This window comes from Mycobacterium sp. (assembly GCF_965277065.1).
Taxonomy (GTDB): Bacteria; Actinomycetota; Actinomycetes; order Mycobacteriales; family Mycobacteriaceae; genus Mycobacterium.
This window is the reverse complement of the sequence record NZ_CBDIBT010000016.1, coordinates 111,083-338,080: the sequence shown is the minus strand read 5'-3', so window position 1 is coordinate 338,080 and position 226,998 is coordinate 111,083. Positions and strand designations below refer to the sequence as shown.

Sequence of the window (226,998 nt, the reverse complement as noted above, 5' to 3'; positions counted from 1 at the left end):
GACGAGGCGCCCGAGTTCGTCGAGCCGTACACCGCGCTCAACGACCCGAGCATGCAGGCGTCGATCGGCATCTTCTGTACGCCCGAGGAAGTGCAGCAGCAGTGGGAAGAATGCCGCCGCGGGATCGTGCCCGCCGACCCGACCGTCGTCTTCCAGGTTCCCTCGCAGAACGATCCCGACCTTGCGCCCGCCGGCAAGCACGCCGCGTCGGCGTTCGCGCTGTGGTTCCCGATCGAAGGCGACGTCGACTACGGCGCAGCCAAACTCGAGATGGGCCAGCGGGTGATCGACAAGATCACCCGGTTGGCGCCCAACTTCGAACGCAGCATCAGCCGGCACACCACCTTCACGCCCAAGCACATGGGGGTGATGTTCGGCGCCCCCGGCGGCGACTACTGCCATGGCCTGTTTCACGCGAATCAGGTCGGGCCCAACCGGCCAGGGCCAAAAGGCTTTCTCGGACAGCCGCTTTCGATCGCCGGGCTGTACTTGGCCAGCACCGGGTGTCACGGCGGGCCGGGGATCACGTTCATTCCCGGCTATAACGCGGCGCATCAGGCACTGGCCGACGCCGGGCGCTAGTCCCGCTCGTCGAGCAATCGGTCCAGCAGCGTGATGAACTCGTTCGGCTCGCCAGGGGTGAATGCAGGGCTGGGCCGGGTACCCGGCACGTCCAGCGTGATCAGGGTCGACCGGAACGGCCGCCCGACATCCAGCGGCAACCAGCGACGCAGGTCGGAACTACCCCAGATGCGGAACCGGTGCAGCACCAGCCCCAGCGATTCGGCTTTGTAGCCGCGGACGCGCTGCAGCGCGATGATCTTCGAGGTACCGGACGGAAAGTGGTAGCGGCGCAACGTGATCGCCTCCCGGTCCAGCTGGATCAGGCCGTCATCGTAGGAGTCTGCGCTCATTGCCGTGCCCTCCTGAGTTGGTGTCCGCGCGCGGTGAGGCAGCGGCCGTTGTCCAGGTTCCACTGCCAACCGTGCAGGTTGCAGGTCAGAGTGTTGCCCTCGATGACGCCGAACTTGGACAGGTCGGCTTTCAGGTGTGGGCAGCGCCGCTGAATCTCCCAGCCGTCCATGGTGATCGACGCGGAGTCGTCGTGGGTCTCGGCGAACCAGCCGTCGGCGTAGGCGATCCGCTCACCGGTGAGACATTTGAAGAACGTGTAGAGGTATTCGTTGTAGCCGCCGACCCGCCAGGCCCGGAACCGGGTGGACAAGAAAATGGTGTTGACCCAGTCTGGCTCGTTGTCGCGCAGCACGGTCCGAACCAGCTCGGCCGGGATGGCAAACCCGTAGCGGAACTTCTCGTCGGGAATCGCCTCGCGCACAGTGCGTTTCGGAAAGTCGAGCACTACTCTTCGAGGGCCCAGTACCAGCTCGACCGGGTAGCCGATGCCGTCGCAGATCTCGTTGCCGGCCAGCATGATCGGCTCGAACATCGCGCGCAGTGGCTCGAGTAGCGAGTCGCCGGCAGCGGGCGCCCAGCGGGCTTTTTCCGCCGCCAGCACCGGTCGCATCCGGGCGGCGTAGTCGGCGATGTAATCCGCCTTGCCGGTGGTGAAGATGGCTTCGACCTGCTCGGTGGGCAGCGGGTGTCGATGCGAGTTCAGTTGCGTACCAGTGAATTCGGCCGTCGACCCGGGCATCATCAGCAGGCCGTGGTCGTGGCCGTTGCGGCGCAGCTGCTCGAGGAACACCATCTGGTCGGGAAAGATGTTGGCCGGATCGGCGTGGTCGTCGTTGAGGTCCCGCAGCTCGGGATCCAGGAAACATGGTGGACCGGCGGACGGGATCACCCAAGTCGCCCCGACCTGAGCGATGTACTGACGGGACCGGTCCATCTGGCGCTGACGCTTCTGTATCCCGAACGTCTCCTTGGCGCGCTCCGGCATGTCGTAGACCATCGGATACCAGATGGCACCGGAGTACTGCAGCATGTGCACGTCGATGGGACCGAACGCGTCCGTCAACACGTCGAGATCGACCGGCCGCGCGTCGTTCATGTTGAAGGCCGTCGTAGCGCCGTCGCTGACTACCAATCCCGAATCGCCTATCGGGCCGTCGGCGGGCGCGCGCAGCGCGATGATCATGATGTCGAGCTCGCCCTTCGGGCCGTTGAGTCGGTGTTTCACCGAGTCGGTGGTCTCGAAGAACCGATGGAACCCCAGCAACTGCAGGGCATTTTTCAGATCCGGCACCGGATAGTCCGGCAGCAGCACCACGGCGTCCTTGTTGACGTGCTCGGTCAGCAGCTTCGCGTCGAAGTGGTCCTTGTGCAGGTGCGAGACGTACAGGTAGTCGCAGTCGCCCAACGCGGCCCAGTCCAGGCCGCTGTTGTCCGGGAACGGGAACCACGACGCGAAGTAGGCAGGGTTGACCCACGGGTCGCACAGAACGCTGCCGGCCCGCGTGTCGATCCGAAAGCCGGCGTGGCCGATGCTGGTGACCTGCACTGACACCCTTCGAGGACTATTTTGCGACGCTCGTCTGCCGCTCCGAGCTTAGCGGGACAGCCGGCAAAGCCCGACCCGCTAGAGCCGCTCAGGCGCGAACACTAGGCTTGAACATCGTGGAGCCGGTATACGGAACGGTCATAGCGCTCGTGCGGACGGTATGGCGGGTGCAGGGTCTGCGTTTCACGGTCATCGGGCAAGAGCACATCCCCGCCACCAGTGGCGCCGTCATTGCCATCAACCACACCGGCTACATGGACTTCACCCTGGCCGGACTGCCGGCCTTTCGGGAACACCGCGCGCGCAAAGTCCGGTTCATGGCCAAGCAGGAAGTCTTCGACAGCAAGCTCACCGGGCCAATCATGCGGGGCTGTCGGCACATCCCGGTGGACCGAGCCAGCGGCGCCGCGTCGTATGAAGTTGCCGTCGAGCGGCTCAGGGCCGGCGAACTCGTCGGTGTCTATCCCGAAGCGACCATCAGCCGCAGCTTCGAAATCAAGGAATTCAAGTCCGGCGCTGCCCGGATGGCGATCGAGGCCGATGTGCCGATCATTCCGCATATCGTCTGGGGGGCCCAGCGGATCTGGACCAAAGGTCATCCCAAGAAGATGTTCCGCCCTAAGGTGCCGATCGTGATTCTGGTCGGCGAGCCGATTGAGCCGACGCTGCCCGCGCCCGAGCTGACCGCCTTGCTGCACTCCCGGATGCAGCATCTGCTGGAACGGGCGCAAGATGCCTACGGTCCGCATCCGCCCGGCGAGTGGTGGGTCCCGCGCCGCCTCGGCGGCAGCGCCCCGACCCCGGCCGAGGCCGCCCAGCTCGACGCTGAGGAGGCCAGCCGCCGCGCGGCCGCCAAGGCGGCTCGTGAGTCGGGCCTCGCCGAGTAACGACCATGGAGCCGGTTTTCGCCATGCTCGAGATCACGGCCAAGGCCCTGGTCAGGGCGACGGGCGCCAGGATCTCTTACCAGGGCCTCGAACACATCCCGGTCACTGGCGGCGCGGTGATCGCGATCAACCACACCAGCTACGTCGACTGGCTGCCGGCCGCCCTAGCAGCGCATCGTCGCGGCCGGCGCATCCGCTACATGATCAAGGCGGAGATGCAGCAGGTGAAGGTGGTCAATTTCCTGATCAAGCACACCAACACCATTCCCGTAGACCGCGGATCCGGCGGGCAGGCCTACGCCGACGCGGTCGGGCTGTTGCGGGCGGGAGAAGTCGTCGGCCTGATGCCGGAGGCCACCATCAGCCGCAGCTTCGAGCTCAAAGAGTTCAAGACCGGGGCGGCCCGAATGGCACGGGCAGCCGACGTCCCGACGGTGCCCCTGATCGTTTGGGGCGCCCAGCGGATCTGGACCAAGGATCACCCGCGCAACGTCGGTCGCCGCAAGATCCCGGTGATCGTTGCGGCAGGGCCGCCGCTGCCGCCGTCGGGTGACATCGAGCGTGCGGACGCCGCATTGCGCGAGCGAATGACCGCGCTGCTGCATCGTGTTCAAGAGGAGTATCCGCACCCCGAGGCTGCTTTCTGGGTGCCCCAGCGACTCGGCGGCAGCGCGCCTACGGTAGCGGAGGCAAAGGTTTTTGAAGACACTGAACAGGCCGAGCGCGCGCGCAAGCGGGCAGAGCACAGCCCCTGACGCGGCTGGCAGCTAAGAGACAGAAGGAGCGACCGCCATGCCAGAGCCGTTCTACCGGTTTGGAGAGTGGGTCGTGCCGCCGGTTGTTGCGATGAACGGAACGAAGTTCAGTTTCCGCGGGCTGGAGAACATCCCTCAGCGCGGTGGCGCACTGCTCGCCCAAAACCACACCAGCTACCTGGACTGGCTCCCGCCGCTGTTCGCCGCGCGCGAACGCGGCCGCCGGATGTATTTCATGATCAAAGCCGAGATGGCCGACGTGAAGGCGGTCAATTTCGTCATCAAGCATGCCCGGCTGATCCCGGTGGACCGCCGAGACGGGCACGACGCTTTCCACACCGCGGTGCAGCGGTTGCGTGAGGGTGAACTGATCGGGATGCACCCCGAGGCCACCATCAGCCGCAGCTTCGAGTTGCGTGAGTTCAAGACAGGCGCGGCCAGGATGGCCGTGCAGGCGCGGGTGCCGATCGTCCCGGTGATCGTCTGGGGCGCGCACCGGATCTGGCCCAAAGACCACGACAAGAAGTTGTTCCGCAACCGGATTCCGATCACCGTCGCTGCCGGCCGCCCCTTGCCCCCGCACGGCACACCCGAACAGCTCAACGTCACTCTGCGCCAAGCGATGAACAACCTGCTGTATCAGGTGCAAGAGGAGTATCCGCATCCCGAAGGTGAGTACTGGGTGCCGCGCCGGCTCGGGGGCAGCGCGCCGACGCGCGACGATTCGCAGAAGATCCGACTGAACGAGCTGCAACAGCGACTGGACAAACACGGCACCGACGGCGTCACGCGCCCGGGTCAGAACCAGACCGGAACGCATTGAGCATCGGCTGCGAAGGCAGACTGTCACTGTGACACTGCCCGCGCTGATCGCCAGCGATGTCGACGGCACTCTGCTCGACGACGACGAAAAGGTCACCCCGCGCACGCGTGACGCGGTGCGAGCGGTCATCGATGCGGGCGCGCTGTTCGTGCTCGCCACCGGCCGCCCACCGCGGTGGATTCCGCCGGTGGTCGATGGGCTCGGGTTTTCGCCGATATCGGTGTGCGCCAACGGCGGCGTGATCTATGACCCGGAGACCGACCGGGTGCTGTCGGCGAAAACACTGTCCGTCGACGCGCTGTGCGAGCTTGCCGAGATCGCCACCCGTGCCATCCCCGGCGCTGGCCTGGCCGTCGAGCGGGTCGGGGCCAGCGCGCACGACAGCGCGACGCCGCAATTCGTCAGTTCGCCCGGCTACGAGCACGCGTGGCTCAACCCCGACAACACCGAGGTCTCCCTCGACGACCTGCTCAGTGCGCCCGCGATCAAACTCCTGGTCCGTAAGGCCGGCGCGCGCAGCGCGGACATGGTGGCCGCACTGGTCAAGCACGTGGGCGTCGAGGGTGACATCACCTACTCGACCAACAACGGGCTGGTCGAGATCGTGCCGGTCGGTGTCAATAAGGCCGCTGGTATCGCGGAAATCGCTGGGCCGCTTGGCATTCCCGAGGCCGAATGGGTGGCGTTCGGCGACATGCCGAACGACGTGCCGATGCTGCTGCGGGCCGGCCTCGGGGTGGCGATGGGGAACGCGCACCCCGACGCGCTGGCGGCGGCCGACGAGGTCACCACGCCCAACACCGACGACGGGGTGGCACGCGTGCTCGAACGCTGGTGGCCCTAGCGGGCCGGGCCGCGAGCGTAACGCCACCGCGCACATGCCCCCGGGATTTCTCCACAGCGTTACGCTCGCGACCAATCGAGCGGTCGTCAAGCGGCCGGTGCGACGGGCGAAAAACGCTCGAGCTGCACCGGCGGTCCGGTCGGGGCCGGCGGCGGCAGTTCCTCGACGACGCCGTCGATCACCCGGCTGACCCGCCCGCTGAGCCGGTCGAAGTTCAGGGTGCCGTGCTGGAAGTTCTGCTTGACCCACTGCGGCTCTTGGATTTCCGAGCTGGTCGGCAGGCCCAGCGCGCCACGCTCGAAGCCGAGCGAGGCCCACGCGTCGTAGATGGCTCCGGTGACTGATTGCGGACCGGTCTCCGGGGACCAGTACATCGCACCCTTCTCGAAGTTCGCGTAGCGCGAGTCTCCGACGCCGGTCGCTTCGGGTGAGGTGGGTGCGCCCAAGACGCTGCTGAGCCCGCCGATGGTCTGCCAGCGGTCGTAGATGGCGCCGCCCTGCAACGACAGGGCCAGGTCCTCGGGCCGGGGTGGGCCGCTGAAATGCGCTGCGGTTTCGCGGATCTCGTCGAGTAGTCCATAAGCGACATTGCCGGGGCAGTCGGTGGCGCCGACATCGCGATGGGCGAAGATGGTCGGCAGCGTCGCGACAGCGTTGAATGGAAAGTTGGTGTTCTCCCCACCGGCCGATTGCAGTGCGACCGTGCCCCGTGGGTCGATGCGGTCCATCCCGAGCCGCCAGCCGATCAGCCGGCCGAGTGTGTGCAACTGGATCGGCGTCGGCGCGATGTCGTCGAAGTTGCCGATCATCGCCACACCCCAGCTGTCGCGGTTGAAGCCGCCGGTGTGGTCGCCCTGCACGGGACCGGTCAGTGCGCCGGCCCGGCCCTCGAACACCTGGCCGTACTTGTCGACGACTGCGTTGTAGGCGATGTCGCACCAGCCCAGGATCTGGGTGTGATACGCGTAGATCGACCGCATGATCGCCACGGAGTCCTGCGGCTGATAGTCGTTGCTCTCGGCGGTGTGGTGGACCACCGCGGCGCGGATGGGCTGGTCGAACGGCCGGTTGCCGCAGCGGACCGCGTCGTCGGCGCCCCACTGTGCGCGGGCGACGATGTTGGGCGCCTGGCCCGCGCCGATGGCAGCGGTCGGCGGGCTCCACTGGGTATCGGCCGGTGCCTGTGGCGGCGAGATCAGGATCGCCGAGATGTTCTGTGCCAGAGGCTGTTCCGCGGTCGCCGGGATATAGCCTAAGCCGGCGACCGGCTTGGTCTTCGGCGCTGACGTGCGGGGTGCGTCGGACGGGCGGCTGATCGCGATCTGGACGGTCGTGGTTTTGCCGAGGAAGACCGGGTCAGTGCCGCGCGGCCCCGTCGCCGCGCCGTGGCCCGTCAGCGTCTCGGTTTCGTACCACTGGCCCCATGAGCCGTCGGCATGGCGGGCGCGCACCCGGGCGGACGTGCCGGTCAGGTCGCCGCCGGTGAGCGCCACCATGGAAAACGGTGTGGCGTGGCTGATTTCGCGAACGGTGACGCCGCCGCCGAGCCCGACCAGTGGCTCCTGCGCGAGGTGGGTGTCCCCGGGCCGGGCCGAATGCTCGCGATGCCCGGCGGGTGAGCCGACGGCCAGCGGCAGGATGACGACGGTCGCCGCGATCGCGGTGAACAACGTCGTCGGCGCGGTAGGGCGGGACGGCACGAACCGATGTTACGTATGTGTCTAGTGATGCAAATGTTTCGACACGCTACTCAAGTGAACAAAGTGAATAAGCGCCATTTTGCCGAGAGTGCAACTGGCGACGCATTTCGCGAGATGTGGTGTCGGTAGTTGCACTCTCGCGCCCGCGCGGCACGGCACCGCAGAGTTTGGGTGTCCCAGGTCAGACCGGGGTTCCACTTCTGCGGTGCCGTTTCGGGGGAAATCCGAAGCCGAGCGTCCGATCAGGGGATCGGCGCCGGTGGCGGGGGAACCGGAGCGGCCGCACCGTGCGCCGCCTGGGTGAGACCTGGCAGGATCATGCCCTTGAGCAGGTCGATGGCCTGTCCGGCGCCCAACTGGTTGGCCGCGCTCATCACGTCGCTGACCAGCCCGCCGCTCGGTGCGGGACTCGCGCCAAGGGACGGGTCACCCAGGATCGGGTAGGTGCCACCGGAGGGATCCAGTCCGACCGGGTCGCTGATCGGAAGTTCGCTCGGGCTGGACAGGCCGCCGGCACCGGTTGTCGGGTCGAAAGCGCCCGGGGTACTCAGACCCGGAGTGAGTCCCGGGCTGGCCAGGCCGGGCGTGCTCAGCCCTGGACTGGTCGCCGTCGCGCCCGGCGTCAAGCCCGGAGTCGCCAGACCAGGGGTGGCGCCGGGGGTGAGACCGGGCGAGGTCAGACCAGGTGTCGTCAGACCCGGCGAGGTCAACCCAGGTGTCGTCAGACCCGGCGAGGTCAGCCCAGGCGTCGTCAGCCCGGGCGAGGTCAGGCCCGGTGAGGTCAGGCCGGGGCTGGTCAGGCCGGGCGAGGTCAATCCACCCAGGCCGGGCAGGCCGGCACTATCGGGGCTGGTCGCGCCCGTCAGGCTCGGGATCGGCGGCAGGCTGACGCCGAACTGGGACAGTCCCTGCGTCAAGGCGCCCATCAGCTCACCGGGCAGGTCGGTCATGGATGCGGCCCGGACGAACTCGTGGTGCTGGGGTGCGGGCTTGGCGGTCAAGTCGCAAACGGCGATGTAAGCAAAAGGACTCGCGACCGCCAGAGCGGCGAACGCGCTCGTGGCTGTCGAGAGCCTGCGTCGACGTCGGTTCGGCACGGAAGTCTCCTCAATCTGGACTGCGTCGTTCATGCACGCCGGGAGCGTGCACGATGTCCGACAAGTGCTTATTCGGACACCTGGCCGATGTTACTTACGTGAATGTTGTTACTGGAGTGGTGAGACCAAATCGTGAACCAATCGCGACTTTCGTCACCAAAAATCGCCCAATCGTTATCCGCCACGCCGCTACATGGCCGTGGCAGGGGCCTCGAGGGAACATGACCCCGGCGCAACGCCGCTGCCAAACGGGCTGCGGTCTCGTAGTCCGATACCCTAGGCAACCGATGGCTTCTCCTTCCGGTCGCTTTGACCTTTTCGTCGTCGGCTCGGGCTTCTTCGGTCTGACGATCGCCGAGCGCGCGGCTACTCAGCTCGGCAAGCGGGTGCTCGTCGTCGACCGGCGCCCGCACATCGGCGGGAACGCATACTCCGAGGCTGAGCCGCAGACCGGCATCGAGGTGCACAAGTACGGCGCCCACCTCTTCCACACCTCCAACGAGCGGGTGTGGGATTACGTGCGGCAGTTCACCGACTTCACCGGCTACCAACACCGCGTCTTCGCCATGCACGACGGCCAGGCCTATCAATTCCCGATGGGGCTGGGGCTGGTGTCCCAGTTCTTCGGTCGGTACTTCACCCCCGACGAAGCCCGGGCGCTGATCGCCGAGCAGGCAGGAGAGATCAACACCGAGGATGCGCAGAACCTCGAGGAGAAGGCGATCTCGTTGATCGGTCGGCCGCTCTATGAGGCGTTCGTCAAGCACTACACCGCCAAGCAGTGGCAGACCGATCCCAAGGAGCTGCCCGCGGCCAACATCGCCCGACTGCCGGTGCGATACACCTTCGACAATCGCTACTTCAACGACACCTATGAGGGCCTGCCGGTCGACGGCTACACCGCTTGGCTGGAGAACATGGCGGCCGACGATCGCATCGAGGTCAGGCTCGACACCGACTGGTTCGATGTTCGCGACGAGTTGCGCCGAGAGTCGCCGTCGGCCCCTGTTGTTTATACCGGCCCGCTGGACCGCTACTTTGATTACGCAGAGGGCCGGTTAGGCTGGCGCACACTGGATTTCGAGATAGAAGTGTTGGGCGACTGCGGGGATTTTCAAGGCACTCCCGTGATGAATTACAACGACGCCGACGTGCCCTACACCAGGATCCACGAGTTCCGGCATTTCCACCCGGAGCGCGATTATCCGGCCGACAAGACGGTGATCATGCGGGAGTACTCCCGCTTCGCCGAGCACGACGACGAGCCCTATTACCCGATTAATACCGAAACCGACCGCGCGGTGCTGACCGCCTACCGGGCTCGGGCCGCAAGCGAAACCGCTTCGGCGAACGTGCTTTTCGGTGGCCGCCTGGGCACCTATCAGTATCTCGACATGCACATGGCCATTGCCAGCGCGTTGAACATGTACGACAACGTCCTTGCGCCGCACCTGCGTGACGGCACTGAGCTGGACGAGAACAGCAGAGGAAGTACTCGGGGATGAGTGAGACCACGGTCGACGACGCAGCCGGCGCTGCGACTCAGAAATCCGGCAAGGCGGTGAGCTTGCTGGCTCGCGTCATCCTGCCGCGCCCGGGCGAGCCGCTCGATGTCCGCAAGCTCTACCTGGAAGAGTCGAAGACGAATTCCCGTCGTGCACATGCCAGCGACCGCACCTCGCTGCACATCGGCGCCGAGTCCCAGGTGTCGTTCGCCACCTACTTCAACGCCTTCCCGGCCAGCTACTGGCGGCGGTGGACGACGTGCACGTCGGTGGTGTTGCGTACCGAGCTCACCGGCCAGGGCCGCGTCGACGTGTACCGCACCAAGGCCACCGGTGCCCGAATATTCGTGGAGGGGCAGGACTTCGCCTCGGTGAATGGCGACCCGGCGGTCCTCGAATTCCAGTTAAGCCTGCAGCCTTTCGAGGACGGCGGGTGGATCTGGTTCGACATCACCACCGACTCAGAGGTGACCCTGCGCAGCGCCGGCTGGTATTCCGACCAGCCCGCCCCGGGTGTCGGTTGCGTCGCGATCGGCATCCCGACTTTCAACCGGCCGAACGACTGCGTCAACGCTCTGCGCGAACTCACCGCAGACCCGTTGGTGGACCAGGTGATCGGCGCAGTGATCGTGCCCGACCAGGGCACGTCGAAAGTTCGTGATCACCCCGACTTCGCCGCTGCGGCAGCGCCGCTGGGGAATCGGCTCGCCATCCACGACCAGCCCAATCTCGGCGGCTCTGGCGGATACAGCCGGGTGATGTACGAGGCGCTGAAAAACACCGACTGCCAACAGATCCTGTTCATGGACGACGACATCGAGCTGCAGTCGGACACCATCCTGCGCATCCTGGCGATGCACCGCTTCGCGAAGTCACCGATGCTGGTGGGCGGCCAGATGCTCAACCTGCAGGAGCCGTCGCACCTGCACATCATGGGTGAGATGGTCGACCGGGCGAACTTCATGTGGACCGCGGCGCCATACACCGAGTACGACCACGACTTCGCCGAGTTCCCGTTGAGCGACAACAACCCTCGCAGTCAGCTGCTGCACCGGCGGATCGACGTCGACTACAACGGCTGGTGGACGTGCATGATCCCGCGCCACGTCGCCGAAGAGCTGGGCCAGCCGTTGCCGCTGTTCATCAAATGGGACGACGCCGACTACGGCCTGCGCGCCGCCGAACACGGCTACCCGACCGCGACGCTGCCCGGCGCGGCGATCTGGCACATGGCCTGGAGCGACAAAGACGACGCCATCGACTGGCAGGCCTACTTCCACCTGCGCAACCGGCTGGTGGTGGCGGCCATCCACTGGGACGGTGAAGTCAAAGGACTGGTCCGCAGCCACCTCAAGGCAACATTGAAACACCTGTCCTGCCTTGAGTATTCAACTGTGGCCATCCAGAACAAGGCGATCGACGACTTCCTCGCCGGTCCGGAGCACATCTTCTCGATCCTGGAATCCGGTCTGCCCGAGGTGCACCGGATGCGCAAGGAATACCCGGACGCGGTGGTGCTGCCGTCATCGGACCAGCTGCCGGAGCCGTCGCAGCGCAACTACGAGATGAAGCCGCCGGTGCACCCACTGTCGATCGGTTACCGGCTGGTCCGCGGAGTACTGCACCAGCTGAAGAAGACTGAGCCGCAGCATCATCAGCGCCCGCAGCTCAACGTGCCGACCCAGGACGCCCGCTGGTTCCGGCTGTCCACGCTGGACGGGGCGACGGTGACGACGGCCGACGGCCGTGGAGCGGTCTACCGTCAGCGCGACCGGGACAAGATGCTTGCGCTGTTGTGGCAGTCGCTGCGACGCCAGGGACAACTGCTGCGCCGCTTCGACGAGATGCGCCGCGCCTACCGCGATGCGCTGCCGGTGCTGTCCAGCAAGGAGAAGTGGGAGACGGTGTTATTTGGGACCCAGCCCGCCGGAAAAAATGTGGTGGCTGGCAATGGCCGACATCGCGGCTGACTCGGCGTCGCCGAGCGGCGAAGTGGCCGTACTGGTCGCCGTGCAGTCGGCGCTGGCAGATCGCCCGGGCGCGCTGGCGGTCGCGCGAGCCCTGTCCCATTTCGGTGAGCACAGCCTGGGGTGGCTGGCGGTGTCGGCCATCGGCGCGGTCGCGCAGCCGGCCAAACGCCGCAACTGGCTACTGGCCGGAGCAGGGGCGTTCGCCGCGCACGCCGCCGCTGTGGTGATCAAGCGAATCGTGCGGCGTCCGCGTCCGCATCATCCCGCGGTCGCCGTCAACGTCGGTACACCCAGCAGTCTGAGCTTCCCGTCGGCGCACGCCACCTCGACCACTGCGGCGGCGGTGTTGCTGGGCCGGGCCACCGGTTTACCGCTGCCTGTCATGCTGGTGCCGCCGATGGCGCTCTCGCGGGTGCTGCTCGGCGTGCACTATCCCAGCGACGTGGCCACCGGTGTGGCGGTCGGCGCAGCGGTCGCTGCGGCGGCCAACTGGGTAGATGACAGGTGGAGCGGGAGATGAGCGGAAGCACTGGGGACACTGACGCCAAGGTGGCCGGACCGCCGGCCAACCTGATGGTCGGCGTGGTCAAGGCGGTGCGCCCGCGGCAATGGGTGAAGAACATCCTGGTGGCCGCGGCACCGTTGGCCGCGCTGGGCACCGACGTTCACCACAACTACCTCACGATGCTGGGTCAGGTGGCGGTCGCCTTCGCGGTGTTCTGCCTGGCGGCCTCGTCGGTCTACCTGGTCAACGACGTCCGCGACGTCGAGGCCGACCGCGCGCATCCCACCAAGCGGCTCCGCCCGATCGCGGCCGGCGTGGTGCCCGCGTGGCTGGCCTACACGCTGGCGGGCGTGCTGGCCGCTGCTTCGCTGGGCCTGGCGTGGTGGCTGACCCCAAACCTGGCGCTGGTGATGGCCGTCTACATCGGCATGCAGCTGGGGTATTGCTTCGGCCTCAAGCATCAAGCGGTGATCGACATCAGCATCGTGTCGTCGGCGTACCTGATTCGCGCCATCGCCGGCGGTGCCGCCACCAATACCCATCTGTCGCAATGGTTTTTGTTGTCAGCGGCGTTCGCGTCGCTGTTCATGGTGGCCGGCAAGCGCTACGCCGAGCTGCAACTGGCCGAGCGCACCGGAGCCAGCATTCGCAGGTCGCTGGAGAGCTACACCAGCACCTACCTTCGGTTCGTCTGGACGATGTCGGCCACCGCGGTGGTGGTCTGCTACGGACTGTGGGCATTCGAGCGTGACCACGGCAGGGCCGCGTGGTTCGCGGTGTCGATGGTGCCGTTCACCATCGCGATCCTGCGCTACGCGGTGGACGTCGACGGTGGCATGGCCGGCGAGCCCGAGGACATCGCGCTGCGCGACCGGGTGCTGCAAGTGCTGTTCTTGGCCTGGATCGGAACCATAGGTGCCGCAGTCGTCCTCGGCTGACGCGGCCTCGGGCACCCCGGACCCGTCGCTCACGTCGGTTGGCAGAGTGTCGTTCCCGTTGCACAGCACGGTCCGGGTCAGCCTCTGGGCGAGCGTCGCGGTGGTCACGGTGCTGTTCGGCTGGGGGGCCTGGCAGCGCCGCTGGATCGCCGACGACGGACTGATCGTGTTGCGCACTGTCCGAAACCTGTTGGCGGGCAACGGGCCGGTGTTCAACCAGGGCGAGCGGGTCGAGGCCAACACCTCGGTGGTGTGGACGTATTTGGTGTATGCAGCCAGCGCCGTGACCCGGCCGCTGCAATTGGAATACGTGGCACTGGCGCTCGCGCTGGGACTGAGTCTGCTCGGACTCGCGATGGTGATGCTGGGCACCGGCCGGTTGTTCGCACCCAGCCTGGTGGGCCGGCGCGCGATCATGCTGCCGGCCGGCGCGCTGGTGTACCTCGCGGTGCCGCCGGCGCGTGACTTCGCCACCTCCGGCCTCGAAAGTGGTTTGGTGATGGCCTATCTCGGGCTGCTCTGGTGGATGATGGTCTGCTGGTCGCAGGCCAAGCGGGCCCGACCACCGGGCCGCGCCCATCCACCCAGGCGGGTAAGCATCATTGCGCTGGCCTTCGTCGCCGGACTCAGCGTCCTGGTTCGACCGGAGTTGGCGCTGATCGGCGGCGGAGCCCTGATCATGATGCTGATCGCCACGCCGGACGGGCGGCGCCGGCTGGAGATCGTGGTGGCCGGTGGCCTGCTGCCGGTGGGGTACCAGATATTTCGAATGGGCTACTACGGCTTGCTGTTTCCCGGCACCGCGCTGGCCAAGGACGCCGGCGGCGACAAGTGGTCGCAGGGCTTGATCTATCTGTCGAACTTCAACGGGCCCTACGTGTTGTGGGTGCCGCTGCTGCTGCTGGCCGGGCTGGGCCTGGTGTTGTGGCCCTCGTTACGCGGGCATCGGGGCCAGAAGGGAACCGTCGCGTCATCGGGCGATGGCGGACCACTGGCCCGGACGGTGCAGAGCCCGACCGCCGTCGCGCTGTTCATTCTGGTCAGCGGGCTGCTGCAGGCGCTGTATTGGATCCGCCAGGGTGGCGACTTCATGCATGGCCGGGTGCTGCTGGCTCCGCTGCTGTGTCTGCTCGCGCCGGTCGCGGTGGTGCCGGTGGTGGTCCCGGAGGGGACCCGGCTGTCCCGCGAGGCCGGGTACTGGCTGGCGGGCGGGGTGAGCGCGCTGTGGATGTCGGTGGCGGGGTGGGCGCTGTGGGCGGCCAATTCGTCCGGCCTGGGCGACGACGCCACCCGGGTCACCTACAGCGGCATCGTCGACGAACGCCGGTTCTATGCGCAGGCGACGGGTCACGCGCATCCGCTGACGGCCGCCGACTATCTCGACTACCCCCGGATGCGCGCCGTCCTGGTAGCGCTCAACAACACCCCGGAAGGGGCGCTGCTGCTGCCATCCGGCAACTACGACCAGTGGGATCTCGTCCCGCCGATCCAGCCGCGGGACGGACATCCGCCGTCGGGGCCACAAAAAGGGCCGCACACCGTCTTTTTCACCAACCTCGGCATGGTCGGCATGAACGTCGCACTGGATGTCAGGGTGATCGATCAGATCGGGCTGGCCAATCCGTTGGCGGCGCACACCGCCCGGTTGCAGCACGGTCGCATCGGTCACGACAAGAACCTCTTCCCGGACTGGGTGATCGCCGACGGGCCGTGGGTGAAGTGGTACCCGGGGGTGCCGGGCTACCTCGATCAGAAATTCGTCCAGCAGGCCGAGGCGGCTTTGAAATGCGACGGCACTCAGCAGGTACTGAATTCCGTGCGGGCGCCCATGGGCCTGCACCGGTTCTTGTCGAATGTGCTGCATTCGGTGCAGTTCACCCGCTATCGCATCGACCGCGTCCCGCGGTACGAGCTGATCAGATGCGGCCTGGCCATCCCGGAGTCCGGCGATCCCCCGTACACGGGTCTGCCGGCCGCCGGGCCGTAGGGCTGCGGACTGCCGGCTGCGGAGCAGTCATCACCAGAAGACTTTTGGGCGCCATTGGTCCGGCGTTCGCCCGGCGCGACGCCGGTCGCCCCGATTGGCATCCAGCAACACCGAATATGTATTCTTACCGGCGAACAATTGCTCATCGGCACATTCACAGCGTGGTGATCCGCAGCCGAGTTGAGCGGGTTCGGCCGCAGTGCGAGACCCGGTTTCGGGCTTACGCCGATGAGTGGCCACACCGCAAGATGTGGTTGACTACTCCAAGTAAAGCTGCGCCGTCCGGCATCGAAGCGGGTCCGAATGACTTGCTGAGTGCCGGGCACCGAGGCCGGCGCGCTCAGCAACGATGCGGGCCAAGAAGCGACTCCCTGAGAAGCTGAGCAATAGGGCATGCAGTCCGACCCACAATGTTGGGCCCGACAAAGAATGAGGAAGCAACAATGAGGCTTGTTGACAGAATTCGCGGCGTGACCGGCAGATTGCCACGTCGGCTCGCGATCGGGGCCGCCTCCGCGGCTCTGTTGCCGGGCCTGATCGGTGTCGTGGGCCAGACCGCCGACGCCGGTGCGTTCTCCCATCCCGGTCTGCCCGTCGAGTACCTGCAGGTGCCGTCGGCAGCCATGGGTCGCGACATCAAGGTCCAGTTCCAGAGCGGTGGCGCGAACTCGCCCGCCGTGTATCTGCTCGACGGCCTTCGCGCGCAGGACGACTTCAACGGCTGGGACATCAACACCCCCGCCTTCGAGTGGTACCTGCAGTCCGGTCTGTCGCTGGTCATGCCGGTCGGCGGCCAGTCCAGCTGGTACACCGACTGGTACAAGCCGGCTTGCGGTAAGGCAGGCTGCCAGACCTACAAGTGGGAGACCTTCCTCACCAGCGAACTGCCCGCCTTCCTGGCGTCCAAGGGCGTCAAGCAGACCGGCGGCGCGGCTGTCGGCCTGTCGATGGCCGGTGCCTCGTCGCTGAACCTGGCGAACTACCACCCGGCGCAGTTCATCGAGGTCGGCTCGTTCTCCGGTCTGATGGATCCCTCGCAGGGCATGGGACCGACGTTGATCGGCTTCGCGATGGGCGACGCCGGTGGCTACAAGCCCGCCGACATGTGGGGCCCGAAAGAAGACCCGGCCTGGGCACGTAACGACCCGCTGCTGAACGTCGGCAAGACGGTCGCCAACAACACCCGCCTGTGGATGTACTGCGGTAACGGCAAGCCGTCCGACCTGGGTGGCGACAACCTGCCGGCCAAGTTCCTCGAGGGCTTCGTGCGTACCAGCAACATCAAGTTCCAGGACGCGTACAACGCCGCCGGTGGTCACAACGCGCAGTTCCACTTCGACGCCAACGGCACGCACGACTGGCCGTACTGGGGTGCGCAGTTGCACGCCATGCTGCCCGATCTGCAGGCGACTCTCGGGGCTACCCCGGGTGCCGGTCCCAGCGCGGGCGCTCCGGCTGCCGCGGCCGCTGGCCAGCACACCTGAGTCAAGTAACAGCAACGCCGAACGGCGACGACCTTGCGGGGTCGTCGCCGTTCGCCGTTTCCGGCGTCGGCGCCCAACCGGGTGTGATTAGCTACCTTGGGCGAACCGGGGGCCGTTCTGCGGTCCCCCAATTGGCGGTCGAGCGACAAGCGAGGTCAGTGATGAGAAGTCTGTCGATGCTGCTACGGCTCGTGTGTGCCGCTGTATTGATGGTCGGGGGCCTTATCGGGACGCACATGAGCGCAGCCCGCGCGGCTGGTTACGAGACGCTGATGGTCCCCTCCGCGGCGATGGGCCGCGACATCCCGGTGGCCTTTTTGGCCGGCGGACCGCACGCGGTGTACCTGCTGGACGCCTTCAACGCCGCGCCGGACGTCAGCAACTGGGTGACCGCGGGCAACGCGATGAACACGCTGGCCGGCAAGGGAATCTCGGTAGCCGCCCCGGCCGGTGGCGCCTTCAGCATGTACACCAACTGGGAGCAGGACGGCAGCAAGCAGTGGGACACGTTCCTGTCGCAGGAGTTGCCGAACTGGCTGGCCGCGAACAAGGGCCTGGCCCCGGGCGGCCACGGTGTCGTCGGCGCCTCACAGGGCGGGTACGCCGCGATGGCACTGGCCTGCTTCCACCCGGACCGGTTCGGCTTCGCCGGCTCGCTGTCCGGATTCCTCTACCCGTCGAACACCACCACCAACGGCGCGATCACCGCCGGCATGGCGCAGTTCGGCGGCGTGGACAGCTACGGCATGTGGGGAGCCCCGCAGTTGGGCCGGTGGAAGTTCCACGACCCCGACGTGCACGCAAAGCTGCTGGCCGACAACAACTCGCGGATCTGGGTCTGGAGCCCGCTGAACATGGGTGGCGATGCCGCGGCGATGATCGGTCAGGCCGGTGAAGCCATGGGTAACGCCCGGTTCTTCTACCAGGAGTACCGCAATGTCGGCGGACACAACGCCCACTTCGATTTCCCGACCGGCGGCAACAACGACTGGGGCTCGTGGAGCGGGCAGCTGGGCGCGATGTCGGGCGACATCGTCGGGGCGATCCGCTAACTGGTCGGCCGATCACGGTGCCGCGAACCGGTACCGTGAACACAACACGAGCCCTGCGCGACGGAGTCCTGTCCGGCAGCTCGGCTGAACAATCGACCGACTCTGCTAGCAGGAGACCATGGCTGTGAACTCACGGCGGAAACGCCGCCGTCGAATCCTGGCGTTGATCGCCGCCGCCGCTGTCGCGCTGGTGGTGGGGCTGATCATCCTGGCTGTGGTCGGTGTGCTGCGGCAGCGCGGTACCGCGCCGAGCGCGGTGCCGCCCAGCATCGTGCCGCCGACCAGCGGCGGTTCGGCCCTCCCGCACAGGCCGCGGCCGGCCTCGCAGGATTCCAGCTGCCCCGACGTGCAGGTGATCGCGATTCCCGGCACCTGGGAGTCGTCGCTGCAGGACGACCCTCTCAACCCGGTCCAGTTCCCGAAGGCGTTGTTGCTCAACGTCACCCGGCCGATTCGTGAGCAGTTCAACTCCAGCCGGGTGGAGACCTACACGGTCCCCTACACCGCTCAGTTCCATAACCCGCTGAGCGGTGACACGCAGATCTCCTACGACCAGAGTCGGGCCGAGGGCACCCGTGCGGCGGTCAAGGCGATGACGGACATGAACGTCAAGTGCCCGCTGACCGGCTACGTGCTGGTGGGGTTCTCGCAGGGCGCGATCGTCGCGGGCGACATTGCCAGCGACGTCGGCAACGGGCGGGGCCCGGTGGATGACGAGCTGGTGCTCGGTGTGACGTTGATCGCCGACGGCCGCCGCCAGCAGGGCGTGGGCCAGGAAATCGGCCCCAATCCGCCGGGCGAGGGCGCCGAGATCATCCTGCACGAAGTGCCGGTGCTGTCCAATCTCGGCTTGACGATGACAGGGCCGCGACCAGGCGGTTTCGGCACGCTCAACGCCAAGACCAACGAGATCTGCGGCCCTGGCGACCTGATCTGTGCGGCCCCGCCGGAGGCGTTCAGTCTGGCGAATCTGCCTCGGACGCTGGACATCTTGGCGGGCGGCGCGGGCGCGCCGGTGCACGCGCTGTACGCCACCACGCAGTTCTGGAGCCTGGACGGCCAACCGGCGACGGAGTGGGCGCTGAATTGGGCGCACGGCACGATCGAGAACGCACCCCACCCAAAACATAGCTGACCAGGCCCCGGACCCTTCGGCACGGCCTCACGGGTCACAGTTGTGACACGCGGTACCTTCAGATTTGGTCGGCGGGGCACCGCCCACTAACATTAAGAGAAATTTAAGAGCAGCTATGGTCGGCCCGTCGCATCCGTGCGTGGCGAAACACTCAGCGTACTTCGGTAGCCTCTGGGAGGTTTGCCGCTCGCGACAGCCCTACCCAGGCGAATTGTGGTGTGTACGCAGGCCGAACCAAGCCCGACGACCACGTCGCCAAGGCTCATGCAGACCTAGCCCGCGGTAGGGCGATGAAGGAGAGTTACCGGAATGGCGTACCACAACCCGTTCATTGACAAGACCGGCCAGATCAAATTCCCGGACAACACCGACCTGGTTCGTCACGTCGAGAAGTGGGCCAGGGTGCGCGGTGACCAATTGGCCTACCGGTTCCTCGACTTCTCCACCGAGCGCGACGGCGTCGCCAAGGACATTTCGTGGTCCGAGTTCGGTGCCCGCAACCGTGCGGTGGGCGCCCGTCTGCAGCAGGTGACCCAGCCGGGGGACCGCGTCGCCATCCTGTGCCCGCAAAGCCTGGACTACCTGACCGCGTTCTTCGGAACCCTGTACGCGGGCCGGATCGCGGTGCCGCTGTTCGACCCCGCCGAGCCGGGGCACGTCGGCCGGCTGCATGCGGTGCTCGACGACTGCGGCCCGTCGGCGATCCTGACCACCAGCGACTCCGCCGAAGGGGTCCGCAAGTTCTTCCGCAGTCGGCCGGCCAAGGAACGTCCTCGAGTGATCGCCGTCGACGCGGTGCCCGACGATGTCGCCAGCACGTGGGAACCCATCCCGGCAGGCCCTGAGACCGTCGCCTATCTGCAATACACCTCCGGCTCCACCCGCACCCCAACCGGCGTCGAGATCACGCACCTGAACTTGCCGACGAACTGTGTCCAGGTGATCCACGCCCTCGAGGGTCAGGACGGCGACCGCGGTGTGAGCTGGCTGCCTTTCTTCCACGACATGGGCCTGATCACCACCCTGTTGTCGACGCTGGTCGGCTACCGGTTCACCTTCATGACGCCCGCCGCCTTCGTGCGCCGGCCCAGCCGGTGGATCCGCGAGCTCGCGCGCAAGGAAGGCGAAACCGGCGGGGTCTTCTCGGCCGCTCCGAACTTCGCTTTCGAACACGCGGCGCTGCGCGGCCTGCCCAAAGATGGTGAGCCGCCGCTGGACCTGAGCAATGTCAAAGCGATCCTCAACGGAAGCGAGCCGGTGTCGGCGGCATCGATACGCAAGTTCAACGACGCGTTCGGGCCCTACGGCTTCCAGGAGAAGGCGATCAAGCCGTCCTACGGTTTGGCCGAGGCCACCTTGTTCGTCTCGACCACCCCGATGGAAGAGCCGCCGACGATCATCGACGTCGACCGTGAGGCGCTGAACACGGGCCGATTCCTCGAAGTGGCGCACGATGCGCCCAACGGCGTCGCGCAGGCTTCGGCCGGCAAGGTCGGTGTCAGCGAGTGGGCGACCATCGTCGACCCCGAGACCGCGACCGAATTGCCCGACGGGCAGATCGGCGAGGTCTGGCTGCACGGCAAGAACATGGGTGCCGGATATTGGAACCGCGAAGACGAGACGCACGACACGTTCAAGAACATCCTCAAATCGCGCGCCAACCCGTCACGCGCCGAAGGCGCCGCCGACGAAGCGACCTGGGTACGCACAGGTGATTACGGCACTTACCACCACGATCACCTCTACATCACCGGCCGGGTCAAGGATCTGGTCATCGTCGACGGACGTAACCATTACCCGCAGGATCTCGAGTACTCGGCGCAAGAAGCCAGCCGGGCCCTGCGCACGGGCTACGTGGCCGCCTTCTCGGTGCCCACCAACGAACTGCCCTCCGCCGTTTTCGACGACCCGCACGCCGGGCTGAAATACGACGCGGAGGACAGCTCCGAGCAGCTGGTGATCGTGGCCGAGCGTGCGGCCGGCGCGCACAAGCTCGAGTACCAGCCCATCGCCGACGACATCCGGGCGGCGATTGCCGTCCGGCACGGAGTCACCGTGCGGGACGTGCTGTTGGTCACGGCCGGATCGGTGCCCCGCACGTCCAGCGGCAAGATCGGCCGCCGCGCCACCCGCTCCGCCTACATCGACGGCACGCTGCGCAGCGGTACCGCCGCGCCCAACTCCTTCCCCGACCAAGTCGACTGAACGCGAACATGACTGACTCAGATCTCGATACCCAGCCCTCGACGCCCTCAGCCGGTGCGGCCCCGGCTCGCACCGCCATGACTATCGCCGAGGTGCGGCTGTGGCTGCGTCAGTGGGTGGGCAGCGCCACCGGCCGCTCGCCCGACGCGATCGACGAGGCGACCCCCATGGTCGAGCTGGGTCTGTCCTCGCGCGATGCGGTGGCGATGGCCGCCGACATCGAAGACCACACCGGGGTCACCGTGTCGATCGCGGCCGCGTTCGAGCATCCGACGATCGAATCGCTGGCCACCTGGATCGTCGAAGGCGACCCTGAATTCGACTCCGCCGCCGACGACGACACCGATTGGACCCGCAGCGCACCGGTCGAGCGCGTCGACATCGCCGTGGTGGGGCTGGCCACCCGGTTGCCCGGCGACATGAACACCCCCGACGAGACCTGGCAGGCGCTGCTGGAGGGTCGCGACGCGATCACCGACCTGCCCGAGGGCCGCTGGTCGGAGTTCATGGACGAACCGCGACTGGCCGAGGCAATCAAGAAGGCCCGCACCCGTGGCGGCTACGTCAGCGACATCAAGGGCTTCGACTCGGAGTTCTTCGCGTTGTCCAAGACCGAAGCCGACAACATCGACCCGCAGCAGCGCATGACGCTGGAGCTGACCTGGGAGGCGCTCGAGCACGCCCGCATCCCGGCGTCCAGTCTGCGCGGCGAATCCGTCGGCGTGTTCGTCGGCACCTCGGTGATGGACTACAGCTACCTGGCGATGTCGGACCCGACCGTCGCCCACCCGTACGCCATCACCGGTACCGCGAGTTCCATTGTGGCCAACCGTGTTTCGTACTTCTTCGACTTCCACGGCCCGTCGGTAGCGGTGGACACCGCCTGCTCGAGCTCACTGGTCGCCACCCACCAGGCGGTGCAGGCGCTGCGCAGCGGTGAATGCGACGTGGCGATGGCCGGTGGGGTGAACGCTCTGATCACCCCCGCGGTGACATTGGGCTTCGACGAGATCGGACAGGTGCTGTCGCCCGACGGCCGGATCAAGTCGTTCTCGTCGGACGCCGACGGCTACACCCGCTCCGAGGGTGGCGCGATGTTGGTGCTCAAGCGGGTCGACGACGCCCGCCGCGACGGCGACCAGATCCTCGCCGTGATCGCCGGCAGCGCCGTCAACCACGACGGACGGTCCAACGGGATGTTGGCCCCCAACCCCGACGCGCAGGCCGCTGTACTGCGCCGGGCTTACAAAGACGCCGGCATCGACCCGCGCACCATCGACTACGTCGAGGCACACGGCACCGGCACAATCCTCGGCGACCCGATCGAGGCTCAGGCGCTGGGCCGGGTGGTCGGCCGCGGCCGCCCCGCCGACAAGCCGCTTCTGCTCGGCGCCATCAAAACCAATGTCGGACACATGGAGTCGGCGGCCGGTGCGGCCAGCCTGAGCAAGGTGGTGCTGTCGCTGCAGCACGGGAAACTGCCGCCGTCGATCAACTACGCCGGCCCCAACCCCTTCATCGACTTCGACGCATCGCACCTGAAGGTTCTCGACACCGTCTCCGACTGGCCGCGCTACGGCGGATACGCGGTTGCGGGCGTGTCCAGCTTCGGCTTCGGCGGAGCCAACGCGCACGTGGTGATTCGCGAGGTGCTGTCCCGCGACGTTGTCGAGCGTGAAGTCGAGGCGCAGCTTCAAGAGAGCACTGTCGCCCCCGCCGCCGACGAGCATGTCGAATTGGTAGGCGGCCTGCAATTCGACGAGTACGGCGAATTCGTCGCACCCGCCGGGGGCGGCGCTGCGTCGTCCGACGACGAATACGAACTGCCCGGTATCACCGACGAAGCCCTGCGCCTCAAAGACATCGCGCTGGAAGAGCTTGCGGCGGAAGAGCTTCCGACGCCGGTGGTGCCGCTAACGGTGTCGGCGTTCCTGACGTCGCGCAAGCGGTCCGCGGCGGCCGAGCTGGCCGACTGGATGGAATCCGCTGAGGGCCAGGCGTCGTCGCTGGAATCGATCGGCCGGGCGTTGTCGCGCCGCAACCACGGCCGTTCACGCGCGGTGGTGCTGGCCCACGATCACGAGGAGGCCATCAGGGGTCTGCGCGCGATCGCCGACGGTAAGCAGAAGCCCTACGTGTTCAGCACCGACGGGCCGGCCACCAACGGCCCGGTGTGGGCGATGGCCGGTTTCGGCGCGCAGCACCGCAAGATGGGCAAGAACCTGTATCTGCGCAACGAGATCTTCGCCGAGTGGATCGAGAAGGTCGACGCGCTGATCCAGGACGAGCGGGGCTACTCGATACTCGAGCTGATCCTCGACGACTCGGTGGACTACGGCATCGAAACCAGCAACGTCGTCATCTTCGCGATCCAGATCGCGTTGGGCGAGGTGCTCAAGCACCACGGCGCGAAACCCGCTGCGGTGATCGGCCAGTCGCTGGGCGAGCCGGCATCGGCGTACTTCTCGGGCGGTCTCTCACTCGCGCACGCCACCCAGGTGATCTGCTCGCGCTCGCACCTGATGGGCGAGGGCGAGGCCATGCTGTTCGGTGAGTACATCCGGTTCATGGCGCTCGTCGAGTACTCCGCCGACGAGCTCGAGACGGTATTCGCCGACTTCCCGGGCCTGGAGGTGTGCGTCTACGCCGCACCCAGCCAGACCGTCATCGGTGGGCCGCCCGACCAGATTGACGCGATCGTCGCCCGGGCCGAGTCCGAGGGCCGCTTCGCGCGCAAACTGCAGACCAAGGGCGCCGGTCACACGTCGCAGATGGACCCGCTGCTGGGCGAGTTCTCCGCTGAGCTGCAAGGTATTTCGCCGACAGCCCCGAAGGTCGGGATCTTCTCGACCGTGCACGAGGGAACCTACGTCCGGCCCGGTGGCGAGCCGATTCACGACGTCGCCTACTGGATCAAAGGCATGCGGCACTCGGTGTACTTCACCCACGGCGTCCGCAACGCCGTCGACAGCGGGTACACCGCGTTCCTGGAACTCGCACCGAACCCGGTCGCGTTGATGCAGATCGGCTTGACTACGGCAGCTGCGGGATTGCCTGACGCCCAGCTGATTCCGACGCTGGCCCGCAAGCAGGACGACGTCGAGTCGATGATCTCGGCGATGGCGCAGTTGTTCGTGTTCGGCCACGACATCGACATCCGCACGCTCTTCACCCGCGCGTCTGGGACCCCAGGAGCTGAAGATTATGCCAACGTCCCGCCGACCCGGTTCAAGCGCAAGGAGCACTGGCTGAATGCGCGCTTCTCGGGCGACGGCTCGGTGCTCATGCCGGGCACGCACGTCGCGATGCCGGACGGCCGGCACGTGTGGGAGTACGCGCCGCGTGGCGAGACCGACCTCGCCGCCCTGGTGAAGGCCGCTGCGACGCATGTTCTTCCGGACGCGGTGCTGACCGCCTCCGAGCAGCGTGCGGTCCCGGCCGACAACGCACGGCTGGTGACCACGCTTACCCGTCATCCCGGCGGCGCGGCAGTGCAGATTCACGCCCGGATCGACGAGTCCTTCACGCTGGTCTACGACGCGCTGGTGTCGCGTGCCGGCCAGGCCTCGGTGTTGCCGACTGCCGTCGGTGCGGGCGCGGCGATCGCCCCGGCGATCAACGGAACGCAGACCGCCGTGGCCGCACCGGTCGCCGAGCAGGCAACCGACGACTCCGACGTGGCCGACATCGTGACCGACAGCCTCGCCGCTCGGCAGCTGAGCGGATTGGGCCGTTGGACACCGGAATCCGGTGAGACGATTCGTGATCGGCTGGCCGCAATCGTGTCGATGGCGATGGGCTACGAGCCCGAAGACCTGCCGTGGGAGGTTCCACTGGTCGAGCTCGGCCTCGACTCGATGATGGCCGTGCGGATCAAGAACCGCGTCGAGTACGACTTCGATATGCCGCCGATCCAGCTGCAGGCCGTCCGCGACGCCAACCTCTACAACGTCGAGAAGCTGATCGAGTACGCGATCGAGAACCGCGACGAGGTGCAGAGCCTGTACGAACGCCAGAAGACGCAGACCGCCGAGGAGATCGCCGCCGAGCAGGCCGCCATCCTCGCCGGAAAGGCGCCGTTGCCCGGCGCTGCCCCGGAGGCCCGGACCGAGACTCAAGTCCAGCCCGAGACGGCACCGGAGCCACAACCGGAATCGTCGATCCCGCCGCCGCCCACCGATCCTTCGGGCCCGTCGGCCGCGACACCCAACCTGGCGGGCGCCGCACAGGCGCTCAACCAGGAAGCCCTCTCCGCGGCACTCAACTCCGACATCCCGCCACGGGACGCGGCAGAGCGAGTGACGTTCGCGACCTGGGCGATCGTCACCGGCAAGTCTCCGGGCGGCATCTTCAACACGCTGCCGAAGCTGGACGACGCCGCCGCGACGAAGCTGGCGGAGCGGCTGTCCGAGCGCGCGGAAGGCACCATCACCGCCGACGCCGTCCACTCCGCCGCCACCATCGAGGATCTCGCGACCACGGTCCGGGAATTCTTGGAGGCCGGCGAGATCGACGGCTTCGTACGCACCCTGCGGGCCCGCCCCGTTGGCTCGACCAAGCCGGCGGTGTTCGTCTTCCACGCCGCGGGCGGATCGACGGTGGTTTACCAGCCATTGCTCAACCGGCTGCCGGCGGATACCCCGATATGCGGCTTCGAGCGTGTCGAGGGAACCGTCGAAGAGCGTGCGGCGCAATACCTTCCGAAGCTGCGTGAGCTCGGCGGCGACGGTCCGTTCATCCTGGCGGGTTGGTCGTTGGGTGGTGTGCTGGCCTACGCCTGCGCGATCGGCCTGAAGGAGCAGGGCTGCGACGTGGCGTTCGTCGGTTTGATCGACGCGGTGCGCGCCGGCGAGGAGGTCCCGCAGACCAGGGAGGAGACCCGCAAGCGGTGGGACCGCTACGCGCGCTTCGCCGAGCGGACGTTCAACGTCGAGATCCCGGAAATCCCGTACGAGCATCTGGAAACGCTCGACGACGAGGGTCAGGTCAAGTTCGTGCTGGAGGCGGTCCAACAGGCCGGCGTGCAGATCCCGGGTGGGATCGTCGAGCACCAGCGCACGTCGTATCTGGACAACCGGGCGATCGACACCGTCCAGATTCGGCCCTACGACGGTCACGTCACGCTGTACATGGCCGACCGCTATCACGACGACGCCATCACGTTCGAGCCGCGATACGCGACCCGTAAGCCCGACGGTGGCTGGGGCGAGTACGTGGCCGACCTCGAGGTCGTGCCGATCGGTGGCGAGCACATCCAGGCCATCGACGAGCCGATCATCGCCAAGGTCGGTGCTCATATGACGCAGGCGCTCAACAAGATTCACGCCGAGCAGAAAGAAGCCTAAGTGACCACCAAAACCACCGCCGAGCTGCTGACCGAACTGCGTGAGAAGCTGGAGCTGGCGAAGGAACCCGGTGATCCGAAGGCGATCGCACGACGCGACAAGAAGGGAATCCCGAGCGCGCGTGCCCGCATCTACTCGCTGCTCGACCCCGGCAGCTTCCTGGAGATCGGGGCGTTGGCCCGCACACCGGGCGACCCGAATGCGCTTTACGGCGACGGTGTGGTCACCGGACACGGCCGGATCAACGGCCGCCCGGTCGCGGTGTTCAGCCACGACCAGACGGTGTTCCAGGGCTCGGTCGGTGAGATGTTCGGCCGCAAGGTGGCCAAGCTGATGGAGTGGGTGGCCATGGTCGGCTGCCCGATCATCGGCATCAATGACTCCGCCGGTGCCCGGATCCAGGATGCGGTCACCTCGCTGGCCTGGTACGCCGAATTGGGCCGCCGGCACGAGATGCTGCGGGGCTTCGTGCCCGAAGTCTCCATCATCTTGGGCAAATGCGCTGGGGGAGCTGTTTATTCGCCGATCCAGACCGACTTGCTGGTGGCGGTGCGCGACCAGGGCTACATGTTCATCACCGGTCCGGACGTCATCAAGGACGTCACCGGCGAGGACGTGACGTTCGACGAGTTGGGTGGCGCCGACGTCCAGGCGCAGCGCGGCAACATCCACAAGGTCGTCGAGGACGAGGCCGCGGCGTTCCAATACGTTCGTGACTACCTGTCCTTCTTGCCCGACAACACATTCGGCGAGGGGCCGATCGTCAACCCTGGTCTGGAACCGGAGATCACGCCCACCGACCTCGAGCTGGACACCATCGTTCCCGACGCGGACAACACCGCATACGACATGCACGAAATTTTGCTGCGTATCTTCGACGACGGCGACGTCTTCGAGATCGCCGACCAGCGCGGTCCGGCAATCATCACTGCATTCGCGCGGGTCGATGGAAGAGCGGTCGGCGTGATCGCCAACCAGCCGATGTTCATGTCCGGCGCGGTCGACAACGAGGCGTCGGATAAAGCGTCCAGCTTCATCCGATTCTGCGACTCCTACAATCTCCCACTGGTTTTCGTGGTGGACACCCCGGGCGCGATGCCGGGCGTCGAACAGGAGAAGGGCGGCATCATCAAGCGCGGTGGCCGGTTCTTCAACGCGATCGTGGAAGCCGAGGTGCCGAAGGTGACCATCATCGTCCGCAAGGCCTACGGCGGTGGCTACGCGGTGATGGGATCCAAGCAGTTGTCCGCCGACCTGAACTACGCCTGGCCCACCGCGCGGATCGCGGTGATCGGGGCCGACGGCGCCGCGCAGTTGCTGGTGAAGCGATTCCCCGACCCGTCCGCGCCCGAGGTGCAGCAGATCAAGAAAGACTTCATCGACGGCTACAACCTCAACATCGCGATCCCGTGGACCGCGGCCGAGCGTGGCTACATCGACGGTGTCATCGAGCCGCACGAGACCAGGCTGCTGCTCCGCAAGTCGCTACACCTGTTGCGGGAGAAGCAGACTCTGTGGCGTACCCAGCGCAAGCACGGCCTGACGCCGATTTAGTGCCGGGCTTTTAGACCTTGAACGGAAAGTCGGACGTGTAAAACTCGGCCGGGCTCTGTGATCTCGGGCTCGGCTGCCGGATGAATACCCAGACCCCGGTCGCGCCGGAGCGCAAGCTGTCCCGCACGGTGGTGTTGCCCACCCCCGCGCCATCGGTGTCCAGCGTGCCCACGGCCACGCCGGGTCCGGGTCCATCGCAGCCCGCAGTCGCGGGACGTGGTACCTGAATCAGGTCGACGTCGTAGTGGGCGCCGGGTTTACTGGGTTCGGCGAAATGGATGTCAGCCGTCACCGCGCCGCCGCCGGCGTGAATGACTGCCGTTGCGGTGCCATTGTTGGTCGACGAAAAGTCGGGGATGGGGGTGTAGTCGCAGGCGCGAAGAATGCCGCGCAAAGGGACCACGGTTCCGCCCTCCGCGTTGGCGGGAATAGCGGAAGCGGCCAGCGCTACGACGACGGGCACGGCACAGTAGGCGAGGGTGGAGCTCGTGAATGACATTTTGTCAATTATTCCGTTCGGCGAGGTAGACACCTCACGCCGAACGAAGAGAGATCGCTTACATGGGATGCGGTGATGTGACGGGGGACACGGCTAGGTGCTACTGATGAGCGTCTTTCTCCTGCTTTTGCACCTTCTCGCCGGTCTCTGTGGAATCCCGGAGTTCTTTCTTCGCCTTCGCGGCCTCATCCGCCATCTCACTGATGGATTCGTCGCCTTCTTCAGCGCGCATTGTCTTGCCTCCTGGCAGGGGTTTACCCGACATCGGCCACCCTGAATCAGAGGCCGATGCTGTAGTTCGTAGAGCCATCGATATTTAGATCGAGCCAGCCATGCAAGCAAGGCTCGGTATCGACCCGCGCACCGATGCCCGCGCGGATCGTGCTGACCCCATAAAAGCTGGGCGGCAATGACCGAAGTCATTGCCGCCCAGCGAAGTTCAGCTACTTGCTGCTAGATGCCTTCTGGCGAGCCTCAGCGGCCTTCTCGGCGGCGCGGGAGGACTCTGCCTCGGCCTCTTTCTTGGCTACGTCGCGCGCGGCCTTGGCCTTGTCCTGCTGAGCGCGGCCTTCCTCACGCAGACCATCGCGGTTGGTGATGATCCCGATGATCTCCTTGGCCTTGCCCACAACGTCCTCGACGATGCCTCTGATCAGTTCTTCGGGTCCACTGTTGCCCATGGTGTTCCTTTCAATTAGGGATGCTGTGTCCGTACCCAGCGACAGACGATCTGGAACCGCTCCAACCGCGAACGACCCTGTGACAGTCGTCACGACCGGCGCTGACGCGAGCTCGCGCGCGAGTGGCCAGTTTTGGTCGTCGATACGCCGAAACGCCTGCATAACTGGCCACTCGTCGCCGGTCTAGGGCTTGATCCGGATCTTCCCCGGCGACCACCAGCCGAAGTGGGTGGCGGTGCTGAGATCCAGCTCAGCGGTCGGAGCGTCGACGAGCGTTTCGAACTTGCGCAGCGAACCCCAGTCACGCGCCCAGTCGTGGGACAGGTACGTCGCCATCACGTGGGCGCGCAGCAGCAGGTCGGTGATGCCGAGCAGGCCGCCGTTGACACCGTCTTCCCAGGTGTCGGTGTCCATTTTCTTGGCCGTGTAATCCGGCGTGATGCGGAATTTCGGGATGTCGGTGACGCCGTTCGAGTGCAGCATCGGCTGCTGGCACGGGAACGCCAGCCCGACCGCCCAGTCCAGCAGCACCGGTTGCGTCGACCCGACATACTCCTGCACCGAGCGCAGTTCGGGCACCCGCGGCGGGGTCAGCGCGATCCAGTCCTCCGGCGTCAGCGACAGGTCTTCGGCCACCACCCGGACCGCGACAGCGTCCGCGGGTATCTCCGATCGGGGGTACCGCAGGTTGCGCCAGGCTTTGGGCTGCTCGCCGTAGAGATCGTCGGGCACCAACCGCCCGGCCGGCATCACGTCACCGTTGGGACCTGGCCGGCCGTATTCCAGCACCACTGTCTGGCCGTCGGTGTGGTGGTGCAGCACGCTGTTGCCGGCGATCTTGCCGGCGGCCGTCACGACGACCAGCGGATGGCCGTGGTCGGCGGGCGGTAGCTGATACCACGCCGAAACCAGCTTGCTCTGCTGCTGCGCCTCGGTGGTATAGCTGCCGAGCACCGGAACCCGTTGCGGATCAAGGCCGTACGGCAGCGGGACGGTCGAACCGTTGAGGCCGGGGGCCTTCAACTTGGCCGGAGCGTCCCAGTCGTAGTCGGTGCCGGGCTGGTTCGGGTGCATCACCACTGCCTCGGCGACGGTGTGGGCCGGAACCCCGTTGGGGCTGAAGCCAACCGGGTTCGCGCCGCCTAGCGGTCCGAGCGGGCCGTAATCTCCGGGCAGAGCCGCCATGTTGCCGGCGTTGGTGTCGGGTTCGACCAGAACGTCGTCGGCCAGCCCGCAGCCACCGGCAAAGGCCCGGATGTTCGACGAGCCGTTGGAGAAGGTGGGGTACTGCCGGACGATGCCGATCGTCATCGATGCGACGAACACCAGCGCCATGAAGCCGGCGGCCAGCGGTATGGGTGCCGCGGTCAGCGCGCGGGCCAGTCGGCCCTCACCTCGGTCGCGGGAAGCGAAGTGCAACCACGCCGCGTAAAGCGCCACCGCGACGAACAGCGCGAAAAGTATTGCGCTGATGCTGATTCCGGCGAGTTTCGGCGTCGCGGCGTTGAACGGGACGCCATAGCTGGACACGTACCACCAGCCGTTGGTGGTGGCGAAGCACAGCGCCAGCACGAACATCACCGCAGCCAGGAACGCCATCCGGTTGCGCGACCAGCGCAGCACGGCCGGTGACACCAGCGCCGTGGTCAGGGCAGCCATTGCCGCGCCCACCGCGGCGAACAAACCGAAGTGGTGCACCCACTTGGTCGGGGTGAACATCAGGAAGAACATGGTGCCGAAGATGACGCCCATCAGCCGCCACGCCGGGCCGCGGGCGATGCCGGGAACCCGCTTGCGCCGCAACATGATGAACACCGCGGTGAACAGGCACAGCGCGGTGATCAGGAAGCCGAACCGGCGCGACAGCGAACCGTCGACGGTGGGCAGGATCAGGTAGTAGTAGCGCAGGTTCTCGGTGTACCAGGCCTGGCTGGGGCCGATCGCGGTGCGAATCCTGATGGCTTCCAACACCGTTGCCAGAGTCTGGTCGGCGAACACCACGGTAAGGATCACCGTGCCGGCCGCCAGCATCGGCGCCACCAGTGGCCAGGTGCCGACCACCCGATGACGGCGCACCAGGATTCGCAGGATCGGACGACCACCGGCCACCAACGCGGCCACCGCGATCAGCCCGGTCGGTTGCACACCCAGGGTGAACGCCGCGGTCACCACCGCCAGCGCTGCCGGCGTCAACCGGCTGTAGCGCATCGACCGCTCGATCAGCACATAGGTGATCAGCGAACCGACCGCGATAATCGGTTCTGGCCGAAGGCCGTTGTCGAACGGCATCCACGCGGTCAGCAGCACCAGCCCCGCCGCCCAGTTGGCGGCCTTGCTCTTGGTCACCGCCGGCCCGAGTCGAGGCAGCACCTCTTTCGACAGCAGCAACCAGCACGCGATCCCGGCGACCAAGTCGGGCAACCGCATCCACAGGCTCGAGTCGCTGACGTGGGTCATCAACGCCAGCAGGTTGTAGTACCAGCCGAACGGGTCCTCCGGGCTGCCGAACCAGCGGAAGTAGTTGGACATGTAGCCGGCCCGGTCGGCAACCCGCGCCATGCCCAGGATGTAGCCGTCGTCCGAGGAGTTCGCCCCGATCACCCACCAGAGCACGAACCCGGACGTCACCGTCACGTCGCAGAGGGTGAAGGTCCGCCAGTTCGCCGGTATCCACCGGCGCATCCGGTGGCCGTCCAACTGGTCCAGGCGCCACAACGCGACCAGTGCGACGATCGTCGCCAGGATCGCGCCGACCATCGCGAGCAGCTTCAATGTGGTTGGGGTGGTGGAGAACCGGGTGTCGATGGTCGCTGACATTCTCAGCCCCGGCGGGGCGGGACCGATCAGATCGGTGAACACACCGACGATCTGCGGGCGCAGGTTGGGATCGGGGAAGCCGCTGCGCAGGTCGGCACCGCCCGCATCCTTGAGCCCGACGAAGGTGGCGTAGGTCCCGGCCAGCGTTGAGGTGATGTCGATGTGTTGACATTGCGACGACTCCACCTGCTCGCGCGGCACCGACAGGATCACCACGTTGCGATCGGTGACGTCCACCCGCTGCAAGGTGGCGACGATGAACAGCGCTTGGAGGTTGGCGTCCTTGCCTTTTCGCGGCGCGGTGCCCAACACGACGCCGCCGGCCGGCGGCATGTCCCGCACCACCTCGCACGGCACTTCTGCGTGGAAGTCGACCGGCGACAACGAGATCAGCGGCGCCGTAACGCTTTTCAGCTGGCCATTCTGCGGCCAGTTCAGATCGGCCGTCGTCTGCACAACGGGCAGCAGCGGGGTGGCCACCGACAGCAGGAAGCCGATCAGCCCGGCGATGGTGGCGACCCAGCGCGTCACCTTCACGCTGTCATAGGCGGCCGCGGTTGTCGGGTGCTCGGTCTGTGTGCTCACGGGAGTGCTCGAATCGGTCCTTGTCGGCTCCAGCCGTAGACGGTTGTGACGCCCTGCTGGATGGCGGCGATCGGGGCCACGTCGTCAGGGAGCCAGCGGTGGTACTGCTCCACCTGACCCCAGTCGCGGTACCAGTCTCCGTTGAGATAGGTGGGGACGGTCGACGTCCACATCAGCGCCTGAGTGAACAGGAACGGCCCGCCGGACTTCGACGCCTGCCACAGGTTCGACGACGCCGAGGTCTGCTTGTGATCGGGCTGGATGCGATAGTCGGGAAGCTCGGCGACCCCGAGGTGCTCGGAAAACGGTCGCTGGCAAGGGAAATTCGCCGCGGTGGCGATGTCCATCAGCACCGGCTGCTGGGGCCCGATCAGCTGCTGCAGGGTCTTGGTCACCGGCACCCGCGGTGGGGTGAACGCGAACCACTGGTCCTCGCTGAGGTTGGGGTCGTACGCGACGATGCGGGCGACGTTGGCCTCCGGCGGCGCCCAGCGCATCGGGAAGCGCAGGTTGCGCCAGGCGGGTTGCGGCCCGATGTCGATCGGGAACATCAGCCCGAGCGGCGCGACGCTGCCGTCGGGTTTGGCCGCGCCCCACTGCAGCCGAAGCGACTGGCCGTAGGAAAAGTCGCCGTCCTCTTTGTAGGACCAGATGGCGCCCGAGGCCGCGATAACCACCAGCGGCCGATCCGGGGTGCGGAGCGGCATCTGGTACCACGCCGAAGTGGCGGTGGCGGCGCGGGCGTTCTCGCCGTAGCTGCCCATCACCGGCGTGCGTGCGGGGTCGAGACCGAACGGGAGCGCGGCCTGCGAGCCGTTGACGCCGGTCGGGCCCTTGCCGCCGGCGGTGCCGGCCGAGTCGGTGATCGAGGCGTTCGGCTTGTTCGGTGACGCGTCGGAGTTGACCACGCCCGGCTTGGTCACCACTGGGTCCGACTGCAAGTTGTCGCCGACTCCCTGCGGCGTGAAGCCGACCGGGTTGTCGCCGCCCAGCGGACCGTCGGAGCCGTATTTCTGGCCCGGAATCGGTTGCAGCACACCCTCATTGGGGTCGGGCTCGGCGAGCACGTCGTCGGCCATCGCGCAGCTGGACGACGAGAGTCCGGAGGTGATCGCGCCGAAGTTGGCCTTGCCGGTGGTGTACATCGGGTAGCGCAGCACCGCGCCCTTGCCCAGCGATGCGACCTCGCCGAAGACCATGATCACGGCGACCACCAGCAGCGGCGTGGACGCCAGCACGCGGTTGCGCCGGCTGTCGGTGACCTCGGTGTGCCCGGCGTAGTCCATCCGGAAGTGCTGCCACGCGCCCAGCAATCCCGTCGCGATCGACAGCGCCAGGAACATCGACGTGACCGGGTGGCTGGCGATCACCGGCTGAATGTCGAACCATGGGACGCCGTAGTTGTTGACGTAGAACCAGCCGTTGATCCCCGAGGTCGCCCACGCCAGCATGAACAGCAGCGCGGTGACGTACAGGGTCAGGTTTCGGCGGTTGTGCAGTCCGATCCGGGCCAGCGCGAACGCGGTGACGGCACCGAGTGCACCGGCCAGCCCGGCGAATGCGCCGAACTGAATCGCCCATTTAGTCGGGGTGAAGTGCAGCAGCAGCAAGCCGATCGCGGTGGTGCCGATCAACCGCCAAGCCGGCCCACTGGCCACGCCGGGCACCCTGCCGCGCCGCAACAGCACGACCAGCACCCCGAACAGGCACAGCATCATGATCAGCACGGCGAAGCGCCGCGTCATCGAACCCTCGGCGTTGCTTTCCACCGTGAGGAAGTAGTACCGCAGGAACTCCTGATACCAGGCGATTGTCGGGCCGACCTTGTACTTGATCCGCGCCGCCTCGGCAATGGTCGCCAGCGTCTGCGACCGGAACACGACGATTATGATCAGCGACAGCGACGCGGCCAGTACCACCAGCGGCGCCAGAAGCCCGTCAGTTGCCTTGCGCCGCGCGATGATCCGCGCGATCGGCCGCGCGGCGGCCAGCAGGGCGGCGACGGCGATCAAGCCCTGCGGTGCCAGTGTCGCGGTCAGCATCGCAACGATGATCGCCACCGCCGCGGGTACCAGACGCCGGGTGGCGATCGCCGTCTCGGCCAACACCCAGGTCACTACAGTGCCCAGGGCGATCAGGGGCTCGGGCCGCAGGCCGTTGTTGAACGGCAGCCAGGCCGCCAGGAACACCGCGCCCGCCGTCCACACCGCAACCCGGTTGCCGGCCAGGCCGCCGCGGCCCGGGCCCAGCCGTCGCAGCATGCAGCGGCTGACGATCAACCAGGTGCCGATCGCGGCCAGCGTGGCGGGCAGTCGCATCCACACACCGGCGGTGCTTACCGTTGCGAGCTGAGCCAGCACCGACTGATACCAATCGAAGGGGGCTTCGCTGGCCCCGAAGTAGCGGTAGTAGTTGGCCACGTAGCCCGCATGCCCGGAGACCCGGGCCATGGTCAGGTTGTAGCCGTCATCCGAGGTGGTCGCGCCGATCACGTGCCACAGCAACAGCGTGCCGATCACTCCGGCGTCGGCCAGCCAATTTGCGAAACCTGCCTGTAACTTCGCGTGGCGACGATGCGGGCCGTCCGACGGCCCGGGGAGGGACCGCGCCAATGGGAGATGCCGCCAGTTGCGGGGGGTTCGTCGTCCTGACTGCCGATCCAGCACGGCCAGCGCGATGATTGACGCCAGCACCGACAGCCCGCCCAGCGCCATCACTGCGGACTTTAGCAACGTGGGAGCGACGATGAACCTGGTGTCGACGTCGACGCGCGCCGACAGGCCCGGCTGGGCGGGCACGGTCACGTCGGTGAAGATCCCGCCGACCGCCGGCTTCTTCTCGGGGGCCAGCGTGCCGGTCGCGCCGGGGATTCCGACGAAGTCCGCGCCGGCACCGCCCGCGTCCGCCCAGATGTGCAGCGCGCTGCAGGCGCGGGCGGCAACCGCGGAGCGGGAGGCGGCTGCGGCAACCGTGTCCCGGAACGCGACCACGACGTTGTCCTTGTTGGCCCGCACGAACAGCCCGTTCTTGCCCGTCTCGAACCCGTTGACCGGCAGCGTCGACACCACCAGGCCGCCTTCGGCGGGCAGCGTGGCGATCGCGGCGCACGGGATGGAGATGTCCAGCGCACGCGGCGCCCCGGACACCAGGGGCGCGGTGATGTCGGTGACGTGGCCGTCTTTGAGGCCCTGCGGCCACAGGATGGTGGACGTCGTTTGTTGGACCGGAAGCAACGGAACGACCAAACACAGCAGGGCGCCGGCAATCCCCGCGACGACCGCGATCAGCTGGGCGAGCCGGTGCGGCGGTCGCTCTCTGTCGTCGGGGGGCACGAGGCACGATCGTATGCGAAGTCTTTACGCCCGCCGACGATGCAGCCCGCGCGGCGGGCTGAGGAGAAGGCGGACACCCGAATTCTCTCGGCCGACGATGCTCGCCCGAGAAAAACTCTGCTCGCGATCCAAACCGATTCATGAAAAGTGCGCCGACGACGGCGCAGGTCAGTGGGCCGTCGGTGGCTGCGGCAGCCGTCTGACAAGGCCCGATGCGCCCCGCTGGGCCGTTCGACTCGTCGTATGAAACATGGTTTAGTAGCTCAGCGGTGGTGAATTTAACGGAACAGAAACAAATCACCACCGGCCACTGGCGAGAGTTGTGGAGTTTCCCCTACTCGCGAACGACCGCCCTGGTCGCAGGCGGCGTGGTGCTGTATTCCACGAACGAGTTCCTGACGATCAGCATGCTGCCAAGCACGATCAACGAAATCGGCGGCGAGCGTATCTACGCGTGGGTGACGACGCTGTACCTTGTCGGGTCGGTGGTCGCAGCGGCGACGGTAAACGCGCTGCTGCACCGCATCGGTGCGTGCGTCTCCTTCGTAGCAGGCTTCGCCGTGCTGGGTGCGGGCAGCCTGGTTTGCGCGGCCGCCCCCAACATGCAGATCTTGCTGGTGGGACGCCTCTTCCAGGGACTCTCTGGCGGTTTGCTATGTGGCCTGAGCTTCGCGGTGATCAACGCGGTGCTGCCGCGCAGACTGTGGAGCCGAGGTTCCGCACTGACGGCGTCGACGTGGGGCGTCGGCGCCCTGCTCGGTCCCGCGCTGGGTGGTTTCTTCGCACAGTTCGGCGCGTGGCGTTGGGCGTTCGGTCTGCTGGCGCTGCTCAGCATTGCGATGGCGACGCTGGCGCCCGGTCTGCTGACGACGGATGGCACCGAGCAGCCCACCGACCGCGATTCAACCAGGATTCCGATTCCGTCGGTGATTCTGCTGGGGACGGCCGCGTTGACGGTCAGTGTGGCGTCCCTGCCGCATAACACTCTCGCGACAGCGGCGCTGCTGATCCTGAGCGGCTTGCTGGTCGGCGCTTTTCTGGTGGTCGACCGCCGGATGGATACCGCTGTGCTACCCGCCAGCTTTTACGGCTTCGGACCGCTGAAGTGGGTCTATCTGACACTGGGGCTGTTGGTCGCCGCGACCAAGGTCGATCTGTATGTGCCGTTGTTCGGCCAGCGCTTGGCGCACCTCGGGCCGATCGTCGCGGGGCTACTCGGCGCGGCGTTGTCGCTGGGCTGGACGATCAGTGGATTCGGCAGCGGGTCGCTGGACAAGGCCCGCACGATCGCGGCCGTGGTGATCGCCGCGCCGCTGGTGATGGCGGGCGGTCTGGCGCTGGCCGGGATCACCCATGTGCAGGACGCGACAGCAGGCATCGTCATCATCTGCGCGTTCGGTCTGATGGCGGTCGGGGTCGGTATCGGTGCCGCCTGGCCGCACCTGTCGGCGTGGGCGATGAGCGATGTCGACGACCCCGCCGAAGGCGCCGCCGCGGCCACCGCAATCAACCTGGTGCAGCTGATTTTCGGCGCGTTCGGCGCCGGGCTGGCAGGTGTTGTGGTGAACCTCGTCGACGGCGGCGGAGCCTCCGCGGCACGATGGGCGTTCGCCGTGTTCGCACTTCTTGCGGCCACCGCCTGCTTCACCGCCTTCCGGGCCGGTCGTCGGCAGATCTTCTCGTACGGTCAGTAAACGAATTAGCTAACTGCATGTCCGCATTTGGCTGCGGATTTACGCCTGAATTCCGGGGCGAGCCGCTGCTGAGCACGACAAAGCCGAAACTTGTCGGACTGGGTTGCGATGATGGCGTTATGTCGTTGACCGCGTCTCCTCCGGTGGCGGTGAGCCCTGCGCAGCGTGTGGAGGTGTTGTTCGAGGAGTTGGCGGAGTTGGCGGGCCAGCGCAATGCCGTTGACGGGCGCATCGTGGAGATCGTCGCCGAGCTGGATCGCGACGAGCTCTGCGGGGCTACCGGCGCGCGGTCGGTGGCGGCGTTGGTGGCCTGGAAGCTGGGCTGGTCCTCGGGAAACGCCCACGCGATCACAACTGTCGCGCGCCGGCTGCCGGAGTTCCCACGCTGCGCCCAAGGCATGCGGGAGGGCCGACTGTCGCTGGATCAGGTCGGGGTCATCGCGGCGCGGGCCGGTGCGGGGTCTGATGAGCACTATGCGCAGCTGGCGGCCTGCGCCACGGTCAATCAGCTGCGCACCGCTATCAAGCTAGAACCGCGCCCCGAACCCGAACCTCGGCCAGAGCCCGAGCGCTCGATCACCTCGACCAGCACCGAGCGGGGCAGCTGCTATCGGATCACCCTCGGCCACCATGACGCCGCGAAGTTCGACGCCGCCTTGGCGTCTCATCGTGATGCGCTGATCGCCGAGTGGAAGCACGATCACGGCAATGGCGCGGACGCCCCCGATCAGCGGCCCCCGTTGCCTGGCGCCGCCGAGGCGTTTATGCGCCTGATCGAGGCTGGCTGGGACGCCGAGGCCACGCGGCGCCCACACGGGCAGCACACCACCGTGGTGGTGCACCTCGACGTTGAGCAGCGCGCTGCGGCACTGCATCTGGGTCCGCTGCTGCCCGAGGCCGAACGCCGCTACCTGACCTGTGATGCCACGTGTGAAGTCTGGTTCGAACGACACGGCCAGGTCATCGGGGCCGGCCGGACGACCCGGCTGATCAACCGGCGGCTGCGCCGCGCACTGGAGTATCGCGACCGCATGTGCGCGGTTCCTGGCTGTGATGCCACCCGTGGTCTGCACGCCCATCACCTCAGGCACTGGGAAGACGGCGGCCCCACCGAGTTGGCCAACCTGGTGCTGCTATGCCCTTATCATCACCGGTTGCACCATCGCGGGGTCATCACCATCACCGGACCCGCAGACGCGCTCATCGTCACCGACAGCAGCGGTAAGCCGCTCAGCACGGGATCGCTGGCACGCCCACCAACCCAACCCCCACCCAAGGTGGCGCCCTGCCCGGGACCTACCGGCGAACGCGCCCACTGGTGGTGGTATGACCCCTTCCAACCACAACCACCACCACAGAACAACTAGGTTGGCCGGCGGCGGCCGGTCGCTGCCAACATTATGTTGAAGCTCAAACAGACTGGGCCATAACGCAATTCGTTCGCACCACTGGCTACGTCACATTGCGAAAACCGCCGCGAGCCCGCTGCCACAGAGCAGGGCGCTGATACTACGTGCGGTCACCGAGATATCGCGGTGACAGCGTCATATCCTGGCAGCTCCTGCATACATGGCGTCATGTCCGCCGCGCCGCCTATCACGGTCAACTTCGCAGCGACCCGCCGCAGACTTGTCCGGCTCGCCGAGTATGTGGAAGACAACCTGCTTGATCACGACACCTTCGTCTGTGATTCGTGCAGAGCGTGCTGCAGGTCTCGCAGGCCGGGCGACGCGTTTTGGGCCGGCACAATGGGGCACGTCGGTCATCGCTACGACCTGCAAATCGGTGACAAGCCCTTACGAATCGTCGTGGTCGGGCAAGAGGCGAAGGACCGCCGATACAAAGCTGATGCCGAACACCAAGCCCGGAACCAGCACATGCGAGGGACAACCTCGGCACTACGCGTCATCTTCGAAACAGGCGAATTGCGATGGGGACCCAATCTGGATGCGCCGTACCTTAAAATCCTCCGACGAAGGCTGACCGAAGCCCTTCGACGTTCCTAGCCGACACGCGACCCCTCATTTTGGTGGCTCGTGGGTCCACGCCGGAATTAACCCCGCCGCAGCGGCGCCGGGCTCCACAAGCCGCTGCGGGTCGCCGAACCGAGGTCGAGTTCAGCGGGTTCGGCGTTCGGGTAGTACGGCGTCAACTGCTGTAACGCGCCCCAGTCGCGAGACCAGTCGTCCTTCAGATATGTCGGCACCGTGCTTGGGCGCGCTAGCAATTCCGTCACGCCCAGCGGTCCGCCGCCGTTCTTGTCCATCACCGGCGAGTTGGCTTCGGCGCCGAAGCGGTCGGGCAGGATCCGCCACTTAGGCACTTCCTCGACGCCGTTCTGGTGGCCGAACGGCCGCTGGCACGGGAAGGCCAGGCCGACCAGCCAGTCCAACAGCACCGGGTCCGACGATCCGACCACATCCTGCAGCGTGCGCAAATGCGGGATCCGCGGTGGGGTGACGGCGATCCAGTGCTGCGGCGCGAGGTCGTCGTCGCTGACCACCACCCGAACTTGGGTGGCGTCGTGCGGCAGCGCGGACAGCGGCGCCCGCAGGTTGCGCCAGGCCGGTGCCGCCCCGACGTCGTCGAGTCCGGTCGAGCCGCCGGGCTTGTTCGCCGCGGCCTGCTGGTCGGTGGCCCACTGCATCTCGACTTCGCCATAGTTGAACCGGCCCGCCGCCGACACCACTACTAGCGGCGCGGACTCGCTGCGCTGGCTCTGGTCGGGCAGCCGGTACCAGGCCGACCGCAGCCGGGCCGGCATCTGAACGCCTGATCGCCAGCTGCCCAGCACCGGGGTGTGCGCCGGATCGAGGCCGTAGGGCAGCCGCGCGCGTGAGCCGTTGATGCCGGGCGCGGCGGTCGTGCCGCCTTCGGTGCCGGCCTCGCCGTTGGTGACGTTGCTGTCGTCGCTGACGAAGCTCCGATCGCCGGGGCGTTCCATCACCGGGTCGGCGGACACTGTGGAGGGGATGCCGTTGGGGTCGAAGCCCTCAGCGAAACCGTCTGCCAGCGCGTCCTTCTCGTCCGCGGAGACGGGCTTGAGCATGCCGGCATTGGGATCCTGCTCGACGAGGACGTCGGTGGCCAGTCCGCACGTCCGACCGGTCTTGAGACCGGTCGCAGCCTGGAGGTTGGAGCGGCCCACCGACCACGCCGGGTACTGGTCGGTCATGCCCAGCGTCAGCGACAGCACCTGGAAGAAGACCAGCGCCCACGCGGCAATCGCCAAGGGGGACCGAATGATTCGACCGAACCGCGAGTCGCGGGGCGGATCGGCATCACTGCCACTCTTGACGAAGTGGAACCAGGCCGCCAGCAGCGCGAGCAACAAGGTCAGCGCCAGGAAGCCGGTGGTGAATCCGAAGTGCCACTGCGGGAACGCATTTGACCATGGCACACCGAAATTTGAGACGTACCACCAGCCGTTGACGCTAGCAAAGGACAGCGCCACGATGAACATCACCACCACGGCGAACAGCGTCCGATTCCGGCGCGAGCGCATCGCCGTGGCGGTCACTGAGACCGCGGCCAACGCTCCCAGCGAGCCGGCCAGCCCGGCGAACACGCCGAAGTGGTGCGTCCACTTGGTGGGCGTGAACATCATCGCGATGAACGAAATGACAGTGATCCCGATAATTCGACGGCTCGGGCCGGCCGCGGTGCCCGGAATTCGGCCCTTGCGCAACGTCATTGCCACCGAAACGCCGAGCGCGACCATCAACACCAGCAGCGCGAAACGTCGGGCCACCGACCCGTCGGGGCTGGCCATGAACAACCGCTCGTAGCGGATGTGCTCGTCGAACCAGCTCAGGCTCGGCCCGAGGGCACGCTTGAGCGAGGTGGCCTGCAGCTCCCCGGCCAGAGTCTGGTCGCGGAAGATCAGGATCGTACTGACGCTCACCGCAGCGACGATCGGCGCCAGCAGCGCCAGCACCCCGAATTGCCGCGAGCGGCGCGCAATGATGGTGCGCAGCGGGCCGATTGCCACCAGCAGTGCGCCGATCGAGGCGATGCCCGTCGGGCCGGAGAACAGTGTCAGAGCCCCGACGATGCAGGCCATCGCCACCGGCAACAGCCGACTGGTGGCCACCGCGCGCTCGACCGAACACCAGGTCAGCAGGATGCCGACGGCGATGATCGGCTCCGGCCGCAGGCCGTTGTCCAGTGGCAGCCACACCGCCAGGAAAACGCCGCCGGCGCTCCATGCCGCCGCCGGGCTGATCTTGACGGCATGACCCAGCCGCGGGATGACCTCCCGGCTGATCACCCACCAGCAGGCCAGCGCCATCAGCAGGGTGGGCAGCCGCATCCAGATGCTGGCGGTGGTGACGTGCGCCCACAGCGCCAACAGGTCGTAGTACCAGCCGAACGGCGCCTCCGGCGTGCCGAGCCAGCGGTAGTAGTTGGCCATGTATCCGGCGTGCTCGGACACCCGGGCCATGGTCAGGATGTAGCCGTCGTCGGCGGTGTTGGCGCCGACGAAGTGCCACCACACCAGCACCAGCGTGACCAGGCCGTCCAGCCCACTCATCGACCACCAGCGGGGTGGCAGGAAGCGGCGGTGCCGGGTGCCGTCGGAGGTGTCCAGGATGTGCAGCGCGATTAGCGCGACGAGGGTCAGCGCCACCCCGAGCACCATCGCGGCCATCTTCAACGGCGTCGGTGAGCTGCTGTAGCGGGTGTCGACGGTGGCGGAGAACGTCAGGCCCGGCGGGGACCCCCCGCTCAGGTCGGTGAAGACGCCGACGATCTGCGGCCGGAAGTCGTACCCGCTGCGCTCGCCACGCAGCGCCGCACCGGGATGCTCGGCGTTGGATCCCTGTGTGAGACCGACGAATTCGCCGACCACGCGGTCGGCGTGCGCGGTGAAGACCAGCTTCTGGCAGGTCTCGCTGAGCACCTGACTCAGCGGCGCGACCACCAGCGGAACGTTGCGCACCACCAGCACCAGGTCGTCGTTGGTGCGTTCGATGAGCAGGCCGCGGTCCACGGCCTTGGGTGCCTGCTTGGGGACGGTCGACAGCAGCACGGTCTTGCCGGTGCCGGACAGATCGGCGGCGGCCTGGCAGGGAATGCTGATGGTGAGGTCGGTGGCGACGTAGCCGATCAGCGGGGCTTCGACGCTGCCGAGCACGCCGTTCTGCGGCCAGTTCAGTTGGGCGGTGGTCTGTTTGACCGGAAGCAGCGGTGTCGCGACGGCCAGCAGGGTGCCGAGCACACCGGCGACGATGGCAACGAGACGGGCGGCCCGGTAACTCCTGACTGCCTGGCTGCCCACGGAGCTAGATGCTAATTGCTCCCCTTCGGTCGTCTCGGTAGCCATCAGGGTTTGCGGACGGCCAGCACGAAGGGGCCGATCTTGGTGACGGTGAAACGGGGGTCGGCAAAGATCGCGGCGTTGAGTTCCACGGTGTAGCGGCGCACGTTGGGCTGGTTGGGATAGACGTCCTCGGCCAGCCGGAGGGTGTAGCTGCTTGACTCGCCGGCCGACCCGCCGTGCCGCATCAGGAACACCGTCGGCGGCGCCCACGGCAGCGTGTCCAGGGCGTGGATGAACGGGTCGGCGGTTTTGAGCTTGGCCCAGTCCTTGATCGCGGCGGCGCGCTTGTCGAACTGGGCCAGCGGGTTGGCGTAATGCGACGTCAGGCCCTGGAAGCCGTAGTAGGGGTAGTAGGACAGGAAGCTGTAGTCGGCGGTCAGCACGACCGTGTCGTCGCGCTGTTTGCCGGTCGCCGTGGTGATCGCGGCGTCGATCTCGCGGTAGAACTTCTCCGAGCTGGGCGGACGCCGGTCGCCGCGCTGGCCGTGCCCGTCGGTGTCGGTGTAGGCGATGGTCAGGTCGGGCCGCAGCACGTCGGGGATGTCCTGGCTGAACGCGATCGCGGCGGCCAGCCCGAGCGAACCTGCCACCGGAAGCACGGCCCGGCCCCAGGCACGCTCGCGGCCGCGGGCCTGGATGACGAGGGTTGCTTCGACGAAGCCGAACACGCCCGCCGCGGTCAGCAACACCGTCAGCGTCGGCTGCAGCCGGAAGGACAGCAGGGTGGTGCGGGCCAGCGTGGCGAGCATCGACAGCAGCGACCACAGGTAGACCGCGAGCACGCCGACGGCCAGGCCGCCCGCCCGCACCGACGAGCGCGCCCGCACGACCAGCCACAGCGTGCCGAGCAGGCACAGCGCCCCCAGCAGGGTGAACTTCAGCATCGGGAAGGTCAGCTCGGCGCCGTCGGTCGGCAGGTAGTGAAAGGCGCTACCGGTGTTGCTCACCGGGTCGTGGGCGGCGCGCACCAGGAACGGCAGCCAGGTCGTCGCCGCGATGGCCGTCGCGATCGCCGCGATGACGACCAGTCGCACGAGCGGATCCGCCGCGGCTTTGAGCCCGTCGCGCCGGCGAGAGGCGGTCAGCACCAACGCCATCAGCGCCATGGTGAAGGCGCTGTAGGCGGTCAGCAGGGTGTAGCAGGTCGCGGCCACCCCGAGGAACACCCCGGCGCCGATCACCGCGGCCCAACCGCCGCCGCGGGTCGCATTACGCAGACCCGACCAGGTCAGGACCAGCACCGGCGGCAGCAGCACGGTGATCATCGCCGAGTACGGCTCCGGCGAGCTGTAAGCCAGCATCACCGCGGCGGTCGCGGTCGTGACGAGCAGCGCGTACTCGAAGCGGATCATCCGCGACCACAACACCAACGCCATGACGATAGCGATCGTGATCGAGGTGATCGCCCAGGGCTTGAACGTCTCCCAGCCCGGCGTCCCGGTCAGCGCGGCGACGCGGCCGCCGACCCAGAACCAGCCCGGCGGGTAGAACGCCGGCAGGCCGGTGTAGGTCATGTCGTGCAGGGCCGCGCTGTCGGTGAGCCGGGTCAGGTATTCGGTGCGGAACTGCTGGTCGACGGATATGCCGAACAGGTAGAGCTTGGTGGCCCCCAGCGGCATGCCGAGCGTCACCACCGAGAACGCGGAGACGAAGACCAGCGCCACCAACTGCGCCACCGTCCGTCGGCCGCGCCGGGAAACCGAACCGGCACAGAGTAATCCGAGGATGCAGCCGACCTGGCCGACCGTGGTCAGCGCGTGTAGTTGATTCGACGACGGGTAGGCCGGCCACTGCACCCGGGCGATGGCGGTCAGCGACACCACCGAGACCGCTGCTGCGATCGCGACCGCGATCGCCAGGTGGCCGACGGTGGCCAGCGCGTTGCGCATCTAGATGGGCAGCTTACGGAAGATCGGCCGCGGGATGTGTCGCAGCACCATCATCAGGTAGCGGAAAGTGCCTGGCGCCCAGACGAGTTCCTTGCCCTTGGCGGCCGATGTGACGGCCAGTTCGGCGACGGCTTCCTTATCGACGGTGAAGGGTGCTTCCTTGGCTCCGGTGGCTTTCCAGTGCTCGATCGTCGTCGTGGTGCGCACCTGTCCGGGCCTAATCACCAGCACGCGAACTCCGCTGGGCCGCAGGGCTTCGCCAAGCCCGAGGTAGAAGCCGTCCAGGCCGGCCTTGGTGGAGCCGTAGACGAAGTTGGACCGCCGGACCCGCTCGCCGGCCGCCGAGCTCATCGCGATGATCTGTCCGAAGCCCTGCGCGCGTAGCTTCTCGCCCAGCAGCACGCCGACCGAAACCGCTGCGGTGTAGTTGATCTGGGCGATCTGCACCGCCTTACGCTGGTCCTGCCACAACTCCTCGGCGTTGCCGAGCAGGCCGAACGCGACGATCGCAACGTCGATATCGCCGCCCGCGAAAGCGGCGTCGATCACCGCTGGGTGGCCGAAGGTGTCGATGCCGTCGAAGTCGATCCACTCGACCGACTTGGCGCCGGCCGCCTTCAGCTGCGCGATGGCCTTGTCCTTGCCCGGATGGTCGGGCAGGTCGGCCAACACGATTCGTGCGTGGGCGTTGCGCAGATAGCGCTCGCAGATCGCCAGCCCGATCTCGGACGTGCCGCCCAGCAGCAGGATGGCCTGAGGGTTTCCTACGGCGTCAAGCACCATTTAGAGCAGCTCCAAACGTCGGGCCATGTCCGAGACGAAGACCCCGGTCGGATCGACCTTGCGGCGCACCGCGATCCATTCGTCGATGCGCGGATACATGGCGTGGAAGTTGTCGGCACTGACCCGCGAGTCCTTGGCCGTGTAGACCCGGCCGCCGAATTCCATCACCCGGCTGTCGAGTTCGTTGAGGAATTCGTTGACGCCGGGCTTGTTGGGGAAGTCCATCGCGACGTTCCAGCCGGCCATCGGGAAGCTCAGCGGGGCCCGGTTGCCGGGTCCGAAGAGCTTGAAGACGTTCAGCGCGGAGTAGTGGCCGCGCGTCTGGATCCAGCGGATGATGGCCTTGAACTCCTCCAGCGCGTCCGGCGGCACCAGGAACTGATGTTGCGCGAAACCCGTTGGGCCATAAGCATTGTTCCAGCCGCTGACCAGATCGAGCATGTGGTAGAACTGCGACAAATTCTGGATTTTCCCGGTGTAGTTTCCGCCCAGCCGGTAGTACACCTCGCCGATCGCCATGAACGACAGCTTGTTCATCGCACTGATCGGGAATATGTTCGGCACCGAAAGAAGTTGCGGCGCATCAAATTTCAGCGGGTTCCTCGCCAGTTTCGCCGGTAACTGATCCAGCCTGGCCAGGCTGCCCCGGCTGATCGAGGCCCGGCCGAGCTTCGGGGGCGGGCTGATCAGGTCGAACCACGCGCTGGAGTAGGTGTAGGAGTCCTCGCTGCCGTCGAGGTGGACGGCGACGGTCTCGTCGAGGTCCCGGGTGGCCACGCCGTCGGCGATGAAGTACGCCGTCTCGGTCGGCGTCATCGCGATGACGGCCTGCAGCACGATGCCGGTCAGCCCGTTGCCGCCGACGGTGGCCCAGAACAGCTCGGCGTCCTCACCGTCCGGGGTCAGGTGGCGGATCTGGCCGTCGGCCGTCAGCAGATCCATCGACACCACGTGGTTGCCGAAGCTGCCGGCGCTGTGGTGGTTCTTGCCGTGGATGTCGCACGCGATCGCGCCGCCGACGGTGACCTGCCGGGTGCCCGGGAGCACCGGCACCCACAGCCCGAACGGCAGCGCCGCCCTCATCAACTGGTCGAGGCTGACGCCGGCGTCCACCTCGGCCAGGCGGGTGTCGGAGTCGATCGAGTGGATCTTGTTCATCGGCGTCATGTCGATCACCAAGCCGCCGCCGTTCTGGGCGTTGTCACCGTAGGAACGGCCCAGCCCGCGGGCGATCACGCCTCTGCTGTTCGGCTGCCCGCCCGCGCTAGCTACCTGACCGACCGCCTTGGCGATCAGGTCGGCGTCCGGGGTCGACAACACCTCCGCCACCGACGGCGCGGTGCGGCCAAAGCCCATCAGCGGGGTTTTCGTGGTCGGAATGTCGCTGCTCAACATCGTCAGAAAGGGTACCTGTCCCTACGCCCTGGTCATCGCAGCCGGAAAATCACCGATCGCTGCACGACGAAGTTGATCACCGTCGCGGTGCCCTGTGCGATCACGAACGCGGCCGGCACCCGCCATGGCTCGTGGGCGAACTGCAGGTAGAAGACGTAGTTGATGCCGACCTGCACGCAGTAGGTGAGCGCGTAGAGCGCGCAGACGGCGATGAATCGGGCCCGGCTGGGCGGAGCCTGAAAGGTCCAGCGGCGGTTGATCAGGTAGGCGGTGGTGGTGCCGGCGACGAAGCTCAGCGATTTGGCGACGTTGACCTGCAGGCCGGTCCGCAACAGCAGCACGTAGAGGCCGAAGTCGACGACCGCCGACAGTCCGCCGGTGACGATGAATCGCCACGCCTGCGTTTTCAGCGGCAAGGGGGTGCTCGCTGCGATCTCAGCCATCGGCGGGAAGTCTACGGGGGGTCAGCACGGGAACGTCACGCCCGACGCGCCGTCGTGGGTGTCGCCTCGCGGACGGATCAGATTCGACGGCCGCCCCGCCCCCACCTGCCACCGAACGTCTCTTTGACTCGTTCCCCGACGTCCTTGACGTCAGATGTCACCCGATCACGCACCCCGCGATTTTCCAGCCTGCGGTTTCGCGTTGCGCGGCCAATCGTCTCCTTCGCTCTGCCGCCGACCTTCTGCAGCTTGTTTCTGACCCTGTTCGTTGCACTCATGGCAAGCCTCCTTTGATCTCGCAATCAGATACCCGCGGCGAGATCACGGCAACCGGCCCGGCGCTAGACCCAGTAGGCCACGCGCGCGCGGTACTGACGCATCGCGAACGCCGCCACCAGCCAGCCCACGATCGTCAGCCCGATCACCACGGCCCAGTGCCGCAACTCCTGGTGAGCACCCAGCAGCGGCGCGCGTACCAGGTCCAGGTAGTGCAGCAGCGGGTTGAGCTCGACGATCTTCGACCACTGCCCGGCGCCCTGCTGCCGCAACGTGTCGTCGTTCCAGATGATCGGCGTCATGAAGAACAGCAACTGGACGACGGAGAACAGCAGCGGGCCGATGTCGCGGAAACGCGTCGACAGGATGCCAAAACAAAGGGACACCCAGACGCAGTTGAGCACGATCAGCCCCAGCGCCGGGATCACCGCCAGGTCGGCCCACGACCACGGCTTCGGGTAGATCATCGCGATGACGACGTAGATGACGATGTTGTGCCCGAACAGGATAATCTGCCGCCACACCAGCCGGTAGACGTGCACGCTGAGCGGCGTCGGCAGCTGCTTGATCAGTCCCTCGTTGGCGACGAACACATCCGCGCCTTCCAGGATGGACGCGTTGATCAGGTTCCAGATGATCAAGCCGAGCGTGACGTAGGGCAGGTGCACCGAGAGCTGCAAATGGAACAGCTTGGAGTACAGGCCGCCCATCGCGACGGCGGTGGTTCCGGTGGCGATGGTGATCCAGAACGGGCCCAGCACCGAGCGGCGGTAACGCTGCTTGATGTCCTGCCAACCGAGGTGCAACCACAGCTCGCGGCGGCGGTACCCGTCGACCAGGTCGCCCCAGGCCCGGGCCATCGTCTTGGATTCCGCGGCAATGTCGACGGTCGTCACCTGCGCCACTCCTAGGGCCTCTCGAACTGTTCCCGGCGGCCCAGCCGGCGCAGCCGCAGCCACTCCAGCAGACCTTTGGGGTCGCGACGGGAAATCAGGAAGAACCAGCCGAACCGCAACCACTCCTGAAGGAGCAGTTTGCGCAGACCCGGCTGCGCCATCAGGTAGCCACGGTTGCGGTAGGTGAAGTACCGCTTGGCGGCGTCGTCGGGGTACTGCGTGTGCATCCGCCCACCGAGGATCGGCTTGAACTCGGCCGATCCGCAGGGGTGCAGGTAGGCCGCGTCCAGACAGGTCCCGAACGGCAACCCCGACCGGACCAGCCGCCGGTGCATCTCCACTTCGTCGCCGCGGACGAACAGCCTCAGGTCGGGCACGCCGATCGCGTCGAACGCTGACGCGCGGAACAGTGCGCCGTTGAACAGCGACGCGATCCCGGGCAGCAGATCCTGGCCGGCCTCGGTGCGCAGTTCACTGACCAGTCGGCGCCAGACCAGGCCGCGGCGCAACGGGAATGCCAGCTTCTCCGGGTCGTCGGCGTTGCACACCATCGGCGACACCTCGGCCAGCCGGTGCTTGTCGGCGCAGGCCAGCAGCGTGGCCAGCACCTGACTGTCCTGCGGGTGTCCGTCGTCGTCGGCCAGCCATACCCACTGCGCGCCGAGCGCCAGCGCGTGCAGGATGCCGAGGGCGAAACCGCCTGCGCCGCCGAGGTTTCGGCGTGACGGCAGGTAGGTCGTCGGGACGGGTTGATCGGCGACCAGGTCGCGAACCACGCCGTCGCCGTCATCAGAAAAATCGTTGTCGACCACGATCAACTGATCAGGTAACCGACTCTGGGTGCTCAGCACACCGAGTGATTTGGCGAGTTGGTCGGGCCGCCGGTGGGTGACCACGACGGCGCACACTAGCTCGCTCACGCGCGGTTCGTTTCGCGGTCGGTTTCGGCGAGCACCTCACGCACATGCCGGGCGGCGTCGTCGCCTTCATAGGCCCGCACGACGTCTTCGATGCCGCCGGTCTGCTTGATGACGCCGTGTTCGATCCACATCGCGGTCTTGCACAGCCGGGCCAGAAATTCGTTGGAATGGCTTGCGAAGACCAGGATTCCGGAACGTTCGACCAACTTCTGCAACCGCGTCTGCGCCTTCTTGAGGAAGTCGGCGTCGACGGCGCCGATCCCCTCGTCGAGCAGCAGGATCTCCGGGTCGATGCTGGTGACCACGCCCATCGCCAACCGCACCCGCATACCGGTCGAGTAGGTCCGCAGCGGCATCGACAAGTAGTCACCCAGTTCGGTGAAATCGGCGATCTCGTCCACCTTGGCCAGCATCTGCTTGCGGGTCTGCCCGAGGAAGAGTCCGCGGATGAGGATGTTCTCGTACCCGGAGATCTCGGGGTCCATGCCGACGCCGAGGTCGAACACCGGCGCCACCCGGCCGCGGATGATCGCCGAGCCGCGGGTCGGCTCGTAGATGCCCGAAAGTAGCCGCAGCAGAGTCGATTTCCCGGCCCCGTTGTGGCCGACGAGCCCGACCCGGTCGCCAAGCTCCAGCGACAGGGTGATGTCCCGCAGTGCCTCGATGACCACCACGTTCGATGCGTTGCGACCGATCGAGCCGCCCAGGAACGTCTTTTTCAGCGACCGCGACTTGGCGTCGAAGATCGGAAACTCCACCCACGCGTCGTGGGTCTCGATGTGTGGACCAGTTGGCGTCACCGGTCGCCTACAGGTATTGCCCAGTGCCGGAACCCGATTGGCCGAAAGCCGAGCCACCGTTGCCGGCCGACCTGCCGACGCCCGGCGGCAGGCCACGCTGCTCGCGCATCTGCTCGATCTGCGCGCGGGCGGCCATCTGCTGTGCGAACAGCGCGGTCTGAATTCCGTGGAACAGTCCCTCCAGCCAACCGACCAGCTGAGCCTGGGCGATGCGGAGTTCGCCGTCCGACGGGACCGTGCCCTCGGTGAACGGCAGCGTGAGTCGGTCGAGTTCGTCGCGCAGTTCCGGCGCCAGCCCGTCTTCGAGTTCGCGGATGCTGGTGGCGTGGATCTCGCGCAGCCGGCTGCGGCTGGCCTCGTCCAGCGGAGCGGCGCGCACCTCTTCGAGGAGTTGCTTGATCATCGTGCCGATCCGCATCACCTTGGCCGGCTGTTCGACCAGATCGGTGATCGACCGATCCTCGTCGTCGGCGTCGTGCGCGGCCGCCATCAGTTGGGGATCAACGCCGCCGATGACCTCGATGTCGTCGTCGTTACTCAATGCTTGTCACCTCGGGGAGTTGTCGGGCCGCGCCATTCGTAGATCCAGGCTTCGCCGTTGTCGTAGATCTTCGTCCACCACTTCGATCGGTCTATCGAGACTAGTCCGTCGGGCACCTTGAACCCGCGGACCGTAGGCGCGCTGGTCAGGATGTAGCGGATGTTGAGCGCCCGGATTGCTTCCGGCACCAACGCCCGCTTCTCCTCGGGAACCCCTGGTAGCGCGTCGGCGTCGGCGTACGCCCAGAAGATGAAGCGGTAGTAGCCCGGTCCGATCTGTTGCGGGTAGTCGTAGTGGGTCCACAGCGGGTGCAGGTCGGCGACGGCGTACATCCACGCGGTGCCATCCACGTTGGAGTCGCCGATCAGGGTGGTCCGCGCGCCCGGCAGCGTGGCCAGGTGGGCGAACGCGTCGAGGTCTTTCTGGTTGACGATCACCGAGTCGTACTTGTCGCCGAACAACACCAGATGCCGGTACAGGTAATGCCGTGCGGTGACCGTCGTCGTCAACACCAGCAGTGCCACGATCGCCGAAACCCACACCGCTTCAGGCACTTTGAATCGAAGAAGCAGGAACCGTTTGGCCACCGCCACGACGCCGACCACCAAGGCAAACACCGCGACCGCCGCCATCGGCGTCACCAGCATCGTCGTCACCGCTGAAAGCCGGCGCGGATCGTTGTAGAAGAACTGGCTGAACTGCTGGATGGCGCTGCCGAGCGGATTGTGAAACGGAGCCCCGGAGTAGATCGTCGCCACGACGAGCACCAGCCAGATCACCGGCGGCCACCAGATCTTCTTGTACAGCAGGATCGCCAAGCCGATGCCGCTCAGCGCCACCAGACCGTACTGAATAGGGAAGTCGTTGAGGTGACGGGTGTGCAGCAGCAACGCGTCGATCACACCCTGCTTGACGGTCTTGAAGCTGGGGAACGCGTGCCCGGCGATGATGTCGGCCTGCTTGGCCACCCCGATGAACTGCGGCGCCAGAATCAGCACCGCCGGCACCGCCGCCGCCGCCAGCGTCAGCACGTCGGCGAGCCGTCCCCGCACCGGATGCCACCACGCGTCCATCAGCCACCAGGCCGCCACGAACAGGATCACCACGAACCCACCGGTGAGATGCACTGAGAAGATGCCGACCAGGGCGAGCACCGCCGCCGGGATGCGGTCGCGATGCTTGCACGTCGAGGCGACCAGGACGAACGTCGGGATCGCCACCCCGTAGGCCGCTAGGTTCGGCATCGCCGCGGTGCCGAACTCGACGTAGGGCACCGACGTGAACGACGCCGACAGCGCCGCGGCGGTCGCGGCCACCCCCGCGGCATGCTCGGTGCGGGGCCGGAGCAGGTGCCAGGTCAGCGTCGCGGCGCTGGACGGGAACAGCCAGACCGAGGCCGCCAACGAGTTGACCGTGTAGCCGGTCGTCGGCGCCGCTCCGGTGAGCTGGCAGTAGACGGCGGTCAGCGCGTGAAACACCGACGGGTAGTACAGCGGCCGATGGGTTTCGACGTTGCGGAGCTCGCCCATGTGGGTCGACGACGCCTGGCCGGTGTCGAGCATGAAGCGAACCGTGTTGGCATGCCAGACCGCGTCCCAGGTGCTGGGGATGGACTGCCAATGCACGACGCCGCGATAGGCCGCCCACATGATCAGCAACCCACCGAGCAGCACCCCTGCCGCAACGGTCAGCGCCTGCCGGCGGTCGATCGCTGCGGTCTCAGCGCCGACTGTCCTGGCGTCACGGTGGCGGGCCAGCAACGGCTGCAGGCAGATCATCACGATGCGCACCGCGGCGAGCGCGGCGAGCGCCGTCCAACCGTTCCAAGGGATTCCGATGGCGCCGAACGGGATTATCGCCAGGGCGACCACGCCGTAGGTCAACGCCGGACCGACTGCGACCGCGATCGGCCAGCTGAGCTGGGTGATCCGCCCGATGATCGCCCCCGGCACGATCAGCAAAAACAATGCGATCAGCATTCCGAAGCAGAGCCCCACGCGACTAGTATGGCTGCCCGGGTGTCCTGGCCCGGGACGGTGTGGACGTATCCGGGTGCCCGCTACCGTCACGGTTCGTCTTATTGTGCATGGCTCTAAGGTGGCTGTATGGCCTACGACGTCGCCCGAGTGCGCGGGCTGCACCCGTCGCTAGGGGACGGTTGGGTACACGTCGATGCCCCGTCCGGGATGCTCATCCCCGACTCGGTGGCAACGACCGTTTCGACGGCGTTCCGGGGATCATTCCCCAGCACCAAAGGCCCGCATCCCTCGGCCAAACGGAGTGCCGCCGTGCTGGAGGCGGCGCGACAGGCGGCGGCCGATCTGGTGAACGCCGACCCCCGTGGTGTGGTGCTGGGCTCCGACCGGGCGGTGCTGCTGGCCTCGCTGGCTGATGCGTCGTCGACGCGCGCCGGCCTGGGCTACGAGATGATCGTCACCCGCCTCGACGACGAAGCGAACATCGCGCCCTGGCTGCGCGCCGCCAACCGGTTCGGCGCCAAGGTGAAGTGGGCGGAGGTCGACATCGAAACCGGCGACCTGCCGTCCTGGCAATGGGAAGGCCTGATCGGGCAGGCGACGCGACTGGTTGCGGTGAGTTCGGCGTCGGGCACTCTCGGCACCGTCACCGACCTACGGCCGGTGACGAAGTTGGTGCACGACGTCGGCGGGTTCGTCGTCGTCGACCACTCCGCCGCCGCTCCCTACCGGCTGATCGACATCCACGACATCGAGGCCGACGTGGTGGCGATCAACGCCGTCGGGTGGGGCGGTCCACCGGTCGGTGCTCTGGTGTTCCGCGACCCGGCGATGATCAACACCTTCACCTCGGTGTCGGCCAACCCGTACGCCACCGGGCCGGCCCGCCTCGAGGTCGGCGTGCACCAGTACGGCCTGCTCGGCGGCTTCGTCGCCAGCATCGAGTACCTGGCTTCGCTCGACGAGTCGGCGCGCGGCACTCGGCGCGAAAGACTCTCCACCTCACTGCAATCCGCGACAACCTACCTGGACAGCATCTTCGACTACCTGATGAGCTCGCTGCGGTCACTGCCGTTGGTGGTGGTGATCGCACGGCCCGAGTCCCGGATACCCGTGGTCAGCTTCGCCGTGCATGAAGTGCCGGCCGAGCGGGTGGTCCAGCGGCTGGCGGACAACGGGATCCTGGCGATCTCCAACGCCAGCTCGCGGGTGCTCGATGTGATCGGCGTCAACGACGTCGGCGGCGCGGTCACCGTCGGTCTCGCGCACTACTCGACGATGGCCGAGGTCGATCAGTTGGTACGCGCCCTTGCTTCGCTGGGCTAGACAGTCAATATGACCTTTCCGGTCACCTCGCCTGAGGACAGCATGCGGTGGGCCTCGGCGGCGTCCTGAATCGGCAGGCGCGCGCCGATGATTTCTCGCACCCTGCCGTCGGCAATCATCGGCCAGACCGATTCCGTCACCGCAGCGACGACCTCGGCCTTGCTGCTCGGACCATTGGTCGGCCGGCCGCGCAGCGTGGTGCCGATGACATGCGCCCGTTTGCTCAGCAGCTTGGCGATGTTGAGCTCTCCTTTGATGCCGCCCTGCATGCCGATGATGATCAGCCGTCCATCGGGGGCCAGCGCGTCGATGTTCCGGTCGAGGTAGGACGCACCCATGATGTCGAAGACGACGTCGGCGCCCGCGCCGTCGGTCGCCTCGTGCACCCGCGCCACGAAATCCTCGTCGCGGTAGTTGATCAAGATCTCAGCGCCGAGGTCCCGACAGAAGTCCAACTTGCCCTTCGAGCCCGCGGTGACGGCGACCCGAGCACCCAGCGCGCGGGCGATTTGGATCGCGTGGGTGCCGATGCCGCTGGCGCCGCCGTGCATCAACAGCAGCTGGCCCTCGCGCAGATGCGCCGTCATCGCCAGGTTCGACCAGACCGTGCACGCCACCTCCGGTATACCGGCGGAGTCGATCAGGTCGAGGCCGGCGGGATGGGGCAGCAGCTGGCCGACCGGAACCGCAGCGTATTCGGCGTAGCCGCCTCCGGCCAGCAAGGCGCAGACTTCTTGCCCGGGCGACCAGTCCGCGACATCGTCACCGACCGCCTCGATCACCCCGGAGACCTCCATGCCCAGCAGTTCGCTGGCGCCCGGCGGCGGCGGATACAGTCCGGCGGCCTGCAACAAGTCGGCGCGGTTGACCCCGGCGGCGCTGACCTTGACCAGCGCCTCACCGTGTCCGGCGACGACGTCGGGAACTTGCTGCCACAGGAGTCGATCGGCGGATTCAGCGACGATGGCGTACATCCCCGTCACGCTACTAGCCGCGGATTTCCGTCTGTTCCAAAGGCGATGTGAGGCATAGCATGACGTGATGGCCGCCCTCATTGCCGGCCGGACAGCCAGCGACATGCCCGGGCTCGATATCGCAGAGCAGAAATCGTGGCAGAACTTCCTGGATTCCACCCTGCGGTTGTATGCGACGCTCAATCGTCGTCTCACCGAGGCGCACCAACTGTCACTGTTCGACGTGAGAGTTCTCGACGTGCTGGAGCGCGCGCCGAGCGGACGCGCCCGGATGGGGGACCTCGCCGATGCGCTGGCGTCGCTGCCGAGTCGGCTCACCCGCCAGGTTCGTCGCCTCGAGGCACAGGGGCTGGTGCGCCGCGAGGCCAGCCAGGACGACCGGCGCGGGGTCATCGCCGCGATCACCGACGACGGCCGGGCGATATCGCGACAGGCCGTCGCGACATACGCCGATGCCATCCGCGCCCACTTCCTCGGTCCGCTGTCGCGCTCGCAGGTGGTCGCGGTCGGGGAGAACTGCCGTCGGATCAGCGCCGCGCTGAAAGGCTCAGGCTGACCCGCCCGGCGCCCCGCTCGGTGACGATGCGGGCCGGCACGGCCCGAAGAGGAGGCGGGCGCTTCACCACCGCTACCCTTTTCCTCGGTGGCGTGGCAGAGCGGCCTAATGCACTCGCCTTGAAAGCGAGAGACGGCTAAAACCGTCCGGGGGTTCAAATCCCTCCGCCACCGCCGTCAACTCTGATGGAGCACCGAGTTGGCCAGTGACAAGCCGGCTCCGGTCGAGGCGATGATGATCAGCAGGGACCCCGCCGGCCAGTACCACATCGTCAACGTGCGAATCGCGGCGACGATGATCCCCACCGCGCCGACCAGGATCGCCAGCCCGATCCCGCCCCAGGTCACCAGATACGCGGCTCCGAGCGCGTCGTAGTTACAGTGTCGCGACCCGCAGGAATCGGTGGCCATCACGAAGAAGAACGAGAACGACACCGAGCCCAGCGTGAGTGCCCCCGCCACCACCGACAGGATCACGGTGAGGGCGATGTCGACGCCCGAATGCCGCCGCGGCGGAACGGCGGGCGGATAACCCGGGTAGTACGGATACTGCGGCTGCACCGCTCAACTATGACGCAGGATCACCAAACGCGCGGTATCTCAGCGGCGATCCGATCCATCAGCGCGGTGTAGCGCTTGACCTCCGGGTCTCGGCCGGGCTTGCCGCTGCTCACCACGCCGGCGGCCAATGCGCGCTCCGGGTCGTTCCAGATCGCGCAGTTGACCAGGCCCAGGTGGCCGAACGCCGCCGGTGCGCCGCGGCCGAACGGGCCGAATCTCTTTGTGCCGAGCTGGAACCCGGTGCCCCAGCGGGCGGGTAGCAGGCCCGTCGCGACGTCCGGCCGCAGCCGACGGGCCTGCTTGGCCGCGTCGCGTAGTGTTTTCGGGCTCATCACCCGGACGCCGTCGAGTTCGCCTCCGCGAAGCCATATTTCGGCAAATCGGGACATCTCGTCGGCGTTCGAGATCGTGTTGGACGACGGGACGACGGTCTTGAGAAACAGTGGGGTGTTGGTGATCGGGATCGTCTGGTAGAGCGTGCCGCCGATCGCCTTGCGGAACGCCGCCGCGATAGGGGCCGGTAATTGTGCACCGGTTGGGTGACTCTGCGCGACCAGCGGGATATCCTCTTCTGCCACACCGAAATTGGTCCAGCGGAAGTCCAGCGGGTCGAGGATCTCGGTGGCCAGGATGTCGCGGATGTCCTTGCCGGTGGCGGCATAGACGATCTCGCGCATCAGCGGCCCCCAGGTCAGCGCGTGGTAGATGTGCACCCGGCCCGGCCGGTAGATCGGCCGCAGGTTGCCGAGTTGCTCTTGGGCGTATTCGTGGTCGTCCGCGCGATTGAGGTCAGGCCGTGGTCCGGTCGGGAATGGGACACCGGCACTGTGGGTGATCACGTGCCGGATGGTGGTGCGGTCCTTGCCGTGGCTGGTATAGGTCGGGATGTACTCGGAGACACGATCGTCGAGCGAGAAGTGACCGCGTTCGACGAGCATGTGGACGACGGTCGCGGTGATCGCTTTGGCCGACGAGTAGACGCAGAACGGTGTGTCGGTCTTGACCGGGATCTTCTCGGCGCCCGGCTCGTCGGTGGGGGCGTTGCCCCAGCCGTGCCCGATCGCGCGGTTCAGCACGACCCTGCCGTTGTGTCGCAGGCATACCTGGATCGCCGGATGCATGCCGGCTTGATACCAGTGGCGGGCGGCTTCCCAGATCCGCTCGACGGCCTGCGGGTCGATGCCGGAGTGGTCCTCGTCGCCGATGGCGGTGACCGAGTCGAGGTCGGCCGGGACGTGAATTCTGCCCTGCAAGTCGTCCATGCCGTGAGGGTACGTGGGGCCTCGGTCGCCGAATTATCCACAGTTGGACGGTTATCCACAGGTGGGGGTTTGGCGACGTGATTTAGTCGCCCCCGGCTCGTTATTATTCGAACATGCGTGCTAGTAGTCGTGAGGAGATCGTCGAGGTTCTCGATGCGCTTTCGGCTGCGCACAAACGGGCGTGTGACCTCACGTTCGACGTGTTGACGACGCCCGAGCGGCTCGGTGTGCTGGAAAGCCTTGAGCAGATGCGGCGCGGGCAGCCGGCCATCGAACACGCGCTGCTCAACCAGCTCGCCGGGCAGGCCGACCCGACCGAGGTGGGTGGCAAGTTGGCGCCGGCGTTGGCGAACCGGTTGCGGATCAGCCGCGCCGAGGCCTCCCGGCGTATCCACGAAGCCGCCGATTTGGGCCAGCGGCGGGCGTTGAATGGCGAACCACTGCCGCCGGTGTTGGAGGCCACTGCCGCCGCGCAACGCAACGGCGAGCTCGGTGCCGGTCATGTCGCGGTGATCCGCAGCTTCTTCCATCGCCTGCCCGATTTCGTTGACCTCGAGACCCGGAGCAAGGCTGAGGCGCAGCTGGCCCGCCTGAGCCGCGAGCATCGCCCCGACGAATTGGCCAAACTCGCCGAGAAACTGACCGATTGCCTCAACCCCGACGGCGACTTCACCGACATCGACCGCGCCAAACGCCGCGGCCTGACCATCGGCACCCAAGACACCAACGGCATGTCCCCGATCAGCGGCTGGCTCAACCCCCAAGCCCGCGCCACCCTCGACGCCGTCTTCGCCAAACTCGCCGCCCCCGGCATGTGCAACCCCGACGATCACGAACCCTGCATCAGCGGGACACCATCCCAGGCCGCCATCCAGGGCGACACCCGCACCGCGAGCCAGCGCAACCACGACGCCCTGCTCGCCGTGACCCGCGCGCTGCTGGCCTCCGGTGGGCTCGGCCAACACAACGGCCTACCCGCCTCCCTCATCGTCACCACCACCCTGCAGGAGTTGGAGGCCGGCGCCGGGCGTGGGCTGACCGGCGGCGGCACCCTGCTGCCGATGTCCGATGTCATCCGGCTCGGCTCGCACGCCCATCACTATCTGGCGATCTTCGACCACGGCAAAGCTTTGGCGCTGTATCACACCAAACGCCTGGCCTCACCAGCCCAGCGAATAGTCCTCTACGCCAAAGACCGTGGCTGCACCTTCCCCGGCTGCACCATCCCGGCCTACCTGTGCGAGGTCCACCACTGCGACCCCTACCGGACCAACCCGGTCACCGACATCAACCAACTCACCCTCACCTGCCACCCCAACCACGACCTCACCGAACAAGGCTGGACCACCCGCAAAAACAGCCGCGGCGACACCGAATGGATCCCCCCACCCCACCTCGACCGAGGACAGCCGCGGGTCAACACGTTCCACCACCCCGAAAAACTGCTACAGGACGACGATGACGAAGTGCCCTAAGGCGATACGTATCAGGACCGATCACCCTCGGTGTCGTCGAAGAACTTCCAGTCGCCGTCGGTTTCGACTTCCATCCGCCAGCCCAGTTCGGAGTTGTCGGCCTTGGAGTCGACGAACCAGGCGTGCGCGTCTTCGGCACTGGAGATGTCCTTGGTGTCGACAACGTCGCCGTGCGGGTCGAGTACTCGATAAGTAGCCATTTCGGTCGGTTACCCGATGTGGGCGTGCCGAACCGCGTTATTCGCCGGTGAACTTCGCCGGACGCTTGGCGAAGGTTGCCGTGATCCCCTCGGACAGATCCTTCGACGGCAGGAACGCCGCATTCCACGCCGCCACATAACGCAGGCTGGCCGACACCTGCGAAATCCGTTGCTGGTCAAGCACATCCTTGACACCGCGAACCGTCAGCGGCGGATTGTCGGCGATCTCGGCGGCAGTCGCGTGCGCTTCCTGCAGGGTGAGGGCCGGGTCGGCGAACACGTCGTTGACCAGCCCGATCTTCTCGGCGCGTGCGGCGTCGATGTTCTTGCCGGTCAGCGCGAGCTCGCGCAGGTGTCCATCGGACAGGATCAGCGGCAGCCGGGCCAGGCTGCCCATGTCGGCGACCATCGCGAGCTTGACCTCGCGCACCGAGAACTTGGCGTCCGCGCTGGCATACCTGACGTCGACCGCAGAGATCAGGTCCAGGCCGCCGCCGATGCACCAACCGTGCACCGACGCGATCGTCGGCGTGCGGCAGTCGGCGACCGCGTTGATCGCCTCCTGCATGCGCAGCACCTCGAGGTGGAAGTCGGCGCGGGGTCGGGCCGACTCGCCGCCCGCCAGCACCGGGGCAAGCGTCGCGCCCATCGCGGGGACGTCCAGGCCGTAGCTGAAATTGTTTCCCGAGCCGGTCAGGACAATGGCCCGCACCTCGTAGTCGGCGCCGAGCTTCGCGAATACTTCCGGTAGCTCCGACCAGAACGCCGGCCCGAGCGCGTTGCCCCTGCCCGGCCCGATCAGAGTCACCTGCGCGACATGATCCTTATGTTCAACGGTGACTGACTCGTATGGCTCACCCATGACGAAACCGTACCGTTGACGTCATGCCCTCCGACTTACGCCCTGGCCCCGACTCACCTCCCGCTGACGAACTGCGCGCAGCCGAAGCGGCACTGGGAGTTCTGCAGCACATCGTGCATCCGATTTCACGCGACGACCTGTCACGTCCGACAACCAGTGGCGACTTCGACGTGGCCCAATTGACCGATCACATGGTCGAGACGATCGCGTCGATCGGCGCGGCACTGGACGCCAACCTACCGACGCGGGACGCCGACGACTCCGTCGAGCGTCAGATCATCGTCGTCGGCCGGCCCACCCTGGACGCGTTCCACAGCCGTCACGGTTTGGACGGCGCCGTCACCTGGCGCGGCACTGAGACGCCGGTGCGGATCTTGGCGAGCGTCCTGGCATTCGGTTTGCTGGTCCACGGATGGGATTACGCCGCGGCTATCGGGCACCCGGCAAACGTGCCTGACTCGTTGGCGAACTACGTCCTGGACCTGGCCCAGAAAATCATCACTCCCGAGCGCCGCGCGAACGGGGAATTCGGCGACCCGGTCGAGGTCGACGAGAACGCACCGGCCATCCACCGGCTGGTGGCATTCACCGGCCGCGATCCGGCGACGAAGCTCTAGCGGCGAAGGGCTAGACGCGCTCGAGGAAGAAGTAGAAGTAGCGGCCTACCCCGTCCTGGACGTCGATGACGCCCTTGCCGTTCATGATCCCCATCACCGCGCGGTCGTCGACCTGCTTGAAGTGGTCGTGGCACCGGTTAGACCGCCAGTAAGTCAGTAGACCATCGTGGCGGTCACCTCGCCGCGGAACTCCTTGAGCCACAGACTGGCTTCGCCTTTGCCCATCTTGACGTTCGAAAAGCGGTTGCCGTCGTCGTCGAGACAGACCAGCGGCTGGACGTCGACAGGCGAGTTGAAGGTCTTGCCGAACCAGCGAGACTTCTCCAGCTGACCGTTCATCCGGTGGCCTGTGACGAACTCGCCACCCTTCCACTCGCCGAGCATGCCGTCGATGGTGGCCGGCGGCAGGCTCGCCCAAAATTCGTCCAGCTCGGCGTCCTCGATCGCGGCCGTGCGTTCCTTGAACTCGGTGAACTTCTTGCGCGTCAGGTCGTCAGTCATTCCGATCTCCTCGTCCCAATGTCCGGTTCCTCATCGGGCCGCTACCCGCCCGCATCGTCACCGGTGGCTAGATCCAGTTCACAGCGAACTTGAGCAGCGCGTCGTTCTCTTCCAGCGCACCGATCGTGACCCGGACACCGTCGCTGCCGTACGGCCGGACCACGACGTGGGCGACCGCTGCCTGCTCCACGAAATCCAGTGTGCGCGGCCCGAGCGGCAGCCACACGAAATTCGTCTGAGACGACGGGAGCGTGAACCCGGCAGCACGCAGCGCGTCGCTGACCCGCGCTCGCTCGGCGACCACCGCATCGGTGCGGGCCAGCAGCTCGTCGGCGGCGTCCAGCGACGCGATCGCCGCGGCCTGGGAGATGCTCGTCGCGGTGAACGGCACGTAGGCTTTGTCCAGTGCGGTGATCAGGTCCGGATGCCCGACCGCATACCCCACCCGCAGGCCGGCCAGCCCGTACGCCTTCGAAAACGTCCGCAGCACAACGACATTGCCGTGGTCGCGCACCAAGGCCAAGCTTTCCGGCAGCAGGCCATCGCGGATGTATTCGACGTAGGCCTCGTCGATCGCAATGAGAATGTGCGACGGCACCGCCTCGACGAACCTGGCCAGCGCGTCGGGATCCACCACCGTCGAGGTCGGGTTGTTGGGATTGCAGACGAAGATCAGCCGGGTCTGCTCGGTGACCGCGGCCAGCATCGCGTTCAGATCGAAGGTGTGGTCGGTGAGCGGTACCTGGACGGCGGTGGCGCCGGCTAGGCGGACCTGCAGCGGGTAGATCTCGAAGCTGCGCCAGCCGAATAGCACCTCGTCGCCCGCCGTCGCCGTGATCTGGATGAGCTGCTGGCACAGGCTCACCGATCCGCAGCCGACGGCGATGTGCTCAGGTCCCCAGCCGCCGGCGTGGGCGACCCGGCCGGAGTTCAGGTGCTTGGCCAACGCCGATTTGAGGTCGACGCAGCCGTTGTCCGGGTAGCGGTTGACGGCATCGGCGGCGCGGTCAATGGCGGCGCGGACGGCAGGCAGCGGCCCGAAGACGGTCTCGTTGCTGGCCAGTTTGATCGCGCCCGGGACTGTCTTGCCGGGAACGTACGCAGGCAGCTCGGCCATCTCGGGGCGGAGGCGTGCGGTCATTTCGACAGCATATGTCTGGCCTGTGTACGCTGTGCTCCGCGGCGGTCCCGGGAGGGCCCGTCGCCCGGCCTGTGTCGTCACCTGAGCGGGTCCGGTACCCTCAGACGGTCCAAGGAGGCGTGCCAGAGCGGCCGAATGGGACTCACTGCTAATGAGTTGTCCCCCTCAAAGGGGACCGGAGGTTCAAATCCTCTCGCCTCCGCCACCACACGACGTGGCGATCGCAAGCCCGGCGAAGCCGGGCGTACCGCGTCGCCACACCATATGAAATAACTGAACGCAGGCGCCCGTAGCTCAACGGATAGAGCATCTGACTACGGATCAGAAGGTTGGGGGTTCGAATCCCTTCGGGCGCACCATTTACTTGGCGTCGAACTGCCGGCACTTACCCCGCGTCAGTCGCTCGATCGAACCAACCTCTCGCACAACGACGTCCGACTCCGGACCACCGTGCCGGCGGAGGACGTCGATCAGTTCGGTCTGCAGCTTCTCGCGATCACTGGAACCGTCCGTCACCACGGACACGTCGACGCCGCCAGGCGTCTTGCCTACGAAGAAGTTGGCGACGCCGGAGGTGGCAAGGACCGTCTGCTCGAGCTCCCCGCGGGGTACGACAGCACCGGTGTCGTAGGAGAACGTTCCGTTGATCCGACCGTGCACCGAAGTGATGCGGCGATGCGCGCAGCCACACTCGCACGGCTCGTCGGTGATCGTCACCGCGTCTGCCATGTCGTAGCGGATCAGTGGCTGCTCCAGGTTGAACAGGTTGGTCAGCAGCATCCGCTCCGCGGGTTGCCCGTACGGCACGACGTTGCCATCGGCGTCCACCGGCTCGAGGATCACCAGATCGTCGGCGACATGCATCCCTGCGCCGACGCCGCAGGGGAAGGCGTAGGTGCCCTCTGAGCAGCCCCAGAACTCCGACGCCTCGATTCCCCACGCGGACCGAACTGCTTCTCGCACAGGCGGAGTGGACACCTCGCCTGCGATGCTGACCCAGGTTGGTGTGATGGTGAGCCGTCCTTGCATCGCCTCGATCGCGAGCTCCCAGATGAGGCTCGGCCAGCCCTGCAGGGCGGTCACGGCCGGACTGGCGTTGTTCAGGCCTTCGACGATCTCCTCCAGGGGGAGCGTGGCATCGAAGCAGTGCGATGTCGGCCCGCCGCTCTCGAAGGTGCTGAAGGCGTAGAAGATCCCCGATTCGTGTTTGGGACTGCCGCTGAAGCATTGCGCCAGAACGGCATCCGGGGCTTCGCCGCGTCGCCCCGTCCAGCGCGAGCCCTGCATGACGAAGGTGACGAAGGAGTCCCAGCCGTACACGTGGTACGACGGGTTCTCGGTGTACCCCGACGTGATGATCGCCCGATACTCGTCGTCCAGATAGCCGTCTCCGGTCAACTGGTCGAGGTGCGCTCGGACGCGGTCAAGGGTCAGCCCGGGCACCGTGACGAGCCGGTCGAACTGCTCCATCATCTCGGACTTGGTCAGTATCGGCAGCGACGGGAGGCCGGCCTCGGTGAAGTTCGCAAGATCGTGGCCGGCCAGTCGTTGCTTCCAGAACGGCGAGCGGTCCGCGGCATGCAGCAGCAGTTCCCGAAGACGCTTTTCGCGTTCCGCGGCCAGACGCCCTGCGTCCCAGCGGAGCCGGCGCACCCCTTTGATGTACGCGTCCTGCAGTTCGGCGCGCTGGCGCCGGACCAGCTCCTTGTAATGGCGGTCCTGCGTAACGTCAGTTGCGATCGTCAACGTCGGGTTCCTTTCGCGAGCGAGTCGATGTCGATGGCTGGGGCAGTGTGATTCGGCGGCGACAGGCCGGCGTCTGTGAGTAGCCGTCGCTCGTCGACCTTGCTGGACGAGGTCAACGGCAACTCGGGCACCAAGACGAATCGATCGGGCAGCATCGTCTGGGGTAGCCGTTCGCCGGCGGCCTGCCGGACCGCGAGTGCGGTCACCCCGCCGGCGGGCACGACGAATACCACGACGCCGAGGCTGCCATCCAGATCGAAGGTTGTGCACGCCGCGGATGCGACCTCGTCGATACCGCCGAGCGCATGGGTCACCTCGACCAGCGACATCCGCACGCCGTGTCTCTTGATGACGCGGTCCGAGCGCCCCACGTAGACGTAGTCGCCACAGTCGTCGCGGTAGACGAGGTCGCCGGTGCGGTAGACGGTGGCTCCCTCGACGATGTCGCTCCGCAGTATCGCTGCGCTGTGAGCCGGGTCGTTCAGATAACCAGCCATCAGCTGCCGTCCGCCGATGTACAGCTCGCCGACCACCCCGGGTTCGTCCACCAGGTGTCCGTGCTCATCGACCAGATGGAACGAGCTGCCGGGATGCGGCTGGCCAATCGGTACCGGGCCGGCGTCGAGCAACTCCGGCGTCAGGTCCAGATGGGCGACGGCGATGGTCGTCTCGGTCGGCCCGTATCGGTTCACGACCTGGAGTCCGGGACTGCCGGCCCACACCGCTTTGATGTCCGCGGTGGATGGCGCCTCGCCGCCCAGGGCCATTACCCGCAGCGGTGTATCGGCCAGCCGGTCCAGGCGACCGCTGGACCGAAGCAACCGAAGGTAGCTCGGCGAGAAGCTGGTCGCCGTGATCCCTTCGTCGGCGACGATCGAGAAAAATCTGCGCGGAAACAGCAATGCCTCCCGATCCGGGATGACGAGGGGCACACCGCGCACGAGCGGCGGAAAGATCGCGGAGAAGGACCCGTCGAAGTGCACGGGCGACACGCACAGTGCGCGGTCGTCCGCGGTGAGTCCGACGGCGTCGGCGCACGCTTCGGCCGCACTGAAAAAGGCCTCCGCGGGAATCTGCACGCCCTTGGGCACACCGGTCGTCCCGGACGTGTAGATGATGTACGCAATGGGGCCGGCCACCGGCGGTGGCGTCGGCCCAGCGGTGGCATTCAGCGCCGACATGGAGATCCACGCTGTCCCGACGGGAAGGCCCGACGGCGCCGTGCCCGCGGTGATCACCAGTGCCGGCCGGCAATCGGCAACGATCTGCCTGCGGCGGGCATCGGGATCGGTGGTCGCCAGCGGAACGAACGTCACTCCTGCCCACAGGCAGCCCAGCGCTGCCACCACGAAGTCCACGGAATTGCCGATCAGCAGGGCAACCCGGGCTCCGGGCTGGATGCCGCTCTGGTGCAGGCCGGCGGCCACTCGCGCCGCCTCGGCGCGCAACTCGGCCCGGGTCAGCGCGCGATCGAGGTCCTTGACGGCAGGCCGATCCGGGGCCTGTTCAGCGTGGTCCAGCACAGCGCCGAGGACGCAGTGATCCGTCATGTTCTTCAGCAGGTGTTGCACGGTCGATCTAGCCGGTCGTCGCTTTGGCCAGGCGGGCGGGCGTGAACCGCACAGGCATGGAGTGGATGCCGTTGATAAGCGTCGATGGCATGCGCTCGATCGGCCCCGCCAGCTCGATGTTCTTCATCCGGCTCAGCACCTCCGATACCAGGGCCGTCGCCTCCACCCGGGCCAGGTTCGCGCCGAGGCAGAAATGGGCGCCGCCGCCGCCAAATGCCAAGTGCGGATTGGGCTTACGAGCCACGTCGAAGCGTTCGGGATCGATGAAGCGGGTCTCGTCCCGATTAGCCGACGGGTAGAACATCGCCACCCGGTCGCCTTCCTGCACCGGCACTCCGCGCAGTTCGGTGTCCTTAGTGGCCGTGCGGAAGAACGCAATGAACGTGGTGACGTAGCGAAGCATTTCTTCAATCGCAGTCGGCAGCAGCGACGGCTCCGCCTCCAGCTTGGCCTGCTCCTGCGGATATTCCATCAGCGCGCACATGCCACCGGCGACCAGGTTACGGGTCGTGTCGCCGCCCGCATTGATCAACAGCATGAACAAGAAGTTGAACTCCCTTTCGGTGAGGCGCTGTCCGTCGACCTCGGCATGCAGCAGCGATGTCGCGATGTCATCGCAAGGATCCGCACGTTTGCGGGCTGCCAATTCCCTTGAGTATCCGAACATCTCGGCAGCCGCCCTGATCGCGCGCGAGCCGCCTATCACACCGGTGTTCATGATCTCGGTCAGCTCGTACAGGCGGTAGCCGTCTTCCAGCGGAATGCCGAGCAGTTCGGCGATGACGTACGAGGGCAGCGCCCCGGCGACGTCGGTGACGAAGTCGCACTCGCCCCGCTCGATGACGCTGTCGACGACATCGCGAGCCATCTCTGTGATGCGTTCGTTGAGCTTCGCCACTTGGCGCGGCTTGAAGCCCTGGATAGCCAGAGCGCGCAGCGCGGTGTGCCGCGGCGGGTCCATCGTCAACATCAACACGCCCCGCTGGTCGGCGATGTCGTCGGGTCCGGGCGCGTCGAAGTACACCCCCGTTGCCTCCGAAGACCACGTGGCACTGTCGCGGGACACGGCGAAGACCTCGTCGTAGCCGGTGATCGCCAGGAATCCAGGCCCATCGCCATACGGGTGCCACGCCACGGGCGCGGACTCGCGGAGCTTCCGGAACGCGTCGAAGGGCATTCCCGACCCATAGGTGTCCGGATCGGCGAGGTCGACACCGCCGATGCTGATCGCGTCGTCTGTCATGGTCGGCCCCCTCTCTGGTAGTGATCGCGCTCAGGACGAAATGGCGTGAACGCTCCGGAACGTCCGAAAAATGTCGGTACCTGTGTCGTCGTCAATGCCATGTCGTGCTCAGACGATTACACCGATAGTGGCCTTGGCCAGGGCTTGATCGATGTCGTCGATGATGTCGTCGATGTGCTCGATCCCGATGGACAAGCGGATCGTCTCCGGCCGGATACCTGCCTTCACTAGCTCCTCACCGGACAGCTGGCGGTGGGTGGTGGAGGCCGGATGGATGGCCAGGGTCTTGGCGTCCCCGAGATTGAGCAGCCGCTTGATCAGCTGGAGTGCGTCGAAGAAGGCAAGGCCCGCCTCGTAGCCGCCCTCGACCCCGAAAGTGATGATCGACGGCACGCGCCCGCGCAGGTACCGCTTGATCAGGTGGTGATACGGATGGTCGGGGAGGCCGGCGAAGCTCACCCAGGCCACCCGGGGGTCGGTTGCCAGGTAGGCGGCCACGGCCCGGGCGTTGGCTTCGTGGCGTTCGAGCCGAATGGCCATCGTCTCGAGGCCCTGGAGCAGCAGGAAGGCGTTGAAGGGCGAGAGGGTCGCGCCGCTGTTGCGCAACTGGGTGGAACGCGCCCGCACGGTGAAGGGCCGCTCGGGGAAGTCGCGGGCGAAGACGACGCCATGGAATGCGGGCTCGGGCTGGTTGAACATCGGAAACCGGTCCGGATGGTCGGCCCACGGGAACCGGCCGCCGTCCACGATCGCCCCACCGAGGGCGGTGCCGTGGCCGCCGACGAATTTGGTCAGCGAGTGGACCACCACATCGGCGCCGTGCTCGAAGGGCTTGAGCATGAGCGGCGTCGCCACCGTGTTGTCCACGATGAGGGGCACCCCGGCCGCGTGGGCCACCTCGGCCACGGCTTGGAGGTCCACGACGTTGCCGGCCGGGTTGCCGATGGTCTCGCAGAAGACGGCGCGGGTGTTCTCGTCGATGAGGGGGCCGACCGACTCTGCCCGGTCGTCGACCGCGAAGCGGGCCTCGATCCCCAGGGTGGGCAGCACGTGGGCGAAGTAGGTGAAGGTGGCCCCGTAGAGCTGCGGGGCCACCACGATGTTCGAACCGGCAGTGGCCACCGTGAGGATCGCGTAACTCACGGCGGCCATCCCCGAGGCCACCACCAGGGCCGCCGTCCCGCCTTCGAGGGCGCAGATGCGCTGCTCGAGGACGTCCAGGGTCGGGTTGTTGAGCCGGTTGTAATGGAAGCCCGGCGTCTCCAAGTCGAGCACAGCCCCGGCGTGGGCCGCGTCGATGAAGTCGTGGGCGACCGTTTGGTAGATCGGCACGGCCACGGCCCGCGTCCCGTCTGGTGTGTAGCCACCGTGGATGGCGATGGTCTCGTCGTGCATAGGCTCAGGCGCTCCTCGTCGAAATGGTGGCCAACACGTTGGCGAACAGACGGAGGGCTGCGCCGCGCCACGGCCAGGGCGCGCGGGCGCCGACCTCGTCGAAGGGGAAAGCGGCTACCAGGGCCGGGTCCCGCTCGCCGCTCGTCACCCGCCTGTGCAGCCGGCGCAATCCGTGCCAATCCGGACCGGTAGCGCAATCCTTTGGGAGACAGGGCAATTCGTCTCGCTCGCGGGCAACGTAGCGCCGCACGTCTCGGACGTATTCGCGCACCAGGCTCGAGGCGTCGTATTCGGGATGGGCCTGCATGAGCATGACCTCGCACCGGCCGACCGTCTTGGTGGCAACGCTCCAACCCACCTCGTCGGACTGCAGCACCACCGCGTAGCCGGCGTCGACCACCGCGTCCACCGGCACGGCGTTGAGCCGCGAATGGGGCAGGAACACTGGGTTGCGCAACCCGGCGGCCAGCGGGTGGACCGGATTGGACTGCTGGGCGAAGACGCCCGTGCACTTGGCCGGCAGGGTGGTCCGCTCGACGCCGTCGAAGACGGCCAAGGCGGCGTGGGCCGACAGGCAAGACAGCACCATCGCCGGTACGTTCTCGCTTGCCCACCGCAGCAGATCGCACAGCTCGGTCCAGTACGGCTCGTCCTCGATGCGGGACTCGATGGGGTTGGCGCCGGTCACCACCAGGAGGTCGGGCGGGTCCGCGCGGAGGTCTTCGAGGGGACGGTACTCGGCGTCGATGCGGGCCTGGATCCGTTCGCCGCGGGGCACCCCGGCCATCGTGTGGCGGGTCAGCGTGACCGCCTCAGCTCCCGATCCGGCGTCCAGCAGGCCCTCGAACTGTCGCTCGGTGGCGCAGAATGCGGCGTCGGGCATGTTGTTGACCAGCGCGCACTTCCATCGCGCGGGTTCCGCGCCCGGCGCCGTCCCGGCGTCGAGCATTCCGTCCAGCTGAAGGCTCACCGCTCAATGCCTCACGTCGGTGTAGGTGACGGTGACCTTCTGGTGGAGCAGCTGGTAGGCGGCCTGAAGCTGCGCCTCGTCGTCGGTCGAGCCGACCGCCGCCACGATGTGGTTGCCGGAGCCGTCTCGCCAGTCGAGGGCGGCGCCCGGGGCCTGGTGCAGGCTCACCGTGTCCACGTCGGCGCGGTCGCTGAAGTCGTTGATGCCCTCGACAGCGGTCACCGTGGCCGAGACGGTCGGCGGCTGCAAAAAGAACCGGTAGCCGATGCGGTCGGTCGGCACCGGCCCGTCGACCGAGACCGGCTCGCCCAGGGCGACCCGCAGGGTCAGGTCGAGCAGGCTGACACCGGCTGCCCGCTCCAACATCTCGGGCACACCGCCGCCCAGCCGCCCGTTGACCTCGATGATGCGCGGCCCGTCGGGGGTGAACTTGACCTCGGTGTGCAGGCAACCGATGCGTACCCCGAGTGCCTTGATGGCCCGGGTGGCCAGATCCAGAACGGCCGAGCGGCTGTCGGCGTCCAGGGCGGCGGGGATGAAAAACCCTGTCTCACGGAAGTTTTCGGCAGGCGGGAAGCGGCCGGTCAGGGCCAGGTGGCTGATCGTGCCGTCGGCCACCACGCTCTCGACCGACACGTAGCCGCCGTAGGGTTCGGCGGCTCGGGCCGGATCGTCGCGGAGGTAACCCTCGAGCACCATCTCAGGGCGGTTCGGTCCGAGGGCGTCGAGCAGCCCGTTGAATTCGGTGCCGTCGCGGACCAGGAAGGTGCAGCGGCTGCCCTGCGCCGAGCGGGGCTTGAGGACGGCGGGCCAACCCACCTCGGCTTCGACGGCCGACAGCTCGGCCTCGGAGTGATCGGAACGGACGAGGCGGCAGGGCGGCATGTCGAGGCCGGCATCGGCCAGCACCCGGCGCTGGCGGGCCTTGTCGGTGAGGGCGTCGGCCGTCCCGGGGGTGTGGAAGGGCAGCCCCAATCCCTCAGCGATACAGGCTAATTGAACCATCCCGGCGTCCAGAAAGGTGGTCAGGGCGTCGGGCTCCCAGTCGCCCAGCACCTTGACCGCGTGTTCGACGCTCACGCCGTCCATGTCGACCACCGCGCCGAACCGGGTGAGGAGGTTGGTCATCTCGCTCATCCCCGGTACGGCCGTGTCGATCACCCACAGCAGGTCGCAGACGCCGGCGGCCGCTTCGGCCAATTGCATCACCGGAACGCAGCGCGGCCCGTAACGCACCGCCACCAAGGGAAGGGTCCGTCCGGTCACAGCATCGGAATCCGTCATGCGCTCAACCGATCACGGCCTCGACGCACGCCTGGGCGTCGAAGACGGCCCGAAGGCGGCTGCGGGGTGATGGCAGGTAGTGGGTGAAGTAGCGGACACCCTCGGTGAGCACGCCCAACACCGAGAGGTTGGACTGGAGCCGGCCCTCGGTGTCATAGGGGTGGAATTCTTCGTTGATCGCCACGCTGCCGACGGGCGTGTCGCCGTAGCTGAGCTGGGTCAGCCGTCCGTTGGCGTAGAGACGGTTGAGCAGTGGCGAGCCCGACCGGGCCAGCGAAGGCATGTCGAGATATCCCCGCACCACCCCGTCGACAGTCACCGCCGTCGGCTCGTCGAGGGCCGTGGAGCTCAGCCGGACGCCGTCGGAGCAGGGGGCCACCTCCGGGTCGGGGCCGAGCGGGATGCGCACCACGCCGGCGTCGAGTAGTCCCAGCAGTTGCTGCGACCGCATGGGCGGCACCCCCGCCTCTAGACGGTTGATGCGGCCACGGACGTTGGACTGGAACTCGACGTAGGAGTCCAGCGACAGGCCACCGAACTCGATGACCGAACGCAGCTGATCACGGAGGATGCGTAGCACTTCCTGAGCCGCCTTGACCGGGCTTCCCCCAGGTCGCAGGGCCTCGGTGAGGTCGTCCTCGATCATGCCGTAGGCCTGGCCGTGGTAGTCGCCGGCCGACGCGTAGTGGCGGTCGGACCCGGCGAACAGGTGAGCGGCCGGGTCGAAGCTGCCGTAGCGCGGCTCGAGACCGTCGACGACCTTCTCGTAGTGCCCGTTGACCCAGCCCTGGCGCAGCACGGTGCGGACCTCAGTCGACTCAGCCTCGCCCCCGGCCAGCAAGGCGGACTGGATGTAATAGCGCGCCTGCATCTCGGCGAAGAGGAGCGGAAGAAGCTCGGCGCGGAAGTCCACGTGGCGCCGTACCGGCGACCCGCCCGGATTCGTCAGTGCCGCAAACTCCTCGGCGGTGCACACCACCGGCTTGTACTGCCCATAGGGATCGACGCCGGTGGCCGACTTGGCGCAGTACGGCGCGCCCGAGCGCGAGTAGAGGGTGATGGTCGGTTCCCGGCCCGATGGCACATAGCGCATGCGGTCGGCCCGGTCGCACCGATCCACGAACGTGCCGCCTCGTCCGATGGTGAGGGCGGTGAGGACGTCGAAGCTGACCAAGCCCATGCCGGCCACCGCCACCGAGGATCCGGCGGGAGCGCTCTCGTCGAGGCCCTCGATGGGGTAGGGCTGCAGGTAGCGCACGCCAACGTCGGCGCCTGGGTCCTGGTTCCAGGTGTGCCCCGAGGTCAGCACTACATGGTCGACGGTCAGGGTGGCGCCGTTATCGAGCAGCACCGCCTCGCGTCCCGCCAGCGCCGGTGAGATATCGACGGCTGCCGCGTAGTGCCGGACGATCTCGAGGTTGGGCGGGGCGTAGGCCACCAGCGTGTCGTAGAACCAGGCCAGGTACTCGCCCATCAACCGCCGGGGCAGGTAGTCGGTGGGCAGGATGGGTTCGCCGCCGGCGCCGATGCGGCACTCGTAACCCACCCAGCGGTAGCCGCGGACCACTGCCCACGCGTGCAGGCCGACCGCGTAGGGCGGAAGCTCGTCCCCGTGCGGGGCCGCGTACAGGGAGAGCTGACCGCAGGCGTTGTTGAGCACCAGGAAGTCGGGTTGCTCGGTGGAGTAAACACCGCCTCCGAGCTGCGCGGGCTCGACCAAGTGCACCCGCACCGGCGTGCCCGTCTGGCGGGCCCGACTCACCGTCCGCTCCAGGACGCACAGACCCCAGGACCCGAGGCCCACGACGGCCATCTCGATCATCGGGGGCATCCGCATGTAGGCAGGCCTCTCCCGGGCAGCTCTGCCTCGACGGGCACTACTGACATGTGCTCCTCCTGCAGGAAGCACCCCGACCGGGGTTGTTGCGCTGATGCGCGCGTCATTCAGATACCGATAATCGACTGATTGCCAAGAATACATACTAATAGAAGGGAAAACAAGCTTAAAGACAACTTTCAGTTTCTAACGGCGATTGAGGAGCGCAGCATGGACTCGGCGGTTCGGAGTTGGGTTGCCGCCTGGCCCACGGCAAATGCCGGAGCTAGCTGCCCGCCAGCTGGGCGACGACAGGCGCGAAGGATTCCATCGCGTCGCCCGGCACCACGATGTTGGTAAAGCCCCACCTTGTGCGGTACTCCAGCAGCCGCTCGCACAGCTCGTCGACGGCGCCGATCAGGACGATCGGAAGCTCCAGGGCGTCCTCACCCGGAAGGCCGAGCATGGTTGCGGTGCGCACGGCGGCGCGGCGACTGCTGACAATTCTGGTCGCGATGGTCATGAGCTGCAGTTCGATGGAGTCGAAGCGGTCCGGCGCCGCTTCGCGCATCCAGTTCAGGCAGCGGTCGTAATGGTCGGAGGTGGCTTGGCTCGCCAGCTCGCCGGGGTTCAGGCCCGCGGCCAGGCTGGTGTTCACTCCGACGGTGTCCGCGTGTTTGGCCGCGACCGTGAGGATCCGCCTACTTCCACCCCCGACGATGATGCGCGGCAGCGACTCGGGGCGAGGCTCGCAACAGGCGTCGCGCACTGTGTGATATTCGCCGGTGAAACTCGTTTTTCCGTCGCTCCACAGGTTCTTCATCACGGTGAGGCTCTCGGCCAATCGATCCACGCGGACGGCCGGCTTGTCGAACGCGATTCCCGCTTGCGCGTAGTCGCCTTCGAGCCAGCCTGCGCCGAAACCCACCTCGACCCGGCCTTCGGCTGCTAGGCCGAGCGTGGCGATCTCCTTGGCCAGGACTACCGGATTGCGGAGGTCGTTGTTCAACACGACGGTCCCCACGTGCAGGGTGGAGGTCGCTTCGGCGGCCACGGTAATGGCTACCAAAGGCCCGAACTGATCGCCGAAGTGGTCGGCGACGTAGAGGGCCGAGTAGCCGAGGTCCTCGGCCGCCCGGGCCTGATTCCGCCAGCCGGACATGGATGGCGCAACGGAGAAGTGAACACCGAATCGAAACGGGAGCATCTAGTGCCACCTTTCCTCACCTGTCATGAAAGCTAGTCTCTGACCGACTGATAGTAATTGAAATCTCTAGATATCATCCCGTATAGTACCTCGCATGCCAATAGCTGTACGTTCGGTCGGTTCGGGAACCTCGCCCGCGGACATTGCGGAGGTGCTCAAAGAAGACGGCTGCGTGGTCATCGCCGACCTCGCAACCGCCGAAACGATGGACCAGATCCGGACCGAGGTCGAGCCGCACCTCGCTGCTACCGGTGGTGGCAACACCGCATTCCTGGGCGCGACGACCCGGCGCACCGGGGCCCTGATCGCTCGTTCGCCGACAGCGCGGCCATTGATCACGCACCCGACGATCATCGACACGCTCGACCTGGTGTTGGGCGACCACGCCAGCACCTTCCAGATCGACCTCACCCAGTTGGTGACCATCGGACCCGGCGAGCCGGCGCAGATGATCCACCGCGATCAATGGTCGTTTGATCGCTACCCGTTCCCGAGGGGCTTCGAAGCCGAAATCGCCGCCATGTGGGCCGTCACCGACTTCACCGAAGAGTCGGGTGCGACCCGGATGGTGGTGGGCAGCCACCGCTGGGAAGACGATCCCGACGTTGTAGACCCGGCGTTGACGGCCCCAGCCGTCATGACCAAGGGTTCGGTCTTGCTCTACACCGGCTCGATATTCCATTGCGGCGGCGCCAACACCACGCAGGCCGGCCGGATCGGGATGAACGTGGGCTACTCGATCGGGTGGCTGCGCCAGGAGGAAAATCAGTACCTCGCGTGCCCTCCCGAGATCGCCCGCACCCTCCCGGAGGGACTGCTCAGGCTGATGGGCTACCAGCGCGGCGCCTACTCCATCGGCTACGTGGACAACATGCGCGAGCCCCTCGACTGGCTGTACGGCCGCTCGGCGCACGTATCGGACTACTACGGCTATCGCCGCGCAGCCCGTAAGCGTCTCAAGGAGACCGGGAGCTACGTGCCGCCCGCGGAGTCAGTGACCACATGAACACGAATTGCTGTACCCCACAACGGCTCATCCCCTCGAGCCACGGCAGAAACACGAGGAAAGCGTGATACAGAACCAGGTTCGCGATGTCTTAGCTGCGCATGGCCGGATGGCGATCGATCCGCATGAGGTGGAAGATCACGCCGACCTCTACAAGCTCGGCCTCACATCGCACGCATCGGTCGACGTGATGCTTGCGCTCGAGGATGAGTTCGACATCGAGTTTCCCGAAGAAGTGCTCAAGAAGTCCACCTTTGAGTCCGTCCACAACATCTCGCAGGTGATCCAAGAGCTGGTCAAGACGGCTGCCTGAGGATTCCGGCAACACCATGATCACCGTGCCGGACGGAGTCGACGGCCACCGCGTCCGCGCCGGATGCGATGTCCTTGCGGTTCAAGAAGTTCAGGATTCGCTGGCGACGTTCGGTGACCGTTACCTGCGCAAGGTCTTCACGACGGGCGAGATCGACGATTGCCAGGGTCTCAACCGAGTGCACGGGCTGGCGGCCCGGTTCGCAGCCAAGGAAGCAGTGATCAAAGCATTTGCCAAGCCCGACATGCCATTTCCGTTGCGCGAGATCGAGGTGACGCGGAACGGTCCGCTGCCCAGCCTTCGGTTGAGCGGCTCGGTCGCCGAGCAGGCGCGACTCCAGGGCTGGCTCAGCTCGTCGTTGTCGCTGTCGCACGCCGATTGCCACGCCATGGCCGTCGTTGTCGTGGTGTGCGCCGAAACCGAAACGAACGCAGCATGATTCGTAGACAGGACCCGGCCTGGATGTGGGTGGCTGTGGCGTTCGGCGGCGCGCTCGCGCTTGCCGTTGCCGTCCTGGCCGCCAACGGCACCGGCCCCGAGGGCATCGGCCTCGCGGTGCGCGTCACGGCGCGCTGGTCGTTCCTGTTCTTCTGGCTCTCGTATACCGGCGGTTCGATGGCCGTCCTGTTCGGGCCGGCCTTTGCCGGGCTGGCCCGGGTGGCCCGACCCTCGGGATTGGCCTTCGCCGCCGCACTTCAGGCCCACATTGGATTAGTCGTTTGGCTGGGCGTGGTCACCGGCCGGGTTCCCCTGCAGGGTGCCCTGTTGTGGTTCTTCCTGATCGCGCTGTTCTTCGCCTATCTGCTGGCGTTGCTGTCGTTCGGAATCGGGAGACACGGCCTGGGTCGGCTGTGGCGACCGGTACTCGTGCTGGCTACGACCTATATCCTGATCGCTTTCGGCCGGGACTTTGTGCTGGGCGCGCTGGCCGGAACAGCATGGTCCTGGGTGTACACCGCCGAATATGTGCTGTTTGCCTTCATGAGCATTATCGCGATCCCGCTGCGCGTTGCCGCCCTGCGACGGCGTCCGGGCACTCTGCGTCCTGCCCCGCCGACGGCTGAAAGCGACCGGGAGGCGGTGGAATGTTGATGACGACAACCGAGGTACCGACATTTTTCGGCCCGCCCGATTCGCCGTTGTTCGGCGTCGTTCATCTGCCGGCTGAGAACCAGATCAGGGGCGGGGTGCTGATCTGTGGTTCGCTCGGCAAGGAGGGGATGGACAGCTCCCGGTTGCTCCGGACACTCGCCGACGGCCTGGCCTGCCGTGGTTTTGCCGTGCTGCACTTCGACTACCTGGGTACCGGCGATTCCGCGCACGCTCAGGGACGTGACGACGCGGTGGCCGGCTGGGTGGCCAGCGTGGGCCACGCGCTGGGTTACCTCACCTCGATCGGCGCGGAGCCGACGACCGCGATCGGCATACGTGCCGGATGCCTGATCCTGCAGGACTATCTGACCGGGTTCCACCCGATTAAGCGGGTGGCTTACCTCGATCCACCCGGCACGGGCAGGCGTTACCTCCGCGAGCACGCCGCGTTGTTCCGCCTGGCGGTCGGCGGGGATGCGGCACCGTGCGGCGAGGTGACAGTCATGGGCGGGCGGTTCAGCGCGCACGCCGCGGCGGAATTCGGCGCGTTGCGGATGGCCGCCGATCCAGTAGGCGCGCACGGTGTCGACGACGTGCTTCTGGTGTGCCGGCCGGCCGAGACCGACAAGCACCTGACCGCCCTGTCGGCGGCCGTGGGAGTCGATGCGATCAGTCGCAACGGTCTGCCGGAATGCGCTCGGCCGCAGGAGATCTATCTACCGGTTCCGGTCCACGCGGTCGATTCCATCGTCGAGTGGATCGACGGGAAAGCCCCAACCCGCGTCCGCGGTGCAACGCCGCTTTACCGCACGAACGTGACGATGCCGGCCGAAGGGCCCGACGGCGTCGACGTCGTCGAGCGCATCGAACGCATCGAGCCGAGCGGCCTGTTCGCTATCCGCACAATGCCCCAGTCCCCGAGCGCCGCGCCGGCAAAGACCGTGCTGTTCTTCGTCACCGCCAAGGACCTGCACGTCGGACCCGCCCGGGAGTGGGTCGAACTGTCACGTCGCATCGCGGCTGCCGGCTCACAGGCCGTCCGATGGGATCCGGCAGGGCTGGGCCTGTCGGGCCGGATCGGCCGAGACCCGTTGCGCAACGTGTATTTCAACGCTGACGTCACCGACTGCGTAGCGGCGGCCCGGCACGCTTGCCCTGATGCCCGCGAACTCAAGGTCGTCGGAATCTGCTCCGGTTCTTGGTATGCCGCTCAAACCGCCCGCATTGTCGGTGCGCGGGCGGCGATCATGGTCAACCCGATGGTGTGGAATTGGCGCACCACCGCAACCGTGCCGTCGCAGTGGTACCACCGTATGAGAGCAGTCGACGCTACCGCACCCGGTGATCCGGTCGTGCCTGCTGGCGAGTCCACTTTGAAGCGCCTCAAAACACTTCTCAACCCGGGTCGGGGAACGGCGAAGGCCTACCTGCACAACCATTTTCCGCGATCCATCCTACGGCTGTTGACCTGGACCGGACTCGTATGGCGGCCGGAGATTGTGCTCACCACGCTTGCCCGCCGTGGAGTCGACGTGACGCTGGTTGCCTCGCCCGAGGATGCCGAACAGTTCACCGCGAAAGGTGGCCGGGCCGTTCTGGACCGACTGCAAGGCTCGGCTCGGCCGCCCCGCCTGATCGCGACACCCACCGGCGATCATTCCGGGCACCACCCGGCGATATTGGCGGAGATCCGCAACGCGGTGTTGCCGGCCACTGCGGTACGCGACGGCGCGCACGCCCTAGGAATGCGCGATCAGGTCGGCGGCCAGATCTTCTTCGTCGGCGCGCAGAATACTTGCCGATCCCGACCGTAATTCCCACTGTGCGACGCCGCCGTCGGGAACCGTCAATCGCCCGGTGGCCAGTGCCTCGCCGATCAGAGACCGCACCCGCTGCTCGTTCGCCGGTTCGGTGGCGAAAATGACCCGGAGGAAAACGGTTTCGCCGTCTGGGACACTGCTGACGTAGTGCGGCGCGAGCGGGCACGGCGGCTGGTGGTCCCACCCGCCGCACAGCGCCTTGGTGATCGCGCCGCCGAGCGCATCGGGACTGTCGCCGTCGCGCATGGCGACCACCGCATCGTGGGCAAAGGCCTGGCGTGCCATGGCTGTGTCAGTCACAGCTGTGTTGTCCACTCACGCAAGCGATTCAACAGCACTTGTTGCGACACGGTCACGGATCCATACCTATTGAAAACTAGAGGGTATCAACTGCCACATTCGCCTCTATCGTCACATGAGCAACTTCGGACGTCAACGTGATCCAAGGCGGGCTAACGGCGACGCTCTTCCTTCGGAGAGGTGGGACATGTCGGCGATTCGTCGAATTGTGTCGATGTCGGTGGCGGCGGTCACCGTCGTCGGGCTTACGGTGCCCGTCGGTTATGCCCCTCCGGCAGCCGCGGTTCCATGCTCAGCCCCGGAGGCCAACGTGCCTCCACCTGCCGGAATGCCGACCATCCCGTCGCCCGGCCCGGTCGCGCCGCCGACCGGGCGCCGGCCACGTGGCACCAACGACAACGCGCCGCTGCCCAAACTGGGTCCGCTGATTTCGGGGCTGCTCAAGGCCATCCCGCGGCAGGGGCCGGCGCAGCTTCAGGCGGCGGTGACGCCGGTTCCCCCGGTCCCCGGGGCTGCCATCCCGCAGTCACCGAACGCCAATCAGGCTGCGCCGGAGGCTCTTCCGGTGCAGCCGTCGCCGCCTCCCGCCGGGATCGCGGGTGCGCCCACGTCGCTCGTCGAGTACGTGACCGGACCCAACAGCCCGAACCGGACGCTGGAGAGGTTCGGTATCTCCGGGACCGACCTCGGGATTCCCTGGGACAACGGTGATCCCGCCAACCGCCAGGTGTTGATGGCGTTCGGTGACACCTTCGGCTACTGCGCGGTGCACGGCCAGCAATGGCGGTACAACGTGCTGTTCCGTAGCCAGGACCACGACCTGTCGCACGGCATCCACGTGGCCGATGGCGCGCCCAACAGTCCGTATTCCGGTTCGCCGGTGTGGGCACCCGGGCTGTCCAAGCAGGTGCTCAACAGCATTCACAAAGCAGGGCACGAGACCGGAATCATCCCGACGTCCGCGCTCTCGCTCGGGCGAACCCAGTACATGAGCTTCATGTCGATCAAGAACTGGGGCCGTGACGGCGAGTGGTCGACGAACTACTCGGGGATCGCGCGCTCGTTGGACAACGGTCAGACCTGGGGTGTCTACCCCAGCAGCGTCCGCCTGGCCGCCGCGGACACCGTACCCGGCGGGCGATTCGTTCCTGGCAACGAGAACTTCCAGATGGCCGCGCTCATGCGTGGCAAGGACGGGTATCTGTACTCGTTCGGAACCCCGTCGGGCCGCAGCGGTGCGGCGTTTTTGTCCCGTGTCCAGCCGAACGCGCTACCGGACGTCGGCAAGTACCAGTACTGGAACGGTGACGGGCGCGGCTGGGTGCCGGGCGACCCGGGAGCCGCGACCCCGATCTTCCCGGGCCCGGTCGGTGAGATGTCGGCGCAGTACAACGACTACCTCAAGCAGTATCTGGTGCTCTACACCAACGGCGGCAACAACGACGTCATCGCGCGCACCGCGCCGTCACCGGAGGGGCCGTGGAGTCCCGAGCAACCGCTGGTGTCGTCCTTCCAGATGCCTGGCGGTATCTACGCGCCGATGATCCACCCATGGTCGAGCGGCAAGGACCTGTACTTCAACCTGTCACTGTGGTCGGCCTACGACGTGATGCTGATGCATACCGTCCTGCCGTAGTGCTGGTCGCTCACATCAGGCGATCAGGCTGAAGCTGATGGAAACCGTCGTTCCTTTTGCTGTGCAATCCAATTCCAGCCAGTCGCTGACGGCGCGAATCAACAGCAACCCGCGTCCGCGCACGCCGGGGTCGGCGGGCGCCGGCTTCCACTGGCCCTTGTCGATGATCTTGAGATCCACACGCGCGCCGTCGTTTTCGCCGTTGACTCGAATCTTGCCGAGTTTCCGCCCCTGGTAACCGTGTTCGATGCTGTTGGCGACGGCTTCGTTGACCGCCAGCACGATGTCGGCCACCCGCTCCTCGGCCACGCCGGCGCCGCGCAACCATCCCGACAGTTGGTGGCGGAGTTCGCCAAGCTGATCAGCATGGACAGTGCGGTGTATCGCCAGCGGCGGGTAGGGCCGTCGGTAGACGACAATCGCGATGTCGTCGTCGTATCCGCCCGGCGGCGCCAGCTCGCTGAGTACCGCGTCCGCGACGTCGTCGACGGTCTGGTGCAGTCCGCGTGCCACCGTCGCGCCGAGATGCTCGATCCCGTCGTCGAGTGTCACGTCCCGCCGCTCGACCAGCCCGTCGGTGTAGAGCATCAGCGTCGAGCCAGGCGGCAGCGTCAACGACGCCTGCGGGCGGGAAATCTTGCGCTGCACGGCCAACGGCACCGATCGAGCGTTGGAGATCAAGGTGTGCGGCACTCCCGGTGCGGCCAGCACCGCGGGTGGATGGCCGGCACAGCTGTAGGCGAACTCGCCGGATTCGGTGTCGAGGATGGCCAGGAAAACGGTGGTGCAGAACGCATCCGGGATCAGCTCGGCCACCGCGTCGAGCTCTTCGAGCAAGCGTGCCGGCTCGGCACCGGTGAGCAACAGCGCCCGCGCAGAGGCCCGAAGTTGGCCCATCACCGCTGCGGCCGACAGGCCGCGTCCCACGCAGTCGCCGACGATGATGCCGATCCGGTGCTCGCCGACGCGCAGCACGTCATACCAGTCGCCGCCGATTTCGAGCGGCGTCACCGCGGGTTCGTAGCGAACCGCGAAGCCGGGAGGAAGCTTCGCGGGCGCCAGCATGGCGTGCTGCAAGGTGAGCGAAGTCTCACGGGCCGCCTCGAATTGGCGCACATGCTGGATCGCCAGCCCGAGGTGACCGACCAACACGGTGACCAGCAGGCGGTCTTCGCCGCTGATCCGCCGGGGCACCCGGAGCTCGAGCCATAAGGCGACACCACCGCCGCCGGTCAGGACCGCGACGATGCCGCTTGATTGCCCTGGGGCAGTTGGGCTTTCGATCGGCTGGACAGTCAGCGGCAATTGGCGCCGGGCCTGCTCGAAGATCTCCCGAAGCGCTGGGTCGAGATTCCGCCAGTCGGGCGGCGGCCGCTCCCCGGCGACCTGAATCGTCGGCTCTTTCCCGCTGCTCGGCCATACCGCGGCAACCACCCGGTGCACATCGAGTGCCAGGCGGCACTCGTCGAGGGTGATCGTCAAGACCTCGGACATGCTCTTGGCCACGCTGACCGCCGTGGCCAAGCGCAGCACCGCGCTCTCGCGCGCAGCGAACGCGCGTTCGGCGGTGATGTCACGAAGTGTGCCCACGTAAACGTCGACGTCGGCGCCATCGAGCTTGACCCGGTTGACGTTGGCGGCGACCCACACCAGTCGGCCGTCGCGATGCCGGATCGGAGTTTCGTACTGGACCTGGGTCTCTTCGCGCAGCCTGAATTGCTGTAGCCGCGCGGCCTTTTCATCGACCAGCCATGGGTGCGGCCACCGGTAAGGCAGGCCTTGTGCCGGGTAGCCGGTGAGTTTGGCGAAGGCGTCGTTGAGTTCGGTGACCGACCCGGACATGTCGGAGACGAAGAACCCCTCCTGCAGCGAGTTCACCACCGCATTGCGGAACTCGTCGCGATCGGCGAGATCGTCGGCGCGGGCCCGCTGTTCCTCCGATCGCCGGGTCGCGGCGTCGAGCGGGGCGAGGGTGTGCAGCAGGAAAGCCAGCGCCTCCGCGCCATCGAAATCCGGAAGGTCTTGGACCAGTTGGCGGACGAGCTCGGAATGTCGTTCGACGATCGCCAGCATGCCGACGCCGTTCTCGAGCGCCCGGCGCCCCAGCTCGTTGCCGATCCCGAGATCCTTCTTGTGGGGCGCCTGTAGGTAGGCACGCAACGCGTCTGCGTATTGGGCGTGGAAATCGTCGGTTGTCATGCGGCAAGCACCGGCGCGGCGATCAACCGGGCCCGCGCGGCGACGTCGACATTGAACCTCCCGGTCCTCCGCGGCAGACATGAGTCTCGGGCCTCAGACTAACCGAGCCGCATCGCGCGCAGGCTTGCAGTACGATTTCTGCGAATTTGCCGGGTGGTCCGGGTCGGCACCGGATCCACCGGGAGTTAACCGACGTCAGACGAAGGATGGCCGTTGTCAGCTCCGGGTCCGATCACCACCTCCGTCGCGCATCGGGACGGCGCTGCGGTGGTGAGCGTGGGCGGCGAGATCGATTTGAGCACCGCCCCCGCCTTCGAGGGGGCGATCGCCGAAGCTCTCCAAGTCAATCCGCCCGTCCTCGCGATCGAGCTGTCCGAGGTGACGTTCATGGCGTCGGTGGCGCTGAGGATCCTGGCGGCCACCAATGAAAAGATCGCCGGATCGACCCGGATCGCCGTGATAGCCGACAACCAGGCCGCCACCAGGCCGATCCAGTTGACCGGCCTCGACACCATCGTCGCGCTCTACCCGACCCTCGATGACGCACTTGCCGGTTTGAGCCAGTAACGCCTAGGGGCGCAGCATTTGTCGGGCGATGGCGTATTTGTGTACCTCGGTCGGGCCGTCATAGAGCCGGAAGGCCCGCATGTCGGTGAAGATCATCCCGACCGGTGTCTCGTCGGAGATACCTATGCCGCCGAGGATTTGGACACATCGGTCGGCGACCTTGAACAGCTCTTCGGACACGTAAGCCTTGACCATCGAACTCTCGTGCCGACCGGTGCCCCGATCGCCCATGTCCAACGTCCAGCACGCCCACCAGATGGCGAGTCGGCATTGCTGCAAGGCGATCTCGTTGTCGGCGATCATGAAGCTGACGCCTTGATGCTCCCCGAGGGTCTTACCGAACGCGGTGCGCTCCCGGGCGTGACGGATTGCGATCGACTGCGCGCGAGACGCGGCGCCCAGCCAGCGCATGCAGTGGGTCAGCCGCGCCGGCGCCAGCCGCAACTGCGCGTAGCGCAGGGCCTGGCCGACCTCGCCCAGCACCGCCGAGGCGGGTAGCCGCAGATCGGTGAACCGCACCACGCCGTGGCCTTCGACGTAGTTGCGGTCCATCGTGTTCATCACCCGCTCGATCACCAGACCTTCCGGGCCGGCCGGCCCGGCTTCGCAGAGGAACAGGGTTGGGCCGTCAGGGCCGTCCGGATTCGGTGCGACGCGGGCCATGATGATCCAGGTCCGTGCGCCGTTCGCGCCGGTGATCAGCCACTTGCGGCCGTTGATGACGTAGTGGCTGCCGTCGAATTCCGCGGTCGTGTTCAGCTGGTTGGGATCCGAGCCGGCGCCGCCGGGCTCGGTCATGGCGAACACCGACCGCTGCCGTCCGTCGATCACCGGCACCAGGTATTGGTCGACCTGTTCGTTGCTGGCGATCTTGCCCAGCAGGAACATGTTGCCCTCGTCGGGGGCGGCGCAGTTGAGCGCGATCGGGCCCAGCGTCGACCAGCCGGCCGCCTCGAACAGCACCGCCTGGTCGCGGTGCGACGGTTCGCGCCCGCCGAAACGCTTGGGCGCCTGGAAAGTCAGCAAACCGGCGTCGCGGGCCAACTCCACCAATTCGGTGCGCAGGCCGTCGTCGGGACCGTGCCGGGTGAGCCGGGGATCGGTTTCGTAGGGCACGATCTTGTCGTTGACGAAGGCGCGGATCTGGTCGCGCAGCGCGGCGGTGTCGGCGGGGATGTCGAAGTCGATCATCGGGTGTCCATCAGGGTCAGGGCCTGCTCGAACAAGCTCACGGTGGCCCCGTGCAGTAAGTCCCCGACCTCCTTCGGGGCTTTGCCGGCGTAGGCCCGCGCGTGCGTGCCCTCGAGCACGATGCCGAGCTTGAAGCACGCCAACACGGTGTACCAGGCGATGTGTGACAGGTCGCGGGTGGTGTTGCGGGCGTACTGGTCGACCAGATCGCTCGGGGCGGCCAGCCCGCCCTCGGCGAACAGCGCGCCTCCGAACGCCGCGGACTGTCCCCAGGTGGCCAGCAACCAGCCCAGGTCGAGCAGCGGATCGCCGATCGTGGACATCTCCCAGTCGACAATCGCGACGACGTCGGGGCCGGTGCGGCAGAACATCACATTGGCGGCGTGGTAGTCGCCGTGCATGATGCCCGGCGTCCACTGCGATGGCCGGCCGCGGTCGAGCCAGTTGGCGACGTCGTCGACACCAGGGATGTCCGGGCCGGGGTAGTTATCGAACTCCCGATATGACTCCAGCTCTGAAAGCCAGCGTGGCACTTGACGTTCCAGGAAGCCGTCCGGCTTGCCGTAGTCAGTCAAGCCCACCGCGGCATAGTCGACCGCGCCGAGCCTGGCTAAGGACTCGGCCATCGACAACCCCATCGCAAAACGTACCGCCGGGTCGGCGGCGTGCAGCTCGGGCATTTCCTGGCCGGCGTTGAAACCGTCGATCGGCTCCATCAGATAAAAAACTGCGTCGCCGATCACGTCGGTGTCGGCGCAGCTGGCGATCAGGCGGGGATGCGGTACGTCGGTGCCGGCCAACGCCGCCAAGACTTCGGTTTCGCGCATGATCACGACGTTGCTGCGCGGCCGCAGATGCTTCGGCCCGCGTCGCAGCACGTACGGCCGTCCGGAGCGGACGAAGCGGAGCATGATGTTCTGCGTTCCGCCGGTGATCGCGGAGACGTCTTCCAGCGGGCCATCTCCCAGCCCTTGCGCCGACATCCATTCCGCGAGGCCGTCCGGGGCGTTGAGCTCCTCCACGCAAGTGAAGTTACCGCAGCGTCCTCACAGCCGGTCCACGTAATGTCCGATGCTGGCTACTAACGGCAGGAGCGACGATGGCGCGGACCGACAACGATTCCTGGGACATCACCGAAAGTGTGGGGTCGACGGCGCTTGGTGTCGCCGCGGCTCGAGCAGCGGAGACCGACAGCGAGAACCCGCTGATCCAGGATCCGTTTGCCCGCGCATTCTTGGACGCTGCCGGGCCGGGCATGTGGAGCTTGATGTCGGACCCTGAACTGTCTGCAGCACTGACCGGGCTGGTTGCGGACTTGGGTGCTCACATGCAGGTGATGGTCGATTTCATGGCCGTGCGCACCAAGTGGTTCGACGACTTGTTCCTCGACGCGGTTGCCTCCGGTATTCGGCAGGTGGTGATCCTGGCGTCCGGCTTGGACTCCCGCTCCTGGCGGCTGTCGTGGCCCGACGGCACCACGGTGTACGAGCTGGACCAGGCGAAAGTGCTGGAGTTCAAGTCCAGCACCCTGCACAACCATGGTGCGCAGCCGGCCGCGAATCTGGTGAGCGTCGCGGTAGATCTGCGCCAAGACTGGCCAACTGCGTTGCAGCAAGCGGGCTTTGACGCTTCCGCGCCGACGATGTGGTCGGCGGAGGGGCTGCTGCGCTATCTGCCTGCCGCTGCGCAGGACCTCCTGTTCGAACGGATCGACGCACTCAGCGCGCCCGGCAGCAGGTTGGCGACGAACGGGCCTTCGAAGAACGCGGTGAACCCGGATCTGTTGGCCAGCCAGCACGAGCACTCGACGCGCCTGCGGGCCGCCGCGGCCCAGGTGCTCGGCACCGAGATCCCCGATGTCGAAGAACTCTGGTATCCGGAGGAGCGCACCGAGACCGTCGACTGGTTGGGTGCGCACGGCTGGGAAGCCTCAACGATCGGCATGGCTGATCTGCTGGCCCGGCACGGTCGCGACGTGCCGGGCGACGACGTGTTGCCGCCGGTCGTCTTCACTTCGGCCCGACGTCCTGAAGCCCGGCATCCTTGATTTGCTGGCGCCGCGAAGCCGACCGACCTATCGACCGCGGCCTGGTGGTACTCGAGTACCTGTTTGAACGTACTAGCCACGGCAAAACCGCTGCTAGACACCGTCGGAGCGGATAGCCGGCGTATCGGTAGTTCAGATTTCATGTCCAAATGTTTGGACATTTCCAGGCTAGGGTATCTTGGCTAGGCTCTACGGTTTTGCCCGACATTGATGGAGGTCAGGATGCGTGGTGGAGGTTTAATCAGTGCGATTGTGGTGGTCTGGCTGGTGATCGGCGTGATCGCCGCATTCCAGCGGGATTATTTGAAAAACACCGATCAGAATTGCGCCACTTTAAGCACTATCGCCGTCACCGTATTGGTGGGTCCCTTGAATTACGCGGGGGTCAACCCGAAGGTGGCGGATTGCCATTTACCGCAACCCAGTTCGATGCCCGCTCTGGACGTCGACCAACTGATTGGAGTGGAGGCGTCGTGATCGGCCTCGGCATCATCTTGCTGATATTGGGATACGTCCTGAAAGTGGCTGTGCTGCAGACAATCGGCGTCGTCTTGCTGGTGATCGGTGCTGTGTTGTGGGTTCTCGGTTCGGTAGGACGCCCGGTGGGCGGCCGGCGTTACTGGTACTGACGCCGGCTCTTGCGAAACCATGTTCAACAACTGAAAATTACTAACAACTGAAAAGGAGTCAATCATGATCGTGCTTGGAATTATCTTGATCGTCGTGGGAGCTGTCGTTCCCACCCTCCACATCCTGTACACCATCGGCGGCGTTCTGGTGCTCATCGGTGTGATTCTGTTCATCCTCGGCGCCGTCGGCCGGCCGGTGGGCGGTCGAAAAGTCTGGTTCTAGAGGCTGACCTGCGGCTGGGTTGGCTCACAGCGGACACACAGTAGCGCCATAGCAATGCCTCATCGGACTGCGCATACTTTGTAGTTGTGAGCCAACCCCAAGCCCCCGTCGGCCAAGCCCCCGTCGCCCAAGCCCCCGTGGAACGGGTCGTCATGCGCCGCGCCGACGGAAATCCGATCAACGTTCTGGTTGTCGACGACGAACCCGTTCTCGCTGAGATGGTCTCGATGGCGTTGCGCTACGAAGGCTGGAACATCGCGACCGCGGGTGACGGTGCGTCGGCATTGGATTCGGCCCGTTTGCAGCGGCCGGACGTCGTCGTTCTCGACGTGATGCTTCCGGACATGAGCGGGCTGGATGTGCTACGAAAACTTCGCGAAGAGACCCCGCAGCTGCCGGTATTGCTACTGACCGCGAAGGATGCGGTCGAGGACCGCATCGCGGGTCTGACTGCCGGTGGCGACGACTACGTCACCAAACCGTTCAGCTTGGAAGAAGTCGTACTGCGGCTGCGCGCATTGCTGCGCCGCACCGGGGTGACGACCGAGGACAGCGGCGCGCAGCTTGTCGTCGGCGATCTGGTGCTCAACGAAGACAGCCACGAGGTGACCCGCGCCGGTGAGCCGATCTCATTGACGTCCACCGAATTCGAGCTGTTGCGTTTCATGATGCGCAACTCCAAACGAGTTCTGAGCAAGGCGCAGATTCTGGACCGGGTGTGGAGTTACGACTTCGGTGGTCGGTCCAACATCGTCGAGCTGTACATCTCCTATTTACGCAAGAAGATCGACAACGGGCACGAGCCCATGATTCACACGCTGCGCGGCGCCGGCTACGTCCTCAAGCCGGCTCGCTAGCCATGGGTGGGGGCTGGTCCCTTCGGTTTCGCCTGTTGGTCGGTCAGCTCGTCGTTCTTGTCATCGTCTGCGTCGGCATCGGCGCGGCAACCGAACTCGCGCTGTACAAGTACCTACTGGCGCAGCTCGACACGCAGCTGCACGATGCGTCGCAGCGCTCGGTGCGGATCTTCGCCGAGCCGCCCACGGCGCCGGGGCGGCATCATCCGCGACCGTTTCCCCGGCCCGGGCCGGGCCCGGTCTTTCTGGACGCTCCGGCTCAACCGGTGGGCATGGCCGGGGCGGTGGTCAAAAACGGCGGCGACATCGAGGCCGGTTACCTGACAGCGGCCGGCGGACGTGCCGCCGTGACCGACGCGGCCCGGCGTGAGCTCGGCAAGGTCGCGGTCGACCGGCCACCGGTGACCCGGGACATCGACGGCTTGGGCCGGTACCGGGTAGTCGCCGCCTACGCCCGCCGCACCGGTGACGTCATCATCACCGGCTTGTCGATGGCCGATGTGGACGCCACCATGATCCGCGTGCTGCTGATCTTCGGCGTCGTCACCGCGATCGCTGTCGCCGCGGCCACCACGGCAGGCGTCGTGATCATCCGGCGGGCGCTGGCGCCGCTGCGCCGCGTCGCCCAAACCGCAGGCGAGGTCGTCGACCTGCCGCTGGACCGTGGTGAGGTGACGTTGCCGGTGCGGGTTCTGGAGTCAGATGCCAACCCGCGCACCGAAGTTGGCCAACTCGGATCAGCGCTCAACCAGATGCTCGACCATGTCAGTGCCGCGCTGTCGGCGCGCCAAGCCAGTGAGACGCGAGTGCGCCAGTTCGTCGCCGACGCCAGCCACGAGTTGCGCACCCCGCTGGCCGCCATCCGGGGCTACACCGAGTTGGCCCAGCGGGTGGGCCAATACCCCGGTGACGCCGAGGCCGTCACGCATGCGATGAACCGCGTGCAGTCCGAAACCGAACGGATGACCCATCTCGTCGAGGATCTGCTGCTGCTAGCACGCTTGGACTCCGGCCGTCCGCTGGAACGCGGGGCGGTCGATCTGTCCCGGGTCGCCGTAGACGCCGTCAGCGACGCGCACGTCGCCGGCCCGGATCATCAGTGGGAGCTCGATCTGCCCGAAGAGCCGGTGATGGTGGCGGGCGACGCGGCGCGGCTGCACCAGGTGATGACCAACCTACTGGCCAACGCCCGCGTCCACACCGGCGCGGGCACCGTCGTGACCACTCTATTGGGCACGGACGCCACGCATGCCGTGCTGAGCGTGCGAGACAATGGCCCGGGCATTCCGCAGCAGCTGCAGTCAGAAGTGTTCGAGCGGTTTGCCCGCGGCGACACTTCGCGATCCCGCAAGGGCGGCAGCACAGGATTGGGCCTGGCGATCGTCTCGGCGGTGGTCAGGGCACACCACGGCACGATCACCTTGGAGAGCGCGCCAGGCCACACCGACTTCGAGGTCCGATTGCCACTGTCCGCTGAGTCGTGAGAGGGTTGCTGGTGCAACAGGATTGACCATCCTGAGGCGGATCCCCCCGGACGACAGCGACGCCGGGTCGTCGCTGCCGTGTCGGCTGAGTCCGTCCTATATCCGCTGGACCCCGCCCTAGGGGCAGGTCACATCGATTTCGAAGGACTTGTTCACGGGCTGCATCGGGTTGGCCATGTCCACCCCGGTCGCGGTCCCGCTGATCTTGTACTTGCTGCCGTCTTTGGTGGCTTCGGCCTTGCCCGCGCCGGGAACGCCCGAAGTGTAGCCAAGCGTCACCCCGCCGACGTTGCCCAAACCGACGGACTTCACCACTGGCGGGCTGGCGTCGGTCAGCACGACACCGATGCCGGTTTGGGCTCCACCGATAGCGATGTTCTCGGTGCCGGCGGCTGACGTGCAGGCGACGGTGCCCTGCACGTTCTGGTCTTTGCCGTCGATGGTGACCTTCGCTGTCGACGAGCCACTCGAGGCGGTGGCGCCGCTACTCGAGTTCGACGCGCTACTAGAACCGCCCGACGACTTCTTGTCACTCGAACAGCCAGACAGACCCACGACGACAATCGCCGTCGCCGCGGCCGCGACCGTTACTGAACGCTTCACCCGGTACTCCTTTGTTGAGGTTGCGGCCCGTCGGCAATGACGTGCCGTTTCGGCAGTATGCAGCTTTGCTGAAACCGCGGATAGCCTTTCGGCAAAATTTGAGCTGCCTGTTGAGAGGGCATGCGCGCGCTTTACCGGACGTTTGCCAGTCGGCTTCTCGTTTGGCCAGTCCCGGCTCAGCGAGGCTGCGATGATCAGCCAGTGGACTCACTGCCGTTCGACGACACCGCCGATTTCGCCGACGCGGACCGGGGATTCATCGGTGCGCTGACGCCGTGTGTTGTCACCGCGGCCGACGGCCGGGTGGTGTGGGACAACGATGCGTACGCCTTCCTGTCCGGCGACGTCCCGCCGACGGTGCACCCGAGCCTGTGGCGTCAGTGCCAGCTGACCGCCAAACAAGGCCTCTACGAAGTCGTGCCCGGCATCTACCAGGTTCGCGGCCTGGATCTGTCCAACATCAGCTTCGTCGAGTCAGACACCGGGCTGATCGTCATCGACCCGCTTGTCTCCACCGAGGTGGCCGCCGCGGCGCGGCAGCTGTACCGCACCCACCGGGGCGATCGGCCCGTCGTCGCGGTGATCTACACCCATAGCCACGTCGACCATTTCGGCGGCGTGCTGGGCGTGACTTCACAGGCCGACGTCGACGCCGGCAGGGTGGCGGTGCTGGCGCCGGAAGGGTTCACCGAGCACGTCGTGCAGGAGAACGTCTATGCCGGTCCCGCGATGACGCGCCGCGCCAGCTACATGTACGGCACCCTGCTGGTGCGGGGGCCGGAAGGACATGTCGGTTGCGGTTTGGGACAAGTGCCGTCGCAGGGCGAGGTAGCGCTGATCGTGCCGACCGTCGACGTTGCGAGCACGGGTGAAACCCACACCATCGACGGGGTAGAGATCGAGTTTCAGATGGCGCCGGGCACCGAGGCGCCGGCTGAAATGCACTTCTACTTTCCGCAATTCCGCGCGCTGTGCATGGCTGAGAACGCCACGCACAACCTGCACAATCTGTTGACGCTGCGCGGTGCGCTGGTCCGCGATCCGCACGCGTGGGCCGGGTACCTGACTGAGGCGATCGATTCGTTCGCCGACCGGACCGATGTGGTGTTCGCATCGCATCACTGGCCGACGTGGGGACCCGAGCGGGTGGTCGAATTCCTTTCGCTGCAACGTGATCTGTACGCGTATCTGCACGACCAGACGCTGCGGCTGCTCAACCAGGGCCACACCGGGGCCGAGATCGCCGAGACCATGCAGATGCCGCCGGCGCTGGAGCGGGCCTGGCACACCCACGGGTACTACGGTTCGGTGAACCACAACGTCAAGGCGATCTACCAGCGCTACATGGGCTGGTTCGACGGCAACCCGACCCGGCTGTGGCCGCACCCGCCGGAAGCGCTGGCCGGCCGGTACGTCGAGGCGATCGGCGGCATCGACCGGGTCGTCGAACTCGCCCAGCAGGCATTCGACTCCGGCGACTTACGTTGGGCGGCAACGCTGCTCGACCACGCGGTTTTCGCCGACGAGACCCATCCCGGCGCCCGCGCGCTGCTGGCGATCACGTTGGAACGGTTGGCGTTCGGCGCGGAGAATGCGACGTGGCGCAATTTTTTCCTCTCCGGGGCAACCGAGTTGCGCGACGGGAACTTCGGCACCGCGACCCAGGCCAACTCGCCGACGCTGATGTCTGCGCTGACGCCGGAGCAGATCTTCGACGGCCTGGCCATCAGCATCAACGGGCCGCGGGCCTGGGATCTGGACATCGTCATCGACGTCACGTTGGCCGATCGCGAGGCGAACTACCGGCTCGCATTGCGTAACGGTGTGCTGGTGCATCGTCGGGCGCCCGCCGACGCGGGCACAGCAGCCGCGACGATCAAGCTGGACAATGCTTTTTGCCTGGTGATGCTCGGAATGGGGGATGTCACGTCACCGGGATTCGAGCTCGCTGGCGACCAGGCCGCCCTGCAGCAGTTCCTCGGCGTGCTCGACCGGGCCGACCCGTCCTTCAACATCGTCACGCCGTGACGCTGCGAGCTCCTTCGCGGAATGTCATGGCACGTCGATAACCACCTTGCCGATCGCCTTACGGTCGGCGACAAGCCGTAACGCCGCCGCGGTGTCGGCAAGCGGGAACCGCGCACCGATATAGGGTGAGATGATTCCGGTGGCGAACATCTCGGTCAACTCCCGCATGTCGCGAGCGGAGTCGTCCGGGCTGTCGGTGACGAACGTACGAATCTCCATGCCGCGGACCGTGATTCCCTTGAGCAAGACGAGGTTCAGCGGAATGGCTGGGATTGCGCCCGCGGCGTAGCCCAGCGTGACGAAGGTGCCGCCGCGGGCGAGGGCTCGTAGCGCGGGCTCGGCGTAGCTTCCGCCGACCGGGTCGAGCACCACCCGGGCGTCGTCGCCGGTGAGCTCGCGAATACGCGTCTTCAGGTCTTCCCGGTCGTAATCGACCGTCGCTTCCGCGCCGCGCTGCCTACAGAGCTCGAGCTTCTCCGGGCTCGACGCGGCGGCCAGCACCCGCGCTTTCATCGCCACCGCGAGGTCCACGGCCGCGAGGCCCACGCCGCCCGCGGCACCCAAAACGACCACCCAATCGCCCGGTTGGACGGTGGCAATCGATCGCAGCGCGTGGTAGGCCGTGCGGTAGGTGACGCCGAATGCGGCGGCAGACGCGAAGTCGACGCCGTCGGGAATTCCGGTCACCATCATCGAGTGCAGCAGCACCTGCTCGGCGAGCCCCCCGACGAACGTGGTCGCCGAAACCCGTTGACCCGGAGTGAATGTTGCTCCTCCACCGACCGCGATCACCTCACCGGCCAGCTCACTGCCCGGCGTGAACGGCACCGGAGCCTTGACCTGGTACTTGCCTTGGATCATCAGCACGTCGGGGAAATTGATCGCCGCCGCGTGCACCCGGACGAGCACCTGACCCGGTCCCGGCACCGGATCGGCGACCTCGTCGACGACAAGGTCTTCCGGCGGTCCGTAGGCGTGACAGACAACGGCGCGCATCAGCTCACTCCCAGTCCACGCAAGCAGAACGTCACCACGTGATCGACATCGGCCGGGGCGGGCCGCTGTGCGGAATCCAGATAGCGCCGCATCGCCGACACCGTGGAGTAAAACACGGCGTCGGTGTCACGCTGAATGTCGTTGCTGCCCAACGCCGCAATCGGGTCGACGAGCAGATCGCGCATCGGCCGCATGATCGCGTCGTCGGCGACCCGCCAGTCGGCCGTGCCCGAAACCTGGCCGGCAGCAGCACGACTCATGCTGATCAGGTGTGGATCGGCGACCTGCGCGAGGGCCCCCTCGATCCAACGCCGCACCCGGCCCGCAGGTGTACGTTCCTTGGTCATCTGGTGCTGCAGGTACGAGACGACGATTCCGACGCCGCGTTCCATCACAGCGAGGATCACGTCGTCTTTACCGGCGAAATAGCGGTAGAACGCCTTGTTCGACGAGCCCGCCTCGGTGACGATGTCACTGACCCGCGGCGGTTCCGGCGCCACCCGTTCCATCACCCGCACCGCGGCGGCCAGAATGCGTTCGACCTCCTCGGTCGCGTCCCGCTGACGGTCGTCGAGCGCACGCTCGACAGCTGCGGTGACGCGGCTACTGGCCAACGCTCTGTCAGACAAGGGCGGCACCGTATTTGGCGCGGACGGCCTCGCGGCGGACGTCGAGCATTTCGCTGGGCCACTCGGCACTCTCGGCTTCGACGTTCTTGAGCAGCATCCGGGCCAGGTTCACCTTGTGAGCCTCGGTCGGACCATCGGCCAGGCCGAGTGCGATGCCGCCCAGCAGGACGTTGACCAGCGGCATCTGGTCGGTGAGCCCGAGTGCGCCGTGCACCTGAATGGCCCGTAGTGCAATCGATTTCAGTACCTGCGAGGCAAGGATCTTGCACGTCGCGATCTCGGCGCGGGCACCGTGCTCGTCGCCGCTGTCGATCAGCCAGGCGGCGTGCAGCACGGTCAACCGGAAGGGCGTCAGCTCGGTGTAGGAGTCGGCGACAAACTGCTGTACCAACTGCTTGTCGGCCAGCAAAGCACCTTGCGTGAACCGGCTTTTGGCGCGCCGCGCCATCATTTCCACAGTGCGCTGGGCCATTCCGATCGCGCGCATCGCGTGGTGGAGCCGGCCGCCGGCCAGCCGGGTCTGCAGGATCAGGAAGCCCTGGCCGGCCTCGCCGAGCAGCGCACTGGACGGCACCCGCACGTCGTCGTAATGGACCAGCGAATGGCCCGGCTCGTGCGGGTCGGCGCCGAACAGGTGGTGGTTCGCTTCGATCTTGAGCCCCGGGGTGTTCGCCGGGATCAGGAAGGTCGATGCGCCATGATGGACCGCGACGTCAGGGTTGGTGATCGCGACGACGATGAAGAACGAAGCGACGGATGCGTTGCTGGAGAAGTACTTTCGTCCGGTGATCACCCAGTCGGCATCATCTTCCGGCGTGGCACGCCGGGCCGTGGTGGTGAAGACCCTGGGGTCGGCCCCACCCTGCGGCTCGGTCATCGAGAAACAGGAGAAGATCTCGCCGGACAGCAGGCCGGACAGGTAGCGGTCCTTCTGGTCTTCAGTGCCGAAGCGGGCGATGATCTCGGCGTTGCCGGTGTCGGGCGCCTGGGTCCCGAACACGATCGGCGCCCACGGGCTACGGCCCAGGATCTCGTTGATCAGCGTGAGCTTGACTGCGCCGAAGCCCTGGCCGCCGAGTTCCGGCCCGAGGTGCGGCGCCCAGAGACCTTGGTCGCGGACCTGCTGTTTGAGTGGGTCGATGATTCTGCGCCGCTCGTCGTTGAGCGGCAAGAATTCGCAACCGGGGAACAGCACCTCCAGCGGCTCGACCTCCTCGCGAACGAACTCGCGGATCCAGTCGAGCTTCTCGGCGAATTCCGGTTCGGTGGAGAAGTCCCATGCCATGTCGAATGCTCCTACGTTGGTTGAGGAAAATCAGGGGATTCCACCGTCGGCCCGCACGATCGAGCCGGTGGTGAAACTGGATGCGTCGGAGGCTAAAAACAATGCGCCACCTACGATTTCGGCTGGGTTGCCGGCCCGCTGCAACGACAGGCTGCCGAACGGATTGTGCGCGGCCTGCTCGATATTCCACGACTTGCTGACGTCGGTGAGGAAGGGGCCGGCCATCAGCGTGTTGACCCGGACCTTCGGCCCGAGTGCCCGCGCGAAGCCCTCGGTCATCGCGTTGAGCCCGGCCTTCGACGACGCGTACGGGATGATGTCTGGCGCGGGGCGTAGCGAGCCCGCGGTGCTCACGTTGATGATGGACCCGCGACCGGCCGCCACCATCCGCTCGCCGACCAACGCGGACAACCGAAACGGACCCTTGAGGTTCAGATTCACCACGGCGTCGAACAGTTTCTCGGTGACGTCGGTCAGCTTGTCGTACAGCGGTGACATGCCGGCATTGTTGATCAAGGTGTCGACCTTGCCGAACCGCTCGTACACCGCGTCGACGAGTCCGTCGAGTTGATCCCAGCGACCGACGTGCACCTGATAGGGCATCGCCGTGCGACCGGTCTCACTTTCGATCTCGTCGGCGACCGCGACGCAGTTCTCCATTTTGCGGCTGGCGATCACCACGTCGGCACCGCAGCGCGCGACGCCGAAAGCCATCTCCCGGCCCAGCCCACGGCTGCCGCCGGTGATCAGTACAGTCTGGCCGGTGAGGTCGAAAAGCTTCTCGGCATAACTCATTCGCGCCGCTCCTCCTCATCGCTGCGCTCTGAATCGTCGTCGGCGCGACTCATTTGAGCGCCCCGGCCATCGCGGCCGCGGTGGCGATCAGTTGCGGGACCATCGCCCCGAACGCGTCCTGGATCTTCGGGTCGACCTTGCCGCTGCGCACTCCCGCAGCGTAGGTCTTCTCCAGCACGATGCCGAGCTTCCAGTTGGCCAGCACCAGGTAGTAGTCGATGTGTTCGGTCGACAGCCCGCTGACCTTCTCGTAGCGCTCGAGCAAGTCGCTGCGTGTCGGCATCCCCGCCATGTCGAGATAAAACCCGTCTTGCTTCGGGTTTTCGCCGTCGTAGCCCAGCAGGCACCAGGCCAGATCCAGCAGTGGATCGCCGACCGTGGTCATCTCCCAGTCCACGATCGCCGCCAGCCGGGCCGGGCTGCCGTGGGCGAACATGACGTTGGCGAACTGGTAGTCGCCGTGCATGATGCCCGGCGTGTAGTGCGCCGGCCGGTTGCGGGTCAGCCAGTCCGCGGCCTCGTCGAGCCCGGGCAGCTCGCGCACCTGGTAGCTGTCGAGGAAGGCCCGCCAGCGATCGACCTGCCGGTCGTGGAATCCGTGCGGCCGTCCGAAACCGTCCAAACCTTGGGCTCGCCAATCGACTCGGCCCAGCTTGGCCGCGCCCTCGACGAGCTCGAATGCCAGGTCGCGCCGCGCGGTCAGGTCGCCGTCGAATGGGGCCTCCCAGCCGCCGTCCATCGGGCTCCAGCCGTCGATCGCCTGCATCACGTAGAACGGCTTGCCGAACAGCTCGCCGCCGTCGTCGGCGATCAATTCGGCGTGGGGTACGTCGGTACCCCGCAGGGCGCGGACCAACCGGATCTCGCGGAGCAAGCCGTCGATACGCGCAGCGTCGGCGCGCTCGCCGGGCATGCGCAGCACCATGCGCTCGCCGCCCCGGTGGATCAGATACAGCGTGTTCTGCGAACCGCCGGACAACGTCTCGAGCCGTGGCAGCTCACCGTCGCCGGGAGCGCGGTTCGTGTCCAGCCAGCGTCCGAGTTTCTCTGCGTCCAGCATCTGCACACCCCGATCTCCGTCCGGAGAATAGCATTCTCCGTCGGAATGGCAAGGCCGTCAGAGCCCGTGAAAAGCTATGCGGATGCAGTTGCTTCTGGTCCGGCATGCGTTGCCGCTTCGCAGCGAGCCCGACCAGGGAGCCGACCCGAAACTCTCCGACGAGGGGCTGGCGCAGGTCGCGCGTCTGCCGGAGGCGCTTGCCCGCTTTCCGATCACCCGGGTGATCAGCAGCCCGCAGCGCCGCGCGGTGCAGACGGCGGAACCGGTCGCTGCAGCGCGAGGGTTGGACATCGAGGTCGATGACCGCTTCGCCGAATACGACCGGGAGTTGCCGGTCTACATCCCGATCGAACAGATCCGCGCGGAGAACCCGCGAGAGTGGGCGCGGATGGCCAGCGGGCACCTGCCGAGCTCTGTCGACGAGGACGCGTTTCGGGCGCGGGTGCAGGCCGCCATCGACAATGTCGCCGCAACCGCCGAGCACGACGACACCGTCGCGGTGTTCAGCCACGGCGGGGTGATCAACGTGGTGCTGCACGAGATTCTCGGGACGCGACGCATTTTGTCGTTTCCGATCGACTACGTCTCGGTGACCCGGCTGCTGTTCTCCCGGTCCGGTCAGGCCAGCGTGGTCACGGTGAATGGCACCGAACACGTGTGGGACCTGCTGCCGCGCAACCGGCGTGACACCGCCCGCCGGAACGACGATGCAGCCGGCAACGGCTGAGGTGGGGGTACCTCCCAGCCGCGGAGCGGCTAGGGGGCGAGTCCGGCAGTTAGACCTGGTAAACAAGTCCCGTGACTCTAGAAGGGCTTGACCTCCCTGCGCTGGACAAGCATCTGCGATCGGTCGGCGTGAGCCGGCACGGGCAGCTGACCGGACAGCTGATCTCCGGGGGCCGCTCCAACCTGACCTTTGTGATCGCCGACGACTCGTCGAAATGGGTGCTGCGCCGGCCGCCGCTGCATGGGCTGACGCCCTCGGCGCACGACATGGCCCGGGAGTACACCGTGGTCGCCGGGCTGGCCGGCACCGACGTTCCGGTGGCCCGTGCCGTCACGCTGTGCAATGACGACTCGGTGCTCGGAGCGCCGTTCCAAATGGTCGAATACGTTGCAGGGCAGGTGGTGCGCAGCCGGGCCGAGCTCGAGGCCATGGGCGACCAGCACGTCATCGATGCCTGCGTCGACGGGCTGATCAAGGTGCTGGCCGACCTGCACGCCGTCGACCCGGCCGCCGTCGGGCTCGCTGACTTCGGTAAGCCGAGCGGATACCTGGAACGTCAGGTCCGGCGATGGGGTTCGCAGTGGGAGCACGTGCATCTGCCCGACGACGACCGCGACGCCGACGTCGCGCGGTTGCGTGCGGCGCTGCAAGACGCCGTCCCCCGGCAGAGTCGGACGTCGATCGTGCACGGCGACTACCGGATCGACAACACCATCCTCGATGCCGACGACCCGTCGCAGGTCCGTGCGGTCGTCGACTGGGAACTGTCCACGTTGGGCGATCCGCTCAGCGACGCGGCGCTGATGTGCGTCTACCGCAACCCGTCGCTCGACCTGATCATCAACGCCCAGGCCGCGTGGACCTCACCGCAGGTGCCCGAAGCCGACGAGTTGGCCCACCGCTATTCGGAGCTCTCCGGGACCACGTTGGCGCACTGGAACTTCTATATGGGGCTGGCCTATTTCAAGCTGGCCATCATCGCGGCCGGTATCGACTTTCGCAGACGGATGTCAGAAGGGGCGAACGATGCTGAAGCCGCCTCCGACCGGGTCGGCGAGACAGTAGCGCCGTTGATCGCGACCGGCCTCGCTGAACTGCACCGGGCTTGATTTTTCGGGCCCTGACTAGCGGCCCGCCACGAGGTTCTTCTTGGCGGCCCGACGCAACTGGTAGATCCGTGCGGTGCCGGCCAGAAACGTGATCAGGCCACCGCTGACCGCAGCCAGCAGGATCGCCACCCCGAGCGGCAGGGTCCAGTGCCAACCGAGAAAGGCGAAATCGCCCGGCGAGGTGTTCTGCGTGATGAAGATCAGCAGCACGATCAGGATGAAGAAACCCAAGGCAAGGAACGACCATAGGCCGGCGGTACGGGTGAACTTCACCGCTGATTCGGGCGGCGGGACCCGGCCCGGGCTTGATGCGGGTAGTACTGGCGGCTCTTCGGGGGACACCGACGGATCACTGCTCATAGTGTCATCTTTACCCGTTTGCGGCCTGAAGTGAACCGAACCACCGCGACAGGCGTTCAACGCTAGTGTCGGTTGCTATGAGCGTGCTGCGTTTGCGCGGTTACCGCGTCGCGGCGTGGTTGGCTACCGTGTGCTTTGCCGCGACCGCCTGCGGGAGCACAAATCCGCTCGGCGGCGCCTCGAGTGACCCGAACTCGATCGTGGTCGGGTCGGCCGGGTTTCCGGAGTCCAAGATCGTCGCCGAGATCTACGCACAAACGTTGCAGACCAACGGGTTCAGCGTCGGTCGGCAGATGGGCATCGGCAGCCGGGAGACGTATGTCCCTGCGCTGAAAGATCATTCGATCGATCTGGTGCCAGAGTACGTCGGCAACCTGCTGCTCTACTTAGAGCCAGATGCCACCGCGACGATGCTCGACGATGTCGAGCGGGAGCTGAGCAAACGGCTGCCGCCGGACTTGTCGATCCTGACGCCGTCGCCGGCGTATGACACCGACACCGTTACGGTCACCACCGCGACCGCCGCCAAGTGGAACCTCAGGACGATCGCCGACCTCGCCCCGTACTCAGCCCAGGTGAAGTTCGCCGCGTCCTCGGACTTTCAAGTGCGGCCGTCCGGGCTGAAAGGGCTTCGACAGCGTTATGGACTCGACATCGCTCCGGTGAACTTCGTCGCGATCAGCGACGAGGGAGGGGCCGTCACCGTTCGCACCCTGGTGGAGCAAAAGGTCAACGCGGCCAACATCTTCAGCACGTCACCGGCGCTGCTGCAGGGAAATCTGATGGCGCTCGATGATCCGCTGCATAACTTTCTGGCCGAAAATATTGTCCCACTGGTGAATTCGCAGAAGAAGTCCGACCGGCTCACCAAGGTGCTGGACGCGGTGTCGGCCAGGCTGACCAGCCGTGAGATGGCCAATCTCAACGCCTCGGTGTCCGGAAACTCCGGTGTGGACCCCGACGAGGCGGCCCGCAAATGGATACATGCCAACAACTTCGACCACCCGATCGGCAGCTGAACCGTGATCAGTTTCCACGAGGTTCACAAGGTCTTTGACGACGGCACCGTCGCCGTCGACCGACTGAACCTGGAAGTGCCCCCAGGAACGCTGACGGTGTTCGTCGGACCGTCGGGGTGCGGTAAGACGACTTCGATGCGGATGATCAACCGGATGGCCGAGCCGTCGTCGGGGACGGTTGTGGTCGACGGCGCTGACGTCGCAGGCGTCGATCCGGTGCGGCTGCGACTCGGCATCGGCTACGTGATCCAGGGCGCGGGACTGATGCCGCATCAGCGGGTGATCGACAACGTCGCGACCGTTCCGGTGCTCAAGGGCCAGTCGCGCCGAGTGGCCCGCACGGCCGCCTACGCGGTGCTGGAGCGGGTGGGCTTGGACGCCAAGCTGGCCGAGCGCTACCCGGCGCAGCTCTCCGGCGGCGAACAGCAGCGCGTCGGTGTCGCGCGCGCGCTGGCGGCGGATCCACCGATTCTGTTGATGGACGAGCCGTTTTCGGCGGTGGACCCGATCGTGCGCTACGAGTTGCAGCGCGAAATCCTGCACCTGCAAGCCGAATTGCACAAGACCATCGTGTTCGTCACGCACGACATCGACGAGGCGATCCGGCTCGCTGACCGCGTCGCGGTGTTCGCCCGCGGCGGTGTCTTGCAGCAGTACGACGAGCCGGCCCGGTTGCTGTCGCGGCCGGCCAACGACTTCGTGGCCCGAATGATCGGCGCCGGTCGTGGCTACCGCTGGCTGCAGTTCCTCGATGCGACGAAGTTGCCGATCCACCACCTTCCTACGGTCACCGACGCGGCGACTGTCGGCGAGGGGCAGCTACGCGACGGTTGGGCGCTGGTGGTCAAACCCGACGGCACGGCATTGGGCTGGATCGACGCGAACGGCGTTCGCAAGCATCGCGGCGGCGCATCGCTGCGTGACAGCGTGACATCGGTCGGCGCGCTGTTCCGACCCGGCGCCAACCTGAGCCAGGCGCTGGACGCTGCGTTGTCGTCGCCGGCCGCGATGGGCGTGGCCGTCGATAAGGCGGGCAAGGTCACCGGTGGGGTGAGCGCCGGTGATGTGTTGGCCGCCTTGGATTCTCACCGTCGGGATTAGCCGTGCACTATCTGCTCAATCACCTTCCCGCGGCGTGGGCGCTCACGGTCATCCACCTGCGGCTGTCGCTGGTTCCGGTGCTGCTAGGTCTGGTGTTTGCGTTGCCCTGGGGTGTGCTGACGTGGCGCATTCCGGTGCTGCGACGGTTCACCACGGTGGCCGCCAGCGCGGTGTTCACCATTCCGTCGCTGGCACTGTTCGTGGTCCTGCCGCTGATCATCCCGACCCGAATCCTGGATGAAGCCAATGTCGTTGTGGCGCTGACGCTTTACACCTCCGCGCTGCTGGTGCGGGCGGTGTTGGAGGCGCTCGATGCGGTCCCGGCGCAGGTGCGCGACGCGGCCAGCGCCGTCGGCTACCGCCCGATCACTCGGGTGGTCAAAGTCGAACTGCCGCTGTCTATTCCGGTGTTGGTGGCGGGCTTGCGCGTCGTCGTCGTCACCAACATCTCAATGGTCTCGGTCGGCGCGGTGATCGGCATCGGCGGCCTGGGTACCTGGTTCACCGACGGATATCAGGCCAACAAGAGTGACCAGATCGTGGCCGGCATCATCGCCATCTTCGGCCTGGCCGTCGTGATCGACGTCGCGCTGATGCTGGCCGGCCGGCTGGCCACACCCTGGGACCGGGTGTCGCGGCCCGACCGCCGGCTGCTGACCGCACCGGTGGTGGGCGGCTCGCGATGAACTACCTCAGCCAGGCGCTGTCGTATCTGTTCACCGCCGACAATTGGTTCGGTCCGGTCGGCCTGGCAGCCAGGACAGTGGAGCATCTGGAGTACACCGCCGCCGCGGTGGCGGTGTCCGCGCTGGTTGCCATCCCGATCGGTTTGGCCGTCGGGCATACCCGGCGCGGCACCCTGGTGGTGGTCAGCCTGGTCAACGCATTGCGCGCGTTGCCGACGCTCGGCGTGCTGCTCCTGGCTGTGCTGCTCTGGGGGCTGGGCTTGATACCTCCGATCGTCGCGCTGATGCTGCTCGGGATTCCGCCGCTGCTGGCGGGAACGTATGCCGGGGTGGCAGCGGTGGACCGCACGGTGGTCGACGCGGCCCGCGCCATGGGCATGAGCGAATTGCGGGTGCTGCTGCGGGTCGAGGTGCCCAACGCGCTGCCGCTGATCGTGGGTGGGCTGCGGACCGCGACGCTGCAAGTCGTCGCCACCGCCACGGTGGCGGCCTACGCCAGCCTCGGTGGGCTGGGTCGCTACCTGATCGACGGCATCAAGGTACGCCAGTTTCACATTGCGCTATCCGGCGCGCTCATGGTCGCGGCACTGGCGCTGATCCTCGACGGCGTGCTCGCCTTCGCGGTGTGGGCGTCGGCGCCCGGTACCGGGCGACTGCGCCGAACGCCACACCACCAGCCGTCGAAATATGTCCAGCCGTCGCCTAACGTGGACGCGTGAGCCAAGCCCACTCAGACCCGACGAACAGTGCGCGGTCAACGATGCTGACCTGGCGTTCACAGGATTCCCGGCGGATGGAGTCGGTGCGGGTGCAGTTGTCCGGCAAGCGAATCAAGGCCAACGGGCGAATCGTGGCCGCCGAGACCGACACCAATCCGGCCTTCGCCGCCTACTACGACCTGCTGACCGATGAAACCGGCGCGACCAAGCGGCTCGGCATGACCGTCACCCTGGCCGAGCGGGAACGGCAGCTCGTCGTCGCCCGTGATGACGAGAACATGTGGCTGATCACCAATCATCAGGGCGACTCGCGAGCGGCCTACGAAGGCGCACTGGATGTCGACGTGGTTTACAGCCCGTTCTTCAACACGCTGCCAATCCGCCGGGTCGGCCTCAACGAGCACGCCGAGTCGATCACGGTGCCCACGGTCTACGTGAACCTGCCGGATATGAGCGTGGTCTCCGCGGCGATCAGCTACAGCAGCATCGGCGACGGGATGAAGGTGCACTCGCCGACGTCAGACACCACGCTGACCGTCGACGCCGACGGGTTCATCGTGGATTACCCAGGCTTGGCAGCGCGGATCTGATCACCCCGCCGGCACGTCCGGCGGCCGCCAGCTCGGCCCGCCAGTTCTCGGCGCCGACGAACACCCCGACAATCTCCGGCCGGGGGAAGCTGTCGTAGCGGGCGCGGGCGGCATGCCCACCTTCGACTATACTTGCCACAGAATCATTGTGCGCCAGTGACTTTCGGGCCTCGGTGAGCAATTCGATGGCCCGGTCCACCCGCGGCAGTAACTGACTCGCGTTCGCTTCGCACATGGCCCGCACCAGATCCGGCGCGCTTCCGGCCACCCGGGTGCCGTCCCGGAACGAGCCAGCGGCCAGAGCGAAAGCCAGCGGCACCTCGCCGGCGGTGATCGCCAGGGCCTCGGCGAGCAGGTGCGGCAGATGTGAGATCGCCGCCGCGGCTGCGTCGTGTTCATCGGATCGGGCCGGCACCACGACCGAACCGCAATCGAGCGCCAACTGCAGCACCGTCGACCACACTGCGGGATCCACGTGGTCGTCCACGCTGATCACCCAGGGGGCGCCGGCGAACAGACGCGCATGCCCCGCCTCCCAGCCGGAATGCGCGGTGCCCGTCATCGGGTGGCCGCCGACGAAGCGCGCCTGCAGGCCTGCGGCGGTGACCGCGTCGAGCACGGCGCTCTTGACGCTGGTGACGTCGGTGAGCGCGCAGTCTGCGGCGGACTGGCTGATGTGGCTCAGCAGGATCGGCAACGCCGGCATCGGCACTGCCAGCACGATCAGCGCGCCGACGTCGGCAGCCCGGCTGAGCGCGGTGTTCAGATCGGTGATGGCGTCGAATCCGTCGAAGCGGGCCGCCTGGGCCCCTTCAACCGAGCGGTTGTAGCCGAAGGCTTCGCGACCGGCTTCGGCGGCGGCACGCAGCAGCGAGCCGCCGATCAGGCCCAGGCCCAGCACGCATACCGGGGTCTTCGAAACAGGATGAGCCACCCACCAAGGTTGGCATATCCGTGTGAAAAACCACCGTGCTATAGCACCGGAACCGGCACCCATTTGCTGGTCAACCGGCTTCTGCGCGACTAGCGTAGGCGCCCATGGGAGCACAGCGGGCGTCTGCACAGGCCGGTACTCCGGACGGATTCGGTGTGGCGGTCGTGCGCGAGGACGGCAAATGGCGTTGCTCGGCGATGGGGCCGAAGGTCTTGGTCAGTTTGTCCGCGGCCGAGACCGAACTGCGCGAGTTGCGCAGTGCCGGCGCCGTTTTCGGCCTTCTCGACGTCGATGACGATTTTTTCGTGATCGTGCGGCCGGCACCGTCGGGAACCCGGCTGCTGCTTTCGGATGCGACCGCGGCCCTGGACTATGACATCGCCGAAGAAGTGCTGGACAACTTGGACGCGGACATCGAGGCGGATGATCTTGAAGACGCCGACCCGTTCGCAGAGGGTGACCTCGGGTTGCTGTCCGACGTGGGGCTGCCCGAGGCAGTGCTCAGCGTGATCTTGGACGAGACCGACCTCTACGCCGATGAGCAGCTGGGCCGCATTGCCCGCGAGATGGGCTTCGCCGATGAACTGTCGTCGGTGCTCGACAAGCTCGGTCGGTGATCGCAAGCGCGGCGGAGCCGGGCGCAGCGGGTCGCCGCCATAAGGCCGGTCGGTGATCGCAAGCGCGGCGGAGCCGGGCGCAGCGGGTCGCCGCCATGAGGCCGGTCGGTGATCGCAAGCGCGGTGGAGCCGGGCGCAGCGGGTCGCCGCCATAAGGCCGGTCGGTGAGTTTGGACGAAGACCTGATCCGCGCGGCGCTGGCGGTCGCCGCGACGGCGGATTCCCGTGACGTGCCGGTGGGCGCCATCGTCGTCGCGGCGGACGGAACCGAGCTCGCGCGCGCGGTCAACGCGCGCGAGGCACTGGGCGATCCGACCGCACACGCCGAGATCCTGGCCATCCGCGAGGCCGCCCGCGTGCTGGGCGACGGCTGGCGGCTGGAAGGCGCGACGCTGGCGGTGACCCTCGAGCCCTGCACGATGTGCGCGGGGGCGCTGGTGATGGCGCGGGTCGGCCGGGTGGTGTTCGGGGCATGGGAGCCCAAGACCGGCGCGGTGGGTTCGCTGTGGGACGTGGTGCGCGATCGCCGGCTCAACCACCGGCCCGGTGTGCGGGGTGGCGTGCTGGCCGCGGAGTGCGCCGAGGTGCTGGAGACCTTCTTCACCCGCCAGCGATTGGGATAGCCGGGCCTCCGTTGGGTAGGCTCGGCGGCGGTGGCGTGTCCGAGCGGCCTAAGGAGCACGCCTCGAAAGCGTGTGACGGGTAACCCCCGTCCGAGGGTTCAAATCCCTCCGCCACCGCCAAAGTTCTGAGCCTGCTTCCGCAGGTCAAGGCCGCATTTCAGTGTTCAGCATCTGCATGGCCATGCCGATAAACGGCGATGTTCACGTATCCGTAAAGAATAGCCAGCGCGTTGGCTGAAGTTCGCGCATGCCGACAGCAGTTGAATCCTCACTAACGGACGAAGCATGAAGCGTTTGGCTTTGGCCGTGGGCGCAGCGGCATTGGCGGCCGGCACGTCGGTGGCCGTCGCGCCCGCAGCCAGTGCCTGCCATATGGACGCAGCCTGGTTCTTCTTGCACACCTGCACTCCCGACCAAGCAGGACCGCCTCCCCCGCCAGCGTCACCTCCGGGTCCGCGGGAATATTGCAATCGTGATCATTGCGGTCCCGATGTTCTTCCCGGGTGCATCGTGACCGGCGGTGCAAAACCATGCGACCCGGATGGGTGACCGCCTTGCGCCACCGCTGAGTTGTGCCTGCTCACGCTCCGCCGTGCAGGCCGTCGCTGATGCCCTGCAGATCGTGATTGATGCCCTGTAGATCACCCTCTATGGCCTGCAGGTTACTCATCGACTTCTGCATCGTCTGCTGCATCTGGGCGTTGGTCGTCGATTCGAACTGCGGGCAGTAGGTGACGACGGCGGCCGCGGCGAAGTCGGCACTCTGTTGGTTGTCCCAGATCGTCGAGCGCTGCACGAATTGCGTCGCGTCGACGAGGTTGGGCTCCCGCCCGAGGAAGTCGCACACCGCATGCCCCTGCGTGCTGGCGTAGTCACGGCTGGGCACCGGCACCCCCTCATTCTGCAAAGCGTCGACCATCGCCTTCTCGGCGATGTCGGTCGGGGACGGGGCAGCGGCGGCCTGCGGGACAAATGGCGAAGGAGCGGCCAGGTTGGGCTGCTCATCGGCTACCGGGGTCGCCGTCGGCTCGGCCGGCGGATGATGCCGGTGCATGGTGAACATCACCGCCAGCATCGCGGCGATCGCGAGCACCGACAGTGGGACCGCGGCACGAAACGCGAAATGCAGCACCCGACCCCGGCGGCGCCGACGCGGACGCTCGACGGTTTCGGTGAACGGCGCCAGGATCTCATCGAGAAAAGCGGTGTCGCACAGCACCTCGACGGGGTGCCCCAGGCGTTCGTCGAGCAGCGCGTCGACTTGTTGACTGGACGGCCGCCCACCACGCTCGCGGATCGAGCGGAGCTCGGATGCCACGCGGCGTAACTCGGAGTCGATCGCCTCCCGGTCGCGCATCCCATGAGCTTAGGACCGAGTGGCGTATCGGATTAGCGTGATTGGGTTATCTCGTTGTAAATCCGCGCCACCCCGCTGTCGATCGGATTCCCGCCACGGTCGACCATCGGGACGTTGCCGGTTCCCGTCCTGGTGACGAAGTAGTGATGGCACACCTGCATGTCCCACCGAACTCGGCGCTGAGGCCGAGCCCGGTCAAGGCGAGGCCACCCGACACCGACACCGCCGCGACCAACCGCGAGATTTGCTCCATGGTAGGAATTTTGCGTCGGTGGCCAGGGGCGAAGCGCGGGGAATTCTCCCCAAATTCGCCGCCGTTGCGGCACAGTGGTCGCGGTGAGGCGTGCAGAGTACGTCGGTGCGCTGCTTGCATCGGCCGCAGTCGCTTTGATGTTCTCCGCCGCGACCGCACGGGCCGACGGGGACCCGTTGGACGCGCTGATGATGGGCGGCACGGCGATGCCGACGCCCAGCGCCTTCTGGCAAGACACCATCGTCACCGACTACGTCGATCCGGCGACCCGCCAGAACTACACGCCGGTGCTGGTCCCCACGCCGGAATCGGCTGCGAGCACGTCGATTCCGGTCGGCCTGGCGAATCTGCAGGCCATCATGGACCAGCAGCCCGCCGGCCAGCCCTACCTCATCGAAGGCTTTTCGCAGAGCGCGCAGATCGCGATCGACGAAAAGCTCGACCTGATCGCGACAGGCGATCCCCCGCCCGACGTCACCTTCCTGCTGCTCGGCTCCGGCAACCGTCCCGACGGCGGCTTCCTGGAGCGCTTCGCCGGGCTCGTCATCCCGGGCGCGACGGGCTTCGACTTCAACGGCGCCGAGTCCACCGACGCCGGCATCACCACCATCGACATCGCCAACCAATACGACGGCAACGCCGACTTCCCGCAATATCCGATCAATGTGATGGCCGACCTCAACGCCGTGCTGGGTTTCATCTACCAGCACGCGGGCTACGGAGACGGCCCGCTGCCCTACCCCGTCCCGGCGATCTGGCCACCGTCGGACCCACTGTCTGGGCCCTACGTCAACGAATATCTGCTCGGCTCAACGGATGTCGTCAAGCAGATCGACGGCGACACCACGTTCTACTTCATCCCCACCACCGACCTGCCGCTGCTCGACCCGCTGCGCAGCCTGGGCGTGCCCGAACCCGTGCTCAATATCTTCCAGCCGGCACTGCAGGTCGTCGTCGAGGCCGGCTACGACCGGTCCATCCCATTCGGTGACCCGACTCCCGCCGAGCTGATCCCCACCCTGGACCCGGCGACGTTCACCCTCGAATTCACCGACGGCGTCGTCCAGGGCGCCAACAACGCCCTCGAACTCGTCGGCGCGCAGCTGCCCGGGTTCGACCAGCTGGAAACGTTCTTCACCGAGGCCGAAGCGTGGTCGCAGCAGACCATCGGGGTTCCTTACGACCAGCTGGTCACCGAGCTCAACACCGACGTCAACCCGTTCACCGCATTTATCGACGTGGAAGCACCGATCGGCACCGGGATCCAGAACCTGTTGGATCTCACCGGCATCCAACCGGACCTGCTCGATCCGGTTCTCGGACTCGTCGGATCGCTCGGCGGATTGTTCACCAGTTGATTCGCGGATTCGTCCGCCCCGGTTGACGGCAGCGCCTTAGATGAACTGATGGAGTTAATGAGTCCGCTCGACTCGGTCTTTTTGTCGATCGAATCGCGCGAGCACCCGATGCACGTCGGCGGATTGCAGCTTTTCCAGCCGCCGGAGGGCGCGGGGCCGGAGTTCGCCCGAGAAATCCGCGATGCGCTCGTCGCCAATCGCGACTTTCAGCCCACCTTCCGCAAGCACCCGGCCTGGACGTTCGGCGCAATCCCCAACGTCGCATGGACCTACGACGACCCCGGTGACGTCGATATCGACTATCACGTGCGGCGCTCAGCACTGCCGACGCCGGGCCGGGTCCGCGAGCTGTTGGAGCTGACCTCGCGGTGGCACAGCGGTCTGCTGGACCGACACCGCCCCCTCTGGGAAGCCCACTTCGTCGAGGGCTTGAGCGACGGCCGGTTCGCCCTCTACAGCAAGTTCCACCACTCGTTGATCGACGGTGTCTCGGCGTTGCGGCTCATGCAGCGGACGTTGTCGACAGACCCCGAGAACACCGACCTGCAAGCGATCTGGGACCTGCCACGGCGCCAGAAGGAAGCCGAGAAATCGAAGCGGCCCGGCCTGTCTCAACTGGCGGGATCTATTGCGGCATATGGCCCCTCGACGTGGTCACTGGCTCGCGCCGCGCTGGTGGAGCAGCAACTGACGTTGCCGTTCGCGGCGCCGCGCACCATGTTCAACGTGCCGATCGGCGGCGCGCGACGGGTGGCCGCGCAGTCGTGGGGCGTCGATCGGCTCAAGAGCATCAAGGCCGCCGCCGGGGTGAGCTTCAACGACGTGATCTTGGCAATGTGTTCCGGGGCGCTACGCCATTACCTGCAGGACGAGCATGCGTTGCCTGACACCCCGCTGATCGCGATGGTGCCGGTGAGCATGCGCTCCGACGCCGACGCCGACAGCGGCGGCAACCAGGTCGGCGCGCTGCTGTGCAACCTGGCCACCGACGTGGACGACCCGGCGAAGCGGTTGGAAACGATCAGCGCATCGATGCGCGGCAATAAGAAGGTGTTCGCCGAATTGCCGCGGCTGCAGGCCTATGCGCTGTCCGCAGCACTGATCGCGCCGATGGGACTGTCCGCGTTGCCCGGTTTCGCCTCGGCAGCGCCGCCCGCGTTCAACATCGTCATCTCCAACGTGCCGGGGCCGACCCAGCCGATGTACTGGAACGGCGCCCGACTAGACGGTAACTACCCGCTGTCGATCGCGCTGGACGGGCAGGCGCTGAACATCACCATGGTCAACAACGCCGACCACATCGACTTCGGTCTGGTCGGCTGCCGGAGAAGTGTTCCGCACCTGCAGCGGCTGCTCGGTCACCTGGAAACCTCACTCAAGGATCTGGAACGCTCGGTCGGAGTTTGATCGGCGACGATGCAGCGCGCAGCGCGATGAGGAGGAACCCGTCGATGTGGCTCTGACTCCGGCGTCCAAGCTCAGTGCGGGCCTGCTGCTGTACCGGGTGCGCTCTCGTGTGGTCGAGGTCCTGATCGCGCATCCCGGTGGGCCGTTCTGGGCGCGCAAAGATGACGGTGCCTGGTCGATTCCGAAGGGCGAATATGCCCAAAGTGACGACCCCTGGGCCGCCGCGCAGCGTGAATTCGAAGAAGAGGTCGGGTCGCCGCCACCCGCCGGTCCGCGGATGGACCTAACCCCGGTCAAACAAGCCGGCGGCAAAGTCGTCACCGCGTTCGCCGTACCGGGCGACCTCGACCCGGCCGATGCGCGCAGCAACACCTTCGAGCTCGAATGGCCAAGGGGCTCAGGCCAAATGCGATCCTTCCCGGAAGTCGACCGGGTCGAGTGGTTTCCGGTCGCGCAGGCCAGGGTCAAGCTGCTGAAAGGCCAGCTCGCCCTGCTCGATCAGCTGATGGCCGACCCAGGCATGGCCGGTCTGCGAGAGGGCTGAGCGGCCTGGCGTATGTTCACACTCATGCAGAGGCTGCGCACACCTGACGCCCAATTCGCTGAACTGCCTGAATTCCCTTATGCCGCACACTATTCCGATGTTTCCGACGGCGAAGGCAACTCGCTGCGGATGGCCTGGGTGCAAGACGGCCCGGCCGAGGCCGACCCTGTGCTGATGCTGCATGGCGAGCCATCGTGGTCGTACCTGTACCGGAGGATGATCCCGGTGCTGGCCGCAGCCGGGCATCGCGTGATCTGCCCGGACCTGGTCGGCTTCGGCCGCTCGGACAAGCCGACCCGCGTCGAGGACCACAGCTACGCACGACACGTCGAGTGGGTGCGCGAGCTGGTGTTCGACAAGCTGGATCTACAACGGGTGACGCTGGTCGGACAGGACTGGGGCGGCTTGATCGGGCTGCGGCTGGCCGCCGAACACCCCGAACGGTTCGCCCGTCTGGTCGTCGCGAACACCGGCTTGCCTACCGGTGACATCCCGATGCCGGAGATCTGGTGGCAGTTCCGGCAGGCGATCCAGACCGCGCCGAACATCGACGTCGGCCGGTTCGTGCAGGGCGGCTGCCGCCGTCCGATGAGCGACGAGGTCCGCGCGGCCTACGACGCACCATTTCCCGACGACACCTATTGCGCCGGGGCGCGCGCCATGCCGGGGCTGGTGCCGACGTCACCCGAGGATCCGGCGGCGCCCGCCAACCGCTCCGCCTGGGCAACGCTGTGCGCGAGTTCGACGCCGATGCTGGTCGCATTCAGCGACGGCGACCCGATCACCGGTGGGATGGCGCCGATCCTGCAGCGCGAGATGACGGGCGCGCAGGGCATCACTCACCCGGTGGTGGGCGACGCGGGCCACTTCCTCCAAGAGGACGCAGGCGAAGAGCTCGCCGGATACATCGTCGCCTTCCTGGCTGGGTGAAGCGTCAGCACGACACCTTGATGGTGAAAGTCTCGGCTTTCAGTCGGGTCGGCTCTGACTTGTTGAAACCCATTGCGGCGCCGATGATCTGGTAGGTCGTTCCGGTCATGGCGACCTTGGCCTCACCCTGTAGTTCGTGCTCGTAAGAGCCGGTGAAGCCGTCGAGATCGTGCAGGCGGACGAACTCGACCTGCAGCTTGCCGGCGTTGGACACCACCGCGTTCGCGCCGGAGTTGTCGATGCCGGTGTGGATGCGGGTCATCCAGTCGATCGTCTGGCAGCGCACCGAATAGGTTTTGCCGACGTCTTTGCCGTCGACGGAGAGCAACGCCGTCCCTGGCGGCAGCACTCCGAGCGGCGGTGTGGCGGCCTTGTCGGCGCAGCCAGCGATCATCAGCGCCGCCGCGGCGGCACACACGCCCTTGTTCACAGAAGGAACCTAACCACACCTGCGTGGATGTGCGCGGGCGTCGTTTCGCGACCGTAGCCATCTGCGATTTCTCTGACACCTGCACAATGCACATATGTCTGCCACCGGTGTCGCCGGGCCGCAGGAGCTCCTGCTGCAATTGCTGGACCCGGCAAACCGGGCCAACCCGTATGCGGTGTACGAGCAGTTCCGCAGTCGCGGGCCCATGCGGATGCCGGACGGCAATGTCACCATCTTCTCGTCGTTCCGCGACTGCGACGAGGCGCTGCGGCATCCGGCGTCGTCGGTCGATCGACAGAAGTCGGCGATGGTCCAAAAGCTGGCCGCCGAGGGCGTGAACACGCGACCGCAGGGGCCGCCGATGTTCCTGTTTCTCGACCCGCCCGATCACACCCGGCTGCGCCGACTGGTCAGCAAGGCGTTCGTGCCCAAGGTGGTCAACGAGTTGGCGCCGCACATCACCGAACTGGTCGACGGGATGCTGCGCCGCGTGGCCGAACGCGGCCGGTGCGACGTCATCGACGACCTGGCCCATCCGCTGCCGGTGACGGTCATCTGCCGGTTGCTCGGCGTGCCGATCGAGGACGAGGCGGAGTTCAGCCGCGCCTCGGCGCTGCTGGCGCAGGCCCTCGACCCCTTCTTCGCGGCCACCGGCGAACCGATGGAGGGCATGGATCAGCGGATCGCGGCCGGCCAGTGGCTGCGCAACTACCTGCACGAGCTGATCGGCCAGCGCCGTGCGCATCCCAGCGACGACCTGATGTCACGGCTGATCGCGGTCGAGGAATCTGGTGATCAACTGGCCGAAGACGAGATCGTGTCGACGTGCAGCCTGTTGCTGATCGCCGGTCACGAGACCACCGTGAACCTGGTCGCCAACGCGATACTGGCGATGTTGCGTGCCCCGGCGCAGTGGTCCGCGCTGGCCGCCGACCCGCAACGCGCCTCGGCCGTCATCGAGGAGACGCTGCGTTACGACCCGCCGGTGCATCTGGTGGCCCGAATTGCCGCTGAGGACATCACAATTGGGAACACCGCTGTGGCCGAGGGCGAGACCATGCTGCTGCTGCTGGCCGCAGCCCAGCATGACGCGGACGAGTTCGACCAGCCGGCGACGTTCAACCCCGACCGAAAAGCGTTCCGGCACTTGTCTTTCGGGCGCGGACTGCACTACTGCCTGGGCGCGCCCCTGGCCCGGCTGGAGGCGTCGGTTGCGTTGACGGCGGTGACGGCCCGCTTCCCCGATGCACGGCTGATCGGCGATCCGATCTACAAGCCGAACGTCACCCTGCGCGGGATGGCCTCCCTGGACGTCGCGATCTAGTCGGGCGGCCGGCCGAGTTCGGCGATGAAATCGGCGACCGAGCGCGGGGAACGCTGCAGAATGGCCTGCAGGACAATGGAATTGCCGCCATGAAAGCCGACCCGGTCGTAATCTGCAAACATAACGGCGAGACCGTCGGGACCCGGAGGCACTTCGTCGATGTCCGCGGCCTCTAGCTTACGTCCGGCAACGCCGCTCATCATCTCGGCGATTTCGGTGCGGTCGACCATGCCGCCGGCGGCCAACTCGAATGTTCCACGTGCCAAGCGGGGATCTGTGAACGCCAGTGCCGCAACTTCGGCGACATCGCGGTAGTCGACGTAGGTCATCTTCGAGTGCATGGACCACGGCGCTACCACGGCTCCGGTTTGCAGCGCGTCTTGATAGGTCTCCGCGAGTGCCTGCACATACATCGCCGGCTGCAAGATGGTGAAGTCCAAGTCGGACGCGTAGAGCGCCTCCTCGATCGGCCGTGTTCCCGCGTGGTTGGGCAGGCTCAGCGACGGGTGGTAGACGCCGTTGTAAACGATCTTGCCGACACCGGCGTCCGCGGCGGCCGTGACGACGTTGAGTGCCATCGTGGTGGCGTCCGGGTGGAAAGCCGGAGTGATCAAGAAGACCCCGTCCACGCCGCGCAGGGCATCGGCGACGCTGCCGGTGTCGGTCAGATCCAAGCCGACCGTTTCGGCCGCGCCTGCCTGGCGTGCGTCGTCGGTCTTGTCTGGGTCGCGAACCGCGCCGCGGACTTCGACTCCCTGTGCCGTCAGGGCAGCGACGACGTGATGGGCGTATGTTCCGGTGGCCCCGGTCGCAAGCACCTTCATTCGCGTGGCCTCGCGGGACCGGTCGGCGTGAGCGCGACAACCGGGATCACCCGCGAGGTCTTGCTCTCGTAGTCGGCGAAGCCCGGATACTCCTCAGCTTGCTCCGCGTACTTATGGTCGCGTTCGGCGCGGTCCAATTCGGCGGCGTGAACGTCGACGATCTCGTCGCCGACTTCGATGCGGGCGTCCGGATTGGCTTTCAGGTTCCAGTACCAGGCGGGGTTGTCATCCGCGCCGGCCTTCGAAGCGAAAATCAGATATCTCTGGCCGTCCGGCCGGTACATCATGATGTTCGTCCGCGGATCGCCGCTGCGGGCGCCGACGGAGTGCAAAATCACCAGCGGCGCGCCCTCGAATTGACCGCCGACCCTGCCGTGGTTGGACCGGAATTCCTCGATGTTGCGTTCGTTGAAGCTCTTTTCGTCACTCATGTCACGCGGTGTTCCCCGACGAGCCAAGGCCCAAAACGATATCGCCAAGGCTGAACGTGACGGGGCTGTCGAGCTGCGCATAGGTGCACGACGCCGGCTCCCGGTCCCGGCGCCACCGGTTGAACTGAGCGGTGTGGCGGAACCGCTCACCCTCCATGTGGTCGTAGCGGACTTCGACCACCCGCTCGGGCCGCAACGGCACGAACGACAGATCTTTCCTTGCGTTCCAGCGGGAGAACTCGTTCTTACGGGTGTGCGTCCACCGGCCTCGTGAGCGGCCCAGTTCCACGGGTGATTGTCGTTCCGCCTGGGATGTTGGCATCGCCGCCAGCTCCGCCATTTCCGGCAATACCAAAGGGCGGTGTCACCGCCTGCCCCGCCGTTTCCAGGGATACCGAGAAAGGTGTCTCCACCGGGTGGGGGATTTCCGCCAGCGCCCGCGCCGCCGTCACCGCCGTCACCGTCGTACGCCGCCCCGCGGTCACCGCCCACGCCGGCGGCATCGGTGGCTCCGTTGCCACCGTCGCCGAAGATCAACCCACCATCACCACCGGTGGCCTCAGCCAACGTTCCGCCATCCAGACCATCGGCGCCGTTGCCGATCAGAAGCTGGTGCGGGTCAAGCGAATTGATGGAGTTAATGAACGATTGATCCGCTGGGTTGTCGATGAAGTTCTGCTCGGCGCTGTGTATCGGGTCATAGACGTCGACCCGCACACCAACGCAATTGCCGATACCATCTCCGTCGACGAAGATCCCGAAGGGATTGCCTACGACCCCGCCAACGGCAACTTCTACGTCGCCAACGAAGCTGGCGGCGGCATATCGGTCATCGACCCAGACACCAACACCGTCACCGGCACCATCGGCTCCATCGTCAGCGCTCCAAGCGCGATCGCGTACGACCCCGCCAACGGCGACCTCTACATCACCGAAATCAAGAGCGGCGTGGCGGTGATCGACCCGAACACTGACACCGTCATCGACAAGTTCCTCGGCATCGGCAGCACAATCAACGAGGGGATCGCGGTCGACCCAACCAACGGCGACCTCTACATCACCGGCACGGGCCTCGGCGATGTGGCCGTGGTCAACCCCGACACCAACACCATCGACTACACCATCCCCGTCGACGACGGCCCGGGAGGAGTCGGCGGGGATCTGGAAGGCATCGCGTACGACCCCGCCAACGGCGACTTATACGCCACCAACCTGGACGGCGGAGCCACCTCTGGCCTCGGCTCGGTGATTGTGATCAACCCCGCAGGCTAACGGTCAACGCTTCCAACGTCTTATTCGCTTCCAACTTTTAGGTAGCTGTCAGGCCGCTAACAGACAGAAAAGCTATCTTTCCAGCAGACCGAGGGAGGGCGGCCGCGAATGACTACGATTGCCTCGCCGTCGACGTGGCTGCGGACCCCACGTGTAGTAACTGCCGTCGCGGTCGGCATGGCTGCGCTTGCTGGTGCAGTGCTGATCGTCGGTCCCGCGCTGCCGGGTCGTCTTGTCAGCGCCGGGTGGGTGTCAGCCCAACCCGATATCCAACCGGTTGTAGTTCCGAAGTGCAAAAGAGAAGCCCGCCATTACCGACGCGATCCGGATTACGTGCCCCTAGAACGATGTCTGAACTCCCGATTTTTTCAGGGATTATTACCACCGAGTGATGCTCCGCCACCGCCACCCGGTGATGCCCCGCCCCTGCCGCCAGGTGATACCCCGCCGCCGCCAGGTGATGCTCCATGAATCGTTCTGTCCTCGCGACAGTCAACGCAATTGCGGCGGCGCTAATCGCTTCGCCCGCAACGGCTTACGCGGACTGCGGTGACCCCGATCAGCCCCCTTGCACAGGCCCCGTCCCCACCACCGATCAGGTCGTCGCCGTCCTCGCCGGACTAACCGATCCGGACGTACCCGCTGCGAACAAAACCAACATCGTTACCCCGGATTCAGCCCCGACGAAGCCGGAACAATCGATGATCATTTGAACCGGATGAATGCGTTCGGGGTGCTGCCCCTGCCCTTCGTCGTGACTAACATCCAACCCGCACCCAACAACCTGGCCGGTGCCACCCTGGAAACCAACGGGGGGTTTCACCAAGGCACACACGCCAGATCGATAGTGCTGGTCGATCAGGGTGGGCACTGGCTGATCACCCACGACACCGCTATGAACGAGTTGGACGCGTTCTGGAAGGCCGCGAACCGCGTATATGCAAAGTGAGCAACAACGGATGAACTGGACCAAGCTTCCCGTCGCGACAACGCTGGCGGCGGCGTTAATCGCTTCGCCCGCAACGGCTTACGCGGACTGCGGTGATCCCGACCAACCACCTTGCACCGGTCCCGTCCCTACCGTCGATCAGGTGGTTGCCGTCCTGGCTGGCCTGACTGACCCGGACATTCCCGCTGCAAATAAGACCAACATCGTCACTCCCGGATTCAGCCCCGACGAAGCTGGAACAATCGAAAATCATCTGAACCGGATGAACGGGAAGCAGTTGCCCCTCAACTTCGTCGTAACCGACATCCAGCCCGCACCCAACAATTTCGCCGGAGCTACTGTGGCCACGGTAGGAACTCCTCGTCAACACGCTGCCGCCGAGCCCATCGTGCTGGTCGATCAGGGCGGGCACTGGCTAATCACCCACGACTCCGCCGTGGCCGAGATGGACGAGTTCTGGCGCGCCGCGACCCGCCATTTGGCTGTAGTAGTCCCCTAGTGAGCAATTACCGATGAATAGGACCAAGCTCTCGGTCGCGACAACGCTGGCGGCGACGCTAATTGCTTCGCCCGCAACGGCTTACGCAGACTGCGGCGACCCCGCACAAGACCCCTGCACCGGACCTGTTCCCACCGTCGATGAAGTGGTCGCCGTCTAGCTGGCCTGACCGACCCGGATATTCCGGCTGCGAAAAAGGCCAATATCGTCACCCCTGGATTCAGCCCAGACGAAGCCGGAACAATCGATGATCATCTGAACCGGATGCGGGCGAAAGGCCGGGTATTGCCTCTCAACTTCGTCGTGACCAACATTCAACCCGCACCCAACAACCTTGCTGGGGCCACCCTGGAAACCCAAGCCACTTACCCCAGACCGATAGTGCTGGTCGATCAGGGTGGGCGCTGGCTGATCACCCACGACGCCGCTATGGACGAGTTGGACGTGTTCTGGCGGGCCGCGAACCGTACATACTTTGTCGGCCATTAGTATTAGTGAGCAACCACGGATGAACTGGACCCACCCCTCCATACCCCCTGAGCCGATCGTGATGGTCAAACAGGGCGGGCATTGGCTGATCACCACCGACAGCGCAGTGATGTTTCTGAACAAGATGTGAAGCACTTCCCGCGATCATGCTTTTTTCAAGTGATAGCGGCGGTCTCAGACGATAGCTGCGGCTCAGATTGTTGACAGCAACCAACGCTAAATTACGTGCATGAAAATCGCCGCTGCTGCGTTGCTGCTTGCCGCGTCACTGGCTGTCCCCGCAACTGCCCACGCGGATTGCGGCGACCCCGGACAAGAGCCTTGCACCGGACCAGTGCCCACCGTCGATCAAGTGGACGCCGTCATTACCAAGCTGTTCGACCCAGCCCGGCCCGCCACAAGCAAAACAGACGTGGTCACCCCCGGGTTCACCCCCGAGGAAGCCGGGATCATCGACGATCATCTGAACCGAATCAACACGGCTGGGTTGCTGCCTTTTAACATCGTCGTGTCCAACATCCAGCCCGCACCCAACAATTTGGCGGGAGCTACCGTAGGCACCCCGGGATCGTTTTACAAATACAACCCGCCCGGACCCATCGTGTTGGTTAACCAGGGCGGGCATTGGCTGATCACCCACGACACCGCAATGCCCACATTGGATAGGTTTTGGTACAACGCCTACAACCGTGGCTTTCGTGGCGTTCCACGGGCGATCCCCTGAGCGGATTGATCTCCCTCGTTCTCGCTTTATCTGGCTGCGCGTGAGATGTGCTTACCGCATGCGATCACTCAGATCGTTGACAGGCAGCACAGCTAACGTTTGAGCATGAAGGCCGTCGCCGCAGCAATGATGCTCGCCGCATCCCTGACGGTCGTGGCCGCACCAGCAACAGTCATGACCGCTGCACCGGCCTATGCGATTGGTGGCGGAATTGGTCCGCACGCGTGCCGGAATGCCGCAATTCATTCTCGCCGCGATCCGACTTACGTACCCCCTTCGCACTGCTTGAATACGAAGTGGTTCCAAGACTTAGACCTACCGCTACCACCGGATGACGACTCCCCACCGCCGCCGGGTGACGCTCCATGAATTTTTCTGTCATTGCGACAGGCACCGCAATGGCGGCGGCGCTGATCGCCGCACCCGCAACAGCCCATGCGGCCGCCGTCCCGACCACTGATGAAGTGGTCGCCATCGAAGCCGAACTAACCGACCCGAACATCCCCGCCGCGAACAAGGGCGAGATCGTCACGCCGGCATTCACCCCCGAGGAAGCCGGGACAATCGACAATCATCTGAACCGGATGAACGCGGTCGGGCTGCTGCCGCTCCCCTTCGCTGTGACCGACATCGAACCCGCACCCAACAACTTCGCCAGGGCCATGGTGGAAACCAACGGGGGTTTACGCCAAGGCAGACGCCCCAGGCCGATTGTGTTAGTCGACCAGGGCGGGCACTGGCTGCTCACCCACGACAGCGCCACGGAGGAGACGGACGGGGTATGGCGCGTCGCGAACCGCTTTCTATAAGCCGGCTTCGCTAAGTGAGCATCCACGGATGAACTGGACCAAGGTCCCCGGTTTCGACGACGATGGCGCAGCGCTAATCGCCGCGCCCGCAACGGTTGTGACTTAAAACAAGGCCAGCAACGACGAAAGGTCGGCGACGCCGGTAGCCGACGACGGGTCGAGCGCGTCGGTCAATGCCGTGGGATCGACGGCGCTGGCCGCAGACGATGTCATGGTCTCGACTGACGGGATGAAGAAATCGGGTCCGAGGAATTCGACGATGCCGGTGGGGACGGCGAAGTTGCCGAAGGGTGTGATGATTTCGTCCGCGGGTGCGGAGCCTTCGATGCTGGCGTAGGCGTTTTCGAATCCGCCGCCGTAGTTGAGGACGTTGATGATGGAGCCCGGGGCTGGGGGGAGGTTTGCGTCACTGAAGGTGACGTCGATGTACTGGTCGGTGGGCCCGAAGCTGAACGTGGTGTCGTTGACAGTGCCTTGGAAGTATTCGCCGTCGTAAGGACCGCTTACGCCAGGGGGGTCAAGAACGAATCCTTGGTCGCTGATGACCTGCGTGTCCAGCGGGTTGGTGATGGTGGTGATGATCTCTGAGGGGTACGGGTTAAGGACTATGGTGTCGCCGTTCAGGACGGCTGAAGCTCCCCCGTCCACAGGAACGACCGGATCGGTGGAGTCGGCTGCGGCGGAAGCGGCGCCGGACTCCCCGGACTGCGGCGTGACGATGTCGAAGACCCCGGTGTTGACGACATCGGTGTTGGGAAGGCCGTTGCCTAAGCCGATTACAAAGTCGTCATCGCCGCCGGCGGTGACATCGTTGGCGCCGTTTCCGACGCCAGAGCCCACGTCGTAGACAGTGTCATAGTTGCCCGTGGCGACAGCAAAGCTGTTGCTCCCGATGTCGGTGCCGTTGTCATTGCTGCCGGCGGTGGCATAGGCGAAGGAGTAGGTGCCGATGGCGGTGGCGGTGTCGTTGTTGCTGACGCTGGTGGGGACCTCGTCGCCGGCCAGGGCATAGCTGCCGCCGCCGTCGGCGAAGGCGGTGTCGTTGCTGCCGAGGGTGGAGTCAGCGATGGTCTGGTTCTCAATGGCGGGGCTGTTGGTGGCGATGGCGGCCGCGACGTCATTGCCGGTGCCCGACTCGGCAAACGCACCGAGCAGCGGGTCGGTGGGCTCATTGTCTTCGACCACCACTTGCCCGTCGTAGGACACCTCAACCGGCAGGCCGCTGCTTTCGGCTTGCACGACCTCGTAGGCCTCGTAATAGTTGAGACCTTGGCCTACCAGTTGGCCGAAGTCCTCCGTTTCGGTGAGGCCGTCGGCCCACGCGCTGGCCGCCGCGGTAATCGGAATGACCGCTCCGGCCAAGATGGCGCCGGCAGCCAGGGTCAAGCGACGACATGATGTGTTGCTCACTGAGATTCCCCCTGCTATTTGGATCGCTCATGCTGTGGGTTGTCACCCACAGGTGGTGTTGTGATTGCCGTCTTTCACAACCGAAGCACAGGTGGACCCCCCAGGCCGCTCTAAGGCTTCGCTCAGGTTATCTCAGCTTGCGTTCAGCTGGTAGGCCGTCGGCAATAGTCCCAGACACTTCACAGCCACCCGCACCCACGGTTTAGCCCGCCCCCGAGTCGACGCACGCCGCGGCGACTTCGCCGGGCACGGCTGGATCCGACTGGGCAGGGAAAGCATGCTTGTAAAGGAGTCCGAATCCCTGGTCCGCCGCGCCCACCGAACAGTCGCGCCGGACACCAATGAATCACCGACCGCGGCGAGGTGGACTGCACCATCACCTATGGTGGCTGCCAACCCGGCACCGTCGACGGGGATCTCGCCCTTGCGGGCTGGTGAAGAAGACACCCCCGCAGAGCCAATAGCGATCGTGCATTAGCTTTCGTCTTTCCTGGTAAGCCCGGGGATGATGTCGCCCAGCCCGAAGTTGAGCGGTTTTTCGAGTTGCGCGTAGGTGCACGACGCGGGCTCGCGGTCTGGCCGCCAGCGATTGAACTGCGCGGTGTGGCGGAACCGCTCACCTTCCATGTGGTCGTAGCGCACTTCGACCACCTGCTCGGGCCGCATCGGCACGAACGACAGATCCTTGCCGGCGTTCCAACGGGAGAACTCGTTCTTGCGCGGCGTTCGCTCGCCCGCTTCGTGCGCCGCCCAATTCCACGGGTGACGGTCGAAAGTCGTTACCAGCGGCTGTAATTCGGTGAAAAGCCGCCGCCGTTCGGCCATCGGGAACGCCCCGATCACGCCGACCGACGCCAGGGTTCCGTCGTCCTTGTACAGCCCGAGCAGCAGCGAGCCGATCGCGTCGGCACCGGACTTGTGCACGCGGTAACCGGCCACCACGCAGTCGGCGGTGCGCTGATGCTTGATCTTGAACATGATGCGTTTGTCCGGCTGATAGGTGATGCTCAGCGGCTTGGCGATGACGCCGTCCAGGCCGGCGCCCTCGAACTCGTCGAACCAGCGCTGCGCGGTGTCGGGATCCGTTGTCGCGGGTGTGACGTGAAACGACGGGCCCACGCCGTCGAGCGCGTCGACCAACGCCGCACGGCGCTCGGAGAACGGCCGGCGGGTGTAGTCTTCGTCGCCGAGAGCCAGCAGGTCGAAGGCGATGAACGACGCCGGGGTCTTCTCGGCTAGCATCCGCACGCGCGAATCTGCCGGGTGGATGCGCTGCTGCAGCGCCTCGAAGTCCAGGCCGTGATCGGTGGCGATGACGATCTCACCGTCGATCACGCAGCGCTTCGGCAACTCGGCCGCGGCTGCCGCGACCAGTTCGGGGAAGTACCGGGTCATCGGCTTCTCGTTGCGGCTGCCGACCTCCACCTGCTGGCCGTCGCGGAAAAGGATCGACCTGAACCCGTCCCACTTGGGTTCGTACGACGCGTCCGGCGGGATCGACGTCACCGATTTGGCCAGCATTGGCGAAACCGGCGGCATAACAGGCAACTCCATCCCCACATTGTGCGCGCGTCGTGTGCTGCAATCGGGAGATGGCATCCCCAGCGGAGGAAATCGACGTCGACGGGATCGCGGTCCGGCTGACCAACCCGGACAAGATCTACTTCCCGAAGCTGGGGTCCGGCGGCACCAAGCGACGACTCGTCGACTACTACCGGGCCGTCGCCGCCGGTCCCATGCTGGCGTCGTTGAAAGACCGGCCGACGCATCTGCAGCGATTTCCCGACGGCGTCGACGGGGAGGAGATCTACCAGAAGCGAATCCCGCAGCACCATCCTGACTACCTCGAGACGTGCCGGATCACCTTCCCGTCCGGCCGGACCGCCGACGCGCTGCGGGTGACCCACCCGGCCGCGATCGTCTGGGCGGCGCAGATGGGCACCATCACGTTGCATCCGTGGCAGGTCCGATGCCCGGACGCCGAGCACCCCGACGAGTTGCGCGTCGACCTGGACCCGCAGCCGGGTACCGGTTTCGACGAAGCGCGCACGGTGGCCGTCGACGTCCTGCGGCCGCTGCTCGACGAACTCGGTCTGGTCGGCTATCCCAAGACCTCCGGCGGTCGCGGCGTCCACGTCTTCGTGCGGATCAAGCCCGACTGGGACTTCATCCAAGTGCGCCGCGCCGGCATCGCGCTGGCGCGAGAGGTCGAGCGCCGCGTCCCCGATGCGGTGACGACGTCCTGGTGGAAGGAAGAACGCGGCAAGCGGATCTTCATCGACTTCAACCAGAACGCCCGCGACCGCACCTTCGCGTCGGCGTATTCGGTGCGGCGCACCCAGATTGCGACGGTGTCGATGCCGTTGACATGGGCCGATCTGGCCGGCGCCAATCCCGACGACTACACCATCGCGACAGCGGCCGAGCTGGTGGCCAACCGTGACGACCCGTGGGCCGAGATCGATTCGGTCGACCAGTCGATCGAGTCGCTACTGGAGATGGTCGCGGCCGACGAGGAGAACGGGCTCGGCGACCTGCCGTACCCGCCGAACTATCCGAAGATGCCCGGCGAGCCGAAACGTGTTCAGCCGAGCAAAGATACGGACCGCAAGCGTTAGAGCCTGCCCGCCACGAAGGTCGCGGCCTGGTTCGTCGCGTCTGGGACATATCCCAGGTGCGCGATGATGTTGCCGCCCTCGGCGCAGATGTTGTCGTTGGGTAGGCAGATGTCGATTGTCTTCGATGCCCAAGCGGGATCCAGTGGCGGAACCTGGTTGTCCGCCAAACCTTTTGCGTAGTTGCTCTGCGGATTTCCGAAGAGGGCAACGGCCGCAACATGATTGGCGACCTGGGGGGACAGCTGGTGGCTGGTCAGGTCGGCGACACCGGCGCCCTGCGAGTATCCGCCGATGACGATCTTGGTCTTCGGGCAGTTCGCGGCGGTGGCCTGCACGTGCGCGACCTCGGTGGCGGCACCGGTCTTGGCGCTGCTGATGTAGTCGGTGGTCGACGGGTAGTCGAGCGGATAGAGGGTGATCGCCTTGCCAGGCAGTTGATTGGTGAGCGAGTCGAAGAACGCCTGGCCCGGTCCGCCGGGACCGACCGGCTCGCCGGTGCCGCGCGCAAACACCACTTCGGCGTCCGGGCAGCCGTCCGCCGAGGCGACTGGCGTCACTGCGGGCGCGTGCGCGGAGGTCAAGACCAGGAGCGGCGCGATGGCAATGCCGCGGGCGAAGCTGCGTCTCGTCATGGAGGGAATGTTGCCATCCCCCGGTGAGCGGCGCGCGCTACTGGTCTTCCAGCAGTCGCAGCGGGTGCAGACCGTCGACCGCGCCGACGAACGGCGGGTGAATGCTGTAGCCCAGCATGCGGCGAACGTCGTCCGACACCGTGCGGGCGATGTCGCGCGACACCGACAGCGTGAACGCCTCCATCGGCCGCAGCCACGGCTGGCAGTACTGCGCGGTAACGGCCAACCGGTCGGTGTCGGTGGTGTTGGCCCCGCCGCCGTGCCAGAGCGTGCCGACGAAGAACACGCACGAGCCGGCCGGCATCACCACCGGCACCGCCTCGTCGTCCGGCCCCGGCCGCCGCTTACCCCAGCGATGGCTGCCCGGATAGAGCACCGTCGCGCCGTTGTCGGCGGTGAAGTCGTCGATCGCCCAGATCGTGGCGGCGGCCAACGGGTCCCGGGGGCGGGGGACCGGGTAGAAGCCGTCGTCGTGGTGGGCCAGTTGCGCGGTCTCGCCGGGCTGAATGTTGATCGCCTGCAGCGCCGAGAGCAGGTAGTTCGGCATCAGCAGGCGATCCAGTGCGGCCAGCACCCGTGGGTGCTCGACCACCGGGTTACACAACCGGGTCCGGCTCAGCACGCTGTAGATGCGCTGGGTACGTCGTCCCTCGAAGGTGTTGCGTCCGGTGTGCCCGAGCCAGGGTCTGACTTCGTCGCGGATCTGGCTGCACTGCTCGGGGGTGAGCAGGTTCTCCCAGATCAGGTAGCCGTCGCGGTCCAGCGCCGCGGCGTCGGCGTCGACGACTGCCGGGTCCACCGTGGTGCCCCCGCTGGGTGTCCATCTATACCGGAGCGCGAGGTCGCCCCGGAGGTCTTCGAGAGTCGTGACGGACTCGTCGTCGATGGTCATCTGCGCTTGTCCTTCGTCTGTGCACACAGTAAGCCGAGTCCGCAGCAACGTCACGCATTCGGCGGATCGTTCATTTTTAGCTATAAATAGGGCGTGGCCACAACCTTTGCCGACGTCATCAAGTCCAAGTACCTGCTGCTGACCACCTTTACCAAGGACGGTCGCCCGAAGCCGACCGCGATCTGGGGTGTGCCCGAGGACGGCAAGCTGCTGGTGATCACCGACGACGGATCGTGGAAAACCAAGCGGATCAAAAACACCCCACGGGTGACCATCGCCAAGAGCGGGTCACTGGGCAAACGCAAGAGCGACGACGTCGAGGGCATCGCGCTGGTGTTGCCGAAATCGGAGACCCGCCGCGTCTACAACGCGGTCCTGAAGCGGTATTGGTACCACGCCCCGTGGTTCTACGTGCACTCGGTCGTGCGGGGTGGAATCGACAAGGTTCACGTGGGTTTAGAGATCACACCGCCCATTGGTTAGCCAGGCTTCCCACGCGTTGCGCGCTGCCGTGATCGGAGCGTTATAGTAGCCGCATGCGTCTTTACCGTCTGAGCCTTTTCGTTCGCGCCGGCGTTGCGATGCTCGCCCTCGGTGCCGCCGCCGCCATCTTCCCGCCGGCAGCGCTGGCGGACCCGGATCTGGAGCCATCAGGCCCTAACCGCACCTACAACGACTCGACCGACGACTTCCCCATCCCCCGGCGGATGATCGCGACTAGCTGCGACGCCGAGCAAATTCTTGCCGCCGCACGGGATTTCTCGCCGGTGTATTACCAGCGGTACATGATCGACTACAACAATCATCCGAACGTCCAACAGGCAACGGTAGATAAGGCGCACTGGTTCTTCTCGCTGTCGCCGGCGGACCGCCGGCAGTACTCGGCCAACTTCTATCCGCCGTTGGGCTCCGGCGGCGATCCGCTGTGGTTCGCCTGGCCCAACCACTTCAAAATCTTCTTCAACAACAAAGGCGTCGTCGCCCATGAAACCGAGAACTGCATGAACTATCCAAAAGGCGACATGTCGCTGTGGAACTGGTACTGAGCGCTCAGTCCTGCTGAGCCAGTAAGCCGACACACGTCGCGGTGATCAGCCGCGTCACGGCGGCGGTGAAATCGATCTTCCAGTCGGGCGGGACGTCCGTACGCTTCGCGTACTCGTCGGCCAGTCTCTTCGGCGGATTCGCCATCTGCCACATCGGTGCGGCCAGCGAATACGACGCAAGCAGGACGTCGAACGCCCCCGAACGTCCCAGCCCGGGCAGCGCGTTCTCGATTGCATCGGTCAGCGAAATCACCGCGGCATTACTGACCTGTTTGAACTCGACAACCCTGTCGAGTTCAACCTCGTGTTCGAGGTGCAGATGCAGGTTGGCGAGCAGGTCGCAGAACAGCGGGTCGGCCGCCAACCCATTGGCCAAAGCCTCGGCGACCCGGGCCGGAGACTGATCACCAGGCTCGGACAGGCTCGCGCACACGGTGGCCGAGAAGCGGGCCCAACCTTCGGCAGCCAGATTCAGCAGCACCTCTTTGTGTGAGGTGAAGTAGCGCCGCACCGCGGAGTAGTGCACGCCGGCCCGGCTCGCGACGTCCGTCAGGGTCACCGACGCGACACCGGACTCCAGCGCCAGTGAGCGCGCGGCTTCCACAAGCGCTGCGGCCCGCTGACGTTTTTTGTCCTCGGTGCGGGCGCGCTGGAACGTGAGCGGCGGCACCGCGCGAGGATAGCGCACACGGACGCATTGCGGGCCGTTGGAGAACCCGGTAGCGTCCGCTTACGCACACAACATGCGTTAATGCTGAATCGCTGTTCCGGTGAGGTGAGGAGGCGACAATCCGGGGTGCGCGCGTGGTTTACTCGTCGTGATCCGGCGGTGCCGTGAAGCTCACGTGAGCGCCCTGAGACGCCAGGCCGATCGGCGGGCGAATATCTTCGAGTAGTCAAGACGTCGCCGACCAGGGAAGCGGCAACGGGTGAAGGGGTTTTCGATTATCAGGGTGCTGGAGCGGGTGTGGATTCCGCTCGTCATTGCGATAGTGATCGGGCTCGGGGGTTTCACCGTGGCCCGGATCCACGGCATCTTCGGCTCCGAGAGGCGTCCCCAGTACTCCGACAGCGGGACCGACGACAGCAAGCCCTTCAACCCCAAGCGGATCACCTATGAGGTGTACGGGCCGCCCGGCACCACGGCGGACATCAGCTACTTCGACACCAACGCCGACCCGCAGCACGTCGACGGCGCCAAGCTGCCCTGGACCCTGAACATGACGACGAAGGCGGCGTCAGTCGTGGGAAACATTGTGGCGCAAGGTAACAGCAACTCGCTGGGCTGCCGCATCATCATCGATGACGTGGTCAAGGCCGAGCGGGTCACGAACGAAGTGAACGCGTTCACCTACTGCGTTCTCAAGGGCGCATGAACAGCCACGAGGCGGGCGCCGACACGGCCACCCGGCCCCGAGCCCCGAGGCTGATCCGTCGGTTCGCGGTGCCTATCATCTTCGCCTGGCTGGGGATCATCGTGCTGATGAGCGTGGCCGTCCCGCCGCTGGAGCAGGTCGCCGAGCAACGGCAGGTTTCACTGAGCCCCAAAGATGCACCGTCGGTGCAGGCGATGGAGGTCACCGGCAAGAAGTTCAAGGAGTCCGACTCCGACAACTTCGCGATGCTCGTTCTGGAAAGCGATAACAAGCTCGGCGACGATGCGCATAACTACTACGACAGCATCATCAAGCAACTGCGTGCCGACCCGACGCACATTCAGCACGTCCAGGATTTCTGGGGTGATCCGCTCACGGCGCCGGGTGCCCAAAGCCCAGACGGCAAGGCGGTTTACGTTCAGCTCAACCTCGCCGGCAATCAGGGGACGACGCTGGCTGAGCAGTCGATCGCCGCAGTCCGCCACATCGTCGACCGGACGCCCCCACCCAAGGGTGTCGTCACCTATGTGACGGGTCCCTCGGCGTTGGTGTCGGACATGCATCACAGTGGCGACAGCACGCTGGTCAAGATCACCATAGTGACGATGCTGGTGATTTTCACCATGCTGCTGCTGGTCTACCGCTCCGTCCGCACTGTGGTGCTCCTGCTGATCACGGTCTTCATCGAATTGACCGCGGCCAGAGGAATAGTCGCGTTTCTCGGCTACCACCAGCTCATCGGGCTCTCGACGTTCGCCGTCAACTTGTTGGTGTCGCTGGGAATTGCGGCAGGCACCGACTACGCGATCTTCTTCTTCGGGCGCTACCAGGAGGCGCGCCAGCACGGCGAGAGCCGTGAAGACGCGTTCTACACGACGTATCACGGTGTCGCCCACGTGGTGCTCGCGTCAGGCCTGACGATCGCGGGTGCCACCTTCTGCCTGAGCTTCTGCCGGATGCCGTACTTCCAAACCATCGGTGTCCCTTGCGCAGTCGGCATGATCGTCGCCGTCGCCGTTGCGCTGACCCTGGTGCCGGCCGTCATCGTGGTCGGCGGTCGCTTCGGATTGTTCGATCCGCAACGGCGGATCAGCACGCGAGGCTGGCGGCGCGTCGGCACCGCCATCGTCCGGTGGCCGCTGCCGATTCTCGCCGCGGCGTGCGGGATCGCGCTGATCGGTCTGCTGACCCTGCCGGGGTACCAGACCAGCTACAACGACCGGCTCTACATCCCGCACAACATCGCCGCCAACAAGGGATACGACGCCGCGGAGCGACACTTCTCCCAGGCCCGGTTGATGCCGGAAGTCATGATGGTCGAGGCTGACCACGATCTGCGCGATCCGGCGGACTTTCTGGTGCTCGACAAACTCGCCAAGGGCATCTTCCGGGTGCCCGGAGTCTCACGCGTGCAAGCGATTACGCGCCCAGAGGGCACGGCGATGGAGCACACGTCGATCCCGTTCCAGATGAGCATGCAGAACGCCGGGCAGGTGCAGACGATGAAGTTCCAGAAGGCCCGCATGGAAGACATGCTCAAGCAGGCCGACGAGCTCGAAGACACGATGAACCGGATGAGGCACATGTACGGCCTCATGCAGACACTGACCAGCGTCACGCACAAGATGATCGGTGAGACACGGGAAATGCAAGCCGTCACCGAGGAATTGCGTGATGACGTCGCCAACTTCGAAGACTTCTACCGGCCGATCCGCAGCTACTTCTACTGGGAGAAGCACTGCTACGACATCCCGGTCTGCTACTCGCTGCGGTCCATCTTCGACGCCGTCGACGGTATCGACGAGATCGATGACAAGTTCCAAATCCTGACGAACGATTTCGGTCAGCTCGATGCGCTGATGCCGCAACTGATCACGGAGTTCCCGCCGATGATCGACAGCATGGAGAACATGCGAGGGATGATGCTGACCATGCACAGCACCATGTCGGGCATCTTCAATCAGATGGACGACATGAGCACCAACGCGAACGCGATGGGTCACGCATTCGACCAGGCGAAGAACGACGATTCGTTCTACCTGCCGCCGGAAGTGTTCCAGAACAAGGACTTCAAGCGAGCGCTCAACAACTTCTTCTCACCGGACGGCAAGGCGGTGCGGTTGATCATCTCGCACCGGGGAGATCCCGCGTCGCCGGAAGGCATCGCGCGCGTCGCCTCGATCCGGGAGGCCGCCGAGGAGTCGCTCAAGGGCACCCCACTGGAGGACGCCAAGATCTACCTCGCCGGCACCGCGGCCACCTTCAAGGACTGGAAGGACGGCTCCAAGTACGACCTGATGATCGCCGGAATCGGTTCGCTCTGCCTGATTTTCATCATCATGCTGATCATCACCCGGAGCCTGATCGCGGCGATGGTGATCGTGGGCACGGTGGCAATTTCGCTGGGCGCGTCCTTCGGTATGTCTGTGCTCGTGTGGCAGTACCTGCTCGGCATCAAACTGCACTGGATGGTGCTGGCGATGTCGGTGATCGTGCTGCTCGCTGTTGGATCCGACTACAACCTGCTGCTGGTCTCCCGGTTGAAAGAGGAGATCCCCGCCGGATTGAAGACGGGCATCATCCGCGCAATGGGTAGCACCGGCAAGGTCGTGACGTCCGCCGGTCTGGTGTTCGCGTTCACGATGGCTTCGATGGTGGTCAGCGACCTGCGCATCATCGGTCAGGTCGGTACCACTATCGGTCTGGGACTGCTGTTCGACACGTTGGTGGTCCGCTCGTTCATGACGCCGTCCATCGCCGCGCTACTCGGTCGCTGGTTCTGGTGGCCGATCAACGTGCGTCCGCGACCAGCCAGCACCATGTTGAGGTCCAGCGGGTCCCGTCCCGCGGTGCGGTCGCTGCTCGGTTCGAGTGTCAGCGAGGACGAGCACACCGCGCCGTTGCCGAAATCCCCTGCCTGACAAGCTAACCAAGGAGACGGCATGACGACGGTATTCATCACCGGTGGTCATGCCGGCATCGGGCTCGAGTGCGCGAGGCGACTCGCGGCCGGCGGATTCAACATCGTTCTTGCCGGCCGCAGCCCCGCGGCAATGCAGGCGGTCGCCGACGAGCTGCGCGAAGGAGGCGACATCGACGTTGCCACAGTCGAACTCGACCTCTCGTCGCTGGAGTCGGTACGCAGCGCGGCGGCCCACTGCACGCAGATGATCGAGCGCGGCGAGACAGAGCCGCTGCACGCCTTGATCTGCAACGCCGGCGGTCGCTTCGACGGGCAGGTGAAGTACAGCCCGGAGGGCTACGAGCTGACCTTCGCGACGAACTGCCTCGGCCATTTCCTTCTGGTCGACCTGCTGCTGCCGGTGGTGTCCGCGGATGGTCGGGTCGTGTTCACCGCCAGCGGCACGCATGACCCGGAGACTATGGACGGCAAGCTGGTCGGTGCGGCAGCCGAGCCGAACGCCGATGCGCTCGCCAACGTCGGCAAGGACGGGGAGAAGCCGTTGTCGGTGGGCAAGCGATACTCGACGTCGAAACTCTGCACCGTGATGTATGCCTATGAGCTCGCCAGGCGTCTCGACCGCGCGGCAGTTCGATCGCCTCGATCGCTTACGACCCGGGGTCGGTGCCGGAGACCGGCCTGTCGCGGAATTTACCGAAAGCTGTTCAGTACGTAGCGAAGTCGTCGCTGATGGAGTGGGTGTCCAGGCGCATCGGCATCACCACGTCGACGCTCGCGTTTTCCGGCGCCGCACTCGCGGACATCGCCGTGGACCCGCAGTACGCCTCCGGGTCGGGCAAGTACTTTCAGGCCCAGGACGGCACGTTGTCAGATGTGCGGTCCTCGATGGCGTCCTACGACGAGCAGCGTGCGCTCGCGTTGTGGAACGACTCGAAGCGCCTCGTCGGCCTCGGCTGACGAATCAGCCTGTCGCTCAGAGCAACTTAGACCTTCTCCACCACTCCGGCTTCGGTCTCGTCTTCGAGGGTGCGGTGCGTCAGCTCACGCACCGCCGGACGCGATCCGTATGGCTGCAGCATGATGCTGGCCGGGCGCGGGCGCACATGCTGAGGCCACCAGAACCAGCGGCCGAGCAGGGTGGCCAGCGACGGTGTCATGAACGATCGCACGATCAGGGTGTCGAACAACAGACCCAACGCGATCGTGGAGCCAACCTGGGCCATCACCTTCAGCGGACTGAAGGCGAACGTGGCCATCGTGGCGGCGAATACCAACCCGGCGGAGGTCACCACCGAGCCCGAGCCTGCCATGGCGCGGATCGTGCCGGTTTTGAGCCCGGCCTGGATTTCCTCTTTGAACCGGGATATCAGTAGCAGGTTGTAGTCCGATCCGACCGCCATCAGCAGGATGATCGCCATCGCCAGCACCATCCAGTGCAGCTTCATCCCGAGGATGTACTGCCAGAGCAGCACGGAGAGCCCGAACGACGCGCCCAAAGATACCAGCACGGTACCGACGATCACGAACGCCGCCACCACGCTGCGGGTGATGACCAGCATGATGACGAAAATCAAAGTAGCCGCCGCGATTCCGGCGATCATCAGGTCGACGTTGGAACCGTCGTGCATGTCCTTGTACGTTGCCGCGGTGCCGCCGAGGTAGACCTTGGCGCCCTCCCACGGGGTGCCCTTGATGGCCTCGTGCACGGCCTGCTTGATCGGCTCGATGTGGCTGATGCCCTCAGGGGTCGCCGGGTCGCCTTCGTGCGAGATGATCAACCGGACGGCGTGGCCGTTGGGTGAGATGAACTGCTTGAGGCCACGGGCAAAGTCCGGGCTCTTGAACGCCTCCGGCGGAAGGTAGAACGTGTCGTCGTTCTTCGCTTTGTCGAACGCGTCGCCCTGCGCGGTGGCGTTGTCGGACTGCGCTTTCGCCTGGTCGTTAAGACCCTTGGTCGTCGCATAGTTCGACATGATCGTGTCGAGGTTCGCTTGCTGGCTGGCGATTTGCGGCGGGATCAGCGCAACGAGTCTTGGCTGAATCTTGTCGAGCTTGTCGAGGTTGGCGCTGAGGTTCTCGATATTCTCGCTCACTTGGTCGATGCCGTCGAGCGCGTTGAAGATCGACCGGAGTGTGTAGCAGGCCGGGATGTCGAAGCAGTGTTTCTCAAAGTAGAAGTAGCTGCGGATAGGGCGGAAGAAATCGTCGAAGTTGGCGATGTCGTCGCGCAACGCCTCGGTGATTTTCACGGTTTCTTTGGTGAGCTTGGTGGTTTCGTGCGTGGTGTCGCTGAGCTCTTGGGTGGTCTGCATCTGCTCATGCAGGGTCGCCATCGTCTTGTGCAGCTCGTCGGCTTGCTTGAGCAGGTTCTTCGCCTGCTCCTCTTGGTAGTGCTGCGTCTGGATGCGGCCCGCGGCCTGCGAGCCCATCTGGAAACCAAGGGTGCTGTGGTCGAGCGGCGTGCCCAACGGCCGGGTGATCGTCTGCACGCGACCGATGCCGGGGATGTGGAAGACCGCTTTGGCGACCTTGTCCAGGACGATGAAGTCGGCCGGGTTACGCAAGTCGTGATCGGTCTCGATCATCAACAATTCGGGATTCAGCCGGGCTTGGTCGAAATGCCGGTCCGCCGCGGCATAGCCGAGGTTGGCCGGGGTGTCCGGCGGCAGGAAGTGACGGTTGTCGTAATCCGTTTCGTAGCCGGGAAGGGCGAGCAGACCGATCAATGCGATCGCGATCGTCACCGCGAAAACCGGTGCGGGCCAGCGGACGATGGCGGTGCCGATGCGTCGCCAGCCCCGGGTCTGCAACCTTCGTTTCGGATCCAGCAGCTTGAAGAACGATGCCACCGTGAGTACTGCTGGGGCCAAAGTCAACGCCGCCAAGACCGCGACGATCATGCCGACGGCACAGGGCACGCCGAGTGACTCGAAATACGGCAACCGGCAGAAGCTCAAGCAATACATCGCGCCGGCGATCGTCAGGCCCGACCCCAGCACGACATGGGCTGTGCTGTGGAACATCGTGTAGAAGGCTTCTTCGCGTGTCTCGCCCGAACCGCGGGCCTCATGGTAGCGGCCGACAACGAAGATCGCGTAGTCCGTTCCGGCCGCGATCGCCAACAGCACCAGTATGTTGTTGGCGAACGTCGAGAGCCCCATGATCCCGTAGTTGCCCAGCACCGCGACGACTCCGCGGGATGCGAGCAACTCGACGAAGACCATGAACAGCATGATGAAGACGGTGCTCACCGATCGGTAGACCCACAGGAGCATCACCAGAATCACCAGGAGGGTGACGAGCGTGACTTTCGCGACGCCTTTCTCACCCGCATGGGACTGGTCGGCAAACAACGGACCTGCCCCGGTCACGTAGGCCTTGATCCCCGGCGGCGCCGGCACCGAGTTCACGACCTTGCGGACGGCCTCGGTGGACTCGGTGGACTGGCCGCTGCCCATGTTGCCGGCGAGGTAGACCTGGACGTACGCGGCTTTTTGGTCGTGGCTCTGGGAGCCCGCGGCGGTCAGCGGATCACTCCAGAAGTCCTGGATGTGCTGAACGTGTTTCTTGTCTTGCTCGAGTCGCTTGACGATCTCGTCGTAATAGCGGTGCGCATCCGCCCCCAGCGGCTTGTCGCCCTCCAGGAGGATCATTGCCGAACTGTCGGAACTGAACTCGTTGAATGTTTTTCCAACGCGCATCATCGACTGGAATGACGCCGCGTCTGTGGGACTCTGCGACACCGAATGGTTCTTCGAGACCTCCTCGAGCTGCGGGGCCACCGTATTGGTCACGAAAACAATGGCCAGCCAGACCAGGACGATCGGCACCGCGAGCCGGTGGATCATCCGCGGCAGGAACGGCGGGATCAGCGGCTGGTCGGCGCGCGGCGCAGCCTGGGTGGTCTCACTCATGCGGACTTGTCCAGGCAGTAGACGAACGCATTCACGTTCTCGACGGCGTCCGAGCGATTCGGAGCCTTGACGACGTCACCGCTCCCGTCGTGCTTGTTCACGATGAACTGGCAGGCGATCCAACTGCCGTCTCCTTGCGCTACCACGTTGGCCGGGATGCCGGGTTTCGTTGAACTCAATACTTTGCTCCAGGGCAACGGCACGTTGAGGGCCTGCTCCGGGTGGGAGTTTTCATCGAGGTAGTTGATGGTTGCCGTGCTGCCCGGCGGGCCCCAGACCTCCAGCGTGATCGTCTTGGCGTTGAACGAGTCGAGGACCTCGCCCGACGTGCCGCCACCGAACGAGCCGCGGTGAACACCGAAGATGCCGTGCAAGCGGTGGACGACAAAACCTGCGAGCGCGATGACGACAACGACCGTCAGAACCAGCCAGAATCGGCTGAGAAGCCCCTTGCGCTTGGTGCGTTGCGGGGCAACCGTCTTACCGCCGTCACCAGCGGAACCCGGGGTCTTCAATGGCTCGGTCCTCGGCTCAGTGGTCGTCATAGGCGCTTCAATTCCTAACCAGGGGCGAAGGCTGCTCAACTAATTAGCCTGTGTGTAACCTTAGCTACTCTAATCGGAATAGGCGACTAGAAAGAAACCGGATGGGGCCGGTGTTGTAGACCGTAGCGCGAGCCCGGACCGGTGGCTCGGTGAGCCGAAGGGGAGCAGTGACGATGCGCGGACGCAGACTCGACAGAGGTAGGATTCAGCCCATGAAGCTCACGGGGTTCGCGGTCGCAGCCGTGGCCGCAGCGATCAGCCTGTCCGGGCCGGCCAACGCCGACCCAGATATCGACTTCGACAACCTGATCGGTAGCAAGTACGGCATCTATGGGCCACATGACTACAACCCGTACCTGGCCAAGATTTCCTGCCATCGCCTGGGTGCCGGCGTGGATCCCGACGCCGCGGCAACCGCACGCTTTTTGTCCCATAACCTGCCGCGAGGCACCACGCAGGTACAGACGTACCAGTTCCTCGGCTCGGCGATCAGCATTTACTGCCCCGATCTCCAGGGCAAGCTGCAGAACATTCCAGGGACCTGAACCGCTCTTAGGTTTTGACGAACCCTCGCGGCAGCGTCAGCGGCAGATCTGCGTAGGTCGCGATACCCGGCGCCGCCGCGACGACAGCGGGGATCGCGTTGATCGCCGGCACCGCGGTCATGATGTGCCCGAGGTCCATGAATTCCTCGATCGTGGTGGCCTCGAAATACGGTGGCGGCAGGAAGCCGACCTTGGTGGTCACCGTGGGCTGGCCGTCGACCTGGATGACCCAGCCGTCACCGTCGATATTCCAGTCCGGGTCGAGCGTCTGGCCTTTGCGCCACCGGACGTTGAGGTCGATGACGGTCGTGCCGTGGAGGATTCCTTGCCAGCTGATGTAGACCCCCGCCACGCACCCCGCGGGAATAGTCCACGATGCCATCTCGAGATCGGCTGTGGTCTGGGCGAATTCGGACTCACACCGGATGTCGTCGAGTTCGATGCCGAGTGCATCACCCACCAGCGCGACGGCCTCGGCGAAGATCGCGGTGCCCTTGGCAGCCATCGCGTGCAGGTCAGGCTGGTCGATCGGTTGGCCGAAGCCGACCGGCTTCTCGGTGTCCGGTGAGTCGTAGAACGTGGTGTCGGCGGCTTCGTTGACGGTCACCTTGTCGACCCGGTTGCACACCATCGCCGAGACGATGGCCAGCAATTCGGCGAAGCCGGGGCTGACGCCGGATCCGAAGATCGTCGAGCCACCCTTCTCGCAGGCCGCGATGAGCCGGTCGCGGCCGGCGCCGAGGTTCTTGCCGGTAATAAAGGATGCGGTCGTCACGACGTTGACGCCGGCGGACAAGATGCGGACCAACTCGTCGACGTCGATCCACATCGGGTTGTAGACAACACAATCCGGCTCCGACGCGAGCAGAGCGTCGACGTCGTTGGTGGCCGCGATACCCAGCGGCTTGATGCCGACCAGCTCGCCGGCATCGCGGCCCGCCTTCTCCGGTGACCAGGCGAAACATCCCACCAGTTCCAGCAGCGGGTTGTCCGCGATGGATTTCAGGGAGCTCCTGCCGACGTTTCCGGTGTTCCACTGCACTACGCGATAAGTGTTTGGCACTCGCTCAGCATAGGCAGCCGGCGGTGAACCGGGAATGGCTTACTCGTCGACGGTCACGCCGCGGCGCGATCGCCGGCGACGATGCGTTCCTGATTTGCCGGACGGGCGCCGATTACGGAGTCCGCCGGACTCGGTTTCGGCGTCATCGGAGTCTTCAGCGTCCGCGGAATCCTTGGAGTCCTCTGGGTCCTCGACAGCCGGAGCCACCTGCGCCTCGGTTTCGGCCGCTGTCGACTCGGCATCGGCCGTGTCGACGGCGGCCTCTTCGGAGGCTTCGGCCTCGGTGTCGTCGGCTTCGTCGCCCTCGCCCTTCTTGCCGCGACGTCCGCGCTGCCGCTTCTCTTTTTTGGGCTTGATCGGCTTCGGCGGCGGAGGCGGCAGCTCGGCCACAAACGACAGATGAAACGCGGCCATGCCGAGCAGGGCGATCGCGGCGGCGGCGCCGTAGACGCCGAACAGCCACTGTCCGACGCTGGCCAGGCTGAGCCAGATCTCGCCGATCGCGGTGCCGACGATCAGCACGCCGGCCGCGACATGGGCCACCGCGGACCACGTCCGCAGCGTCAGCGCCAGTGCGGGCGTGCCGAACTCCGGCTTGCGCAACTCCAGCAAGGTGAATACGACCGGCAGAGCGGCCAAGGCAATCAGCACACCGGCGGCGATCCGGGCGACGGTGCCCAGGCCGTGCGAGGTGTCACCGACCAACTCGGGCCAGCGCGGCAGCACGAAGAAGAAGTAGAGGACGCCGGCGGCGACCGAGAGCGTCGCGTGCCAGAAGATCGCGGCCCTGCGTCGCATGCTCCTCCTCGAGCTGGTAATCCGGAAGCGACCAGACCCTACCAATTGGGCTGGTCACGTCCCGGACTAAGGGCGGAGGATGCGGGATTTGAACCCGCGAGGGCGTTAACCCAACCCGCGTTCCAGGCGAGCGCCATAGGCCACTAGGCGAATCCTCCGTCGGCCATGGTAGCCGAGCGCAGGTGTCAGCGATCCCGGCCCGCTCGAGTATTAGACTCTCGGTGGACCCCGCGCGGCGTCCATCCTGTGAACTCCCCCAGGGCCGGAAGGCAGCAAGGGTCAACGGGCTCTGGCGGGTGCGCGGGGTCCCCTAACTTTGTAGAAACATCGGAAGGCGGATGGTGTCGTACGGCTCGTTCAGTTCCCTAGGCCGTACCGACCTCGAGGCGTTGCATGCCCGCCACCAAGAGGATTACGCCGAGCTGCAGTCCAAGAAGCTGGCCCTCGACCTCACCCGCGGGAAGCCCTGCAGCGAGCAACTCGATCTGTCCAACGCTCTACTCGGCCTGCCCGGCACGGAGTACCGCGACGGCGATGGCACCGACACCCGCAATTACGGCGGACAACACGGTCTGCCTGAGCTGCGAGCCATCTTCGGCGAACTGCTCGGCATCCCGGTGCAGAACCTGATCGCCGGCAACAACGCCAGCCTCGAGCTGATGCACGACGTGATCGTGTTCTCGATGCTCTACGGCGGCATGGATTCGCCGCGCCCCTGGAAGGACGAGGCAGGAATCAAGTTCCTGTGCCCGGTGCCCGGCTATGACCGGCACTTCGCCATCACCGAAACCCTCGGCATCGAGATGATCCCGATCCCGATGCGCGAGGACGGTCCGGACGTCGACGTGATCGAAGAGCTGGTCGCTGTCGACCCGGCCATCAAAGGACTGTGGGCGGTCCCGGTGTTCGCCAACCCCACCGGACTGAGCTACTCCTGGGAAACAGTCCGTCGGCTCGTTCAAATGCGTACGGCCGCAAGTGATTTCCGGATTTTCTGGGACAACGCCTACGCGGTGCACACGCTGACACTGGATTTCCCCCGCCCGATCGACGTGCTGGGCCTGGCCGCAGCGGCGGGCAATCCGAACCGGCCGTATGTCTTCGCGTCGACGTCGAAGATCACTTTCGCCGGTGCCGGCGTCAGCTTCTTCGGCGGATCGCTGGGCAACATCGCCTGGTACCTGCAGTACGCCGGCAAGAAGTCGATCGGGCCCGACAAGGTCAACCAGCTTCGGCACTTGCGCTTCTTCGGCGACGCCGACGGTGTGCGCCTGCAGATGCTGCGTCACCAGCAGTTGCTGGCCCCGAAATTCGCGTTGGCATTGGAAATTCTCGACAAGCGACTGAGCGATTCCAAGATCGCCTCGTGGACCGAGCCCGAAGGCGGGTACTTCATCAGCCTCGACGTACTGCCCGGCACGGCGCGGCGCACGGTCGCACTGGCCAAGGACGCCGGCATCGCGGTCACCGAGGCGGGCGCGTCGTTCCCGTACCGGAAAGACCCGGACGACAAGAACATTCGCATTGCGCCGACGTTCCCGCCCGAGTCCGATCTGCGTGACGCGATCGACGGACTGGCGACCTGTGCCCTGCTGTCTGCCAGCGAATCTCTGCTGAAGCAGGACTAGCTGCGCGTTCACCCTGCGTTGGCGGCGAATAAGCACGAGTGAACTGCGCCCTGACCGCAGACTCAACACGTCGCTTCGACTCCGCCCCGCCCGGTAGTAGTCACCGGCCCTCGGTAGCCTTCTGTCCGTGGCTCTTTACCGGAAATACCGCCCCGCGAACTTCGCCGAAGTGGTGGGGCAGGAGCACGTCACCGTGCCACTCTCGACGGCGCTGACCGCCGGCCGAATCAATCACGCTTACCTGTTCTCCGGCCCACGTGGGTGCGGCAAGACGTCCTCGGCGCGCATCCTGGCCCGCTCGCTGAACTGCGAACAGGGGCCGACGGCGACGCCCTGCGGGGTCTGCGACTCCTGCGTCGGCCTGGCGCCCAACGGGCCCGGCAGCATCGACGTGGTCGAACTCGACGCGGCCAGCCACGGTGGCGTCGACGACACCCGTGAGCTGCGGGACCGCGCGTTCTATGCGCCGGCCCAGTCACGCTACCGGGTGTTCATCGTCGACGAGGCGCACATGGTGACCACGGCCGGGTTCAACGCGCTGCTCAAGATCGTCGAGGAGCCGCCCGACCACCTCATCTTCGTGTTCGCTACCACCGAGCCGGAGAAAGTGCTGCCAACCATCCGCTCGCGCACGCACCACTACCCGTTCCGGCTGTTGGCGCCGCGGACGATGCGCGGACTCGTCGAGCGGATCTGCGCGCAGGAGGACGTGGTCGTCGACGACGCCGTCTTCCCGCTGGTGATCCGCGCCGGCGGTGGCTCGCCGCGCGACACGTTGTCGGTGCTCGATCAGCTGCTGGCCGGCGCCGACGGAAATCGGGTCAACTATCAGCGGGCGCTCGGGCTGCTGGGTGCCACGGACGTGGCCCTGATCGACGAGGCCGTCGACGCGCTGGGCGCCGGGGATGCTGCGGCGACGTTCGGCGCGGTGGAATCGGTGATCGACGCCGGTCACGACCCTCGTCGTTTTGCCACCGATCTGCTGGAGCGGTTCCGGGATCTGCTTGTCCTGCAGGCTGTTCCGGATGCCACGACTCGCGGGGTGGTCGATGCGCCCGAGGACGTGCTGGATCGGATGCGCGAGCAGGCGGCCAGGATGGGCCCGGCGACGCTGACCCGCTACGCCGAGGTCGTGCACGCCGGCCTGACCGAGATGCGCGGCGCGACGGCGCCGCGCCTGCTGCTCGAGGTGATCTGCGCCCGGCTGTTGCTGCCGTCGGCCAGCGACACCGAACCGGCTCTGCTGCAACGTGTCGAGCGGATCGAGACCAGGCTGGACATGTCCATCCCGCAGACCGACCAGCCGGTGCAACAACCCGCGTTCGTGCGATCGTCCGCTGCGCCCGCCCAGCCGTCACCGCCGCCTCCGGTCGTGGCTGCCGAACCGGAGCCCGCGCCCAGTCCTCCTGAGCCGGCACCGGCTGAGACCACCCCGGTGGAGCCCGCCCCGGTCGAGGAGATCGCACCGGCGGTGGGCTCGGCCGAACCGAACGCGCCCGCCGTCCGCACCTTGTGGCCGACGGTGCGTGACAAGGTACGGCAACGCAGCCGCAGCACCGAGGCAATGCTGGCCGACGCCACCGTTCGCGCGGTCGAGGGCGACACCTTGGTGTTGAGCCATGAATCGGCACCGCTGGCCAAGCGGTTGAGCGAACAGCGCAACGCCGACGTCATCGCCGAGGCACTCAAAGATGCGCTGGGCGTCAATTGGCGGGTGCGCTGTGAAGCCGGCGGACCGGCCGCGGCGGCTGCACCCGAGGCACCGCCCGCGCCGCCGACTCCAGTCGAGCGTCCTCACCGAGTGGTCCCGCCGCCTTCGCCGGCCGAAGCGACGGCCGATGACGAATCGGATCAGCGTGCCGAGGAAGAAAGCCTGCTGGCCGAGGCCAATCAGGACGACGCGTCGGCTCCGCGCCGCGATCCCGAAGAAGCCGCGCTGGAGCTTCTGCAGACCGAACTGGGCGCGCGCCGGATCGACGACCCGTAGAACGCCGTGCGCCTGAGGATCGAGCGGCCACCTATACGCTGGTCGGGCGATACCAGCCCGCGCAGAGGAGTTACGTCTAATGGGACACGTCAGTGCAGCCAGCACGATCCTGATCAATGCTGAGCCCGGCGCCGTGCTGACCGCCGTTGGTGATTATCGGGAAGTCCGGCCGAAGATCCTGTCCTCGCACTACCACGACTACCGGGTGCTCGAAGGCGGACAGGGGCAGGGAACCGTCGCCAGTTGGAAGCTGCAGGCCACCAAGTCACGCGTGCGCGACATCAAGGCCAGCGTGGATGTCGCCGGCCACGCCGTCATCGAGAAAGACGCCAACTCGACCCTGGTCACCAACTGGACGGTGGCTCCCGCCGGACCCGGCTCCAGCGTCACGGTCACCACGACGTGGACGGGCGCCGGCGGAGTGAAGGGGTTCTTCGAGAAGACTTTCGCGCCGCTCGGCCTGAAGAAAATTCAGGCCGAGGTGCTGGCCAATCTGAAGAAGGAAATCGAAACCTAGTGGGCGGCGGCCTGGCCCCCGAGGAAGGCTGCGACACCGCGGGCCACCGCGTCGGCGTATTTCTGCCGTCCGTCGGGGCTTTCCATCAGCGCTGAGTCGACCGGGTTCTTCATGTTGCCACATTCGACCAGGACCGAGGGGTACTGCGCCAAGTTCAGTCCGGCCAGGTCTGAACGCCCGTAGAGGCCGTCCTGGCCGATGTAGCTGGCCGGCGGAATGCCCGATGCCTGCATCTGGTCACGCATGACCCGGGCGAACTGAACCGCGGGCCCGGCCTGGGCCGGGTTGAGCGGCGGCGCCGAGTAGTTGACGTGAAAACCCCGTCCGCCCGGCGGTCCGCCGTCGGCATGGATGCTGACGATCGCGTTCGGGTGCAACGCGTTGGCCATCGCGGCGCGCTGGTCGACGCAGGGCCCGACGGTCGAGTCGTCGCCGCGCGACATCGCTGTCCGCGCACCCAACGCGCTGAGCGCGGCGCGAAGACGCAGGGTGGTGTCCCAGGTGAAGGTGTGTTCCGGGTAGCCGTCGTTGGTCGTGGTTCCGCTGGCCTGGCAGTCCTTGGTGCCGCCGCGGCCGGTGGGCACCTGACGGCTGATGGATCCGTCGTTGGCGCCGTTGTGACCGGGATCGAGGAACACGATCATGCCGGCGATGCTGCCGGGTGCGGCCGTCGCGCTCGGCGGGGCCGGGGTGACGGTAACGAGGGTGATCATGCCCACCGCGGCCAAAGCCGCAGAGGCCGCGCCACGCAGGCGACAGGGGACACGCAGTCGGTGAGGTATGCGCACGCCGCCACGTTAGCCCTGCGCCGTCTACGCTTGGAACTCTGAACCGCCCGCACCGCGCAGGCGCAATCAAGTCGATACCAATACGCAAGGGGACTGTCATGCAACCCGGAGGCCAGCCCGACATGTCGGCCTTGCTCGCGCAGGCTCAGCAGATGCAGGCGAAGCTGATGGAGGCTCAGCAGCGGCTGATCGACTCCGAGGTGGTGGGCAAAGCCGGCGGCGATCTGGTGGAAGTCACCGTCAAGGGCAGTGGAGAGGTGATCGCGGTGAAGATCGACCCCAAAGTCGTCGACCCCGACGACGTCGAGACGCTGCAGGACTTGCTGGTCGGCGCGCTCGGTGACGCCGCCCAGCAGGTGACCACTCTCGCGCAGCAACAGCTCGGACCGCTGGCCGGCGGGATGGGTTCACTAGGCGCACCGCAGGGCTGATGTTCGAAGGACCGGTCCAGGATCTGATCGACGAGCTCGGCAAGCTGCCGGGTATCGGGCCAAAGAGCGCCCAGCGCATCGCTTTTCACTTGCTGTCGGTTGAGCCGCCGGACATCGACCGGCTGACCGCGGTGCTGGCCAAGGTCCGCAACGGCGTGCGATTTTGCGCAGTGTGCGGCAACGTCTCCGACGACGAGCGCTGCCGCATCTGCGCGGACCCGCGCCGCGACGGTACGCAGGTCTGCGTGGTCGAAGAACCCAAGGACATCCAGGCCGTCGAGCGCACCCGCGAATTCCGTGGGCGCTACCACGTGCTGGGCGGTGCACTGGATCCGCTGTCCGGTGTCGGGCCGGACCAGTTGCGGATTCGCGAGTTGCTGAACCGGATTGGCGAGCAGATCGACGGGGTCGACATCACCGAGGTGATCATCGCGACCGACCCGAACACCGAAGGCGAAGCGACGGCCACCTACCTGGTCCGGATGCTGCGCGACATTCCCGGCCTGACCGTCAGCCGGATCGCCTCCGGTTTGCCGATGGGCGGCGACCTGGAATTCGCCGACGAGCTGACCCTGGGGCGCGCGCTGACCGGCCGCCGCGCCATGGTCTGAGCTCCGCGAAACAGCAGCCGTCACATCGGCAACTCTGGCACCTGGGCGAGGTCACGCTCACTGTTTCGAAACGTGACCACATGCGATATCACCACGGTCCGCGATATCGCATGTGGTCATGAAACGGAAAAAGAGTGCCCCCGACCTCTAGTACCCGCGAGGCTGGTGTGACGAAGCTAAGCCCGCAACCGTTCCCGTCGCAGCAGCTCCACTTCGGGTAGATCCAGCGGCGTAAGGTCACCGACCACCTTGCCGAGTAGTAGGTCGGCGAACTCGGGATTGCGGGCCAAGCAGGGTCCGTGCATGTAGGTCGCGAACACGCTGCCCTGCACCGCGCCGTCGATGCCATCGCCCAAGCGGTTGCCGGCGCCCCTGCGCACCGCGCCGAGCGGCGCCGCTGCATTGCCGAGAACCGTTCCGCCCCGGTGGTTTTCGAAGCCGGTCAACGGCGCGGTCAACCCGGCCAGCAGCGGCGCGGTGACCAGCTCGCCGATCGTGCGCGTGGGCTGCGGCGTGGTGGTCAGGTCGAGCAGACCCACACCGTCGACCCGCTCACCCGCCGACGTCTCGTACCAGTGGCCGAGCACCTGGATGGCCGCGCAGATCGCCAGCACCGGCGCGCCGCGGCCCGCGGCGCGCTGCAGCCCCGGGTAGCGGATCAGGTGCTTGGTGGCCAGCCGCTGCGCGTAGTCCTCGGCACCGCCGAGGGTGTACAGGTCGAGGCTGTCGGGCACCGCATCGGCCAGCGTGATCTCGACGATCTCCGCGGCGATCCCCCGCAGGCGCAGTCGCTGTCGCAGCACCGCCGCATTGCCACCGTCGCCGTAGGTGCCCATCACATCGGGCAGCACCAGGCCGATCCGCGCCGCCGAGTCAGCCATGGCGGGCCAATCGCCGCTGCAACTGCAGGAACGCGGTGTAATTGGCGACCACCTCGACGGGTCCCGGCGGGCACGACGCGATCGCGGCCACGGTGTCGTGCACGAGCGTGTGTTCCACGTCCGCATATCCCAGTCGCACCGCCAGGTCGGTGCCACGTTCGCCGGCCGCTACGACGGACGTTTGCTCGAAGTGTTCGAAGCGCACATCCCACAGCCACGACAAGTCCTCGCCGTCGGGCACCTGCCCGTTGACCGCGATCACCACCCCGGCCGCGTCCTTGCTCACCATCGACAGCGCTTCCTGCCAGCCGGCCGGATTCTTGGCCAACAGCATGCGTACCGCATGCGCGCCGACCTGGATGGTCCGGTACCTGCCGGCGACCTCGTCCACACCGGCCACCGCGGCCACCGCGGCGACCGGGTCGGCACCCAGCGCGCAGGCGGCGGCCACCGCCTGCGCGGCGTTACCGCGGTTCACTGCGCCGGGCAGCGCAAGGTGCATCGGTAGCGCCAATCCGTCTGGGCCGTAGAGGGTTTCGTTGTCGAACCACCATTGCGGGCTGGGCCGCTTGAAGTCGGCACCGGTGGAATACCAGTGCCCGTGGTCGCGGACGATGACCTCGCCGCTGCGCGGGCAGCTGACCGAGTCAGCCGCCCAACTGCCGCCCGCAGCGACCCAGGTCACGTTGGTGTGGTCGTAGGCGGCCGAGGTCATCAGCACGTCGTCACAGTTGGCAACGACCACCGCGCGGGGGTGCGCGGCCAGCCCGGCCCGCAACCGGCGCTCGATCACGTTGATCTCGCCGACACGGTCCAACTGGTCGCGGGACAGGTTCAGCAGGATGACCACGGCCGGCTCAACGGCGTCCGCGACGTGCGGCACGTGCATCTCGTCGACCTCGAGCACGGCCAGCGCAGCGGTCCGGTCCGCGGCCAACGCGGCGATCAGGCCGGCATCCATGTTGGCGCCCTCGGCGTTGGTGGCGACGGCTCCGAGGGTTCGCAGGGCAGCCGCGGTCATCCGGGTGGTGGTCGACTTGCCGTTGGTGCCGGTGACGACGACCGAGCGCCGGCCCGTGCCGAGCTGGCGCAGGATCGAGGAGTCAAGGGTCATCGCGACCAGGCCGCCTATCATCGCCCCGGCTCCGCGGCCGGTCATCCGGGACGCCCAGCGCGCGCCGGCGCCGGCGGCAAGGGCGACTCGTCCCCGGGCGTTGATCACGAAAAAAGGTTATCTCTCCCGACACGGCGCGCAGCGGCCCGGCGATGTCGGCCGGTCGTGAAATCCTCGGTTCATGCGGGACAGTGCGACGGCGCTGAAGGCAGGGCCCTGGGGCCGGCCGGTCACCGAGCCGGGCGCGGGCTGGGCCGTCATCGACGTCGAGACCTCCGGCTTCAAACCCGGCAGCGCCCGCGTCATCAGCCTCGCGGTGCTCGCGCTCGACGCCGACGGCCGCGTCGAGCAGTCCGTGGTCAGCCTGCTCAATCCGGGCGTCGATCCGGGCCCTACCCACATCCACGGCCTGACCGCCGAGATGCTCGAGGACCAGCCGCAGTTCAGCGAGATCGTCGGCGACGTGGTCGAACTCGTCCGCGGTCGAACGCTGGTCGCGCACAACGTCGCGTTCGACTACGGCTTCCTCACTGCGGAGGCCGAACTGGCCGAGGTCGAGCTACCGATCGACAGCGTCATGTGCACCGTCGAGCTGGCCCGCCGCCTGGAACTGGGCACCGAGAACCTGCGGCTGGAGACACTGGCCTCGCACTGGGGCGTGACGCAGCGGCGCGCCCACGACGCATTCGACGACGCCGTGGTGCTGACCGATGTGCTGGCCGCCTCGCTCCAGCGGGCCCGCGAGCGCGAGGTCTGGCTGCCGGTCCGCCCGGTCACCCGCCGGCGCTGGCCGAGCGGCCGGGTCACCCACGAGGAGCTGAGGCCGTTGAAGGTGCTGGCGTCGCGAGTGCCCTGCCCGTACCCGAACCCGGGTCCCTACGTCGACGGCGGGCCGCTGAGGCAGGGTATGCGGGTCGCGCTGGCCGCTGAGGTGCAGCGGACTCACGACGAGCTGGTCGAGCGGATTCTGCATGCCGGTCTGGCCTATGCCGACGCGGTGGACCAGGAAACCTCGCTGGTGATCTGCAACGAACACCGCCCGACTCGCGGCAAGGGTTACCAGGCCCATGAACTGGGTGTGCCGCTGCTGGCCGACACGACGTTCATGAATTGCGTCGGCGCGGTGGCGGGAGGCACCGAGATGGCAGCCGCGGGTGAGCAGTTCGCTTTGTTCTAGCTGCCCAGCTCCTCCGCATCGCTACGCTCTGCATCGTCGCTGGGCGTTTCTAGTCACGCCGCGTACGCAGTGACGACCAGGTTCTCGCTGTAGTTGTGGGTCGACCGGTCGAATGACCCGGTGCAGGTGATCAGCCGGAGTTCCGCCAGCGGGGTCGGTCCGTAGACAAACTGGGTGGGAAAGTCGGTCTTCGAAAAGGCATGCGTGGTGTCGACGACGAAACGATGGCTCTGGCCGTCGCTGGTTTCCACGAGCACCTCGTCACCGCGCCGCAACCTGGGTAGGTGGTAGAAGACCGCCGGGCCGTTGCGCGAATCGACATGGCCCACGATCACCGCCGGACCCTGTTGGCCAGGCACCACGCCGTCGGCGTACCAGCCGGCGTCGGTCCAATGCGGCGGAACGTCGAGGGTGCCGTCGGCCGCCTGATGCAACGGTTCAATGTCGGCGTTCACCCCGATCGTCGGGACGATGATCCGCACCGGATGCGGCCCGGCCCGAACCGGCGTGTGCGCCACCAGAACGGGCCCGGACTCCGACGAGGTGATCGCCGTCGCCGCCGCGAAGTCGGTGTGCCCGGCGGTCCACGCCAGCGCCGCGCTGGCGCCGCACAGCATCGCCATCAACATCATCAGCGTTCGCGAACGCCCGCTCCGATCACGTGAAAGGCGATGTCGCCCGGCAGTAGTCACAGCTGCGTGCGTGGGCGTCGCAAGGCCGCACCGGCCAACGCGACGGTCGCCGCGAACGTCAAGCCCGCGACCGTCCACGCTGCGGCGCTCACCGTCGACCCCCGTCCGGGCGCGGCGGCGGTGCCGCCACCTCCGGTCGCGACCGGCCCGGCCGGCGGTAGATCCGTCCCGACGGCGTCGTCGACGAACCGCACTGAAATGCCCTGCTTGGAGTCGTCCAGCACGACGATGCTGCCGTCGTGGCCGGCGGACAGCGTGATGTTGGTCGTGGCGGTGACTCTGGGGTTATCCGCCGAACTCACGGTCACCGGGAAGCTGCCGGCCGGGAACGGCGCGTAGTCCGTCGTCGCCGCGAACGGCACCCTGTCGCCGAAGACCGGGCCTTTCTCAGCCGCCACATGGGCCGCCGGGGCTCGATCGGCGGCCTGGATGATCCGGACGCGAGACTGGCCGGTCGGTGGCGGAGTCAAGTCGTCCGGCAGGACCCGCCCCTGCAGCGATTTGTTCAACCCGATGGCCATTGCGGTGAACGCGGCCCCGGGCTTGGCGTCGAGTTTCCAGCTGAACACCACCGGAGTGGACGGGCTGGCACCGGCCGGTCGCATACCGACGGTGTACAGGCCCGGCTCGAGGCGTTGGTATTTGCTGACGTCGCCGTACCCGACGTTGGACAACGCCAATGTGGTTGTGCCACCGGCGAAGCTGGTCAGGTAGACGTCCACCGAGGGTGTGTCGGGGGAGAAATGTGCGCCGCGGACCATGGCCGCCTGGCCCGGTGCGGGCGCGGCGCTCGCCGGCGCAACGCTCAACGCGACAGCTGCGACACAGCCCGCCAGTGCCGGAATGGTGTGGGTGTGCATTGCGAACTCCTTCACATTGAACGGAATCAATTCACCGATGGCATCGGCGTAACGCTGAGCGGCCAGTGCAGCCCGATCGCACCGTTTTCCCCGACCGTGACCTGATCGGGTGCCATCGACGTGACGACACCGCTGAGCGCCCGGGTGAAACCGGCAGGATCTGAGCTGTAGACCGTGACGGAGCGGGCCGGCATCTCGGCAGCGGCTTCGGGCGCGACGACGACGATCTCGTTGAGTGCGAACGGCACCTGCATGACGAGGGCGGTCAACACCGCGGCGGCGCGCAGGTCGAGTTGCCCGGCCGCGAGCATGTCCTTCGCCGTCGGAGACGACATCAGGTGTGGGTTGTCCTGCAGCGCCGCGCCGGCCTGCAGTCGCTCGGTTCGGTCGGTGTCGTGGTTGCGGCGAATCTCATCCGGCGACGTGCGGGCAAGCACGAAGCGGACCTCGACGCCGCTGAAAATCGCCACCGGGGTCGACGACTTCCACACCGTGCTCAACGCCGAGTCGGTCAACGGATCAGATGTCGTCGAGGTGACCAGGTAGCGGTAGTTCTTCCAGTTCGACCCGGCCGTCTCCAATGGCACCGGCTGGTAACCCGCCGGAGGGTCGAATCCGTCGGCGAGCAGGTGTGTCCCGGCCGGCACGTTGGCCCGGATCCAGTCGTCCGCGGCGGCGGCCGCGTGCCGCTGCGTTCTCTCGAACGGCGGGTATGGCCGAGATGCTGCACTCGTGTGGTTGAACACCAACCATCCCGCGTGGATCACAAGCGCGAGCCCGACCAGCACGGACAGCGCGACACCCGCATTACGGCGCCGGGAATTAGCCGAAGCGCGATGCCGGCCTGCTATTGGCTGCTGGGACTGCTCGGCATGCCTAAGGTCGGCCGGTTGTGACCGGTGGCCGCCACGGGCGACAGAATGCTGCATCGGCTCGCCCATCCGAGCAGGCCAGAGCTGGCGGGGGAACCAGTTACCAACCCACACTCAAAGGTTAAGTAGTTATAACCAATCAACTGGCGGGTTAATCCAGACAGCCGGAACTCAACGCCGAGCAACCGGACGGTCAGACTGACTCGCCGTAAGGCCTAGGTGTGGGGCCAGCGATCGAGGGGCCGAAGCTGACAGGATCGAGGCTATGCCGATCACCATTCGCCGTGTGGCAGTGAAACCGTTGGCACGCTGTGTGAAAACGCTCGCACTCCTGGTGACGGTGTGCGCGTGCTCGCACAACGACGGCTCGTCCAAAACGGCCGGTGTGCACGTTCCGGAAAACTTCTGCGGCCTGCTCAGCGCGGCCGACATCAGCCGGGTGATGGGCAGCGCGTTCCCTGCCGCCGAGGGCAGCCAGTCGCCGAGTGAGGCACAGTGCACCTCGATCCCGACGGCGGGCAACGACGTCAGCTTCAAGCTGTATTGGAACAACGAGTACTGCATCGACGGCAAGCCCGTCGACCAGACATGCCTCGATTCGCAGGCCAAGGGGTTTGCTGTCAACAAGCAGAGCGCTGGCAGGGTCCAGAACGTCCCCGGGCTGGGCGATCAGGCGTTCTGTTTCGTGGCGCCACCCGCGACCGTCGATGTGCTCAAGGGCTGGATCTACCTGATCATCGGCGCCGACAGTTGCGCCCAAGCCCAGACCCTGGCCGGAATGCTGCTGGCCAAGGTCTCGGCCTGACTTCTTCAGTTCCGCGCAGCACGGTTGACCGCCGACACCACCGCACGCAGCGACGCAGTGGTGATCGACGGCGCGATGCCGACGCCCCACACCGTCTGACCGCCGACAGGGCCTGTTGGGCGAGGACCCGCTTCGCCCGGCTCCGCCGGCCTTGCGATCCTCACCGGGCCTGATGGGCGAGGACCCGCTTCGCCCGGCTCCGCCGGCCTTGCGATCCTCACCGACGCCTCGACGTACGCCGCGGCCTGCGCGTCCTCGCCGCCGCTCATCGCGTGCTCGGAGTAATCCAGCACCGACACGTCGATGTCGATGCTGGCCAGCGCGTCAACGAACGCGGCCAGGGGTCCGTTGCCCGAGCCGGTGATCTCAGTCTCGGCGCCGTCGACCTTCACCGTCGCGGCGATCCGAGTGACGCCGTGGTCCTCTTCGGAGGCGTCGACGCGCTGTTTCATTCGCTCCAGCGGGCGGATCGGCGCGATGTACTCCTCGTTGAAGGCATCCCACATCTCCTTGGGGGTGACCTCGCCGCCGGCCCCGGCTGAGCCCTCTGCGATGTTTTGGATCACCTTGGAGAACTCGATCTGCAACCGCCGCGGCAGCGCCAGCCCGTGGTCGGCCTTCATGATGTAGGCCACCCCGCCCTTGCCGGACTGTGAGTTGACCCGGATCACCGCTTCATAGGTACGACCGACATCGCGGGGATCGATCGGCAGATAGGGCACCTGCCACAGCATGTCGTCGACATCGGAGCCGGCTTCGTCGGCGGCGACCTTCATGCTGTCCAGGCCCTTGTTGATCGCATCCTGGTGGCTGCCGGAGAACGCGGTGTACACCAGATCGCCGCCGTAGGGGTGACGTTCGGGCACCGGCAACTGGTTGCAGTACTCGACCGTGCGTCGGATCTCGTCGATGTTGGAGAAGTCGATCTGTGGGTCGACGCCGCGGGAGAACTGGTTGAGCCCCAGCGTCACCAGGCAGACGTTTCCGGTGCGTTCACCGTTGCCGAACAGGCAACCCTCGATCCGGTCGGCCCCGGCAGCAAAACCCAATTCGGCTGCGGCGACGGCAGTTCCGCGATCGTTGTGCGGGTGCAGGCTCAAGATGACCGAGTCACGACGGTTCAGGTTGCGGCTCATCCACTCGATCGAGTCGGCGTAGACGTTCGGGGTGGCCATCTCGACGGTGGCCGGCAGGTTGAAGATGATCGGATTTTCCGGCGTGGGCTCGATGATGTCGCCGACCGCGTCGCAGACCTGCTTGGCGTAGTCGAGTTCGGTACCGGTGTAAGACTCCGGCGAGTACTCGAAACGCCATTGCGTGCCAGGGTATTTGGCGGCCTCCTCGACGCATTTGCGGGCACCCTCGGTGGCGATCGCCTGCACCGCGGCGCGGTCGGCCCGAAACACCACGCGGCGCTGCAGGATCGACGTCGAGTTGTAGAAGTGCACGATGGCTTGGGCGGCGCCGTGGCACGCCTCAAAGGTTCGCTCGATCAACTCGGGCCGGCACTGGGTCAGCACCTGGATGGTCACATCCTCGGGAATCGCACCCTCGGTGATGATTTCGCGAACGAAGTCGAAATCGGTCTGGCTTGCCGACGGGAAACCAACCTCGATCTCCTTATAGCCCATCCGGACCAACAGGTCGAACATGCGGCGCTTGCGGGCCGGACTCATCGGGTCGATCAGCGCCTGATTGCCGTCCCGCAGGTCTACTGCGCACCACAACGGCGCGGTGTCGATGACCCGGTCTGGCCAGGTGCGGTCGGCCAACCGGATGGGCTCGACCTCGTCGGCGAACGGTCGGTACCGGCTTACCGGCATCGACGATCCGCGCTGGGTGTTCCACGCGGGCTGGCCGGCATTGGACGGACCCGAGGGTTGGGTGATGGTGTGGCTGGAATTGAACGCGTCGGGGGATTCGGCCAACGGTGTGGAATAGCTTGTCACGGTGATTGCTCCGGGTTAGAAAGGGCGCCCTGGTGAGGCTTAGACCGGCGCATCGCGAACACCCGCGACAGGAAGCCGGTCTGGATCAGGCCCCGTCGCGGCGTCCGAGGAGGAGCACCCTCTGCACGCGTCGTACTTTACCGCGCCAAAACCCCTGACGGCTACTTCCTCGCCGGGACGATCCGGACCGGGATGTCGGTGTTCTCATCGGTGTAGTAACTCGCGCACACCCGGTGGTAGCCGTCGGCGATCTGCAGGGCGACTCCGGCGTCGAGGTCGCCGCGCACGACGAGGATCGGCGAGAGGCGTTTGCCCTTCTTGATCTTCTGCAGGTCCTGCTGCACATGCGGGTTGTCTTTCGGCAACAGAGCCAGCTGGGAAGCACGCAGCAGGTCCTTGGCTTTTTTGTGTACCACCGGGGACTGTTTGAGTGCCGACACGATCTCGCCGATCTGCGCTGCCGTAGCCAGCAGAGCCAGGTAATCCGCCGCCGCCGGGTAGTCGTGCTCGTCGGGTTCGTCTCCCCACAGCACCGCGGGATCATTGGCCATCGCTTCTACCTCTCCTCGACACCTTGATATCAAACGCCGGAAGAGATCTTCCTCCCCCGCGGGGCTTGAGGTGCCGCTGCGGTGAGTGTGGTGTCTGCGAGGGTCACCTTGAACTGCATCGTGCGGTACGGCCATCCTGTCGCGGTGTCCCACTGGGAGACCACCACGCCGACGCCGCCCCGAATATTCAGTTGTGCACCCGGAAGGACGTACCCGCCATACAACTGCGCTACCCGATTGTTGGCCAAGTCTTGCGTGTCCCACCCCGTCCCGACCAGGGGCGCCTGCAGGGGCGCATCGTAAAGATTCGCGGTCGGCGAGTCGATCGTGCGATATGCCAGTAAGTAACTCGACGACAGGAATCCGCCGAGGATCCACCTGCCGGTGTCCAGCCGCCGCAACGTCAGTTCGCCCCAGGTTTCGGCCGGAGGGGTGATGGGGGTGGGTGCGTTGTCCCACCCCCATTGATTGCCGTCCCACCCCCAACCGGAGTATTGGCACATGTTGCCGACATCGGCGGGTCGCACGCGCCGCAAGATGATGCCCTTGTCTCGTTGAAACCCGGTGGAAGCGACGTACACCCAACCGTCGTCGGGGTTGAAGTCCCACGACCACAACTGCGCGTAGCCGTTGTGCAGTGATGCGGGAAATGTCGCCTTCGGACCCATTTCCAGCCAGCTTGCGCCGTTGTCGGTGGAGGACCAGATTCCGGTCCAGATGACGTTGCCGAAGCCGCGGTTGACGATGGCATGCAGATACATGGTCTCCCCGACGACGAGTAGGTCCGAAGGGATCATCGTGCTGATTCCACCTTGATTCCACGGGGGGTTGTCATGCACGTAGGACCACAACTGTTGTGCATAGCCAGGATTGGCGCCGGCGGCGCAGGTGTACTGGATGCGGTTGTTTGTGTCGCCGCAGCCGAGCAGTGCCACCGGCGCACGCCAATCGCCCTGCCCGACGGCTGCGCCGGAGAAGGTGTCCCCGAACACCGACACCAGCTTGCCGTTGGGAGCCACTGCGCTGACGCCGAGGTCGGTGCCCGTCACACCCCACGTGTCGGTGATGCCGGGGCCGGTCATATCGCCCACGTAGCCCTCGACGGGGATGGTCGGCACTGCGGCCGATCGTTTGATACGTGGCCGTCGTGCCCGCGCGGGGGGTTTCGGGGTCTGGGTTGCGGTCATGGTCGCCGTCCGGTTCAACTGAGGTTCGCGATGACGGTCCAGGTGGCGATAGCCGACCCGATGGTGGTCCAATAGCCGAACTTCTTGTAAATCTGGTTGGCCCAACGCCGTTGCGCATCGATGTCACCGATGTCCGATGACACCTGGGGATCGCTGGCATTGCGGATCGAGCACCACAACGGCGGACTGGGCAGCTTCGACAGTGCCAGCGGGAGGGTGGCGTCGTCCATCTCCTCGGTCCGAGCGTCGGGATAGTTGCGGACGATCCCGAATGAGTCGCCCGTGTTGGCGAAGCCGAAGTAATCGACGGTTTCCACACCGCCGGCACCGACGTTCAGCATCGGCGGCCGCGATGCGACGGGCCACAGGTTCCCGGAGTTGGGCGCCGTCAGGCCACCGAAAATCGCCGCGTAACCATCGGCGTGCATCCCGACACCCGTAAAGAGTTGCTGGGCCCACGGCTTGGATCTGAAATCCTTGGTGCAGTTGAACTTTGCGTTGGTGACGACGAACACGTCACCGAGTTGGGTAGAGGCGCCGATACCGCCGGCGGTTCCCGTGGTGATGATCATGCTCGGCCGCGCTTCGGCGACGATCTGCTGCCAGAGCGCCACGATCGGGGCCGAAATCGCGTCGGTGGCCAGGTGCAGCTCGGACTTGATCAGCAAGACGTTGACGTGGCCGATCTTGGCCTGTGCGACGTATCCGAGGCAGCCGGCTTGCCGTGCGGGCGAGCGGCTTGTCAGCTGGGATTCGTAGGCGTTCCATCGATGGGCGTAGGGCTTCCACGAGACGCTCGGCAGTCCAGGCGTCAGCACGTCGGCCAGCGCTTGCCCCTCGGCCACCGTCCAGGTCACGACGACCACGTCGGCGCGGGGCAGCGGCTGGTTTGCCGGCTGCCCGTAAGGAACAGCGACGGGGGCGAGTCCATCGGGCCATGGAATCGACGCCAGTCCCGCGTGCGGCGCCCGATAGATGATGCGTTCGAGCGCATAGTCGTTGACCGGGAACACCCGGCCCGACGAGGTGCCCGTGATGGGTCGGTCGACGAGGCCGATGTGGTCGTCAGAGTGTGCGCGTGTCATGGCGGATCTTTCCTTCTCGGTGGGTGCCCCTGATTCGGACCCAGACTCCCGGCTCGCTGCACACCGCGGCACGCGTAGAGCGCTACTCGTTCTCCGGCCGGAAAAACCGCCGGTACCTGTCGACCCCGCACTACTCGCTGACGCACCAGCGGCCCGACCCGAAGTCGGGTAGTCCAGTACGCATGCCGTTCGGTAGTCGATGTTCGTACGGTCGGCGGATCATCACATGAAACAGGAGGTTGCCATGACCGTTCTACACGAGACACGACCCGTGAAAGCCGTTGACGAGATCCAAGATTGGAGTCATGTACGCGGCTATGGCTGGCGGCCGCAGCTGCCGGATTCGCGAGACATGGTGTATGCGCCGAGGCTCACCAGCTTGCCCCCCGAGCACGACTTGCGGCCGCAGATGCCGCCGGTCTACGACCAGGGTCAGCTCGGGTCATGCACCGGCAACGCGATCGCCGGGGCGATGGAGTACGAGCGCGACCGGCAGGGGATGTCCGACTTCGTCCCGTCGCGGTTGTTCGTCTACTACAACGAGCGAGCACTGGAAGGCACGGTTTCCAGCGACTCGGGCGCCGTCATCCGCGATGGCATCAAGGTCGTCAACAGCGAAGGTGTCTGCCCGGAGACGCTGTGGCCGTACAACATCGGGATGTTCGCGGTGAAGCCGCCGCACCGGTGCTACGTCGCCGCGACGAAAGACAAGGCGGTTCGGTACGAGGCGATCCAGACGCTGGGTGACCTCAAAGACGCCATCGCCTCGAACCTCTCGGTCGTGTTCGGGTTCACGGTGTACGAGAGTTTCGAATCGCAGGCCGTTGCGCGCACCGGCCTGATGCCGCTGCCGAAGAAGGGCGAGGCCGTCGTCGGTGGCCATGCAGTGCTGGCTGTCGGCTACTCGGATGCCAAGCGGCACATCATCGTTCGCAACTCGTGGGGCGCGTCGTGGGGTGACCACGGCTACTTTTACATGCCCTACCAGTACCTGACCGGGTCGAAAGCCAGCGCCGACAGCTCACCGGTCAGCCACGCGCACCTGGCCAGTGACTTCTGGGCAATCCAGGCTGTCTCGTCGTAACCGGCGGCGCACAGGTTAAATGTTGCGATCAATACCGCTACTCCGGACCGATTGTCTGGAGTAGCGGTATTATTGCTGGTCGTGGACACTCGTTCCTGGCCGATCGTGCGTCGGGAAGACGAATTCGGCACCATTCGCTCGGCACTGGCCGGGACGCAAGACTTTGCTGGGATCGTGCTGTTCGGTGATGCCGGGGTAGGTAAGACAACGTTGGCCCGGGCGGTCACCCAGTCGCTGCCGACGCCGGTGCATTGGGTGGCGGGAACCGAGTCCGCCCGGTCGATTCCGCTAGGCGTCTTCGCGCACTTGGTCGGCCCGGCCGCGTCCCGCGATCCGATCGCCGGTTTGGCGGCCGCGCGTGAAACGATTCGCAGCGCCGAACATTCGATCATCGGCGTCGATGACGCGCACCTGCTCGACCACCTCTCAGCGACGCTGGTGCACCAGCTGGCGCTGGAAGGGTCGGTGCGGATCGTTGCGGCGGTCCGTGACGGCGAAGCCGTGCCCGATGCGATCACGTCGCTGTGGAAGGACGGCTACCTCAAACGGCTGCGGCTCACCCCGTTCAGCAAACGGCAGTGCCTGCGGCTGGTCGAGGACGCGCTCGGTGGTCGGCTGGAAGGCATGTCCGGCGACCTGATGTGGACGGCATCGTGCGGCAATGCGCTCTACATCCGTCATCTCGTCGAGGGCGCGCTGGAAGCAGGCACTCTGCGGCAGGTCCGCGGCGTCTGGCAGTTGCGCGGCCGGACGGCGGTCACGTCGGAGTTGGCGTCGCTGCTCGACGCGCGGATCGAGCAACTGCCCGAGGACGAGGCGCACGCCCTGCAGCTGCTGGCGTTCGCTGAACCGTTGTCCCTGGACACCTTGTCCTCGCTGGTCGGAGCCGACACCGTCGAGGGCGTCGAAAAGCGCGGCCTGATTCGCGTCGTCGAGGAGGCACCGGGACTGGACGTCCGCTTCACCCATCCCCTCTACGGCGAAGTGATCCGCCGTGGCCTGGGTCGGGCCGCCACCCGCCGTCTCAAGGGCGAACTGTTCGCCGCGATGCAGAAGAAGCCGGTTCACTTGCCGGCGCAGCGCATTCGGCTGGCGGAGTTGGCGCTTGACAGCGACTCGACGGCGGATACCGAGCTGTTCGCCGCCGCCGCACAGGATGCCTTTTCGCTGACCAACATCACCCTGGCCGAGCGGCTGGCCCGTGCCGCGGCGAACGTGGGTGGCGGGCTGGTCGCCGGCGAGCTGCTGGCGCGGTCACTGCTGTGGCAAGGCAAAGCGGCCGCGGCAGAAGAAATCCTGACCGCCTTCGACCCGGACGGCATGAATGAGCTGGACCTGGTGCGCTGGGGCATGGCCCGCATCGCCAACCTGCACTGGTCGATGGGTGACGCCACCCGGGCCGACGAGGTCCTGCACATGCTGCAACAACAGGTCAGCCACCCCGCGCTGCGACTGGTCGTCGAGGGGGTGGCGTCGGCCACTCGCGCTTTCGAGAACCTGCTCGACGAGGCCGCCGCGGCGTCGCAACGGGTGCTGAACGACGCGTCCGCGTCGCCGCCCGCGGTCGAATGGGCGGTCTTCGGCGGAACGCTGGCGGCCGCGCTGACCGGCCGGGTCCACGAGGCAGCCGCCATTGTCGAGCGCGGTCGCCAGATCGAGAGCAAAGTCGACGGCCTGCTGCGTTACCCCACCGCGTACGGCGAGATCCGTGCACTCACGCTGGTCGGCGCCTTCGACGAGGCTGAGGCGCGATCCGGTGACATCGGCCAGATCTCCTCACCCGGCCAGTATCTGGCGTGGGGGATGGCCAATGTGCTGGTCGGCACCGTCGAGGTAGCCCGCGGTCGGTTCGGTGCCGCCGCGCCCCGCATGGAGGAAACCGTCGCGGCATTGGCCGCGGAGTCGGCGGCGTCGTGGAGCTTCCCGGCGGGGATGCTGTTGGCGCAATCACAGTGTGTGCTCGGCAATGTCGACGCAGGCGCGAAGACCGTCAGCGAATTGCGCGGCGAGGTCGGCACTCACGTCGCCGTTTTCGAGCCGCAATTCCGCCTTGTCGAGGCCTGGCTGGCCGCCGCGGAAGGCCACCTCAGCGGCGCGATATCCCGCGCGGTGGAGGCGGCCGACCTGGCCAGAGACTCCGGTCAACGGGCCGTGGAGATGTTTGCGCTGCACGATGCGGCCAGATTCGGCGATCTCACCTCGCTGCAACGCCTGATCGACGTCGCGACGAACATCGGCGGGAAGCTTGCCAAGATCCACGCCGATTATGCAGCCGCCCTGCTGGCGTCGGATGCCGTGGGATTATCCTCCGCCGCAAAGCAATTCGAGGCGATCGGGGCGCTGCTGTCGGCCGCGGACGCGGCGGCCCAGGCCGCGGCGTTGTTCCGGACGGCCGACGATCGTCGGCACGCACTGGATGCTGCCGCGGCCGCGGACCGGCTCGCTGCGGCATGTGGCGGCGCGCGTACCCCGGCGCTCGAGGTGGCGTCGCAGCCCCTGCCGTTGAGCCCTCGTGAACGTGAGATCGCCAGCTTCGTCGCCCAGGGGCTGAGCAACCGCGACATCGCCGACCGGCTGGTGGTCTCGACCCGCACCGTCGAGGGTCACATCTACCGCGCCTGCATCAAGCTCGACGTCACCGATCGGGAAGGACTGGCGCTGGTCATCCGCCGGGGCCGGGGCGACTAAGACGTCGGTAAACGCTCGACGTTGTCGCAAGTATTCTGTTGGTCGACTATTACCGACCGGTACCTTCCTGACTTGAGAGAGCAACAGTGGCGCTCGTCGTGCAGAAATACGGCGGATCCTCGGTGGCCGACGCCGACCGGATCCGTCGCGTCGCCGAACGCATCGTCGAAACCAAGAAACAGGGCAACGACGTCGTAGTGGTCGTCTCCGCGATGGGCGACACCACCGACAACCTGCTGGATCTGGCCCAGCAGGTGTGCCCGGCCCCGCCGGCGCGCGAACTGGACATGCTGCTGACCGCCGGCGAGCGGATCTCCAACGCGCTGGTCGCGATGGCCATCGAGTCGCTCGGCGCGCAGGCCCGCTCCTTCACCGGCTCGCAGGCCGGTGTGATCACGACCGGCGCCCATGGCAAAGCCAAGATCATCGACGTCACCCCGACCCGGCTGCAGGCAGCGCTGGACGAGGGCCGGATCGTGCTGGTGGCCGGGTTCCAGGGAGTCAGCCAGGACACCCGCGATGTCACTACGCTGGGTCGCGGCGGCTCGGACACCACCGCCGTCGCGCTGGCCGCAGCGCTGCACGCCGACGTCTGCGAGATCTACACCGACGTGGACGGGATCTTCAGTGCCGACCCGCGGATCGTCCCCAACGCCCGCCGGTTGGACACGGTCACTTTCGAGGAGATGCTCGAAATGGCGGCCTGCGGAGCGAAAGTCCTGATGCTTCGCTGCGTGGAATATGCCCGCCGCTACAACATCCCGGTGCATGTGCGTTCGTCGTACTCGGACAGGCCCGGCACCATCGTCACCGGATCAATCGAGGACATACCCATGGAAGAGCCCATCCTGACCGGCGTCGCACATGACCGCAGCGAGGCCAAGGTGACCGTCGTCGGCATCCCCGACTATCCGGGCTACGCCGCCAAGGTGTTTCGTGCGGTCGCCGATGTCGACGTCAACATCGACATGGTGTTGCAGAACGTCTCCAAGGTCGAGAACGGCAAGACCGACATCACCTTCACCTGCCCCCGCGACAGCGGACCGGCCGCGGTGGAGAAGCTGGACGCGCTCAAGGACGAAATCGGGTTCAGCCAAGTGCTTTACGACGATCACATCGGCAAGGTGTCGTTGATCGGCGCCGGCATGCGCAGTCATCCCGGCGTCACCGCCACGTTCTGCGAGGCGCTGGCCCAGGTCGGCGTCAACATCGACCTGATCTCGACTTCGGAGATCCGGATCTCGGTGCTGTGCCGCGACACTGAACTGGACAAGGCCGTTGTCGCGTTACACGAAGCATTCGGCCTCGGCGGTGCCGAGGAGGCCAGGGTGTATGCGGGGACGGGACGATAGATATGGGCGCGAATCGGATGTCGATAGGCATCGTGGGTGCTACCGGCCAGGTGGGCCAGGTGATGCGCAGGCTGCTCGAGGAGCGCGAATTCCCGGCCACCAGCGTGCGGTTCTTCGCGTCGGCTCGCTCGCAGGGCCGCAAGCTGCCGTTCCGCGGTCAGGAGATCGAGGTCGAGGACGCCGAGACCGCCGACCCGAGCGGCCTGGACATCGCGCTGTTCTCCGCCGGCGGGGCGATGTCGCGGGTGCAGGCGCCGCGGTTCGCCGCGGCCGGCGTGACCGTGATCGACAACTCGTCGGCCTGGCGCAAGGACGACCAGGTGCCACTGGTGGTCTCCGAGGTCAACTTCGACAGGGATGTTCGAGGCATAGCACGCCTCCAGAAGGGCATCATCGCCAACCCCAATTGCACGACGATGGCCGCGATGCCGGTGCTCAAGGTGCTGCACGACGAGGCGCAGTTGGTCCGTCTGATCGTGTCGAGCTATCAAGCCGTCTCCGGCACCGGACTGGCCGGGGTGGCCGAGCTGGCCGAGCAGGCTCGCGCCGTGATCGACGACGCCGAAGAACTGGTGCAGGACGGCCGCGCGCTGCACTTCCCCGAGCCGAAGGCGTACGTCGCACCGATCGCGTTCAACGTCGTGCCGCTGGCCGGGAAGCTCGTCGACGACGACTCCGGTGAAACCGACGAAGACCAGAAGCTGCGTTACGAGAGCCGCAAGATCCTGGGCATTCCCGACCTGCTGGTCAGTGGGACCTGTGTGCGGGTACCGGTGTTCACCGGCCACTCCCTGTCGATCAATGCTGAATTCGCCCAACCGCTTTCCCCGCAGCGGGCTCGTGAGATCCTCTCCCGTGCACCGGGCGTCACAGTGGTCGACGTGCCGACGCCGCTGGCCGCTGCCGGAGTCGACGACTCCCTCGTCGGCCGGATCCGGCGCGACCCCGGTGTGCCGGAGGGCCGCGGGCTGGCGCTGTTCGTCTCGGGCGACAATCTGCGTAAAGGCGCGGCATTGAACACTATTCAGATTGCCGAGCTGCTCGCCGCGCAGTTGTGATTCGAGGGTGAGCCTCGCCCGTCGCTCACTCGTGGTCGCCGTCTTGTTTGCGGGCCAAGGGCTTTCGCTTGCGCACGCCGATCCGCCGGCCCCGATGCCGCAACCGGTACTCCCATCCCTGGCACCCGGTGAGGTAATCCGCATCGGTCCGGCCGCGGGTACCGGAACACCCACTCGCGACTATGGCATCGGGGCAACCGATCTGTGCGTGTTCCTGGAATTCCCCACCCAGGTGGTCCAGGTGTGCGGGGACAGCTTTGCCGGTGAGGGGGTCGGGTTCGGTGGCTACTACTCGCCGATCGCACTGCGGGTGGACACGCCGTCGGTGGACGATCCCGACGGGGTGAAATACACCGGGGTCACCGGAGTCACCGAACCGCTGCTGGCCGAGCCCACGCCGGCGGGGGCGTCCCAGTTGCCGGCCGGCGTCGTGCAGATCAACCGGCAGAACTACGTGTTGATCACCACCACCAGAGACCTGGTTCCACAGAGTTCGCGGCTGGTGAAAGCCGAAGCCGCGCAAGGTCTTTGGCAGACGGTCCCGGGTTCGGTCCGCGACGCCGACTACGCGGCCGGCAGGCAGTCGCAGATCAGCGGCTACTACGACCCGATACCGACGCCGGAGTCGCAGACCGGTTGGGTGTATATCGTCGCCGACAATTTCGACCGCAGCCAGCCGATGGTGCTCTACCGCGTCGCGCCGGAGAACTTCGGCGACCGCTCCCGCTGGCAGGGCTGGGCGCCCGGTCCGGACGGCGGCTGGGGTAGACCGCCAACACCGTTGTGGGGCGACATGATCGGTGAGGTCAGCTTGACCCAGATCGACGGCAAGTCGGTGCTGTCGTATTTCAACTCGAGCACCGGAAACATGGAAGTGCGGGTGGCCGACGACCCGATCTCGCTGGCCGGCGCGCCGGTCACCACCGTCGTCCAGCACGACGATTGGCCCGAACCCGCCGAGAGCCTGCCGTCGCCGCACGACAACCGGCTGGCCCAGCCGTATGGCGGATACATTTCGCCGGGCTCGACGCTGGACGAGGTGCGGGTGTTCGTCAGCCAGTGGCACAACACCGACCCGCGGGCCCGCTCGCCGTACCGGGTGATCCAGTTTGCGGTGAACCCGCTCAAACCCTGGTCGGAGCCGAATTAAAACTCATCGAGGCCGCGGCTCATAGCTGTTTCATAAGGTGTACCTAGCTGGAGCTATCTGTACCCACCGCATCATTCAGGTATGAGCGAAACACCTGACACCCCAACCACACCGACCACAGTCGCCACGGAGCCGGCGGCGGTAGCGGTCAAGCCCTATTGGCTCTATCGATTGGCGGCCTGGGTCGTGATCGTCGCCGGCATCACGTTCATCGTCTTGAGCGTCTTCTTCACCGGCTTCAAGATCGCCCACCTGGGACATCACAAGTGCCATCACCACGGCTGGCACCACATGCACCCGGGTGGCCCGGGTGGCCCGGGCGGTCCGGGCCACCACGACCAGGGCGCCGTATTCCACCAAGGCCAGGGCGAATTCCACCGCGGCTCCGGCGGTCCCGGACCGTCGCAGATGCCGGAATCGGTCGCTCCGTCGCTGGCTCCGGCGCACTCGTAGCCCGACTTTCCACCAGCCCGGCGTCCTCAGGGGCGCCGGGCTCTTCATTGTGGTACCCCACCCCGGTAACGGAGCAGTCGCGGACGGCTCGGAGCTGAGGCATTATGCGGGTATGAGCGAGACTCCTGACCCGACTACCCCGCCGCCCCCTCCGGCCGCGCCCCCCGCGCCGATTCTGGCTCCCTCGCCGCAATCCGAGCGGCTCTACCAGGTAGCGGCCTGGGTGGCGATCGTTGCCGGACTCACGCTCATCGCCGTGGTCATCCTCAAATTCGTGTGGGTGCTCGGATATTAGGAAGGACACTCGCGAGCGCGGTTGGTTGATGGTCGGACCGCGCCTGGGCATGATCTAGAGATGACCCAAGCACCCGAACCCCCGATCCAGCCACCTCCTGGCCCACCCGCGGTCGCTCCAGCTGCTGCGCCGGCGCTGGTAGCGCGGAACGCCCGGCTGTATCAAGTGGCGGCGTGGGTGGTGATTGTGGCGGGTACCGTGTTCGTGCTGGCGGTCGTCTTCTTCGCGGGTGCCGAGGTCTCCGGACATGGTCCGCAGTACCGCCATCACCACCACGGGATGTTCGCCCCGGATGCGCCGGCCGGTCCCGACGGTCCGCCGCCGTGGGTGGTGTTCCCGGGTGGCCCGTTCCCGCCGGGTTCGGGACCCGGTGGTCCGTGGGGTCCCTGGGGTCCGGGTATGGGTCCGGGCGGGCCTGGCGGTCACGGTGGTCACGGCGGTCCCGAAGCGCCCCCTCCGCCGCCGCCGACCTACTCGCCGTAGCGGCGTCCATCGGCGATGACTAGGCAGATCTCCGCTGTCGCACTGGCATTCGGTGCGTCAGTCGGCTGTGTCGCGGCCACTTTGGCTGCTCCGGTCGCGTCGGCGCGGCCATCGGATCCCGGCGTGGTGAGCTACGCCGTCTTGGGTAAGGGATCGGTGGGCAACATCGTCGGCGGCCCGATGCGGGACGAGTCGCTGTTCAACCAGCCGTTCCAGGGATTCTTCGTCGACAACCCGGCGTGCAACAACTGGGCCGACATCGGGTTGCCCGAGGTCTACAACGATCCCGACCTGGCGTCGTTCAACGGCGCGAGCACGCAGACCTCACCGACCGACCAGACGCACTTCGTCAAACAGGCGGTCGGGGTGTTCGCCACCGGCGCGGCGGCCGGCGCCGCGTTCCACCGCGTGGTGGACCGCACGGTCGGTTGCTCGGGCCAGACCACTGCCATGCACCTGGACAACGGCTCGACGCAGGAGTGGTCGTTTGACGGTGGTCCGGCGGCCGCCGCCGACGCGTCGTGGAGCAAGCAGGAGGCCGGAACGGACCGGCGATGTTTCATCCAGACCCGTCTGCGGGAAAACGTGCTGCTGCAAGCCAAAGTCTGTCAGTCCGGTAACGGTGGTCCGGCGGTGAATGTGCTGGCCGGAGCTATCCAAAACGCGCTCGGGCAGTAGCCGTCGGGGAACGCGAAGGAATATGTCCGTGCCACCTGGTAGATGAGTCTTGTGACTATCGTCGGGTAGCCGCGCGCAACCAGCGCAGCCGACGGTCCGGGCCCGAAGGGATTTCCGATCATGGCGTTTGCCGTCGCGTCGCAGGTGGATCCCGCGCGCCTGGCCGACGGCGAATTTGCCAGCGCTTCGGCCGCGGCGCAGTTCATCTCTGACAGCTGTTTGGCGGACGGTCCCGTGGGACGGGTCGGTCTGGAGATCGAGGCGCACTGCTTCGACCCGGCCGATCCGCAGCGCCGCCCGAGCTGGGACGAGATCACCCGCATCCTGGATTCGCTGCCGGCCATGCCCGGCGAAAGTCTCGTCACGGTCGAACCCGGCGGCGCCGTCGAACTCTCCGGGCCGCCCCTGCTGGGAGTGGCGGGCGCAATCGAGGCGATGGCCGGCGATCAGGCCGTACTGCGCAAGGCCTTCGACGCCGCCGGCCTGGGTCTGGTGTCGCTCGGGGCGGACCCACTGCGCCCGGCCAAGCGGATCAACCCGGGCCCGCGCTACCGCGCGATGGAGGAGTTCTTCACGGCAAGCAACACCGGCGCCGCGGGCGCGGCGATGATGACCTCGACCGCGTCGGTGCAGGTCAACCTCGACGCCGGGCCGCGCGATGGATGGGCCGCCCGGGTCCAGCTGGCGCACGCGCTCGGACCGGTGATGGTGGCGATCTCAGCCAACTCACCTCTGCTCAGCGGCCAGTTCTGCGGATGGCGTTCGTCTCGGCAGCGGGTCTGGAGCCAGCTCGACTCGGCACGCTGCGGGCCGATCCTGACCGCCAGTGGCGAGGATCCCGGCACCGACTGGGCGCGTTACGCACTCAAGGCGCCGGTGATGCTGGTGCATTCTCCGGAGGCCGAACCAGTCACCCATCGCGTGCCGTTCGCCGACTGGGCGGACGGCCGCGAACTGCTCGGCGGGCGCCGGCCCACCCGCCACGACCTGGAATACCACCTGACCACGCTGTTTCCGCCGGTGCGGCCGCGGCAGTGGCTGGAAATCCGCTACCTGGACAGCCTGCCGGCCGACATCTGGCCGGCGGTGGTGTTCACCATCGTGACCCTGCTCGACGACCCGGTCGCCACGGACCAGGCGGCCGAAGCGGTCGAACCCGTGGCCACCGCCTGGGACACCGCCGCCCGGATCGGGCTGGACGACCAGCGGATCTATGCGGCCGCCAATCAGTGCGTCGCCATCGCCGCTGAGCGCGTACCCGCCGGATTGAGCGACGGCATGCAGCGTCTCGCCGCAGCGGTGGAACAGGGTCGTTGCCCGGCCGACGACTTCTCCGACCGGGTAGTCGAAAGCGGCATCGCAGCGACAGTGACCGCCCTGGCCCTAGGGGTGCGGTGACGCCACGCGAAGGGCTGGTCCGCGATATGCACCGGGCCCGGACGAGAACACTGCGCCTGGTCGATATCGATGACGCGGAACTGCATCGCCAGTACGACCCGCTGATGAGCCCGCTGGTCTGGGACTTGGCGCACATCGGCCAACAAGAAGAGCTGTGGCTGCTGCGCGGCGGGAATCCAGGTCGGCCCGGCATCCTGTCCGGCGCCGTGGAACACCTCTACGACGCCTTCGTGCACCCCCGCGCCAGCCGAGTCGACCTGCCGCTGCTGTCCCCGGATCAGGCCCGCAGCTACTGCGGGACGGTGCGGACGGCTTCGCTTGACGCGCTCGATCGGCTTCCCGACGAGGCGGAGCACAACTTCGTCTACGGACTGGTGGTCAGCCACGAGAACCAGCACGACGAGACCATGCTGCAGGCGCTGAATCTGCGTAGCGGTCCAGCACTGTTGCTGGAGACTCGCACCCCGCCGCCAGGACGGGTCGGGCTCGCCGGAACGTCGGTCTTGGTTCCCGGCGGACCGTTCGTGCTCGGCGTCGACGCGGCCGACGAGCCGTTCTCGTTGGACAACGAACGGCCCGCGCACGTGGTCGACGTACCGGCATTCCGCATCGGCCGAGTTCCGGTCACCAACGGCGAATGGCAGCAGTTCGTCGGCGATGGCGGTTATGCGCAGTCGCGGTGGTGGTCGTCGCGTGGCTGGGAGCATCGCGAAAACGCCGACCTGACCGCACCGCAGTTCTGGCATGCCGACGGGCAGACCCGGACCCGGTTCGGTCATGTCGAGGACATTCCCGCCGACGAACCGGTTCAGCACATCAGCTACTTCGAGGCGGAGGCCTACGCGGCGTGGGTCGGAGCGCGGCTGCCGACCGAACGCGAGTGGGAGAAGGCGTGCGCCTGGGACCCGCAGCGCAGCGCGCGTCGTCGATTTCCCTGGGGCGCCGAGGAGCCGTCACCGTCACATGCCAACCTCAGCGGGGACGCGCTGCGCCCGGCGCCGGTCGGCGCCTATCCGGGCGGCGCATCGGCCTATGGGGTCGAGCAGATGCTCGGCGACGTGTGGGAGTGGACCAGTTCCCAGCTCGAGCCGTGGCCGGGCTTCACACCGATGATTTACCAGCGCTATTCGGAGCCGTTCTTCGGCGGCGACTACCGAGTGCTGCGGGGCGGATCGTGGGCGGTGGAGTCAGGAATCGTGCGGCCCAGCTTCCGCAACTGGGATCACCCGTACCGCCGGCAGATCTTCTCCGGGGTCCGGCTGGCGTGGTCCGTCGACGACGCAGACCCGGGGGGCTCCCCCTGATGTGCCGCCACCTCGGCTGGCTGGGACGCGAAACCTCGGTGTCCTCCCTGGTGCTCAACCCGCCGCACGGACTTCGGGTGCAGTCGTATGCCCCGCGTCGGCAAAAGCACGGCCTGCTTAACGCCGACGGTTGGGGCGTGGGTTTTTTCGACGGCGCCACGCCGCGGCGCTGGCGCAGCCCCGCACCGTTGTGGGGGGATGTTTCTTTCGATTCCATCGCACCGGCGCTGCGCAGTCACTGCGTGGTCGCCGCGGTGCGCTCAGCTACTGTCGGTATGCCGATCGAAGCCAGTGCGACAGCGCCGTTCACCGACGGGCAGTGGCTGCTGTCGCACAACGGTGTCGTCGACCGCGACGTGCTGCCGGCCAGCGCATCCGCCGAATCCACTTGCGACAGCGCTGTTCTCGCGGCCCTGATTTTCACTCGCGGCGTCGGCTCACTGGGCCAGACGATCGCCGAAGTAGGTGCCGCCGACCCTGACGCCCGGCTGAACATCCTGGCGGCCAACGGATCTCGGCTGTTGGCCACCACCTGGGGTGACACCCTGTCGATCCTGCGCCGCGATGACGGACTGGTGCTGGCCAGTGAGCCTTATGACGACCAGCCGGGCTGGGAGGACGTCCCCGACCGCCACCTCGTCGAGGTCACCCCCGAGCGGGTGACCATGACCGATTTGAACCCAACGAAGGGATAGTGATGACGCTGACGTTGTCCAACCACCTGGCCGCTGACTCGGCGTACGAGGCCTTGTGCCGTGACGTGCGCGCCGGACTGCAGAGCTCACCGAAGTCTCTGCCGCCCAAGTGGTTCTACGACGCGGTGGGCAGCGACCTGTTCGATCAGATCACCCGCCTGCCGGAGTACTACCCCACCCGGGCCGAGGCGGAGATCCTCCGTGCCCGTGCCGCGGAGATCGTCTCCGTCGCCGGCGCCGACACGCTGGTCGAGTTGGGCAGCGGAACGTCGGAAAAGACCCGGGTGCTGCTCGATGCCCTGCGTGACGGGGGAGCGCTGCGGCGGTTCGTCCCGTTCGATGTCGATGCGAGTATGTTGTCGGCAGCCTCTGAGGCGATCCAAGGCGAATACCCGGGTATCGAAATTGCCGCCGTCTGTGGCGATTTCGAGGAACACCTGGCCGAGATCCCGAACGGTGGCCGTCGGCTGTTCGTGTTCCTGGGGTCGACGATCGGCAACCTCAAGCCCGCTGCGCGTGCGGAGTTCCTGGCCGGGTTGGCTGCGGCGCTGCAGCCCGGCGACAGCCTGCTGCTGGGTACCGACCTGGTCAAAAACACCGGGCGGCTGGTTGCGGCCTACGACGATGCGGCCGGAGTCACGGCCCAGTTCAACCGCAACGTACTCGCGGTGATCAACCGGGAACTCGACGCAGACTTCGACGTCGACGCGTTCCGCCACGTCGCCACCTGGAACGCGGTCGATGAGCGGATGGAAATGTGGCTGCGGTCCGAGCTGGCGCAGCGGGTTCACATCGCGGCGCTGGATATGACCGTCGACTTCGATGCGGGGGAACAGGTCCTCACCGAGGTGTCGTGCAAATTCCGGGCCGAAGGCGTCGCCGACGAACTCGCGCGGGCGGGTCTACGGCTCACCCAGTGGTGGACCGACGCGGCCGGCGATTTCGGGTTGTCGTTGTCGGTCAAGTGAACGCCGGCCTGGCCGAGGCCTGGCGGGCTGCCCGCCCGCCAGCCGCCGGGCTACACCTGGATAGTGCTGCGTGCTCGCGGCAGAGCTTCGCCGTGCTTGATGCGGCCGCCCGGCATGCGCGACACGAAGCCGAGGTCGGTGGGTACGTGGCGGCCGAGGCGGCCACACCGGTGCTCGACGCCGGTCGCGCTGCGGTCGGCGTGCTCACCGGGATGCCCGACGCACAGGCCGTGTTCACCACCGGCTCGCAGCACGCACTGGATTTGCTGCTGTCCAGTTGGCCGGCAGGTGGCCGGACGCTGGCCTGTCTTCCCGGCGAGTACGGACCCAACCTGGCGCTGATCAGCGTGCATGGCTTCGATCGCCAGACGCTGCCGACGGATGCCGACGGCCGGGTGGTGGTCGAGGAGGCCGCGATCAGCCTGGCCGCCGCACCACCGGATCTGGTCCACCTGACCGCCGTCGCGAGTCACCGAGGCGTGGTGCAGCCGTTGGCCGAAATGGCAAGTATATGTGGTGAATTGGGGCTTCCGCTCATCGTCGATGCCGCGCAGGCGCTCGGGCAGATCGACTGCACGGTGGGCGGTGTGGACGCGATCTATGCGTCGTCGCGTAAATGGCTGGCCGGACCGCGCGGCGTCGGCGTGCTGGCCGTGCGGCCGACGTTGATGCAGCGGCTGCAGCCCCGGCTGCCACCGAAGGAATGGGCCGGGTCGTTGTCCAAAGCCGACCGACTTGAACTCGGCGAGGCCAATGTGGCTGCGCGAGTCGGCTTTTCAGTCGCGATCGGTGAGCATCTGGCTGCGGATCCAACCGCCGTGCGTTCCCGGCTGGCGGAGGTGGGGCGGGTCAGCCGGACCGTCCTCGCGGACGTGCCGGGGTGGCGGGTGGTCGAGGCGGTCGACGAGCCGAGTGCCATCACGACCTTGGCGCCCGTCGATGGGACCGACCCGCAGAAGGTCCGCGGGTGGCTGATCGCCGAGCGCCGGATCGTGACGACAGCTGTGACGGTTCAGCGCGCACCCCTGGAGTTGACCGGCCCGGTGCTGCGGATCTCGCCGCACGTCGACACCACTCACGACGATCTGGAGATTTTCGTGGCGGCGCTCGCCGACGCTAGTGCGCACGTGTAGCAAAACCCGCATCCCGCAGGCAGCGTGACGGGCGACCCTGAGGGCTCCGCAAGTCTCAGTAAGATCTCAGGTGAATACCGTCTGTTTTACCTGTTAAACCGGTATTGACAACCAATGCGGCGCTGCTTAGCGTAAGTGCCCTCAGCTTTTTCACAGCAAAGTTGAGTAGCTCGACCGCGCTCTTCCGCACTGTCCCGATTCCTATCCCGCTTTCAGATAGATCAGGGGAAGAAATGAACACCAATCAACGCTGTGCGATGCTCACGATTAGCGCACTCACCGGTGGCTTGCTCGCGGCGGCGTTCCTGCCGATGGCGGTCGCCTTCGCCGACGACTATGACTTCACGCCCGATACCGCGACTTTCATTCCCAAGCAGGTCGAGGGATACCCGCCGCTCATCGACGAAGTGACCGGAGCCGAGAATTGGAAGATCTTTGACCTTACGACCAACACGACGTTTGTAAATGGTTTCGCTGGCACAGACACCGAGACGACGATCGGGTCCTTCACCAACGACGATTATCTGACGAGCACGAGTTTCACCGCGTTTGGTACCAGTGTCACCTTTTTCGCGCCGGCCGGTACACAGATCGACCTCGCCAACTTCGGCCTTGGTTTCGAAAACGAGTGGATCGATATTCCCAGCGGAGCCGACGCCGGAACTTCGGACCTGTTCATCACGCCGTTCGGGGATTTCTCGCTTTTCGGGACAGCTTTTTCAGAACTGTCCACCGCACTCACGCCTTAGCCGACCTTGTGCGCGGACAGTAGATACGCCGGCAACTTCATCCGGTCCTTTTCATCGCGCTCGTGCTCGGGCATCGGCACTTCGGAATCCGGCGGCGCCGGCGGAATGAAGGCGTGAATGAACGCCGGCCGAATCTCATCGATCTCCCAGTATTTGCTTACCGCTGAACGTAATTCGTCCTCGTCGACCTCGTTGGGCTTCTGCTCCCACTCGCCCGGGAACGCGCCCTTGGCGAATACCAACATGAAGTAGCCGGCCCCGTCGGCGGCGGCCCGATGCACCGCTTGCAGATAGCCGTCGCGGCCCTCGATCGGCAGCGAGTGGAACAGCGTGCTGATGCGTCTGGGTGGCGGATATGTCGGTCAACCCGGTCAAGTTGCGAATCGTGCCGCGTAGCAGCCTGCACCGGCTCGTGACACCGACAGCCGACTATTGGCGCATTGAGTTGTCGGCGGGGGCCGCGCTAATTCCCGTCAGCTAAACGCAACAGCACCTCAGCGAGCGCCTGCGGCCTTGAAAGCATCGGTGAATGACTCCCCGGCAGCTCTACGATGTCTGCGCCAATGTTGTGGGCTGTCCGCTTCGACCATGCGGGGTTGACGAGCCGATCCTCGCTGCATACCACGGAGGTACTGCTCACCGAAGGGTGTTCGGTCAGCGAGCATGGCATCGTCCACGGGTGTCCCGACTGGGGTCGCAGATGCTCGATGGCTGCGGCCACAGTCGCTTCGTCGCAGTCGGCGTAGAACACCGTCCGGACGAAATCGAAGTCTAACCACACAGTCCGCAATTGCGCGTCGGGCTCACTCAATCCGTGGAGCCATCCATCCGCAAATTCCGTACTAATCATGTCGGGCTGCGTCTGCCATTGATCAAACAGGCCGATTCCGCCCTCCGGGGGTGTGGCGCACACATACACCAAATGCCGCACCGGCCGCCGAGCCGGAAGCAAGGCCCCTGTGGCACCACCCAACGAGTGAGCTACCACCATCACGTCGTCGTCACATCCGCGAAGAGCGTTGCAAACGAAATCCGCGTAAGCATCGAAGTCCGCAGACCCGTCGTCGCTCGGCAGATCGGGGGCGACGACTTGATGTCCTGCCTGCTGGAGGAAAGGAGTCAACCGCTCCCAACACCACGCGCCGTGCCATGCACCGTGCACTAAAGCGAAAGTCGCCATGCCGGTGAGCGTAGAGCCCCATATTCCTTTCGGCAGGTGAAAACAGCGTCAGGCCGACCTGGCTTGACGGCGGCTCGACGGCCTGGTCTTCAGCACCGACAAATCACGCGCACGCGCATTGGGGCTGAACTGCGGCCGAAGGCTCCAAAAGATCAGGATCACAGGTGAATCAGCAGCGTGCTGTCGACGATGGTGTTGAAGCGGCCGTCGTGCCCGCCGAACGCGGTTGTGTCGGTCTGCTCGAATGTGGCGGTGCTCAGCCCGCGCTACTGAGCTGCTTTGGTCGCGGCGACAGCGGTCGAGGTGAGGTCGACGCCGTGGACGGTGTAGCCGTCGGCCGCCAGCGCCAGCGACAACTCGGCGTAATCGCATCCGGCGTCGGGGACATCGCTGCGGAACTTTCCTGCTGCGCTCAGCGCGGCAAATTCGGGTTGCGGCTCGCCGATGTTCCACGGCGGCGGCCCCTCGAACGCACCCTCCTCACGATATGCGCTATCCCAATCCATCACTTCATTGGTTTGTTGCGGCGTGGAAACGCCTAGCTTTAGCCGGGGGCGGAAGCGCCGCTTCTCCTTTCGATGTGGTGTCGGTAGTCGGGGCTAGGTTTTCGGTGTGTCGCGCTATCGGTTGCTTCCGACTGCTGAGCAGACGGCGGTGTTGGCCGGGCATTGCCGTCATGCCCGGTATGTGTGGAATCTGGCGGTCGAGCAGCAGCAGCATTGGCAGCTGGGCCGTCGGGCGCCGGGCTATAACGAGCAGTGTGCGCAGTTGACGGCGGCGCGCACCGAATACGCGTGGTTGGCGGCGGGTTCTCAGACCGTGCAGCAGCAGGTGTTGCGGGATTTCGCGCAGGCGATGCGCAACTTCTTCGACGGCACGCACCGGCGCCCGAGGTGGCGCAAAGCCGGTGTGCACGAAGGATTCCGGCAAGTCGCAGTCAAGGCGCAGCATATCGAGCGGCTCAACCGGCGCTTCGGGCGAGTGTGGGTGCCCAAGATCGGCTGGGTGCGGTTTCGCCTGACCCGCCCGGTGCCGGAGGGGGTGAAGTCCTACCGGGTGACCTGTGACCGTATCGGGCGCTGGCATATCGCCTTCGCGGCCGTGCCAGAGCCGATCGCTGGTCCAGGTGATGGCTCGATAGTGGGCATTGATCGCGGGGTGACGGTGGCGGCGACTCTGTCCACCGGAGAGCTGCTGCATGTGCCCGGCCTGGGCCGCGGTGAGGCGATCCGGTTGAGGGTGCTGCAGCGTCGGTTGGCCCGCGCGCGGCGCGGTTCGAATCGGCGCGCTCGCACAAAGCTGGCAATCGCGAAACTGAAAACCAAAGAGTCCGCCCGGCGCAAGGATTGGGTGGAGAAACTCTCCACCGAGATAGCGGGTCGTTTCGACACGATTCGGATCGAAGCCCTCGATGTGCGGGCCATGACGCGCAGCGCACGCGGAACTGTCGAGAAGCCCGGCCACCGAGTTGCCCAAAAACGCGGGCTTAACCGGGGCATCAGCCGCAGTAGCTGGGGTCTGCTCGCCACCCGGTTGCAGCACAAAGCCTATGGTCGGGTCGAGCAGATCCCGGCCGCCTACACGTCGCAGCGCTGCTCGGTGTGCGGGCATGTCGCTCCCGGAAACCGCAAGAGCCAAGCGGTGTTCGAGTGCCAAGCCTGCACTACAGGACCGTGCAACGCCGACGTCAACGCAGCACGCAACATCGCCGCCGGACGGGCGGTGACAGCACGGGGAGACCTCGGCATCAGCCGGTCTACGAACCGTGAACCTCAACTGCGTTCTCCTGCCGCTTAGGTAGTGAGGGTGGGTTGGAATCCTCTGGCTTCAGCCACAGGAGGACGTCAATTGCCATGTGCTCCAACCTACTCCGGGACGTCCCAGGTGTGGACGGGCTCGTTGCTGTGCATGTGGTCGCAGTAAAACCGCAACATTTCGGCCAGGGCGGCTGGCCTGGCCAGACCGCGTTGTTCCAGTGCCCGCACGGCGGCGACCTGCCAGCTCGCGCCGTTGCTACGGGCGCGGGCGCGGCCTTCGATCACGCCGAGCAACCGATCGCGGATCTCGGCGGCCACGCCCCAACGGTCCAGCCCGTCGTACGCCATCGGCAGCAGTTCGTCGAGCACTAACTTCGCGGCACCGATCGTGTCGAAGCCCGGCCAGTGCAGTTCTGCTTGCATGCCACGCCGGGCAGCCTCGGTGAAATTACGTTGGGCTGCAACGAAGTCCATCTTGGTCCAGACCTGGCGGTCCTGGTCGGACAGCGCGCGCAGCATGCCGTAGTAAAAGGCCGAGTTGGCGAGCATGTCGATGACGGTCGGCCCGGCGGGCAGCACCCGGTTCTCCACCCGTAGATGTGGCCGCCCCGCGACCACGTCGTACACCGGCCGATTCCACCGGTAGACCGTGCCATTGTGCAACCGCAATTCCGCCAGATGCGGGGTATGTCCGGCTTCGAGTTGGGCGACCGGATCTTCGTCGGACACCTCCGGTAGCAGCGACGGGAAGTAGCGGACATTCTCCTCGAACAGGTCGAATATCGAGGTGATCCAGCGTTCGCCGAACCACACCCGTGGCCGTACCCCTTGGGTTTTCAACTCGTCGGGCCGCGTATCGGTGGACTGCGCGAACAGTTCGATGCGAGTCTCCGACCACAAGTGGTGGCCGAAAAAGTAGGGCGAGTTGGCGCCCAGCGCGAGCTGCGGTCCGGCCAGTACCTGTGCGGCATTCCAGGTGGTGGCGAAGTCGTCCGGCGACACCTGCACATGCAATTGCGTGCTGGTACAAGCGGATTCGGGTGCAATCGATGTCGACTTCGTGCTGAGTGGTTCGGGCCCATCGATGTCGATCTGTAGGTCCTCGCCGCGGGCCTTGAAGATCGAGTCGTTGAGCGCCACATAGCGCGCCGACTCACTCATCCAGCCGCTGGCGAGATGTTCGGGCATCAGCGTCGGCAGGATCCCGATCATCACAATGTGGGCGCCGTCGGCGTTGGCCTTGGTCTCGGCGGCGTTCAAGCTGGCCCGCACTTCGTCTTCCAGTTGCTCACTGGTGTCGCCGGCCAGCGGGCGCGGCGGCACGTTGAATTCGATGTTGTATGCGCCTAATTCGGTCTGATACGCCGGGTCGGCGATAGCGGCCAATACGTCCGAATTCGTCATCGCCGGTTGGTAGGCGTCGTCGACCAGATTGCATTCGATTTCCATGCCGGTGAGTGGGCGATCGAGCTCGAAACTGGACTGCGCGAGCATCGTCTCGAAAACATCGAGGCACAGTTGCACCTTGCGTCGGTACTCCTGCCGGTCCACCCGCGTGTAGGTGGTCCGCTTGAGGTCTTCGCCCACAACGCTGATGCAACCGGTTTGCTCGGTGCAGCGCAACAGAACAACCAAATGACCTGTTGGGACGGCTGATTGCCGGCGTCTGTCATCTCGGTGAATTCCGACCTGCGGCATTGACGCTTTCGTAGGATACTTACAAAATATCAGCTCTGCCTCACGCACTTCACAGGAAAAGATTCGGGGGCCGGCAATGGGTCGCAACTACCGCCGCATAGCCGCTGTGACCGCGGCAACCATGATCGCGTCACCAGCACTTGCACTGTGGTCCAGTTCGATTGCGAACGCCGACGACTTGTCGTCCATCGGGCCGATCGCGATCGGCGGGTACACCGAAACGCTGACCTACGACACCACGACCGGAGGATTCGACAACTATTTGGTCGGCAACTACGACGGCTACCCGTACGACCTTGACGTCTACGTCGATCCCTCTGGGTCGGGCAACAGTGAAGTGCTGCTGACCGTCCCCCTGCTGTTCCAGGGCGGTTTCACCGACATCGACGGGACGATCTCGCCAATTTCGTCGGTGTTGAATCCCGCTGACTTTCTCAACTCCGACATCGGTCTGATTGACCTCGGAGGTACGCCCGACCCGGCGTTGGGTGTCGTTTCGCTAGGGCCGTTCGATCTGGGCGGATACGAGGACACGTTCAGCATCAACTCGGCCAATTTCGCCATCGACAACTTCGCCACCGGGTTGTCCAACGGGTTGCCATTCGACCTGGATTTCGCCACCGGGGCGCCAGGCTCGAATACGTCCGATTTCCTGCTGACGGTTCCGCTGCTCTTCCAGGCCGGTGTGGAGGACGTCGCCGGTGCGATCACCCCGATCTTCTCGATCGACTACGCCGACTTCCTCAACCCCGACTTCGGCCTGAGCTTGATCGGCGGTCTCTGACCGACCGCTTCCCGCGTAGTCCATGATGGACGTCGAACGCGGGAGGAAAGCAATTGGCCGAGTTCATCGCTTCGATCGACCAGGGCACCACCAGCACTCGCTGCATCATTTTCGGGCACGACGGCAGCGAGGTGGGCCGGCATCAGCTCGAGCATGAGCAGATCCTTCCGCGAGCCGGATGGGTCGAGCACAACCCGATCGAGATCTGGGAACGCAGCACATCGGTGCTGATGTCGGCACTCAACGCCACCAACTTGTCGTCGAAAGACATAGTCGCACTGGGAATCACGAACCAGCGTGAGACAACGCTGGTGTGGAACCGGCGCACCGGCCGGCCGTACTACAACGCGATCGTCTGGCAGGACACCCGCACCGACCGGATCGCGTCGGCGCTGGGCCGCGACGGCCGCGGCGATGTCATCCGGCACAAGGCGGGACTGCCCCCGGCAACGTACTTCTCCGGCGGCAAATTGCAATGGATCCTGGAGAACGTCGACGGTGTGCGTGCTGCCGCCGAGCATGGCGACGCGCTGTTCGGCACCACCGACACCTGGCTGCTATGGAATCTCACCGGTGGCCCGCGGGGCGGAGTACACGTCACCGATGTCACCAACGCCAGCAGGACCATGCTGATGAATCTCGAAACATTGGACTGGGACGACGAACTGCTGTCTTTCTTCGACATTCCGGCCACGATGCTTCCGACGATCGCGGCATCCTCGCCGCTCGAGCCCTACGGACTCACAGCAACGGACGGCCCAGTGGCCGGCGAGGTGCCGATCGCCGGGATTCTCGGCGACCAACATGCCGCCATGGTCGGACAGGTCTGTCTGAAGCCCGGCGACGCCAAGAACACCTATGGCACCGGCAATTTCCTGCTGCAGAACACCGGCGAGACGATCGTCCGATCGGGCAACGGGCTTTTGACCACCGTGTGCTACCAATTCGCCGACGCCAAACCCGTTTACGCTCTTGAGGGTTCGATTGCCGTCACCGGCTCTGCGGTGCAGTGGTTGCGGGATCAGCTCGGCATTATCAGCGGGGCGGCGCAGAGTGAGGCGCTAGCCCGCCAGGTCGACGACAACGGCGGGGTGTATTTCGTGCCGGCGTTCTCGGGATTGTTCGCGCCGTACTGGCGCTCGGATGCGCGGGGCGCGATCGTGGGGCTGTCACGCTTCAACACCAACGCGCACCTGGCCCGCGCAACATTGGAGTCGATCTGCTATCAGAGCCGCGACGTGGTCGATGCGATGCAAGCCGATTCCGGTGTGCGCCTTGGGGTCTTGAAAGTCGACGGCGGGATCACCGCCAACAATCTATGCATGCAGATCCAGGCCGACGTGCTCGGTGTCGAGGTGGTGCGCCCGGCGATGGCCGAGACGACGGCGTTGGGCGCCGCGTACGCGGCAGGCTTGGCGGTCGGCTTCTGGTCGGGCCCGGATGAGCTCCAGGCCAACTGGCACGAAGGCGATCGGTGGACGCCGGCCTGGACCGAGCAGGAGCGCTCGGTGGGATATGCCGGATGGCGAAAAGCGGTGCAGCGCACCTTGGATTGGGTCGAGGTCACCTGACGCCAACGGTGGGGACCAGCTGATGCCGGCCCCCACCGCGTGCGGGGTGATCAGTCGTCTTCGCCGAGAATCAAGTAGATCTCGCGGCGAGCGTTATTGATGATCTCAAGGATGCGCTGCTGCTGCTCGGTGCTTGCGGCGTGCGCGGATTGCGCTACAGCGCCGAACAATTGGCCGACAGCCGCGCGCAGGTTGAGATGGGCCGGGTCCACGCCGTCGGCGATCTCGTCCCACGGCGGGGCGGCGACCTTTTCGGCGGCTTCCCGGCCGGTGTCGGTCAGCTCGAAGAGCTTCTTGCTGCCTTCGGTTTCGGTGCCGACGATCAGGCCCTCGTCGACCAGCAACTGCAAGGTCGGATATACCGAGCCGGGACTGGGCTTCCACAGGTCCTGGCTGCGCTCGGCAACCTCCTGGATGATCTCGTAGCCGTGCATCGGTCGCTCGGCGAGCAGCACCAGGATGGCGGCACGGACATCACCTCGACGACCGCGCCGGCCGCCGCCGCGGCGTCCACCGCGTCCACCGGGGCCGAAGGCACCGGGGCCAAAGCCTGGGCCGAAGCCCGGACCGAAGCCGCCGGGACCGAACCCGCGGCCGCGGCCGAAACCGGGTCCGAACGGCCCGTCACGCCCAGCTCGACCGCTTTCGTGTCCTCGGACGTAGTCCCGGAACTCGCGGCGGGCCTGCCTGCGCTGCTCGTGGAGGGCACGGCGGTCCTGGGCTGCAAATCCAAAGCCCGAAGGCCCCGGTTCACCTGCGAAAGGCCTGCCCAGATGCGGCACGCCCGCATCAAAGAATGGGTTGTTCATTGGTTGATCTCGTTTCTGGAAAGGTGGCGCCGGATACGCTACCGATACTATGACGATATATCGGTATCTATCGTTATGCAAGTGCGGATTCGCGACTAGCGGTTAGATGAGGCGGTTTGCGGGTTCCTGGGGCGGGGTAGGACTTAGCCATGAGTCAGGAGAATGTCGAGGTCAAACACCTCCAGGGCCAGGGCCGCGACGCACCCTCTGCCGGGTCTCGCGGCACCGGACGGGGCCCCCGTCGGCGACTGTGGCTTAACTGGGGACTCGCCGTCCTGACCGCGGTCGCCGCGGGCATCACGATGGCGGTGGCCTTGGGCGCGGTGATGAGCACCGCGGCTTGCAGCGATAAGGCTTGCCCCAACTTGGGCCCGCGTGGAATCAGTTTCGACACGCTGTACTACGGCGCGCCCGCTATCGCGGTGGCGACGATCGTCCTCTCGATCTTCACGGCGCGGCGTCGATGGGGTTTCGTGATTCCCGTGACCGCGTTGGTGCTGCTGATCGCCGACATGGCGATCATTGCCGTCACGGTCGCGCAGTGACGGCGCTACCGACCCGGCGCATACCTGTGATGAGAGGGCAGCCCCGGGTAGGGCCGTAACCGGGCCAGTTCTCTGCGGTGTCGCTCGGCGAGCACCGCGGCCAGAACCAGTTGCGGCGGTGTACCCGGCGGGGGTGGAGGACCTACCCGGTTGAGCACGTCGCCGGCTATCCGATATGCCATCTGATCGCGCAGGTGCGGGTCGAGTTGTTGTGCTCGCGAGAGGAATTGGCGCGCGACGTCGGCGTGCTCGGCACCGAGTCCGGACAGCTGCAGCGATGCCGCCCACCATGCCAGCTGCGGTGGCATCAGCGGGGGTGGACCCAACTCCGGACCGCGTTCGCTGATCACGATGGTGCCGGCGAAGATATCGCCGATGCGTTTGGCGCTCGGCGAGAGCATGCTGCAGATCACCGCAGGACTGCCCAGCAGCATCCATATCTCCACGATCGACGACAGCGCACGAAACAGCGCCTGGCGGAAGCGCTCCGGGCCGCCGTCGTCCGACACCACCCGCAGACCCATCACGATCTTGCCGACCGTGCGGCCACGCGTCGCGGTCTCCAGAACCAGCGGATAGCCGACGAACACCAACACCGTGAAGATGATGATGACCGCCGCGACCACGGCTTCGTCGAAATGTCCGAGCGTGCCCGCCCACAGCGTCAGCGCAATCAGGTAGCCGATGATGATGACGGCGATATCTATCAGCGCGCTGACCGCCCGCACCGGCAGCTGGGCAACCCGCACGTCGAGCACCACCGCGTCCCCGGTCACCACCTCCGACATACTGCGCACGGTACCCGCGGCTAGTCGCGGCTAGTCTCGGTCCGGTGGACGTCGATGCGTTCGTGCTTGCTCATCGCGACAGCTGGGACCGTCTCGAGCAACTGATCAGAAGCCGCAACCGGCTCAGCGGTGCGGAGATCGACGAACTCGTGGGGCGCTACCAACGGGCGTCGACGCACCTGTCGATGCTGCGCTCGAGTTCCTCCGATTCCGCCCTGGTCGGACGGCTTTCGAGTCTGGTCGCACGGGCCCGCGCTGCGGTCACCGGGGCGCATGCGCCGCTGTCGAGCGAGTTCACCCGGTTCTGGACGGTGTCGTTCCCGGTGGTGGCGTACCGCGCCTGGCGGTGGTGGCTGGCGGCAGCGGTTGTTTTCTTCGCGGTCACTGCGGCGATCGCTCTGTGGGTGATGGGCAGTCCAGAAGTGCAGTCGACGATCGGAACACCAAGCGAGATCGACGAATTGGTCAATCACGACTTCGCCTCCTACTACAGCGAGCATGCGGCCGCGGCCTTCGGTCTGCATGTCTGGGTCAACAATTCCTGGGTGGCTGCCAAGTGCATCGCGTTTTCCGTCGTGCTGGGGGTGCCGATCCCGTTCGTGCTGTTCGCCAACGCCGCCAACCTCGGCGTCATAGCCGGGCTGATGCTGCAGGCCGGTAAGGCCGACGTGCTGTTCGGGCTGCTGTTGCCGCACAGCCTGCTGGAACTGACGGCGGTATTCCTGTCGGGCGCCGTCGGCATGCGACTGGGCTGGTCGGTGATCGCGCCGGGTGACCGGCCCCGTGGGCAGGTGCTCGCCGAGCAGGGCCGAGCGGTGATCTCGGCCGCCGTGGGTTTGGTTGTGGTGCTGTTGGTTTCGGGTGTGATCGAGGCGTTCGTCACGCCTTCCCCGCTGCCGACGTGGGTGCGGGTCGGCATCGGGGTGCTCGCCGAGGCGGGCTTTCTGACCTACGTGGTGTATTTCGGCCGGCGCGCGGTGCGGGCCGGCGACACCGGTGACATCGCCGATGCACCGGACGTCGTCCCAATCCGCTGAGCTACAGCCGTCCAGCGGCTTTCATCGCCAGATAGCGGTCGGCCAGTGCGGGCGCGAGTTCAGCGGGCGCCGCGTCGATGACCTCCACGCCGCTGTGGCGCAGCCGCGACGCGATCGCCGATCGCTCGCTGCGTGCGTGTTCGGCGGCGGCCGCGTCGTACACCGCGGCCGCATCGGATCGGCCCCCCGCCAACTCGTCGACCCTCGGGTCGGCGACCGCGGCGACGATCACCTGGTGCTTGGTCGAGAGCAGGGGAAGTACCGGCAGCAAGCCCTCGTCGAGAGCGCTTGCGTTGAGGTCGGTCATCAGCACCACCAGAGCGCGCCGACGGGTACGTCGTATCACCGCGGAAACCATTGCAGTGGAATCGGATTCGATCAGGGCAGGTTTCAACGGCGCCATCGCCTCGACCACGCTACTCAGGAGTTCGGTTCGTTTCGCGCCGAACACCCCGGCCCTGGTCACCCGGTCGTGGGCGAGGAAGTCGACGGTGTCACCGGCCCGTGAGGCGAGCGCCGCCAGCAGCAGCGCGGCGTCCATGGACCAGTCCAGCCGCGGCCAGCCGTTGGGGTCGCCGGCCGTCGGGTCGACCCCGACGCGTCCGGCGGCGGTGCGCCCGGTGTCGAGCACGATGACGACCCGCCGGTCGCGTTCCGGCCGCCAGGTGCGGACCACGACGTCGGACCGACGAGCGGTCGCCCGCCAATCGATGGAGCGGACGTCGTCACCGACCACATACTCACGCAGCGAATCGAATTCGGTGCCCTGGCCACGTGTCAAGGTGGGTAGCAGCCCGTCCATCTGCCGGAGCCTGGCCAGCCGCGACGGTAAGTGCTTGCGGGACAGGAACGGGGGCAGCACCCGCACCTCGCCGGGCACCTGGCGTGATCGTTGCCGGCCTGCCATGCCCATCGGGCCGATCGAACGCGCGGTGATCGCCGCCGAGTGCTGGTCGCCGCGACGGTTCGGTCTCAGGCATGTGTCCACCCGCAGGACCTGTCCGGCGGCGATATCGACGGCGTGACTTGCCGGTTCGGCCAGGGTACTGGGTGGCCAGGCATCGCGAATGCGTCCGTTGAAGTGACGTCGACCGGTGTTGTGGATCACCAGCCCGAGAGTCACCGGCTCGCCGAGCCGAACCGAGCCGTTCGGCAGCCGGGTGTATTCCAGCCTTGGCGGGCTGGCCGCCAACCCGACGTCAGCGGCGACCATGACCGCGAGCAGACTCAGCAGCACGATGAAAGTCGTTGCCGGCCATGGTGATACCACGATCGGCAGTACGCACAGCAGTGCGATCTGGCCGGTTCGCTCGGTCAACACCACTAGCGCGGCACCGGAACCGAGGCCAGGATGCCATCGAGTACGCCATCGGTGGTGGCTCCCTCCAGCTCCGCTTCCGGCCGGAGTAGCACCCGGTGCCGCAGCGTCGGACGGGCCATCGCTTTCACGTCATCAGGAGTCACGTAGTTGCGTCCGGAGAGCCAGGACCAGGACCGCGCGGTGGCGAGCAATGCGGTTGCGCCACGCGGTGATACGCCCAGCTGCAACGCGAGTGAGTGCCGAGTCGCGCCGGCGATGTCGACGATATAGCCGAGCACCTCGTCGGCTACCAGCACGCGACGTATCGCGTCGCGACCCGCGGCCAACTCCGCTGGGCCGGCGACCGGCCGGATCGCCGATAGGTCGCGCGGATCAAATCCCCGCGCATGCCGGCCGAGGATGGCGATCTCGGCGTCGCGCGGCGGCAGCGGCACCTCCAGCTTCAGCAGGAACCGGTCGAGCTGTGCCTCCGGCAATTGATAGGTGCCTTCGTATTCGATCGGATTCTGCGTCGCCGCAACGATAAACGGGTCGGGCAGCGGCCTGGCTTCGCCGTCGACACTGACTTGACGCTCTTCCATCGCCTCCAACAGCGCCGCCTGGGTCTTCGGTGGAGTCCGGTTGATCTCGTCAGCCAGCAGAAGGTTGGTGAAAACCGGACCGCTGCGGAAAGTGAATGCGGCAGTGCGGTTGTCGTAGACCAATGACCCGGTGATGTCACCGGGCATCAGGTCCGGGGTGAACTGGACGCGCTTGAAATCCAACTGTAACGCGGCCGCGAGAGACCGAATCAGCAGCGTCTTGGCCACGCCCGGTACGCCTTCGAGCAGCACGTGTCCACGGCATAGCAGCGCGACCACCAGCCCGGTGACCACCGCGTCCTGCCCCACCACCGCCTTGCCGATCTCGCCGCGCAGCGCGAGCAGTGCATGTCGCGCCGCTTGGGCCGCAGGCGGCTGAGCTGAGCTGGAGGGCGGTTGAGTCATGAATGTTTGACCTGCCTTTCGACGTCGTCGAGTGCATGAGTGAGCTGTACCAAGTCGGCGTCGGTGGGCGGGGGCGGGCCAAACATGATGAGCCGCAGAATCTCCGGGTCGGATCTGGTGCGGGCGGCGATCGACTGCAGCACCGCAGGAGGCTGGGCGTCGGCGACCAGACCGAGTCGGGGCAGCAGGCGCCGCAGCGTCGCGGTGCGCAGTGCCTCGGCGGCACGATCGCGGGTGCGCCGGGACCGGTACAGGCGACCGCGACCTTCGACCGTCTCCGACGCGCGGACCACCACGGGCAGGTCCTCGGCGACCAGCGGCCCGATCCGCCGGCCCTTCCACAACGCGATGAGGGTGACGGCCAGCCATAACTGAATGACCAGCCAGGTCACGTTCTCCGGAATGAGGTCGAATATCTTTGCCTTTGGCGACGATCCACCTTCGCTGTGTTGCGGTGCGAACCAGACCAGACGCGAATGCCCGCCGGCCAGGTTCATCGCCAGCGCGGCATTGCCGGCCCGCAGCAGGGCGCCGTTCGTCATGAACTCCGTGCTACCGAGCACGGTCACACTGCGGCCACCGTCGCGGTAGCGGACCAGCGCACCGCCGTAGCAGCTCGTCACGGTTGCGTCGCCGACGGCCCGGAAGGTGTCCGACGGCCCGAAGTCCACCGCTCCCGCTTGATTCGCCTCTCGCAGAGCGCAATCCGGGGCATCGTCGGCTGAAGCGGTTCTGGCGCTGCGGATTCCCGGGGACAGCGCGGCGCGTGCGCGCGATGTCGGCTCGACCAGCAACAGATCTCCAGGAGCGTCCGCAAGGCGCTTCATCAACGCCTCGGAGGTGACGCGCTGGGTTTGGCCGACCAGCAGCAGCGACTCCGGGCGCGCCGCGTTCACCGCCTCGTCCACGCTGATCGCGACCACGACGGTGACGCCACGCTCACGCAGCAGCGTGACCAGTGCGTGCGCGCCGTCGGGGCCGGTCGCTTCGGCATCCAGCCGGCCGCCCAGCCGGGGCGCTGTCAGATAGGTGGCTACTGCGGCGACCGCGCAGATGGTGACCAACGCGGTCAGCATCCACCACCATGGTCGCCGCCGCACCGGACGAGGCGTCTGGGTGACCGTCAACGGACCGGGGTCCACGAGTCGGGGATCAGGTGCTCGGATTGTCCGAATTGGCCCGCGGCGGAACGATGATGGAGGTGGCCGTCGAGATCGACGATCAGCTGGTAGGCGGCCTCGGTGCCGGTCCTCTCACCGTAGGTGACGTCGTTGAACGCCGTTGCCGACCGCGACAAATCTGCGGCCAGCGCGGGCAGCCGACCGGCAGCGTCGGCGGCCAGTTCGCTGGCGGTGCGGCCCGGCGCCGGATCCAGGGTGCCGTTCTCCTCCAGGCTGCGGGCCACCGCGCGCAGGCGGTGGCGGATCGCTGCGGTCCAATTCTCTTCAGCAGCATAGCGTTCCGCGATGGCGCGATGTTGGGCGGCGGTGAGCTGCCCGGCGTCGAACAGCTGGTGGTCGGCGCCGGCACGGGTGCGGATCGTTCGGCGCGCGATGCGAACGGCGACCACCATCGCTGCGATCAGCACGGTGAGCAGCACGATGATGGTCAGCCAACCGCCCGGAACCGACGAGCCTTTCTCGACGATGCGGTAGAGCAATTCGTGGATCCACTCGTGAACGCGTTGCGATACCGAGCCTTTGGGGTAGATCGGCTTGTCCAGCTCGCGCTGGGCGGCCTCGTGCGCGGCGTCGCGGTCGATGTCGATAGCGGGCATCGCCTTCAGTGTCCCGACACCGACCGAGTCAGCCACAGGTGGTCGCTCGACGCGGTGGCCGCCGGGCCTCGTGCGACGCCGGTCTGCAGCACGAGATCGAATGCCTCGCTGCGAATTCGGCGATCGGTATAGAGCAGGACCACCACGCCGGCGCTGAACGGAGCAGTAATGATCCGGCCGATCACCGCTCCGACGGCCCCGATCGTCGCCGCTGTCAGCGCGGGACCGGACCCGCCGGCCAGCTCACCGAGGAACTCGAACGGGACGGCGATGGCAGCCGCGATCAGCGTCACCACCAACCAGGTCAGCATCCGGATGCCGAGTATTCGCCAGAAGCTGTTTCGTACCAGAGCAAACGACCGCGTCATGGCGTCGATCACCGGGATTCCTTCGAGCACTATCAGGACGGGTGCGAACGTCAACGCCACGTAGAGATAGACCACGGCGGCGATCGACGTCAGCGCCAGCGGAAAGCCGAGGAGGACCGCCGCCGGCACGTTTCCCGCGGCGGCGGTGACCCCGATAATCACCCCCACCCCGCCCGCGAGCAGGATCAGCCCGGCGGCCTCGAGCGCAACCAGACCGAGCAGGGCTCCGAGACGCCCGCGAATCCGCGCCCACGCTTCGCCTGCGCCGATGCTGCCTCCGAACACGGCCCGCCCCACCACGACCGTCAGCATGCCGGTCAACAGGATGCCGGCCAGCCATCCGACCAGCCCGGCCAGCCCGCCGGACAGCATCCAGGCCCCGACGTCGCCCCCGGTGAGCTGATCGGGCGGTGCTGTTCTCAGCCGTCCGGCCGCGGCCAAGGGTCCGAGGGATGCGGCCAGCGACATGATCTGCGTGGTGACCACGACAATCGCGGTCAATCCCAGCGTGGCTCTGGGGTTGGCCCGGATGTAGAGCGCCGCACCATTGAAGATGTCGCTCAGGCTCAGCGGCCGCAGCGGGATGATCCCCGGCGTCCGCGGTCCGCGGACCGGCGGCCGCGGAGCGCCGTAGTGCGGCGGCGGGGGGTAGCCGGGCTGCCAACCGTAGACCGGTGGCGGCTGAGCCGGCGAGGGGTGGCGCGCGGCCGGATACGCCAGGCTCGGCGCGTAAGCCGGATGAGGCGCATAAGCGGGAGGACCGTAGCCGTTCGGCGGGAAGCCGCTGTAAGGGTAGTCGGGCGGCGGCGCGCTCACCAGGTGGAGCCGCCGTCGCGAAGCCCGGCATTGTCGCTGGCACGCATGGCTCCATACTGTCGAGCACCCGGCTATTTCTCAACGTGCCGCGGTCCGGCGCGTAGCGTCTCCGCCATGGCTGAACTCAAGTCTCGACTCCGCGCGGATCTCACCGACGCGATGAAGGCGAAGGACAAGCTGCGCACCGGGACGCTACGGATGCTGCTGGCCGCGATCCAGACCGAGGAGGTCTCCGGCAAGGCGGCCCGCGAGCTCTCCGACGACGAGGTGCTCAAAGTGCTGGGCAAGGAATCCCGCAAGCGGGGCGAGGCAGCGGAGATCTACACCCAGAACGGGCGCGGTGAGCTCGCCGCGAATGAGCATGCCGAGGCGCGGGTCATCGACGAGTATCTGCCGACGCCGCTCAACGACGCCGAAGTCGCCGATGTGGCCGACACCGCGATCGCGCAGGTGGCCGAGGAGTTGGGCGAGCGTCCGGGCCCCAGGCAGATGGGTCAGGTGATGAAGGCGGCTACCGCACTGGCGGCGGGTAAGGCGGACGGGTCGCGGTTGTCGAAGGCGGTCAAGGACCGTCTCTGACACGGTCCTTTTCAGTTAGCGGCGCAGGCGCCGTTTGCGGTGCGGCAGGTCACGGGTACCCGGTCGGCATGACGCGGTTCGGCTATACCCTGATGACAGAGCAGAGCGGTCCCAAAGACCTTGTACAGAATGCGATTTCGGCCGAGCACAGAGGCTTCGACTTCGAGGTCATGAGCGACCACTTCTCGCCGTGGCTGACATCGCAGGGGCATGCGCCCAACGCCTGGGCGGTGCTCGGCGCTGTTGCGCAGGTCACCGAACGCGTGGATCTCTTCACCTACGTGACCTGCCCGACCATGCGTTATCACCCGGCGATTGTGGCGCAGCAGGCGGCAACGGTGCAGATCCTCGCCGACGGGCGATTCACGCTGGGCCTGGGCAGTGGCGAGAACCTCAACGAGCACGTGGTCGGCAAGGGCTGGCCGGCCGTCACGCAGCGGCAGGACATGCTGCGCGAGGCGATCGACATCATCCGCAGCCTGATGAGCGGTGACCTGGTCGATTGGCGCGGCGACTACTACCAGGTGGACTCCGCGCGGCTGTGGGACCTGCCCGACGTCCCAGTCGAGATCGGCGTGGCGGTGGGAGGCAAGAAAGCGATCGACAAGCTCGGGACGATGGCCGACCACCTGATCGCGGTGGAACCCGACGCTGAGCTGGTGGGCGAATGGCACACCGCGCGCCAGGCCAAGGGGACCGCCGGTGGCGGTCGGGTCGTCGGGCAGATCCCGATCTGCTGGGACCATGACCGGGACGCGGCCGTCGAGCGCGCACACGACCAATTCCGCTGGTTCGGGGGCGGGTGGAAAGTGAACGCCGACTTGCCCACGCCCGCTGGCTTCGCCGGAGCCACCCAGTTCGTGCGGCCCGAGGATGTCGCCGACAGCATCCCCTGCGGCCCGGACCTCGATGTAATCGTCGATGCCGTGCGGCCCTATTGGGAAGCAGGATTCTCCGACATCGCCTTGGTTCAAATCGGTGGCGACACCCAAGAGCGATTCTTGAAGGAGGCCGCCGAGCCGCTGCTGGCCGCGCTCCGGTCAGCCGCTTAGAAAGAAGGACACCATGTCAAAATCGTTGCAAGGCAGGAAAATAGCCGTCTTGGCTGCCGACGGAGTCGAGAAGGTCGAGTTCGAGACCCCGCGCGCCCAGCTGACCGAGAACGGCGCACACGTTGTGCTGCTGTCGCTGAAAACCGGTGACATCCAAGCGCGTAACCACGATCTGGAGCCGGCCGGAACGATCCGCGTCGATCAGGCGGTGTCCGAGGCATCCGTCGACGATTTCGATGCGCTGGTACTGCCCGGCGGCACCGTCAACCCGGACAAGTTGCGGCTGGACAAGTCCGCAGTCGCATTCGTGCGTGACTTCGTGAACTCGGGCAAGCCGGTCGCCGCGATCTGCCACGGGCCATGGACTCTGGTGGAGGCGGACGTGGTGGCGGGCCGCACGGTGACGTCGTATCCGAGCATTCGCACCGATCTGAAAAACGCCGGCGCCAATGTCGTCGACGAAGAGGTCGCGGTGGACGGAAACCTGATCACCAGTCGCTCACCCGACGACCTTCCGGCGTTCTGCGCGAAGCTCATCCACCAGCTCAAACAAGCCCCGGTACGCGGCTGAGCCCTTTGCTAGGCGATCCTGTTTCGAGTTTGTTAATTATGGGCATTTGACTGTCAAAGGAGCCGTTAGCACTACGGCAATCAGCATTGTCGAAAGGCCGACGTGACCACCGCTTACTTTTCGCGCAATTCACTCGACACCAATGGTGTCTACGCACCGCAACACGATTCGCAACTACTGATCGACACGTTGCGCGAGACCGGACTGGCTCGGGGACGGCGGGTCCTGGACCTGTGCACCGGTAGCGGCGTGGTCGCGATCGCCGCAGCCGAGCGGGGCGCCGCGAGCGTGGTCGCGTTCGACATCTGCCCGCGCGCCGTGAGCTGCACGCGAGGCAATGCCGCGTATGCCGGTGTCAGCGTCGACGTTCTCGAGGGATCGTGGTCGGGTGCGCTGGATTACGCGCCGTTCGACCTCATCGTGTCGAACCCGCCCTACGTGCCCACCCCGCCGGCGGGCGACACCAACGTCATCCCGCTCACCGCGGGTCCGGCGCGCGCCTGGAACGCCGGGGTGGACGGCCGAATGGTGCTCGATCCGTTGTGCGAGTCCGCCGCGGGGTTACTGGATGTCGGTGGCTCGTTGCTGATGGTGCATTCAGCGTTGTCCGGTGTCGACAAATCGCTGGAATCCTTGAGGGCGACTGGGTTGAACGCCGAAGTCGTTGCCAAACAGCATATTCCCTTCGGTCCGGTGTTATCGGCTCGCGCCAATTGGTTGGAAGTCACCGGCCAGATCGAGCGCGGATGCCGGATCGAGGAGCTGGTCGTGATCCGGGCGGACAAACCGTGAAAGACCCGGTTCGGGTGCAGGTGGTGCCGAACGGTCCGGTGTTGATACCCGGGCCGGTGAGCATCGAGACTCCCAATGGTGACGTCGTCGAATCGGACCGCTTCATGGTGGCCATCTGCACGTGCCGTCGCAGCAAGATCTACCCGATGTGTGACACCAGCCACCGGCGCTGTCGGCCTGCGGTGCAGCCGAATTCAGCCGAGCGGCCGTCGTAACGACGTCTCGTCGGCTTTCCACGACGCCGTGATCACATCGGCGAGCCGGTCTTCGACGACGGCGTTCGCGCAAATACCGAACACCACGTCGCTGTCCAAGTGCGGCTCACGCGCGACCAACGCACCCACAACGTCGTGACGCACCACCTGCTCGTGCACCGCATCGGCCTCGACGTGTTCGCTATAGAACGCGACACATTCCGTCGGTGCGTCCAAACGCCGTAGCGCCTCGACCAACCGGCGGGAGCCAGGCGACGAGGTGATCTCAGTCGCAGCGAAATGCCCGACTGCGGCTCCGCGGAGCTGGCGGTGTAATCCGAACAGAGACATCAGGTTTACCACCGCCAGCGACTCCGCGGGAACAACGTCGAGGTAGGCAAGGTAGGTCGCGTCGAGTCCGGCGGCCGTCAACAGATCGGCGAACAGCTGCTGGTGAACTCTGTCCCCGCGCCCCGCTCCGTACTCGTCGTATTCGACCGCCACGAACGATGCCTTGGCCTGACCGCTGAGGCGGGGGATCACGAAGGCGTGCGGGTCGCCTTCTTTGAGGTGGTACAGCGACCGGTGCACGAAATATTCGAGCATCTGCGACCAAGTTCCGTTGTCGCGCAACCAGTATGACGGCCCTGACCCGCCGGCGGATTCGATCGACAGATCGTCCATCTCCGCCTTGGCGGTCCGATCGGCATCGATGGGGCCGACGTCGCCGCGCACCGCGGCCAGGAACACGCGTTCTAATTGTGCTCGTAGATGGAGCAACGCGGGATTCCACTCCCACGCCGGGTCGACGCCGGCGAAACCGCGATAGTGCAGTTCGTAGCACATGTACAGCGCAAGTTGCAGATCCAGACCGTAGGGGTCCGAGTCGTCGACCGGCGCGTCGATCTGGGTCAGCTGGTCGTGCGGGGCGGGCTCGGCGAGGCTACGCCGGACCGCCGTCGACAGCGGGCCGTGCGCGGCCGGCAGCCGAGGTTCGACGATTGTTTGTGCGGAGGTCACGGGAGCGTGTACCCACGCATCCGCCCATGTCAAACGGGCCAGTCGCAGCCGGTCAGCTCGACGGAGAGGTGCCAGAGGCGTGATTGATCAACCCCTCGTCATTGGCCGATCTGATCACGTCGTTCGGGTTCTATCAGTCGGTGAAGCCAAAGAAAGCTCCGATCCGACTACGGATCGGAGCTTTGACTTTGACGACGCGAGTCGGGGTGGCGGGATTCGAACCCACGACCTCTTCGTCCCGAACGAAGCGCGCTACCAAGCTGCGCCACACCCCGATTGAAGCTTCGACAGCGTATCGCACCGACCCGGCAGCCTCCTAAAGCGCACCGATATCGTTTCTTGGCAGCGATCTGCGCCACACCCGGCGTGGAATAACTCGGTAGTGGGCATCGCTGAATAGACTGATAACGCACGATGTGCAAGGAAAGCGGGTAAATCATGACGGTGTTGGGTGCCGTGGTGTTCGGCGGAATCCTCGCCCTCGGTGTGCTGTGGCTGCTGGTTACTGCTCCCGGCAGCGACGTCGATCAGGCGTGGAGCGACGCCCAGTGGGCCGAGCACGGTGACCCGGTCGGCGCGGCCGCAGCCGGGTCTGGAGTTTTGACCAGCTGACCGCGACGGTTCAGCCCACGGAATACGTGGGCTGCGACCGAGCGAGGCCGTGTTGCGCCTCCCGGCCCCCGGTGGGCGCCGCGATCAACGTCAACAAGGTTGCCTCCGGCCGGCAGCAGAACCTCACGGGCGCATACGGCGACGTCCCGATCCCGGCGGACACGTGCAACCGCATATCGGAACCCCAACGCGACGGCCCCTTGGCCCGCGACCGGTCCAGCCCCGAATTGGTCACCAACGCTCCATAGAACGGTAGGCACAGTTGCCCGCCATGCGTGTGGCCCGCCATCACCAGCTGGTAGCCGTCCGCGGCGAACCGGTCCAGCACCCGGGGCTCCGGCGAATGAGTCAGCCCCAGACGGAGATTGGCTGCCGGGCTGGCCGGGCCCGCAATCGCGTCGTAGCGGTCCCGCGCGATGTGCGGGTCGTCGACGCCAGCGGCCGCAATGTGCAGACCCGCCACCTCGAACTCGCGGCGATTGTGGGTCAGGTCGAGCCAGCCACGCTCGGTGAAGGCCGCCCGCAGATCCTGCCAGGGCAGCGGCTGACCCCGGACCCGGTGGCCGGGCTTGGTCAGGTAATTCAGCGGGTTCTTCGGGCGCGGGCCGAAATAGTCGTTGCTGCCGAAGACGAAGACGCCCGGCACCGAGAGCAGGTCGCCAAGGCTCTGCACGACCGACGGCACCGCCCGGGGGTGCGCCAAGTTGTCGCCGGTGTTGACGACGAGGTCGGGCTCCAGGCCGGCGAGCTCACGCAGCCACGCCTGCTTGCGGCGCTGACCCGGCCGCATGTGGAGGTCGCTGATGTGCAGCACCCGTAACGGCGACGATCCCGGGTCCAGTACAGGGATGGTCAGTTCGCGAAGCACGAACGCATTGCGCTCGATGAGCGAGGCGTAGCCGACCCCGGCGACAGCCGATCCGAGGACGAGGGCGCCGGTGCTTTTCAGTGCGGTGAGGGTCCGACGACGTTGCAGGCCGGAAGGGCCCGCAGGGAATTCCGACAGCGCGGTGATAGCCGATGGCATGCAGGCCAGCCTACTGCGGATAGCCGCGTGCAGGCGCGTCACACACCAGCAGACCGGCTAGGGAGGCGGTGGCGCCAGGATCGGGATGGTGATCGGCGGAAGACCCGGTATCTCGATCACCTGCGAGCCCACCGGCGCCGGAGGCAGGCCATCCGGTGGTGGGAGCGGTGCCGGGGGAATGCCGTTGCTGGTCTGAATGGTGATGACCGCGCCCGGAATCGTCTGGCCGTTGGGGGAGGTGCCAACCACCTCGCCGTAGCGTGCGCTGCTGTTGATCGACGCGGGCTGTTCGGAAACCTGGAAGCCGGATTCTTTCAACCGCTGGCGGGCGGCGTCGACGTCGAGACCGGCGACGCTGGGCACCCGGGATCCGGGACCACCTTCGACGTACTCCCGATCAGTCGGCGGCAACTTCACGTCACCGAAGAGGGTGGCGATCGGCTTCATCGCGGTGAACCAGGTGCGGGCCGGCTCGTTACCGCCGTAGAGGTTGCCGTCGCCGCAGCGCCGCAACGGCGAGGAGCACAGGTCCGAGGGCGACGTGGAGTCGTCGTAGATGTAGTTCGCCGCCGCGTATTGGTTCGTGAAGCCGACGAAGCCCGACGACCGGTGCGCCTCGGTGGTGCCGGTCTTACCCGACACCGGCAGATTCCAGCCGGCCGCTCCGGCAGACCCAGACGCGGTGCCGCCGCCGAGTGCGTCCTTGCTCATCGCATTGGCCAGTGTGTTGGCCAGGCCCTCGGGGACCACCTGGTCGCATGCCTCGGTGGTGACGGCGACCTGGTTGCCGTTGCGGTCGATCAGCTTGTCGATGGGGTTCGGTGGGCACCACATGCCGCCGGATGCCAATGTCGCTGCGACGTTGGACAATTCGAGCGCGTTGAGTTCGAACGGGCCGAGTGTGAACGAGCCGATGTTCTGCCGCTTGATGAAGTCGGCCAGGCTCTCGTTGCTCTCGGGGTCGTAGTTGCGGGCGCTGCCGGGTTCGGCGTAGGACCTCAGCCCGAGCTTGACTGCCATGTCGACCGTCCGCTGAACACCCACGAGTTGGATCAGCCGGGCGAATGCGGTGTTGGGCGAGGTGGCAAGCGCGTCGGTGACATTCATCGACCCGCGATAGTTGCCTGCGTTGACCACACACCACTGTTCCTTGGGGCAGCCCTTGGCACCGCCGTTGCCCATGCCCTTCGCCTGGAATCTGGCCGGCACATCGAGGTTGGTGTTGATCCCCATACCCATCTGCATGGCAGCGGCCGTGGTGAAGATCTTGAAGATCGACCCGGCGCCGTCGCCGACGAGTGAGAACGGTTGCGACCGCATCGTCTCGCCGGCCTCGGTGTTCAGCCCGTAGGTGCGGTTGCTGGCCATCGCGACGACCTTGTGCGCACTCTTCCCCGGCCTGATCACGCTCATGACGCTGGCAATGCCGTCGAGGGTCGGGCTGGCGAAGGTGTCGATCGCGTGCTTGCTCGGCTCCTGCACGTCGGGATCGAGGTTGGTGCGGATCAGGTAGCCGCCGCGCGCGAGCTGCTCCTTGCTGATCCCGGCGCGTGACAGGTAGGCCTGCACGTAGTCGCAGTAGAAGGCCCGGTCGCCGGCCGCGATGCAGCCACGCGGTAACTCCTTGGGCTGCGGCAGGATCCCCAACGGCTCGGCCTTGGCGGCGCGGATCGCGTCGGCTTCATTGGGCACGTTCTGGATCATGGTGTCCAGCACCAGGTTCCGCCGGGCCAGGGCGCCGTCCGGATTGACGTAAGGATTCAGCGCGCTGGTCGACTGGACCATGCCGGCCAGCAATGCGGCCTGCTGCCAATTCAGATCGGAGGCATTGATGCCGAAGTACGTCTGCGCCGCGTCCTGCACGCCGAAGGCGTTGTTACCGAACGACACCAGGTTCAGGTAGCGGGTCAGGATTTCCGGTTTGGTGAAGGTCTTGTCCAGGGTCAGCGCCATCCGGATCTCGCGCAGCTTGCGCGCCGGAGTGGTCTCGATGGCCGCGCGCTTCTCGGCGTCGGTCTGCGCGATCACCAGCAACTGGTAGTTCTTTACATACTGTTGCTCCAGCGTCGAGCCACCGCGGGTGTCGGCGTCGCCCGAGGCGTAGCCGGCCAGCCCGGTCAGGGTTCCCTTCCAGTCCACCCCGTTGTGCTCGGCGAAGCGCTTGTCCTCGATCGAGACGATGGCCAGCTTCATGGTGTTGGCGATCTTGTCGCTGGGCACCTCGAATCGGCGCTGGGAGTAGAGCCACGCGATGGTGTTGCCCTTCGCGTCCACCATCGTGGTCACCGCCGGGACATCGCCCTCGAGCAGCTGCGCCGATGCATTGCCGACGACCTCGGAAGCGCGGTTGGATACCAGCCCGATTCCACCGGCCACCGGGAACAGCAAAGCAGCGAGGATGACACTGGCGAGCAGGCAACAGCCGGCGAGCCTGGCGATGGTTACCGCAGTCGCGGGGCGCTCCGACATGGCTACTAGACTAGCGGCGCTCCGACAGTCGTATTCGCCAGTGGTCGCTGAAGGATTTTCTCTCCGGCCGCCGCGCCTCAGGTTTCTCTCAGTCGCAGCTCAGGCCGCTGTTAACCGCCTCTTTCGCCGGTTCCGCGCGTCCCTTCATGATCGGACTGCACGGGCGTCCCAAAAAAGCGTCTCCAGAATGTTGCGTAATTGGTACCTGACCACGTAGCTTATCCACACAATGAGATACAGGTAACACCGAGCAGCACAGTGTGGCATAGGTCGCATCGGAGTTCTGGATCACGCAGTGAGCGCCACTTGTGGCAATTAGCGAAGGGGAATCGCTGGTGTCAGCTATACGGACCGCGCCGCCTAAGACAAGCGCAGCACCGACAAACGCCACTCTTCAAGGGGTGGAGGCCGAGTCGAGAATCACATGGGTTTCCAAGGCGCTGTGCCGGGCTGCTGATCCTGACGAGCTGTTTGTGCGGGGGGCTGCGCAACGTAAAGCGGCGGTCATCTGCCGGCACTGCCCAGTGATGCTGGAGTGTGGTGCCGACGCATTGGACAACCGGGTGGAGTTCGGGGTCTGGGGTGGGATGACCGAACGTCAGCGGCGTGCGCTGCTCAAGCAGCACCCCGAGGTGGTGTCCTGGGCTGAGTTCTTCAGCACCCAGCGCAAGCACCGCAGCGTCGGCTGAACGTCTAACCGGTCGCGGTCAATTGATCGGCGATCGCGCGCAGCGCCTCTAAATCGGAAACGTCGAACGGTAGCGACGGGACCCCGACTATTGCGACGTGGGGATTCGCGCCGGTGAACCGCGACAGCAGCCGGATCTCCCGTTTGGACGTCGCCGCGCGATCGGCGTGAATCTGCAGGATGGCCTTGGTCAAAGCGTTGGCGCCGTCGCTCTCGAAGGTCTCGGCGCCGTCGATGGCGCGCTCGATCGGCAGCGAACACAGCATCGGGTGCGTCCGGTTCAGGATCAGCCCGGCCAACGGCATCTTCTCCTCCGACAGCCGGTCCACGAAGAACGATGCCTCCCGCAGTGCATCCGGCGCCGCCGCGGACACCACGACGAATTGGGTGCCGCGCCGCTTGAGTAATGCGTAGGTGCGGTCGGCCTTTTCCCGAAAGCCGCCGAAGGTCGCATCAAGCGACTGCACGAAACTCGCGGCGTCGGAGAGCATCTGCGAGCCCAGGACAGTCGACAGCGCCTTCATCGCCAATCCGACCGCACCGGTGACCAGTCGGCCGATCCCGCGGCCCGGCCCCAGCAACAGCTTCCACAGCCGGCTGTCCATGAAGCTGCCGAGCCGCTTGGGTGCGTCGAGGAAGTCCAGCGCGTTGCGGGACGGGGGCGTGTCCACCACCACCAGATCCCAGCGGTCCTCTGCCAGCAACTGGCCGAGCTTTTCCATCGCCATGTATTCCTGCGTGCCGGCCAGCGAGGTGGCCACCGTTTGGTAGAACTGGTTGTCCAAAATCGCCTGTGCGCGATCTCCCCCGGAGTACTGCACCACCATTTCGTCGAAGGTGCGGCGCATGTCGAGCATCATCGCGAAGAGCTCGCCGGATACCTCGTCAGCGAGCGGCACGCGTTGCGGGGTATTGCCGAGATCGCTGATTCCCAGCGCCTGCGCCAACCGCTTGGCCGGGTCGATGGTCAGGACCACCACGGTCCGGCCGTACTCCGCGGCCCGCAACGCCATGGCCGCTGCGGTGGTGGTCTTACCGACGCCACCCGCACCGCAGCACACCACCACCCGATTGGAGGTGTCTTCGAGGATGCCGGCGATATCCAGAACCGGCGGAGTGGTGCTCATCGGACTCCCTGCTGTGCAAGCGCGTCCGACAGCTCGTAAAGGCTGCCGAGGTCGACGCCGTCGGCGATGGTCGGCAGCTCCAGCCGCGGCACCTTCAGCTCGTCGAGTTGCTCCGCGGTCGACGCCCGCGCAGTGATCCGGGTGGCGTGCTGGATGGCCTCGGTCAGGAGGCCGGCGAAGTCGTCGTCGCCCAGCTTGATCCCGGCGGCGGCCAAGCCCGTCCGCACCGCGTCGGCGTCGACGTCACCGTCAGCGGCTTTGGTGAGGTCGTCGGGTTGCAGGTAAGCCGGAATATTGCGATTGACGATGACCGAGCCGATCGGTAAACCCAGCTTTTGCAGCTCGTCGATCGCCTCCTTGGTCTCCTGCATGGGCAACGCCTCCAGCAGGGTGACCAAGTGGATCACCGTCTGGTCGGAATGCAGGATCTTCACCACACCCTCGGCTTGGGAGTGCACCGGCCCGCCCTTGGCGAGGTCGGAGACCGCCTGGGTGACGTCCAGAAACCGGGCGATGCGACCGGTCGGCGGCGCGTCGACGACGATCGCGTCGTACACCGGGTTCTTGGACCCTTTTTCGATCCGGATCACGGATTCCTTGATTTTGCCGGTGAGCAGCACGTCACGCAGGCCCGGCGCGATGGTCGTCGCGAACTCGATCGCACCGACGCGACGCATCGCCCGGCCGGCGATGCCGAGGTTGTAGAACATGTCGAGGTATTCCAGAAACGCCGCCTCGATGTCGATAGCCAGCGCGTTCACCTGGCCGCCGCGCTCCGCGCTGGCGATCTTGAGCTCCTTGTAGGGCAGCGGCGGCACATCGAAGAGTTGCGCAATCCCTTGGCGCTCTTCGACTTCGACCAGCAGCACCTTGCGCCCACCGGAGGCCAGGGTCAGCGCCAGCGCGGCCGCAACCGTCGATTTGCCGGTGCCGCCTTTGCCGGTCACGAAATGCAGACGAGCCTTTGACAATCGCGATGGCCAGCTGACGTTGCTGCCGCCGCTCGATGTGGTCCCCACCCCTGCATGCTAACCGTGGGGCTTCGCGGCGCTGCCGATAAGCTCGGGATATGAGCCAACCCACAACCTGGGAATACGCAACAGTCCCGCTGTTGACCCACGCCACCAAGCAGATCCTCGACCAGTGGGGCGCCGACGGGTGGGAGCTGGTCTCCGTGCTCCAAGGCCCGACCGGCGAGCAGCACGTCGCGTATCTGAAGCGACCGAAGTGACCGCTGGATCTGCCAAGGCGCGGCTGGCAGAGCTCGGCATCGAGTTGCCGGCCGTCGCCCAGCCGCTGGGCTCCTATGTCCCAGTTGTCCGCAGTGGCAACCTGATCTACACCTCTGGGCAGCTGCCGATGCAGGACGGCGCGTTGGTGCACTCGGGCAAGGTCGGCGTCGACGTCGCGCCCGAACACGGCAAGGAACTCGCCCGGATCTGCGCGCTCAACGGTCTCGCGGCCATCGACTCGCTGGTCGGCATCGACTCGGTGACCAAGGTGGTCAAGGTGGTCGGGTTCGTCGCGTCGGCACCCGGATTCAACGGCCAGCCCGGCGTGCTCAACGGCGCATCGGATCTGCTCGCCGAGGTGTTCGGCGATGCCGGCGTGCATGCCCGCTCGGCGGTCGGCGTCGCGGAGCTGCCGCTGGATGCCCCGGTCGAGGTTGAACTGGTGGTCGAGGTCGGTTAGCGATTGTGACCGATACCGCCGATCCGTTGACGCATCCGGCCTACGGCCGGCTGCGTCCGGTGACTGACACCGCGTCGGTGGTGCTGGCCAACAACCCGGGCAAGATGACATTGGAGGGCACCAACACCTGGGTGCTGCGCGGCCCCGGCAGCGACGAAGTCGTCATCGTCGATCCCGGACCTGATGACGACGGGCACATCGCCGCTGTCGCCGGCGTCGGCCGCATCGCTCTGGTGCTGATCAGCCACCGGCACGGCGACCACACCGACGCCATCGACAAGCTGGTCGATCTGACCGGGGCGCCGGTGCGCTCGGCGGGCAGCGGATTTCTGCGCGGGCTGGCCGGCGAACTCATCGACGGCGAGGTGATCGACGCCGCGGGCGTACGGATCACGGTCTGGGCGACACCCGGCCACACCGCCGACTCGTTGTCCTTCGTTCTTGACGACGCGGTGCTGACTGCGGACACCGTGCTGGGCCGCGGAACGACCGTGATCGACAGCGAAGACGGCAGCCTGGCCGCCTATCTGGATTCGCTGCAACGACTGCGCGGCCTGGGCCGGCGAACCGTGCTGCCCGGTCACGGCCCCGACCTGGCCAACATCGAAGCGGTCGCGCAGGGCTATCTGGAGCACCGCGAACAGCGGCTCGATCAGATCCGCTCGGCATTGCGCACACTCGGCGACGACGCCACTACGCGCCAAGTCGTCGAGCATGTGTATGTCGACGTCGACGAAGAGCTGTGGGACGTCGCCGAATGGTCGGTGCAGGCCCAGCTGGACTATCTGCGGACTCAGTAGCGCGACCAGACAGAGAATCGCGTTACCGTGCTTTCGTGCGATTCTGCGTCTGCTCGGCGCGAAACAAGCTAGCGCGCGCGTCTGGCCAGCCGTTCGGAGTCCGAGATCAGCACGCTCTTGCCCTCCAGGCGAATCCAGCCGCGGTGGGCGAAGTCGGCCAGCGCCTTATTCACCGTTTCGCGGGAGGCCCCGACCAACTGGGCGATCTCTTCCTGAGTCAGGTCGTGCGTCACCCGCATCGCGCCGCCTTCTTGGGTACCGAAGCGCTGCGCAAGCTGGAGCAGCTGTTTGGCGACCCGACCGGGCACGTCGGTGAAGATGAGGTCGGCGAGGTTGTTGTTGGTGCGGCGCAGCCGGCGGGCCAGCACGCGCAGCAGCTGCTCGGCGATTTCCGGGCGATCGGCGATCCAGGCCCGCAGCGCGTCGCGGTCCATGGACACCGCCCGCACCTCGGTGATGGTCGTCGCGCTCGAGGTGCGCGGGCCTGGGTCGAAGATCGACAGCTCACCGAACATGTCGGACGGACCCATGATGGTCAGCAGGTTTTCCCTGCCGTCGGGTGAGCGGCGGCCGATCTTGACCTTGCCGGAAATGATGATGTAAAGCCGATCACCCGGCTCGCCCTCTGCGAAAACCGTGTGTCCGCGCGGGAAGTCGACGGGCTGCAGTTGCTTGGTCAGCGCGGCGACGGCGCTCGGTTCAACCCCCTGGAAGATTCCGGCCCTCGCCAGGATCTCGTCCACGTTGCCCCTTTTGCTATTCAGATGACTCCGGTAGGAACAGCTGCGCCAGACTCTGCGAGTCCGGCGAGCTGAGTCGAGGAGGTACGTCTTCGACTCAGCATGCCAACGCTACACACGATTGGCATGGTGACGCGGCCCAAATTGCCGATTCGATTGCGAATGCTGATACCGCGGTCCAGAGCGGCCATCCTGATGTGCGCCCGAGACAATGGCGGCCAGCACCGATTGATCGGTGGGCGGGTCGTCGCGGTTGGGTAGGTAGCGCGCCTCGTCGGCGCCGAGGCCGATCCGGCGGTGCATGCAGTCGAGCGCCTCGGGCATTCCTTCCCGGGCCAATGTGCGCATGTCTATGGGCTCGGCCTGCGTAAGAAATTCAGCGACATCAGTTGCGGTGACTGTGTCTTCCTCCAAACCCACTTCGAGGCGGGCAAGCCCGAAAGTTGCCAGCATCAGCAACCCAGGGGTGAATGCAACCAGCAACCAGGACACAAGCAGCAAGTAAACACGGCTAAGGTCTCAGCGGGATCACGAATCAGTACTGTCGTCGAGGTGACAATGGGCAAACCTTCTCGTGCTGCCGCCAAGGGCTCCACCGGCCCGGTCGCAGCAGTTGCCCGCCGCTTCGCATCGGAGACCCGAACCGGCTTGGTTCGTCGGGCCCGCCGAATGAATCGTCAACTGGCGCAAGCGTTTCCCGACGCGCACTGCGAGCTGGATTTCACCACACCGCTGGAGCTGGCGGTGGCGACGATCTTGTCGGCGCAGAGCACGGACAAGCGGGTGAATCTGACCACCCCGGCGCTGTTCGTCCGCTACCGGACCGCTATGGACTATGCGCAGGCCGACCGCGACGAACTCGAAGCAGTTATTCGCCCAACCGGTTTTTTTCACAATAAAGCGACGTCGTTGATCGGCCTCGGTCAAGCGTTGATCGAACGTTTCGAGGGCGAACTTCCGAGCACCATGGAGGAGCTCGTCACGCTGCCCGGCGTGGGTCGTAAGACCGCCAACGTGATCCTGGGCAACGCGTTCGACGTTCCCGGAATTACCGTCGACACCCATTTCGGCCGTCTGGTGCGGCGGTGGCACTGGACGACCGAGGAAGACCCAGTCAAAGTCGAGCGTGCGGTCGGGGAGCTCATCGAACGCAAGGAGTGGACGCTGCTCAGTCACCGGGTGATCTTTCACGGCCGCCGGGTCTGCCATGCCCGCAAGCCCGCCTGTGGGGTGTGCGTGCTGGCCAAGGACTGTCCGTCGTTCGGTACCGGACCCACCGAGCCAGAGATCGCGGCGGCGCTGGTCACCGGCCCGGAGGCGGAGCACCTCCTGGCGATGGCCGGGCTCTAGCAACGGCGCCGGATCCTTTGATCACGCTCAGCACTCGAACCGCCCGCTGGACCCTTGCGGTGCTGGTGATTGCCGCCGTGTTGGTCGCGGCCCTGGTGGTGGCATTCCGCGAGGCTTCCCATCCGTCGACGACCGAGCCGGATTCCGCCCCGACCGGTGCCGCCCGCGAACATCGCGACGCCGACACCGCGGCCGCACTGGCCGGGCCGCGACAGCGGGCCGACCTGGCGCCGTGCCCACGTCCGAGCGGGCAGCCCGGCCCCGTGGCGCTGCGCGGGGTGACCGCCGACTGCGCGGCCGACGGCTCGGTCGTCGACGTCGGGCCGGCCTTGGCCGGGCATCGCGTCGTGCTCGACATGTGGGCGTATTGGTGCGGGCCGTGTGCGGCCGAACTTCCCGCGATGGCGGAGTATCAGCGACGGGTCGGCACCGACGTGATCGTGGTGACCGTGCATCAGGACGAGAACGAGACGGCGGCTCTGCTGCGGCTGGCCGAACTCGGAGTCCGGCTGCCGACGCTGCAGGACGGTGCACGTCGGGTGGCGGCGGCGTTGCACGTGCCCAACGTGATGCCCGCGACGGTCGTGCTGGACTCGGACGGTAGCGTTGCGGGGACGCTGCCCCGCGCTTTCGCGACTGCGGACGAGATAACCGATGCGGTCGGGCGGCTGGATGCACGAAGGGGGCGCCGGTGAGCGGAGGCGGGACTCCCCAGCGTCTGGATCGCTCGGGTGGAACGGATCTGTTGACGCCGGAACTCGGCCCGCCCTGGCTGCGACCGTTGGTCGACAACATCGCCGAAATTCCCGACGCGTACAAGCGACGACTGCCCGCCGACGTGCTGGCCATGGTGACCGCGTCGAAGAAGTTCACGGGCAACAAGGGCCGCGATGCGGCGGTGCTGGTGCTGTTCTCCGGCCCGTCGGCAAACGAGTCTCGGAGCGCCGCACCGGGTTCGCCGCCTGATGACGCCGACCTGCTGCTCATCGTGCGGGCCGCAACGCTGCGCCACCACGCCGGCCAGGCCGCCTTCCCCGGCGGCGCATCCGATCCCGGTGACGACGGGCCGGTGGCCACCGCGCTGCGCGAGGCGCGCGAGGAGACCGGCATCGACACCGCCAAACTGCATCCACTGGTCACGATGGAGCGAACGTTCATCGCGCCGTCGGGTTTTCACGTCGTCCCCGTGCTGGCGTACTCGCCGGATCCGGGGCCGGTGGCCGTGGTGGATCAGGCGGAAACAGCAATAGTGGCCCGAGTTCCGGTCCGGGCCCTCATCAATCCCGCCAACCGGCTGATGGTGTACCGCCGCACCCTCAGCCGCCGCTTCGCCGGGCCGGCATTTCTGTTGAACGAGATGCTGGTCTGGGGTTTCACCGGTCAGGTGATTTCCGCGATGCTGGACGTCGCTGGTTGGGCAAAGCCCTGGGACGCCAGCGATATTCGCGAGCTGGACGAAGCGATGGCACTGGTCGGCGACGAGGAAGATGCCTGATGAGTTCCTCACAATGGTTGGACGTCGCGGTGCTGGCAGTCGCTTTCATCGCGGCGGTCTCGGGTTGGCGTTCAGGCGCGCTCGGATCGCTGCTGTCGTTCGTCGGCGTGCTGCTCGGCGCGATCGCCGGAGTGCTGCTGGCACCGCACCTTGTGGCGCATGTCGCCGCGCCGCGGGCCAAGCTGTTCGCCGCGCTGTTTTTGATCCTGGCGTTGGTCGTGGTCGGCGAGGTCGCTGGTGTGGTGTTGGGGCGCGCGGTCCGCGGTGCGATCCACAGCAATTCGGTCCGGTTCTTCGACTCGCTGGTCGGTGTGGCCGTGCAAATGGTGGTGGTGCTGGTGGCGGCGTGGCTGCTGGCCACCCCGCTGACGTCATCGGCGGGCCAGCCCAGTTTGGCTGCGGCAGTGCGAGGTTCGCGAGTGCTCGGCGAGGTCAACGACTATGCGCCGGAATGGCTCAAGACGGTGCCCAAGCGGTTGTCGGCGTTACTGGACACCTCGGGTCTGCCGCAGGTGCTGGAGCCGTTCAGCCGGACCCCCGTCGTGGCGGTCGCGGCCCCGGACTCCGCACTGTCCAAGAATCCCGTTGTCGCGAACACCGAGCCGAGCGTCGTGAAGATTCGCGCGATCGCGCCGACCTGTTCGAAAGTGTTGGAGGGCAGCGGATTTGTGCTCTCACCCGATCGAGTGATGACCAATGCGCACGTCGTCGCCGGCTCGAACAACGTCACCGTCGAGGCCAGCGGCAATCCCTACGACGCCACCGTGGTGTCCTACGACCCGACCGTCGACATCGCGATCCTTTCGGTTCCACACCTGCCGGCCGGACCGCTGGCGTTCGCCAACTCTCCGGTGACCTCGGGTACCGAAGGCATCGTGATGGGTTATCCGGGTGGCGGCGGATTCATGGCGACGCCGGCCAGGATCCGCGAACTCATCGAATTGAACGGGCCCGACATCTACCGCAAGGCGACGATCGACCGCGAGGTCTACACCGTCAGAGCCAATGTGGAACAAGGCAATTCGGGCGGACCGCTGATCGACCTGGACGGGCAGGTTATCGGGGTCGTGTTCGGTGCTGCGGTTGACGACAACGACACCGGTTTCGTGCTGACGGCCAAAGAAGTCGCCGGGCAGTTGTCGCACATCGGGGACACCACGCCGGTGCCAACCGGTGAATGCGTCAGTTGAGTGGCGAGCGGTAAACCCGGTCGAGGAAGCGCGACAGGTGCGCGTTGACTTCGTCCGGCTTCTCTTCGTGGCTGTAATGCCCTGCGCCGGCGATTGATACGTAGCGGCCGTGCGGTGCGTAGCGCTGCGTTCGTTCGACCGGATCGTCCAGTACATAGGGATCGGTGTCGCCGTGAATGTGCAGCATCGGAATGCCGAACGGCCGATTCATCGATCGCATGAAACGTCGACCCTCGTCGCGCAGCTGACTGCGCACCGCCCAGCGCTGGTATTCCAGCGCGCAGTGCGCGGCCGACCGAATCTGGATGGCCTGACGCAGGTGGCCGATTGACTCAGAAAAATCTTCGGAGGCAAGCCATTTGGCGCCGGCTCGGCTGCGAATCACGCGTTCGAGTTCGCTGCCGTGATGCCGGGTCAGCGCGCGTTCCGGCCAGAACGGCACCTGGTAACGCAGCAGTGATGGCAGCAGCGCCCGGCCCTGGTCGCGGCGGGTCAGCGCCGAGCGGCGCAATGCACCCGGGTGCGGCGAGCTGACCACCGCGATGGCACGCACCTGCCGGGAGTGCAGCACCGAGGTGGCCCAGCAGACCAGGCCACCGTCGGCGTGACCGACCAGCGTCGCCGACGTGTGCCCCAGCGCGCGGATCAGTCCGGCGGTGTCGCCGGCCAACGTCCAGCCGTCATACCCGCGAGGCGGTTTGTCGCTGCCGCCGTAGCCGCGCAGATCCACCGCGACCACGCGCGCACCGGTCAGGCCGCGCAGCTGGTGACGCCACGACCACCAGAACGAGCCGAAGCCGTGCAACATGATGACCAGCGGCAGCGAGGTCGACGGGACGTCCTGCCCATCCGGCGTCGCCTCGACGACATGGAAACGGATGCCGTTGGCGTGCACGTCGAGATGGCGCCATGGACCGTCGATGCGGGTTACCGACGGATCTGGTGGGGCCATTACCAACCCGAGGGATCGGTGGGCGTCCCGCCCGAATTCAGCGCCGGGGCCGAGGGCTTGTCATGACCCGGCGTGAGAGCCGACCGGGTTTCCTTGACCGATTCGATGGTCTGCTGCGGACCGCGGATGCGCCGGACCTTGAGGAAACCGAACAGCGCCAGGACGCCGGTCACCACCACCATGATCCCGAAAACGATCAGGAACGCCGCCCAGCGCCACAACCACGTGTCGAGCAACTCCGCCAGAAAGAAAAACAAAAAGAATGTCGAGTAGAACAGCACCACCAGCGCGGCGATGAAGAAGACGCTACCGGTCAGACCCTTCTTGACATCGCGGGTGATCTCCGCACGGGCCAGTTCGACCTCGGCGCGTACCAGCGTCGACATCTGCGAGGTGGCATCTTTGACCAGCTCGCCGATCGACGGCTCGGCGGACAGCGCGTGGGGATCGGTCAGCGGGATGCTGGTCAGTGTGCTGGGAACGCCATCAGTGCGCTGGTTTCCGTTCTTTCGGTCTGACTTGCTCACAGACGGTCCTTCCGAGCTCGCTCTGGTTGTTCGGCGCACCGTCACAGGACGCGCGGTCGTCGCGGTTCATGTTGCCATGCAGTCCGGCGCCAGACGACGCAAGGCGGTTTGAGGCTGAGCAGTGTGAGGATGGGCGTCGGCAGGCACTGATCACGCTAGACTGGCGCGGCCATTTCTGGGCATGCGTGCATTTTTTGCCGACGGGAGAACCGCGTTGCAGATCTCGAGCCGTCAGCTACTCAGGGGGGCGACGGCCCTGATCATGGCGGGCGGCCTACTCGGTTCGCACAACGCCCCCGCGCGCGCCGACGACCGGATTCCGCTCGGCGGCGGCGCGGGCATCATCGTCAACAACGACGCCCTGTGCACGCTGACCACGATCGGCACCAATCCCAGGGGCGACCTGATCGGTTTCACGTCTGCGCACTGCGGCGGACCGGGCGCGACGGTCGCTGCGGAGGCGGCCAAAGACCGCGGCAACGTCGGAACCATGATCTCCGGCAACGACGGCCTCGACTATGCGGTCATCCAATTTGACAAGGTAAAAGTGTTGCCGCAGGCCAACTTCGGGGGTTTTGCGATCAACGGGATCGGCCCCGACCCGTCGTTCGGACAGGTCGCGTGCAAGCAAGGCCGCACCACCGGCAACTCCTGCGGTGTCACTTGGGGCCCGGGTCAGGATCCGGGCACGATCCTCATGCAGGTGTGCGGACAGCCCGGCGACTCCGGTGCCCCGGTGACGGTCAACGATCAGTTGGTCGGGATGATCCACGGCGCATTCAGCGACAACCTGCCGGTCTGCGTCACCAAGTACATTCCACTTCACACACCGGCGGTGGTGCAGTCGATCAACGCCGACCTGGCCGACCTGCAGGCCAAGAACCGACCCGGCGCCGGGTTCGTTCCGATCCCCGCCTGACTACGGCGACGCGGCTCGAATCGCGTCGAACACGCCCGGGTCGAGCAGCGTCGAGGTGTCGCCGAGGTCGCGTTTCTCGGCGATGTCGCGAAGCAGCCGCCGCATGATCTTGCCGCTGCGGGTCTTCGGCAACTCGGGCACCACGTGCAGTTCCCGCGGCCGCGCGATCGGTGAGATCACCCGTGCCACCTCGGCGCGCAACTCGTCGATGATCTCCGCGCCGGTCGTCTCCGCGTGGTCGGCCTGCAGCACGACAAATGCGCAGATCGCCTGGCCGGTGGTCTCGTCGGTGGCCCCGACGACCGCCGCCTCGGCCACCCCGGAGTGGCCGACCAGTGCCGACTCCACCTCTGCGGTGGAGATGCGGTGTCCCGACACGTTCATCACGTCGTCGATGCGGCCCAGGATCCAGATCGCGCCGTCGGTGTCGTAGCGCGCTCCGTCGCCGGCGAAATACCAGCCCTGCTCGGCGAACTTCGACCAGTACGTCTCTCGGAAGCGGTCGTCGTCACCCCAGATGCCGCGCAGCATCGACGGCCAGGGCTGATCGAGGACGAGGTACCCGCTGGTGTGCTCTCCCGCATCGGACGACGGCGGGGTGAGCTGATTGCCGTCGTCGTCGACGATCTTCGCTGAGATGCCGGGTAGCGGTCTCATCGCCGAACCCGGTTTGGCCGACGCGACGCCGGGTAGCGGAGAAATCATCGCCGCGCCGGTTTCGGTCTGCCACCAGGTGTCCACGATCGGGATGCTGTCGCGGCCGATGACCCTGCGGTACCAGCGCCAGGCCTCCGGGTTGATCGGCTCGCCAACCGTGCCGAGCAGTCGCAGGCTGGACAGGTCATGCGCGTCGGGGATGTCGCGGCCCCACTTCATGAACGTCCGGATCATCGTAGGCGCGGTGTAATAGATTGTCACGCCGTACTTTTCGATGATCTGGAAATGTCGGTGCTGGTCGGGGGTGTCCGGTGTGCCTTCGTAGATGATCTGAGTGACACCGTTGGACAGCGGCCCGTAGACGCTGTAGGTGTGCCCGGTGACCCAGCCGATGTCGGCGGTGCACCAGAACACGTCGGTGTCCGGCTTGATGTCGAAGACGTTGTGGTGTGTGTACGACGCCTGAGTGAGGTAGCCGCCGCTGGTGTGCACGATGCCTTTGGGCTTGCCGGTGGTTCCCGAGGTGTACAGCAGGAACAGCGGGTGCTCGGCGTCGAACGCCTCGGCCTGGTGCTCGGGCGATGCCGAGTCGACGACGTCGTGCCACCACACGTCGCGGCCCTCGTTCCACGCGATGTCGACCCCGGTGCGCTTGACCACCAAGACGTGTTCGATCGAATCGGCTTCGGCGACAGCCTGATCGGCCGCCTCCTTCAGCGGCGCCGGCGTGCCGCGGCGGAACTGCCCGTCGGCGGTGATCAAGAGTTTGGCCTTGGCGTCGTCGATGCGGGCGCCGAGCGCGGTGGCGGTGAACCCGGCGAACACCACGCTGTGCAGCACGCCCAGGCGCGCGCAGGCCAAGATCGCCACGATCGCCTCCGGGATCATCGGCAGATAGATCGCGACGCGGTCACCGGCCACCAGACCCAGATCCGTCAGCGCGTTGGCGGCTTTGCTCACCTCGGCTAGAAGTTCGCTGTAGGTCAGGGTGCGGTCTTCGCCGATCCGCTCACCCTCCCAGCGGAAGGCGACCCGACCACCGTTGCCGGCCTCGACGTGGCGGTCCACACAGTTGTAGGTGACATTTAGTTTGCCGTCAGTGAACCATTTGGCAAACGGCCGCTCAGACCAGTCCAGCACCTCGGAAAACGGTGTGTCCCAAGACAGTCGGTTGGCCTGCTCGGCCCAGAACGCCAGTCGGTCCTGTTCGGCCTGTTGATACAGGTCATCGCGGGCATTGGCCTGCGCGACGAACTCTTTCGACGGTGGATATGACGGGGCCTGGGTCTGCGTCTCGGTCACCGGCAAGAGCGTAGTCGCGTCCGGCTACCTTGTGAGCGGCTGTAGGCAATACAGTCGCGCGGGATCTTGGTAAGCGATCTCCTTCGTTCCGCCGGGCATGACTCAGCGTCCGAACCGCCGATGCTGCCCTCGGCAACCTCGGTGACCCTACGCCTGAGAATCTATTGCGGATCGGAGGAAGACGGATTGCATCTATTTCGCGTTCTTGCGGCAACGGCGATACTTGCCGCGGTCTCGCTGACGGGCTGCGGCGGGGGCAACGTCCGCACCGACGTGGTGATCGTCAATGCGGGTGAGCCGCAGAACCCGCTGATCCCGACGAACACCAATGACTCCAACGGCGGCCGGATCATCGACCGGCTATTCGCCGGCCTGATGTCCTACGACGTCCACGGCGCACCCACGCTGGAAGTCGCCCGGTCGGTCGAGACCACCGACGATGTCAACTACCGGATCACCCTGAAACCGGGTTGGACATTCAGCGACGGCTCGCCGGTCACCGCGCACTCCTTCGTCGACGCCTGGAACTACGGCGCCCTGGCGGCCAATGCTCAACTGCAGCAGAGCTTCTTCGCCCCGATCGCCGGCTTCGACGAGGTGGCCGCGTTGAAACCGACCGCGACCACGATGTCGGGGCTGCAGGTGATTGACGACCACGAATTCATCGTGCGGCTCAAGGGGCCGACGATCGATTTCGCTCTACGGCTTGGGTTTTCGCCGTTCTACCCGCTGCCCGACGCTGCACTGAAGGACATGGCGACGTTCGGCCAGCATCCCATCGGCAACGGCCCGTACCGACTTGCCGATGAGCCGGGCAACCCGGCCTGGCAGCACAACGTCAAGCTCGACCTGGTGACCGACCCCGGCTACCACGGCAACCGGATGCCGATGAACAAGGGCCTGCGGTTCGTTTTCTACGCCAACCTCGACACCGCCTACTCGGACCTGCTGTCGAGTAATCTCGATGTGCTGGACACCCTTCCGCCCAGCGTGCTGCCCATCTACCGCCGAGACCTCGGCGACCGAGCGGTGACCGCGCCCGCCGCGGCCAATCAGAGCCTGGACACGCCGCTGCGACTGCCGCACTTCTCCGGCGAGGAAGGCCGACTGCGTCGCCTCGCCCTCTCCGCGGCGGTCAACCGGGACCAGATCTGCCGCAAGATCTTCTCCGGCGCACGCACGCCGGCCCGTGACTTCACCGCCAGCTCGCTGCCCGGATTCAACCCCCGTATCGATGGCAACGATGCGCTGAACTTCAACCCGGACCGGGCGCGGGCTTTGTGGTCGCAGGCCGACGCCATCGCGAAATGGTCCGGCCGCTATGCGATTTCCTACAACGCCGACGGCTCGCATCAGGAATGGGTGGACGCGGTGGCCAACAGCATCAAGAACACGCTTGGCATCGACGCCGTCGGCACGCCACAGCCCACTTTCGCCGGGTTCCGGACCCAGATCACCAGCCACACGATCAGCACCGCGTTCCGCGCCGGGTGGCAGGGTGACTTCCCGTCGATGCTGGAATTCCTGGAACCGCTGTTCGTCAGCCGCGCCGGCGCGAACGACGTCGGTTACTCCAACCCCCGATTCGACGCCGCGGTCGCTGCCGCCGAGGCCGCACCGGACCTATCGCAATCCTTCACGCTGGCCAACGATGCCCAGCGAATCCTGTTGCAGGACATGCCCGTCGTCCCGCTGTGGTACACCGTCGCCGTCGCGGGACGGTCTCCCGCGGTCAGCGATGTGGTGCTGACCTGGAACGGGCTACCCGACTACGAACGCATCGTGAAGGCCTGACATGGGGTGGTACATCGCTCGACGCGTGGCGGCCATGGTCCCCGTCTTCCTCGGTGCGACGTTGCTGATCTACGGCATGGTGTTCCTGCTGCCCGGCGACCCGATCGCGGCGCTGGGCGGTGATCGCCCGCTGAGCCCGGCGGTCGCCGCCCAGTTACGTGCGCAGTACCACCTCGACGACCCGTTCTGGTTGCAGTACCTGCAATACCTGGGCGGCGTCCTGCGCGGCGACCTCGGTCACGCTTACTCGGGTCTACCCGTGAGTACCGTTCTGGCGCAGGCATTTCCGGTCACGTTCAAGCTGGCGTTGGTGGCGCTGACGGTGGAGGCGGTGTTCGGCATCGGATTCGGGGTGATTGCCGGGCTGCGCCAGGGCGGGGTTTTCGACGGCGGCCTGTTGATCGTCAGCCTGGTCATCATCGCGGTGCCGATCTTCGTGCTGGGCTTCCTTGCGCAATTCGTGTTCGGGGTTCGGCTGGGCCTGGCCGCGGTGACGGTGGGCGATCAGCCGACGTTCGCGCGGCTGTTGCTTCCCGGAATCGTGCTGGGCGCCGTGTCGTTCGCCTACGTGGTGCGGCTGACCCGGTCGGCGGTCGCCGACAACGCGCATGCCGACTACGTGCGCACCGCGACCGCGAAAGGACTGTCCCGCCCGCGCGTGGTCGTCGTGCACATTCTGCGCAATTCGCTGATCCCGGTGGTGACCTTCCTGGGCGCTGACCTCGGCGCGCTGATGGGCGGAGCGATCGTCACCGAAGGCATCTTCAACATCCACGGTGTCGGCGGCGTGCTCTACCAGGCCGTCACCCGTCAAGAGGCGCCGACCGTCGTGTCGATCGTGACGGTTCTCGTCGTCGTCTACCTCGTCACCAACCTGGCCGTCGACCTGTTGTACGCGGCGTTGGACCCCAGGATTCGCTATGGCTGAAATGTTTGGCGGCAGCGAATTTTGGCGTGATTCCTGGCGCGCGCTGTGCCGCCGTCCGCAGTTCGTCATCAGCGCGGTGCTGATCGGCTTCGTCGTCGTCGTCGCGGTGTTCCCGTCGTTGTTCACCGCGGCCGATCCCGGCTACGCCAACCCAGACCAGAGCCTGCTCGGGCCGTCAGCGGCACACTGGTTCGGCACCGACCTGCAGGGCCACGACATCTATACCCGCACCATTTACGGCGCACGTGCCTCGATCACAGTCGGCCTCGGCGCCACCGTGCTGGTGTTCGTCGTCGGGGGAGCGCTCGGGGCGCTGGCCGGCTTCTACGGCGGCTGGCTCGACGCGATCGTCTCCCGCGTCGCCGATGTGTTCTTCGCTATCCCGTTACTGCTGGCCGCAATTGTGCTGATGCAGGTCATGCACCACCGCACGGTGTGGACGGTGATCGCGATCCTCGCGCTGTTCGGCTGGCCGCAGATCGCCCGGATAACCCGCGGCGCGGTGCTCGCGGTCCGCGGCAACGATTACGTACTGGCAGCGAAAGCCCTCGGGCTGAACAGGTTCGGCATCCTGCTGCGGCATGTGCTGCCCAATGCGATCGGCCCGGTGATCGCGGTGTCCACCATAGCGCTCGGCTTGTTCATCGTCACCGAGGCCACCCTGTCCTATCTCGGGGTCGGGTTGCCGCCGTCGGTGGTGTCGTGGGGCGGTGACATCAACGTCGACCAGATCCGGCTGCGCGCCGGCTCGCCGATCTTGTTCTATCCCGCTGGTGCACTGGCGATCACCGTGCTGGCGTTCATGATCATGGGCGACGTGCTGCGCGACACTCTGGACCCGTCGTCGCGGGCAGGGCGCCGATGAGCGCTCCGCTGCTGAGCGTCACCGGACTCGAGGTCCGCTTCGGCGACGCCGACCCGGCGGTTCGCGGCGTGGACCTCGAGGTGCGCGCGGGCCAGACCGTGGCGATCGTCGGCGAGTCGGGGTCGGGCAAGTCGACCACCGCGGCGGCGATTCTCGGGTTGCTGCCGCCCGGCGGGCGCGTCACCGCGGGCCGCATCGAGTTCGAAGGTGTCGACCTCGGCGCGGCTACCCGTCGACAGCTGCGTGCTGTGCGGGGCAGCGGGATCGGCTACGTGCCGCAGGATCCGATGACGAACTTGAACCCGGTATGGCGGGTCGGCTTTCAAGTACGAGAAGCCCTGCGTGCCAACAATATCGATCGCCAGGCAGCCCAGCTGCTTGCCGACGCAGGTTTGCCCGAGCCGGGCATGCGGGCCCGGCAGTATCCGCATCAGCTGTCCGGCGGCATGTGTCAACGCGCGCTGATCGCCATCGGGCTGGCCGGCCGGCCCCGGCTACTGATCGCCGACGAGCCGACGTCAGCGCTGGACGTCACGGTGCAGCGCCGCGTGCTCGATCATCTGCAGCAACTCGCCGGTGAACTGGGCACCGCGGTGTTGCTGATCACCCACGACCTGGCGCTGGCCGCCGAACGGGCCGCACAGCTGGTCGTGATGAACCAGGGCCAGGTGGTGGAAACCGGCACAGCACAATTGATTCTGCGCGATCCACAGCATCCCTATACACAACGTCTGGTGGCAGCGGCGCCCTCGCTGCGTGCTGCTCCCATGGCACGCAGCGTCACGCCCAAGGACTCGGCGGACATGATCGTTGTCACCGGGCTGACCAAGAGCTACCGGTCTTCGCGGGGTGCGCCGTGGCGGACATCCGCGGTGCGCGCCGTCGACGATGTCTCGTTCCGGCTGCGCCGCGGCACCACGCTGGCGGTGGCCGGCGAATCCGGATCCGGGAAATCCACCCTGGCCCGGATGGTGCTCGGTCTGCTGCAACCCAGCTCGGGCACAGTGGTTTTCGACGGAACCGACGTGTCCGACGCCGCATCACTGAGCCCGCGGGAAACGCTGGCGTTTCGCCGCAGAATTCAACCGGTGTTCCAGAACCCCTACGGCAGTTTGGATCCGATGTACTCGGTGTCCCAGATCATCGAGGAGCCGCTGCGGATCCATCGGATCGGTGATCGCCGTCAACGCCGACAGAGTGTCCGTGAACTGGCCGAGCAGGTCGCGCTTCCGTCGTCGCTGCTGAACCGGCGTCCGCGAGAGTTGTCTGGGGGGCAACGCCAGCGGGTGGCGGTCGCGCGGGCCTTGGCGCTGCGGCCCGAGGTGGTGGTCTGCGACGAGGCCGTCTCGGCGCTCGACGTCGTGGTGCAGGCGCAGATCCTGGAACTGCTGGCCGAACTGCAGGCGGCGCTGGGCCTGACGTATCTGTTCATCAGCCACGACCTGGCGGTGATCCGGCAAATCGCCGACGAGGTGATGGTGATGGAAGCGGGCCGGGTGGTCGAAAACGCGGCCACCGAGGAGGTGTTCGCCCGGCCACAGCACGAATACACCCGGCAGCTACTGGCCGCGGTTCCCGGAGCGGGCGCTGGCTACGCTGGCAAGCCGTGAGCCGCGCCGACGACGATGCAGAGCGTAGCGATGAGGAGGAGTGGCGCCGTGAGCCCGCCGACGACGATGCAGAGCGTAGCGATGAGGAGGAGTGGCGCCGTGAGAACTGATCCGCTTGCTCCGCTGATGGAGTTGCCCGGTGTCGCGGCTGCGAGCGAGCAGGCGCGGGAGGCGCTCGGCCGGGCGCATCGGCACCGTGCCAACCTGCGACGCTGGCCGGTGACCGCCGCCGAGGCCGCGCTGCGGTCGGCCAGAGCGTCGGCGGTGCTGGACGGCGGTGGCCGCAAACTCGACGACCCGCTCGAGGTGTCTGCCATCAGCGACCCGGTTTTTGCCGGAGCACTTCGTGTCGCGCAGGCGCTGGAGGGCGGCGAGACCAACCTGGTCGGGGTGTGGCAGCGCGCGCCGCTGCAGGCCCTGGCCCGATTGCACATGCTGGCCGCGGCTGACCGCGTCGACGAGAGTCGGCTGGGCCGGCCACGTCTGGAACCTGATGTCGGACCGCGTCTAGAGCTGCTCGCCCACATCGTCTCCGGCGGTACGAAGGCGCCGGCGCCGGTGATCGCCGCCGTCGCACACGGCGAGCTGCTGACGCTGGCGCCCTTCGGCACCGCGGATGGAGTGGTGGCGCGCGCGGTGTCACGCTTGGTCACGATCGCCACCGGGCTCGACCCGCACGGGCTGGGGGTGCCGGAGGTCGGCTGGATGCGTCGCGCCGCCGACTACCGCGAGGCGACGGCCGGGTTCGCGTCCGGCACGGCGGAGGGTATGGCCAGCTGGCTGGTGTTGTCATGCCGCGCTATGCGCACCGGCGCGCAGGAGGCGTTGGCGATTGCTGAGACGCTGACCGAGCAAGGCGATCACGGGCACCAGAATTGATAAAGCGGGCGGCGTACCGAAGGATTTCGGCTCGCCGCCCGCTAGCACGGATCTCGGTTACCATGCGTGCACCTGTGGGTTGCGTGGGATGGCCTCGGCGATCTTGCGAGACTTCCGGTTGCAGCCCCACCCAAAGGGCCGTCGACGCCGTTCGCTCTTCGCAATTACGCAGGCCCGCAACACTTCTGCCATTATCGCGGCTATGACTCCGCGTGGGTGCCGGGAACCGTGCTCGGTTGCCCTGTTCGGGAGATCGATCCTTCTCTTCCGGATTGACCTTGGCCTCACCGGGCTTCCGTAAATCCTTTGTACTCCGTGACTCGGGTCACATCAAGGGTCAATTGTCGGGAAATATCCAAAGCGATGCCGGGCCGTGACACAAAAAGTTTGCTGGGCGCCGTTACAGCGAGAACCGGCGCAGCAGCGAGTAGGTCAGCGCGCCGGCGGCCAGGGCGCTGAGCCCGACCGCGGCGGTGGTGGCGACCGCAGCTCCCGACGGAGCCGGGATTCGGTCACGCAACGACACCGGGCGGGAAAACTCCAGCACCGGCCAATCCCTGGCGGTGGCTTCGCGGCGCAGCGCGCGATCCGGGTTGACCACGCTCGGATGCCCGACGACCTCGAGCATCGGCATGTCGGTGATCGAGTCGGAATAGGCGTAGCAGTGCTCGAGTGGATAGCCCTCGCGCGCGGCCAACTCACGGATGGCTTGCACTTTGCCTTCGCCGAAACAGTAGAACCCGATCTCGCCGGTGTACTTGCCGTCCTCGACGACCATCCGGGTCGCCATCGCGTGAGTGGCTCCCAGTGCGCGGGCGATCGGCGCCACCAGTTCCTCGCCGGATGCCGACACCACCACGACATCACGCCCGCACAGTTTGTGGCTGGCGATCAGGTCGGCGGCCTCGGCGAACACCAGCGGCGTGACGATGTCGTGCAAGGTCTCGTTGACGATCGTCTTGATCTGCTCGACATCCCACCCGCTGCACATGTTGGTCAGATGAATGCGCATCCGATCCATCTGGTCGTGGTCGGCGCCGGAGAGGAGGAACAAGAACTGAGCGTAGCTCGACTTGAGGACGGCCCGACGATTGATCAAGCCCTGCGCGAAGAACGGTTTGCTGAACGCCAGCGTGCTGGATTTGGCGATGATCGTCTTGTCGAGATCGAAAAAGGCCGCCGTGCGCGGAGTCGGACCGGTGGGCGTCGACGAAGTTTGCTGGTCAGCGGCCGAGTCTGAGACGGTCACCGCCCCAGCATAGGGCGGCGCGCCGGCAAATCGCGATGCTGTTGACAAAGGTGCCGGTCAGACGCTGTTTTGACGATCTCGACGTTTTTTAGACGCATGGTGCAGCTACTTAAAGGAGTTACTTATTTCCGGCCGGCAACCCTTGCGCTGCGCAACACTGTCATGTGTATAGTAAGCATCACTCGGCTTAGCCGAGGGTGTATCAGCCCGACCCCCCGGGGCTGAAACACGACGACCCTCGCCTCCTCCCCCCCTGGCGGGGGTCGTCCCTTTTGTCGGGCAAATTCTTCGCCCAGACGTCCGCAGAATTTGTGCACAGCTGGGATGCTGTGCACAAATTCTGCTGCGCGACTACCGGTGCGTACCCGGTCGCGGCACGGTGGGCCGATGTCGATCACCGATGCGCGTGGAGTGCTGGCCGTGCTTGCCGATCATGCACTGCGCGACGAGCTGGATCGGGTCGCCGCAGCCGTCGGCGTGCGAGTTGTCCACTCCGCCGGTGCCGTGCCAGTCAGCAGAAAGGCGTGGTCGGCGGCAGCGGGGGTTGTGCTCGACGAGGCGGCCGCGCTGGCCTGCGCGCTCAGCGGTTTGCCGCGCCGCGCGCACGTGATCGTGGTCAGCGGGGAGGATCCGCCACCGGCAACCTGGGCCGCGGCGATCGATGTGGGTGCCGGACACGTGCTGAGCCTGCCTGTGCACGAACATGATCTGGTCCGCGCACTTGCCGAGGCCGCTGAATCAGTCCGCGACAACGGGGCGCGCGGCGCGGTGGTGGCGGTGATCGGCGGATGCGGCGGTGCGGGCGCGTCGATCTTTGCGGGCGCGCTGGCGCAGGCGGCGAACGATGCGATGCTGGTCGACCTGGATCCCTGGGCCGGCGGGATCGATCTACTGGTCGGCGCGGAGACCACGCCCGGCGTGCGGTGGCCTGACCTTGCGCTGCAAGGAGGCCGGCTGACCTGGTCGGCGGTGCGCGATGCGCTACCCCGCCACCGCGGCGTCAGTCTGCTGTCGGGTACCCGGCGCGGTTACGAGATAGACGGCGGCGCAGTGCAAGCCGTGCTCGACGCCGGCCGTCGCGGTGGAGCTACGGTGGTGTGCGACCTTGCCCGCCGGATGACCGATGCGGTTGAAACCGCCTTGGACGCAGCTGATCTCGTGATCGTGACATGCCCGTGTGATGTGCGGTCCTGTGCGGCGACCGCGACGCTCGTTCCGGCGTTGACCGCGATCAATCCCAGCATCGGGCTGGTGGTGCGGGGTCCGGCGCCGGGCGGACTGCAGGCCGAGGAACTGGCCACGATCGCGGGAGTGCCACTGCTGGCGTCGATGAAGCCGCAGCCACGCTTGGCTAAGCAGCTCGAGCACGGTGGCCTGCGGTCGGGCCGGCGCTCGGCACTGGCCGCGGCCGCCCACCGTGTACTCGCCGTACTGACGCAGGATCCGGCGATGCAGATCGATCGCGGGGCGGCATGAGCGGCACCTTGATCGATCGGGTGCGGGAGCGCCTGGCGACCGAATCCGCTCCGCTTCGCCCCCAGCTGGTGGCCGACGCGATCAGGGCCGAGTCCGGCGGAGTGCTCGGTGACACCGAGCTGCTGAGCAATCTCCGGATACTGCAAACCGAGCTGACCGGCGCCGGAATCCTGGAACCCTTGTTGTGTGCCGACGGCACCACCGACGTGCTGGTCACCGCTCCCGACGCGGTGTGGATCGACGACGGGAAAGGGTTGCGGCGCACTGATGTTCGTTTCGTCGATGAAGCCGCGGTACGGCGATTGGCGCAGCGGCTGGCCTTGACAGCCGGCCGGCGCCTCGACGATGCGCAGCCATGGGTGGACGGGCAATTGACCGGGATGGGCAGCGGTGGGTCGGCTGTTCGGCTGCACGCCGTCTTGCCGCCGATCGCGGTGAGTGGGACCTGCCTGTCGTTGCGGGTACTGCGGCCGGCAACTCAGGACCTCGCCGCGCTGATCGCGGCCGGGGCCATCGCGCCCACGGCGGCGGAATTGATCGACGACGTCATTGCGGCCAGGTTGGCGTTCTTGGTGTCAGGCGGAACCGGCGCGGGCAAGACGACGCTGCTGTCGGCGATGCTGAACGCGGTGACTCCCGACGAGCGGATCGTGTGCGTCGAGGATGCCGCCGAATTGGCCCCACCGCATCCGCATCTGGTGCGGCTCGTGGCCCGGTGCGCCAACGTCGAAGGCGTCGGCGAGGTCACCGTGCGTCAGCTCGTGCGGCAGGCCTTACGGATGCGCCCGGACCGTATCGTGGTCGGCGAGGTCCGGGGCGGCGAGGTGGTCGACTTGCTGGCCGCGCTGAACACCGGACACGACGGCGGTGCCGGCACGGTCCACGCCAACAACCCCGCCGAAGTCCCGGCCCGTCTGGAGGCACTCGGTGCCCTCGGCGGCCTGGATTGTGCTGCGCTGCACAGCCAATTGGCCGCAGCAATACAAGTGTTGCTGCACGTGTCCCGTGATCGCGATGGGCGGCGGCGTCTCGACGAGATTGCCGTCCTGCGCCGCACTGGCGAGCGGGTCCGAGCGTTCACCGTATGGCAGGCCGAGCGCGGACTCACCGACGAGATCATCGACTTCCGTCGATTGCTGCGCGGTCGGATGCCGTTGTGACGTGGCTCGCCGCGATGACGTTGGCCGCTGCGTTACTGGTGTACCCGTCGTCGCCTCGCCAGCGACTGGCCCGCCACGGCCGTACCCGACGCGGTCCGACACCGCGGGCCGCGGGCTGGGTGACGGTGTGTGCGCTGACCGTAGGTGTCGTATTGCTGCCATTGACAACTGTTTTGGCGGTCGGTGTGCTTGCCGGGACGATGACGTTGCGCTTTCGGCGTCGACGACGTAGCGATCGCGGATCCGGTGAGAGCCGGGAGTTGGAGACGGCGATCGATGTGCTGGTGGGTGAACTACGGGTGGGAGCCCATCCGGCGGCCGCCTTCGCTGCGGCGGCGCAAGAGACAGCCGGACCGGTAGCCGCGGCCTGCCGAGCGGTGGCGGCGCGCGCCCGACTGGGGGCCGATGTCGCCGCGGGCTTGCGTGGCGTCGGTGAAACCTCAGTGTTGCAAGCACATTGGGAACGACTCGCCGTGTGCTGGCAACTGGCCGCCGATCACGGCCTGGCCATGTCGGTGTTGATGCACGCCGCGCGGCGCGATATCGTTGAGCGACAGCGTTTCTCGGGCCAGGTGCAGTCGGCGATGGCGGGCGCTCGGGCAACTGCGGCGGTCCTTGCCAGCCTCCCGGTGCTGTCGGTGGTGATGGGTCAGTTGATCGGGGCGCGCCCGATCACGTTTTTGCTCGGCGGACGGCTGGGCGGGTGCCTGCTGGTCGTCGGGCTGACGTTGGTCTGTGGTGGGCTGCTGTGGTCGGACCGCATCACCGATCAGGCAGTGGCACTGTGATTGGCACTGTTGCAATGCTTTTGGCGGCCGCCGTGCTGTGCAGCGCCGGACCGTCAGCCGTTCGATCCCGCGCCGAGATGCCACGCGGCCGGCCGCGGGCGACGGCGAAGAGGCCGACCGGGCCGGATCCACTGGCCGTCGCGTCGAGTCTGGATGTGCTGGCAGTCTGCCTATCAGCGGGGATGGCGGTGTCGACGGCTGCAGCGGCGACGGCCCGATCCGCGCCTCCGCTTCTGGCGCAGATACTCTGCCGCGCAGCCGATCTGCTGGCGTTGGGTGCCGACCCGGCCGTCGCGTGGTCCGCGGCGCCCGGCCCCGCCGACCCGCAGATCGACGCCGTACTGAGGCTGGCTCGCCGGTCCTCGGCGTCGGGTGTGGCGCTGGCCGATGCGGTGTCAGGGCTCGCCACGCAGTGCCGGCAGGACGCCACGCATGCGGCCGCCGCGACGGCTGAGCGTGCCGGCGTGCTGATCGCCGGCCCGCTGGGACTCTGCTTCCTTCCAGCATTCGTCTGCCTCGGCATCGTCCCGGTCATCGCCGGGCTGGCCGGCGACTTCCTGCAGTCGGGTTTGTTATGACGTGTCCGGTTCAGAAAAAAGAAGAGGAGCAACATGTTTCACGAATTGAAAACACGCCTGACGCTGTTGGTGGTCGACGAGTCGGGGATGTCGACTGTGGAATACGCCATCGGAACCATTGCCGCGGCGGCGTTCGCGGCGATCCTCTACACCGTCGTGACCGGCGACTCGATCGTCTCGGCATTGACGAACATCATCGCCCGCGCCCTCAACACCAAGGCCTAGCCGACGATGCCGGGACCACTACCGTCGAGGCGGCGCTAGGTGTGGCCACACTGGTCACCGTGTTGGTGCTGTGTCTGGCTGGCATCACCGCGATGTCGATGCACCTCCGCTGCATCGACGCGGCGCGCGAGGCCGCCCGGTTGGCGGCCCGCGGTGATGAGCGCTCGGCGGTCGCTGCCGCCCGCGGCGTCGCCCCGGCCGGCGCCGGCGTGCAACTGCGCCGAGACGGTGAGTTCGTGGTCGCGACCGTCACCACTCGTTCGAATCTGCTCCCCGTGCTGCGTATTTCGGCAACCGGAATCGCCGCGGTCGAACCTCGGTGACGAGCGAGGCTCGGTCACCGTGGTCGCGGCGGCGATGGTCGCTGTGTTACTGACCGTCACCGGCGGTGTGGCGTACCTGGGTGCCGCGGTGGTGGCGAGACATCGGGCGCAGTCCGCCGCTGATTTGGCCGCGCTGGCCGCTGCGGCGCGGGTGCCTGCCGGAGCCGAGTCAGCGTGCGCGCAGGCCGTCGAGGTAGCCCGCGCGATGCGGGCCGGCACCAGCGGCTGCGTGGTCGACGACTTGGATGTGGTGGTCACCGTCGAAATGGGCGCCCCGGGTGGTCGATGGGGCACCGCACGGGCCGCCGCCCGCGCCGGCCCGGTCTAGTCCGCCAAGTCGGCCGCGGCGAGCTCCGACTCGGTGGGCAGCCGCACCGAGACCAGGCCGGCAAACGCGTCGTCGTCGAGCTCCACCCGGTTGACCGTCACGTGCACCGGCACCCACCCGCCGTTGTGAGCCGGCAGCCGCAGCACCGCGCACGCGGCACCGTCGGCGAACTCGGTGCGCATCGCGGCTCTCTTCGCCTCGTCGTCGGGGTGTATCCGCGGGCTGTCGGCGGCGATGCGGCGCCAGTCATAGAACGGGCACGGCGCGTCGAGCCATTTCAGCAGCACCCAGCTGTGCGGGTCGAACAACGCCCGGTACACCCCGGGCTGAGCCAGTCCGCGCAAGATCTGCTGGGCAAGCCGGTCCGACCCGGTCGGCTGATCAGCGGGCTCGGCGCGCCAATTCATGCCGCGGGCGACCATGTGCTCGCGGCCGTCCGCGCCCTCTTCGAGTCCGTTGCGCACCACGAAGCTCACCCGAATCGCGTTGCCCTGCCAGTCCCGGCCGTCCCAGGTGTCGCACATCGTGTGGCCCGGTTCGAACCTGACCGCCGCCGCCAGCGCCATGCCCTCATTGGGCTTGAGTTCGCCCGAGGGCCAGCACTCCGCGAACGCCCGCTCCTCGGGCTCCTCCATCTCGACGTTGCCGCCCGTGTTGAGCAGCGATTGCGCGGTATCGGTCGCCACCCCGCTGGTCACATCCCATTTCAATGGGCCCGGAATCGGGCGCTCGGGTGGCTCCTCGGCGGGAGGCCCACTCCAGACATGCACGCCGTGAACGCGACCGTCGGACATCAACACCGGCTCGGTCCGGATCACGCGGGCTTTCTTGGGCGTGATGCTGACCAGACCTTTGCTGGTCTGCACCGACTCGGCGATGGCGGATTGGATGGCCGCGCGACCGGCGGTGCGCTTCAAATACTTGGTTAGTGGAATCAGGTCCTGCAGGTGACGGCCCACTGCTACCACGGCCGGTTCTCTGCCGAGCGTCTCCACCAGCAGCCAGTCGTCGGTCATAGCTCAGTAGTTTAGCCGCGTGGCTTCGGATAACCCGTTGCGTCACTGCCGAATCCGTGCGTCTTTCACTGTGACCAAGCTGAGGGTCTTAAGAGTGTGCGCGTCCAAGTTGCACAGCGCGCAAGGGGCAGCTATTTTGCCGCCGCGTTAAGCACAGTCCGGACGGCTCACGCCGTCTGCGTTCGGTCCCCCAGTGCGGTGAGCACCAAGCGCAACACCTTGACGGCTCCGCCTTTGTCGAGCGGGTCGTTGCCGTTGCCGCACTTCGGCGATTGCACGCACGACGGGCAGCCCGAAGCGCATTCGCATGCCTCGATCGCCGCGAGCGTGGCGCCCAGCCACGTGTCCGCCCGGCGGAACCCCTGCTCAGCAAAGCCCGCTCCGCCCGGATAGCCGTCGTAGACGAAGACGCTTGGCAGACCGTCGGATTCGGGGCCGACGGCGGTGGACAACCCGCCGATGTCGCCGCGGTCACAACTGGCCACCAGTGGTAGTAGACCGATAGCGGCATGCTCCGCTGCGTGCAGCGACCCGGGTACCTGGAGCGGGTCGATATCGTTGTCGTCCAACGCTTCTGGAGTGACTGTGTACATCACCGCCATAGTGTCCAGGGTGTACGGTGGCAGTGCCAGCTCGACGAAGTCGATCACCTCACCGTTGAGTCGACGGCGCAGATAGCCCACGATCTGCTTGGTCACGCTGACCGGAACCAGGCCAAGGGTGACCGGCCCGAACGTCCGGCGTTCGCCGGGTCCGGTGACCTCGATGTCGGTGAGTTCACGCGCGAACGTCGCGTATCCGGGGTCCTCGGCATGGACGAAGGCCATGCCATCGTCCAAGTCCAGCGAGTCGACCAGATAGCTCTCACCCCGATGCAGGTACACCGCCCCCGGATGCACCGATGCGGCGGCCTGACCCGCGCCGGCTGTCCCCAGCAGGCGTCCGGTGTCCGCTTCGACAATCACGACTTGACCGCCCGTCGGGCCCCGAATGTCCGTTGCTGGATGGGGATCCACGCCCGGCGCCGGGTAGTACTTGCCGGATCGCCGTCGCAGCAGACCGTCGTCGACCAAGGCGTTGGCGACATCTTCGGCGCCCAGCGAACGCACCTCGGCGTCGTCGATCGGTAATTCCGCTGCAGCGCAGAGCAACTGCGGGCCAAGAATGTAGGGGTTGGCCGGGTCGATTACCACCCGCTCGATTGGGCTGTCCAGCAAAGCGGAGGGGTTGTGCACTAGATAGGTGTCCAGCGGATCGTCGCGGGCCACCAGCACCACGAGCGCGCCCTGCCCGCGCCGGCCGGATCGGCCGGCCTGCTGCCAGAACGAGGTGACCGTTCCGGGAAAACCGGCCAGCACCACCGCATCCAGCCCGGCGATATCGATTCCGAGTTCCAGCGCGTTGGTGGTGGCCAGGCCACGCAACTGCCCATCGAGCAGTGCTTGCTCGAGCGCGTTGCGGTCCTCGGGCAGATAGCCCGCGCGATACGACGCCACCGACTCGGTCAATTGGGGAGCGATGTCTTCCAGTCGTGCGCGTGTTGCCAGCGCGGTCAATTCGGCACCGCGGCGCGACCGGACGAAGGTCAGTGTGCGGGCTCCCTCGGCGACCAGGTCGGCCATCAGGCGCGCCGCCTCGCTACCGGCGGATCGCCGTACCGGCGCGCCGTTTTCACCCGTCAGATCGGTGCGCAGCGCGGGCTCCCACAGCGCTACCGTCCGAGCGCCTTGCGGTGAGCCGTCTTCGGTGACCTCCTCGACGGGTTGGCCGATGAGATCGGTGGCGGTCGCACCAGGAGCCGACGTCGTCGCGCTGGCGAAGATCACCGTCGGGAGCGCGGCCGGGTCGGCGGAGTATCGCGCACATAACCGCAACAGACGTCGCAGCACCATCGCCACATTCGAGCCGAAAACGCCGCGGTAGTAATGGCATTCGTCCACCACCACGAATCGGAGGTTGCGCAGGAACATGGCCCAGCGGGCGTGGTTGCGCAGCAGCGCCAGGTGGACCATGTCGGGGTTGGAGAACACCCAGCGGGAGCGCTCGCGGGCCAACCGGCGTATCTCGCCTGCGCTGTCGCCGTCGTATGCCGTTGGAGCGACATCGGCCAGCCGAGTGACGGCGGCGCACAGTGAGTGAGCAGCCCGCAGTTGGTCGTGGCCAAGGGCTTTCGTCGGCGAGATGTACAGCGCGCGGGCCCGCGGATCGGCCGCCAGCGCAGTGAGGATGGGGAGTTGGTAAGCCAGCGATTTCCCGGAGGCGGTGCCAGTACTGATGACGACGTGACGGCCGGCGTGGGCCAAATCCGCGGCCTGAACCTGGTGTGCCCACAGCGAACTGACGCCGCGGTCGGTGAATGCCCGCAGCACATCGGGTTCGACCCATGTCGGCCAAGGCTGTTGGCGACCATGCCGTGCCGGCAGTTCGGCGACATGACGTAACGGATGCTCACCCGCCTCGGTGCCGGCGACCGCGGCGGCGAGCAACTCGCTGCCGAACGTCACCACCATGTAGTGCCTCCTGATTCGAGGTCAGCGCCGAAAACCCGACCGATTGTCCCGCTGCGACCGGGCGTTTCGGGTCCGCATCCGAACTGTTTACCTCCCGGTAGCTCAATTCGTCCTCTGAGGCTGTCGCAGACGCGATGAACGTGATTGACTGTCTGCGGTCGCAGCTTCTGTGTTCGTGTCAAACTTTCGCAGGATCGACGTTGCGGTCGCGGTTCCTGCGAGGTTGTAGGTCGGGTGAAGTTCCGGCGACTCAGCAAGGTTAAGCGGTCGGAACGGGCCCGGAGTATCGAGGTGATGCTCCGCACCCGAGTAGTAAAGGAAACATCAAGAAATGCCACAGGGAACTGTGAAGTGGTTCAACGCGGAAAAGGGATTCGGCTTCATCGCACCCGAAGACGGTTCGGCCGACGTGTTCGTCCACTACACGGAGATCCAGGGAAGCGGCTTCCGCACCCTCGAGGAGAACCAGCGAGTCGAGTTCGAGGTCGGACAGAGCCCCAAGGGTCCTCAGGCCACCGGCGTCCGCGCCGTCTGAGCTATTAGCAACGACACCCCCCGCACCGTTCCCATCACCGGGTTCGGACGGGGGGTTTTCGTTGTCGACACCTGCGCACGCCGTGCCTTGCGTCGCGGCCCGGGATTGATGGACCGACTCGCCCCCTCGCCGCTTCGCGCGGCTGGGAGGTGCCCCCACCTCCCGCCGCGTTGCGGCGCGCATCGTCGTCGGTCGGACGCCTACTGTCGGTGACGTGAGCCAGCTGTCGTTCTTCTCGGCAGAGTCGGTGCCCCCTGCGGTCACCGACCTGACCGGGGTGCTCGCGGCCGCCGGGCAGATCTTGACGGTCGGCAGTGGGGCCCGGCTGTCCGTGGTCGTCGATCAGGACTGGCGCGCGCAGGCGCTGGGCCAGATGATCGACGAGGCCGGATTGACCGCTGAGATCACTCAGACGGACGAACACACACCGCTGGTGCGCACGACAGTAGACGCCCGGCTGCTGGTGATGGCCGGCGAATGGACCCGCGGTGCGGTGAAGACCCTGCCGCCGCTGTGGTTGCCCGGGCCTCGGGAATTGCGCGCGTGGGCACTGGCTGCCGGCAGCCCGGACGCCGACCGCTACCTGTTAGGACTGGACCCGCACGCGCCGGACACCCACTCGCCGCTGGCGTCGGCGCTGATGCGCGTCGGGATCGCTCCGACCCTGATCGGCACCCGCGGGGCCCGGCCCGCGCTGCGAATCAGTGGTCGGCGGAGGCTATCGCGCCTGGTAGAGAACGTAGGAGACCCTCCCGACTTCGGCGGAGCGCTGCCATTCTGGCCGCACGTCTAGCTGATCGAGGGCGGCGTCAAAAAGGGTTCGGCACGGGGGGTCGGTTTGCGTCGGCCCATCTCGGGTGCCACATTGTCAGGTGTCTACAGGCCGAAGCACCGTAGATTGACGCTGGCTGATCGCGGAAAAGACATTCGCGGGCCGGTAGGGGCCGATGAATTAGTGAAAGAGAGCGTAATCAAAGGTGGCTGACGGCGGGGGGAATGGCGTCACGCGGCGACTCGTCATTGTCGAGTCGCCGACCAAGGCGCGCAAATTAGCCGGCTACCTGGGCGCGAATTACATCGTTGAGTCGTCCCGGGGCCACATTCGTGACCTCCCGCGCGCAGCGGCCGACGTGCCCGCGAAATACAAGTCGCAGCCCTGGGCCCGACTCGGGGTCAATGTCGACGAGGACTTCGAGCCGCTCTACATCATCAGCCCGGACAAAAAGAGCACGGTCACCGAACTCAAGGGCCTGCTCAAAGACGTGGACGAACTCTATCTGGCCACTGATGGTGACCGCGAAGGCGAAGCGATCGCCTGGCACCTGCTGGAGACCCTCAAGCCGCGCATTCCGATCAAGCGCATGGTGTTCCACGAGATCACCGAGCAGGCGATCCTGGAAGCGGCTGCCAACCCGCGCGACTTGGACATCGACCTGGTCGACGCCCAGGAAACCCGCCGCATCCTGGACCGGCTGTACGGCTACGAGGTCAGCCCGGTGCTGTGGAAGAAGGTTGCCCCCAAGCTGTCCGCGGGACGGGTCCAATCGGTGGCCACCCGCATCATCGTCCAGCGTGAACGCGACCGGATGGCGTTCCGCAGCGCCGCCTACTGGGACGTGGTGGCCGAACTCGACGCCAGCGTGTCCGACCCCAACGCGCAGCCGCCGAGGTTCGCGGCCCGACTGACCACCGTCGACGGTCTGCGGGTCGCGACCGGACGCGATTTCGACTCGCTGGGCACTTTGCGCGGAGGCAGCGGAGCGGCCGAAAAAATTGTTGTTCTCGACGAGTCCAGCGCCGGTGCGCTGGCCACCGGCCTGCGCGGATCGCAGCTGACCGTCGGATCGGTCGAGGAAAAGCCCTACACCCGTCGCCCGTATCCGCCGTTCATGACCTCGACGTTGCAGCAGGAGGCGGGCCGCAAGCTGCGGTTTTCCGCCGAGCGCACGATGAGCATCGCCCAGCGGCTGTACGAGAACGGCTACATCACCTACATGCGTACCGACTCGACCACGCTGTCGCAGTCGGCGATCAACGCGGCCCGCACGCAGGCCCGTCAGCTCTACGGCGAGGAGTACGTCTACCCGACGGCGCGCCAGTACACCCGCAAGGTGAAGAACGCGCAGGAAGCGCACGAAGCGATCCGGCCGGCGGGGGAAACCTTCGCCACCCCCGACGGAGTGCGGCGCGAGCTCGACGGCGACGAGTTTCGGCTCTACGAGCTGATCTGGCAGCGTACGGTCGCGTCGCAGATGGCCGACGCCCGCGGCACCACGCTCAGCCTGCGGATCAACGGCAGAGTTGAGGGCACCCAGACAAGAGAAGTGCAGTTCAGCGCCAGCGGCCGCACGCTGGTCTTCCCGGGGTTCCTGAAGGCCTACGTGGAAACAGTGGACGACCAGGCCGGTGGTGAAGCCGACGACGCCGAGAGCCGGCTGCCGCAGCTGACCCAGGGCCAGCGCGTGGATGCCACCGAGCTGACCCCGGACGGCCACTCGACGAATCCGCCAGCCCGCTACACCGAGGCGTCGCTGATCAAGGCGCTGGAAGAACTCGGCATCGGACGGCCGTCGACGTACTCGTCGATCATCAAGACGATCCAGGACCGTGGTTACGTCCACAAGAAGGGCAGCGCGCTGGTCCCGTCGTGGGTGGCGTTCGCTGTCACGGGTTTGCTGGAGCAGCATTTCGGGCGTCTGGTGGACTACGGATTCACCGCCGCGATGGAAGACGAACTCGACGCGATCGCCTCAGGCACCGAGCGGCGCAGCAACTGGCTGAACAACTTCTACTTCGGCGGCGACCACGGCGTGGCCGACTCGATCGCGCGCTCCGGTGGCCTGAAGAGGCTCGTCGGCGTCAACCTCGAAGGCATCGACGCCCGAGAAGTCAACTCCATCAAGCTTTTTGACGACGCCGAGGGCCGCGCGGTCAACGTGCGGGTCGGCAGGAACGGTCCGTACCTCGAGCGGATGGTCATCGGCGACGACGGCGAACCGACGCCGCAGCGGGCCAACCTGCACGACTCACTGACGCCCGACGAGCTGACTGTCGACGTCGCCGAGGAGTTGTTCGCGACGCCGCAGGAAGGCCGCTCGCTCGGGGTCGATCCGGGGTCCGGGCACGAGATCGTCGCCAAGGACGGCCGCTACGGCCCGTACGTCACCGAGGTGCTGCCCAAGCCGGACGATGACGACGGCACCGCCGGGCAACCGGCGAAGAAGGGAAAAAAGCCCACCGGACCCAAGCCGCGCACCGGATCGCTGCTGCGCAGCATGGACCTGCAAACGGTGACACTCGAGGACGCGCTCAAGCTGTTGTCCCTGCCGCGGTTGGTCGGCGTCGACCCCGATGCAGGCGAGGAGATCACCGCGCAGAACGGCCGCTACGGCCCATACCTCAAGCGCGGCACCGACTCTCGCTCACTGGCCACCGAAGACCAGATCTTCGACGTCACCCTCGAAGAGGCGTTGAAGCTCTACGCCGAGCCCAAGCGGCGCGGACGGCAGGGCGCTGCCGCGCCGCCGCTGCGCGAACTGGGTACCGACCCGGCGTCTGGGCAGTCGATGGTGATCAAGGACGGCCGCTTCGGCCCCTACGTCACAGACGGTGAGACCAACGCGAGCCTGCGCAAGGGCGACGACGTGCTGTCGATCACCGACGCGCGCGCGTCGGAGTTGCTAGCGGATCGGCGGGCCCGGGGCCCGGTGAACAAAACGGCCAAGAAGGCTGCAGCCAAGAAGCCGCCGGCGAAGAAAGCCGCGAAGAAATCGCCGGCCAAGAAGGCGGCAAAGCGCAGCTAGCGGCCTGTTTTCAGAATTCTCGGCAGAAACTGAAAATTAAAGGGTGATTCTCAGCCAGTTCTCAGGTACAGTGTCCGTACACACGTCGTGAAACCGTCACGCGTCCGGTAGGGAGAATCATGCGACCCGCTGTCCGATACTGCATCACCGCTGGTGTTGCGCTCGGTGGCGTCAGCATTCTGATCGCCGCCCCGTCGTCGCCTCCGCTGCGCGATGTCGAGGTGCCCGCGATGCAACTCTCCAACAACTCGCACGAGAACCCCGACGCGAACAGCCCCTCTTTCGCGGACCTCTTGCAGACCATGGGCGGGGTGGAAACCCCAGTCGTGGTGCAGAACATCACCGAGTCCGACGCCGGGGTGCTCGCAGGCGGTCAGCCGGCCAGCGTGCCGGGTCTCAGCGACCTGCTGAACCTGGGCAACGATCCGGTCGGCACCCCGGACCCGCAGGGCAAGTCGTTCATCGACATCGGGCCGCTGCTACCCGGCGACCTCACACTCGCGCCGCCTGCCGGCCGCTAGCCACTCGCTTCGCTCGAAATCTCTTCCGGCGCGGCCAAATTGAGTGGCCGGGCCAACTGCGTCGGCGAGATTCGGCCGCGCAGCCCCACCACTTCAGCCACGTCCCAGCACAGCGCTTCGGCATCCAGGGCCCCACTGACGGCGACCGCTGACGCCAACACATGGCCGTCCTCGAGCTTGGCCAAC

Annotated in this window: 214 protein-coding genes, 6 tRNA genes, 1 other RNA gene and 4 pseudogenes (2 of these 225 only partly in view); 127 read left to right on the top strand and 98 right to left on the bottom strand. The window is 66.3% G+C overall.

What is annotated here, in order from left to right:
• On the top strand, window positions 1-582 hold the 3' portion of the coding sequence (locus ACQY5A_RS07395; protein ID WP_428339724.1) for a phytoene desaturase family protein. Its footprint begins 981 nt before the window's first position; the window shows 582 of its 1,563 coding nt (coding positions 982-1,563); its start codon lies beyond the left edge, outside the window; the stop codon is at window positions 580-582.
• Here ACQY5A_RS07395 and ACQY5A_RS07390 read toward each other — a convergent pair.
• A complete protein-coding gene (locus tag ACQY5A_RS07390) occupies window positions 579-914 on the bottom strand; it encodes a hypothetical protein (protein ID WP_428339723.1) in 336 nt (111 codons plus the stop codon). The genes ACQY5A_RS07395 and ACQY5A_RS07390 overlap by 4 nt on opposite strands.
• Window positions 911-2,461 (bottom strand): Rieske 2Fe-2S domain-containing protein, encoded by a 1,551-nt coding sequence (locus tag ACQY5A_RS07385; protein ID WP_428339939.1) that lies wholly within the window; start codon window positions 2,459-2,461, stop codon window positions 911-913. Before ACQY5A_RS07385 ends, ACQY5A_RS07390 begins: the two co-directional genes overlap by 4 nt.
• 116 nt (window positions 2,462-2,577) lie before the next feature.
• On the opposite strand from ACQY5A_RS07385, the gene ACQY5A_RS07380 reads away from it, so the two are divergent.
• The 4 genes from ACQY5A_RS07380 to ACQY5A_RS07365 are packed head-to-tail and all read left to right on the top strand — an operon-like array spanning window position 2,578 to window position 5,770.
• Window positions 2,578-3,348, top strand: coding sequence for a lysophospholipid acyltransferase family protein (locus ACQY5A_RS07380; protein WP_428339938.1), 771 nt, complete (start codon window positions 2,578-2,580; stop codon window positions 3,346-3,348).
• A gap of 5 nt (window positions 3,349-3,353) precedes the next feature.
• Entirely contained in the window at window positions 3,354-4,103 is a 750-nt protein-coding gene (locus ACQY5A_RS07375; RefSeq protein WP_428339721.1) for a lysophospholipid acyltransferase family protein, read from the top strand.
• Between the two features lie 37 nt (window positions 4,104-4,140).
• On the top strand, window positions 4,141-4,926 hold the full coding sequence (locus tag ACQY5A_RS07370; RefSeq protein ID WP_428339719.1) for a lysophospholipid acyltransferase family protein: 786 nt from the start codon (window positions 4,141-4,143) through the stop codon (window positions 4,924-4,926).
• A gap of 28 nt (window positions 4,927-4,954) precedes the next feature.
• The gene (locus ACQY5A_RS07365) at window positions 4,955-5,770 is read left to right on the top strand and encodes an HAD family hydrolase (protein ID WP_428339718.1); all 816 of its coding nucleotides are present in this window, start codon (window positions 4,955-4,957) and stop codon (window positions 5,768-5,770) included.
• An 86-nt stretch (window positions 5,771-5,856) separates the two neighbouring features.
• On the opposite strand, the gene ACQY5A_RS07360 is transcribed toward ACQY5A_RS07365, so the two are convergent.
• Window positions 5,857-7,470: an N-acetylmuramoyl-L-alanine amidase gene (locus tag ACQY5A_RS07360; RefSeq protein ID WP_428339717.1), complete on the bottom strand. Its 1,614-nt coding sequence runs from the start codon at window positions 7,468-7,470 to the stop codon at window positions 5,857-5,859.
• A gap of 242 nt (window positions 7,471-7,712) precedes the next feature.
• Window positions 7,713-8,567, bottom strand: coding sequence for a hypothetical protein (locus tag ACQY5A_RS07355; protein WP_428339715.1), 855 nt, complete (start codon window positions 8,565-8,567; stop codon window positions 7,713-7,715).
• A gap of 287 nt (window positions 8,568-8,854) precedes the next feature.
• Here ACQY5A_RS07355 and glf point away from each other — a divergent pair, with 287 nt between their 5' ends.
• The 11 genes from glf to ACQY5A_RS07300 all read left to right on the top strand — a co-directional run bounded on the left by glf (window position 8,855) and on the right by ACQY5A_RS07300 (window position 28,247).
• Complete coding sequence (gene glf, locus ACQY5A_RS07350) at window positions 8,855-10,072, top strand: UDP-galactopyranose mutase (RefSeq protein WP_428339714.1); 1,218 nt, start codon at window positions 8,855-8,857, stop codon at window positions 10,070-10,072.
• Entirely contained in the window at window positions 10,069-12,042 is a 1,974-nt protein-coding gene (locus ACQY5A_RS07345; protein WP_428339713.1) for a glycosyltransferase, read from the top strand. Before glf ends, ACQY5A_RS07345 begins: the two co-directional genes overlap by 4 nt.
• A complete protein-coding gene (locus tag ACQY5A_RS07340; RefSeq protein WP_428339712.1) occupies window positions 12,023-12,562 on the top strand; it encodes a phosphatase PAP2 family protein in 540 nt (179 codons plus the stop codon). The genes ACQY5A_RS07345 and ACQY5A_RS07340 overlap by 20 nt, the downstream gene beginning before the upstream one ends.
• On the top strand, window positions 12,559-13,485 hold the full coding sequence (locus ACQY5A_RS07335) for a decaprenyl-phosphate phosphoribosyltransferase (RefSeq protein WP_428339711.1): 927 nt from the start codon (window positions 12,559-12,561) through the stop codon (window positions 13,483-13,485). The genes ACQY5A_RS07340 and ACQY5A_RS07335 overlap by 4 nt, the downstream gene beginning before the upstream one ends.
• A 46-nt stretch (window positions 13,486-13,531) precedes the next feature.
• On the top strand, window positions 13,532-15,472 hold the full coding sequence (zomB, locus tag ACQY5A_RS07330) for a flagellar motor control protein ZomB (RefSeq protein WP_428339937.1): 1,941 nt from the start codon (window positions 13,532-13,534) through the stop codon (window positions 15,470-15,472).
• 443 nt (window positions 15,473-15,915) lie between these two features.
• The gene (locus ACQY5A_RS07325; RefSeq protein WP_428339710.1) at window positions 15,916-16,956 is read left to right on the top strand and encodes an esterase family protein; all 1,041 of its coding nucleotides are present in this window, start codon (window positions 15,916-15,918) and stop codon (window positions 16,954-16,956) included.
• Between the two features lie 161 nt (window positions 16,957-17,117).
• Window positions 17,118-18,008, top strand: coding sequence for an alpha/beta hydrolase-fold protein (locus tag ACQY5A_RS07320; RefSeq protein ID WP_428339709.1), 891 nt, complete (start codon window positions 17,118-17,120; stop codon window positions 18,006-18,008).
• A 118-nt stretch (window positions 18,009-18,126) separates the two neighbouring features.
• Complete coding sequence (locus ACQY5A_RS07315; RefSeq protein ID WP_428339708.1) at window positions 18,127-19,143, top strand: cutinase family protein; 1,017 nt, start codon at window positions 18,127-18,129, stop codon at window positions 19,141-19,143.
• Between the two features lie 309 nt (window positions 19,144-19,452).
• Window positions 19,453-21,348, top strand: coding sequence for a long-chain-fatty-acid--AMP ligase FadD32 (gene fadD32 / locus ACQY5A_RS07310; RefSeq protein WP_428339706.1), 1,896 nt, complete (start codon window positions 19,453-19,455; stop codon window positions 21,346-21,348).
• Window positions 21,349-21,425: 77 nt separating this feature from the next.
• A complete protein-coding gene (gene pks13, locus ACQY5A_RS07305; RefSeq protein WP_428339936.1) occupies window positions 21,426-26,693 on the top strand; it encodes a polyketide synthase Pks13 in 5,268 nt (1,755 codons plus the stop codon).
• Window positions 26,694-28,247 carry an acyl-CoA carboxylase subunit beta gene (locus tag ACQY5A_RS07300; protein ID WP_428339705.1) on the top strand — a complete coding sequence of 518 codons (1,554 nt, stop codon included), beginning with the start codon at window positions 26,694-26,696 and terminating at the stop codon, window positions 28,245-28,247.
• A 10-nt stretch (window positions 28,248-28,257) separates the two neighbouring features.
• Here ACQY5A_RS07300 and ACQY5A_RS07295 read toward each other — a convergent pair whose 3' ends face one another.
• The 5 genes from ACQY5A_RS07295 to ACQY5A_RS07275 form a co-directional block, all read right to left on the bottom strand.
• Entirely contained in the window at window positions 28,258-28,746 is a 489-nt protein-coding gene (locus ACQY5A_RS07295) for a hypothetical protein (RefSeq protein WP_428339704.1), read from the bottom strand.
• Between the two features lie 100 nt (window positions 28,747-28,846).
• Window positions 28,847-28,978 carry a hypothetical protein gene (locus tag ACQY5A_RS07290; protein WP_428339703.1) on the bottom strand — a complete coding sequence of 44 codons (132 nt, stop codon included), beginning with the start codon at window positions 28,976-28,978 and terminating at the stop codon, window positions 28,847-28,849.
• Between the two features lie 211 nt (window positions 28,979-29,189).
• Window positions 29,190-29,426: a CsbD family protein gene (locus tag ACQY5A_RS07285; RefSeq protein ID WP_428339702.1), complete on the bottom strand. Its 237-nt coding sequence runs from the start codon at window positions 29,424-29,426 to the stop codon at window positions 29,190-29,192.
• A 183-nt stretch (window positions 29,427-29,609) separates the two neighbouring features.
• On the bottom strand, window positions 29,610-32,828 hold the full coding sequence (locus ACQY5A_RS07280; protein ID WP_428339701.1) for an arabinosyltransferase domain-containing protein: 3,219 nt from the start codon (window positions 32,826-32,828) through the stop codon (window positions 29,610-29,612).
• Window positions 32,825-36,160: an arabinosyltransferase domain-containing protein gene (locus tag ACQY5A_RS07275; RefSeq protein ID WP_428339700.1), complete on the bottom strand. Its 3,336-nt coding sequence runs from the start codon at window positions 36,158-36,160 to the stop codon at window positions 32,825-32,827. The genes ACQY5A_RS07280 and ACQY5A_RS07275 overlap by 4 nt, the downstream gene beginning before the upstream one ends.
• Window positions 36,161-36,429: 269 nt before the next feature.
• On the opposite strand from ACQY5A_RS07275, the gene ACQY5A_RS07270 reads away from it, so the two are divergent.
• A complete protein-coding gene (locus tag ACQY5A_RS07270; protein WP_428339699.1) occupies window positions 36,430-37,854 on the top strand; it encodes an MFS transporter in 1,425 nt (474 codons plus the stop codon).
• A gap of 119 nt (window positions 37,855-37,973) precedes the next feature.
• Window positions 37,974-39,221, top strand: a complete 1,248-nt coding sequence (locus ACQY5A_RS07265; RefSeq protein ID WP_428339698.1) for an HNH endonuclease signature motif containing protein — start codon at window positions 37,974-37,976, stop codon at window positions 39,219-39,221.
• A gap of 686 nt (window positions 39,222-39,907) precedes the next feature.
• On the opposite strand, the gene ACQY5A_RS07260 is transcribed toward ACQY5A_RS07265, so the two are convergent.
• The 11 genes from ACQY5A_RS07260 to ACQY5A_RS07210 all read right to left on the bottom strand — a co-directional run bounded on the left by ACQY5A_RS07260 (window position 39,908) and on the right by ACQY5A_RS07210 (window position 53,117).
• Complete coding sequence (locus ACQY5A_RS07260; protein WP_428339697.1) at window positions 39,908-43,180, bottom strand: arabinosyltransferase domain-containing protein; 3,273 nt, start codon at window positions 43,178-43,180, stop codon at window positions 39,908-39,910.
• Complete coding sequence (locus ACQY5A_RS07255; RefSeq protein WP_428339696.1) at window positions 43,180-45,066, bottom strand: galactan 5-O-arabinofuranosyltransferase; 1,887 nt, start codon at window positions 45,064-45,066, stop codon at window positions 43,180-43,182. Before ACQY5A_RS07255 ends, ACQY5A_RS07260 begins: the two co-directional genes overlap by 1 nt.
• Complete coding sequence (locus tag ACQY5A_RS07250; RefSeq protein ID WP_428339695.1) at window positions 45,067-45,849, bottom strand: decaprenylphospho-beta-D-erythro-pentofuranosid-2-ulose 2-reductase; 783 nt, start codon at window positions 45,847-45,849, stop codon at window positions 45,067-45,069. It lies immediately after the preceding gene.
• Window positions 45,850-47,244: an FAD-binding protein gene (locus ACQY5A_RS07245; protein WP_428339694.1), complete on the bottom strand. Its 1,395-nt coding sequence runs from the start codon at window positions 47,242-47,244 to the stop codon at window positions 45,850-45,852.
• A 32-nt stretch (window positions 47,245-47,276) separates the two neighbouring features.
• Window positions 47,277-47,687, bottom strand: coding sequence for a GtrA family protein (locus ACQY5A_RS07240; protein WP_428339693.1), 411 nt, complete (start codon window positions 47,685-47,687; stop codon window positions 47,277-47,279).
• 77 nt (window positions 47,688-47,764) lie between these two features.
• Window positions 47,765-47,965: a CsbD family protein gene (locus tag ACQY5A_RS07235; RefSeq protein ID WP_428339692.1), complete on the bottom strand. Its 201-nt coding sequence runs from the start codon at window positions 47,963-47,965 to the stop codon at window positions 47,765-47,767.
• Between the two features lie 63 nt (window positions 47,966-48,028).
• The gene (wzm, locus tag ACQY5A_RS07230; protein WP_428339691.1) at window positions 48,029-48,859 is read right to left on the bottom strand and encodes a galactan export ABC transporter permease subunit Wzm/RfbD; all 831 of its coding nucleotides are present in this window, start codon (window positions 48,857-48,859) and stop codon (window positions 48,029-48,031) included.
• An 11-nt stretch (window positions 48,860-48,870) separates the two neighbouring features.
• Window positions 48,871-49,779, bottom strand: coding sequence for a galactofuranosyltransferase GlfT1 (gene glfT1, locus ACQY5A_RS07225; RefSeq protein ID WP_428339690.1), 909 nt, complete (start codon window positions 49,777-49,779; stop codon window positions 48,871-48,873).
• Window positions 49,776-50,579 (bottom strand): galactan export ABC transporter ATP-binding subunit Wzt/RfbE, encoded by an 804-nt coding sequence (wzt, locus tag ACQY5A_RS07220; protein ID WP_428339689.1) that lies wholly within the window; start codon window positions 50,577-50,579, stop codon window positions 49,776-49,778. The genes glfT1 and wzt overlap by 4 nt, the downstream gene beginning before the upstream one ends.
• A 7-nt stretch (window positions 50,580-50,586) precedes the next feature.
• Window positions 50,587-51,069: a bacterial proteasome activator family protein gene (locus ACQY5A_RS07215; protein WP_428339935.1), complete on the bottom strand. Its 483-nt coding sequence runs from the start codon at window positions 51,067-51,069 to the stop codon at window positions 50,587-50,589.
• Between the two features lie 47 nt (window positions 51,070-51,116).
• Complete coding sequence (locus ACQY5A_RS07210) at window positions 51,117-53,117, bottom strand: DUF6541 family protein (RefSeq protein ID WP_428339688.1); 2,001 nt, start codon at window positions 53,115-53,117, stop codon at window positions 51,117-51,119.
• 108 nt (window positions 53,118-53,225) lie between these two features.
• On the opposite strand from ACQY5A_RS07210, the gene ACQY5A_RS07205 reads away from it, so the two are divergent.
• On the top strand, window positions 53,226-54,422 hold the full coding sequence (locus ACQY5A_RS07205) for a cysteine desulfurase-like protein (RefSeq protein ID WP_428339687.1): 1,197 nt from the start codon (window positions 53,226-53,228) through the stop codon (window positions 54,420-54,422).
• Here ACQY5A_RS07205 and ACQY5A_RS07200 read toward each other — a convergent pair.
• A complete protein-coding gene (locus ACQY5A_RS07200) occupies window positions 54,419-55,396 on the bottom strand; it encodes an NAD(P)H-quinone oxidoreductase (RefSeq protein ID WP_428339686.1) in 978 nt (325 codons plus the stop codon). The two genes, ACQY5A_RS07205 and ACQY5A_RS07200, sit on opposite strands and share 4 nt — an antisense overlap.
• A gap of 67 nt (window positions 55,397-55,463) precedes the next feature.
• On the opposite strand from ACQY5A_RS07200, the gene ACQY5A_RS07195 reads away from it, so the two are divergent.
• Together ACQY5A_RS07195 and ACQY5A_RS07190 are read left to right on the top strand one after the other, a co-directional pair.
• A complete protein-coding gene (locus ACQY5A_RS07195) occupies window positions 55,464-55,952 on the top strand; it encodes a MarR family winged helix-turn-helix transcriptional regulator (protein ID WP_428339685.1) in 489 nt (162 codons plus the stop codon).
• Window positions 55,953-56,038: 86 nt separating this feature from the next.
• Window positions 56,039-56,125, top strand: a tRNA-Ser gene (locus ACQY5A_RS07190).
• Window positions 56,126-56,128: 3 nt separating this feature from the next.
• Here ACQY5A_RS07190 and ACQY5A_RS07185 read toward each other — a convergent pair.
• Both ACQY5A_RS07185 and lipE read right to left on the bottom strand, forming a co-directional pair.
• Window positions 56,129-56,512 carry a hypothetical protein gene (locus ACQY5A_RS07185; RefSeq protein WP_428339684.1) on the bottom strand — a complete coding sequence of 128 codons (384 nt, stop codon included), beginning with the start codon at window positions 56,510-56,512 and terminating at the stop codon, window positions 56,129-56,131.
• Window positions 56,513-56,532: 20 nt separating this feature from the next.
• Window positions 56,533-57,774 carry a lipase LipE gene (gene lipE / locus ACQY5A_RS07180; RefSeq protein ID WP_428339683.1) on the bottom strand — a complete coding sequence of 414 codons (1,242 nt, stop codon included), beginning with the start codon at window positions 57,772-57,774 and terminating at the stop codon, window positions 56,533-56,535.
• Between the two features lie 113 nt (window positions 57,775-57,887).
• Here lipE and ACQY5A_RS07175 point away from each other — a divergent pair, with 113 nt between their 5' ends.
• The gene (locus ACQY5A_RS07175) at window positions 57,888-59,249 is read left to right on the top strand and encodes an HNH endonuclease signature motif containing protein (RefSeq protein WP_428339682.1); all 1,362 of its coding nucleotides are present in this window, start codon (window positions 57,888-57,890) and stop codon (window positions 59,247-59,249) included.
• Between the two features lie 11 nt (window positions 59,250-59,260).
• Here the strand turns inward: ACQY5A_RS07175 and ACQY5A_RS07170 are convergent, their stop codons facing one another.
• Window positions 59,261-59,449 carry a hypothetical protein gene (locus tag ACQY5A_RS07170; RefSeq protein WP_428339681.1) on the bottom strand — a complete coding sequence of 63 codons (189 nt, stop codon included), beginning with the start codon at window positions 59,447-59,449 and terminating at the stop codon, window positions 59,261-59,263.
• A gap of 37 nt (window positions 59,450-59,486) precedes the next feature.
• Window positions 59,487-60,311 carry a crotonase/enoyl-CoA hydratase family protein gene (locus ACQY5A_RS07165; RefSeq protein WP_428339680.1) on the bottom strand — a complete coding sequence of 275 codons (825 nt, stop codon included), beginning with the start codon at window positions 60,309-60,311 and terminating at the stop codon, window positions 59,487-59,489.
• A gap of 23 nt (window positions 60,312-60,334) precedes the next feature.
• On the opposite strand from ACQY5A_RS07165, the gene ACQY5A_RS07160 reads away from it, so the two are divergent.
• Complete coding sequence (locus ACQY5A_RS07160) at window positions 60,335-60,928, top strand: TIGR03086 family metal-binding protein (RefSeq protein ID WP_428339679.1); 594 nt, start codon at window positions 60,335-60,337, stop codon at window positions 60,926-60,928.
• 10 nt (window positions 60,929-60,938) lie between these two features.
• On the opposite strand, the pseudogene ACQY5A_RS07155 reads toward ACQY5A_RS07160, so the two are convergent.
• Together ACQY5A_RS07155 and ACQY5A_RS07150 are read right to left on the bottom strand one after the other, a co-directional pair.
• Window positions 60,939-61,429 (bottom strand): annotated as a pseudogene (locus ACQY5A_RS07155) (GXWXG domain-containing protein).
• Window positions 61,430-61,496: 67 nt separating this feature from the next.
• Window positions 61,497-62,570 (bottom strand): pyridoxal phosphate-dependent aminotransferase, encoded by a 1,074-nt coding sequence (locus ACQY5A_RS07150; RefSeq protein WP_428339678.1) that lies wholly within the window; start codon window positions 62,568-62,570, stop codon window positions 61,497-61,499.
• Between the two features lie 113 nt (window positions 62,571-62,683).
• Between ACQY5A_RS07150 and ACQY5A_RS07145 the strand changes: the two genes are divergently transcribed.
• Together ACQY5A_RS07145 and ACQY5A_RS07140 are read left to right on the top strand one after the other, a co-directional pair.
• Window positions 62,684-62,775: transfer RNA gene (locus ACQY5A_RS07145), tRNA-Ser, on the top strand.
• 78 nt (window positions 62,776-62,853) lie between these two features.
• A tRNA-Arg gene (locus ACQY5A_RS07140) sits at window positions 62,854-62,929 on the top strand.
• A gap of 1 nt (window position 62,930) precedes the next feature.
• Here ACQY5A_RS07140 and ACQY5A_RS07135 read toward each other — a convergent pair.
• From ACQY5A_RS07135 to ACQY5A_RS07100, 8 genes are all read right to left on the bottom strand, one after another.
• Entirely contained in the window at window positions 62,931-64,316 is a 1,386-nt protein-coding gene (locus ACQY5A_RS07135) for a phenylacetate--CoA ligase family protein (RefSeq protein WP_428339677.1), read from the bottom strand.
• A complete protein-coding gene (locus tag ACQY5A_RS07130) occupies window positions 64,313-65,866 on the bottom strand; it encodes an amino acid adenylation domain-containing protein (RefSeq protein WP_428339676.1) in 1,554 nt (517 codons plus the stop codon). The genes ACQY5A_RS07135 and ACQY5A_RS07130 overlap by 4 nt, the downstream gene beginning before the upstream one ends.
• Window positions 65,867-65,894: 28 nt before the next feature.
• Window positions 65,895-67,130 carry a cytochrome P450 gene (locus ACQY5A_RS07125; RefSeq protein WP_428339675.1) on the bottom strand — a complete coding sequence of 412 codons (1,236 nt, stop codon included), beginning with the start codon at window positions 67,128-67,130 and terminating at the stop codon, window positions 65,895-65,897.
• 108 nt (window positions 67,131-67,238) lie between these two features.
• Window positions 67,239-68,525, bottom strand: a complete 1,287-nt coding sequence (locus tag ACQY5A_RS07120; RefSeq protein WP_428339674.1) for an O-acetylhomoserine aminocarboxypropyltransferase/cysteine synthase family protein — start codon at window positions 68,523-68,525, stop codon at window positions 67,239-67,241.
• 4 nt (window positions 68,526-68,529) lie between these two features.
• Window positions 68,530-69,495, bottom strand: a complete 966-nt coding sequence (locus tag ACQY5A_RS07115; RefSeq protein ID WP_428339673.1) for a homoserine O-acetyltransferase/O-succinyltransferase family protein — start codon at window positions 69,493-69,495, stop codon at window positions 68,530-68,532.
• A gap of 3 nt (window positions 69,496-69,498) precedes the next feature.
• Window positions 69,499-70,779, bottom strand: coding sequence for an ATP-grasp domain-containing protein (locus ACQY5A_RS07110; protein WP_428339672.1), 1,281 nt, complete (start codon window positions 70,777-70,779; stop codon window positions 69,499-69,501).
• Between the two features lie 4 nt (window positions 70,780-70,783).
• On the bottom strand, window positions 70,784-72,616 hold the full coding sequence (locus tag ACQY5A_RS07105; RefSeq protein WP_428339671.1) for an FAD/NAD(P)-binding protein: 1,833 nt from the start codon (window positions 72,614-72,616) through the stop codon (window positions 70,784-70,786).
• A 265-nt stretch (window positions 72,617-72,881) separates the two neighbouring features.
• Window positions 72,882-73,802, bottom strand: coding sequence for a TIGR03621 family F420-dependent LLM class oxidoreductase (locus tag ACQY5A_RS07100; RefSeq protein ID WP_428339670.1), 921 nt, complete (start codon window positions 73,800-73,802; stop codon window positions 72,882-72,884).
• Window positions 73,803-73,896: 94 nt separating this feature from the next.
• Here ACQY5A_RS07100 and ACQY5A_RS07095 point away from each other — a divergent pair, with 94 nt between their 5' ends.
• The 5 genes from ACQY5A_RS07095 (at window position 73,897) to ACQY5A_RS07075 (ending at window position 78,027) form a co-directional block, all read left to right on the top strand.
• Complete coding sequence (locus ACQY5A_RS07095; protein WP_428339669.1) at window positions 73,897-74,808, top strand: phytanoyl-CoA dioxygenase family protein; 912 nt, start codon at window positions 73,897-73,899, stop codon at window positions 74,806-74,808.
• Window positions 74,809-74,872: 64 nt separating this feature from the next.
• On the top strand, window positions 74,873-75,121 hold the full coding sequence (locus ACQY5A_RS07090) for an acyl carrier protein (protein WP_428339668.1): 249 nt from the start codon (window positions 74,873-74,875) through the stop codon (window positions 75,119-75,121).
• A 16-nt stretch (window positions 75,122-75,137) separates the two neighbouring features.
• The gene (locus ACQY5A_RS07085; RefSeq protein ID WP_428339667.1) at window positions 75,138-75,560 is read left to right on the top strand and encodes a holo-ACP synthase; all 423 of its coding nucleotides are present in this window, start codon (window positions 75,138-75,140) and stop codon (window positions 75,558-75,560) included.
• Window positions 75,557-76,213 carry a hypothetical protein gene (locus ACQY5A_RS07080; RefSeq protein ID WP_428339666.1) on the top strand — a complete coding sequence of 219 codons (657 nt, stop codon included), beginning with the start codon at window positions 75,557-75,559 and terminating at the stop codon, window positions 76,211-76,213. The genes ACQY5A_RS07085 and ACQY5A_RS07080 overlap by 4 nt, the downstream gene beginning before the upstream one ends.
• Entirely contained in the window at window positions 76,213-78,027 is a 1,815-nt protein-coding gene (locus ACQY5A_RS07075; RefSeq protein WP_428339665.1) for an alpha/beta hydrolase, read from the top strand. Before ACQY5A_RS07080 ends, ACQY5A_RS07075 begins: the two co-directional genes overlap by 1 nt.
• Here ACQY5A_RS07075 and ACQY5A_RS07070 read toward each other — a convergent pair.
• The gene (locus tag ACQY5A_RS07070) at window positions 77,953-78,333 is read right to left on the bottom strand and encodes a hypothetical protein (RefSeq protein ID WP_428339664.1); all 381 of its coding nucleotides are present in this window, start codon (window positions 78,331-78,333) and stop codon (window positions 77,953-77,955) included. The genes ACQY5A_RS07075 and ACQY5A_RS07070 overlap by 75 nt on opposite strands.
• 187 nt (window positions 78,334-78,520) lie before the next feature.
• Between ACQY5A_RS07070 and ACQY5A_RS07065 the strand changes: the two genes are divergently transcribed.
• Entirely contained in the window at window positions 78,521-79,969 is a 1,449-nt protein-coding gene (locus ACQY5A_RS07065; protein ID WP_428339663.1) for a DUF4185 domain-containing protein, read from the top strand.
• Window positions 79,970-79,984: 15 nt separating this feature from the next.
• On the opposite strand, the gene ACQY5A_RS07060 is transcribed toward ACQY5A_RS07065, so the two are convergent.
• Window positions 79,985-82,168 (bottom strand): SpoIIE family protein phosphatase, encoded by a 2,184-nt coding sequence (locus tag ACQY5A_RS07060; protein ID WP_428339661.1) that lies wholly within the window; start codon window positions 82,166-82,168, stop codon window positions 79,985-79,987.
• A 213-nt stretch (window positions 82,169-82,381) separates the two neighbouring features.
• Between ACQY5A_RS07060 and ACQY5A_RS07055 the strand changes: the two genes are divergently transcribed.
• Window positions 82,382-82,735: an STAS domain-containing protein gene (locus ACQY5A_RS07055; protein WP_428339660.1), complete on the top strand. Its 354-nt coding sequence runs from the start codon at window positions 82,382-82,384 to the stop codon at window positions 82,733-82,735.
• Between the two features lie 3 nt (window positions 82,736-82,738).
• Here ACQY5A_RS07055 and ACQY5A_RS07050 read toward each other — a convergent pair whose 3' ends face one another.
• Together ACQY5A_RS07050 and ACQY5A_RS07045 are read right to left on the bottom strand one after the other, a co-directional pair.
• Window positions 82,739-83,926 (bottom strand): acyl-CoA dehydrogenase family protein, encoded by a 1,188-nt coding sequence (locus tag ACQY5A_RS07050; protein ID WP_428339659.1) that lies wholly within the window; start codon window positions 83,924-83,926, stop codon window positions 82,739-82,741.
• Complete coding sequence (locus tag ACQY5A_RS07045) at window positions 83,923-84,909, bottom strand: phosphotransferase family protein (RefSeq protein ID WP_428339934.1); 987 nt, start codon at window positions 84,907-84,909, stop codon at window positions 83,923-83,925. Before ACQY5A_RS07045 ends, ACQY5A_RS07050 begins: the two co-directional genes overlap by 4 nt.
• Before the next feature lie 116 nt (window positions 84,910-85,025).
• Between ACQY5A_RS07045 and ACQY5A_RS07040 the strand changes: the two genes are divergently transcribed.
• The 6 genes from ACQY5A_RS07040 (at window position 85,026) to ACQY5A_RS07015 (ending at window position 89,166) form a co-directional block, all read left to right on the top strand.
• Window positions 85,026-85,973 (top strand): class I SAM-dependent methyltransferase, encoded by a 948-nt coding sequence (locus tag ACQY5A_RS07040; protein WP_428339658.1) that lies wholly within the window; start codon window positions 85,026-85,028, stop codon window positions 85,971-85,973.
• Between the two features lie 210 nt (window positions 85,974-86,183).
• Window positions 86,184-86,450, top strand: a complete 267-nt coding sequence (locus tag ACQY5A_RS07035; RefSeq protein WP_428339657.1) for a hypothetical protein — start codon at window positions 86,184-86,186, stop codon at window positions 86,448-86,450.
• Entirely contained in the window at window positions 86,447-86,602 is a 156-nt protein-coding gene (locus ACQY5A_RS07030) for a hypothetical protein (RefSeq protein ID WP_325686786.1), read from the top strand. Before ACQY5A_RS07035 ends, ACQY5A_RS07030 begins: the two co-directional genes overlap by 4 nt.
• Before the next feature lie 64 nt (window positions 86,603-86,666).
• Window positions 86,667-86,825: a DUF6131 family protein gene (locus ACQY5A_RS07025; RefSeq protein WP_292990577.1), complete on the top strand. Its 159-nt coding sequence runs from the start codon at window positions 86,667-86,669 to the stop codon at window positions 86,823-86,825.
• A 152-nt stretch (window positions 86,826-86,977) separates the two neighbouring features.
• The gene (locus ACQY5A_RS07020) at window positions 86,978-87,682 is read left to right on the top strand and encodes a response regulator transcription factor (protein WP_428339933.1); all 705 of its coding nucleotides are present in this window, start codon (window positions 86,978-86,980) and stop codon (window positions 87,680-87,682) included.
• Between the two features lie 2 nt (window positions 87,683-87,684).
• Window positions 87,685-89,166: a sensor histidine kinase gene (locus ACQY5A_RS07015; RefSeq protein ID WP_428339656.1), complete on the top strand. Its 1,482-nt coding sequence runs from the start codon at window positions 87,685-87,687 to the stop codon at window positions 89,164-89,166.
• 117 nt (window positions 89,167-89,283) lie between these two features.
• On the opposite strand, the gene ACQY5A_RS07010 is transcribed toward ACQY5A_RS07015, so the two are convergent.
• Window positions 89,284-89,769 carry a lipoprotein LpqH gene (locus ACQY5A_RS07010; RefSeq protein WP_428339655.1) on the bottom strand — a complete coding sequence of 162 codons (486 nt, stop codon included), beginning with the start codon at window positions 89,767-89,769 and terminating at the stop codon, window positions 89,284-89,286.
• A gap of 201 nt (window positions 89,770-89,970) precedes the next feature.
• Between ACQY5A_RS07010 and ACQY5A_RS07005 the strand changes: the two genes are divergently transcribed.
• Window positions 89,971-91,797 carry an alkyl/aryl-sulfatase gene (locus tag ACQY5A_RS07005; RefSeq protein ID WP_428339654.1) on the top strand — a complete coding sequence of 609 codons (1,827 nt, stop codon included), beginning with the start codon at window positions 89,971-89,973 and terminating at the stop codon, window positions 91,795-91,797.
• A 24-nt stretch (window positions 91,798-91,821) separates the two neighbouring features.
• Here ACQY5A_RS07005 and ACQY5A_RS07000 read toward each other — a convergent pair whose 3' ends face one another.
• From ACQY5A_RS07000 to ACQY5A_RS06980, 5 genes are read right to left on the bottom strand one after another with little or no spacing between them, the layout of a single operon-like run.
• Window positions 91,822-92,793 (bottom strand): NADPH:quinone oxidoreductase family protein, encoded by a 972-nt coding sequence (locus ACQY5A_RS07000; protein WP_428339653.1) that lies wholly within the window; start codon window positions 92,791-92,793, stop codon window positions 91,822-91,824.
• On the bottom strand, window positions 92,793-93,422 hold the full coding sequence (locus ACQY5A_RS06995; RefSeq protein WP_428339652.1) for a TetR/AcrR family transcriptional regulator: 630 nt from the start codon (window positions 93,420-93,422) through the stop codon (window positions 92,793-92,795). Before ACQY5A_RS06995 ends, ACQY5A_RS07000 begins: the two co-directional genes overlap by 1 nt.
• Window positions 93,415-94,707 (bottom strand): acyl-CoA dehydrogenase family protein, encoded by a 1,293-nt coding sequence (locus ACQY5A_RS06990; RefSeq protein WP_428339651.1) that lies wholly within the window; start codon window positions 94,705-94,707, stop codon window positions 93,415-93,417. The genes ACQY5A_RS06995 and ACQY5A_RS06990 overlap by 8 nt, the downstream gene beginning before the upstream one ends.
• Window positions 94,708-94,737: 30 nt before the next feature.
• Window positions 94,738-95,502 carry an SDR family NAD(P)-dependent oxidoreductase gene (locus ACQY5A_RS06985; protein WP_428339650.1) on the bottom strand — a complete coding sequence of 255 codons (765 nt, stop codon included), beginning with the start codon at window positions 95,500-95,502 and terminating at the stop codon, window positions 94,738-94,740.
• Window positions 95,503-95,551: 49 nt separating this feature from the next.
• Complete coding sequence (locus tag ACQY5A_RS06980) at window positions 95,552-96,562, bottom strand: phosphotransferase family protein (protein WP_428339649.1); 1,011 nt, start codon at window positions 96,560-96,562, stop codon at window positions 95,552-95,554.
• A gap of 82 nt (window positions 96,563-96,644) precedes the next feature.
• Here ACQY5A_RS06980 and ACQY5A_RS06975 point away from each other — a divergent pair, with 82 nt between their 5' ends.
• The gene (locus tag ACQY5A_RS06975) at window positions 96,645-97,289 is read left to right on the top strand and encodes a histidine phosphatase family protein (RefSeq protein ID WP_428339648.1); all 645 of its coding nucleotides are present in this window, start codon (window positions 96,645-96,647) and stop codon (window positions 97,287-97,289) included.
• A 71-nt stretch (window positions 97,290-97,360) separates the two neighbouring features.
• Window positions 97,361-98,398, top strand: a complete 1,038-nt coding sequence (locus tag ACQY5A_RS06970; protein WP_428339647.1) for a phosphotransferase family protein — start codon at window positions 97,361-97,363, stop codon at window positions 98,396-98,398.
• Between the two features lie 15 nt (window positions 98,399-98,413).
• On the opposite strand, the gene ACQY5A_RS06965 is transcribed toward ACQY5A_RS06970, so the two are convergent.
• Window positions 98,414-98,758, bottom strand: a complete 345-nt coding sequence (locus tag ACQY5A_RS06965) for a LapA family protein (RefSeq protein ID WP_428339646.1) — start codon at window positions 98,756-98,758, stop codon at window positions 98,414-98,416.
• Between the two features lie 77 nt (window positions 98,759-98,835).
• Between ACQY5A_RS06965 and ACQY5A_RS06960 the strand changes: the two genes are divergently transcribed.
• From ACQY5A_RS06960 to ACQY5A_RS06940, 5 genes are read left to right on the top strand one after another with little or no spacing between them, the layout of a single operon-like run.
• Window positions 98,836-99,777: an ABC transporter substrate-binding protein gene (locus tag ACQY5A_RS06960; protein ID WP_428339645.1), complete on the top strand. Its 942-nt coding sequence runs from the start codon at window positions 98,836-98,838 to the stop codon at window positions 99,775-99,777.
• Window positions 99,778-99,780: 3 nt separating this feature from the next.
• Window positions 99,781-100,878 carry an ABC transporter ATP-binding protein gene (locus ACQY5A_RS06955; protein WP_428339644.1) on the top strand — a complete coding sequence of 366 codons (1,098 nt, stop codon included), beginning with the start codon at window positions 99,781-99,783 and terminating at the stop codon, window positions 100,876-100,878.
• 2 nt (window positions 100,879-100,880) lie between these two features.
• A complete protein-coding gene (locus ACQY5A_RS06950; RefSeq protein WP_428339643.1) occupies window positions 100,881-101,564 on the top strand; it encodes an ABC transporter permease in 684 nt (227 codons plus the stop codon).
• The gene (locus tag ACQY5A_RS06945) at window positions 101,561-102,283 is read left to right on the top strand and encodes an ABC transporter permease (RefSeq protein ID WP_428339642.1); all 723 of its coding nucleotides are present in this window, start codon (window positions 101,561-101,563) and stop codon (window positions 102,281-102,283) included. Before ACQY5A_RS06950 ends, ACQY5A_RS06945 begins: the two co-directional genes overlap by 4 nt.
• A gap of 41 nt (window positions 102,284-102,324) precedes the next feature.
• The gene (locus ACQY5A_RS06940; protein WP_428339932.1) at window positions 102,325-102,873 is read left to right on the top strand and encodes a putative glycolipid-binding domain-containing protein; all 549 of its coding nucleotides are present in this window, start codon (window positions 102,325-102,327) and stop codon (window positions 102,871-102,873) included.
• Here ACQY5A_RS06940 and ACQY5A_RS06935 read toward each other — a convergent pair.
• Window positions 102,836-103,774, bottom strand: a complete 939-nt coding sequence (locus tag ACQY5A_RS06935; protein WP_428339931.1) for a prephenate dehydrogenase — start codon at window positions 103,772-103,774, stop codon at window positions 102,836-102,838. The two genes, ACQY5A_RS06940 and ACQY5A_RS06935, sit on opposite strands and share 38 nt — an antisense overlap.
• A gap of 137 nt (window positions 103,775-103,911) precedes the next feature.
• Between ACQY5A_RS06935 and ACQY5A_RS06930 the strand changes: the two genes are divergently transcribed.
• From ACQY5A_RS06930 to ACQY5A_RS06920, 3 genes are all read left to right on the top strand, one after another.
• Window positions 103,912-104,424 carry a tRNA adenosine deaminase-associated protein gene (locus ACQY5A_RS06930; protein WP_428339641.1) on the top strand — a complete coding sequence of 171 codons (513 nt, stop codon included), beginning with the start codon at window positions 103,912-103,914 and terminating at the stop codon, window positions 104,422-104,424.
• Between the two features lie 164 nt (window positions 104,425-104,588).
• A complete protein-coding gene (locus ACQY5A_RS06925; RefSeq protein ID WP_428339640.1) occupies window positions 104,589-105,047 on the top strand; it encodes a nucleoside deaminase in 459 nt (152 codons plus the stop codon).
• A gap of 29 nt (window positions 105,048-105,076) precedes the next feature.
• Window positions 105,077-105,167, top strand: a tRNA-Ser gene (locus ACQY5A_RS06920).
• A gap of 460 nt (window positions 105,168-105,627) precedes the next feature.
• On the opposite strand, the gene ACQY5A_RS06915 is transcribed toward ACQY5A_RS06920, so the two are convergent.
• Window positions 105,628-106,404, bottom strand: coding sequence for a DUF732 domain-containing protein (locus ACQY5A_RS06915; protein WP_428339639.1), 777 nt, complete (start codon window positions 106,402-106,404; stop codon window positions 105,628-105,630).
• Window positions 106,405-106,740: 336 nt separating this feature from the next.
• On the opposite strand from ACQY5A_RS06915, the gene ACQY5A_RS06910 reads away from it, so the two are divergent.
• From ACQY5A_RS06910 to ACQY5A_RS06895, 4 genes are read left to right on the top strand one after another with little or no spacing between them, the layout of a single operon-like run.
• Complete coding sequence (locus ACQY5A_RS06910) at window positions 106,741-108,015, top strand: PE-PPE domain-containing protein (protein WP_428339638.1); 1,275 nt, start codon at window positions 106,741-106,743, stop codon at window positions 108,013-108,015.
• Between the two features lie 48 nt (window positions 108,016-108,063).
• Window positions 108,064-109,422 carry a WS/DGAT/MGAT family O-acyltransferase gene (locus ACQY5A_RS06905; RefSeq protein ID WP_428339637.1) on the top strand — a complete coding sequence of 453 codons (1,359 nt, stop codon included), beginning with the start codon at window positions 108,064-108,066 and terminating at the stop codon, window positions 109,420-109,422.
• Window positions 109,423-109,474: 52 nt separating this feature from the next.
• Window positions 109,475-109,966, top strand: coding sequence for an NUDIX domain-containing protein (locus ACQY5A_RS06900; RefSeq protein ID WP_428339930.1), 492 nt, complete (start codon window positions 109,475-109,477; stop codon window positions 109,964-109,966).
• 24 nt (window positions 109,967-109,990) lie between these two features.
• The gene (locus ACQY5A_RS06895) at window positions 109,991-110,896 is read left to right on the top strand and encodes a haloalkane dehalogenase (RefSeq protein ID WP_428339636.1); all 906 of its coding nucleotides are present in this window, start codon (window positions 109,991-109,993) and stop codon (window positions 110,894-110,896) included.
• Window positions 110,897-110,900: 4 nt separating this feature from the next.
• Here ACQY5A_RS06895 and ACQY5A_RS06890 read toward each other — a convergent pair whose 3' ends face one another.
• Window positions 110,901-111,326, bottom strand: coding sequence for a lipoprotein LpqH (locus tag ACQY5A_RS06890; RefSeq protein WP_428339635.1), 426 nt, complete (start codon window positions 111,324-111,326; stop codon window positions 110,901-110,903).
• Window positions 111,327-111,420: 94 nt separating this feature from the next.
• Here ACQY5A_RS06890 and ACQY5A_RS06885 point away from each other — a divergent pair, with 94 nt between their 5' ends.
• Window positions 111,421-112,650 carry a cytochrome P450 gene (locus ACQY5A_RS06885; protein ID WP_428339634.1) on the top strand — a complete coding sequence of 410 codons (1,230 nt, stop codon included), beginning with the start codon at window positions 111,421-111,423 and terminating at the stop codon, window positions 112,648-112,650.
• Here the strand turns inward: ACQY5A_RS06885 and ACQY5A_RS06880 are convergent.
• From ACQY5A_RS06880 to ligC, 3 genes and pseudogenes are all read right to left on the bottom strand, one after another.
• Window positions 112,647-113,474: an SDR family oxidoreductase gene (locus tag ACQY5A_RS06880; protein WP_428339633.1), complete on the bottom strand. Its 828-nt coding sequence runs from the start codon at window positions 113,472-113,474 to the stop codon at window positions 112,647-112,649. The genes ACQY5A_RS06885 and ACQY5A_RS06880 overlap by 4 nt on opposite strands.
• Window positions 113,471-113,905, bottom strand: coding sequence for a nitroreductase family deazaflavin-dependent oxidoreductase (locus ACQY5A_RS06875; protein ID WP_428339632.1), 435 nt, complete (start codon window positions 113,903-113,905; stop codon window positions 113,471-113,473). Before ACQY5A_RS06875 ends, ACQY5A_RS06880 begins: the two co-directional genes overlap by 4 nt.
• A gap of 1 nt (window position 113,906) precedes the next feature.
• Window positions 113,907-114,205: pseudogene (gene ligC, locus ACQY5A_RS06870) on the bottom strand (ATP-dependent DNA ligase); the annotation flags it as partial.
• A gap of 12 nt (window positions 114,206-114,217) precedes the next feature.
• Here ligC and ACQY5A_RS06865 point away from each other — a divergent pair.
• The 6 genes from ACQY5A_RS06865 to ACQY5A_RS06840 all read left to right on the top strand — a co-directional run bounded on the left by ACQY5A_RS06865 (window position 114,218) and on the right by ACQY5A_RS06840 (window position 118,647).
• On the top strand, window positions 114,218-115,177 hold the full coding sequence (locus ACQY5A_RS06865) for a YncE family protein (protein WP_428339947.1): 960 nt from the start codon (window positions 114,218-114,220) through the stop codon (window positions 115,175-115,177).
• 718 nt (window positions 115,178-115,895) lie between these two features.
• Window positions 115,896-116,126, top strand: coding sequence for a hypothetical protein (locus tag ACQY5A_RS06860; RefSeq protein ID WP_428339631.1), 231 nt, complete (start codon window positions 115,896-115,898; stop codon window positions 116,124-116,126).
• A 10-nt stretch (window positions 116,127-116,136) separates the two neighbouring features.
• Window positions 116,137-116,625 (top strand): hypothetical protein, encoded by a 489-nt coding sequence (locus tag ACQY5A_RS06855; RefSeq protein WP_428339630.1) that lies wholly within the window; start codon window positions 116,137-116,139, stop codon window positions 116,623-116,625.
• Between the two features lie 303 nt (window positions 116,626-116,928).
• Window positions 116,929-117,114, top strand: coding sequence for a hypothetical protein (locus ACQY5A_RS06850; protein ID WP_428339629.1), 186 nt, complete (start codon window positions 116,929-116,931; stop codon window positions 117,112-117,114).
• A gap of 229 nt (window positions 117,115-117,343) precedes the next feature.
• Window positions 117,344-117,838, top strand: coding sequence for a hypothetical protein (locus ACQY5A_RS06845; protein WP_428339628.1), 495 nt, complete (start codon window positions 117,344-117,346; stop codon window positions 117,836-117,838).
• A gap of 398 nt (window positions 117,839-118,236) precedes the next feature.
• The gene (locus ACQY5A_RS06840) at window positions 118,237-118,647 is read left to right on the top strand and encodes a hypothetical protein (RefSeq protein ID WP_428339627.1); all 411 of its coding nucleotides are present in this window, start codon (window positions 118,237-118,239) and stop codon (window positions 118,645-118,647) included.
• 102 nt (window positions 118,648-118,749) lie between these two features.
• Here the strand turns inward: ACQY5A_RS06840 and ACQY5A_RS06835 are convergent, their stop codons facing one another.
• Window positions 118,750-120,033 (bottom strand): hypothetical protein, encoded by a 1,284-nt coding sequence (locus ACQY5A_RS06835; protein WP_428339626.1) that lies wholly within the window; start codon window positions 120,031-120,033, stop codon window positions 118,750-118,752.
• A 498-nt stretch (window positions 120,034-120,531) separates the two neighbouring features.
• On the bottom strand, window positions 120,532-121,611 hold the full coding sequence (locus ACQY5A_RS06830) for an ATP-dependent DNA ligase (RefSeq protein WP_428339624.1): 1,080 nt from the start codon (window positions 121,609-121,611) through the stop codon (window positions 120,532-120,534).
• 38 nt (window positions 121,612-121,649) lie between these two features.
• Between ACQY5A_RS06830 and ligD the strand changes: the two genes are divergently transcribed.
• Window positions 121,650-122,675: a non-homologous end-joining DNA ligase gene (ligD, locus tag ACQY5A_RS06825; RefSeq protein WP_428339623.1), complete on the top strand. Its 1,026-nt coding sequence runs from the start codon at window positions 121,650-121,652 to the stop codon at window positions 122,673-122,675.
• Here the strand turns inward: ligD and ACQY5A_RS06820 are convergent.
• Both ACQY5A_RS06820 and ACQY5A_RS06815 read right to left on the bottom strand, forming a co-directional pair.
• On the bottom strand, window positions 122,672-123,307 hold the full coding sequence (locus ACQY5A_RS06820; protein ID WP_428339622.1) for a cutinase family protein: 636 nt from the start codon (window positions 123,305-123,307) through the stop codon (window positions 122,672-122,674). The two genes, ligD and ACQY5A_RS06820, sit on opposite strands and share 4 nt — an antisense overlap.
• 37 nt (window positions 123,308-123,344) lie before the next feature.
• Window positions 123,345-124,199 carry a phytanoyl-CoA dioxygenase family protein gene (locus tag ACQY5A_RS06815; RefSeq protein ID WP_428339621.1) on the bottom strand — a complete coding sequence of 285 codons (855 nt, stop codon included), beginning with the start codon at window positions 124,197-124,199 and terminating at the stop codon, window positions 123,345-123,347.
• A 93-nt stretch (window positions 124,200-124,292) separates the two neighbouring features.
• On the opposite strand from ACQY5A_RS06815, the gene ACQY5A_RS06810 reads away from it, so the two are divergent.
• Together ACQY5A_RS06810 and ACQY5A_RS06805 are read left to right on the top strand one after the other, a co-directional pair.
• Window positions 124,293-124,682, top strand: coding sequence for a PPOX class F420-dependent oxidoreductase (locus ACQY5A_RS06810; protein WP_428339620.1), 390 nt, complete (start codon window positions 124,293-124,295; stop codon window positions 124,680-124,682).
• 53 nt (window positions 124,683-124,735) lie between these two features.
• Window positions 124,736-125,245 carry a DUF5078 domain-containing protein gene (locus ACQY5A_RS06805; protein WP_428339619.1) on the top strand — a complete coding sequence of 170 codons (510 nt, stop codon included), beginning with the start codon at window positions 124,736-124,738 and terminating at the stop codon, window positions 125,243-125,245.
• Window positions 125,246-125,249: 4 nt separating this feature from the next.
• Here ACQY5A_RS06805 and ACQY5A_RS06800 read toward each other — a convergent pair whose 3' ends face one another.
• Complete coding sequence (locus tag ACQY5A_RS06800; protein WP_428339618.1) at window positions 125,250-125,933, bottom strand: TetR family transcriptional regulator; 684 nt, start codon at window positions 125,931-125,933, stop codon at window positions 125,250-125,252.
• A gap of 265 nt (window positions 125,934-126,198) precedes the next feature.
• Here ACQY5A_RS06800 and ACQY5A_RS06795 point away from each other — a divergent pair, with 265 nt between their 5' ends.
• Genes ACQY5A_RS06795 through ACQY5A_RS06780 form a run of 4 tightly spaced genes read left to right on the top strand, consistent with a single transcriptional unit; the run spans window position 126,199 to window position 130,501 of the window.
• Entirely contained in the window at window positions 126,199-126,621 is a 423-nt protein-coding gene (locus tag ACQY5A_RS06795; RefSeq protein WP_428339929.1) for an MmpS family protein, read from the top strand.
• Window positions 126,618-129,542: an RND family transporter gene (locus tag ACQY5A_RS06790; RefSeq protein ID WP_428339617.1), complete on the top strand. Its 2,925-nt coding sequence runs from the start codon at window positions 126,618-126,620 to the stop codon at window positions 129,540-129,542. Before ACQY5A_RS06795 ends, ACQY5A_RS06790 begins: the two co-directional genes overlap by 4 nt.
• Before the next feature lie 21 nt (window positions 129,543-129,563).
• Window positions 129,564-130,259 carry an SDR family NAD(P)-dependent oxidoreductase gene (locus ACQY5A_RS06785; protein WP_428339616.1) on the top strand — a complete coding sequence of 232 codons (696 nt, stop codon included), beginning with the start codon at window positions 129,564-129,566 and terminating at the stop codon, window positions 130,257-130,259.
• Between the two features lie 23 nt (window positions 130,260-130,282).
• Window positions 130,283-130,501 carry a hypothetical protein gene (locus tag ACQY5A_RS06780; protein ID WP_428339615.1) on the top strand — a complete coding sequence of 73 codons (219 nt, stop codon included), beginning with the start codon at window positions 130,283-130,285 and terminating at the stop codon, window positions 130,499-130,501.
• Between the two features lie 26 nt (window positions 130,502-130,527).
• On the opposite strand, the gene ACQY5A_RS06775 is transcribed toward ACQY5A_RS06780, so the two are convergent.
• Window positions 130,528-133,458 (bottom strand): RND family transporter, encoded by a 2,931-nt coding sequence (locus tag ACQY5A_RS06775; protein ID WP_428339613.1) that lies wholly within the window; start codon window positions 133,456-133,458, stop codon window positions 130,528-130,530.
• Window positions 133,455-134,003: an MmpS family transport accessory protein gene (locus tag ACQY5A_RS06770; protein WP_428339612.1), complete on the bottom strand. Its 549-nt coding sequence runs from the start codon at window positions 134,001-134,003 to the stop codon at window positions 133,455-133,457. Before ACQY5A_RS06770 ends, ACQY5A_RS06775 begins: the two co-directional genes overlap by 4 nt.
• Window positions 134,004-134,215: 212 nt before the next feature.
• On the opposite strand from ACQY5A_RS06770, the gene ACQY5A_RS06765 reads away from it, so the two are divergent.
• Window positions 134,216-134,548, top strand: a complete 333-nt coding sequence (locus ACQY5A_RS06765; RefSeq protein ID WP_428339611.1) for a DUF732 domain-containing protein — start codon at window positions 134,216-134,218, stop codon at window positions 134,546-134,548.
• A 7-nt stretch (window positions 134,549-134,555) separates the two neighbouring features.
• On the opposite strand, the gene ACQY5A_RS06760 is transcribed toward ACQY5A_RS06765, so the two are convergent.
• From ACQY5A_RS06760 to ACQY5A_RS06750, 3 genes are all read right to left on the bottom strand, one after another.
• Window positions 134,556-135,611: an NAD(P)H-dependent amine dehydrogenase family protein gene (locus tag ACQY5A_RS06760; protein ID WP_428339610.1), complete on the bottom strand. Its 1,056-nt coding sequence runs from the start codon at window positions 135,609-135,611 to the stop codon at window positions 134,556-134,558.
• 39 nt (window positions 135,612-135,650) lie between these two features.
• On the bottom strand, window positions 135,651-136,409 hold the full coding sequence (locus ACQY5A_RS06755) for a hypothetical protein (protein ID WP_428339609.1): 759 nt from the start codon (window positions 136,407-136,409) through the stop codon (window positions 135,651-135,653).
• A 73-nt stretch (window positions 136,410-136,482) separates the two neighbouring features.
• Window positions 136,483-136,567: transfer RNA gene (locus ACQY5A_RS06750), tRNA-Ser, on the bottom strand.
• 61 nt (window positions 136,568-136,628) lie between these two features.
• Between ACQY5A_RS06750 and ffs the strand changes: the two genes are divergently transcribed.
• From ffs to ACQY5A_RS06730, 4 genes are all read left to right on the top strand, one after another.
• An RNA gene (gene ffs, locus ACQY5A_RS06745) (signal recognition particle sRNA small type) lies at window positions 136,629-136,725 on the top strand.
• 22 nt (window positions 136,726-136,747) lie between these two features.
• Entirely contained in the window at window positions 136,748-138,037 is a 1,290-nt protein-coding gene (locus tag ACQY5A_RS06740; RefSeq protein WP_428339608.1) for an aminotransferase class I/II-fold pyridoxal phosphate-dependent enzyme, read from the top strand.
• Between the two features lie 127 nt (window positions 138,038-138,164).
• Window positions 138,165-140,024, top strand: coding sequence for a DNA polymerase III subunits gamma/tau (locus ACQY5A_RS06735; RefSeq protein WP_428339607.1), 1,860 nt, complete (start codon window positions 138,165-138,167; stop codon window positions 140,022-140,024).
• 79 nt (window positions 140,025-140,103) lie between these two features.
• Entirely contained in the window at window positions 140,104-140,541 is a 438-nt protein-coding gene (locus ACQY5A_RS06730; RefSeq protein WP_428339606.1) for an SRPBCC family protein, read from the top strand.
• Here ACQY5A_RS06730 and ACQY5A_RS06725 read toward each other — a convergent pair.
• Window positions 140,538-141,254: an Rv3717 family N-acetylmuramoyl-L-alanine amidase gene (locus ACQY5A_RS06725; protein WP_428339928.1), complete on the bottom strand. Its 717-nt coding sequence runs from the start codon at window positions 141,252-141,254 to the stop codon at window positions 140,538-140,540. The genes ACQY5A_RS06730 and ACQY5A_RS06725 overlap by 4 nt on opposite strands.
• Window positions 141,255-141,427: 173 nt before the next feature.
• On the opposite strand from ACQY5A_RS06725, the gene ACQY5A_RS06720 reads away from it, so the two are divergent.
• Together ACQY5A_RS06720 and recR are read left to right on the top strand one after the other, a co-directional pair.
• The gene (locus tag ACQY5A_RS06720; RefSeq protein ID WP_428339605.1) at window positions 141,428-141,760 is read left to right on the top strand and encodes a YbaB/EbfC family nucleoid-associated protein; all 333 of its coding nucleotides are present in this window, start codon (window positions 141,428-141,430) and stop codon (window positions 141,758-141,760) included.
• Window positions 141,760-142,371: a recombination mediator RecR gene (gene recR, locus ACQY5A_RS06715; RefSeq protein ID WP_428339604.1), complete on the top strand. Its 612-nt coding sequence runs from the start codon at window positions 141,760-141,762 to the stop codon at window positions 142,369-142,371. The genes ACQY5A_RS06720 and recR overlap by 1 nt, the downstream gene beginning before the upstream one ends.
• Window positions 142,372-142,547: 176 nt before the next feature.
• Here the strand turns inward: recR and ACQY5A_RS06710 are convergent, their stop codons facing one another.
• Together ACQY5A_RS06710 and ACQY5A_RS06705 are read right to left on the bottom strand one after the other, a co-directional pair.
• Window positions 142,548-143,252 carry a type 1 glutamine amidotransferase gene (locus ACQY5A_RS06710; RefSeq protein ID WP_428339603.1) on the bottom strand — a complete coding sequence of 235 codons (705 nt, stop codon included), beginning with the start codon at window positions 143,250-143,252 and terminating at the stop codon, window positions 142,548-142,550.
• Entirely contained in the window at window positions 143,245-144,474 is a 1,230-nt protein-coding gene (locus tag ACQY5A_RS06705; RefSeq protein ID WP_428339602.1) for a MurT ligase domain-containing protein, read from the bottom strand. Before ACQY5A_RS06705 ends, ACQY5A_RS06710 begins: the two co-directional genes overlap by 8 nt.
• A gap of 73 nt (window positions 144,475-144,547) precedes the next feature.
• Here ACQY5A_RS06705 and ACQY5A_RS06700 point away from each other — a divergent pair, with 73 nt between their 5' ends.
• A complete protein-coding gene (locus ACQY5A_RS06700) occupies window positions 144,548-145,543 on the top strand; it encodes a DEDDh family exonuclease (RefSeq protein WP_428339601.1) in 996 nt (331 codons plus the stop codon).
• Between the two features lie 53 nt (window positions 145,544-145,596).
• Here ACQY5A_RS06700 and ACQY5A_RS06695 read toward each other — a convergent pair whose 3' ends face one another.
• The 3 genes from ACQY5A_RS06695 to ACQY5A_RS06685 all read right to left on the bottom strand — a co-directional run bounded on the left by ACQY5A_RS06695 (window position 145,597) and on the right by ACQY5A_RS06685 (window position 147,841).
• The gene (locus tag ACQY5A_RS06695) at window positions 145,597-146,166 is read right to left on the bottom strand and encodes a class F sortase (protein WP_428339600.1); all 570 of its coding nucleotides are present in this window, start codon (window positions 146,164-146,166) and stop codon (window positions 145,597-145,599) included.
• 65 nt (window positions 146,167-146,231) lie between these two features.
• Window positions 146,232-147,095, bottom strand: a complete 864-nt coding sequence (locus ACQY5A_RS06690; protein WP_428339599.1) for a DUF4397 domain-containing protein — start codon at window positions 147,093-147,095, stop codon at window positions 146,232-146,234.
• Between the two features lie 26 nt (window positions 147,096-147,121).
• A complete protein-coding gene (locus tag ACQY5A_RS06685) occupies window positions 147,122-147,841 on the bottom strand; it encodes a hypothetical protein (RefSeq protein WP_428339598.1) in 720 nt (239 codons plus the stop codon).
• A 412-nt stretch (window positions 147,842-148,253) separates the two neighbouring features.
• Between ACQY5A_RS06685 and ACQY5A_RS06680 the strand changes: the two genes are divergently transcribed.
• Window positions 148,254-148,772: a hypothetical protein gene (locus ACQY5A_RS06680; RefSeq protein ID WP_428339597.1), complete on the top strand. Its 519-nt coding sequence runs from the start codon at window positions 148,254-148,256 to the stop codon at window positions 148,770-148,772.
• A gap of 5 nt (window positions 148,773-148,777) precedes the next feature.
• Here the strand turns inward: ACQY5A_RS06680 and leuA are convergent, their stop codons facing one another.
• From leuA to ACQY5A_RS06660, 4 genes are all read right to left on the bottom strand, one after another.
• Window positions 148,778-150,700 carry a 2-isopropylmalate synthase gene (gene leuA, locus ACQY5A_RS06675; protein ID WP_428339927.1) on the bottom strand — a complete coding sequence of 641 codons (1,923 nt, stop codon included), beginning with the start codon at window positions 150,698-150,700 and terminating at the stop codon, window positions 148,778-148,780.
• Between the two features lie 182 nt (window positions 150,701-150,882).
• Window positions 150,883-151,272, bottom strand: a complete 390-nt coding sequence (locus tag ACQY5A_RS06670) for a hypothetical protein (protein ID WP_428339596.1) — start codon at window positions 151,270-151,272, stop codon at window positions 150,883-150,885.
• Window positions 151,273-151,301: 29 nt separating this feature from the next.
• Window positions 151,302-152,354 (bottom strand): DUF4185 domain-containing protein, encoded by a 1,053-nt coding sequence (locus ACQY5A_RS06665; protein ID WP_428339926.1) that lies wholly within the window; start codon window positions 152,352-152,354, stop codon window positions 151,302-151,304.
• A gap of 119 nt (window positions 152,355-152,473) precedes the next feature.
• On the bottom strand, window positions 152,474-153,544 hold the full coding sequence (locus tag ACQY5A_RS06660) for a hypothetical protein (RefSeq protein ID WP_428339595.1): 1,071 nt from the start codon (window positions 153,542-153,544) through the stop codon (window positions 152,474-152,476).
• Between the two features lie 244 nt (window positions 153,545-153,788).
• Here ACQY5A_RS06660 and ACQY5A_RS06655 point away from each other — a divergent pair, with 244 nt between their 5' ends.
• The 15 genes from ACQY5A_RS06655 (at window position 153,789) to ACQY5A_RS06585 (ending at window position 169,032) form a co-directional block, all read left to right on the top strand.
• Entirely contained in the window at window positions 153,789-154,628 is an 840-nt protein-coding gene (locus tag ACQY5A_RS06655; protein ID WP_428339594.1) for a C1 family peptidase, read from the top strand.
• 81 nt (window positions 154,629-154,709) lie between these two features.
• Window positions 154,710-157,316, top strand: a complete 2,607-nt coding sequence (locus tag ACQY5A_RS06650; protein WP_428339593.1) for a LuxR C-terminal-related transcriptional regulator — start codon at window positions 154,710-154,712, stop codon at window positions 157,314-157,316.
• 86 nt (window positions 157,317-157,402) lie between these two features.
• Window positions 157,403-158,668, top strand: coding sequence for an aspartate kinase (locus ACQY5A_RS06645; RefSeq protein WP_428339592.1), 1,266 nt, complete (start codon window positions 157,403-157,405; stop codon window positions 158,666-158,668).
• A 2-nt stretch (window positions 158,669-158,670) separates the two neighbouring features.
• Window positions 158,671-159,726, top strand: coding sequence for an aspartate-semialdehyde dehydrogenase (locus ACQY5A_RS06640; protein ID WP_428339591.1), 1,056 nt, complete (start codon window positions 158,671-158,673; stop codon window positions 159,724-159,726).
• A gap of 7 nt (window positions 159,727-159,733) precedes the next feature.
• Entirely contained in the window at window positions 159,734-160,876 is a 1,143-nt protein-coding gene (locus ACQY5A_RS06635; protein ID WP_428339590.1) for a DUF4185 domain-containing protein, read from the top strand.
• A gap of 81 nt (window positions 160,877-160,957) precedes the next feature.
• Entirely contained in the window at window positions 160,958-161,329 is a 372-nt protein-coding gene (locus ACQY5A_RS06630) for a hypothetical protein (protein ID WP_428339589.1), read from the top strand.
• Window positions 161,330-161,441: 112 nt separating this feature from the next.
• Entirely contained in the window at window positions 161,442-161,624 is a 183-nt protein-coding gene (locus ACQY5A_RS06625; RefSeq protein WP_428339588.1) for a hypothetical protein, read from the top strand.
• Between the two features lie 60 nt (window positions 161,625-161,684).
• Window positions 161,685-162,107 (top strand): hypothetical protein, encoded by a 423-nt coding sequence (locus ACQY5A_RS06620; protein WP_428339587.1) that lies wholly within the window; start codon window positions 161,685-161,687, stop codon window positions 162,105-162,107.
• A gap of 15 nt (window positions 162,108-162,122) precedes the next feature.
• Window positions 162,123-162,785, top strand: a complete 663-nt coding sequence (locus ACQY5A_RS06615; protein ID WP_428339586.1) for a sensor domain-containing protein — start codon at window positions 162,123-162,125, stop codon at window positions 162,783-162,785.
• 120 nt (window positions 162,786-162,905) lie between these two features.
• Entirely contained in the window at window positions 162,906-164,183 is a 1,278-nt protein-coding gene (egtA, locus tag ACQY5A_RS06610) for an ergothioneine biosynthesis glutamate--cysteine ligase EgtA (protein ID WP_428339585.1), read from the top strand.
• 26 nt (window positions 164,184-164,209) lie between these two features.
• Entirely contained in the window at window positions 164,210-165,487 is a 1,278-nt protein-coding gene (gene egtB / locus ACQY5A_RS06605; RefSeq protein ID WP_428339925.1) for an ergothioneine biosynthesis protein EgtB, read from the top strand.
• Window positions 165,487-166,182 (top strand): ergothioneine biosynthesis protein EgtC, encoded by a 696-nt coding sequence (gene egtC / locus ACQY5A_RS06600; RefSeq protein ID WP_428339584.1) that lies wholly within the window; start codon window positions 165,487-165,489, stop codon window positions 166,180-166,182. The genes egtB and egtC overlap by 1 nt, the downstream gene beginning before the upstream one ends.
• Window positions 166,183-166,184: 2 nt before the next feature.
• Window positions 166,185-167,150: an L-histidine N(alpha)-methyltransferase gene (gene egtD, locus ACQY5A_RS06595; RefSeq protein ID WP_428339583.1), complete on the top strand. Its 966-nt coding sequence runs from the start codon at window positions 166,185-166,187 to the stop codon at window positions 167,148-167,150.
• Window positions 167,147-168,283: an ergothioneine biosynthesis PLP-dependent enzyme EgtE gene (egtE, locus tag ACQY5A_RS06590; protein WP_428339582.1), complete on the top strand. Its 1,137-nt coding sequence runs from the start codon at window positions 167,147-167,149 to the stop codon at window positions 168,281-168,283. Before egtD ends, egtE begins: the two co-directional genes overlap by 4 nt.
• A 104-nt stretch (window positions 168,284-168,387) precedes the next feature.
• Window positions 168,388-169,032, top strand: coding sequence for a hypothetical protein (locus ACQY5A_RS06585; protein ID WP_428339581.1), 645 nt, complete (start codon window positions 168,388-168,390; stop codon window positions 169,030-169,032).
• Here the strand turns inward: ACQY5A_RS06585 and ACQY5A_RS06580 are convergent.
• From ACQY5A_RS06580 to ACQY5A_RS06570, 3 genes and pseudogenes are all read right to left on the bottom strand, one after another.
• Window positions 169,029-169,367 (bottom strand): annotated as a pseudogene (locus ACQY5A_RS06580) (SAM-dependent methyltransferase); the annotation flags it as partial. The gene ACQY5A_RS06585 and the pseudogene ACQY5A_RS06580 sit on opposite strands and share 4 nt — an antisense overlap.
• Before the next feature lie 128 nt (window positions 169,368-169,495).
• Window positions 169,496-170,212: an alpha/beta fold hydrolase gene (locus ACQY5A_RS06575; RefSeq protein ID WP_428339579.1), complete on the bottom strand. Its 717-nt coding sequence runs from the start codon at window positions 170,210-170,212 to the stop codon at window positions 169,496-169,498.
• Window positions 170,213-170,385: 173 nt separating this feature from the next.
• Window positions 170,386-170,718: pseudogene (locus tag ACQY5A_RS06570) on the bottom strand (methyltransferase domain-containing protein); the annotation flags it as partial.
• Between the two features lie 106 nt (window positions 170,719-170,824).
• Between ACQY5A_RS06570 and ACQY5A_RS06565 the strand changes: the two are divergent.
• Window positions 170,825-172,009: an RNA-guided endonuclease InsQ/TnpB family protein gene (locus ACQY5A_RS06565; RefSeq protein ID WP_428339578.1), complete on the top strand. Its 1,185-nt coding sequence runs from the start codon at window positions 170,825-170,827 to the stop codon at window positions 172,007-172,009.
• 68 nt (window positions 172,010-172,077) lie between these two features.
• Here ACQY5A_RS06565 and ACQY5A_RS06560 read toward each other — a convergent pair whose 3' ends face one another.
• Window positions 172,078-173,556 (bottom strand): glutamate--cysteine ligase, encoded by a 1,479-nt coding sequence (locus tag ACQY5A_RS06560; RefSeq protein WP_428339577.1) that lies wholly within the window; start codon window positions 173,554-173,556, stop codon window positions 172,078-172,080.
• Window positions 173,557-173,773: 217 nt separating this feature from the next.
• Between ACQY5A_RS06560 and ACQY5A_RS06555 the strand changes: the two genes are divergently transcribed.
• On the top strand, window positions 173,774-174,451 hold the full coding sequence (locus tag ACQY5A_RS06555; RefSeq protein ID WP_428339576.1) for a hypothetical protein: 678 nt from the start codon (window positions 173,774-173,776) through the stop codon (window positions 174,449-174,451).
• A 53-nt stretch (window positions 174,452-174,504) separates the two neighbouring features.
• The gene (gene glpK / locus ACQY5A_RS06550) at window positions 174,505-176,022 is read left to right on the top strand and encodes a glycerol kinase GlpK (RefSeq protein WP_428339575.1); all 1,518 of its coding nucleotides are present in this window, start codon (window positions 174,505-174,507) and stop codon (window positions 176,020-176,022) included.
• 50 nt (window positions 176,023-176,072) lie between these two features.
• Here the strand turns inward: glpK and ACQY5A_RS06545 are convergent, their stop codons facing one another.
• The gene (locus tag ACQY5A_RS06545; RefSeq protein ID WP_428339574.1) at window positions 176,073-176,831 is read right to left on the bottom strand and encodes a PadR family transcriptional regulator; all 759 of its coding nucleotides are present in this window, start codon (window positions 176,829-176,831) and stop codon (window positions 176,073-176,075) included.
• 149 nt (window positions 176,832-176,980) lie between these two features.
• Between ACQY5A_RS06545 and ACQY5A_RS06540 the strand changes: the two genes are divergently transcribed.
• On the top strand, window positions 176,981-177,376 hold the full coding sequence (locus tag ACQY5A_RS06540; protein WP_428339573.1) for a hypothetical protein: 396 nt from the start codon (window positions 176,981-176,983) through the stop codon (window positions 177,374-177,376).
• A 5-nt stretch (window positions 177,377-177,381) separates the two neighbouring features.
• On the opposite strand, the gene ACQY5A_RS06535 is transcribed toward ACQY5A_RS06540, so the two are convergent.
• The gene (locus ACQY5A_RS06535; RefSeq protein ID WP_428339572.1) at window positions 177,382-178,164 is read right to left on the bottom strand and encodes an RDD family protein; all 783 of its coding nucleotides are present in this window, start codon (window positions 178,162-178,164) and stop codon (window positions 177,382-177,384) included.
• Between the two features lie 44 nt (window positions 178,165-178,208).
• Between ACQY5A_RS06535 and ACQY5A_RS06530 the strand changes: the two genes are divergently transcribed.
• Window positions 178,209-179,201 carry a stage II sporulation protein M gene (locus tag ACQY5A_RS06530; RefSeq protein WP_428339571.1) on the top strand — a complete coding sequence of 331 codons (993 nt, stop codon included), beginning with the start codon at window positions 178,209-178,211 and terminating at the stop codon, window positions 179,199-179,201.
• Between the two features lies 1 nt (window position 179,202).
• Here the strand turns inward: ACQY5A_RS06530 and ACQY5A_RS06525 are convergent, their stop codons facing one another.
• The 5 genes from ACQY5A_RS06525 to ACQY5A_RS06505 are packed head-to-tail and all read right to left on the bottom strand — an operon-like array spanning window position 179,203 to window position 184,469.
• Window positions 179,203-180,525 (bottom strand): DUF58 domain-containing protein, encoded by a 1,323-nt coding sequence (locus tag ACQY5A_RS06525; RefSeq protein ID WP_428339570.1) that lies wholly within the window; start codon window positions 180,523-180,525, stop codon window positions 179,203-179,205.
• The gene (locus tag ACQY5A_RS06520; RefSeq protein WP_428339569.1) at window positions 180,525-181,508 is read right to left on the bottom strand and encodes an AAA family ATPase; all 984 of its coding nucleotides are present in this window, start codon (window positions 181,506-181,508) and stop codon (window positions 180,525-180,527) included. Before ACQY5A_RS06520 ends, ACQY5A_RS06525 begins: the two co-directional genes overlap by 1 nt.
• Window positions 181,505-182,650, bottom strand: a complete 1,146-nt coding sequence (locus tag ACQY5A_RS06515; RefSeq protein ID WP_428339568.1) for a DUF4350 domain-containing protein — start codon at window positions 182,648-182,650, stop codon at window positions 181,505-181,507. The genes ACQY5A_RS06520 and ACQY5A_RS06515 overlap by 4 nt, the downstream gene beginning before the upstream one ends.
• Window positions 182,632-183,285, bottom strand: a complete 654-nt coding sequence (locus tag ACQY5A_RS06510) for a DUF4129 domain-containing protein (protein ID WP_428339567.1) — start codon at window positions 183,283-183,285, stop codon at window positions 182,632-182,634. The genes ACQY5A_RS06515 and ACQY5A_RS06510 overlap by 19 nt, the downstream gene beginning before the upstream one ends.
• A gap of 5 nt (window positions 183,286-183,290) precedes the next feature.
• Window positions 183,291-184,469, bottom strand: a complete 1,179-nt coding sequence (locus tag ACQY5A_RS06505; protein WP_428339566.1) for a hypothetical protein — start codon at window positions 184,467-184,469, stop codon at window positions 183,291-183,293.
• A gap of 114 nt (window positions 184,470-184,583) precedes the next feature.
• On the opposite strand from ACQY5A_RS06505, the gene ACQY5A_RS06500 reads away from it, so the two are divergent.
• The 5 genes from ACQY5A_RS06500 to ACQY5A_RS06480 all read left to right on the top strand — a co-directional run bounded on the left by ACQY5A_RS06500 (window position 184,584) and on the right by ACQY5A_RS06480 (window position 187,678).
• A complete protein-coding gene (locus tag ACQY5A_RS06500) occupies window positions 184,584-185,048 on the top strand; it encodes a GatB/YqeY domain-containing protein (protein WP_428339565.1) in 465 nt (154 codons plus the stop codon).
• Between the two features lie 68 nt (window positions 185,049-185,116).
• On the top strand, window positions 185,117-186,100 hold the full coding sequence (locus tag ACQY5A_RS06495) for an LLM class F420-dependent oxidoreductase (protein ID WP_428339564.1): 984 nt from the start codon (window positions 185,117-185,119) through the stop codon (window positions 186,098-186,100).
• Between the two features lie 13 nt (window positions 186,101-186,113).
• On the top strand, window positions 186,114-186,671 hold the full coding sequence (locus ACQY5A_RS06490) for a type 1 glutamine amidotransferase domain-containing protein (protein WP_428339563.1): 558 nt from the start codon (window positions 186,114-186,116) through the stop codon (window positions 186,669-186,671).
• A gap of 102 nt (window positions 186,672-186,773) precedes the next feature.
• Window positions 186,774-187,463, top strand: coding sequence for a HemK2/MTQ2 family protein methyltransferase (locus ACQY5A_RS06485; RefSeq protein WP_428339562.1), 690 nt, complete (start codon window positions 186,774-186,776; stop codon window positions 187,461-187,463).
• Window positions 187,460-187,678 (top strand): CDGSH iron-sulfur domain-containing protein, encoded by a 219-nt coding sequence (locus ACQY5A_RS06480; RefSeq protein ID WP_428339561.1) that lies wholly within the window; start codon window positions 187,460-187,462, stop codon window positions 187,676-187,678. Before ACQY5A_RS06485 ends, ACQY5A_RS06480 begins: the two co-directional genes overlap by 4 nt.
• Here ACQY5A_RS06480 and ACQY5A_RS06475 read toward each other — a convergent pair.
• Entirely contained in the window at window positions 187,658-188,677 is a 1,020-nt protein-coding gene (locus ACQY5A_RS06475) for an iron-containing redox enzyme family protein (protein WP_428339560.1), read from the bottom strand. The two genes, ACQY5A_RS06480 and ACQY5A_RS06475, sit on opposite strands and share 21 nt — an antisense overlap.
• 201 nt (window positions 188,678-188,878) lie before the next feature.
• A tRNA-Pro gene (locus tag ACQY5A_RS06470) sits at window positions 188,879-188,952 on the bottom strand.
• Between the two features lie 163 nt (window positions 188,953-189,115).
• On the opposite strand from ACQY5A_RS06470, the gene ACQY5A_RS06465 reads away from it, so the two are divergent.
• Window positions 189,116-189,289 (top strand): hypothetical protein, encoded by a 174-nt coding sequence (locus ACQY5A_RS06465; protein ID WP_428339559.1) that lies wholly within the window; start codon window positions 189,116-189,118, stop codon window positions 189,287-189,289.
• A 10-nt stretch (window positions 189,290-189,299) separates the two neighbouring features.
• Here ACQY5A_RS06465 and ACQY5A_RS06460 read toward each other — a convergent pair whose 3' ends face one another.
• Together ACQY5A_RS06460 and ponA2 are read right to left on the bottom strand one after the other, a co-directional pair.
• A complete protein-coding gene (locus ACQY5A_RS06460; protein ID WP_428339558.1) occupies window positions 189,300-190,316 on the bottom strand; it encodes a metallophosphoesterase in 1,017 nt (338 codons plus the stop codon).
• Window positions 190,317-190,373: 57 nt separating this feature from the next.
• Window positions 190,374-192,785: a transglycosylase/D,D-transpeptidase PonA2 gene (ponA2, locus tag ACQY5A_RS06455; RefSeq protein WP_428339557.1), complete on the bottom strand. Its 2,412-nt coding sequence runs from the start codon at window positions 192,783-192,785 to the stop codon at window positions 190,374-190,376.
• Between the two features lie 335 nt (window positions 192,786-193,120).
• Here ponA2 and ACQY5A_RS06450 point away from each other — a divergent pair, with 335 nt between their 5' ends.
• Window positions 193,121-193,474, top strand: a complete 354-nt coding sequence (locus tag ACQY5A_RS06450; RefSeq protein WP_428339556.1) for a WhiB family transcriptional regulator — start codon at window positions 193,121-193,123, stop codon at window positions 193,472-193,474.
• Between the two features lie 4 nt (window positions 193,475-193,478).
• Here ACQY5A_RS06450 and ACQY5A_RS06445 read toward each other — a convergent pair whose 3' ends face one another.
• On the bottom strand, window positions 193,479-194,600 hold the full coding sequence (locus ACQY5A_RS06445; protein ID WP_428339555.1) for an ArsA family ATPase: 1,122 nt from the start codon (window positions 194,598-194,600) through the stop codon (window positions 193,479-193,481).
• On the bottom strand, window positions 194,597-195,619 hold the full coding sequence (locus tag ACQY5A_RS06440) for an ArsA-related P-loop ATPase (RefSeq protein ID WP_428339554.1): 1,023 nt from the start codon (window positions 195,617-195,619) through the stop codon (window positions 194,597-194,599). The genes ACQY5A_RS06445 and ACQY5A_RS06440 overlap by 4 nt, the downstream gene beginning before the upstream one ends.
• Before the next feature lie 50 nt (window positions 195,620-195,669).
• Here ACQY5A_RS06440 and ACQY5A_RS06435 point away from each other — a divergent pair, with 50 nt between their 5' ends.
• From ACQY5A_RS06435 to ACQY5A_RS06425, 3 genes are read left to right on the top strand one after another with little or no spacing between them, the layout of a single operon-like run.
• Window positions 195,670-195,831 carry a DUF4177 domain-containing protein gene (locus ACQY5A_RS06435; protein ID WP_293004278.1) on the top strand — a complete coding sequence of 54 codons (162 nt, stop codon included), beginning with the start codon at window positions 195,670-195,672 and terminating at the stop codon, window positions 195,829-195,831.
• A complete protein-coding gene (locus ACQY5A_RS06430; protein WP_428339553.1) occupies window positions 195,828-196,292 on the top strand; it encodes a RidA family protein in 465 nt (154 codons plus the stop codon). Before ACQY5A_RS06435 ends, ACQY5A_RS06430 begins: the two co-directional genes overlap by 4 nt.
• Window positions 196,293-196,297: 5 nt before the next feature.
• The gene (locus ACQY5A_RS06425) at window positions 196,298-197,092 is read left to right on the top strand and encodes an MBL fold metallo-hydrolase (protein WP_428339552.1); all 795 of its coding nucleotides are present in this window, start codon (window positions 196,298-196,300) and stop codon (window positions 197,090-197,092) included.
• Between the two features lie 68 nt (window positions 197,093-197,160).
• On the opposite strand, the gene crp is transcribed toward ACQY5A_RS06425, so the two are convergent.
• Together crp and ACQY5A_RS06415 are read right to left on the bottom strand one after the other, a co-directional pair.
• Window positions 197,161-197,835 carry a cAMP-activated global transcriptional regulator CRP gene (gene crp, locus ACQY5A_RS06420; RefSeq protein ID WP_023368605.1) on the bottom strand — a complete coding sequence of 225 codons (675 nt, stop codon included), beginning with the start codon at window positions 197,833-197,835 and terminating at the stop codon, window positions 197,161-197,163.
• 108 nt (window positions 197,836-197,943) lie between these two features.
• On the bottom strand, window positions 197,944-198,285 hold the full coding sequence (locus tag ACQY5A_RS06415; protein WP_428339924.1) for a hypothetical protein: 342 nt from the start codon (window positions 198,283-198,285) through the stop codon (window positions 197,944-197,946).
• Between the two features lie 216 nt (window positions 198,286-198,501).
• Here ACQY5A_RS06415 and nth point away from each other — a divergent pair, with 216 nt between their 5' ends.
• From nth to marP, 4 genes are read left to right on the top strand one after another with little or no spacing between them, the layout of a single operon-like run.
• Window positions 198,502-199,182, top strand: coding sequence for an endonuclease III (gene nth, locus ACQY5A_RS06410; RefSeq protein WP_428339923.1), 681 nt, complete (start codon window positions 198,502-198,504; stop codon window positions 199,180-199,182).
• Between the two features lie 17 nt (window positions 199,183-199,199).
• The gene (locus tag ACQY5A_RS06405) at window positions 199,200-199,877 is read left to right on the top strand and encodes a TlpA family protein disulfide reductase (protein ID WP_428339551.1); all 678 of its coding nucleotides are present in this window, start codon (window positions 199,200-199,202) and stop codon (window positions 199,875-199,877) included.
• Entirely contained in the window at window positions 199,874-200,677 is an 804-nt protein-coding gene (locus tag ACQY5A_RS06400) for an NUDIX hydrolase (protein ID WP_428339550.1), read from the top strand. Before ACQY5A_RS06405 ends, ACQY5A_RS06400 begins: the two co-directional genes overlap by 4 nt.
• The gene (marP, locus tag ACQY5A_RS06395) at window positions 200,677-201,867 is read left to right on the top strand and encodes an acid resistance serine protease MarP (RefSeq protein WP_428339549.1); all 1,191 of its coding nucleotides are present in this window, start codon (window positions 200,677-200,679) and stop codon (window positions 201,865-201,867) included. The genes ACQY5A_RS06400 and marP overlap by 1 nt, the downstream gene beginning before the upstream one ends.
• Here marP and ACQY5A_RS06390 read toward each other — a convergent pair.
• Window positions 201,860-202,819, bottom strand: a complete 960-nt coding sequence (locus tag ACQY5A_RS06390) for an alpha/beta fold hydrolase (protein ID WP_428339548.1) — start codon at window positions 202,817-202,819, stop codon at window positions 201,860-201,862. The genes marP and ACQY5A_RS06390 overlap by 8 nt on opposite strands.
• A complete protein-coding gene (locus tag ACQY5A_RS06385; RefSeq protein WP_428339547.1) occupies window positions 202,819-203,346 on the bottom strand; it encodes a phage holin family protein in 528 nt (175 codons plus the stop codon). Before ACQY5A_RS06385 ends, ACQY5A_RS06390 begins: the two co-directional genes overlap by 1 nt.
• Window positions 203,347-203,608: 262 nt before the next feature.
• Between ACQY5A_RS06385 and ACQY5A_RS06380 the strand changes: the two genes are divergently transcribed.
• Window positions 203,609-204,265, top strand: a complete 657-nt coding sequence (locus ACQY5A_RS06380) for a serine protease (protein ID WP_428339922.1) — start codon at window positions 203,609-203,611, stop codon at window positions 204,263-204,265.
• Here ACQY5A_RS06380 and acs read toward each other — a convergent pair whose 3' ends face one another.
• Window positions 204,266-206,224, bottom strand: coding sequence for an acetate--CoA ligase (gene acs / locus ACQY5A_RS06375; protein ID WP_428339546.1), 1,959 nt, complete (start codon window positions 206,222-206,224; stop codon window positions 204,266-204,268).
• A 186-nt stretch (window positions 206,225-206,410) separates the two neighbouring features.
• Here acs and ACQY5A_RS06370 point away from each other — a divergent pair, with 186 nt between their 5' ends.
• The 5 genes from ACQY5A_RS06370 (at window position 206,411) to ACQY5A_RS06350 (ending at window position 212,300) form a co-directional block, all read left to right on the top strand.
• Window positions 206,411-208,018: a peptide ABC transporter substrate-binding protein gene (locus tag ACQY5A_RS06370; protein ID WP_428339545.1), complete on the top strand. Its 1,608-nt coding sequence runs from the start codon at window positions 206,411-206,413 to the stop codon at window positions 208,016-208,018.
• 1 nt (window position 208,019) lies between these two features.
• A complete protein-coding gene (locus ACQY5A_RS06365) occupies window positions 208,020-208,946 on the top strand; it encodes an ABC transporter permease (RefSeq protein WP_428339544.1) in 927 nt (308 codons plus the stop codon).
• A complete protein-coding gene (locus ACQY5A_RS06360) occupies window positions 208,939-209,811 on the top strand; it encodes an ABC transporter permease (RefSeq protein WP_428339543.1) in 873 nt (290 codons plus the stop codon). Before ACQY5A_RS06365 ends, ACQY5A_RS06360 begins: the two co-directional genes overlap by 8 nt.
• A complete protein-coding gene (locus ACQY5A_RS06355; protein WP_428339542.1) occupies window positions 209,808-211,421 on the top strand; it encodes a dipeptide ABC transporter ATP-binding protein in 1,614 nt (537 codons plus the stop codon). Before ACQY5A_RS06360 ends, ACQY5A_RS06355 begins: the two co-directional genes overlap by 4 nt.
• Window positions 211,422-211,520: 99 nt before the next feature.
• Window positions 211,521-212,300: an oxidoreductase gene (locus tag ACQY5A_RS06350; RefSeq protein ID WP_428339541.1), complete on the top strand. Its 780-nt coding sequence runs from the start codon at window positions 211,521-211,523 to the stop codon at window positions 212,298-212,300.
• Between the two features lie 400 nt (window positions 212,301-212,700).
• On the opposite strand, the gene ACQY5A_RS06345 is transcribed toward ACQY5A_RS06350, so the two are convergent.
• On the bottom strand, window positions 212,701-213,549 hold the full coding sequence (locus ACQY5A_RS06345) for an HAD-IB family hydrolase (RefSeq protein ID WP_428339540.1): 849 nt from the start codon (window positions 213,547-213,549) through the stop codon (window positions 212,701-212,703).
• Between the two features lie 387 nt (window positions 213,550-213,936).
• Here ACQY5A_RS06345 and ssd point away from each other — a divergent pair, with 387 nt between their 5' ends.
• The 7 genes from ssd to ACQY5A_RS06310 are packed head-to-tail and all read left to right on the top strand — an operon-like array spanning window position 213,937 to window position 218,427.
• Window positions 213,937-215,025 (top strand): septum site-determining protein Ssd, encoded by a 1,089-nt coding sequence (gene ssd / locus ACQY5A_RS06340; protein WP_428339539.1) that lies wholly within the window; start codon window positions 213,937-213,939, stop codon window positions 215,023-215,025.
• Window positions 215,022-216,185, top strand: coding sequence for a TadA family conjugal transfer-associated ATPase (locus ACQY5A_RS06335; RefSeq protein ID WP_428339538.1), 1,164 nt, complete (start codon window positions 215,022-215,024; stop codon window positions 216,183-216,185). Before ssd ends, ACQY5A_RS06335 begins: the two co-directional genes overlap by 4 nt.
• Window positions 216,186-216,199: 14 nt before the next feature.
• A complete protein-coding gene (locus tag ACQY5A_RS06330) occupies window positions 216,200-216,973 on the top strand; it encodes a type II secretion system F family protein (RefSeq protein WP_428339921.1) in 774 nt (257 codons plus the stop codon).
• Window positions 216,973-217,551, top strand: coding sequence for a type II secretion system F family protein (locus ACQY5A_RS06325; protein ID WP_428339920.1), 579 nt, complete (start codon window positions 216,973-216,975; stop codon window positions 217,549-217,551). The genes ACQY5A_RS06330 and ACQY5A_RS06325 overlap by 1 nt, the downstream gene beginning before the upstream one ends.
• Before the next feature lie 33 nt (window positions 217,552-217,584).
• The gene (locus tag ACQY5A_RS06320) at window positions 217,585-217,776 is read left to right on the top strand and encodes a DUF4244 domain-containing protein (RefSeq protein ID WP_428339537.1); all 192 of its coding nucleotides are present in this window, start codon (window positions 217,585-217,587) and stop codon (window positions 217,774-217,776) included.
• A gap of 41 nt (window positions 217,777-217,817) precedes the next feature.
• Entirely contained in the window at window positions 217,818-218,099 is a 282-nt protein-coding gene (locus tag ACQY5A_RS06315) for a TadE family type IV pilus minor pilin (RefSeq protein ID WP_428339536.1), read from the top strand.
• 34 nt (window positions 218,100-218,133) lie between these two features.
• Entirely contained in the window at window positions 218,134-218,427 is a 294-nt protein-coding gene (locus tag ACQY5A_RS06310; protein ID WP_428339535.1) for an Rv3654c family TadE-like protein, read from the top strand.
• On the opposite strand, the gene ACQY5A_RS06305 is transcribed toward ACQY5A_RS06310, so the two are convergent.
• On the bottom strand, window positions 218,424-219,443 hold the full coding sequence (locus ACQY5A_RS06305; protein ID WP_428339534.1) for a PAS domain-containing protein: 1,020 nt from the start codon (window positions 219,441-219,443) through the stop codon (window positions 218,424-218,426). The two genes, ACQY5A_RS06310 and ACQY5A_RS06305, sit on opposite strands and share 4 nt — an antisense overlap.
• Before the next feature lie 167 nt (window positions 219,444-219,610).
• The gene (locus ACQY5A_RS06300; protein WP_428339919.1) at window positions 219,611-221,950 is read right to left on the bottom strand and encodes a DEAD/DEAH box helicase; all 2,340 of its coding nucleotides are present in this window, start codon (window positions 221,948-221,950) and stop codon (window positions 219,611-219,613) included.
• A 334-nt stretch (window positions 221,951-222,284) separates the two neighbouring features.
• Here ACQY5A_RS06300 and ACQY5A_RS06295 point away from each other — a divergent pair, with 334 nt between their 5' ends.
• The 4 genes from ACQY5A_RS06295 (at window position 222,285) to ACQY5A_RS06280 (ending at window position 226,812) form a co-directional block, all read left to right on the top strand.
• Window positions 222,285-222,488, top strand: coding sequence for a cold-shock protein (locus ACQY5A_RS06295; RefSeq protein ID WP_005138711.1), 204 nt, complete (start codon window positions 222,285-222,287; stop codon window positions 222,486-222,488).
• A 214-nt stretch (window positions 222,489-222,702) separates the two neighbouring features.
• Window positions 222,703-223,281 carry a hypothetical protein gene (locus tag ACQY5A_RS06290; RefSeq protein ID WP_428339533.1) on the top strand — a complete coding sequence of 193 codons (579 nt, stop codon included), beginning with the start codon at window positions 222,703-222,705 and terminating at the stop codon, window positions 223,279-223,281.
• A 184-nt stretch (window positions 223,282-223,465) separates the two neighbouring features.
• Window positions 223,466-226,291: a type I DNA topoisomerase gene (gene topA, locus ACQY5A_RS06285; RefSeq protein ID WP_428339532.1), complete on the top strand. Its 2,826-nt coding sequence runs from the start codon at window positions 223,466-223,468 to the stop codon at window positions 226,289-226,291.
• Window positions 226,292-226,410: 119 nt separating this feature from the next.
• Window positions 226,411-226,812, top strand: coding sequence for a hypothetical protein (locus ACQY5A_RS06280; RefSeq protein WP_428339531.1), 402 nt, complete (start codon window positions 226,411-226,413; stop codon window positions 226,810-226,812).
• Here the strand turns inward: ACQY5A_RS06280 and ACQY5A_RS06275 are convergent.
• Window positions 226,809-226,998, bottom strand: partial view of an adenylate/guanylate cyclase domain-containing protein gene (locus ACQY5A_RS06275; RefSeq protein WP_428339530.1) — the 3' end only. It continues 1,400 nt past the right edge of the window; 190 of the gene's 1,590 nt are visible here — the last part of the coding sequence; its start codon lies off the right edge, out of view; its stop codon occupies window positions 226,809-226,811. The two genes, ACQY5A_RS06280 and ACQY5A_RS06275, sit on opposite strands and share 4 nt — an antisense overlap.

Bases quoted from the DNA above. Each gene is read 5' to 3' on its own strand.
- ACQY5A_RS07065 (WP_428339663.1), top strand. From the start codon at position 78,521: ATGTCGGCGATTCGTCGAATTGTGTCGATGTCGGTGGCGGCGGTCACC.
- ACQY5A_RS07340 (WP_428339712.1), top strand. From the start codon at position 12,023: ATGGCCGACATCGCGGCTGACTCGGCGTCGCCGAGCGGCGAAGTGGCC.
- ACQY5A_RS07075 (WP_428339665.1), top strand. From the start codon at position 76,213: ATGACGACAACCGAGGTACCGACATTTTTCGGCCCGCCCGATTCGCCG.
- ACQY5A_RS06930 (WP_428339641.1), top strand. From the start codon at position 103,912: ATGGGAGCACAGCGGGCGTCTGCACAGGCCGGTACTCCGGACGGATTC.
- ACQY5A_RS06630 (WP_428339589.1), top strand. From the start codon at position 160,958: ATGAGCGAAACACCTGACACCCCAACCACACCGACCACAGTCGCCACG.
- ACQY5A_RS06500 (WP_428339565.1), top strand. From the start codon at position 184,584: ATGGCTGAACTCAAGTCTCGACTCCGCGCGGATCTCACCGACGCGATG.
- ACQY5A_RS06575 (WP_428339579.1), bottom strand. From the start codon at position 170,212: ATGGCGACTTTCGCTTTAGTGCACGGTGCATGGCACGGCGCGTGGTGT.
- ACQY5A_RS06665 (WP_428339926.1), bottom strand. From the start codon at position 152,354: ATGACCGGCCCCGGCATCACCGACACGTGGGGTGTGACGGGCACCGAC.
- ACQY5A_RS07080 (WP_428339666.1), top strand. From the start codon at position 75,557: ATGATTCGTAGACAGGACCCGGCCTGGATGTGGGTGGCTGTGGCGTTC.
- ACQY5A_RS06510 (WP_428339567.1), bottom strand. From the start codon at position 183,285: ATGCCCGCTATCGACATCGACCGCGACGCCGCGCACGAGGCCGCCCAG.
- ACQY5A_RS06640 (WP_428339591.1), top strand. From the start codon at position 158,671: ATGGGCGCGAATCGGATGTCGATAGGCATCGTGGGTGCTACCGGCCAG.
- ACQY5A_RS06305 (WP_428339534.1), bottom strand. From the start codon at position 219,443: ATGACCGACGACTGGCTGCTGGTGGAGACGCTCGGCAGAGAACCGGCC.
- ACQY5A_RS06775 (WP_428339613.1), bottom strand. From the start codon at position 133,458: ATGAGTGAGACCACCCAGGCTGCGCCGCGCGCCGACCAGCCGCTGATC.
- ACQY5A_RS07100 (WP_428339670.1), bottom strand. From the start codon at position 73,802: ATGCTCCCGTTTCGATTCGGTGTTCACTTCTCCGTTGCGCCATCCATG.
- ACQY5A_RS06980 (WP_428339649.1), bottom strand. From the start codon at position 96,562: ATGCTGGACGCAGAGAAACTCGGACGCTGGCTGGACACGAACCGCGCT.
- egtC (WP_428339584.1), top strand. From the start codon at position 165,487: ATGTGCCGCCACCTCGGCTGGCTGGGACGCGAAACCTCGGTGTCCTCC.
- egtA (WP_428339585.1), top strand. From the start codon at position 162,906: ATGGCGTTTGCCGTCGCGTCGCAGGTGGATCCCGCGCGCCTGGCCGAC.
- ACQY5A_RS06940 (WP_428339932.1), top strand. From the start codon at position 102,325: ATGCTGACCTGGCGTTCACAGGATTCCCGGCGGATGGAGTCGGTGCGG.
- ACQY5A_RS07120 (WP_428339674.1), bottom strand. From the start codon at position 68,525: ATGCACGACGAGACCATCGCCATCCACGGTGGCTACACACCAGACGGG.
- ACQY5A_RS07370 (WP_428339719.1), top strand. From the start codon at position 4,141: ATGCCAGAGCCGTTCTACCGGTTTGGAGAGTGGGTCGTGCCGCCGGTT.
- recR (WP_428339604.1), top strand. From the start codon at position 141,760: ATGTTCGAAGGACCGGTCCAGGATCTGATCGACGAGCTCGGCAAGCTG.
- nth (WP_428339923.1), top strand. From the start codon at position 198,502: ATGAATCGTCAACTGGCGCAAGCGTTTCCCGACGCGCACTGCGAGCTG.
- ACQY5A_RS06880 (WP_428339633.1), bottom strand. From the start codon at position 113,474: ATGAAGGTGCTTGCGACCGGGGCCACCGGAACATACGCCCATCACGTC.
- ACQY5A_RS06975 (WP_428339648.1), top strand. From the start codon at position 96,645: ATGCAGTTGCTTCTGGTCCGGCATGCGTTGCCGCTTCGCAGCGAGCCC.
- ACQY5A_RS07325 (WP_428339710.1), top strand. From the start codon at position 15,916: ATGAGGCTTGTTGACAGAATTCGCGGCGTGACCGGCAGATTGCCACGT.
- ACQY5A_RS06985 (WP_428339650.1), bottom strand. From the start codon at position 95,502: ATGAGTTATGCCGAGAAGCTTTTCGACCTCACCGGCCAGACTGTACTG.
- ACQY5A_RS06390 (WP_428339548.1), bottom strand. From the start codon at position 202,819: ATGGCCCCACCAGATCCGTCGGTAACCCGCATCGACGGTCCATGGCGC.
- ACQY5A_RS07265 (WP_428339698.1), top strand. From the start codon at position 37,974: ATGTCGTTGACCGCGTCTCCTCCGGTGGCGGTGAGCCCTGCGCAGCGT.
- ACQY5A_RS07335 (WP_428339711.1), top strand. From the start codon at position 12,559: ATGAGCGGAAGCACTGGGGACACTGACGCCAAGGTGGCCGGACCGCCG.
- ACQY5A_RS06860 (WP_428339631.1), top strand. From the start codon at position 115,896: ATGAATGCGTTCGGGGTGCTGCCCCTGCCCTTCGTCGTGACTAACATC.
- ACQY5A_RS07375 (WP_428339721.1), top strand. From the start codon at position 3,354: ATGGAGCCGGTTTTCGCCATGCTCGAGATCACGGCCAAGGCCCTGGTC.
- ACQY5A_RS07195 (WP_428339685.1), top strand. From the start codon at position 55,464: ATGGCCGCCCTCATTGCCGGCCGGACAGCCAGCGACATGCCCGGGCTC.
- ACQY5A_RS06730 (WP_428339606.1), top strand. From the start codon at position 140,104: ATGGGACACGTCAGTGCAGCCAGCACGATCCTGATCAATGCTGAGCCC.
- ACQY5A_RS07315 (WP_428339708.1), top strand. From the start codon at position 18,127: ATGGCTGTGAACTCACGGCGGAAACGCCGCCGTCGAATCCTGGCGTTG.
- ACQY5A_RS06815 (WP_428339621.1), bottom strand. From the start codon at position 124,199: ATGACCATCGACGACGAGTCCGTCACGACTCTCGAAGACCTCCGGGGC.
- ACQY5A_RS06355 (WP_428339542.1), top strand. From the start codon at position 209,808: ATGAGCGCTCCGCTGCTGAGCGTCACCGGACTCGAGGTCCGCTTCGGC.
- ACQY5A_RS06690 (WP_428339599.1), bottom strand. From the start codon at position 147,095: ATGCACACCCACACCATTCCGGCACTGGCGGGCTGTGTCGCAGCTGTC.
- ACQY5A_RS06990 (WP_428339651.1), bottom strand. From the start codon at position 94,707: ATGGCATGGGACTTCTCCACCGAACCGGAATTCGCCGAGAAGCTCGAC.
- ACQY5A_RS06445 (WP_428339555.1), bottom strand. From the start codon at position 194,600: ATGAGCACCACTCCGCCGGTTCTGGATATCGCCGGCATCCTCGAAGAC.
- ACQY5A_RS06855 (WP_428339630.1), top strand. From the start codon at position 116,137: ATGAACTGGACCAAGCTTCCCGTCGCGACAACGCTGGCGGCGGCGTTA.
- ACQY5A_RS07150 (WP_428339678.1), bottom strand. From the start codon at position 62,570: ATGACCGCACGCCTCCGCCCCGAGATGGCCGAGCTGCCTGCGTACGTT.
- ACQY5A_RS07235 (WP_428339692.1), bottom strand. From the start codon at position 47,965: ATGAGTGCAACGAACAGGGTCAGAAACAAGCTGCAGAAGGTCGGCGGC.
- fadD32 (WP_428339706.1), top strand. From the start codon at position 19,453: ATGGCGTACCACAACCCGTTCATTGACAAGACCGGCCAGATCAAATTC.
- egtB (WP_428339925.1), top strand. From the start codon at position 164,210: ATGCACCGGGCCCGGACGAGAACACTGCGCCTGGTCGATATCGATGAC.
- ACQY5A_RS06700 (WP_428339601.1), top strand. From the start codon at position 144,548: ATGCGGGACAGTGCGACGGCGCTGAAGGCAGGGCCCTGGGGCCGGCCG.
- ACQY5A_RS06320 (WP_428339537.1), top strand. From the start codon at position 217,585: ATGTTTCACGAATTGAAAACACGCCTGACGCTGTTGGTGGTCGACGAG.
- ACQY5A_RS07015 (WP_428339656.1), top strand. From the start codon at position 87,685: ATGGGTGGGGGCTGGTCCCTTCGGTTTCGCCTGTTGGTCGGTCAGCTC.
- ACQY5A_RS06460 (WP_428339558.1), bottom strand. From the start codon at position 190,316: ATGCCATCGGCTATCACCGCGCTGTCGGAATTCCCTGCGGGCCCTTCC.
- ACQY5A_RS06490 (WP_428339563.1), top strand. From the start codon at position 186,114: ATGTCAAAATCGTTGCAAGGCAGGAAAATAGCCGTCTTGGCTGCCGAC.
- ACQY5A_RS07215 (WP_428339935.1), bottom strand. From the start codon at position 51,069: ATGGCGGCCGCGCACGACGCCGACGACGAGGATCGGTCGATCACCGAT.
- glf (WP_428339714.1), top strand. From the start codon at position 8,855: ATGGCTTCTCCTTCCGGTCGCTTTGACCTTTTCGTCGTCGGCTCGGGC.
- ACQY5A_RS07390 (WP_428339723.1), bottom strand. From the start codon at position 914: ATGAGCGCAGACTCCTACGATGACGGCCTGATCCAGCTGGACCGGGAG.
- ACQY5A_RS06885 (WP_428339634.1), top strand. From the start codon at position 111,421: ATGTCTGCCACCGGTGTCGCCGGGCCGCAGGAGCTCCTGCTGCAATTG.
- ACQY5A_RS07045 (WP_428339934.1), bottom strand. From the start codon at position 84,909: ATGTCGGCGCAAGGGCTGGGAGATGGCCCGCTGGAAGACGTCTCCGCG.
- ACQY5A_RS06830 (WP_428339624.1), bottom strand. From the start codon at position 121,611: ATGGAGTTGCCTGTTATGCCGCCGGTTTCGCCAATGCTGGCCAAATCG.
- ACQY5A_RS07240 (WP_428339693.1), bottom strand. From the start codon at position 47,687: ATGGCTGAGATCGCAGCGAGCACCCCCTTGCCGCTGAAAACGCAGGCG.
- ACQY5A_RS06535 (WP_428339572.1), bottom strand. From the start codon at position 178,164: ATGTCGGAGGTGGTGACCGGGGACGCGGTGGTGCTCGACGTGCGGGTT.
- ACQY5A_RS06785 (WP_428339616.1), top strand. From the start codon at position 129,564: ATGACGACGGTATTCATCACCGGTGGTCATGCCGGCATCGGGCTCGAG.
- ACQY5A_RS06915 (WP_428339639.1), bottom strand. From the start codon at position 106,404: ATGCGCGACCGGGAGGCGATCGACTCCGAGTTACGCCGCGTGGCATCC.
- marP (WP_428339549.1), top strand. From the start codon at position 200,677: ATGAGTTCCTCACAATGGTTGGACGTCGCGGTGCTGGCAGTCGCTTTC.
- ACQY5A_RS06335 (WP_428339538.1), top strand. From the start codon at position 215,022: ATGAGCGGCACCTTGATCGATCGGGTGCGGGAGCGCCTGGCGACCGAA.
- ACQY5A_RS06965 (WP_428339646.1), bottom strand. From the start codon at position 98,758: ATGAGCAGTGATCCGTCGGTGTCCCCCGAAGAGCCGCCAGTACTACCC.
- ACQY5A_RS07245 (WP_428339694.1), bottom strand. From the start codon at position 47,244: ATGTTGAGCAGCGACATTCCGACCACGAAAACCCCGCTGATGGGCTTT.
- ACQY5A_RS06790 (WP_428339617.1), top strand. From the start codon at position 126,618: ATGAACAGCCACGAGGCGGGCGCCGACACGGCCACCCGGCCCCGAGCC.
- ACQY5A_RS07050 (WP_428339659.1), bottom strand. From the start codon at position 83,926: ATGATCGACTTCGACATCCCCGCCGACACCGCCGCGCTGCGCGACCAG.
- ACQY5A_RS07160 (WP_428339679.1), top strand. From the start codon at position 60,335: ATGCCCTCCGACTTACGCCCTGGCCCCGACTCACCTCCCGCTGACGAA.
- ACQY5A_RS06740 (WP_428339608.1), top strand. From the start codon at position 136,748: ATGGTGTCGTACGGCTCGTTCAGTTCCCTAGGCCGTACCGACCTCGAG.
- ACQY5A_RS07035 (WP_428339657.1), top strand. From the start codon at position 86,184: ATGGAGGTCAGGATGCGTGGTGGAGGTTTAATCAGTGCGATTGTGGTG.
- ACQY5A_RS06820 (WP_428339622.1), bottom strand. From the start codon at position 123,307: ATGACGAGACGCAGCTTCGCCCGCGGCATTGCCATCGCGCCGCTCCTG.
- ligD (WP_428339623.1), top strand. From the start codon at position 121,650: ATGGCATCCCCAGCGGAGGAAATCGACGTCGACGGGATCGCGGTCCGG.
- ACQY5A_RS06330 (WP_428339921.1), top strand. From the start codon at position 216,200: ATGACGTTGGCCGCTGCGTTACTGGTGTACCCGTCGTCGCCTCGCCAG.
- ACQY5A_RS06660 (WP_428339595.1), bottom strand. From the start codon at position 153,544: ATGACACGCGCACACTCTGACGACCACATCGGCCTCGTCGACCGACCC.
- ACQY5A_RS06540 (WP_428339573.1), top strand. From the start codon at position 176,981: ATGAGTCAGGAGAATGTCGAGGTCAAACACCTCCAGGGCCAGGGCCGC.
- ACQY5A_RS06845 (WP_428339628.1), top strand. From the start codon at position 117,344: ATGAAAATCGCCGCTGCTGCGTTGCTGCTTGCCGCGTCACTGGCTGTC.
- ACQY5A_RS06495 (WP_428339564.1), top strand. From the start codon at position 185,117: ATGACGCGGTTCGGCTATACCCTGATGACAGAGCAGAGCGGTCCCAAA.
- ACQY5A_RS07295 (WP_428339704.1), bottom strand. From the start codon at position 28,746: ATGTCATTCACGAGCTCCACCCTCGCCTACTGTGCCGTGCCCGTCGTC.
- ACQY5A_RS06655 (WP_428339594.1), top strand. From the start codon at position 153,789: ATGACCGTTCTACACGAGACACGACCCGTGAAAGCCGTTGACGAGATC.
- ACQY5A_RS07170 (WP_428339681.1), bottom strand. From the start codon at position 59,449: ATGGCTACTTATCGAGTACTCGACCCGCACGGCGACGTTGTCGACACC.
- ACQY5A_RS07165 (WP_428339680.1), bottom strand. From the start codon at position 60,311: ATGGGTGAGCCATACGAGTCAGTCACCGTTGAACATAAGGATCATGTC.
- ACQY5A_RS07130 (WP_428339676.1), bottom strand. From the start codon at position 65,866: ATGACGGATCACTGCGTCCTCGGCGCTGTGCTGGACCACGCTGAACAG.
- ACQY5A_RS07040 (WP_428339658.1), top strand. From the start codon at position 85,026: ATGGCGCGGACCGACAACGATTCCTGGGACATCACCGAAAGTGTGGGG.
- ACQY5A_RS07125 (WP_428339675.1), bottom strand. From the start codon at position 67,130: ATGACAGACGACGCGATCAGCATCGGCGGTGTCGACCTCGCCGATCCG.
- ACQY5A_RS06770 (WP_428339612.1), bottom strand. From the start codon at position 134,003: ATGACGACCACTGAGCCGAGGACCGAGCCATTGAAGACCCCGGGTTCC.
- pks13 (WP_428339936.1), top strand. From the start codon at position 21,426: ATGACTATCGCCGAGGTGCGGCTGTGGCTGCGTCAGTGGGTGGGCAGC.
- ACQY5A_RS07260 (WP_428339697.1), bottom strand. From the start codon at position 43,180: ATGGCTACCGAGACGACCGAAGGGGAGCAATTAGCATCTAGCTCCGTG.
- ACQY5A_RS06875 (WP_428339632.1), bottom strand. From the start codon at position 113,905: ATGAGTGACGAAAAGAGCTTCAACGAACGCAACATCGAGGAATTCCGG.
- ACQY5A_RS06465 (WP_428339559.1), top strand. From the start codon at position 189,116: ATGACGGTGTTGGGTGCCGTGGTGTTCGGCGGAATCCTCGCCCTCGGT.
- ACQY5A_RS06620 (WP_428339587.1), top strand. From the start codon at position 161,685: ATGACCCAAGCACCCGAACCCCCGATCCAGCCACCTCCTGGCCCACCC.
- ACQY5A_RS06615 (WP_428339586.1), top strand. From the start codon at position 162,123: ATGACTAGGCAGATCTCCGCTGTCGCACTGGCATTCGGTGCGTCAGTC.
- ACQY5A_RS07345 (WP_428339713.1), top strand. From the start codon at position 10,069: ATGAGTGAGACCACGGTCGACGACGCAGCCGGCGCTGCGACTCAGAAA.
- ACQY5A_RS07020 (WP_428339933.1), top strand. From the start codon at position 86,978: ATGCGCCGCGCCGACGGAAATCCGATCAACGTTCTGGTTGTCGACGAC.
- ACQY5A_RS06895 (WP_428339636.1), top strand. From the start codon at position 109,991: ATGCAGAGGCTGCGCACACCTGACGCCCAATTCGCTGAACTGCCTGAA.
- ssd (WP_428339539.1), top strand. From the start codon at position 213,937: ATGTCGATCACCGATGCGCGTGGAGTGCTGGCCGTGCTTGCCGATCAT.
- ACQY5A_RS07085 (WP_428339667.1), top strand. From the start codon at position 75,138: ATGATCACCGTGCCGGACGGAGTCGACGGCCACCGCGTCCGCGCCGGA.
- ACQY5A_RS06710 (WP_428339603.1), bottom strand. From the start codon at position 143,252: ATGGCTGACTCGGCGGCGCGGATCGGCCTGGTGCTGCCCGATGTGATG.
- ACQY5A_RS06380 (WP_428339922.1), top strand. From the start codon at position 203,609: ATGGCGGGCGGCCTACTCGGTTCGCACAACGCCCCCGCGCGCGCCGAC.
- ACQY5A_RS07255 (WP_428339696.1), bottom strand. From the start codon at position 45,066: ATGCGCAACGCGCTGGCCACCGTCGGCCACCTGGCGATCGCGGTCGCG.
- ACQY5A_RS07095 (WP_428339669.1), top strand. From the start codon at position 73,897: ATGCCAATAGCTGTACGTTCGGTCGGTTCGGGAACCTCGCCCGCGGAC.
- ACQY5A_RS07205 (WP_428339687.1), top strand. From the start codon at position 53,226: ATGGCCTACGACGTCGCCCGAGTGCGCGGGCTGCACCCGTCGCTAGGG.
- ACQY5A_RS06625 (WP_428339588.1), top strand. From the start codon at position 161,442: ATGAGCGAGACTCCTGACCCGACTACCCCGCCGCCCCCTCCGGCCGCG.
- ACQY5A_RS06960 (WP_428339645.1), top strand. From the start codon at position 98,836: ATGAGCGTGCTGCGTTTGCGCGGTTACCGCGTCGCGGCGTGGTTGGCT.
- ACQY5A_RS06670 (WP_428339596.1), bottom strand. From the start codon at position 151,272: ATGGCCAATGATCCCGCGGTGCTGTGGGGAGACGAACCCGACGAGCAC.
- ACQY5A_RS06545 (WP_428339574.1), bottom strand. From the start codon at position 176,831: ATGAACAACCCATTCTTTGATGCGGGCGTGCCGCATCTGGGCAGGCCT.
- ACQY5A_RS06905 (WP_428339637.1), top strand. From the start codon at position 108,064: ATGGAGTTAATGAGTCCGCTCGACTCGGTCTTTTTGTCGATCGAATCG.
- ponA2 (WP_428339557.1), bottom strand. From the start codon at position 192,785: ATGTCGGAGCGCCCCGCGACTGCGGTAACCATCGCCAGGCTCGCCGGC.
- ACQY5A_RS06295 (WP_005138711.1), top strand. From the start codon at position 222,285: ATGCCACAGGGAACTGTGAAGTGGTTCAACGCGGAAAAGGGATTCGGC.
- ACQY5A_RS07025 (WP_292990577.1), top strand. From the start codon at position 86,667: ATGATCGTGCTTGGAATTATCTTGATCGTCGTGGGAGCTGTCGTTCCC.
- ACQY5A_RS06435 (WP_293004278.1), top strand. From the start codon at position 195,670: ATGAGCCAACCCACAACCTGGGAATACGCAACAGTCCCGCTGTTGACC.
- ACQY5A_RS06720 (WP_428339605.1), top strand. From the start codon at position 141,428: ATGCAACCCGGAGGCCAGCCCGACATGTCGGCCTTGCTCGCGCAGGCT.
- egtD (WP_428339583.1), top strand. From the start codon at position 166,185: ATGACGCTGACGTTGTCCAACCACCTGGCCGCTGACTCGGCGTACGAG.
- ACQY5A_RS06805 (WP_428339619.1), top strand. From the start codon at position 124,736: ATGCGTCTTTACCGTCTGAGCCTTTTCGTTCGCGCCGGCGTTGCGATG.
- ACQY5A_RS06415 (WP_428339924.1), bottom strand. From the start codon at position 198,285: ATGCTGGCAACTTTCGGGCTTGCCCGCCTCGAAGTGGGTTTGGAGGAA.
- ACQY5A_RS07060 (WP_428339661.1), bottom strand. From the start codon at position 82,168: ATGACAACCGACGATTTCCACGCCCAATACGCAGACGCGTTGCGTGCC.
- lipE (WP_428339683.1), bottom strand. From the start codon at position 57,774: ATGGACGACTTGCAGGGCAGAATTCACGTCCCGGCCGACCTCGACTCG.
- ACQY5A_RS06280 (WP_428339531.1), top strand. From the start codon at position 226,411: ATGCGACCCGCTGTCCGATACTGCATCACCGCTGGTGTTGCGCTCGGT.
- ACQY5A_RS06945 (WP_428339642.1), top strand. From the start codon at position 101,561: ATGAACTACCTCAGCCAGGCGCTGTCGTATCTGTTCACCGCCGACAAT.
- ACQY5A_RS07175 (WP_428339682.1), top strand. From the start codon at position 57,888: ATGCGTGCTAGTAGTCGTGAGGAGATCGTCGAGGTTCTCGATGCGCTT.
- ACQY5A_RS07320 (WP_428339709.1), top strand. From the start codon at position 17,118: ATGAGAAGTCTGTCGATGCTGCTACGGCTCGTGTGTGCCGCTGTATTG.
- ACQY5A_RS07250 (WP_428339695.1), bottom strand. From the start codon at position 45,849: ATGGTGCTTGACGCCGTAGGAAACCCTCAGGCCATCCTGCTGCTGGGC.
- ACQY5A_RS06840 (WP_428339627.1), top strand. From the start codon at position 118,237: ATGGCGGCGGCGCTGATCGCCGCACCCGCAACAGCCCATGCGGCCGCC.
- ACQY5A_RS06695 (WP_428339600.1), bottom strand. From the start codon at position 146,166: ATGGCGATGCTGTGCGGCGCCAGCGCGGCGCTGGCGTGGACCGCCGGG.
- ACQY5A_RS07000 (WP_428339653.1), bottom strand. From the start codon at position 92,793: ATGCGCGCCGTTGTCTGTCACGCCTACGGACCGCCGGAAGACCTTGTC.
- ACQY5A_RS07290 (WP_428339703.1), bottom strand. From the start codon at position 28,978: ATGCGCGCTGAAGAAGGCGACGAATCCATCAGTGAGATGGCGGATGAG.
- ACQY5A_RS06865 (WP_428339947.1), top strand. From the start codon at position 114,218: ATGTTGGCATCGCCGCCAGCTCCGCCATTTCCGGCAATACCAAAGGGC.
- ACQY5A_RS06520 (WP_428339569.1), bottom strand. From the start codon at position 181,508: ATGACTCAACCGCCCTCCAGCTCAGCTCAGCCGCCTGCGGCCCAAGCG.
- ACQY5A_RS07110 (WP_428339672.1), bottom strand. From the start codon at position 70,779: ATGACGGATTCCGATGCTGTGACCGGACGGACCCTTCCCTTGGTGGCG.
- ACQY5A_RS07200 (WP_428339686.1), bottom strand. From the start codon at position 55,396: ATGTACGCCATCGTCGCTGAATCCGCCGATCGACTCCTGTGGCAGCAA.
- ACQY5A_RS07105 (WP_428339671.1), bottom strand. From the start codon at position 72,616: ATGCGGATGCCCCCGATGATCGAGATGGCCGTCGTGGGCCTCGGGTCC.
- ACQY5A_RS06365 (WP_428339544.1), top strand. From the start codon at position 208,020: ATGGGGTGGTACATCGCTCGACGCGTGGCGGCCATGGTCCCCGTCTTC.
- ACQY5A_RS07285 (WP_428339702.1), bottom strand. From the start codon at position 29,426: ATGGGCAACAGTGGACCCGAAGAACTGATCAGAGGCATCGTCGAGGAC.
- ACQY5A_RS06310 (WP_428339535.1), top strand. From the start codon at position 218,134: ATGGTCGCTGTGTTACTGACCGTCACCGGCGGTGTGGCGTACCTGGGT.
- ACQY5A_RS06765 (WP_428339611.1), top strand. From the start codon at position 134,216: ATGAAGCTCACGGGGTTCGCGGTCGCAGCCGTGGCCGCAGCGATCAGC.
- ACQY5A_RS06755 (WP_428339609.1), bottom strand. From the start codon at position 136,409: ATGCGACGCAGGGCCGCGATCTTCTGGCACGCGACGCTCTCGGTCGCC.
- ACQY5A_RS06360 (WP_428339543.1), top strand. From the start codon at position 208,939: ATGGCTGAAATGTTTGGCGGCAGCGAATTTTGGCGTGATTCCTGGCGC.
- ACQY5A_RS06725 (WP_428339928.1), bottom strand. From the start codon at position 141,254: ATGATCACCCTCGTTACCGTCACCCCGGCCCCGCCGAGCGCGACGGCC.